At 66.1% G+C, this 228,118-nt stretch carries 203 protein-coding genes, 1 tRNA gene, 7 other RNA genes and 5 pseudogenes; 93 read left to right on the top strand and 123 right to left on the bottom strand.

What is annotated here, in order from left to right; genetic code table 11:
* Window positions 1-356 precede the first annotated feature (356 nt).
* The 4 genes from ACD584_RS03565 to ACD584_RS03550 all read right to left on the bottom strand — a co-directional run bounded on the left by ACD584_RS03565 (window position 357) and on the right by ACD584_RS03550 (window position 4,111).
* A complete protein-coding gene (locus ACD584_RS03565; RefSeq protein WP_076036487.1) occupies window positions 357-1,157 on the bottom strand; it encodes a MetQ/NlpA family ABC transporter substrate-binding protein in 801 nt (266 codons plus the stop codon).
* A 203-nt stretch (window positions 1,158-1,360) separates the two neighbouring features.
* The gene (locus ACD584_RS03560) at window positions 1,361-2,053 is read right to left on the bottom strand and encodes a methionine ABC transporter permease (RefSeq protein WP_175611826.1); all 693 of its coding nucleotides are present in this window, start codon (window positions 2,051-2,053) and stop codon (window positions 1,361-1,363) included.
* Window positions 2,054-2,055: 2 nt separating this feature from the next.
* Window positions 2,056-3,063, bottom strand: coding sequence for a methionine ABC transporter ATP-binding protein (locus tag ACD584_RS03555; protein ID WP_076036489.1), 1,008 nt, complete (start codon window positions 3,061-3,063; stop codon window positions 2,056-2,058).
* A gap of 139 nt (window positions 3,064-3,202) precedes the next feature.
* Window positions 3,203-4,111, bottom strand: coding sequence for a DMT family transporter (locus tag ACD584_RS03550; protein WP_076036490.1), 909 nt, complete (start codon window positions 4,109-4,111; stop codon window positions 3,203-3,205).
* On the opposite strand from ACD584_RS03550, the gene ACD584_RS03545 reads away from it, so the two are divergent.
* The 3 genes from ACD584_RS03545 to ACD584_RS03535 all read left to right on the top strand — a co-directional run bounded on the left by ACD584_RS03545 (window position 4,017) and on the right by ACD584_RS03535 (window position 5,588).
* Window positions 4,017-4,358 carry a hypothetical protein gene (locus tag ACD584_RS03545; protein ID WP_181921303.1) on the top strand — a complete coding sequence of 114 codons (342 nt, stop codon included), beginning with the start codon at window positions 4,017-4,019 and terminating at the stop codon, window positions 4,356-4,358. The two genes, ACD584_RS03550 and ACD584_RS03545, sit on opposite strands and share 95 nt — an antisense overlap.
* Before the next feature lie 12 nt (window positions 4,359-4,370).
* On the top strand, window positions 4,371-4,856 hold the full coding sequence (locus ACD584_RS03540) for a YajQ family cyclic di-GMP-binding protein (RefSeq protein WP_011038715.1): 486 nt from the start codon (window positions 4,371-4,373) through the stop codon (window positions 4,854-4,856).
* Window positions 4,857-5,027: 171 nt separating this feature from the next.
* On the top strand, window positions 5,028-5,588 hold the full coding sequence (locus ACD584_RS03535) for a DUF1415 domain-containing protein (RefSeq protein WP_042594594.1): 561 nt from the start codon (window positions 5,028-5,030) through the stop codon (window positions 5,586-5,588).
* 126 nt (window positions 5,589-5,714) lie between these two features.
* Here the strand turns inward: ACD584_RS03535 and ACD584_RS03530 are convergent, their stop codons facing one another.
* Complete coding sequence (locus tag ACD584_RS03530) at window positions 5,715-7,148, bottom strand: hypothetical protein (RefSeq protein ID WP_076036491.1); 1,434 nt, start codon at window positions 7,146-7,148, stop codon at window positions 5,715-5,717.
* The gene (locus ACD584_RS03525; protein WP_175611582.1) at window positions 7,148-9,802 is read right to left on the bottom strand and encodes a TonB-dependent receptor; all 2,655 of its coding nucleotides are present in this window, start codon (window positions 9,800-9,802) and stop codon (window positions 7,148-7,150) included. Before ACD584_RS03525 ends, ACD584_RS03530 begins: the two co-directional genes overlap by 1 nt.
* 196 nt (window positions 9,803-9,998) lie before the next feature.
* Here ACD584_RS03525 and ACD584_RS03520 point away from each other — a divergent pair, with 196 nt between their 5' ends.
* The gene (locus ACD584_RS03520; RefSeq protein ID WP_076036492.1) at window positions 9,999-10,805 is read left to right on the top strand and encodes an SDR family oxidoreductase; all 807 of its coding nucleotides are present in this window, start codon (window positions 9,999-10,001) and stop codon (window positions 10,803-10,805) included.
* Between the two features lie 214 nt (window positions 10,806-11,019).
* Here the strand turns inward: ACD584_RS03520 and ACD584_RS03515 are convergent, their stop codons facing one another.
* From ACD584_RS03515 to ACD584_RS03505, 3 genes are read right to left on the bottom strand one after another with little or no spacing between them, the layout of a single operon-like run.
* Window positions 11,020-11,697, bottom strand: a complete 678-nt coding sequence (locus ACD584_RS03515; protein ID WP_076036493.1) for an HAD family phosphatase — start codon at window positions 11,695-11,697, stop codon at window positions 11,020-11,022.
* Window positions 11,694-12,407: a pseudouridine synthase gene (locus ACD584_RS03510; RefSeq protein ID WP_040941865.1), complete on the bottom strand. Its 714-nt coding sequence runs from the start codon at window positions 12,405-12,407 to the stop codon at window positions 11,694-11,696. Before ACD584_RS03510 ends, ACD584_RS03515 begins: the two co-directional genes overlap by 4 nt.
* Complete coding sequence (locus tag ACD584_RS03505; protein WP_076036494.1) at window positions 12,404-13,471, bottom strand: class I SAM-dependent methyltransferase; 1,068 nt, start codon at window positions 13,469-13,471, stop codon at window positions 12,404-12,406. Before ACD584_RS03505 ends, ACD584_RS03510 begins: the two co-directional genes overlap by 4 nt.
* A 147-nt stretch (window positions 13,472-13,618) precedes the next feature.
* Here ACD584_RS03505 and ACD584_RS03500 point away from each other — a divergent pair, with 147 nt between their 5' ends.
* Entirely contained in the window at window positions 13,619-13,879 is a 261-nt protein-coding gene (locus ACD584_RS03500) for a hypothetical protein (RefSeq protein WP_076036495.1), read from the top strand.
* 62 nt (window positions 13,880-13,941) lie between these two features.
* Here ACD584_RS03500 and ACD584_RS03495 read toward each other — a convergent pair whose 3' ends face one another.
* The 5 genes from ACD584_RS03495 to ACD584_RS03475 all read right to left on the bottom strand — a co-directional run bounded on the left by ACD584_RS03495 (window position 13,942) and on the right by ACD584_RS03475 (window position 18,674).
* Window positions 13,942-15,276 (bottom strand): sorbosone dehydrogenase family protein, encoded by a 1,335-nt coding sequence (locus tag ACD584_RS03495; RefSeq protein ID WP_076036496.1) that lies wholly within the window; start codon window positions 15,274-15,276, stop codon window positions 13,942-13,944.
* Window positions 15,277-15,364: 88 nt separating this feature from the next.
* Window positions 15,365-15,673 carry a DUF3247 family protein gene (locus ACD584_RS03490; protein WP_012439331.1) on the bottom strand — a complete coding sequence of 103 codons (309 nt, stop codon included), beginning with the start codon at window positions 15,671-15,673 and terminating at the stop codon, window positions 15,365-15,367.
* Between the two features lie 139 nt (window positions 15,674-15,812).
* Complete coding sequence (locus tag ACD584_RS03485) at window positions 15,813-17,846, bottom strand: ATP-binding protein (protein WP_175611583.1); 2,034 nt, start codon at window positions 17,844-17,846, stop codon at window positions 15,813-15,815.
* Window positions 17,847-17,950: 104 nt separating this feature from the next.
* A complete protein-coding gene (locus ACD584_RS03480; RefSeq protein WP_116923711.1) occupies window positions 17,951-18,241 on the bottom strand; it encodes a hypothetical protein in 291 nt (96 codons plus the stop codon).
* Complete coding sequence (locus ACD584_RS03475; protein WP_014506489.1) at window positions 18,228-18,674, bottom strand: hypothetical protein; 447 nt, start codon at window positions 18,672-18,674, stop codon at window positions 18,228-18,230. The genes ACD584_RS03480 and ACD584_RS03475 overlap by 14 nt, the downstream gene beginning before the upstream one ends.
* A gap of 245 nt (window positions 18,675-18,919) precedes the next feature.
* Between ACD584_RS03475 and ACD584_RS03470 the strand changes: the two genes are divergently transcribed.
* Complete coding sequence (locus ACD584_RS03470) at window positions 18,920-19,501, top strand: DUF3016 domain-containing protein (protein WP_042594576.1); 582 nt, start codon at window positions 18,920-18,922, stop codon at window positions 19,499-19,501.
* A gap of 159 nt (window positions 19,502-19,660) precedes the next feature.
* On the opposite strand, the gene alr is transcribed toward ACD584_RS03470, so the two are convergent.
* Both alr and ACD584_RS03460 read right to left on the bottom strand, forming a co-directional pair.
* Window positions 19,661-20,743, bottom strand: coding sequence for an alanine racemase (gene alr / locus ACD584_RS03465; RefSeq protein ID WP_076036499.1), 1,083 nt, complete (start codon window positions 20,741-20,743; stop codon window positions 19,661-19,663).
* Window positions 20,743-22,032, bottom strand: coding sequence for a D-amino acid dehydrogenase (locus ACD584_RS03460; protein ID WP_070691672.1), 1,290 nt, complete (start codon window positions 22,030-22,032; stop codon window positions 20,743-20,745). Before ACD584_RS03460 ends, alr begins: the two co-directional genes overlap by 1 nt.
* Before the next feature lie 152 nt (window positions 22,033-22,184).
* Here ACD584_RS03460 and ACD584_RS03455 point away from each other — a divergent pair, with 152 nt between their 5' ends.
* On the top strand, window positions 22,185-22,664 hold the full coding sequence (locus ACD584_RS03455; RefSeq protein ID WP_005992148.1) for an Lrp/AsnC ligand binding domain-containing protein: 480 nt from the start codon (window positions 22,185-22,187) through the stop codon (window positions 22,662-22,664).
* Between the two features lie 422 nt (window positions 22,665-23,086).
* On the opposite strand, the gene ACD584_RS03450 is transcribed toward ACD584_RS03455, so the two are convergent.
* Window positions 23,087-23,515, bottom strand: a complete 429-nt coding sequence (locus ACD584_RS03450) for a hypothetical protein (RefSeq protein WP_075286610.1) — start codon at window positions 23,513-23,515, stop codon at window positions 23,087-23,089.
* A gap of 302 nt (window positions 23,516-23,817) precedes the next feature.
* Between ACD584_RS03450 and msrB the strand changes: the two genes are divergently transcribed.
* The 6 genes from msrB (at window position 23,818) to ACD584_RS03420 (ending at window position 27,990) form a co-directional block, all read left to right on the top strand.
* Window positions 23,818-24,282 carry a peptide-methionine (R)-S-oxide reductase MsrB gene (msrB, locus tag ACD584_RS03445; protein ID WP_012439339.1) on the top strand — a complete coding sequence of 155 codons (465 nt, stop codon included), beginning with the start codon at window positions 23,818-23,820 and terminating at the stop codon, window positions 24,280-24,282.
* 81 nt (window positions 24,283-24,363) lie between these two features.
* Entirely contained in the window at window positions 24,364-24,813 is a 450-nt protein-coding gene (locus ACD584_RS03440; RefSeq protein ID WP_076036500.1) for an MliC family protein, read from the top strand.
* 110 nt (window positions 24,814-24,923) lie between these two features.
* Window positions 24,924-25,778: a flagellar motor stator protein MotA gene (gene motA / locus ACD584_RS03435; RefSeq protein ID WP_011038736.1), complete on the top strand. Its 855-nt coding sequence runs from the start codon at window positions 24,924-24,926 to the stop codon at window positions 25,776-25,778.
* A gap of 10 nt (window positions 25,779-25,788) precedes the next feature.
* The gene (gene motB, locus ACD584_RS03430; protein WP_076036501.1) at window positions 25,789-26,970 is read left to right on the top strand and encodes a flagellar motor protein MotB; all 1,182 of its coding nucleotides are present in this window, start codon (window positions 25,789-25,791) and stop codon (window positions 26,968-26,970) included.
* A 144-nt stretch (window positions 26,971-27,114) separates the two neighbouring features.
* The gene (locus tag ACD584_RS03425) at window positions 27,115-27,696 is read left to right on the top strand and encodes a hypothetical protein (RefSeq protein WP_175611584.1); all 582 of its coding nucleotides are present in this window, start codon (window positions 27,115-27,117) and stop codon (window positions 27,694-27,696) included.
* Between the two features lie 9 nt (window positions 27,697-27,705).
* Window positions 27,706-27,990 (top strand): DUF4031 domain-containing protein, encoded by a 285-nt coding sequence (locus ACD584_RS03420; protein WP_014506481.1) that lies wholly within the window; start codon window positions 27,706-27,708, stop codon window positions 27,988-27,990.
* A gap of 1,249 nt (window positions 27,991-29,239) precedes the next feature.
* Here the strand turns inward: ACD584_RS03420 and ACD584_RS03415 are convergent.
* A complete protein-coding gene (locus ACD584_RS03415; RefSeq protein ID WP_076036503.1) occupies window positions 29,240-29,794 on the bottom strand; it encodes a hypothetical protein in 555 nt (184 codons plus the stop codon).
* A 166-nt stretch (window positions 29,795-29,960) separates the two neighbouring features.
* On the opposite strand from ACD584_RS03415, the gene ACD584_RS03410 reads away from it, so the two are divergent.
* Window positions 29,961-30,227, top strand: a complete 267-nt coding sequence (locus tag ACD584_RS03410) for a DUF3297 family protein (RefSeq protein WP_011038741.1) — start codon at window positions 29,961-29,963, stop codon at window positions 30,225-30,227.
* 647 nt (window positions 30,228-30,874) lie between these two features.
* On the opposite strand, the gene ACD584_RS03405 is transcribed toward ACD584_RS03410, so the two are convergent.
* The 3 genes from ACD584_RS03405 to ACD584_RS03395 form a co-directional block, all read right to left on the bottom strand.
* On the bottom strand, window positions 30,875-31,636 hold the full coding sequence (locus ACD584_RS03405) for an ABC transporter permease (protein WP_011038742.1): 762 nt from the start codon (window positions 31,634-31,636) through the stop codon (window positions 30,875-30,877).
* Entirely contained in the window at window positions 31,633-32,577 is a 945-nt protein-coding gene (locus tag ACD584_RS03400) for an ABC transporter ATP-binding protein (RefSeq protein ID WP_076036504.1), read from the bottom strand. Before ACD584_RS03400 ends, ACD584_RS03405 begins: the two co-directional genes overlap by 4 nt.
* Window positions 32,578-33,003: 426 nt before the next feature.
* Window positions 33,004-34,641 carry a Na+/H+ antiporter gene (locus ACD584_RS03395; RefSeq protein WP_011038744.1) on the bottom strand — a complete coding sequence of 546 codons (1,638 nt, stop codon included), beginning with the start codon at window positions 34,639-34,641 and terminating at the stop codon, window positions 33,004-33,006.
* A gap of 160 nt (window positions 34,642-34,801) precedes the next feature.
* Between ACD584_RS03395 and ACD584_RS03390 the strand changes: the two genes are divergently transcribed.
* The gene (locus ACD584_RS03390) at window positions 34,802-35,230 is read left to right on the top strand and encodes a YciI family protein (protein ID WP_076037797.1); all 429 of its coding nucleotides are present in this window, start codon (window positions 34,802-34,804) and stop codon (window positions 35,228-35,230) included.
* Window positions 35,231-35,403: 173 nt separating this feature from the next.
* Here the strand turns inward: ACD584_RS03390 and ACD584_RS03385 are convergent, their stop codons facing one another.
* Entirely contained in the window at window positions 35,404-36,060 is a 657-nt protein-coding gene (locus tag ACD584_RS03385; RefSeq protein ID WP_228438014.1) for a hypothetical protein, read from the bottom strand.
* Between the two features lie 460 nt (window positions 36,061-36,520).
* A non-coding RNA gene (locus tag ACD584_RS03380) (sX9 sRNA) lies at window positions 36,521-36,595 on the bottom strand.
* Window positions 36,596-36,750: 155 nt separating this feature from the next.
* On the opposite strand from ACD584_RS03380, the gene ACD584_RS03375 reads away from it, so the two are divergent.
* A complete protein-coding gene (locus tag ACD584_RS03375) occupies window positions 36,751-37,308 on the top strand; it encodes a fasciclin domain-containing protein (RefSeq protein ID WP_175611585.1) in 558 nt (185 codons plus the stop codon).
* Between the two features lie 355 nt (window positions 37,309-37,663).
* Here ACD584_RS03375 and ACD584_RS03370 read toward each other — a convergent pair whose 3' ends face one another.
* The 3 genes from ACD584_RS03370 to ACD584_RS03360 form a co-directional block, all read right to left on the bottom strand.
* Window positions 37,664-39,082, bottom strand: coding sequence for a UdgX family uracil-DNA binding protein (locus ACD584_RS03370; protein WP_076036505.1), 1,419 nt, complete (start codon window positions 39,080-39,082; stop codon window positions 37,664-37,666).
* A gap of 469 nt (window positions 39,083-39,551) precedes the next feature.
* Window positions 39,552-40,796, bottom strand: a complete 1,245-nt coding sequence (locus tag ACD584_RS03365; RefSeq protein WP_011038748.1) for a putative DNA modification/repair radical SAM protein — start codon at window positions 40,794-40,796, stop codon at window positions 39,552-39,554.
* 241 nt (window positions 40,797-41,037) lie between these two features.
* Window positions 41,038-41,856, bottom strand: a complete 819-nt coding sequence (locus ACD584_RS03360; protein ID WP_070691662.1) for a class III extradiol ring-cleavage dioxygenase — start codon at window positions 41,854-41,856, stop codon at window positions 41,038-41,040.
* A 121-nt stretch (window positions 41,857-41,977) separates the two neighbouring features.
* Between ACD584_RS03360 and ACD584_RS03355 the strand changes: the two genes are divergently transcribed.
* The 5 genes and pseudogenes from ACD584_RS03355 to ACD584_RS03335 all read left to right on the top strand — a co-directional run bounded on the left by ACD584_RS03355 (window position 41,978) and on the right by ACD584_RS03335 (window position 48,075).
* Window positions 41,978-42,913 carry a LysR family transcriptional regulator gene (locus tag ACD584_RS03355; RefSeq protein ID WP_042594551.1) on the top strand — a complete coding sequence of 312 codons (936 nt, stop codon included), beginning with the start codon at window positions 41,978-41,980 and terminating at the stop codon, window positions 42,911-42,913.
* 53 nt (window positions 42,914-42,966) lie between these two features.
* Window positions 42,967-43,536 (top strand): annotated as a pseudogene (locus ACD584_RS03350) (flavodoxin family protein).
* A gap of 526 nt (window positions 43,537-44,062) precedes the next feature.
* Window positions 44,063-45,058 (top strand): aldo/keto reductase, encoded by a 996-nt coding sequence (locus tag ACD584_RS03345; protein ID WP_076036506.1) that lies wholly within the window; start codon window positions 44,063-44,065, stop codon window positions 45,056-45,058.
* A gap of 104 nt (window positions 45,059-45,162) precedes the next feature.
* Window positions 45,163-45,858, top strand: a complete 696-nt coding sequence (locus tag ACD584_RS03340; RefSeq protein ID WP_011038753.1) for a glycosyltransferase — start codon at window positions 45,163-45,165, stop codon at window positions 45,856-45,858.
* Between the two features lie 111 nt (window positions 45,859-45,969).
* A complete protein-coding gene (locus tag ACD584_RS03335) occupies window positions 45,970-48,075 on the top strand; it encodes a M13 family metallopeptidase (RefSeq protein WP_175611586.1) in 2,106 nt (701 codons plus the stop codon).
* Between the two features lie 753 nt (window positions 48,076-48,828).
* On the opposite strand, the gene ACD584_RS03330 is transcribed toward ACD584_RS03335, so the two are convergent.
* Window positions 48,829-49,767: an oxygenase MpaB family protein gene (locus ACD584_RS03330; RefSeq protein WP_011038755.1), complete on the bottom strand. Its 939-nt coding sequence runs from the start codon at window positions 49,765-49,767 to the stop codon at window positions 48,829-48,831.
* A gap of 245 nt (window positions 49,768-50,012) precedes the next feature.
* On the opposite strand from ACD584_RS03330, the gene ACD584_RS03325 reads away from it, so the two are divergent.
* Window positions 50,013-50,684, top strand: coding sequence for a hypothetical protein (locus ACD584_RS03325; protein ID WP_011038756.1), 672 nt, complete (start codon window positions 50,013-50,015; stop codon window positions 50,682-50,684).
* 177 nt (window positions 50,685-50,861) lie between these two features.
* Here the strand turns inward: ACD584_RS03325 and ACD584_RS03320 are convergent, their stop codons facing one another.
* The 4 genes from ACD584_RS03320 to ACD584_RS03305 all read right to left on the bottom strand — a co-directional run bounded on the left by ACD584_RS03320 (window position 50,862) and on the right by ACD584_RS03305 (window position 55,150).
* On the bottom strand, window positions 50,862-52,457 hold the full coding sequence (locus ACD584_RS03320) for an APC family permease (RefSeq protein ID WP_011038757.1): 1,596 nt from the start codon (window positions 52,455-52,457) through the stop codon (window positions 50,862-50,864).
* A 189-nt stretch (window positions 52,458-52,646) separates the two neighbouring features.
* A complete protein-coding gene (locus tag ACD584_RS03315) occupies window positions 52,647-53,015 on the bottom strand; it encodes a hypothetical protein (protein WP_070691653.1) in 369 nt (122 codons plus the stop codon).
* Between the two features lie 51 nt (window positions 53,016-53,066).
* Window positions 53,067-53,843: a LytTR family DNA-binding domain-containing protein gene (locus tag ACD584_RS03310; RefSeq protein WP_011038759.1), complete on the bottom strand. Its 777-nt coding sequence runs from the start codon at window positions 53,841-53,843 to the stop codon at window positions 53,067-53,069.
* The gene (locus tag ACD584_RS03305; RefSeq protein WP_070691649.1) at window positions 53,840-55,150 is read right to left on the bottom strand and encodes a sensor histidine kinase; all 1,311 of its coding nucleotides are present in this window, start codon (window positions 55,148-55,150) and stop codon (window positions 53,840-53,842) included. Before ACD584_RS03305 ends, ACD584_RS03310 begins: the two co-directional genes overlap by 4 nt.
* Before the next feature lie 191 nt (window positions 55,151-55,341).
* On the opposite strand from ACD584_RS03305, the gene ACD584_RS03300 reads away from it, so the two are divergent.
* Window positions 55,342-56,559 (top strand): FAD-dependent oxidoreductase, encoded by a 1,218-nt coding sequence (locus ACD584_RS03300; protein WP_076036508.1) that lies wholly within the window; start codon window positions 55,342-55,344, stop codon window positions 56,557-56,559.
* Between the two features lie 4 nt (window positions 56,560-56,563).
* Here ACD584_RS03300 and ACD584_RS03295 read toward each other — a convergent pair.
* From ACD584_RS03295 to ACD584_RS03285, 3 genes are all read right to left on the bottom strand, one after another.
* Window positions 56,564-56,638: non-coding RNA, sX9 sRNA (locus ACD584_RS03295), on the bottom strand.
* Window positions 56,639-56,715: 77 nt separating this feature from the next.
* Window positions 56,716-56,790: non-coding RNA, sX9 sRNA (locus tag ACD584_RS03290), on the bottom strand.
* A gap of 70 nt (window positions 56,791-56,860) precedes the next feature.
* The gene (locus ACD584_RS03285; protein ID WP_014506459.1) at window positions 56,861-57,052 is read right to left on the bottom strand and encodes a hypothetical protein; all 192 of its coding nucleotides are present in this window, start codon (window positions 57,050-57,052) and stop codon (window positions 56,861-56,863) included.
* 280 nt (window positions 57,053-57,332) lie between these two features.
* Between ACD584_RS03285 and ACD584_RS03280 the strand changes: the two genes are divergently transcribed.
* The 5 genes from ACD584_RS03280 (at window position 57,333) to ACD584_RS03260 (ending at window position 60,540) form a co-directional block, all read left to right on the top strand.
* Window positions 57,333-57,884: an isochorismatase family cysteine hydrolase gene (locus tag ACD584_RS03280; protein ID WP_014506458.1), complete on the top strand. Its 552-nt coding sequence runs from the start codon at window positions 57,333-57,335 to the stop codon at window positions 57,882-57,884.
* A 137-nt stretch (window positions 57,885-58,021) separates the two neighbouring features.
* A complete protein-coding gene (locus tag ACD584_RS03275) occupies window positions 58,022-58,537 on the top strand; it encodes a ferritin-like domain-containing protein (protein ID WP_076036510.1) in 516 nt (171 codons plus the stop codon).
* A gap of 39 nt (window positions 58,538-58,576) precedes the next feature.
* On the top strand, window positions 58,577-59,083 hold the full coding sequence (locus tag ACD584_RS03270) for a ferritin-like domain-containing protein (RefSeq protein ID WP_011038765.1): 507 nt from the start codon (window positions 58,577-58,579) through the stop codon (window positions 59,081-59,083).
* 137 nt (window positions 59,084-59,220) lie between these two features.
* Entirely contained in the window at window positions 59,221-60,120 is a 900-nt protein-coding gene (locus tag ACD584_RS03265) for a manganese catalase family protein (RefSeq protein WP_076036511.1), read from the top strand.
* A gap of 81 nt (window positions 60,121-60,201) precedes the next feature.
* Window positions 60,202-60,540, top strand: coding sequence for a hypothetical protein (locus ACD584_RS03260; RefSeq protein WP_076036512.1), 339 nt, complete (start codon window positions 60,202-60,204; stop codon window positions 60,538-60,540).
* Window positions 60,541-60,664: 124 nt separating this feature from the next.
* Here ACD584_RS03260 and ACD584_RS03255 read toward each other — a convergent pair whose 3' ends face one another.
* A complete protein-coding gene (locus ACD584_RS03255) occupies window positions 60,665-61,237 on the bottom strand; it encodes a hypothetical protein (RefSeq protein ID WP_011038768.1) in 573 nt (190 codons plus the stop codon).
* 798 nt (window positions 61,238-62,035) lie between these two features.
* A complete protein-coding gene (locus ACD584_RS03250) occupies window positions 62,036-65,569 on the bottom strand; it encodes a CheR family methyltransferase (protein ID WP_076036513.1) in 3,534 nt (1,177 codons plus the stop codon).
* A gap of 200 nt (window positions 65,570-65,769) precedes the next feature.
* Here ACD584_RS03250 and ACD584_RS03245 point away from each other — a divergent pair, with 200 nt between their 5' ends.
* Window positions 65,770-66,153 (top strand): response regulator, encoded by a 384-nt coding sequence (locus tag ACD584_RS03245; protein WP_076036514.1) that lies wholly within the window; start codon window positions 65,770-65,772, stop codon window positions 66,151-66,153.
* Here the strand turns inward: ACD584_RS03245 and ACD584_RS03240 are convergent.
* On the bottom strand, window positions 66,147-66,341 hold the full coding sequence (locus tag ACD584_RS03240; protein ID WP_075272345.1) for a hypothetical protein: 195 nt from the start codon (window positions 66,339-66,341) through the stop codon (window positions 66,147-66,149). The genes ACD584_RS03245 and ACD584_RS03240 overlap by 7 nt on opposite strands.
* A 32-nt stretch (window positions 66,342-66,373) precedes the next feature.
* On the bottom strand, window positions 66,374-67,657 hold the full coding sequence (locus tag ACD584_RS03235; protein ID WP_014506450.1) for a sigma-54 dependent transcriptional regulator: 1,284 nt from the start codon (window positions 67,655-67,657) through the stop codon (window positions 66,374-66,376).
* A gap of 527 nt (window positions 67,658-68,184) precedes the next feature.
* Here ACD584_RS03235 and ACD584_RS03230 point away from each other — a divergent pair.
* The 3 genes from ACD584_RS03230 to cydB all read left to right on the top strand — a co-directional run bounded on the left by ACD584_RS03230 (window position 68,185) and on the right by cydB (window position 71,173).
* Complete coding sequence (locus ACD584_RS03230; RefSeq protein WP_016945154.1) at window positions 68,185-68,481, top strand: hypothetical protein; 297 nt, start codon at window positions 68,185-68,187, stop codon at window positions 68,479-68,481.
* A gap of 272 nt (window positions 68,482-68,753) precedes the next feature.
* The gene (locus ACD584_RS03225; RefSeq protein WP_076037802.1) at window positions 68,754-70,163 is read left to right on the top strand and encodes a cytochrome ubiquinol oxidase subunit I; all 1,410 of its coding nucleotides are present in this window, start codon (window positions 68,754-68,756) and stop codon (window positions 70,161-70,163) included.
* Complete coding sequence (gene cydB / locus ACD584_RS03220; RefSeq protein WP_076036516.1) at window positions 70,154-71,173, top strand: cytochrome d ubiquinol oxidase subunit II; 1,020 nt, start codon at window positions 70,154-70,156, stop codon at window positions 71,171-71,173. The genes ACD584_RS03225 and cydB overlap by 10 nt, the downstream gene beginning before the upstream one ends.
* Window positions 71,174-71,259: 86 nt before the next feature.
* On the opposite strand, the gene ACD584_RS03215 is transcribed toward cydB, so the two are convergent.
* Window positions 71,260-71,445 (bottom strand): hypothetical protein, encoded by a 186-nt coding sequence (locus tag ACD584_RS03215; RefSeq protein ID WP_012439371.1) that lies wholly within the window; start codon window positions 71,443-71,445, stop codon window positions 71,260-71,262.
* 101 nt (window positions 71,446-71,546) lie between these two features.
* Window positions 71,547-72,188: a DUF6766 family protein gene (locus tag ACD584_RS03210; RefSeq protein ID WP_076036517.1), complete on the bottom strand. Its 642-nt coding sequence runs from the start codon at window positions 72,186-72,188 to the stop codon at window positions 71,547-71,549.
* 208 nt (window positions 72,189-72,396) lie between these two features.
* Between ACD584_RS03210 and ACD584_RS03205 the strand changes: the two genes are divergently transcribed.
* From ACD584_RS03205 to ACD584_RS03180, 6 genes are all read left to right on the top strand, one after another.
* Window positions 72,397-73,263, top strand: coding sequence for a glucose 1-dehydrogenase (locus ACD584_RS03205; RefSeq protein ID WP_011038778.1), 867 nt, complete (start codon window positions 72,397-72,399; stop codon window positions 73,261-73,263).
* Window positions 73,264-73,643: 380 nt separating this feature from the next.
* Window positions 73,644-74,798 (top strand): UDP-glucose 4-epimerase GalE, encoded by a 1,155-nt coding sequence (gene galE, locus ACD584_RS03200; RefSeq protein ID WP_076036518.1) that lies wholly within the window; start codon window positions 73,644-73,646, stop codon window positions 74,796-74,798.
* 35 nt (window positions 74,799-74,833) lie between these two features.
* Window positions 74,834-76,018 carry a glycosyltransferase family 1 protein gene (locus tag ACD584_RS03195; RefSeq protein ID WP_076036519.1) on the top strand — a complete coding sequence of 395 codons (1,185 nt, stop codon included), beginning with the start codon at window positions 74,834-74,836 and terminating at the stop codon, window positions 76,016-76,018.
* Entirely contained in the window at window positions 76,006-77,202 is a 1,197-nt protein-coding gene (gene glf, locus ACD584_RS03190) for a UDP-galactopyranose mutase (protein ID WP_076036520.1), read from the top strand. Before ACD584_RS03195 ends, glf begins: the two co-directional genes overlap by 13 nt.
* A 93-nt stretch (window positions 77,203-77,295) precedes the next feature.
* On the top strand, window positions 77,296-78,447 hold the full coding sequence (locus ACD584_RS03185) for a beta-glucosidase (protein WP_040941897.1): 1,152 nt from the start codon (window positions 77,296-77,298) through the stop codon (window positions 78,445-78,447).
* Complete coding sequence (locus ACD584_RS03180; protein ID WP_076036521.1) at window positions 78,444-80,228, top strand: ABC transporter ATP-binding protein; 1,785 nt, start codon at window positions 78,444-78,446, stop codon at window positions 80,226-80,228. Before ACD584_RS03185 ends, ACD584_RS03180 begins: the two co-directional genes overlap by 4 nt.
* A 745-nt stretch (window positions 80,229-80,973) precedes the next feature.
* Here the strand turns inward: ACD584_RS03180 and ACD584_RS03175 are convergent.
* Window positions 80,974-81,153, bottom strand: coding sequence for a DUF3606 domain-containing protein (locus ACD584_RS03175; protein WP_070691621.1), 180 nt, complete (start codon window positions 81,151-81,153; stop codon window positions 80,974-80,976).
* A 47-nt stretch (window positions 81,154-81,200) separates the two neighbouring features.
* Window positions 81,201-81,836: a DUF4142 domain-containing protein gene (locus ACD584_RS03170; protein ID WP_116923715.1), complete on the bottom strand. Its 636-nt coding sequence runs from the start codon at window positions 81,834-81,836 to the stop codon at window positions 81,201-81,203.
* A gap of 241 nt (window positions 81,837-82,077) precedes the next feature.
* Here ACD584_RS03170 and ACD584_RS03165 point away from each other — a divergent pair, with 241 nt between their 5' ends.
* The gene (locus ACD584_RS03165; RefSeq protein WP_076036522.1) at window positions 82,078-83,241 is read left to right on the top strand and encodes a zinc-dependent alcohol dehydrogenase; all 1,164 of its coding nucleotides are present in this window, start codon (window positions 82,078-82,080) and stop codon (window positions 83,239-83,241) included.
* 115 nt (window positions 83,242-83,356) lie between these two features.
* On the opposite strand, the gene ACD584_RS03160 is transcribed toward ACD584_RS03165, so the two are convergent.
* Window positions 83,357-83,429, bottom strand: a non-coding RNA gene (locus tag ACD584_RS03160) — sX9 sRNA.
* Between the two features lie 60 nt (window positions 83,430-83,489).
* Window positions 83,490-83,657 (bottom strand): hypothetical protein, encoded by a 168-nt coding sequence (locus ACD584_RS03155; RefSeq protein ID WP_175611587.1) that lies wholly within the window; start codon window positions 83,655-83,657, stop codon window positions 83,490-83,492.
* Between the two features lie 502 nt (window positions 83,658-84,159).
* Between ACD584_RS03155 and ACD584_RS03150 the strand changes: the two genes are divergently transcribed.
* Together ACD584_RS03150 and ACD584_RS03145 are read left to right on the top strand one after the other, a co-directional pair.
* Window positions 84,160-84,411 carry a YkgJ family cysteine cluster protein gene (locus ACD584_RS03150; protein ID WP_029217180.1) on the top strand — a complete coding sequence of 84 codons (252 nt, stop codon included), beginning with the start codon at window positions 84,160-84,162 and terminating at the stop codon, window positions 84,409-84,411.
* Window positions 84,412-84,420: 9 nt separating this feature from the next.
* Window positions 84,421-84,648: a hypothetical protein gene (locus ACD584_RS03145; protein WP_014506434.1), complete on the top strand. Its 228-nt coding sequence runs from the start codon at window positions 84,421-84,423 to the stop codon at window positions 84,646-84,648.
* 367 nt (window positions 84,649-85,015) lie between these two features.
* Here ACD584_RS03145 and ACD584_RS03140 read toward each other — a convergent pair.
* The 4 genes from ACD584_RS03140 to paoC all read right to left on the bottom strand — a co-directional run bounded on the left by ACD584_RS03140 (window position 85,016) and on the right by paoC (window position 88,716).
* A non-coding RNA gene (locus ACD584_RS03140) (sX9 sRNA) lies at window positions 85,016-85,090 on the bottom strand.
* Between the two features lie 61 nt (window positions 85,091-85,151).
* Window positions 85,152-85,415 (bottom strand): hypothetical protein, encoded by a 264-nt coding sequence (locus ACD584_RS03135; RefSeq protein WP_114999901.1) that lies wholly within the window; start codon window positions 85,413-85,415, stop codon window positions 85,152-85,154.
* A gap of 277 nt (window positions 85,416-85,692) precedes the next feature.
* Window positions 85,693-85,905 carry a hypothetical protein gene (locus ACD584_RS03130; RefSeq protein ID WP_011038791.1) on the bottom strand — a complete coding sequence of 71 codons (213 nt, stop codon included), beginning with the start codon at window positions 85,903-85,905 and terminating at the stop codon, window positions 85,693-85,695.
* A 597-nt stretch (window positions 85,906-86,502) separates the two neighbouring features.
* Window positions 86,503-88,716, bottom strand: coding sequence for an aldehyde oxidoreductase molybdenum-binding subunit PaoC (gene paoC, locus ACD584_RS03125; protein ID WP_076036524.1), 2,214 nt, complete (start codon window positions 88,714-88,716; stop codon window positions 86,503-86,505).
* 530 nt (window positions 88,717-89,246) lie between these two features.
* Between paoC and ACD584_RS03120 the strand changes: the two genes are divergently transcribed.
* From ACD584_RS03120 to ACD584_RS03100, 5 genes are all read left to right on the top strand, one after another.
* Window positions 89,247-89,987, top strand: coding sequence for a DUF3348 domain-containing protein (locus tag ACD584_RS03120; protein WP_070691615.1), 741 nt, complete (start codon window positions 89,247-89,249; stop codon window positions 89,985-89,987).
* Between the two features lie 10 nt (window positions 89,988-89,997).
* On the top strand, window positions 89,998-92,655 hold the full coding sequence (locus ACD584_RS03115; RefSeq protein WP_175611588.1) for a DUF802 domain-containing protein: 2,658 nt from the start codon (window positions 89,998-90,000) through the stop codon (window positions 92,653-92,655).
* Complete coding sequence (locus ACD584_RS03110) at window positions 92,652-93,305, top strand: OmpA family protein (protein WP_070691611.1); 654 nt, start codon at window positions 92,652-92,654, stop codon at window positions 93,303-93,305. Before ACD584_RS03115 ends, ACD584_RS03110 begins: the two co-directional genes overlap by 4 nt.
* Complete coding sequence (locus tag ACD584_RS03105; protein ID WP_076036528.1) at window positions 93,302-94,015, top strand: DUF2894 domain-containing protein; 714 nt, start codon at window positions 93,302-93,304, stop codon at window positions 94,013-94,015. Before ACD584_RS03110 ends, ACD584_RS03105 begins: the two co-directional genes overlap by 4 nt.
* Window positions 94,016-94,075: 60 nt before the next feature.
* Window positions 94,076-94,150, top strand: a non-coding RNA gene (locus ACD584_RS03100) — sX9 sRNA.
* A 166-nt stretch (window positions 94,151-94,316) separates the two neighbouring features.
* On the opposite strand, the gene ACD584_RS03095 is transcribed toward ACD584_RS03100, so the two are convergent.
* The 4 genes from ACD584_RS03095 to ACD584_RS03080 form a co-directional block, all read right to left on the bottom strand.
* Window positions 94,317-96,455, bottom strand: a complete 2,139-nt coding sequence (locus ACD584_RS03095) for a TonB-dependent siderophore receptor (RefSeq protein ID WP_070691607.1) — start codon at window positions 96,453-96,455, stop codon at window positions 94,317-94,319.
* A gap of 93 nt (window positions 96,456-96,548) precedes the next feature.
* A complete protein-coding gene (locus ACD584_RS03090; protein ID WP_076037803.1) occupies window positions 96,549-97,817 on the bottom strand; it encodes a DUF3526 domain-containing protein in 1,269 nt (422 codons plus the stop codon).
* Window positions 97,817-99,253 (bottom strand): DUF3526 domain-containing protein, encoded by a 1,437-nt coding sequence (locus ACD584_RS03085; protein ID WP_076036529.1) that lies wholly within the window; start codon window positions 99,251-99,253, stop codon window positions 97,817-97,819. Before ACD584_RS03085 ends, ACD584_RS03090 begins: the two co-directional genes overlap by 1 nt.
* Complete coding sequence (locus tag ACD584_RS03080; protein WP_042595768.1) at window positions 99,250-99,990, bottom strand: ABC transporter ATP-binding protein; 741 nt, start codon at window positions 99,988-99,990, stop codon at window positions 99,250-99,252. Before ACD584_RS03080 ends, ACD584_RS03085 begins: the two co-directional genes overlap by 4 nt.
* A gap of 313 nt (window positions 99,991-100,303) precedes the next feature.
* Here ACD584_RS03080 and ACD584_RS03075 point away from each other — a divergent pair, with 313 nt between their 5' ends.
* On the top strand, window positions 100,304-102,145 hold the full coding sequence (locus ACD584_RS03075) for a M14 family metallopeptidase (RefSeq protein ID WP_076036530.1): 1,842 nt from the start codon (window positions 100,304-100,306) through the stop codon (window positions 102,143-102,145).
* Between the two features lie 182 nt (window positions 102,146-102,327).
* Here ACD584_RS03075 and ACD584_RS03070 read toward each other — a convergent pair whose 3' ends face one another.
* Window positions 102,328-103,260 (bottom strand): LysR family transcriptional regulator, encoded by a 933-nt coding sequence (locus tag ACD584_RS03070; protein ID WP_076036531.1) that lies wholly within the window; start codon window positions 103,258-103,260, stop codon window positions 102,328-102,330.
* Between the two features lie 129 nt (window positions 103,261-103,389).
* Between ACD584_RS03070 and ACD584_RS03065 the strand changes: the two genes are divergently transcribed.
* Window positions 103,390-103,794, top strand: coding sequence for a Rid family hydrolase (locus ACD584_RS03065; protein ID WP_076036532.1), 405 nt, complete (start codon window positions 103,390-103,392; stop codon window positions 103,792-103,794).
* 48 nt (window positions 103,795-103,842) lie between these two features.
* On the opposite strand, the gene ACD584_RS03060 is transcribed toward ACD584_RS03065, so the two are convergent.
* From ACD584_RS03060 to ACD584_RS03045, 4 genes are all read right to left on the bottom strand, one after another.
* Entirely contained in the window at window positions 103,843-104,745 is a 903-nt protein-coding gene (locus ACD584_RS03060) for an SDR family oxidoreductase (protein ID WP_076036533.1), read from the bottom strand.
* A gap of 167 nt (window positions 104,746-104,912) precedes the next feature.
* Window positions 104,913-105,302, bottom strand: a complete 390-nt coding sequence (locus tag ACD584_RS03055; protein WP_076036534.1) for an Atu4866 domain-containing protein — start codon at window positions 105,300-105,302, stop codon at window positions 104,913-104,915.
* Complete coding sequence (locus ACD584_RS03050; RefSeq protein ID WP_175611589.1) at window positions 105,299-105,844, bottom strand: nuclear transport factor 2 family protein; 546 nt, start codon at window positions 105,842-105,844, stop codon at window positions 105,299-105,301. Before ACD584_RS03050 ends, ACD584_RS03055 begins: the two co-directional genes overlap by 4 nt.
* 17 nt (window positions 105,845-105,861) lie before the next feature.
* Entirely contained in the window at window positions 105,862-106,932 is a 1,071-nt protein-coding gene (locus ACD584_RS03045; protein ID WP_076036536.1) for an aldo/keto reductase, read from the bottom strand.
* Window positions 106,933-107,356: 424 nt separating this feature from the next.
* Here ACD584_RS03045 and ACD584_RS03040 point away from each other — a divergent pair, with 424 nt between their 5' ends.
* The gene (locus ACD584_RS03040) at window positions 107,357-108,283 is read left to right on the top strand and encodes a LysR family transcriptional regulator (RefSeq protein WP_070691586.1); all 927 of its coding nucleotides are present in this window, start codon (window positions 107,357-107,359) and stop codon (window positions 108,281-108,283) included.
* Window positions 108,284-108,288: 5 nt separating this feature from the next.
* On the opposite strand, the gene ACD584_RS03035 is transcribed toward ACD584_RS03040, so the two are convergent.
* Window positions 108,289-108,807: a hypothetical protein gene (locus ACD584_RS03035; RefSeq protein ID WP_014506412.1), complete on the bottom strand. Its 519-nt coding sequence runs from the start codon at window positions 108,805-108,807 to the stop codon at window positions 108,289-108,291.
* Window positions 108,808-109,031: 224 nt separating this feature from the next.
* Between ACD584_RS03035 and ACD584_RS03030 the strand changes: the two genes are divergently transcribed.
* Window positions 109,032-109,508: a hotdog fold domain-containing protein gene (locus tag ACD584_RS03030; protein ID WP_076036538.1), complete on the top strand. Its 477-nt coding sequence runs from the start codon at window positions 109,032-109,034 to the stop codon at window positions 109,506-109,508.
* Window positions 109,509-109,548: 40 nt separating this feature from the next.
* Here the strand turns inward: ACD584_RS03030 and ACD584_RS03025 are convergent.
* From ACD584_RS03025 to dtd, 7 genes and pseudogenes are all read right to left on the bottom strand, one after another.
* Window positions 109,549-109,710: pseudogene (locus tag ACD584_RS03025) on the bottom strand (LysR family transcriptional regulator); the annotation flags it as partial.
* A 3-nt stretch (window positions 109,711-109,713) separates the two neighbouring features.
* Window positions 109,714-111,156: a sensor domain-containing diguanylate cyclase gene (locus ACD584_RS03020; RefSeq protein WP_323475332.1), complete on the bottom strand. Its 1,443-nt coding sequence runs from the start codon at window positions 111,154-111,156 to the stop codon at window positions 109,714-109,716.
* 162 nt (window positions 111,157-111,318) lie between these two features.
* Window positions 111,319-112,179, bottom strand: a complete 861-nt coding sequence (locus ACD584_RS03015) for a GAF domain-containing protein (RefSeq protein WP_076036540.1) — start codon at window positions 112,177-112,179, stop codon at window positions 111,319-111,321.
* 260 nt (window positions 112,180-112,439) lie between these two features.
* Window positions 112,440-112,515: transfer RNA gene (locus ACD584_RS03010), tRNA-Ile, on the bottom strand.
* A gap of 291 nt (window positions 112,516-112,806) precedes the next feature.
* Window positions 112,807-113,052: a hypothetical protein gene (locus ACD584_RS03005; protein WP_012439399.1), complete on the bottom strand. Its 246-nt coding sequence runs from the start codon at window positions 113,050-113,052 to the stop codon at window positions 112,807-112,809.
* A 253-nt stretch (window positions 113,053-113,305) separates the two neighbouring features.
* Window positions 113,306-115,180 (bottom strand): RNA polymerase sigma factor RpoD, encoded by a 1,875-nt coding sequence (rpoD, locus tag ACD584_RS03000; RefSeq protein ID WP_076036541.1) that lies wholly within the window; start codon window positions 115,178-115,180, stop codon window positions 113,306-113,308.
* A 107-nt stretch (window positions 115,181-115,287) separates the two neighbouring features.
* Window positions 115,288-115,728 carry a D-aminoacyl-tRNA deacylase gene (dtd, locus tag ACD584_RS02995; protein ID WP_011038819.1) on the bottom strand — a complete coding sequence of 147 codons (441 nt, stop codon included), beginning with the start codon at window positions 115,726-115,728 and terminating at the stop codon, window positions 115,288-115,290.
* A 99-nt stretch (window positions 115,729-115,827) separates the two neighbouring features.
* Here dtd and ACD584_RS02990 point away from each other — a divergent pair, with 99 nt between their 5' ends.
* Window positions 115,828-116,742, top strand: coding sequence for a lauroyl acyltransferase (locus ACD584_RS02990; RefSeq protein ID WP_070693426.1), 915 nt, complete (start codon window positions 115,828-115,830; stop codon window positions 116,740-116,742).
* Between the two features lie 140 nt (window positions 116,743-116,882).
* On the opposite strand, the gene ACD584_RS02985 is transcribed toward ACD584_RS02990, so the two are convergent.
* Window positions 116,883-117,404 carry a GNAT family N-acetyltransferase gene (locus ACD584_RS02985; RefSeq protein WP_014506404.1) on the bottom strand — a complete coding sequence of 174 codons (522 nt, stop codon included), beginning with the start codon at window positions 117,402-117,404 and terminating at the stop codon, window positions 116,883-116,885.
* Between the two features lie 245 nt (window positions 117,405-117,649).
* Between ACD584_RS02985 and ribA the strand changes: the two genes are divergently transcribed.
* The 3 genes from ribA to ACD584_RS02970 are packed head-to-tail and all read left to right on the top strand — an operon-like array spanning window position 117,650 to window position 120,898.
* Window positions 117,650-118,783 (top strand): GTP cyclohydrolase II RibA, encoded by a 1,134-nt coding sequence (gene ribA, locus ACD584_RS02980; protein WP_076036542.1) that lies wholly within the window; start codon window positions 117,650-117,652, stop codon window positions 118,781-118,783.
* 37 nt (window positions 118,784-118,820) lie between these two features.
* Complete coding sequence (locus ACD584_RS02975; RefSeq protein WP_012439403.1) at window positions 118,821-119,399, top strand: PH domain-containing protein; 579 nt, start codon at window positions 118,821-118,823, stop codon at window positions 119,397-119,399.
* Window positions 119,396-120,898, top strand: coding sequence for a PH domain-containing protein (locus tag ACD584_RS02970; RefSeq protein ID WP_011038824.1), 1,503 nt, complete (start codon window positions 119,396-119,398; stop codon window positions 120,896-120,898). The genes ACD584_RS02975 and ACD584_RS02970 overlap by 4 nt, the downstream gene beginning before the upstream one ends.
* 28 nt (window positions 120,899-120,926) lie before the next feature.
* Here ACD584_RS02970 and ACD584_RS02965 read toward each other — a convergent pair whose 3' ends face one another.
* Window positions 120,927-121,985 (bottom strand): CDP-glycerol glycerophosphotransferase family protein, encoded by a 1,059-nt coding sequence (locus ACD584_RS02965; RefSeq protein ID WP_076036543.1) that lies wholly within the window; start codon window positions 121,983-121,985, stop codon window positions 120,927-120,929.
* Between ACD584_RS02965 and ACD584_RS02960 the strand changes: the two genes are divergently transcribed.
* Window positions 121,986-122,810 (top strand): glycosyltransferase family 2 protein, encoded by an 825-nt coding sequence (locus tag ACD584_RS02960; RefSeq protein WP_011038826.1) that lies wholly within the window; start codon window positions 121,986-121,988, stop codon window positions 122,808-122,810.
* Here ACD584_RS02960 and ACD584_RS02955 read toward each other — a convergent pair.
* The 5 genes from ACD584_RS02955 to def form a co-directional block, all read right to left on the bottom strand.
* Window positions 122,795-124,084 carry an O-antigen ligase gene (locus ACD584_RS02955; RefSeq protein WP_076036544.1) on the bottom strand — a complete coding sequence of 430 codons (1,290 nt, stop codon included), beginning with the start codon at window positions 124,082-124,084 and terminating at the stop codon, window positions 122,795-122,797. The two genes, ACD584_RS02960 and ACD584_RS02955, sit on opposite strands and share 16 nt — an antisense overlap.
* Window positions 124,085-124,233: 149 nt before the next feature.
* Window positions 124,234-125,955, bottom strand: a complete 1,722-nt coding sequence (locus tag ACD584_RS02950) for a glycosyltransferase family 39 protein (RefSeq protein WP_076036545.1) — start codon at window positions 125,953-125,955, stop codon at window positions 124,234-124,236.
* A 21-nt stretch (window positions 125,956-125,976) separates the two neighbouring features.
* On the bottom strand, window positions 125,977-127,287 hold the full coding sequence (gene rsmB / locus ACD584_RS02945; RefSeq protein WP_175611590.1) for a 16S rRNA (cytosine(967)-C(5))-methyltransferase RsmB: 1,311 nt from the start codon (window positions 127,285-127,287) through the stop codon (window positions 125,977-125,979).
* Complete coding sequence (gene fmt, locus ACD584_RS02940) at window positions 127,287-128,210, bottom strand: methionyl-tRNA formyltransferase (RefSeq protein ID WP_070693443.1); 924 nt, start codon at window positions 128,208-128,210, stop codon at window positions 127,287-127,289. The genes rsmB and fmt overlap by 1 nt, the downstream gene beginning before the upstream one ends.
* Before the next feature lie 395 nt (window positions 128,211-128,605).
* Window positions 128,606-129,118, bottom strand: a complete 513-nt coding sequence (gene def / locus ACD584_RS02935) for a peptide deformylase (RefSeq protein ID WP_014506394.1) — start codon at window positions 129,116-129,118, stop codon at window positions 128,606-128,608.
* A gap of 131 nt (window positions 129,119-129,249) precedes the next feature.
* On the opposite strand from def, the gene ACD584_RS02930 reads away from it, so the two are divergent.
* From ACD584_RS02930 to ACD584_RS02890, 9 genes and pseudogenes are all read left to right on the top strand, one after another.
* Entirely contained in the window at window positions 129,250-130,386 is a 1,137-nt protein-coding gene (locus ACD584_RS02930; protein WP_011038832.1) for a LysM peptidoglycan-binding domain-containing protein, read from the top strand.
* 72 nt (window positions 130,387-130,458) lie between these two features.
* Window positions 130,459-131,595: a DNA-processing protein DprA gene (gene dprA / locus ACD584_RS02925; protein WP_076036546.1), complete on the top strand. Its 1,137-nt coding sequence runs from the start codon at window positions 130,459-130,461 to the stop codon at window positions 131,593-131,595.
* A gap of 43 nt (window positions 131,596-131,638) precedes the next feature.
* Complete coding sequence (locus ACD584_RS02920; protein WP_011038834.1) at window positions 131,639-132,112, top strand: DUF494 family protein; 474 nt, start codon at window positions 131,639-131,641, stop codon at window positions 132,110-132,112.
* A 40-nt stretch (window positions 132,113-132,152) separates the two neighbouring features.
* A pseudogene (locus ACD584_RS02915) lies at window positions 132,153-132,894 on the top strand (pilin).
* Between the two features lie 26 nt (window positions 132,895-132,920).
* Window positions 132,921-134,066, top strand: a complete 1,146-nt coding sequence (locus ACD584_RS02910; protein WP_070693452.1) for an RDD family protein — start codon at window positions 132,921-132,923, stop codon at window positions 134,064-134,066.
* Between the two features lie 180 nt (window positions 134,067-134,246).
* Window positions 134,247-136,742 (top strand): DNA topoisomerase I, encoded by a 2,496-nt coding sequence (locus ACD584_RS02905; RefSeq protein ID WP_076036549.1) that lies wholly within the window; start codon window positions 134,247-134,249, stop codon window positions 136,740-136,742.
* A gap of 8 nt (window positions 136,743-136,750) precedes the next feature.
* Window positions 136,751-137,314, top strand: a complete 564-nt coding sequence (locus tag ACD584_RS02900; RefSeq protein ID WP_076036550.1) for a Sua5/YciO/YrdC/YwlC family protein — start codon at window positions 136,751-136,753, stop codon at window positions 137,312-137,314.
* Window positions 137,315-137,436: 122 nt separating this feature from the next.
* Complete coding sequence (locus tag ACD584_RS02895; protein ID WP_070693456.1) at window positions 137,437-138,177, top strand: hypothetical protein; 741 nt, start codon at window positions 137,437-137,439, stop codon at window positions 138,175-138,177.
* Window positions 138,174-138,818 (top strand): DUF4124 domain-containing protein, encoded by a 645-nt coding sequence (locus ACD584_RS02890; protein ID WP_076036551.1) that lies wholly within the window; start codon window positions 138,174-138,176, stop codon window positions 138,816-138,818. Before ACD584_RS02895 ends, ACD584_RS02890 begins: the two co-directional genes overlap by 4 nt.
* Before the next feature lie 29 nt (window positions 138,819-138,847).
* Here ACD584_RS02890 and ACD584_RS02885 read toward each other — a convergent pair whose 3' ends face one another.
* Window positions 138,848-140,206: a diguanylate cyclase gene (locus tag ACD584_RS02885; RefSeq protein ID WP_228438013.1), complete on the bottom strand. Its 1,359-nt coding sequence runs from the start codon at window positions 140,204-140,206 to the stop codon at window positions 138,848-138,850.
* 50 nt (window positions 140,207-140,256) lie between these two features.
* A complete protein-coding gene (locus ACD584_RS02880; RefSeq protein ID WP_076036553.1) occupies window positions 140,257-141,033 on the bottom strand; it encodes an SDR family oxidoreductase in 777 nt (258 codons plus the stop codon).
* A gap of 104 nt (window positions 141,034-141,137) precedes the next feature.
* Here ACD584_RS02880 and ACD584_RS02875 point away from each other — a divergent pair, with 104 nt between their 5' ends.
* Window positions 141,138-141,353 carry a hypothetical protein gene (locus ACD584_RS02875; RefSeq protein ID WP_014506385.1) on the top strand — a complete coding sequence of 72 codons (216 nt, stop codon included), beginning with the start codon at window positions 141,138-141,140 and terminating at the stop codon, window positions 141,351-141,353.
* A 69-nt stretch (window positions 141,354-141,422) separates the two neighbouring features.
* Here ACD584_RS02875 and sppA read toward each other — a convergent pair whose 3' ends face one another.
* The 4 genes from sppA to ACD584_RS02855 form a co-directional block, all read right to left on the bottom strand.
* Window positions 141,423-143,324, bottom strand: a complete 1,902-nt coding sequence (gene sppA, locus ACD584_RS02870; RefSeq protein WP_011038843.1) for a signal peptide peptidase SppA — start codon at window positions 143,322-143,324, stop codon at window positions 141,423-141,425.
* 84 nt (window positions 143,325-143,408) lie between these two features.
* Entirely contained in the window at window positions 143,409-144,785 is a 1,377-nt protein-coding gene (locus ACD584_RS02865; protein WP_076036554.1) for an MATE family efflux transporter, read from the bottom strand.
* Between the two features lie 374 nt (window positions 144,786-145,159).
* Window positions 145,160-145,762 (bottom strand): DUF3106 domain-containing protein, encoded by a 603-nt coding sequence (locus ACD584_RS02860; protein ID WP_175611591.1) that lies wholly within the window; start codon window positions 145,760-145,762, stop codon window positions 145,160-145,162.
* Window positions 145,749-146,807 carry a hypothetical protein gene (locus ACD584_RS02855; RefSeq protein ID WP_076036556.1) on the bottom strand — a complete coding sequence of 353 codons (1,059 nt, stop codon included), beginning with the start codon at window positions 146,805-146,807 and terminating at the stop codon, window positions 145,749-145,751. Before ACD584_RS02855 ends, ACD584_RS02860 begins: the two co-directional genes overlap by 14 nt.
* 459 nt (window positions 146,808-147,266) lie before the next feature.
* On the opposite strand from ACD584_RS02855, the gene ACD584_RS02850 reads away from it, so the two are divergent.
* Window positions 147,267-149,489 (top strand): primosomal protein N', encoded by a 2,223-nt coding sequence (locus ACD584_RS02850; protein WP_076036557.1) that lies wholly within the window; start codon window positions 147,267-147,269, stop codon window positions 149,487-149,489.
* Window positions 149,490-149,895: 406 nt separating this feature from the next.
* Here ACD584_RS02850 and ACD584_RS02845 read toward each other — a convergent pair.
* The 3 genes and pseudogenes from ACD584_RS02845 to ACD584_RS02835 all read right to left on the bottom strand — a co-directional run bounded on the left by ACD584_RS02845 (window position 149,896) and on the right by ACD584_RS02835 (window position 151,886).
* Window positions 149,896-150,559, bottom strand: a pseudogene (locus ACD584_RS02845) (glutathione S-transferase family protein).
* On the bottom strand, window positions 150,556-151,383 hold the full coding sequence (locus ACD584_RS02840; RefSeq protein ID WP_070693476.1) for an NYN domain-containing protein: 828 nt from the start codon (window positions 151,381-151,383) through the stop codon (window positions 150,556-150,558). The pseudogene ACD584_RS02845 and the gene ACD584_RS02840 overlap by 4 nt, the downstream one beginning before the upstream one ends.
* Entirely contained in the window at window positions 151,380-151,886 is a 507-nt protein-coding gene (locus ACD584_RS02835; RefSeq protein WP_070693478.1) for a hypothetical protein, read from the bottom strand. Before ACD584_RS02835 ends, ACD584_RS02840 begins: the two co-directional genes overlap by 4 nt.
* Window positions 151,887-152,005: 119 nt before the next feature.
* Between ACD584_RS02835 and ACD584_RS02830 the strand changes: the two genes are divergently transcribed.
* Window positions 152,006-153,292, top strand: coding sequence for an NAD(P)/FAD-dependent oxidoreductase (locus ACD584_RS02830; RefSeq protein WP_076036558.1), 1,287 nt, complete (start codon window positions 152,006-152,008; stop codon window positions 153,290-153,292).
* A 52-nt stretch (window positions 153,293-153,344) separates the two neighbouring features.
* Window positions 153,345-153,959, top strand: a complete 615-nt coding sequence (locus ACD584_RS02825; RefSeq protein WP_011038852.1) for a trimeric intracellular cation channel family protein — start codon at window positions 153,345-153,347, stop codon at window positions 153,957-153,959.
* Window positions 153,960-154,155: 196 nt separating this feature from the next.
* Here the strand turns inward: ACD584_RS02825 and rpoH are convergent, their stop codons facing one another.
* From rpoH to rhlB, 6 genes are all read right to left on the bottom strand, one after another.
* The gene (gene rpoH, locus ACD584_RS02820) at window positions 154,156-155,031 is read right to left on the bottom strand and encodes an RNA polymerase sigma factor RpoH (protein WP_011038853.1); all 876 of its coding nucleotides are present in this window, start codon (window positions 155,029-155,031) and stop codon (window positions 154,156-154,158) included.
* 200 nt (window positions 155,032-155,231) lie between these two features.
* On the bottom strand, window positions 155,232-155,957 hold the full coding sequence (gene ung, locus ACD584_RS02815; RefSeq protein ID WP_014506372.1) for a uracil-DNA glycosylase: 726 nt from the start codon (window positions 155,955-155,957) through the stop codon (window positions 155,232-155,234).
* Entirely contained in the window at window positions 155,954-156,796 is an 843-nt protein-coding gene (locus tag ACD584_RS02810) for a response regulator (RefSeq protein WP_014506371.1), read from the bottom strand. Before ACD584_RS02810 ends, ung begins: the two co-directional genes overlap by 4 nt.
* A gap of 8 nt (window positions 156,797-156,804) precedes the next feature.
* Window positions 156,805-157,755: a permease-like cell division protein FtsX gene (gene ftsX / locus ACD584_RS02805; RefSeq protein WP_011038856.1), complete on the bottom strand. Its 951-nt coding sequence runs from the start codon at window positions 157,753-157,755 to the stop codon at window positions 156,805-156,807.
* Window positions 157,752-158,438 carry a cell division ATP-binding protein FtsE gene (gene ftsE / locus ACD584_RS02800; protein ID WP_003484499.1) on the bottom strand — a complete coding sequence of 229 codons (687 nt, stop codon included), beginning with the start codon at window positions 158,436-158,438 and terminating at the stop codon, window positions 157,752-157,754. The genes ftsX and ftsE overlap by 4 nt, the downstream gene beginning before the upstream one ends.
* Window positions 158,439-158,513: 75 nt before the next feature.
* Window positions 158,514-160,235 (bottom strand): ATP-dependent RNA helicase RhlB, encoded by a 1,722-nt coding sequence (gene rhlB, locus ACD584_RS02795; RefSeq protein ID WP_076036559.1) that lies wholly within the window; start codon window positions 160,233-160,235, stop codon window positions 158,514-158,516.
* A gap of 198 nt (window positions 160,236-160,433) precedes the next feature.
* On the opposite strand from rhlB, the gene trxA reads away from it, so the two are divergent.
* Both trxA and rho read left to right on the top strand, forming a co-directional pair.
* Window positions 160,434-160,775: a thioredoxin TrxA gene (gene trxA, locus ACD584_RS02790; protein WP_011038858.1), complete on the top strand. Its 342-nt coding sequence runs from the start codon at window positions 160,434-160,436 to the stop codon at window positions 160,773-160,775.
* A 216-nt stretch (window positions 160,776-160,991) separates the two neighbouring features.
* Window positions 160,992-162,869, top strand: a complete 1,878-nt coding sequence (gene rho / locus ACD584_RS02785) for a transcription termination factor Rho (RefSeq protein ID WP_175611592.1) — start codon at window positions 160,992-160,994, stop codon at window positions 162,867-162,869.
* Window positions 162,870-163,096: 227 nt separating this feature from the next.
* On the opposite strand, the gene ACD584_RS02780 is transcribed toward rho, so the two are convergent.
* From ACD584_RS02780 to ACD584_RS02770, 3 genes are read right to left on the bottom strand one after another with little or no spacing between them, the layout of a single operon-like run.
* On the bottom strand, window positions 163,097-163,969 hold the full coding sequence (locus ACD584_RS02780; protein ID WP_070693490.1) for a hypothetical protein: 873 nt from the start codon (window positions 163,967-163,969) through the stop codon (window positions 163,097-163,099).
* Between the two features lie 60 nt (window positions 163,970-164,029).
* Window positions 164,030-165,769: a bifunctional isocitrate dehydrogenase kinase/phosphatase gene (gene aceK / locus ACD584_RS02775; RefSeq protein ID WP_076036561.1), complete on the bottom strand. Its 1,740-nt coding sequence runs from the start codon at window positions 165,767-165,769 to the stop codon at window positions 164,030-164,032.
* An 8-nt stretch (window positions 165,770-165,777) separates the two neighbouring features.
* Entirely contained in the window at window positions 165,778-166,707 is a 930-nt protein-coding gene (locus ACD584_RS02770; RefSeq protein ID WP_076036562.1) for a LysR substrate-binding domain-containing protein, read from the bottom strand.
* A gap of 102 nt (window positions 166,708-166,809) precedes the next feature.
* Between ACD584_RS02770 and ACD584_RS02765 the strand changes: the two genes are divergently transcribed.
* Complete coding sequence (locus tag ACD584_RS02765; protein WP_076036563.1) at window positions 166,810-167,034, top strand: hypothetical protein; 225 nt, start codon at window positions 166,810-166,812, stop codon at window positions 167,032-167,034.
* Between the two features lie 77 nt (window positions 167,035-167,111).
* On the opposite strand, the gene ACD584_RS02760 is transcribed toward ACD584_RS02765, so the two are convergent.
* The 5 genes from ACD584_RS02760 to ACD584_RS02740 all read right to left on the bottom strand — a co-directional run bounded on the left by ACD584_RS02760 (window position 167,112) and on the right by ACD584_RS02740 (window position 173,053).
* Window positions 167,112-169,343 (bottom strand): NADP-dependent isocitrate dehydrogenase, encoded by a 2,232-nt coding sequence (locus tag ACD584_RS02760; protein ID WP_076036564.1) that lies wholly within the window; start codon window positions 169,341-169,343, stop codon window positions 167,112-167,114.
* A gap of 375 nt (window positions 169,344-169,718) precedes the next feature.
* Window positions 169,719-170,279, bottom strand: a complete 561-nt coding sequence (locus ACD584_RS02755) for a hypothetical protein (protein ID WP_076037805.1) — start codon at window positions 170,277-170,279, stop codon at window positions 169,719-169,721.
* 71 nt (window positions 170,280-170,350) lie between these two features.
* Window positions 170,351-170,647, bottom strand: a complete 297-nt coding sequence (locus ACD584_RS02750) for a LysM peptidoglycan-binding domain-containing protein (protein ID WP_040941941.1) — start codon at window positions 170,645-170,647, stop codon at window positions 170,351-170,353.
* A gap of 104 nt (window positions 170,648-170,751) precedes the next feature.
* Window positions 170,752-171,567, bottom strand: a complete 816-nt coding sequence (queF, locus tag ACD584_RS02745; protein WP_070693500.1) for an NADPH-dependent 7-cyano-7-deazaguanine reductase QueF — start codon at window positions 171,565-171,567, stop codon at window positions 170,752-170,754.
* Window positions 171,568-171,748: 181 nt separating this feature from the next.
* The gene (locus ACD584_RS02740; RefSeq protein WP_076036565.1) at window positions 171,749-173,053 is read right to left on the bottom strand and encodes a M20 family metallopeptidase; all 1,305 of its coding nucleotides are present in this window, start codon (window positions 173,051-173,053) and stop codon (window positions 171,749-171,751) included.
* A gap of 257 nt (window positions 173,054-173,310) precedes the next feature.
* Between ACD584_RS02740 and ACD584_RS02735 the strand changes: the two genes are divergently transcribed.
* The 3 genes from ACD584_RS02735 (at window position 173,311) to ACD584_RS02725 (ending at window position 181,192) form a co-directional block, all read left to right on the top strand.
* Window positions 173,311-174,552, top strand: a complete 1,242-nt coding sequence (locus tag ACD584_RS02735; protein WP_014506357.1) for an efflux RND transporter periplasmic adaptor subunit — start codon at window positions 173,311-173,313, stop codon at window positions 174,550-174,552.
* A gap of 93 nt (window positions 174,553-174,645) precedes the next feature.
* The gene (locus ACD584_RS02730; protein ID WP_372357275.1) at window positions 174,646-177,921 is read left to right on the top strand and encodes an efflux RND transporter permease subunit; all 3,276 of its coding nucleotides are present in this window, start codon (window positions 174,646-174,648) and stop codon (window positions 177,919-177,921) included.
* 130 nt (window positions 177,922-178,051) lie between these two features.
* Complete coding sequence (locus ACD584_RS02725) at window positions 178,052-181,192, top strand: efflux RND transporter permease subunit (RefSeq protein ID WP_116923716.1); 3,141 nt, start codon at window positions 178,052-178,054, stop codon at window positions 181,190-181,192.
* Between the two features lie 4 nt (window positions 181,193-181,196).
* Here ACD584_RS02725 and ACD584_RS02720 read toward each other — a convergent pair.
* Window positions 181,197-181,271: non-coding RNA, sX9 sRNA (locus tag ACD584_RS02720), on the bottom strand.
* A gap of 263 nt (window positions 181,272-181,534) precedes the next feature.
* Between ACD584_RS02720 and ACD584_RS02715 the strand changes: the two genes are divergently transcribed.
* From ACD584_RS02715 to ACD584_RS02705, 3 genes are all read left to right on the top strand, one after another.
* Window positions 181,535-181,954, top strand: coding sequence for a YciI family protein (locus ACD584_RS02715; RefSeq protein ID WP_070694590.1), 420 nt, complete (start codon window positions 181,535-181,537; stop codon window positions 181,952-181,954).
* A 24-nt stretch (window positions 181,955-181,978) separates the two neighbouring features.
* Entirely contained in the window at window positions 181,979-182,413 is a 435-nt protein-coding gene (locus tag ACD584_RS02710; protein ID WP_070693507.1) for a VOC family protein, read from the top strand.
* 454 nt (window positions 182,414-182,867) lie between these two features.
* Window positions 182,868-184,139: an RNA polymerase sigma factor gene (locus ACD584_RS02705; RefSeq protein WP_014506351.1), complete on the top strand. Its 1,272-nt coding sequence runs from the start codon at window positions 182,868-182,870 to the stop codon at window positions 184,137-184,139.
* 108 nt (window positions 184,140-184,247) lie between these two features.
* Here the strand turns inward: ACD584_RS02705 and ACD584_RS02700 are convergent, their stop codons facing one another.
* The 13 genes and pseudogenes from ACD584_RS02700 to ACD584_RS02640 all read right to left on the bottom strand — a co-directional run bounded on the left by ACD584_RS02700 (window position 184,248) and on the right by ACD584_RS02640 (window position 195,267).
* Window positions 184,248-185,615 carry a VOC family protein gene (locus ACD584_RS02700; RefSeq protein ID WP_011038874.1) on the bottom strand — a complete coding sequence of 456 codons (1,368 nt, stop codon included), beginning with the start codon at window positions 185,613-185,615 and terminating at the stop codon, window positions 184,248-184,250.
* A gap of 256 nt (window positions 185,616-185,871) precedes the next feature.
* The gene (locus ACD584_RS02695) at window positions 185,872-186,534 is read right to left on the bottom strand and encodes a hypothetical protein (protein ID WP_057673469.1); all 663 of its coding nucleotides are present in this window, start codon (window positions 186,532-186,534) and stop codon (window positions 185,872-185,874) included.
* A pseudogene (locus ACD584_RS02690) lies at window positions 186,534-187,099 on the bottom strand (hypothetical protein). The gene ACD584_RS02695 and the pseudogene ACD584_RS02690 overlap by 1 nt, the downstream one beginning before the upstream one ends.
* Before the next feature lie 109 nt (window positions 187,100-187,208).
* Window positions 187,209-187,961 carry an HAD family hydrolase gene (locus ACD584_RS02685; RefSeq protein WP_057673473.1) on the bottom strand — a complete coding sequence of 251 codons (753 nt, stop codon included), beginning with the start codon at window positions 187,959-187,961 and terminating at the stop codon, window positions 187,209-187,211.
* Between the two features lie 165 nt (window positions 187,962-188,126).
* Window positions 188,127-188,561, bottom strand: a complete 435-nt coding sequence (locus ACD584_RS02680) for an EF-hand domain-containing protein (RefSeq protein ID WP_076036569.1) — start codon at window positions 188,559-188,561, stop codon at window positions 188,127-188,129.
* 240 nt (window positions 188,562-188,801) lie between these two features.
* Window positions 188,802-189,149: a hypothetical protein gene (locus ACD584_RS02675; RefSeq protein WP_011038879.1), complete on the bottom strand. Its 348-nt coding sequence runs from the start codon at window positions 189,147-189,149 to the stop codon at window positions 188,802-188,804.
* 223 nt (window positions 189,150-189,372) lie between these two features.
* Window positions 189,373-189,750: a hypothetical protein gene (locus ACD584_RS02670; protein ID WP_011038880.1), complete on the bottom strand. Its 378-nt coding sequence runs from the start codon at window positions 189,748-189,750 to the stop codon at window positions 189,373-189,375.
* Window positions 189,751-189,987: 237 nt separating this feature from the next.
* Window positions 189,988-190,185 carry a CPXCG motif-containing cysteine-rich protein gene (locus ACD584_RS02665; RefSeq protein WP_011270049.1) on the bottom strand — a complete coding sequence of 66 codons (198 nt, stop codon included), beginning with the start codon at window positions 190,183-190,185 and terminating at the stop codon, window positions 189,988-189,990.
* 10 nt (window positions 190,186-190,195) lie between these two features.
* Window positions 190,196-190,900, bottom strand: a complete 705-nt coding sequence (locus tag ACD584_RS02660) for a M15 family metallopeptidase (RefSeq protein WP_011038882.1) — start codon at window positions 190,898-190,900, stop codon at window positions 190,196-190,198.
* A 317-nt stretch (window positions 190,901-191,217) separates the two neighbouring features.
* A complete protein-coding gene (locus tag ACD584_RS02655; protein WP_076036570.1) occupies window positions 191,218-192,579 on the bottom strand; it encodes a peptidoglycan-binding domain-containing protein in 1,362 nt (453 codons plus the stop codon).
* A gap of 54 nt (window positions 192,580-192,633) precedes the next feature.
* Window positions 192,634-192,939: a lysozyme inhibitor LprI family protein gene (locus tag ACD584_RS02650; RefSeq protein ID WP_043921563.1), complete on the bottom strand. Its 306-nt coding sequence runs from the start codon at window positions 192,937-192,939 to the stop codon at window positions 192,634-192,636.
* Between the two features lie 387 nt (window positions 192,940-193,326).
* A complete protein-coding gene (locus ACD584_RS02645) occupies window positions 193,327-194,244 on the bottom strand; it encodes a hypothetical protein (protein WP_175611594.1) in 918 nt (305 codons plus the stop codon).
* Window positions 194,245-194,466: 222 nt separating this feature from the next.
* Window positions 194,467-195,267: an N-acetylmuramoyl-L-alanine amidase gene (locus ACD584_RS02640; RefSeq protein WP_076036573.1), complete on the bottom strand. Its 801-nt coding sequence runs from the start codon at window positions 195,265-195,267 to the stop codon at window positions 194,467-194,469.
* A gap of 153 nt (window positions 195,268-195,420) precedes the next feature.
* Here ACD584_RS02640 and ACD584_RS02635 point away from each other — a divergent pair, with 153 nt between their 5' ends.
* From ACD584_RS02635 to ACD584_RS02610, 6 genes are all read left to right on the top strand, one after another.
* Window positions 195,421-196,830 (top strand): SH3 domain-containing protein, encoded by a 1,410-nt coding sequence (locus ACD584_RS02635; protein WP_139328376.1) that lies wholly within the window; start codon window positions 195,421-195,423, stop codon window positions 196,828-196,830.
* Complete coding sequence (locus ACD584_RS02630; RefSeq protein ID WP_076036575.1) at window positions 196,827-197,921, top strand: dipeptide epimerase; 1,095 nt, start codon at window positions 196,827-196,829, stop codon at window positions 197,919-197,921. The genes ACD584_RS02635 and ACD584_RS02630 overlap by 4 nt, the downstream gene beginning before the upstream one ends.
* Window positions 197,922-198,084: 163 nt before the next feature.
* Window positions 198,085-198,861, top strand: coding sequence for a L,D-transpeptidase (locus ACD584_RS02625; protein ID WP_076036576.1), 777 nt, complete (start codon window positions 198,085-198,087; stop codon window positions 198,859-198,861).
* Window positions 198,858-200,159, top strand: a complete 1,302-nt coding sequence (locus tag ACD584_RS02620) for an APC family permease (RefSeq protein WP_076036577.1) — start codon at window positions 198,858-198,860, stop codon at window positions 200,157-200,159. The genes ACD584_RS02625 and ACD584_RS02620 overlap by 4 nt, the downstream gene beginning before the upstream one ends.
* Window positions 200,160-200,246: 87 nt before the next feature.
* The gene (locus ACD584_RS02615; protein WP_076036578.1) at window positions 200,247-200,744 is read left to right on the top strand and encodes a hypothetical protein; all 498 of its coding nucleotides are present in this window, start codon (window positions 200,247-200,249) and stop codon (window positions 200,742-200,744) included.
* Window positions 200,745-200,915: 171 nt separating this feature from the next.
* Window positions 200,916-201,263 (top strand): hypothetical protein, encoded by a 348-nt coding sequence (locus ACD584_RS02610; RefSeq protein ID WP_014506334.1) that lies wholly within the window; start codon window positions 200,916-200,918, stop codon window positions 201,261-201,263.
* Between the two features lie 39 nt (window positions 201,264-201,302).
* Here the strand turns inward: ACD584_RS02610 and yiaA are convergent, their stop codons facing one another.
* Window positions 201,303-201,737, bottom strand: coding sequence for an inner membrane protein YiaA (gene yiaA / locus ACD584_RS02605; protein WP_012439434.1), 435 nt, complete (start codon window positions 201,735-201,737; stop codon window positions 201,303-201,305).
* Window positions 201,738-201,907: 170 nt separating this feature from the next.
* Here yiaA and ACD584_RS02600 point away from each other — a divergent pair, with 170 nt between their 5' ends.
* Entirely contained in the window at window positions 201,908-203,086 is a 1,179-nt protein-coding gene (locus ACD584_RS02600) for a PQQ-dependent sugar dehydrogenase (protein ID WP_014506333.1), read from the top strand.
* A gap of 320 nt (window positions 203,087-203,406) precedes the next feature.
* On the opposite strand, the gene ACD584_RS02595 is transcribed toward ACD584_RS02600, so the two are convergent.
* The 3 genes from ACD584_RS02595 to tsaD form a co-directional block, all read right to left on the bottom strand.
* Window positions 203,407-205,578, bottom strand: a complete 2,172-nt coding sequence (locus ACD584_RS02595) for a glycoside hydrolase family 3 N-terminal domain-containing protein (RefSeq protein WP_070693538.1) — start codon at window positions 205,576-205,578, stop codon at window positions 203,407-203,409.
* 255 nt (window positions 205,579-205,833) lie between these two features.
* Window positions 205,834-206,187, bottom strand: coding sequence for a dihydroneopterin aldolase (folB, locus tag ACD584_RS02590; RefSeq protein ID WP_040941956.1), 354 nt, complete (start codon window positions 206,185-206,187; stop codon window positions 205,834-205,836).
* Window positions 206,188-206,274: 87 nt separating this feature from the next.
* Window positions 206,275-207,342 (bottom strand): tRNA (adenosine(37)-N6)-threonylcarbamoyltransferase complex transferase subunit TsaD, encoded by a 1,068-nt coding sequence (gene tsaD / locus ACD584_RS02585; protein ID WP_070693540.1) that lies wholly within the window; start codon window positions 207,340-207,342, stop codon window positions 206,275-206,277.
* Between the two features lie 280 nt (window positions 207,343-207,622).
* Between tsaD and rpsU the strand changes: the two genes are divergently transcribed.
* The 7 genes from rpsU to ACD584_RS02550 all read left to right on the top strand — a co-directional run bounded on the left by rpsU (window position 207,623) and on the right by ACD584_RS02550 (window position 215,508).
* Window positions 207,623-207,838 (top strand): 30S ribosomal protein S21, encoded by a 216-nt coding sequence (rpsU, locus tag ACD584_RS02580; RefSeq protein WP_002808376.1) that lies wholly within the window; start codon window positions 207,623-207,625, stop codon window positions 207,836-207,838.
* A 225-nt stretch (window positions 207,839-208,063) separates the two neighbouring features.
* Window positions 208,064-208,510: a GatB/YqeY domain-containing protein gene (locus ACD584_RS02575; RefSeq protein WP_011038898.1), complete on the top strand. Its 447-nt coding sequence runs from the start codon at window positions 208,064-208,066 to the stop codon at window positions 208,508-208,510.
* Window positions 208,511-209,409: 899 nt separating this feature from the next.
* The gene (locus ACD584_RS02570; RefSeq protein ID WP_267129404.1) at window positions 209,410-210,294 is read left to right on the top strand and encodes a YihY/virulence factor BrkB family protein; all 885 of its coding nucleotides are present in this window, start codon (window positions 209,410-209,412) and stop codon (window positions 210,292-210,294) included.
* Window positions 210,295-210,374: 80 nt separating this feature from the next.
* Window positions 210,375-212,123, top strand: coding sequence for a DNA primase (gene dnaG, locus ACD584_RS02565; RefSeq protein ID WP_076036580.1), 1,749 nt, complete (start codon window positions 210,375-210,377; stop codon window positions 212,121-212,123).
* Window positions 212,120-212,620 (top strand): beta-lactamase hydrolase domain-containing protein, encoded by a 501-nt coding sequence (locus ACD584_RS02560; protein WP_076036581.1) that lies wholly within the window; start codon window positions 212,120-212,122, stop codon window positions 212,618-212,620. The genes dnaG and ACD584_RS02560 overlap by 4 nt, the downstream gene beginning before the upstream one ends.
* A gap of 46 nt (window positions 212,621-212,666) precedes the next feature.
* Window positions 212,667-213,701 (top strand): bile acid:sodium symporter family protein, encoded by a 1,035-nt coding sequence (locus ACD584_RS02555; protein WP_175611595.1) that lies wholly within the window; start codon window positions 212,667-212,669, stop codon window positions 213,699-213,701.
* Between the two features lie 229 nt (window positions 213,702-213,930).
* Window positions 213,931-215,508: a thioredoxin family protein gene (locus ACD584_RS02550; protein ID WP_076036583.1), complete on the top strand. Its 1,578-nt coding sequence runs from the start codon at window positions 213,931-213,933 to the stop codon at window positions 215,506-215,508.
* 19 nt (window positions 215,509-215,527) lie between these two features.
* On the opposite strand, the gene cyoE is transcribed toward ACD584_RS02550, so the two are convergent.
* Genes cyoE through ACD584_RS02530 form a run of 4 tightly spaced genes read right to left on the bottom strand, consistent with a single transcriptional unit; the run spans window position 215,528 to window position 218,929 of the window.
* Window positions 215,528-216,424: a heme o synthase gene (cyoE, locus tag ACD584_RS02545; protein WP_014506322.1), complete on the bottom strand. Its 897-nt coding sequence runs from the start codon at window positions 216,422-216,424 to the stop codon at window positions 215,528-215,530.
* A 2-nt stretch (window positions 216,425-216,426) separates the two neighbouring features.
* Window positions 216,427-217,590 (bottom strand): heme A synthase, encoded by a 1,164-nt coding sequence (locus ACD584_RS02540; RefSeq protein WP_076036584.1) that lies wholly within the window; start codon window positions 217,588-217,590, stop codon window positions 216,427-216,429.
* A 10-nt stretch (window positions 217,591-217,600) separates the two neighbouring features.
* The gene (locus tag ACD584_RS02535; RefSeq protein WP_014506320.1) at window positions 217,601-218,176 is read right to left on the bottom strand and encodes a hypothetical protein; all 576 of its coding nucleotides are present in this window, start codon (window positions 218,174-218,176) and stop codon (window positions 217,601-217,603) included.
* A gap of 27 nt (window positions 218,177-218,203) precedes the next feature.
* Entirely contained in the window at window positions 218,204-218,929 is a 726-nt protein-coding gene (locus ACD584_RS02530; RefSeq protein ID WP_076036585.1) for an SURF1 family protein, read from the bottom strand.
* A 60-nt stretch (window positions 218,930-218,989) separates the two neighbouring features.
* On the opposite strand from ACD584_RS02530, the gene ACD584_RS02525 reads away from it, so the two are divergent.
* Window positions 218,990-219,208: a twin transmembrane helix small protein gene (locus tag ACD584_RS02525; RefSeq protein ID WP_011038908.1), complete on the top strand. Its 219-nt coding sequence runs from the start codon at window positions 218,990-218,992 to the stop codon at window positions 219,206-219,208.
* 96 nt (window positions 219,209-219,304) lie between these two features.
* On the opposite strand, the gene ACD584_RS02520 is transcribed toward ACD584_RS02525, so the two are convergent.
* Genes ACD584_RS02520 through ACD584_RS02495 form a run of 6 tightly spaced genes read right to left on the bottom strand, consistent with a single transcriptional unit; the run spans window position 219,305 to window position 224,084 of the window.
* A complete protein-coding gene (locus tag ACD584_RS02520) occupies window positions 219,305-220,180 on the bottom strand; it encodes a cytochrome c oxidase subunit 3 (protein WP_011038909.1) in 876 nt (291 codons plus the stop codon).
* A gap of 36 nt (window positions 220,181-220,216) precedes the next feature.
* On the bottom strand, window positions 220,217-220,813 hold the full coding sequence (locus ACD584_RS02515) for a cytochrome c oxidase assembly protein (RefSeq protein ID WP_014506318.1): 597 nt from the start codon (window positions 220,811-220,813) through the stop codon (window positions 220,217-220,219).
* Window positions 220,810-220,983 (bottom strand): hypothetical protein, encoded by a 174-nt coding sequence (locus ACD584_RS02510; protein WP_040941962.1) that lies wholly within the window; start codon window positions 220,981-220,983, stop codon window positions 220,810-220,812. The genes ACD584_RS02515 and ACD584_RS02510 overlap by 4 nt, the downstream gene beginning before the upstream one ends.
* Window positions 220,964-222,568: a cytochrome c oxidase subunit I gene (ctaD, locus tag ACD584_RS02505; protein WP_011038912.1), complete on the bottom strand. Its 1,605-nt coding sequence runs from the start codon at window positions 222,566-222,568 to the stop codon at window positions 220,964-220,966. Before ctaD ends, ACD584_RS02510 begins: the two co-directional genes overlap by 20 nt.
* A 39-nt stretch (window positions 222,569-222,607) precedes the next feature.
* Window positions 222,608-223,591, bottom strand: coding sequence for a cytochrome c oxidase subunit II (coxB, locus tag ACD584_RS02500; RefSeq protein WP_076036586.1), 984 nt, complete (start codon window positions 223,589-223,591; stop codon window positions 222,608-222,610).
* 16 nt (window positions 223,592-223,607) lie between these two features.
* Window positions 223,608-224,084 carry a DUF2244 domain-containing protein gene (locus ACD584_RS02495; RefSeq protein WP_014506314.1) on the bottom strand — a complete coding sequence of 159 codons (477 nt, stop codon included), beginning with the start codon at window positions 224,082-224,084 and terminating at the stop codon, window positions 223,608-223,610.
* 278 nt (window positions 224,085-224,362) lie between these two features.
* On the opposite strand from ACD584_RS02495, the gene putA reads away from it, so the two are divergent.
* On the top strand, window positions 224,363-227,563 hold the full coding sequence (gene putA, locus ACD584_RS02490; RefSeq protein ID WP_076036587.1) for a bifunctional proline dehydrogenase/L-glutamate gamma-semialdehyde dehydrogenase PutA: 3,201 nt from the start codon (window positions 224,363-224,365) through the stop codon (window positions 227,561-227,563).
* Window positions 227,564-228,118: the final 555 nt, after the last annotated feature.

Here is a 228,118-nt window from a genome sequence, read left to right as displayed (position 1 = left end):
CGATCGATGCATCCATTGCAGAAAGTTCTGGCAGTGGTTTTGCGGAGCATCTGGACAGTGACGCTGTTGCAGGGCTTGCCCGCCACTACCGCAGCGCACGCCGCACGTACATCCCTGCAGGCTCCTTGACGGCACCCATGCCGCCAAAGGTGACGCGATGGTGGGGCAAGGCCAGTCGCAATGGTCGTGCGCACACGTTCAAGCAACGAACGTGCTGCGTTTGGCGCTCAGCAACCGGTTGGCAGGCGATGGCTGTTATCCGCGGCACTGCAGCGCAAGGCTGCGGGCGCGATGCTGGCAATCGCCATCGCGCGTCCTGCCCGCACGTGCGGTTACGGCGCGCGCATCACCTGACTTCAGAACGCCGGCAGCACCGCGCCCCTGTACTTCTGCTCGATGAAAGCCTTCACTTCCGGGCTGGTCAGTGCCTTGGCGAGCTTCTGCACGCGCGGATCGTCCTTGTTGTCGGCACGGGCGACCAGGAAGTTCACGTACGGCGAGTCCTTGCTTTCGATCGCCAGAGCATCGCGGGTGGGATTGAGCCCGGCGTCGAGCGCGTAATTGGTGTTGATCAGGGCCAGATCCACCTGGTCCAGCACGCGCGGCAGCATCGCTGAATCGAGCTCGCGGAATTTCAGCTGCTTGGGGTTGTCGACGATGTCGCGCTGGCTGGACAACGCGTTGCTGGGATCCTTGAGTTTGATCACTCCGGCCTTGTCGAGCAGGATCAGCGCGCGGCTGTTGTTGCTCGGGTCGTTGGGAATGACCACGTCCGCGCCGCTGGGCAGGTCGGCCAGCGACTTGAAGCGCCGCGAGTACGCGCCGAACGGTTCGATATGCACGCCCACCACGGTCACCAGCTGGCTCTTGCGGTCGCGGTTGTAGGCGTCCAGGTAGGGCTCGGTCTGGAAGTAGTTGACGTCGATCTGCTTCTGCACGACCTGGTCATTGGGCTGCACGTAGTCGTTGAACACGCGCACGTCCAGCTTCACGCCGTCCTTGGCCAGCAGCGGTTCGACCACTTCCAGGATTTCGGCATGCGGGACCGCGGTGGCGGCCACGGTGAGGGTGTCACCGCCACTGCTGCCACCGCCGCCGCAGGACGCCAGCGCCAGCGTGGCGGCAGCCAGAAGAGAACGAAACGCAAATGTGCTCATGTAGGGATCCGTGGGAGGAGGAGGACCGCGGCGCCGCCGCAGACGACAAACCTAGCAGACCGCCCGCGCCGGGGCGATGCAGACGCGGGCCTGCCGGACTGCGGCAGCGCACGCGCCCAAACTGGCGGCGGTGGCGCACCCTGCCCCGTGCGGGCCAGCGATGGCCCCGAGGGCATCGGCCGCCGCCCTGCAGGCCACGGGCTTCAACGGCGGCTGTAACGCGCCACTAGGCGGTCGCCGAGCATCTGCAGCAACTGCACCAGCACCAGCAATGCGATGACGGTGATCAGCGCGACATCCGAATGCGAGCGCAGATAGCCTTCGCGGTAGGCCACATCGCCCAGGCCGCCGGAGCCGATTGCACCGCCCATGGCGGTGAAGCCGATCAGCGCGATGGTGGTGACGGTGGCGCCAGCGATCAGGCCGGGCCGCGCTTCGGGCAGCAGCATGCGCCAGACCAGCTGGCCGGTGGTCGCGCCCATTGCCTGGCTGGCCTCGATGATGCCGCGGTCCACTTCGCGCAGGGCGGTTTCCACCAGCCGCGCATAGAAGGGCGCCGCACCGACGACCAACGGCAGGATCGCGCCGCGCACGCCCAGCGAGGTGCCCATCAGCATCAGCGTGAGCGGGATCATCGCGATCATCAGGATGATGAAGGGCACCGAGCGCAGCAGGTTGATCACCGCGGCCAGCGCGCCGTACAGCACCGGCCGGCGGCGCAGTTGCGGCGCCCCGCACAGGAACAGCGCCACGCCCAGCGGCAGCCCGATCAGCAAGGTCAACGGCAGCGCGCCGGCCAGCATCAGCAAGGTGTCCAGCGTGGCCTGGCCGATGTCGCCCCACTTGGCGGCATCGAGATTCCGGAAGAAGCCGGGCGCGGCGGCGATGGGCAGCAGGTTCATACGCGCAGGTCCTCGACATGCACACCGGCGGCCACGAACCCGGCACGCGCCGCGTTCTGGTCGCCACCGGTCAGGGCAACGGTGAGCTGCCCGTAGGGCGTGTCCTTGATGCGGTCCACGCGCCCGGACAGGATGTTGTAGTCCACGCCGGTTTCGCGGGCGATGCGGCCCAGGACCGGCTCGTAGGTGCCGTTGCCCAGGAAGGTCAGCCGCACGATGCGCCCGCCCACCGCTTCGAAATCGCGGTGCAGCTCGGCTTCGTCCACATGCTCGGCTTCGGACACGAAGCGCCGCGTGGTGGGGTGCTGCGGATGCAGGAACACCTCCGTCACCGGGCCGGTTTCGACCAGCTTGCCGGCGTCCAGTACCGCAACGCGGTCGCAGACGCGGCGGATCACCTCCATCTCGTGGGTGATCAGCACGATGGTCAGGCCCAGCTCGCGGTTGATCTGCGCCAGCAGCTGCAGCACCGAGGACGTGGTCTGCGGGTCCAGCGCGCTGGTGGCTTCGTCGCACAACAGGATCTGCGGGCGGGTGGCCAGCGCACGCGCAATACCCACGCGCTGCTTCTGCCCACCCGACAGCTGCGCCGGGTACTTGGTGGCGTGCTGCTCCAGGCCGACCCGCGCCAGCAGTTCGGCCACGCGCGCGTCGATATCTGCGCGCGGCGTGCCGGCCAGCTCCAGCGGGAACGCCACGTTGCCGGCTACCGTGCGCGAAGACAGCAGGTTGAAGTGCTGGAAGATCATCCCGACCCGGCGCCGCAGCGCGCGCAGGCCGGTGCTGTTCAGCGCGGTGACGTCTTCGTCGCCAATCAACAGGCGCCCGCCGGTGGGCTCTTCCAGCCGGTTGATCAGCCGGATCAGCGTGGACTTGCCGGCGCCGGAATGGCCGATGATGCCGAACACCTCACCGGGGCCGATCCGCAGGTCGAGCGGATGCAGCGCCACGATCTGGCGACCGTCGACGGTGTAGGACTTGTGCAGGCGCTGGAACTGGATCACCGCGCGGGACCGATTGGGGGGTCGTGAAGCCTACCAGTCAATGTTCACAACCGGGAGTCGGGATTGGGGATTGGGGATTCGCAAGGACAACGGCATTCCTGCTGTTGCCAATCCCGAATGCCGAATCCCGAATCCCCATTTACGGCCTATCCAGCGGCGGCGGCCTGTCGGCCTGCCGGATCCGCTCCCGGCGCAACAAATACAGGCCGCTGGCGACGATGATGCCGGCGCCGGTCCAGGTCCACGCGTCGGGCAGGGTCTGCCACAGCAGCCAGTCCCAGCCGATCACCCAGACCAGCCCGGTGTATTCGAGCGGGGCGATCATCGAGGCATCGCCCCGCATGAAGGCCTGGGTCAGCGCCACCTGACCCAACGCCCCGGCCAGGCCCATGCCGGCGATCAGCCAGGCGTGCTCGGCGCGCAACGGCACCCAGTCCCGGATGGCCAGCAGGCCGGCGCCGATCGCCATGAACAGCAGGAACCACACCACCATCGCCTGCGGGGTGTCGGTGCGGGTCAACAGGCTCACGGTGATCGCGGCGATGGCATAGGCGGTGGCCGCCAGCAGCACCATCAGGCCGGGCAGGGAGATCAGCCCGTTCACGCCCGGCCGCAGCACCACGATCACGCCGACCAGGCCGATGGCAATGGCCGTCCAGCGCCGCGGCCCGACGTGTTCGCCCAGCAGCGGCACCGATAGCGCGGCCACCAGCAACGGCGCGACGAAATACAGCGTGTAGGCGGTGGACAGCGGCATGCGCTTCAGCCCGTAGACGAAGCAGCCGATCATCACCATGCCCAGCACCCCGCGCAGCAGATGCAGGCCCCAGCGCACCGGGATGATGGCGCGCGGCCCGGCGGTGGCGAACACCCACACCAGCACGAACGGCAGCGACGCCGCGCCGCGCAACAAGGTCACCTGCAAGGGCGGGTAGCTGGCCGACAACAGCTTCATGCCGGCATCCATCAGCGAAAAACACGCCACTGCCGCCACCATCCAGGCGATGGCAGGCAACGGGGAACGGGGGGCGGGCGCGGTCAAAGACATGCGGCATTATCGCCGGGGCAGACGGTGGTTCGCGACCGCTGCGGTGCATGCCGCGCCTGCGCTGCCCGAGGTTGCGCAGGGTCTGGGTGGGCGCAATCGCGTGCAGGTACGCGCGGGCTGCATCGTCGATGTACGTGCTTGGCATTCGCGCGCACGCCCATCCCTGCCAGCCGCGACCGGCGCACGCGCCACCGCTGCCCCTGTCATCGCATGCGGGTGGGTCTTAAACTGGCTGCCGATCTTTTGAAGAGGAATTGCCATGCCGTCCTTCGACGTGATTTCCGAAGTCGACAAGCACGAACTGACCAATGCGGTGGATCAGGCCAACCGCGAGCTGGACACCCGCTTCGACTTCAAGGGCGTGGAAGCCAAGTTCGAGCTCGAAGACGGCAAGGTGATCAACCAGTCCGCGCCCAGCGATTTCCAGGTCAAGCAGATGACCGACATCCTGCGCGCGCGCCTGCTGGCCCGTGGCATCGATGTGCGCTGCCTGGAGTTTGGCGATGTGGAGACCAATCTGGCCGGTGCGCGGCAGAAGGTCACCGTCAAGCAGGGCATCGAGCAGAAGCAGGCCAAGCAGCTGGTAGCCAAGTTGAAGGAAGCCAAGCTCAAGGTCGAAGCGCAGATCAACGGCGACAAGCTGCGCGTCACCGGCAAGAAGCGCGACGACCTGCAGGACGCGATCGCAGTGTTGAAGAAGGCCGATTTCGAGCTGCCGCTGCAGTTCGACAACTTCCGCGATTGATGCGGCGTTGAGTGCCTGACTGATGCATCGATGGTGAGTGGGCGGCTGGCGCGCGATTTGCCGTCGCCCCGCTCCGCTGGCAGCAGCAGAGCGAACCGTTACCCGCGCGCGCAGCGCGTGCCCAAAGCCCGATCGCATACACTGGCGCGCCATCACGCTGCTGCCGCCACGATGACCTCCACACCCGACCCCACCGATCCCCTGATCGCCACCCGCCAGTGGATCGAGCGCGCGGTGATTGGCCTGAACCTGTGCCCGTTCGCCAAGGCGGTCTACGTCAAGGAACAGGTGCGGCTGGTGCTCAGCGATGCGAGCACGCCCGAAGCGCTGCTGGAACAGCTGGCCGAGGAACTGGTGCTGCTGCGCGACACGCCGGCCGAGCAGATCGACACCACGCTGATCGTGCACCCGGACGTGCTCACCGATTTCCTGGACTACAACGACTTCCTCGACAACGCCGACGCGGCAGTGGAGGCGCTGGATCTGCAGGGCGTGCTGCAGGTGGCCAGTTTTCATCCGGACTATCAGTTTGCCGGCGCCGCAGCCGATGACGTGGCCAACTTCACCAACCGCTCGCCCTTCCCCACCCTGCACCTGTTGCGCGAAGACAGCGTGGAGCGCGCGGTGGCCGCCTTCCCGGACCCGGATGTGATTGTGGAGCGCAATATCGAAACGCTCGAACGCCTCGGCCGCGATGGCTGGGAGCGGGTGTTGCACGGCGCCGCGCACTGAGGCACCGCGCATGGCCACGCCGCCTGCATGCGGGCGGCGTGGGCCTCACGTCCGCGTGCTGACACGCGCAAATCACGCCTGGTCACAGCTGCGCGCTCGCAGGGCCAGGTCGCCACGCACCGCAGCTCACCGCGCCGGCGTGACGAACACCGGATTGGAGTAGAACCACAGATCCTGCCAGGGATCTTCGCCGGCGCCATCCGGCTCCGGGGTGGGTTCGTCCGTGTTGCTGCCGCGCACGCGCACGAAGCCACCACCGGCCAACTCCGGCACGTCCACCTGCGCGCTCAGCCAGCCGTCCTGCGACGGCAACGCCGCACGCGCAATGCGATGCACCTGCGTGCGCACACCGCCGCCACGCTGCGCGCCACCGGTGATGACCTCCAGCTGCGCCACCTGCGGGCGCTGGCCGTGGCGGTTGGGCTGCTGCGGTTCGTGCATGCGCACGCGCACTTGCAGCGTCGTACCTGCCACAGCCTGCAGCGTGCCGCCCATCCCGGCGTGCGCGCGGGCGCGGCCATCGGCCGCAACCGACTCCACACGCAACTCCAGTGCATCGATCAGATCGCCGGTCACTGCAAAACTCTGCCCGGCCCGCAACGCGCGCAGGATGTCGGCCGCATCGCGATGCGCCCACACATAGGTCTTGCTGTATTCGCCCGGGTCGAATTCCGCGCCGCCATCACGCCAGTTGCGGTGCGAATCGGAGGTGGCGGTGATCCAGAAATGGCGGCCTTCGGCCAGCAGGCTGTCCCACACGCCGCCCACCTGTGCGGTCATCTGGTCGAAGCCCCCTAACGTCGGCGCGCCGGCATTGCGATACAGCCCACGATGCGCGGTGTCGGCCTGGTGCCCGGGTGCGCCTTCCATGCCGATCACCACCTGCGGCGCAGCGTCCTGCCATGCACGCAACTCCGCCGGAGTGACCTTGCCCCAGACCCCGGGCGCTGTCGCTGTGCGCGAAGGATGGTTGACGACCAGCAGCGGCTGCGGCTGCATCGCCTGCATGGCGTGCAGCGCCGCCAGCATCGCCGGCTCGGTATCGCGGAGGCTGCCGTCCAGCAGTTCGGCGCGGTTGTAGTCGCGCTCCAGCCGCTCCAGCTGCGCTTGCTCGTCGGCACCCGGTGCGATGATCAGCGACGCATGCTCGGCCGCCGGCACATCGAATTCCATCCCATGGAACTGGATCAGCGCCGGCACCGCGCGCCTGGCCCGCTGCAGCGCTGGCCAGGCCTGGGTGCGGGTTACCCGCGAATGGCCCGGGCCGCCATGATCGGTATGCACCATCCACGCAAGCCCGTTGGCGGCGGCCTGCTGCGCATTGCGGCTGCGCGTGTACGGCGAATCACCGCCGCGGATCGGCGCGGGCGGCGTCGTGGACCGGTCCCAGGTCACGCTCCATTCGCTATGCACATGATGGTCGCCGGCCAGCCACTGGCGTGGCGCGGCGTCCTGGTCGGTGGCAGCCGGCGGCGCGGTATCAACCTCCACCTGCGCCGCCGGCGCCGCGCTGCTCAGCAACAGGCACACGGCCACTGCGAGGGTCTGCAGCGTGCGCATCAGAAGTTCGCCCGCAGGCCGAGCGAGTAGGTGCGCCCGTAGTCGGTATAGCCGGAGAACAGGTGGTCGCCGACATACATGTGCTGCACCTCACCGGTCAGGTTGATGGCATTGGCGAACACGGCCAGCGCCGGGGTGATCTGCCAGGAAATGTTGCCGTCCAGCGTGCCGTAGGCGCGGGTGTTGTTGGTGGCGATATCGGCGGTGCCCACCGAGTTGACGATGTCGTCGCGCCAGCTGTAACTCAGCCGCACCGACAGCGGCCCCTTCTCGTAGAAACCGACCAGGTTGTAGCTGTTCTTGGCCACACCTTCCAACGCATCCTGGAAGGTGGTGTCTCCGTCCACGTAGTTGGCCTCGCTGTCGGTCCAGGTGTAGTTGGCCTGCATGCCCAGGCCATCGAACGGCGCCGGCAAGCCGGTGAAGACCTGCTGCCAGGCCAACTCCACGCCCTGTACCTTGGCTTTGCCACCGTTGACCTTGGACGAGAGCAGATAGCGGCGGCCCTGGTAGTCCAGGTTGGAGAATTGGGTCTGCACGAACCGGCTGATGTCCTTGTAGAACACGCCGGCCACCAGCGCCGACGACGGCGAGGTGTACCACTCGAAGGTGAGGTCGTACTGCAGTGCCTCGAACGGCTCCAGGTTCGGGTTGCCGCCGCTTGCGGTGAGCACTTCGCCGCTGGAGTTGAAGGTGAGCTTGGAAGACAGATCGGTGAGATCCGGACGGGTGATCACCTTGGCCGCGGCGCCGCGCAGCACCATGGTCGGGCGCAGGTCGTAGGCCACGTTCAAGGATGGCAGCACATCGTTGTAGCTGCGCTCGAACACCACCGGTTGTGCGGCGCCGTCGAGATTGGCATGGCCTTCGGTGCGTTGTTGGGTATGCACGCCGCGGACACCGACATTGCCGCGCACGTCGCGCCCGCCCAGTGGCGTGGAGAATTCCAGCATCGCATACGCCGAGCTGATGTCTTCGAGCACCCGGTACGAATTTTGCAGGTCTTCGCTGGTGGGGCTGTTGGCCAGATCCGCCGCAGTCGGCCAGTCACCCCAGAACGGCGCTTCGCGCGGTGCCAGCCACTGCCGCGGCAGCTGCCCGTTGCCACCGTCCAGCATGTCGCTCACCGGCAATGAGGGGTAGAAATAGCTGGCATCAAAGCGCCGGCCGGCGATGCTGTTGTTGACCAGGTCGGTGCGGTCATAGCGGCGCTCGCGGGTGCGGTATTTGGCGCCCAGCTTGAGCGCACTGAACACGCCGCCTTCCAGCATGCGGTCGGCATCGAACTGCAGCGCGCGCTCGTGGTCCACCGCGTCGATGATGCGCCACTCCAGCCGGCGGCCCGGCGTCTGCGCCGGATCGGTCGGGTCATAGCCATCGGTGAAGGACCACTGCGGCAGATTGTTGCCGGAGGCGGTGGGGAACACCACGCGCTGATCGACGGTGGTGCCGGAGCGCAGACGGGTGCGGCGGATCGGTGCATCGTTCCAGCTGTGCGCACGCGACACGAAGCCGGTGCCCTGCAGCTTCCACGCATCGCCCTGCCAGGCACCGCTGAAACGCACGCTGCGGTTTTCGTCGGTCATGCCGGAGGTTTCGCGCGAGAGCTGCACCTGGCCGTTCTGGTAATCGAACGCGGTGACCGCATTGCCGGCGATGCTGAGATTGCGCATGTTGCGCGGCTCCCAGCCGGTGCCGATCGCGAACTCGTCGTAGTCCACCTGCTGGCGTGCGTAGAACAGGTCAAGGTTGAATTCCAGCGCCTCGCTGGGCGCGAACTGGATCGAGCTGGCCACGCCGATCCGCTTGCGCTGCTCCAGTTCCAGTGTCGGGCGGATGGCCGAGGGCGCGTAGATGGCGCCGGTATCGGCAATGCCATCGCCGTTGCCGTCGATGCCATCGGCGTAGTGCTCCCAGTAGGTCTCGTTGACGCGGTCCTGGCGCAGGCTGCGCTCGGCGTAGGCAGCGGCGAACAGCACGCCCAGGGTCTTGTCGGCATTGACCCAGTTGTACAGGCCGGACACGCGCGGGTCGTTCTCATCGGCCAGCTGCGGGTGGCTGAGTTCGGCTGACAGATGTGTTTCTGCATTGCCCAATTGCAGCGGGCGAAAGGTCTTGACGTTGACCACGCCGCCGATGGCGCCTTCATCCAGCGCGGCGGTCGGGCTCTTGATCACTTCCAGGCCCGACACCAGTTCGGCCGGCAAGGTGTCGAAGCGGAACTGGCGGCCGGTCTGCCCGGAATTGCGCACGTTTTCGTTCACCGCCATGGTCTGCCCGTTGAGCGTGGTGACCTGAAAATTCGGCCCCAGGCCGCGCACGCGCACATACACGCCTTCGCCGCGATCACGCTCGATGGTCACACCCGGCAGGCGTTGCAGCGCTTCGGCCACGTTCTGCGCAGGCAACTTGCCGATGTCTTCGGCTTCGATCGAATCGATCACGCTGGGCGCATAGCGTTTGTCGTTGAGCGCGCGCTCCAGGCTGGACGCATAGCTGCCCAGCACCTGCACGCGATCCAGCTCGGTGGTCTGCGTGGACGTAGCGCTAGCCTGTTGTGCCTGCACGGTGACGGAGGTGAGCGCGGCAGTGACGGCGAGCATCAGCACGGCATGGCGAGGACGACGCGCAGGATGCACGGGAGCAAAGGTCATGAGGTTTTCCGATGGGGGAGGAGCCGGACCGCTCCCTGGCGGCCATGTCGGCGCGCGCCATGAAAAGAAATTCGTATGAAATGCTGATGACATGCGCGAGGTGTGCAAAGCGGCCACAAGCGCACCGCATCTTGCTGTGGCGCTGACATCGCAACGGTTACAGTGGAATTCCCGTTCGCTGACGCAATCGCACGCCATGGCTCTGGTTCCCGCTATTTCCGCCTGGAATCCCGCACCGTTGCAGGACCGCGTGGTGATCATCACCGGTGGCGCGCAAGGCATTGGCCGCGGCATTGCGCAGGCTGTGCTCGGTGCCGGCGGCAGCGTGGTGATTGGCGATCTGGATGCCGATGCGGGCAAGGCCTGCCTGCAGGACTGGGCACTGCCGCGCCGCAGCGCCTTCGTGCGTGCCGACGCCGCGCGCGAACCACATGCCGCGCGCCTGGTCGCCACCGCGCTCAAACGTTTCGGGCGGCTCGACGGCCTGGTCAATAACGCCGGCGTTCCCGACCCGCATATCGCCGCGCTGGCGCAACTGGAATGGCAGGAATGGCAGCGCCGGGTCTCGAGCCTGCATGGTGCGTTCCTGTGCAGCAAGCATGCCCTGCCCGCGCTCGCAAAAGCGGCCGATGGCGGCGCCATCGTCAACATCGCCTCCACGCGCGCCTGGCAATCCGAACCCCATAGCGAAGCGTATGCCGCCGCCAAAGGTGGCCTGGTGGCGATGACGCATGCGCTGGCGCTGAGCGAAGGCCCGCAGGTACGCGTCAACAGCATCAGCCCCGGCTGGATCAGTACCGACGCCTGGCGTGCACCGGCGCGGCGGCGCGCACCCAAGCTCTCGCGGCGCGATCATGCCCAGCATCCGGTTGGCCGCGTCGGCACGCCGGAAGACATCGCGCAATTGGCGGTATATCTGCTGGCGCCGCAGCTGTCGGGCTTTGTGACCGGGCAGGACTTCATTGTCGACGGCGGCATGTCGCGCAAGATGCAGTACGTCTGAGGCGGCATCGCCTGTGCGATGAGTTTGTTGAGATGCAGTTTTGTTCGCATCCGCTGCAGCGGGCGCAACAGTACATCTGCACTGCGAATCAGCCAATCGCTGCGACAATCACTTAGCACATCGCTGCGTGGTCTCGCGCTCAGCCGCAGCGACGCAGTGATGACGAACGTCGAAGCCGTGCCGCGATTACCACCACCACACCAACCACACCATCTCAGGCCAGCCGCGCTTCCAGTAACGTTTGCGCGTCCATCAACGAGGCAACGATGCGATGGCCGAGCGCACGCACCTCCGCATCGGGTGCGAGCAGGTCCGGCACCTGGATCGGGGTCATGCCCGCAGCGAGTGCAGCACGCACGCCGGTGGGTGAATCTTCCAGCACCAGGCACTGCGCAGGGTCCACGCCCAGCGTGCGGGCGGCCAGCAGGTAGATATCCGGCGCCGGCTTGGGGTGTGCGACGTCGCTGGCGGTGCATACCGCATCGAAACGCCACAACAGATCGGAGGCAGCCAGCTTGCGCAACGCGAGCGGGCGCTGGGTGGAGGTGGCCACCGCACGCGGCATGCCGTGCGCGTTGAGGAACTCCAGCAGCGCGATGATGCCGGGCCGATGCGCAATGCCCGCGCTGACCGCGGCGTCGTACAAACCTTGGCAGCGTGCCAGCACGTGCTCCATGGCCGTGGTGCCGATGCGCTCGCCAAGCAGGCGCCGGCACGCGGCATCACCGGTGCCGACCATGCGCAGCCAGAATGCGGGCTCGATCTGCAGCCCATGCTCGTCGGCGGCCTGTGCCAGGCAGGCGGTGATGGCGCGCTCGCTGTCGAGCATCAGGCCATCCATGTCGAAGATCACCGCCTGCGGCCAGAACGGCAGCGGCGTGGTGGCGCTCATGCGGCGTCACCGCGCCCGAACAACACGTCCAGATCCTCCGGCCCCACCGTGCGCCATTGCCCGGCGTCCAGCCCGTCCAGCGACAGCCCACCGATGCGGCTGCGGTGCAACGCCACCACGTGGTTGCCGGCGGCGGCGAACATGCGGCGTACCTGGTGGTAGCGGCCTTCATGCAGGGTCAGCCTCGCCTGACGCGCGCCCAGCACCTCCAGCTCGGCCGGCAGCAGCGGCTTGGTTTCGCCTTCCAGCAGCAGCGTCCCGCTGGCGAACAAGGCCGCCTCATCGCCGCGCAGGTCCTCGGCCAGGGTGACGTCGTAGACCTTGTCCAACGCGGATTTGGGCGAAATGATCCGGTGCAGCAGCGCGCCGTCGTCGGTCATCAGCAACATGCCGCTGGTCTCGCGGTCCAGCCGCCCCACCGGCGCCAGCACCGGCGCACGCAGGCGAAAGCGCGGTGGCAGCAGCTCATAGATGAGCCGGCCGGTGTCCTTGGTCGAGCAGGTGTAGCCGCTGGGTTTGTGCAGCAGCACGCTGAAGCCGGGCGGCGGGTCCAGTGGCTCGCCATCGATGCGGATCGCGGCGTGGTCCACCTGATCGTCGGCGTACAACACCTCGCCGGCCGCATCGGTGATGGCGCCCTGCCGGAACAGCTGCGTCACCTGCTTGCGGCTGCCATAGCCGAGATTGGCAATGTGCTTGACCAGCTTCATGCGCGCGCTCCACGCCCGCGCACGGCGGCAATCAGCTTGAAGCCATCGCGCTCGGCCGCCACGCGGACCTGGCCGAAGCTGTCGTTGAGCACCTGCTCATAGGGCAGATGCCGGTTGGCCACCAGCAGCAATTGCCCGCCCGGGCGCAGCGCCTGCGCGGCCACCGCGATGAAGCGTTGCCCGATGTCCGGCCGGTCGGCGCGCGAGGGGGTGTGGAACGGTGGGTTGCTGACAATGAAGTCGTATTGCGCGGCCAGCCCGGCGGTGACATCGCGCCAGTGGTACTGCAGCTGCGCCGGATGCGCGCTGCCTTGCAGGTTGCGCCGCGCCAGGTTCAGCGCGCGCGCTTCGGCTTCGTAGACATCCAGTGCGGTGACCTTGGGGCACCGCGCCAGCACCTCGGCGGAGAGATAGCCGAAACCGGCACCCAGATCGGCGCCATGGCCGGCCAGGGTGGTTGGCAGATGCTCGACCAGCAGCGCCGACGCCGGGTCGATGCGGTCCCAGGCAAACACGCCGGGGCGGCTGACGAAGCGCCCGTCCAGGATCTTGCGCGGCGCATCCAGTGCCGCCCAGCGCGCCTGCAAGGCCGCATCGGTACTGCCCGGCAGCGGGCCGCTCCAGTACGTGCGGCAGTGATGCTTGGTGAGGCTGCCGGCCAGGCCGGTGAGCTGGCGCAGATCGGCCTCGCCCGAGCGCGCACCCTCGTTGTTGGACTGGCAGGCCACCACGCAGCCGCCGGGGGCGGTCAGCGCCGCCGCACGCGCGAACAGGGCGCGGGCCTCTTCGCGCTGGCGGGGCGGCAGCACCAGCACCATCGCGTAGCGGGTGGTGTCGGCCTCGATCTCGGTTTCCTCGCGCACCTGCCAGCCGCTGCGCTCCAGCGCCTCGGCGAACGGGCGGAAGCTTTGTTCGCAGGTCAGCGCCTCGGCCACGGCATGCTCGCGCAGCGGCCAGCCGTCGCGCGCGCGCAGGAACAGCACCGGGCCTTGTGGCCAGGACAGCACCCCTTGCGCGAACGGCAGGAACAGGGCTTGAAGCGGAGCATCGTGCGGGCCAGCCATCGGATCATCGGGTCAGGAACAGGCCCCCATTGTAAGGGACCGGTGCCGGCTGCCTGCCGCGCTCGTTGCGGCGCCTATACGGCGCATTGATGCGCACGCAACATCCACCGACCTAGGCTGCAACTACGCCCACACCGGAGATACGCAATGCGAGCCCTGTTCGTAGGTGGAGTTGTAGACAACAGCGAGATGGACCTGGACGACACCCCGCCACCGATGCATTACCCGGAAAACACCGGCGCCGGGCGACCCCGCTACCGGCTGCATCAGGTCGGTGAACGCGACGACGGCAGCGTGGCTTACGCCGTGTATGGCGCGCCGGAAATGGCCGATGAGGAAGTCAGCCGGATCAGCGAAGAACGCGACTATGCCCGCCGCTTCAATGCCTCTCCGGAAGCACCGCGCTAGCGGCCCGCCGCACGCGCAGCAAAAAACCGGGCATTGCCCGGTTTTTTTGTGCCACGCCAGCCTCAGCGCGTTTTTGGCGTCACCCGCCAGATCACGTTGCCCACATCATCCGCCACCAGCAGCGCGCCGCTGTTGTCCGGCGCCACACCGACCGGCCGGCCCTGGGCATTGCCTTCGGCATCCAGGAAGCCATCCAGCACCGTAATCGGGTTGCCGGCGGGTTTGCCATTGGCAAACGGCACGAAGATGACCTTGTAGCCACTGGGCGGGTCGCGATTCCACGAGCCGTGCTGGCCGATGAAGGCGCCCTGGCGGAAACGCTGTGGCAACAGGCTGCCGCTGGCAAAACTCAGCCCCAGCGAGGCGGTGTGCGGGCCCAGCGCGTAATCAGGCTTGATCGCCTTGGCCACCAGCTCGGCATTTTGCGGCTCCACGCGTTCGTCCACGTGCTGACCGTAGTAGCTGTACGGCCAGCCGTAGAAGCCGCCATCGCGCACCGAGGTGAGGTAATCGGGCACCAGATCGCTGCCGATTTCATCGCGCTCGTTGACCACCACCCACAACGATTGGCTCTGCGGCTCCCAGGCGGTGCCGACCGGGTTGCGCAGGCCGCTGGCGAACACGCGGCTGCTGCCGGTGGCCGGGTCGATCTCCAGGATGGCGGCGCGATTGAGCTCGGCCTCCATGCCGTTCTCTGCCACGTTGCTGTTGGAACCCACGCCCACATACAGCTTGCTGCCATCGGCGCTGGCCAGCAGCGACTTGGTCCAGTGATGGTTGAGGCCGCCCGGCAAATTGGCCACGAAGGTCGGCTTGGCGGTGATGTGGGTATCGCCGGGCGCGTACGGAAAACTCACCAGCGCATCGGCATTGGCCACGTAGAAACGATCGCCCACCAGCGCCATGCCGAACGGCGAAAACAGGCCGCTGATGAACTGCGTGCGCACTTCCGCCACACCGTCGCCATCGGCATCGCGCAGCAAGGTGATGCGGTTGGCGCTGGGCACCACCGCGCCGGCTTTCTTCATCATCGCGCCCTGCACTTTCTTGCGCAGGCCACCGCCGCCGGCATCGTCGGGCTTGGGCGGTTCGGCGGTTTCGGCCACCAGCACGTCGCCATTGGGCAGCACATACACCCAGCGCGGGTGATCCAGATCACGCGCGAACGCATTGACCTGCAGATCGTCGGCGGCGATCGGCTTGGCGTTGGCGGCCCAGCGCTTGACAGGTGCCACCTTGACGGTGGGGATCAGCCGTTTCACTGGTTCCGGCAATTGCGGATTCGGCCCGGTGCCCTGTGCGATCTCAAGCGTGGCGGTATCGCCGCAGGCGGCGAGCACGGCGACGGTCAGCAGCGGCAGCGGCCAACGGGCGAGCTTCAAGACGGGAGCATTCATTGCGGGCGGAATCCTGAACAGTTGCGACAGTCGGGCATGATGCCGGTGACGCGCCTGCGAGAAGTAAACACCCTGTAAAGGCCGCCTGTCAGGGCATGACTTGCGGGTCGGCACCCAGCGGCATCGGATGCACCGCCACGATGCGATCCATCCAGATCCATTGCGGCTCCTGCGAGGCATCCAGATGGTCGATGCGCAGCTGGCCATTGCTGCCTTCGCGTTCCTGTTCGTCGCGATAGGTCTGGATGGTGGGACGCACCGCCACGGTGCCGGCAATCATGCTGCCGTCGTCCAGCTCGATGCGCACGCGTTCCTGCCCGTCGAGCAGCTTCACCCAATGCTCCAGCGTGGCGATCTGCGCCTGTTCGGTATAGACATGGGGGGCGTATTTGGGCATCGCGCGATCTCCGAAAGGGGAGCCCGCACGCTAGGCCATCGGCCGTGAACGATGCAGCAAACACACCGAGTGGCCCAGTCGCCGAAATGCGATGCGATGCGGCAACCCGGCCGCATCGCATCGCATCATGCGCGCTGCATCAGTCGGCCGGTTCGCGCGCGGCGCGCACCGCGGTCACCAGCTGCGCCACGCTGTACGGCTTGGCCAGATGTTCCTGAAAGCCGGAGGCCAGCGCGCGCTGGCGATCGTCGTCGCGTGCCAACGCAGTGACCGCCACCGCCGGCAATGCGGTCGCATCCAGGCCCATGTTTTCGCGCACGGTGCGGATCAGCCCGTAGCCGTCCATGCCCGGCATGCCGATGTCGGTGAGCATCAGATCGAAGCGTGCATAGCCACGGTGGTCGATCAGCGCCAACGCATCGGTGGCGCTGCCGGCGGTCACCACTTCGGCGCCCTGCTCTTCCAGCAGGCGGCGCAGATAGTCGAGCATATCCGGCTGGTCTTCCACCGCCAGCAAGCGCAGGCCGTTGAGCGCGCGCGCCTCCACGATTTGTTCGGACATCAGCCGCCGACGCAGTTCACGCCGCGGCCGCTTGGCCTGGTCGGGCTGATGCTCCGGCAGGCGCACGGTGAAGGTGGCTCCCTTGCCGCGCCCGCCGCTGGTGGCGCCGACCTGGCCGCCGTGCATTTCCACCAGCTGCTGCACGATGGCCAGGCCCAGGCCCAGGCCGCCGTGCTGGCGGGTGGTGGTGGCGTCGGCCTGGCGGAACCGGCCGAACAGATGCGGCAGGAATTCCGAAGCGATGCCGTCGCCGGAATCGCGCACCGAAACGATGAAGTGGCCGTCGTCGTGCTCCACGGTCACATCGATGCGGCCGTGCGCGGGCGTGAACTTGATCGCGTTGGACAGCAGATTCCAGAACACCTGCTGCAGCCGCGTGGCATCGCCCAACACCAGACACGGCGTGAGCGGCACATGCAGCTGCAGGACCTGATCCTTGCCCTCGGCCACCGGCTCCTGCGCGCCCAGGGCTTCGCGCACCTGCTCGGCCAGATCCAGCGATTCCACTTCCAGCTGCACCTTGCCCAGCAGCATGCTGCTGAGGTCGAGCATGTCGGAGATCAGGCGTTTTTGCGCGCGTGCGCTGCTGGCGATGACCGACAGACCCTTGTAGTTGGGGTGGCCCTCTTCGACCCGCTGCAACAGCAGCTCGCTCCAGCCCAGGATGGTGGTGAGCGGCGTGCGCAACTCGTGCGACAAGGTGGCCAGGAACTCGTCCTTGAGCCGCGCCATGCTCTCTGCCTCGTTGCGCGCACTGCGCTCGGATTCGAGCAGTTGCTCACGCGCCAGGGCGATTTCGCGCTGTTCGGTCACGTCCGGGCTGCTGCCCGCCAGGCCAATGAAACGGCCGTCTGCGGAATAACGCGGCGTGGCGGTCATCTCGATCCAGCGCCACTGGCCGTCGTGCCGGCGCGCGCGCACCAGCGCGTGCAGGCCGCGCTGTTCTTCCAGCGAGGCCGCCAATTCAAACTGGAACACCGGCACGTCTTCCGGATGCAGCAGTTCGCTCCAGGCCGACACGGTGCCGCTGGAAATATCCACGCAGAAAAATTCGCCATAGGCGCTATTGACGAAACGCACCACGCCTTGCGCATCGAGCACCCAGACCGGCATCGGCAGCCCGTCCGCCAGCGCGCTGAAGCGCGCCTCGCTCTCGGCCAGCTCGCGCTCCACGCGCTTGCGCTCGGTGATGTCCATGAACAGCACGGCCACCCGCTTGAGCTCCGGCGGCCCCACCCGAAACGCGTCCACCGAGTACCAGCGGTTCAGCGCCTTGGCCTGCATTTCAAAGTGGATGCGGTTGCCGGTCAGTGCCACGTACCCGTAGCGGTCGAACCATTCCTGCTCATGATCGGCGCGCAGGCTGCGCATCGAGACATTGGCGACCTCGGACAGGCCGGTGTAGCGCTGGAATGCCTCGTTGGTGACGCGGAAGATGTAATCGGTGGGCCGGTCGCCTTCAAACACCATGTCGATGATGCAGAAGCCGGCGTCCACGTTGTCGAAGATTTCGCGGTACATGCCCGAATCCAGCGTCGGCTCTGCGACGGGCGCCGATGCGGCGACGATCGATTCGGGGCTGAGGGCTGAAGTGCTCAAATCAGGGTCCACGGGTGATGCCAGGGCGGATGACGAGCGGATGAAACCATGTCCGATGTCGTCGGCGGGTGCACACCGCGCTCGCGCGCCGCAGGATCGCCCAGCCTGCCGCCCTGCTACCAGAGCAGTGCGGCCACCACCACGATGCCTGCGCTCAGCAGCATGATGCCGGCCACCAAGCCGCGAAATGCCCATTCACCTTCGCGCCGCAGTTGCTCGTCCACCCAGCGCTGCGCCTCTTCCCGCCACAGGCCCGAACGCGCGTAGTCGGCGTCCAGCAGCAGCAGGCGCACCCGCGACAGACCGAGCCGCGTGCATTCATCGCGGCATTGCTGGCTGAAGCTGTCGTCTGCATCGGCGACATGCGCCCCTTGCGGCAGGATGAGTTCCAGATCAGGACTGGACATAACGCGGCCGCTCCTGGTCGAGTTCGCGCTCCAGCGCCATGCGCGCGAGCTGGGTGTAGTTGGCGCGCGGGCCCTGGCCGCGGCCGGTCAGCATTCCCTGGTAGTCCAGGCCCTGCCAGACGCGCCCGGTCCACTCCACACAATCCTCGGCGATGACCAGCATCAGCGAGTAGCGGTACTCCGCGCCGGTGGCCGAGGTGTAGGCGTACACGGGTGGAAACTGCACGGCCACATCGACCTGGCGCGCCAGTGCGGCCAGATGTTCGCGCAATGCTTCGCGGGCGTCGGCGCCCGGCTCCAGCGGCATGCTGCGGGTGGCCATGTCCAGGTCGAGGTCGCTCTGCAGGGCCACGAAGGCGGCAGCGCCGGTGGCCGGATTGTGGCCGTGCTGCTTTGCCCAATCGATGAACTGCAGTCGCACGTCCGACGGCATGTGTGCCGGCGCCGAGGAGGCTGATTTTGTGCGGGAGTAGGTGTCCATGGCAGCGATCTTCCGGGCTGGGCCGTGAAGCGGAAGCGCAGGCGTGGTGAACCCGCCGTCAGCACCGCGGCCACCTGCATTAACCGGGCGGCAACGCCATGCCAGCCCCAGGCGCAGCGTGCGTTGCGGGGCGTGCAGGGCGGCCCCACACTGATCCTGTGCCCGGCGTTGCCGGCCATCTCTTCTGGAGGCTTTCCATGAAACGTTTGCTTGTGTCCAGCGCGAGCCTGCTGCTCGCCGGCCTGCTTGCCAGCACCGGAGCCACCGCCGGGGTGCGCAACGTGACCGATCCGGATGCCCCGCGCGCCCTGTCCAGCGATGGCCCGGTGCAGGTGCGCTGGACCGACCCGGCGCAGTTCTCCGATATCCGCTACAGCGGCAACCGCTGGGAAGCGCAGCGCGGCGATTGGGTGACCCAGCTGGCCACCTATTTCCAGCGCAGCGCCGAGCGGCAGCTGCCGGACGGCCAACGCCTCAGCGTGACCATCACCGATATCCGCCGCGCCGGCCAGTACGAGCCATGGCATGGGCCACGCATGCAGGACGTGCGCGTGGTCAAGGACATCTACCCGCCGCGCATGAGCTTCGAATACACGTTGACCGATGCCAGTGGCGCGGTGATCGACCAGGGCGAGCGCAAGCTGGTGGATTCGGCGTTCCTGATGAGCGGCCCGCGCATGAACGACACCGACCCGCTGCGGTTCGAGAAAGCGATGATCGACGACTGGGTGCGCAAGCAGTTCCGCGGCGATCGTGACCGGGACACCGCGCAGCGCTGATGCAGCGCGCAAAGCGCGACACGCACGACACCAACGACATGCTGGAACAGACAACGGCGCCGCAGGGCGCCGTTGATGTGTGTTCGTGTTGATCTGGGCATCCACTGCCACGTCCTACAGCTCAAGCCTGCGAAGCAGTGTTGTGAGCGCGCAGCGGCGTTACGCGTGTGCAGGTGCGCTGTAGTGCCGCGGAATGCGCTTGAGTCCACACAGCAGCTGGTATGCGCTGACATTGCATTGCGTGGCCAACGTGCTCACCTGCGGCGCGTCGCCCCACAGCTGCACGGGCGTTCCCACATCGGCGTGCGGGTGCTCGGTGAGATCCACGGTGAGCATGTCCATCGACACACGGCCGATCAGCGGGCACACCTTGCCATCCACCAGCACTGGCGTGCCGTTGGGCGCGAACTGCGGGTAGCCGTCGGCATAGCCCATCGCCACCACGCCCACGCGCGTGGGCCGTTCGGCCACGAAGCGCGCGCCATAGCCAACCGGCTCGCCGGCCGGCAGGTCGCGCACGCTGATGATGCGCGAGCGCACCGTCATCACCGGGCGCAGTTGCGCGGTGAGCTCGGTCGGCTGCGGGAACGGGTTGGCGCCGTACAGCATCAGCCCCGGGCGTGACCAATCGTTGCGCAGCGCTGGCCAGCCGAGCAGGCCGGGTGAATTGCGCAGGCTGGTTTCCGCGCGCATGCCGCCGCAGGTCAGCGCGAACGCCACGGCCTGTTCGTCGGTGCGGCTGCACTCCAGCTCGTCGGCCTGTGCCAGGTGCGTCATCAGCACCAGCGAGTCGATCTGCGGCAACCCGCGCAAATGCAGCCATGCGGCACGGAAATCTTCCGGCGACAAGCCGAGCCGATGCATGCCGCTGTCCAGCTTCAACCACACCCGCAACGGGCGCGGGCTGCGGAACTCGGCCAGCGCGCGCACCTGCCAGGGCGTGGCGACCACCGTCCATAGATCGTGTTCGGCAATCAGCGCCAGCTCGTCATGCTCGAAGAAACCTTCCAGCAGCAGGATCGGCGCGCGCACGCCGGCCTGCCGCAGCTCCAACGCTTCTTCGATGCAGGCCACGGCAAAGCCGTCGGCCTCCGGTTCCAGCGCCTGCGCACAGCGCACCGCGCCGTGGCCGTAGGCGTCGGCCTTGACCACCGCCAATGCCTTGCCGCCGCCCAGTTGCCGGGCCAGGCGGTAGTTGTGACGCAACGCGTCCAGGTCGATCAACGCTTGCGCAGGACGCACTACGCGGCCTCCCGGTGCGGGCGCGTGCTGCGCGTGGACAGATAACGGAACACGTCCAGGCCTTCGGTATCGATCTCGGGCGTGCGGCCCTGCATCAGGTCGGCCAGGTAGCGGCCGGAGCCGCAGGCCATGGTCCAGCCCAGCGTGCCGTGGCCGGTGTTGAGGAACAGGTTGGCGTACGGCGTGGCGCCCACTACCGGGGTGCCGTCCGGCGTGGCCGGGCGCAGGCCGGTCCAGAACTCGGCCTGGGCCAGATCGCCGGCACCGGGGAACAGGTCGTTGACCACCATTTCCAGGGTGGCGCGGCGGCGCGGATTCAACGACAGGTCGAAGCCGGCCACCTCGGCCATGCCCCCGACGCGGATGCGCGCGTCGAAGCGGGTCAGCGCGATCTTGTAGCTCTCGTCCAGCACCGTGGAAGTTGGCGCGCGTTGCGCGTCCACGATCGGGATGGTCAGCGAATAGCCCTTGAGCGGGTACACCGGCAGATGCAGGCCCAGCGACAGCAGCAGATCGGCCGAGTAGCTGCCCAGTGCCAACACATAGCGGTCGGCGGTGACCAGGCGGCCATCGATCTGCACGCCGGTGATTTCGCCGCCAGCATGCTCCAGGCGCTCGATCTGTTGCCCATAGCGGAATTGCACGCCGGCCTGCGTGGCCAGGTCGGCCAGGCGCTGGGTGAACAGCCGGCAGTCGCCGGTCTGGTCTTCGGGCAGGTGCAGCGCGCCGGCCATCTGCGCGCCACCGCCGGCCAGGCCGGGCTCGTACTGGGCAATCTGCGCCGGAGACAGCAGCTCGTAGGGCACGCCGTACTGCGCCAGCACCTCGATGTCCTGCGCGGCCGCGTCCAGCTGTTGCTGGGTGCGGAACAGCTGCGTGGTGCCGAGTTGACGGCCTTCGAATTCGATACCGGTGCTGGCGCGCAGCGCGTTCAGGCAGTCGCGGCTGTAGTCGGACAACCGCACCATGCGCGCCTTGTTCACCGCGTAGCGTTCGGCGGTGCAGTTGCGCAGCATCTGGCTGAGCCAGGCCAGCTGGCGCAGGTCGCGGGTGGGGCGGATCGACAGCGGTGCGTGCTGTTCGAACAGCCACTTCACCGCCTTGCCCGGCACGCCCGGCGCGGCCCACGGCGAGGTGTAGCCGAAGGAGAGCTGGCCGGCGTTGGCGTAGCTGGTTTCCAGGCCGGAGGCCGGTTGCCGGTCCACCACGGTGACCTCGCAGCCGGACTGCGCCAGATACCAGGCAGTGGTGGTGCCGATGACGCCGCTACCGAGAATGAGCACCCGCATGTCGCGTTCTCCTCAAAAAGAGCATTCCCCCAGAACCAGGTGCCGAGGGAGACGTTTAGGCGCAGTATATTGCGAGCCAGGCAGTGCTATTTCTGGAATCAGCACCGCTTCGCAGCGAAACTTCCTGTCAAATCCGCCTGGACACAGACCCCATGGCCACCCGCGCGCGTGAGCTGGACAAGATCGACCGCAAGATCCTGCGCATCCTGCAGCAGGAGGGCCGGATTTCCTTTACCGAGCTGGGCGAACGGGTGGGCTTGTCCACCACGCCCTGCACCGAGCGCGTGCGCCGGCTGGAGCGCGACGGCGCCATCACCGGCTATTACGCGCGCTTGGATCCGCACTACCTCAAGGCCAGCCTGCTGGTGTTCGTGGAGATCAGCCTGGCCTACAAATCCGGCGACATCTTCGAAGAATTCCGCCGCGCCGCGCTCAAGCTGCCCAACGTGCTGGAGTGCCATCTGGTCTCGGGGGATTTCGATTACCTGCTCAAGGCCCGCATCAGCGAGATGGCCTCGTACCGCAAGTTGCTCGGCAGCACCTTGCTGACCCTGCCGCACGTACGCGAATCCAAGAGCTACATCGTGATGGAAGAGGTGAAGGAGACGCTGGCGTTGCCGATTGAGGGGTAGGAATGGGAGTCGGGAATCGGGATTGGGGAATCGGGATTCGCGGTTGGCCGTGACCGGTCTGGTTGGCGGGTTGGCGGGTTGGCGGGTTGGCGGGTTAGCGGGTTAGCGGGTTAGCGGGTTAGCGGCCGAGTTGCGCAGATGCCCCCACGGGGTCGCAATGCTTAACGGGATGGTGTGACTAAGGGCTTCTGGCCGACTGAAGGCGAAGTGGAACTACCGGCGTAGCCGAAGCTGGCGGACGTTGGTCGGTTGCCGCACACCTGCCGAGGCTGGCTTTCACCGGCCGAACCGCCGTCGAGTTACGCGCAGCTTTGCGCAAGCTCGCCGCTAAACAAGCTCGCCGCTAAAAGCATTGCGAGCTGCGAACTGCATGGCCACACCGCCCCCGCGTGCTTCAGCACGCGGCGGCCCGCACAGCGCTCTCAGCGCACCACGCGCATGCCATCGCCGGCTGGTACTGCGTCGTAGTAGCGGCCGGTCTTGGTGTCCAGCACGCGGTTGGGGCCGGCCGGCTGCATGCCTTGCAGCAAGCGCCCGTTGCGGTCGTAGACCATTGGCGTGCTGGCCGGCACCTGGCTGCCGGCCGGGGCCACCGGCGTCTGTGCCGGTCCGCGGGTCGGGATGGTCGGGGCGTTAGGGCGCTGGCCCAGCTGCGACGGCACCGGCGTCATTGTGGGGGTTGGCTGTACCGGGCGCGGCGGCGCGACCGTGGGCTGCACCGGCGTGGGCGTGGTGATGGGCTGCAGAGTGTTGGACGAGCGCGTGGTGGTGGCCGACTGCGCCAGTACCGTGCCGGCGGCAGCCAGCAGGCCACACAGCACCAGGCCGCGCGTTGAGGAAGAAATCGTCATGTCGGGCACCACGTTGCATGAGAGATAGGCAATCAATGGGGCCGCCGGCGCGCGGCGGCAATGCACGGACCCCGCCGGGCCCTGAACGCTTCGGCGACGTCGGCGCCATGCGAAAACGCAGCGCTCCTCAACGCAGGATCTCCGGGCATCGGTACCGACGCGGCCGCACAGCAGTCGTTGCGCTCCTCCAGTGAGGACCAGCGCGCCGGTCGGCTTCGCGCCAGCGGTTGAACCCAGCGCGCACTGCCCACATCACAAGGGCAGGCGCCGGCACCCCGCCAGCGAGCGCATGCGAGAGCCCCATGAGCCAGTTCGACCTCACCCCGCCCTCCCCCGCCCAGCGCGATGCCCTGATTGCCGGGCTCAGCGACGAGGAGCAGCGCGTGCTGTTGCACCACGGCACCGAGGCCCCGTTCTGCGGTGTGTTCCTGGACAACAAGCTCGACGGGGTCTACACCTGCCGCCTGTGCGGGCTGCCGCTGTTCCGTTCCAATGCCAAGTTCGATTCCGGCACCGGTTGGCCCAGCTTCTTTGCGCCCTACGACCCGGCGCATGTGCGCGAGATCCGCGATACCAGCTACGGCATGGTCCGTACCGAAATCGTCTGCGCGCGCTGCGACAGCCACCTGGGCCACGTGTTTCCCGACGGTCCGCCGCCCACCGGCGAGCGCCACTGCCTCAATTCGGTCTCGTTGGCGTTCACCGAAGACGGCCAGCCGCTGCCCAATCCGCTGCAGCGCGCAGGCGCCGAGACCCAACCGGCCTGATGCGCGCGGCGGCGCACCGGTCCTGACAGTCCTGCAGCGTCAACCGGCGCTGCGGCACCCTGATCCGACAGGAGGCGTCACATGCACCCGGTCTCCCCGCTACGCCTGGCCAGCCTGCTCGCCCTGGCCCTGGCCCTGACAAGCTGCAACGGCAACGATCGCCCGCCTGCCGCAGCCGACTCACCAGCGGCCGGCAGCACGCCGGCCATCACCGACGCCAGCGTGGGCGGCCCGCCGCCCCGCCCGGCGGGCGTATCCCCAACCGCGCCAACTCCCGCTCCATCGGCCACTGCGCAGTGGCGCTGCGGCGAGCAAATGGTGGGTGTGCATACGGATGCGGCGACCCAGGCCGTGCAGCTGAACGTGAACGGCCGCACCCTGCTGCTCACGCATGCCGACGCCCCGACTGGCGCCCGCTACGCGGACATCCACGGCAACGCCTTCTGGGCGCACGCGGGCGAGGCAACGCTAACGTTGGCGGGCGGCGAGGCCGTCAAATGCACGCAGGCGGACGCGAGCGGCGTGGGCTGATGCAGGGGCTAATGCGTTCAGTCGCAGCGCACATCTTCACGTCACGCGCTTCAAGAATCCGCCGCCCGGGCCGAAACAAACAGCAACCCTAGCTTGCTCCCGGCTGCGCCATGCTCATCATCATCGGCTTCATCGTCGTCATCGTCAGTGTCCTCGGCGGCTATGTGCTGTCGCACGGAAAGCTGGGCGCGTTGTGGCAACCGTACGAGCTGATGATCATCGGCGGCGCGGCGCTGGGCGCGTTCCTGGTGAGCACGCCAGGCAAGATCGTCAAGGAAACGCTGACCGGCGTCATGGGCGTGTTCAAGGGCCCGCAGTACAAGTCCGACGACTACAAGGACACCCTGAGCCTGATCTACGAGTTGTTGAACAAGGCCCGCCGCGACGGCTTCATGGCGCTGGAAGACCATGTCGAAAAGCCGCAGGACAGCACCATCTTCGGCACCTATCCCAAGGTACTGGCCGATCACCATCTGCTGGACTTCATCACCGACTGCCTGCGCCTGATGATCGGCAGCAACATCGAGCCGCACGAGCTGGAGCCGCTGCTCGAGCTGGAACTGGAAAAGCATCACCACGAAGCCCTGGCACCGGCGCATGCGCTGAGCAAGGTGTCCGACGGCCTGCCCGGCTTCGGCATCGTGGCGGCCGTGCTCGGCATCGTGATCACCATGGGCTCGATTGGCGGCCCGATCGAAGAGATCGGCCACCACGTCGGCGCCGCACTGGTCGGCACCTTCCTTGGCATCCTGCTGGCGTATGGCTTTGTGTCGCCGTTGTCGGCGGCGATGGAAGCGCGCGCCGAGCAGGACGGGCGCATCTACGAAGCGGTCAAGACCGCGCTGCTGGCCTGCCTGCGTGGCTACAACCCGAAGATTGCGCTGGAATTCGCGCGCAAGACCCTGCCCTCCAACGTGCGCCCGAGCTTCGGTGATTTCGAAACGCACCTGAAGACGATCAAGTAGGACCGCGGTCATGGCCGAGGGCAAATCCACCGTCATTATCCGACGGGTCAAGAAGGTCCAGGGCGGCGGCCACCATGGCGGCGCCTGGAAGGTGGCGTTCGCCGACTTCGTGACCGCGATGATGGCCTTCTTCCTGGTGCTGTGGCTGATGGCGGCCACCACCAAGGAACAGCGTGCGGCGATCTCCGAATATTTCCGCAATCCCAGCCCGCTGTCGGGCAAATCGCCGGCGCCCTCGCCCGGCATGAACGGGCCCGGCGGCGCCAGCACCTCGATGATCAAGCTCGGCGGAACCGCCGACATGGCCAAGGGGCAGAAGGACGAGATGGGCCGCAAGCGCGACAACGCCGCCGATACCGACGTGGATAGCCGCGCCAAGGACAAGAAGCGCCTGGAAGCGCTGATGCAGGACCTGAAGGAAGCCATCGACAAGAGCCAGGCGCTGGAGCCGTTCAAGGACCAGTTGCTGCTCGACCTCACCCCCGACGGCCTGCGCATCCAGATCGTGGACAAGCAGAACCGCCCGATGTTCGACATCGGCCGCGACCAGCTCAAGCCCTACACCGTGGACATCCTGCGCGAGCTCTCCAGCTTCATCAATCAGGTGCCCAACCACATCAGCATCACCGGCCACACCGACACCACCGCCTACAGCAGCGATGCCGGTTACACCAACTGGGAGCTCAGCGCCGACCGCGCCAACGCCGCGCGCCGCGCGCTGGTGGGCGGTGGCATGGCCGATGCCAAGGTGACCCGCGTGGTGGGGCTGTCCTCGTCGGTGCTGTTCGACAAGACCAACCCGCAGAACCCGATCAACCGCCGCATCAGCATCGTGGTGATGACCCAGGACGCCGAGCAGGCGGCCCTGGCCGGCAGTGACCAGGGCGTGGCACTGGGCAAACCCATTCCCGATGCCGACACCCATGTGCCGGACCTGAGCGGCGCTGCCGCCACCGGCACCGCCACGGTGGGCACACCTGCAGCGACCGGAAGCAGCACAACGGCACCTGCACCGGCCGCTGCCGGCACCGCAACGCCGGTGCCTGCGCCTGCTGCGGCCGGCACCAAGCCAGCGCCGCCGCGGGTATCGTCCGGCGCGCAGGTGGCCTCGGCGGCCGCGCTTGCCAAGGCTGCCGAAGCGGCGATCGCCGCGCCACGGGTGGCCACCAGCGAGTCGGCACAGCCGAACTGACGCTCCAGACATCGCTGGCGGGTGGGCTTTGGCACCTCCTGGCAAGCTGATCGGGAGCGTCCCCGCGCGTACCGCGGGGCCCGTCCGAGCCGTGGCGCGCACAAGCGCCTAGAATGGCCGGCCATTTCCAGCGTCGAGAACACCATGTCCCGCAATTCCAAGGCCAAGCGCGACAAGCGCAAGAAGCAGCAACCCAAGCGTCCGATCGTCCGTCTGGGCCAGGCGCCCCAGGTCACCAACCACGCCGTGCTGCAGGATGCCGACGGCCGCGTCGTCGCCGCGATCGGTTTGCAGGGCGGCAGCGAGTGGATGCTGTCTATCGGCGGCCAGACCATGGGCAGCGCCGACAACCCGGTCCCGATGCTGGCCATGCTCAAGCACCTGGCCAACCTGCAGGAGAAGGAAGGCAAGACCATCTCGCTGGAATATTCGACCCAGCTGCAGCAGATGATCGACGACCTGGCCGCCGAAGAAGGCAAGACCGCCGAGGAATACCTGACCACGCTGGTGTCCGAGTTCGAGAACGCCGATGGCGATGATGCCGGCGAAGGCGAAGAAGGCGAAGACGACAGCGACAGCGACAGCGATGCAGTGGCAGCCGATGCGGATGACGCCGCTGATGCGGCCGATGCGGACGCCGACGCTGACGACAGCGCGGCCGAAACCGCGCAGGACGACGCCGACGCCACCGACGGCGCCAAGAAAAAGAAGAGCAAGAAGGCCTGAGGCCAGCCGGTGGCCGTCTACGTCGACGATGCCGTGCACCTGTGGCGCGACCAGCGCTGGGCGCACCTGCTCGGCGATACCTTGGACGAGCTGCATGCAATGGCGGCGCGGCTGGGCATTCCCCGCCGCGCCTTCCAGAACAAACTCAGCGGCGCGCACTACGACGTGCCCGCCCCGCTACGCACCGAGGCGATCGCCCTCGGCGCCATCGCCATCTCCCGCCATACCGACCGCGCCCTGCTCAAGGCGCTGATCGCCAATGCGCGCGCACAGGCCCGGGGGGAGGTGCCTTGAGGAGGCGGGGATTGGGGAGTTGGGAATCGGGAATCGGGAATCGTAAAAGCGGTGGCTGGGGCCTGATTGGTAACCGCGCCTGATCGGTGGGTGTCGCTAGTCGCATGCCTGCGTCCCAGACCGCAATGACGTCACGCTTGTGTAGGAGCGCGCTTGCGCGCGATGGCGTTACCGGGAGAGCTTCATCGCGCGCAAGCGCGCTCCTACGAGACAGGGCTTCCGGCCTGATGCCCTCGACTGCCGGGCTTGCCCGCGCGCGCGCGTCGGAGCAGCAACCATCCAGACCGCAGCGACATCACGCTTGTGTAGGAGCGCGCTTGCGCGCGATGGGCGTTACCGGGAGAGCTTCATCGCGCGCAAGCGCGCTCCTACGAGACAGGGCTTCCGGCCTGATGCCCTCGACTGCCGGGCTTGCCCACACACGCACACGCATCGCAGCAGCAACCATCCAGACCACAGTGACGTCACGCTTGTGTAGGAGCGCGCTTGCGCGCGATGGGGCGTTACCGGGAGAGCTTCATCGCGCGCGAGCGCGCTCCTACGCGGCAGGTCTTCCGGCCTGATGCCTTCGACTGCAAGGCTTGCCCACGCACGCGCGTCGGAGCAGCAACCATCCAGACCGCAGTGACATCACGCTTGTGTAGGAGCGCGCTTGCGCGCGATGGGGCGTTACCGGGAGAGCTTCATCGCGCGCGAGCGCGCTCCTACGCGGCAGGTCTTCCGGCCTGATGCCTTCGACTGCAAGGCTTGCCCACGCACGCGCGCATCGGAGCAGCAACCATCCAGACCGCAGCGACATCACGCTTGTATAGGAGCGCGCTTGCGCGCGATAAGGCGTTACCGGGACCGCTTCATCGCGCGCGAGCGCGCTCCTACGCGGCAGGTCTTCCGGCCTGATGCCTTCGACTGCAAGGCTTGCCCACGCACGCGCGCATCGGAGCAGCAACCATCCAGACCGCAGTGACATCACGCTTGTGTAGGAGCGCGCTTGCGCGCGATGAGGCGTTACCGGGAGAGCTTCATCGCGCGCGAGCGCGCTCCTACGCGGCGGTTGGTGGCGGTCTTCGTGGATGCTCGGCATGCTCGCCACATCACACCCAAGGCGCCGCGCCGCTGCACAGCCTGCATGATCCAGCGCCAAGCCACGCTTCCACCCCGCCACAGCGCGCGTCCCTAAGCGCCCCACACTGCAACAGCCCCCGGGGACCGCTCTTGCGAATCCCCACTCCCAAATCCCGAATCCCAGCCCTTAGAACGCCTCATTCCCCAGCCGCACTTCCACGTCCATCAACGAGGTCAGTGCCAGCATCGCGTCGTCGTCGCGGCTGAGCGCGATCCAGCCGGCGTAGGCGTCGCCGCCGGTGTTCCAGTTCCACAGCGAATACCCGTGCTCGCGCAGGCGGTCGAAGGCCGCCGCCATCAGGTCGGGCACGCCCAGGCCGTTGGCGAAGTCTTCGTCATCCAGGTCGCCGCCCCAGTCGATGCGCAGGTTCCAGCGCGCACTGAGCTCGTCGATGGCAGCGATGAACGAATCGGTGTCCTTCCAGTCGACGTAAAACCCCGAGCGCCAGTCGATGGCGTCCTTCAGCGCCCACAACCAGGCATCGTCTTCGTCGTCCTCGTCCGCCTCGGCCTGCGCTTCGCGCCAGGCGTCGAACTGGCCCAGCGCGGTCTCTTCGTCGCCGGGATTGATCAGCACCAGCAGGTTCCAGACCCGCCCAGGATGATCGTCGACGTCATCGGCCTCCTCCAGATCGGAGGGCAGGCCGTCGTCGTCTTCGTAATCGGCGCTGTTGTCGGGCATGGCGGGTGTCTCACAGAAAGATTCAGCGTGAAGTGTGCCGCCTGACGCGCGCCATGCAAACCGTTACGCCACCCGCGGCCGCCTACAGGGGGCTGGTCATCGCCGCGCAGGCCCGTATCCTGTGCGGCCGAAGACGGTCATCCCGGTCGTCATGACGCCCTTTCCCATGAGCGATACCCCTCCCGATCATCTGGCCATCGATGCACGCAGCCCGTTTCACGATGCCGACGCCCTGAGCCGCGGTGTTGGCGTGCGCTTCAACGGCATCGAGCGCGACAACGTCGAGGAGTATTCGATCAGCGAAGGCTGGATCAAGGTCCAGGCCGGCAAGGCGCGCGATCGCCGCGGCAATCCGATGACCATGAAGGTCAAGGGCGAGGTGGTGGCCTATTACCTGGACACCAAGAGCGACGCCAAGCCTGCTGCCGAGTAAGCGCGGCTGACAAACCCCCGTCACCTTGTTCTATTGCAGAGCTGCTGCGCTGCGATTTGGCTGCAGGGCCCTTGCCCGCCCACCATCGCGGGAGACGCTGTCCGCACGTCCATGTCGGCGCTACGCGGCATCCATGCCGCGTCAGGTCCCGCGACGGTGGGCGGGTAAAAACCAGTCGCGATGGTCGGTGTGTATGGCTTTCAACGAAGCAACCAGCAGACGTTCTGGTGCGGTGCCCTCGTCGCTTGCGGGACCGTGTGGCGGCATGGATGCCGCCACCGAGCCCCCAGGGACGGGTTCACGGCGTGTCCCTCAAGCGGTGAGGGCACCGCGCCCTCGACCCACTCAGCGTTTGGTCTGGACTTCCGACGCGTTTGACCCGGACTTCCGTCGGCATCCAATGGTCGGTGTGCATGGCTTTCAACGAAGCAACCAACAGACGTTGGTGCGGTGCCCTCGCCGCTTGCGGGACCGTGTGGCGGCATGGATGCCGCCACCGAGCCCCCAGGGACGGGTTCACGGCGTGTCCCGTGAGCGGTGAGGGCACCGCGCCCTCGACCCACTCAGCGTTTGATCTGGACTTGCGACGCGTTTGACCTGAACTTCCGACGGCATCCACCAGGATGCGTCCGACAAAACCACTGCACTCACGCCTTGAGCCGATACCCACTGCGGAAGATCGCCGCCACCACGCCCAGGCACACCAGCAGGAACAGGAAGGTCATGCCGGTACTCACCGCGATGTGCACGTCTGCCTTGCCGTAGAAGCTCCAGCGGAATCCGCTGATCAGGTAGACCACCGGGTTGAACAAGGTGACCTTCTGCCAGATCGGCGGCAGCATGTTGATCGAGTAGAAGCTGCCGCCCAGGAAGGTCAGCGGCGTCACCACCATCAACGGGATCACCTGCAATTTTTCGAAGCCGTCGGCCCAGATGCCGATGATGAAACCGAACAGGCTGAAGGTGAGCGCGGTGAGCACCAGAAAGCCCAGCATCCACACCGGGTGCGCGATTTCGTAAGGCACGAACAGCCGCGCAGTGAGCAGGATCAGCAAGCCCAGCATCACCGACTTGGTCGCCGCCGCGCCCACATAGCCGATCACGATCTCCCACCATGCCACCGGTGCTGACAGCACCTCGTAGATGGTGCCGGCCCAGCGCGGCATGTAGATGCCGAACGAGGCGTTGGAGATGCTTTCGTTGAGCAGCGACAGCATCACCAGGCCGGGGATGATGAAGGCGCCGTAGCTGATGCCGTCGATAGCGCCCATGCGCGAACCGATCGCCGCGCCGAACACCACAAAATACAGTGAGGTCGACAACACCGGCGAGGCAATCGACTGGGTGAGCGTGCGGAACGCGCGCGCCATTTCGAAGCGGTAGATCGCACCGATCGCATGCAGGTTCATGCGCGCAACTCCGCGTTGCGTGCGCCATGCACCAGGTTGACGAAGATCTCCTCCAGCGAACTCTCGCTGGAATGCAGGTCCTTGAAATCGATGCCCTGCTCGTTGAGCCTGCGCAGCAGCCCGCCGATGCCGGTCTGCTCGGCCTGGGTGTCGAAGGTGTAGATCAGGCTGCTGCCATCGGCGGACAGCTCCAGCGGCAGATCGGCCAGCGCGGCCGGGATGGCCTGCAGCGGCGCCTGCAGGCTCAAGCCGAGCTGCTTCTTGCCGAGTTTGCGCATCAGCGTGTGCTTGTCTTCCACCAGCACCAGCTCGCCGCGGTTGATGACACCAACCCGGTCGGCCATGTCTTCGGCTTCTTCGATGTAATGGGTGGTCAGGATCACCGTGGTGCCCTGCTCGCGCAGCCGCCGCACCATCTGCCACATGTCGTGGCGCAGCTCCACGTCCACGCCGGCAGTGGGTTCGTCCAGGAACAGGATGCGTGGCTCGTGCGCCAGCGCCTTGGCGATCAGCACGCGCCGCTTCATGCCGCCGGACAGGGTGGAGATCTTGCTGTTGCGCTTGTCCCACAACGACAGCTGGCGCAGCACCGATTCCAGGTATTGCGGATTGGCCGGCTTGCCGAACAGGCCGCGGCTGAAGCGCACCGTGGCCCACGCCGTTTCGAACGCATCGGTGGCCAATTCCTGCGGCACCAGCCCGATGCTGGCCCGCGCGGCGCGGTAGTCGCGCACGATGTCGTGGCCATCGGCCAGCACGGTGCCGGTGCTCGGATTGACCAGCCCGCAGATGATGCTGATCAAGGTGGTCTTGCCGGCGCCGTTGGGGCCGAGCAATGCAAAGATCTCACCGCGCTGGATGTCCAGATCCACACGTTTGAGCGCCTGGAATCCCCCGGCGTAGGTCTTGCTGAGTCCCTGGATGGAAACGATCGGAGTCATGGGGTTCTGCACTGGAACGATCAGCGTCACAGGGTAGGCCGTGCGCCATGAAGATGGGAGGCGTAAAGATGGGATGGTGTCTCCCGACCGTTGTCAGCGCGTGCCTGTGCATAGCGAACGGGGCCGTTGGAGTGCGTGTCGCGAATGGCCGATGTGAGATGCAGGCGCGCATCTGTGCGCGAGAAGTTTCACCGGTACGGCTCCATCGCGCGCAAGCGCGCTCCTACACAGCCATAGCCGGACCGCCGCGCTGGGTTTTACGCTTACCGATTCTCGATTCTCGATTCTCGATTCCCGATTGACCGGCATCACCGGGAGAGCCCCATCGCGCGCAAGCGCGCTCCTACGCAGCAGAGGCAGCAGCGCCGCCCCGGCTTCTACGATTCCCCACTCCCGATTCCCAATTCCCGCGCACCGCAGGCGCGCTCACGCCCGCTTCCGCGACTCGATCAGATCCAGATTGCGCACCAGCCGGCGCGACAGATCGTCGGAGATCTCGCGGCGGCGGGCGAGCTTGAACAACTCGTTGCGCTCGGCCACCAGCGCGGCGTGGCGGAACTGCCGTAGTGCCTGTTCGAAGGCGCCCGCCTCTTCCGGGTCGGTTTCGGCCATGTCCACCGCGCCCAGCTTGCGCTGGTAGCGCTGGCTGACCTGGTTGGCGGCGGCGTTGTAGCGCTCGGCGTGCGCGCTGTCTTCCACCAACCGCTGGCGTAGTTTTTCCACCGCCTCCAGCGCCGCCTGCGAAGCGGCCTTCACCGCCAGGTCTTCCTTCAGCTGCTCGTCTTCTTCTTCGGGTAACTCCAGGCCACGCAGCAGGCGCGGCAACGCCACGCTGGCCACCAGCAGCGACACCAGGATCACCGAGGCGGCCAGAAAGATCGCCAGCTGCCGGGCCGGGAACGGCGAGCCGTCTTCCAGCACCAACGGCAACGTGAGCACGCCGGCCAGGGTGATCGCGCCGCGCACGCCGGCCAGCGACACCGCCACCACGATCCGCCATGGCGGGCTCACATGTGCCTCGCCACGCCGCTGCGCCTTGAAGAGGTTCCAACGCAGCGACAGGAACACCCACACAAAGCGCAGTGCCATCAGGCTGGCGCTGATGGTGGCCACGTAGACCGCCAGCCACCATGGATTGAGGTGCCCGGCCTCCTGCACGCTGCGCACCGCACCGTCCAGGATGCCCGGCAGCTGCTCGCCCAGCAGCACGAAGATGATGCCGTTGAAGGTGAACTGCACCGTGTCCCACACCGCCGAGCGCTGCAGGCGCATGTTGCCCGGCGCGTTGCCGGCCATTTCTACGTAGCTCATGGTGATGCCGGCGGCCACGGCCGCCAGGATGCCCGAGGCGTGGAAGGCTTCGGCCAGCAGGTAGGCGGCAAAGGGTGTCAGCAGGTTGACCAGGATCGCCGAACCGGGTTCTTCGCCGAAGTGGCGCCAGATCCAGGCCTGGATGCGGCTCAGCCCGAAGGTGGTCGCCACGCCCAGACCCAGGCCGGCCAGTGCCACCCACAGGAAGGTCAGCGATGCGGTCGCCACCGAGAAGGTGCCGGTGAGCACGGCAGCCACCGCAAACTGGAAACACACCAGGCCGGAGGCGTCGTTGAGCAGCGACTCGCCTTCCAGGATGTGCATCAGCCGCTTGGGAATCTGCACCTTGGAGGCGATCGACGACACCGCCACCGGGTCGGTCGGCGAGATGATCGCCGCCAGCGCGAACGCCACCGCCAGCGGCATCGCCGGGATCAGCCAGTGGATCAGCAGGCCCGCCCCGACCACGGTGAACACCACCAGCCCCAGCGCCAGTTCGAGGATGGCCGCCTTGTCGCGGAACAGGCCTTGTTTGGGAATGCGCCAGCCATCCAGGAACAGCAGCGGCGGCAGGAACAGCAGGAAGAACAACTCCGGTTCCAGCTCGTGTCCGGCATCGAACACACCGGAGACCACCGCGCCGAGCGCGATCTGGACCAACGGCAAGGGCAACGAGAACGGCAGGATGCGGATCAGGTAACCGCTGGCCGCGACCGCCAGCAACATGGCGAGGACGACATCAATCGAATGCATGCAAAACCCAGAAAAAAATCGGCCGCGTCGCGGCAAGGCATGTGGCACCGCAACACGGCACCGATGACGGAACATACCGCGTTTGCGCGCGGGGATGGAACCGCCGCAGCGCAAGGCCCGCCGGCTACACTCGGCAGCAGACGATTGCGAGGATGCGCCGATGCAGTTTCTGTTGCTGGTCTATCTGGATGCCACCTTGCTGGATACGCTGCCGGATGGAGAGGCCGACAGCATGATGCGGCACTGCTTCGCCAACGCCGATGTCATGCACCAGCAAGGCCAGCTGCTGCAGGCGCAACAACTGGAGCCGGCGACCACCGCACGCAGCGTGCGTGTGCGCGGCGGCGCGGTCCGCGTAAGCGATGGGCCGTTTGCCGAAACCAAGGAAGTGCTGGGCGGCTTCAACCTGATCGAGGCCGCCGACATGGACGAGGCGCTGCGCATCGCGGCCACCTTCCCCTGGGCGGCCACCGGCTGTATCGAAGTGCGCCCGGTCCGCGACATGCATGCGGTGCGGCGACAGGTGGGCGCACCCGAGGGCGATCTGTCAACGCGGCAGCCAAAAGCGGACTCAACCTGCGTTCGGTAAGACGGCATGCCCATGCTGGCCTTGTTGCCTGTCACGTGGTGATCGCCTACGGCGATGACGAGACCTGAAGACGCCAGGTGGATCGACCACACCGCCAGGCGGCAGGCGCGGTCTGCAGGGCCAGCGGCGCCATCGTGCTGACCCCGCTCAAAACACTCACGCCACGGCGGGAGTCACGCGTGGGGAGCGTGCTTGCTCGGCCGCTGCTTCGTCGGCGCAGTGGCCTGGACCGGGACGATGAAGGTCGCTTTGTGCAGTTTCAGCTCGGAATCGTAGTGAGCCACCGTCACCTTGATCGTCTTGGGTTTCTTCTTGAAGGCATAGGGCCACTGCGCTCCAAGCATCTGCTGCCCGAGCTTCTGACCCTGCGTATCTTCAACAAGCTTGATCCGCACGGGATAGTTGCCGACGCCGCCATTGTTCGCGTCGTTCGCGTCGACTACATCGAAATGGGCTTTTGAAAACCCAAGAGTCGAGGAACTGCCCTTGAAGTTGGCGCTGTCGTCGAATCCAATGTTCTTGTAGCTATAACGCAACAACAGAACATATGTTGGCACCCACGACCCACCGCCTGCATCCACAATCCTCACCTTGGCAGTGCGCGCAGAATTGATTGTGAACTGCCACTCGCCCGGAACGACCCACTGCTGACCAGGCTGATAGATGTCGCTAGCTGTACCAGCGGCCTCCACCGATGGCTCGGGAGCAGCAGCTGCCTGCGCGGTGCCGAGCAGCGCCAATGTACTTGCGATCACGCAGGTGACGAGGGTGAGCCGATTGAATCCCGATTTTACACTCTTCATGTGCTGCAGCCCTTCCCGGTTATCCATCCAAATGACGAGGGTGTGGTACGACGCGTCTGCTTCGTTGAATTAAATTAAGCATTACGTCTACCCATCCATAACGACGATGATCTATTGAAGCGAGATTACACGACACACTTCCCATTAACCCGTTGCCGGCACTTGAATCTTCATCGTTATTTACACAGGCTTCACGTCATTTTAAAATACTTCGCCCAGGCAATTTCACTATCGATATTCATTATGAACGAGAAGCTCGCCAACCAACTTAAATATCGCTAATTGCGAACCCTTGCATTTCTGATGGGTGCTGGCCGGCGAAACCGACGTTGCGATAAACGTTTTATTTCCTACCTCGCGCCTGCTGAAGCGGGCGATGTGTTGCAGTGCCGCACATCGGCTTGCTGAGGCACCGGCCGCCGCACAGTGTCTGCATTACTAGGGTAACGCTCGCCACAAGACTCGAGTGTGCAGATCTATTTAGAGCGGCTAACAAAACGTAGCGAGCAGCCGTCAGGTGGGTGCGGACGGCGCGGAGGAACCGGAATGTACGTGGGTACATGCCGATTCCGAGCACCGGCCGCGCCCGCCTGGCGGCTGCGCAGTCGTTTTGATAGCTGCTCTTAGACCGCGTGATGCATCCGCGCTGCATCCTGCCGCGTATCAAGGTCTACGATTGCCATCCAGGTAATCGCTCACTCAAAGGATCGATGCCTCATGAAGACCTCATTACAGTCGCTTGCCATTGCCACCGCCATTGCCCTGTCCAGCGCCGTTGCGCCGGTCTACGCCGCCTCCAACCCCATGGTGGGTGGCGCACCGATGCTGGTCACCAAGGACATCGTCGACAACGCCGTCAATTCCAAGGACCACACCACCCTGGTCGCCGCAGTGAAGGCGGCCGGCCTGGTCGACACGCTCAAGGGCCCGGGCCCGTTCACCGTGTTCGCGCCCACCAATACTGCGTTTGCCGCATTGCCGGCCGGCACCGTGGACACGCTGCTCAAGCCCGAATCCAAGCCCACGCTGACCAAGGTGCTGACCTACCACGTGGTGGCCGGCAAGGTGGACGCCGCCTCGCTGATCGCCAAGATCAAGGCCGGCGGCGGTAGCGCCACGCTCACCACCGTGCAGGGCGAACCGCTCACTGCAAAGCTCAACGGCAAGAAGGTCACCCTGACCGATGCCAAGGGCAACACCGCCACCGTCACAACGGCCGACGTCATGCAGAGCAATGGCGTGATCCACGTGATCGACAAAGTGCTGATGCCGTAATCGGCATGCCTGTGCGGCTGATCACCGCTGCTTGCCTGCGGTGATCGACCACGCGCACAGGCGGTTTTTCAGAGCGCGTTGCACTGCTTCATGTAGGAGCGCCCCGGCACGCGTGACGCGTCACTGGGATGCCTGATTGCGTGCTGGGGCGCTCCTACGCCTGTGCAGGCCTTGCGCCATGCGGCACCGTTGTGACGATCCAGTCGCTCCAGGTGCGGCTCTCGCGGGCTGCGACATCACCGCGAAGCGGCGGTGACGGAACGGCCGGTATTCACGCCGTTCCCTTGGTGTCGTTCGAACCGCGACACCGTGCGCGTGCGTTTGCACGCGCATTTTTTTGCACCGACACCGGCAATTACGCTGGCGGTGCCTGCAACAGCTGGCCCAGATCCGCGACAAATCCGCGGTAGCCGGCGTCGCGCGCCGACGGCGTGCCCTGACGCAAGACCCAGGATGGATGCACCGTGGCCAGCACCGGCGTGCCATCGTCCAGGCGCTGCCATTGCCCGCGCTCCTGCATCAAGCGAAAGCCCGGCCCCAGTACCGCCTGCGCCGCCGTCGCGCCCAGGCACACAATCTGTGCGGGCCGCAACTGCGCACGCTCGGCCTGTAACCAGCCATTGCACGCCTGCACATGGCTGCGTTCGGGATTGCGATGCAAGCGGCGCTTGCCGCGTTGCTCGAAACGGAAATGCTTCACCGCATTGGTGACATAGAAACGCTGCCGATCGATCCCCAGCTCGCCGAGCGCCTGATTGAACAAGCGCCCGGCCGGGCCCACAAACGGCCGCCCGCTCAGATCCTCTTCGTCGCCCGGCTGCTCGCCGATCACCATCACCGCCGCGTCGTCCGGCCCTTCGCCGAACACCGTCTGTGTTGCCGGCTGCCATAGGTCGCAGCGCCGGCAATCGCGCGCGGCCACGCGCAGCTGCGCAAGACTCTGCGCAGCCACGGCTGGTAGCGCCGCAGGCGCTGCGGGTACCCGTCGCCGCACCGGCTCGGGCGCGCGTTCGGCCATCTCGCGCACACGCACGCCGGCCTCGCGGATCAGTTCCGGCAGCAGCGTGGCCTCGGGCAGGTTCTTCCAGTATTTCTGCGGCATTTCCTGCCGCATCATGGTGGGATTGAGCCGCGCCGGATTGAAGATGTGCGCGTAGTAAGTACGCCACAGTGTTTCCTGCGCATCGTCGGCGGGCACCTGGTTGCGCGCCGCGCCCTCGCCAAACGTCAACGCTTCGCCATCCCAGCGCACGCTGCGGTACGGCGTAAGAATCGCCCAACGCATGCCGGCAAACCGCCGCGCAAAGAACGGCGCCACCCGGTCCAGGATCCAGTGTTCGGGCTCGAACCAGGCCACGAACTCTTCCTCCTCACCCGGCAAGCGCCGGAAGCGCACAAAGGCCTTCATCTTGTGCGAATCGCGCTGCACGGCCTTCTGCCACTGCATCACCCGATGCACATCCACATCGGTGGCCCGCTCCAGCAACGCCCGCTCACCGGACGCAATCCGCCACAACAACCGGTACAGCACCGCATGCCGCTGCACATCGCGATGGCACAACACCGCCGACGCCAGCTGCAGAAACTCCGCAGACACCCGCGGCCCCGCCACCACCGCCGGCAAATCCAGCACCCCCTGCCCCATCAACAACCCACCCTGCGCGCCCCCATTCCAATCCACCGCATCCGGCCCCACCTGCGCACACCACCCCGCCCGCGCCAACGCACGCCATGCATCAAGACTCCAACCTGGCTCAACTTCAGCGCTAAACATCGCTTGCACCTGACCTCAAGATTTCCGATCTCGCCATCGCTCTACTGGCGGCACTCTCGTTGCGTTGTTGCGATTTTTCGCGGGCTTTTGCGGTTATTGCTGCTCGCTTGTCGCAGTTGATTTTGCTGCACCAAGTCGCCTTAGAGCGAGCCGAGCACCGCAGCCATACGTGGCCGAAGAGGCGCCCTGTTTGAGCGCAGCGAGTTTGGGCGCCGTGCCGCGTATGGGGAGGAGCGCAGGGCACCGGTGCGGCTGTATCGCGCCGGATCGCGTCAGGCGACAGCGGTTTTGGTTACTTTTGCCAAGACAAAAGTAACCCGCGCCGCAAGGCGTGGAAGCTCTTGGCGCAGGGATTCGGTGGTGGGAATTGGGGATTCGTAGAAGCAATCAAGAACTTCCAAGTCATGCGTGCGGCCGTACCCTCATCCGCCCTTCGGGCACCTTCTCCCGACGGGAGAAGGCACAGGCGTCAATCGAACAAACTTGCCTGCCGCGGCGCAGGCGCCAACTGCGCCCGCAACCGCGCCGGGTCATCCAACCGCTGCCGCGGATGATGATCCAGCACACTCACAAACGGCAGCAGCTTCTTCATCGGCACCCGCAACCGCGCCAGATCGCCCACCCGCAACCGCGCATGCCGCCGCGACAACAACAACCGCTCCACGTTGCGGGTCCCCAGGCCAGGCACCCGCAACAACATTTCGCGCGGCGCCTGATTCAAGTCCACAGGAAACCGCTCCGGATTGCGCAGCGCCCAGGCCAGCTTCGGGTCAACGTCCAGATCCAGCATGCCGCTGGACTGCGACGGCGCGATTTCTTCCACGCTGAATTCGTAGAAACGCAGCAACCAATCGGCCTGATACAGCCGATGCTCGCGTTGCAGCGGCGGTGCCTGCAGCGGCAGCTTGGAGGAGGCATCCGGGATCGGGCTGAAGGCCGAGTAATACACCCGGCGCATCCGGTAATTGCCGTAAAGATTGTGGCTGGTGTCCAGGATGCTGCGATCGTTGGCACCGTCGGCACCGACGATCATCTGCGTGCTCTGCCCGGCCGGCGCAAACCTGGGCGGCTTGGCGCGGCGCACTTTCTCGGCCTTGCGCTCCAGCTGGTTTTCTTCGATGCGCCAGCGCAGCTCGCCCATCGCCGCGCGGATGCCGCCCACGCTCTTTTCCGGCGCCAGCTGGGTCAGTCCCTGCTCGGTCGGCAATTCGATATTGATGCTCAGACGATCGGCGTAGCGGCCGGCGGCAGCCAGCAATTCCGGCGACGCATCGGGGATGGTCTTGAGGTGGATGTAGCCAGCGAAGTGATGCTCCTCGCGCAACTGCCGCGCCACTTCCACCAACTGCTCCATGGTGTAGTCGGAATTGCGGATGATGCCACTGGACAGGAACAGGCCTTCGATGTAATTGCGCTTGTAGAAATCCAGCGTGAGCGTCACCACTTCTTCTGGCGTGAAGCGCGCGCGGCGCACGTTGCTGGACACCCGGTTGACGCAGTACGCGCAATCGAACACGCAGAAGTTGGTGAGCAGGATCTTCAGCAGCGACACGCAGCGGCCGTCGGGCGTGTACGAGTGGCAGATGCCCATGCCCTCGGTACTGCCGATGCCCCCGGTGCCGAGCGAATTGCGCTTGTTGGCGCCACTGGAGGCGCAGGACGCGTCGTACTTGGCGGCGTCGGCGAGGACAGCGAGCTTGTCGAGGAGTTTCACCCAGACAGCATGCCGGTTTGCGTCTCACTCCGTGAGACTGGCGCTCTGAGCCGGTGAACCCTTCAGGGCTGGCGCGCCATGCAGCGCGCCGCGCCTGTTCACCTCATGCGGCACCACCGTGATGCGGCCCTGCGTGGAGCCCGCCGCTCACGCAGCGCGGCGCAGCGCTTGGTAACGATGGCCATGCGGCAGCCATCCAACCACTGAGTCGATCTCACGCACAGCAACCCCGCACGCCCGATTACGCAGCCACCGGTTGGTCCACCGCCGGCGCACCATCGAAGCGGTAGATATCCATGCCGATCAGGCCCTGATCGATGCCGGCGTCGATCCGCTGCGCACCGAGCCGGTCGCCACCGGCCGCGCCCATGGCCACGTACAACGGCAACAGATGCTCGTCGGTGGGATGCGCGCGCGCGGCATGCGGTGCCTGGCGCCGGTAATCGAGCAACGCGGGTACGTCGTCGTCGGCCAATCTGCGCTCGGTCCAGTCGATGAACGGGCGCACATACGGTGCCTCGCGCTCGGCGCTATAGCCCTGATGCAGGTCGTGCAGGTTGTGGGTGATGCTGCCCGAGCCGATCACCAGCACGCCTTCCGCGCGCAGCGGCGCCAGTGCGCGGCCCACCGCAAACTGGTGGGCCGGGCCCAGTTCCGGCTGGATCGACAGCGGCACCACCGGGATGTCGGCCTGCGGGTAGAGCATGCGCAGCGGCACCCAGATGCCATGGTCGAGGCCGCGGTGCGGGTCCTGCTGCGGATGCAGGCCAGCCAGTTCCAGCAGGCGCGTCACCTGCTGCGCCAACGCCGGGGCACCCGGAGCCGGATACTCGATCTCGTACAACGGCGGCGGGAAACCGCCGAAATCGTGAATGGTGACGGGCTTGGAGGCAGCACCCACCAGCGGCCGCCGTGCCAACCAGTGCGCGCTGGCCACCACGATCGCGCGTGGGCGCGGCAGGCCCTGCGCCAGCGTGGCCAGTTGCGTCCCCAGCTCGCCCGGCCGCAGCGCGGTCATGGGCGAGCCATGCGAAATGTACAGCGAGGGCAGGACGGACATGGGCGAACTCCGGGGCGGCGCCGGTATGGCAGCCAAGGTACACAGGGTATGCCGTGCAAAAATCGGATAAACCGCGCCAATTCGGATAAATTATTGCGATTACGGCAACAATCGACCGCCAATGGATACCCTGGATGCAATGCGCGTGTTCGTGGCGGTGGCTGAGCGCAGCGGTTTCAGCGCCGCCGCCGATGCACTGGACCGCTCCACCGCCAACATCACCCGGCAGGTGGCCGCGCTGGAACAACGGCTGGGCACCCGCCTGCTCAACCGCACCACCCGGCGGGTCAGCCTGACCAGTGCCGGCACCGCCTATTACCAGCGCTGCCTGCAGCTGTTGGCCGACCTGGACGACCTGGAAGCCACGGTGGGCGCGCAGGCGCTGGCGCCGTCCGGGCTGCTGCGGGTCAACGCGCCGGTGAGTTTCGGCATCGTGCAGTTGGCCGCCTTGTTGCCCGGCTTCCGCGCGCGTTTCCCACAGGTGGAACTGGACCTGTCGCTGTCCGACCGCCTGGTGGACATGGTCGAAGAAGGCTTCGATGTCGCGCTGCGCATCACCCGCCAGCCCGCGCCCACCCTGATTGCCCGGCAGCTGGGCACGGTGCGGCTGGTGCCCTGCGCAGCCCCGGCCTATCTGGCACGCGCGGGCACCCCGCAGCATCCGGCCGATCTGGCCGGCCACGAATGCCTGCTCTACCACTACGCGCCCACCGGCGACGACGTGCGCTTTCACGGGCCCGACGGCGATATCGACGTACGCCTGCGCGGCGGCCTGCGCGCCAACAACGGCCACGTGCTGAGCGCGGCGGCGGTGGCCGGCCAGGGCGTGGTGATCCAGCCGGATTTCCTCGCCGACGAGCACATCGCCGCCGGCCGTCTGGTGCGCATCCTGCCCGACTACCACCTGGCCGACATCGGCATCTATGCGGTGTACACCAGCCGCAGCCACCTGGCGCCAAAAGTGCGCAGCTTCATCGATTACCTGGTGGAACACATCGGCGCGCCGGCCCCGGGCCTGGCGGCCTCGGCAACAGTTCGTCCCGCCCGCGGTCATTAATCTGCACGCTGGCGCGTGCTTCCATGGGGGCTTCCCTCACCCCAGGAGTGCACATGACCAAGATCGCCATCGTCTATTTCAGTGGCTACGGCCATACCGTCAAGCAGGCCGAGGCCGTGCACGCCGGTGCCGCCAGCGTTGGCGAGGCCACGCTGTACCGCATCGACCAGGACGGCAACCTGCCCGACGAGGCCTGGGAAGCGATCGGCGCGGCCGATGCCATCATCTACGGCAGCCCCACCTACATGGGCGGGCCGGCCTGGCAGTTCAAGAAGTTCGCCGATGTCAGTTCCAAGCCGTGGTTCACGCAGGCGTGGAAGGACAAGGTCGCCGCCGGCTTCACCAACTCGGCCTCGGTGAACGGCGACAAGTACGCCACCATCCAGTACTTCTGGACTCTGTCGCAGCAGCATGGCCAGGTCTGGGTCGGCACCGGCCTGCCGCCGTCCAACACCAAGGCGCACGGCCCGCAGGACATCAACTGGACCGCCGGCTGGGGTGGCGCACTGGCCATCTCGCCCTCGGATGCATAGCCGGAGGAAGCACCGCGCAGCGGCGATCTGGAAACCGCCAAGTTGCTCGGCAAGCGGGTGGCTGAAATCGCCGCCAAGCTCAAGGGCTGATCCAGTGCAGGGCCAGGCATGTGCTGTGTGCATGCCTGGCCTTGCGCGTAGTCCGTTGCGGCGTTGATTGTGGCGCTGCACGCAGGTTGTGACGTTGTAAGTGCGGGTGGTCGCGCGTCGCGCGGTAGCCGGCCTGCAGGCGGAGCGTTTGCAGTTGTTGTGCACGTGCGCCGCAGCAGTCAATGGCACGCAAACGAGAAATGCAGGGTGTCGCTGTAGACCGATGGCGCTGTGCGTACGTCGCGGTCATTGCGGACTTGATGCACTTCGCTCGCGAAACGTCGCCACCGCACACTGCCGTTCGACCTCTGCCACAGTGATCGCGCAACACGCCTCCACAACCGCAACACCAAGGGCTCAGCGCGCGCGCATGCAGTGCAGCTGTCACCTACATTCACCACACGCACCTGATTGACACCCGCGTCCGATGTCCACGTTGGGCACGCCCGATCAACGGGCCACGCCGCACTAACACCCCGCGCGCGATCCTGCCGCCCTCTCACCCCTGCACGGAGTTTCCCCAACCATGCACACCCGCTCGCTTGGCCGTTCCGGCCCAACCGTTTCCGCCCTGGGCCTCGGCTGCATGGGCATGAGCGCCTTTTATGGCGATCGCAACGACGAGGCCGGCTCGATCGCAGTGATCCACCGCGCACTCGACCGCGGCATCAGCCTGCTCGATACCGCCGATATGTACGGCCCGCACACCAACGAAGTGCTGGTCGGCAAAGCCATTGCCTCGCGCCGGCATGAAGTGTTCCTGGCCACCAAGTTCGGCATCAAGCTCGATCCCAACGACCCATCCGTGCGTGGCATCGACGGCAGCCCGGCCTACGTGCAGAGCGCGTGCGAGGCCAGCCTGCGCCGCCTGGGCGTGGAGCACATCGATCTGTACTACCAGCATCGCGTGGACCCGAACGTGCCGATCGAAGACACCGTGGGCGCCATGGCGCGCCTGGTCGAGCAGGGCAAGGTGCGCTTCCTGGGTCTGTCCGAAGCCGCCGCCGACACCATCCGCCGCGCGCACGCGGTGCACCCGATCACCGCCGTGCAGACCGAATATTCGCTGTGGTCGCGCGAGCCCGAAGACAACGGCGTGTTCGCCACCGTGCGCGAGCTGGGGATCGGCTTCGTGCCGTATTCGCCGCTGGGGCGCGGCTTCCTGACCGGCGCGTTCGCTTCGCCGGACGACTTCGATGCCGACGACTATCGCCGCCATTCGCCGCGTTTCCAGGGCGAGAACTTCACCCGCAATCTGCAGCTGGTGGAACAGGTCAAGGCGATCGCGACCGACAAGGGCGTCACGCCCGGGCAGCTGGCATTGGCCTGGGTGCTGGCGCAGGGCCAGGACCTGGTGCCGATCCCGGGCACCAAGCGGTTGGCCTATCTGGAAGAAAACATCGCCGCATTGGACGTGGCGCTGATGCCGGACGAGCTCGCCCGCATCGATGCGATCTTTCCGCCCCAGGCAGCGGCAGGCACCCGCTATCCCGAAGCGATGATGGGCGCGGTCAACCGCTGAGCCACACCACGCGTCCGCAGACGCTGCGGACGCGTCAGCTCACGCCATGGCCCGCGCATCCCCTGCACACTGCGCGGGTCCTTAGGCCACCGAGTGCAACTGCAATGCTCTCCTGCGTGATTCCCGCCCATGACGAGGCCGCGTTGATCGGGCAGACGCTGCAGTGCCTGCATGCCTGCGCGCAGGCCATGCAACTGGACTACGAAGCCATCGTGGTGGCCGATGCCTGCAGCGACGACACCGCGGCGATCGCGCGTGCCAACGGCGCTAGCGTGATCGAGGTGGAGTTGCGGCACATCGCCGCCACCCGCAATGCCGGCGCCCAGGCCGCCCAAGGTGATCGCCTGCTGTTTCTGGATGCCGATACCCAGGTGAATCCGCAGGTGATGGCCGCCGCGCTTGCGGCACTGGATGCCGGTGCGGTGGGCGGTGGCGCGCGCGTACATCTGCATGGCAAGCGCGTGTGGGTGGAGCGCATGGCCCAGGCCGTGTTCGGCTGGATCTTCCGGCTCAGCGGCATTGCGCCAGGCTGCTTTTTGTTCTGTACCCGCGCGGCATTCGCCAGCGCCGGCGGCTTCGATACGCGCTACTACGCCGGCGAAGATGTCGCGCTCAGCCGCAGCCTGGCGCGCTGCGGGCGTTTTGTGATCCTGCGCCAGACCGTGCACACCTCCGATCGCAAGCTGCGCAGTTTTTCCAAGCGCGAGCATGTGGGCTTGCTGTTGCGGTTCCTGTGGCGCGGGCGGCGCATGTTGCAGACCCGCGACGCGCTGGGCTTCTGGTATCAACGGCGGCGCTGAACCAGGCGTGTCCGCAAGACCCGTCCTCACGCGAACCACCCGCCAGAGCCAGGACGCGACTGCGCCAGAGACCTACACTGCGAAGTCTGTTCCGGTTTCGAGTTGCACCGCATGGTCTCTTTGCACCGCCCTGTCCTGATCGCCGCCACCATGGCCACGCTGCTGGTCACTACCGCCTGCCACCACGATGGCGGCACCTCGGCGGCGAACAATGCCAGCAAGGCGGCGCCCAGCACTCCGCAACTGGGCGACTTCGGTTTCGATGTGGCCGGCATGGACCGCAGCGTGGCGCCGGGCGACGACTTCTTCGGCTACGCCAACGGCACCTGGGTCAAGACCACGCAGATTCCGGAAGACCGCTCCAGCTTCAACAGCTTCACCAGCATCACCGTGAAGACCGAGCAGCACAGCCGCGACATCATCGAAGGCGACGCCGCCAACGACCGCGTCACCGGCGAAGACAAGCAGATTGGCGACTACTACGCCGCCTACATGGACGAGGCCGGCATCGAGGCCAAGGGCGTGAGCCCGGTGCAACCGGCCTTGGATGCCATCGCGCAACTCGAGGACAAGCAAGCCTTGGCGCGCACCCTTGGCGGGCAACTGCGCGCCGATGTGGACCTGCTTAATTCCACCGATTTCTACACCGACCGCCTGTTCGGCCTCTGGGTGTCGCAAGACCTGCATCATCCGCAGCGGTATGTGCCGTACCTGGTGCAAGGCGGCCTGGGCATGCCCGAGCGCAGCTTCTATCTGGATGGCGGGCGCATGGCGCAGATGCGCGAGGCGTACTGCGCCTACATCGTCAACCTGCTCGAACTTGCCGGCATTGCCGATGCCGCGCCCAAGGCCGAGCGCATCCTGGCGCTGGAAACCGCCATCGCACGCGTGCATGCCAGTGCCGAGCAAACCAACAACGTGCAGGACGGCGCCAATGCCTGGGCCCAGGCCGACTTTGCGCGCAAGGCACCCGGCCTGGACTGGGGCGCATTTTTCGAAGCCGCCGGGTTGAAGGCGCAGCGCGACTTCATCGTCTGGCAGCCGCAGGCGGTGACCGGACTGTCGGCGCTGGTGCAGTCGCAGCCGCTGCAGACCTGGAAGGACTACCTGAGCTTCCGCGCGCTCGACCGCGCTGCGCCGTACCTGTCCAAGCCGTTTGCCGACGCGCGCTTCGGCTTCTATGGCACCACCCTGGAAGGCACCCCGCAGCAGCGCCAGCGCTGGAAGCGTGGCATCGACGCCACCAACGCCGCGTTAGGCGAAGCGGTGGGCAAGCGCTACGTGCAGAAATACGTCAGTGCGCAGACCAAGACGCGCGCCGAAGCGATGGCCAAGAACATCATTGCCGCCTTCGGCAAGCGCATCGACGCGCTGGCGTGGATGAGCCCGCAGACCAAGCAGCACGCCAAGGCCAAGATCGCCGGGCTCACCGTGGCCGTGGGCTACCCGGACACCTGGCGCGACTACAGCGCGCTCGAGGTACGGCGCGATGATGCGGTGGGCAATGTCGAACGTGCCGAGCTGTTCGAGTACCGCCGCAACCTGGCCAAGCTGGGCAAGCCGGTGGATCACGGCGAGTGGTACATGCTGCCGCAGGAGGTCAACGCGCTGAATGTGCCGCTGGAAAACCGCCTGATCTTCCCGGCCGCGATCCTGCAGCCGCCGTTCTTCGACCCGGCCGCCGACGATGCGGTGAATTACGGCGCGATCGGCGCGGTGATCGGCCATGAAATCAGCCACAGCTTCGACAATATGGGCGCGCTGTTCGATGAACATGGCGAGCTGCACAACTGGTGGACGCCGCAGGACCTGAAGAAGTTCGAGACCGCCAGCGACGCGCTGGCCGCACAGTTCGGCAGCTACAAACCATTCGAGGATCTGTCGGTCAACGGCAAGCTCACCCTGGGCGAGAACATCGCCGACGTGGCCGGCCTGGCCACCGCCTACGACGCGTATCAGCTGTCGTTGCAGGGCAGGCAACCGCAGACACTGGACGGGTTCACACCAGACCAGCGCTTCTTCCTGGGCTTTGCACAGGCCTGGCGCGGCAAGTACCGCGACGAGGCACTGCGCAACGCAGTGCTCACCGACGTGCACGCACCCGGGCGCTTCCGCGCGCAGACCGTGCGCAACCTCGACGCCTGGTACCCGGCCTTCGAAGTGACCCAGGGCCAGCAGCTGTATCTGGCGCCGGAGCAGCGCGTCAAAATCTGGTAAGCGCGTTGCGCCCGTGCGCGCCAACCCATCGTAGGCTCTCACCGCCAGACTTCACCAGCGCGCCCCACCCGTAGGAGCGCGCTCGCGCGCGATGGGCATTACCGACAACGCGTAAGCAGTTGAGAACAAACTGCGCCGCAACTGCAAAGCCTGCTTACCGTCATTCACGCCGCCCTACCGCACGCTTTCACCGCCAGACGTCGCCAGCGCGCCTTACATGTAGGAGCGCGCTCGCGCGCGATGGGGCGTTATCGAGAACGCCTAAACCGTTGAGAACACCCGCGCAGCTACTACGCTGCAACTGCAAAGCCTGCTTACGCAGCGCCACCTCACGCTTTCACCGCCGGACTTCACCAGCGCGCCTCACCCGTAGGAGCGCGCTCGCGCGCGATGGGCGTTACCGAGAACGCCTAAACCGTTGAGAACACCCGCGCAGCCACTCCGCTGCAACTGCAAAGCCTGCGTACCGTGATGCCGTGCAATAGCAGATTGTTCGCAATGCCGCTGCGATTGCGACGCACAGCGAAGTCCAGGGCTTTAAAGCTGACGTAACAAGGCGTGCGTACGCCATCGCGGCAAGCAGCCTTGCAGGCCTACGCAGTGCTCGCCCGGTGCCTGCACAGAAGTGAACGGCCGGCGTGTGATCGGTAAGGCCCATCGCGCGCGAGCGCGCTCCTACGGGAGGCGCGTTCGTATGGATGCGCGCCGGCGCGAAAGTCCGTGACGATGAAACGTGATACGACGCGCCTGCGTCTATGCGACCGCCACAGCGTCATCGGGCCACTGCAACAACACCGCAGACGGCAGCTGCATGCGGCGGCAGGCTCGCGCAGACAGGCCGTCGCGCAGCGCGGTCCGGAACAGCGGCGACAGCCGGCGCAATAGACGCGCCGAGGCGCCGGCCTGGCGGCGCTGTATGCTGCTCAGCTGCAGCATGTCGCTGGCCCAGTCCGGCAGCAGGGCGTTGCCGGCGCCCAGGAATACCCCGCGCGACAAACGCGCTGCCGGCACCGGCAGCTGGATGCTGGTCAGCACCTCCAGCACCTCGCGCGAGCGCGCGTCCATGCGTAGCTCGCCGCGCACCTGGGCGAAGTACGCCGCCACCTGCGCTTCGCTGGCGGGTACATCGGTGGCGCCCAGGCCTTCGGCCACACGGCGCGCTTCGTCGTAGTAGCGGTCGGCGATGTGCGCCGGCACGTCGCGGCAATAGCGGCGGCAGCCCTGCAGGAAGCCGTAGGCTTCGGTCACGTGCACCCAGGTCAGCAGCGCCGGATCGTCGGCGCGGTACGCCACGCCGTCGGCGGTGTGGCCCACGATGTGGCTGTGGATGGCGCGGACGCGCGCGATCAACCGCTCGGCCTCGGCCTGCGGGGCATAGGTGGTGCCGGCAACAAAATTGGTGGTGCGGCGCAGCCGGCCGACCAGATCCGCACGGAAGTTGGAGTGGTCGTAGACCCCGGCCAGCGCGCGCGGGTGCAGCAGTTGCAACATCAGCGCGCATAGCCCCCCGGCGAGCATGCCGGGGAATTCCGCATGGATGCGCCAGGTGACGCTGTCGGGGCCGAACAGCCCGGCGTCGCCCAGTGGCTGATCGTATTCGATGCTGCTCTGGCCACGCGGGAAGGCATCCAGCACCCAGCGACGGATCTGTGCAGCGGCGGGGGCGGTGAGCGTACGCAGGACGGCAGACATGCGCGCAATGATACGCGGCTTCCCTGCAAGACCATGTCGCGATGGCTGCCGCTCACGCATCCTGTACTTCTGCCACGGCAGAGTCGGAACCGGCCAGGCATTCCTGCGCAGTGTGCAGTGCAGCACGACGGCAGGCGCCACCCGTGCCGCGCCGCACTAAACCGCCGTAAATCAGGCGTTTTGTGCGCGATGACGCAGGACGGCCCGGCCGGTGCAGGGCTCAGCCATTGCCAAGCCGCGTGAAAGTGCTAGAACTAGGGCATCTGGCACCTGCCAGTCGCAAGTCGCTCGTACCAGCCATCCGTCAGGAGCTCGTCATGATCGCATTGTTCAAAGGTTTGGGCCTGCTGCTGCAGGACAACGCACTCCACCGACTCCCGTTCGACGAGCAGGTTGCGCACTGGCGTGACAAGACCGACGCGCAACTCGACGAAGAGGTCGACCTGCTCAGCGTGGCAAAGAAACAGTGGGTGATCGCCTCGATCATCGGCTGGCAGACGGTTTCGCTGATCCTGCTGGGCGTGATCACCCACCAGCTCTGGCAGAACGATTACCACCTCACCTTCAGCCGCATCGTGATCATCTTCACCTCGTGGGCGTCGATCCTGTTCGTGATGTGGTACATCGCCGACCTGTTCGACCACAGCGCCGGTTTCGAGCGCTGGCTGCGCGCCTTCAACTCCCGCGCGCGCGTCACCCCCGATGCCGACACCGTGGAATGCGTGGCCGATGCGCTGGACATGGCGCGCCGCTACCCGGAAGTGCTGCGCTACAAGCAGGAAGTGACCTCCAAGCGCGAGCTGCGCCACGAAGACATCGTCAACATGCGCGAAATGGGCCGCCTGCGCCGCTATACCGAACTGCTACGCGACCTGGACCGGTTCGATGGCGCGCCACGGCTGGTGGTCAACGCCTGAGGCGCGCCGCGTGAGTGCAACGCCCACCTGCGTTGCACGAAAGACACCGCACCACACGCTCACGCAACACCCCCTTCAAAACAAAAGGCCAGTGCACGTGCACTGGCCTTTTGCGTTTCTCCATTCAGCGTGCAACCGCATGCGCATCACCGCACGGGTGCACCGCGGCACTGCCCCTCAGGCGCGCGCTACCGCCTGCTCCACCGACGGGGTGCGCCAGCCGCTGCGCACGCCCCAGATGTAGAACACCAGCCCCACTGCGGCGACCACCGCCAGGTCGGTGCCGTAGCTCAGGTAGCCATGGCCGCCGAAATCGGTACTGCCGGCCCAGGACAGCAGTGCCACGATCGGCAGATAGCACACCATCCACGCCGCGCCCTTGAGGTTGCGGCGCAGGTCCGGCCAGCCCTGCTTGGCCTGGTAGTAGCAGTACACCGGCAGCGCCACCACCATCAGCAGGATGATCTCGCCGGTCAGCGGCCAGCGCGCCCAGTACAGCAGCTCGGTGGCCATCACGAACGCCACGCCAGCCAGGATCGGCAGGAAGGCGATGCGCAGCGGGCGGTGCATGTCCGGTGCGTGGCGGCGCAGCGCCATCGCGCTGATCGGCCCGGTGAGGTAGGAAATGATCGTCGCCACCGAAATCACCGCCGCCAGCGTGCCCCAGCCGCGGAAGAAGAACAGGAACAGGTAGGACACCGCCAGGTTGAAGAACATCGCCATGCGCGGCACGCCCCACACCGGGTGCAGCTTGCCCAGCGCGGCCGGCAAGGTGCCGTTCTTTTCCATGCCGTAGACCATGCGCGCGGTGGTGGCGGTGTAGGTGATGCCGGTGCCGCTGGGGCTCACGAACGCATCGATGTACAGCAGCATTGCCAGCCAGTGCAGGTTGACGATGATGGCCAGCTCGGCAAACGGCGAACGGAAATCGATGCCGTGCCAGCCGGCCTTGGCCAGCAACTCCGGCGGCACCGCGCCGATGTAGGCCACCTGCAGGATCAGGTACACCACCGTGGCCAGCGCGATCGAGCCCAGCACCGCGAACGGAATGCTGCGCCCCGGGTTGCGCGCTTCGCCAGCCAGATTCACCGGGCTCTGGAAGCCATTGAAGCTGAACACGATGCCGGCGGTCGCCACCGCGGTGAGCACGGCGGCCAGGTCGATCACATGCGCATCGCCGTGGATGCCCACGCTGAAGTTTTCGCTATGGAAACCGCTGGCGATCAGCGCCACGCCGGTCGCTGCCGGCACCACCAGCTTGAACACGGTGATCAAGGTGTTGGAGCGCGCGAACAGCTTCACGCTCCAGAAGTTGAGCAGGAAATACACCAGCACCAGCACCGCCGAAATCAGCAGCCCCGGCACCGACAACTCGCCTGCCCCGCCGGGCGCCTGCACGTACAGGCTTTGCGCCCAGGGCCACGGCCAGGAGGCCATGTATTGCACGGATGCCTCGGCCTCGACCGGGATCACGGAGACGATGGCGATCCAGTTCGCCCAGCCGGCGATGAAGCCCACCAGCGAGCCGTGCGAGTAGTGGCTGTAGCGCACCATGCCGCCAGACTCTGGGAACATGGCACCGAGTTCGGCATACGACAGCGCGATGGTGGTGATGATGGCCGCGCCCAGGATCCAGGCCCAGATCGCGCCGGGGCCGGCCAGGCCGGCAGCGCGCCAGGCGCCGAACAACCAGCCGGAGCCGATGATCGAGCCGAGCCCGGTGAGCATGAGGGCGAAGGGGCCGACATCGCGGCGCAACGAGTGTTCGGACATGACAGGCCTGGCAGTAAGACGCCGTGCAACGGCAACAAGCCGGCAATTCTCGCAGATGCGGCCGCTTGCCGTCAGTGCGTATTCAGCAGGCGTGCGTAACGCGCTGCCGCATTGCTGCCGATGGTTTCGCAGTGGCAGGGCTGCTCAGGGCAACCGCTGCAGCGCGCGCGTGGCACATCGGCAGCACCATCAGCCGTGGCAATCCGCCCCGGGGGCGCTGATGTCCACACAGGTGTGCGCCTGCCCGCTCACGCCGCGTACGGCGCGCTCCTGGCCCGGCGCCAGGGTGAAGCGGTCCAGCGTCTGCCGGGCGCAGGCCGCAGCCTTGCCGGCGCCCGCCGCTGGGCCGGCGCACTGCTCCACGTACACCAGGTAATGGCATTGCCCGCTGCTGCTGGCCAGGCAATGCATGCTCAATTCGGTGGCGGTGGCCAGGGTCTTGCTGAAGAGCACATCGCGGCCCTCGCTGGTGGCGCGGGTAATGGACGTGGTGCCGTTACGTTCGTGGCAGCCGGCCAGGGCCAGCAGGCAATACACCAGGGAAGCGAGCAAGCGCATGGCGGCAATCCTTTCAGTCGATGCGGTACGGCGGAAGACGGGGTGCGGAGCTCACATGCCGCGAAACAGGCTCATGAAGGGCTGGCTCACGGTGAGCGTTTCGCTGCGGCCGCGGAGCGCCAGGCGGCCCTTGCCGCTGTCGTCGCGCACCACCGAGGCCACGGCTTTCATGTTGACGATGGTGGAGCGGTGGATCTGCTTGAACACGTGCGGGTCAAGCACGTCGAGCAACTCGCGCAGCGGCGTGCGCAAGATCGCCTCGCCGGCGGCGGTCATCACCGTGGTGTATTTCTGGTCGGCCTGGAAATAGGCCACCTCATCCAGGGCGATCAGCCGCGTTTCGCGGCCGCTGCTGGCAGTGAGCCAGGCCAGTGGCGGTGGCGCACTGGCCGCGGCCGGGCGTGCGGCTAGGCGCTGCAGCAGCGATTCCAGCATGGCGCCATCGGGCTGGCCGGCGGCGGCGCGTTGTTGCACGCGCTGCCAGGTGGCCTGCAGCCGCTCGCGGTTGATCGGTTTGAGCAGGTAGTCCACCGCGCCCTGCTCGAACGCATCGATGGCGTACTGGTCGTAGGCGGTGACAAACACCACCTGGGTGCGCGGGCTGACCTCACGCATCGCGCGTGCCACCTCGATTCCGGTGAGCCCGGGCATGCGGATGTCCAGGAACACCACATCCGGTTGCTGGGTGGCGATGGTGTCCAGCGCGCTGGCGCCGTCTTCGCATTCGGCCACCACCTGCAGCTGCGGGCACACCTCGGCCAGCAGCGCGAGCAGGGACTGCCGCAGCAGCGCTTCGTCTTCGGCGATCACCGCACGCAGCGCGCTCATGCCTGCACCTGCGTGTGTGCGGCGGCAGTGCTGGGCAGCGGCGGTGGCGCCGCGGCGGTAGATGCGGATGCGGGCGATGACACCGCCGGCAGCGGCAAGCTGATAGTGGCAGCCACGCCACTGGGGAAGTTGGACACGATGGCAAAGCTCGCCTTGCCGCCGTAGATCAGCTGCAGCCGCTCGCGCAGGTTCTTCAGGCCGATGCCGGTGCCGTGGCTGTGGTTGTTGAAGCCCTGGCCGTCGTCGGCCACGGTGAGGGTGACCTGGTCGTCCTGGCGACGCGCCAGGATCCATACCGTGCCACCGCCGGGCTTAGCTTCCAGCCCGTGCTTGATCGCGTTTTCCACCAGGGTCTGCAGCATCATCGACGGCAGCTGCAACGTGCGCAGTTCGTAGGGCACTTCCACCTGCAGCGCCAACCGCGTGCCCATGCGGATGCGCAGGATTTCCAGATAGGCCTGGGTGCGTTCGAGTTCTTCGCCCAGGGTGGCGATGGCACCGTCGGCGCTGGGCAGCGAGCTGCGCAGGTACTGGATCAGATGGCCGATCATGATGTCGGCGCGCGGCGGGTCGGTGCGCGCCAACACCTGCGCGCTGGCCAGCGTGTTGTAGAGAAAATGCGGCTCCACCTGCGCATGCAGCAGATTCAGGCGCGCCACCGCCAGCTCCTTTTCGATCACCGATTGTTCGGCTGCAGCCTGTTCGTCGCGGCGCTGCTCGCCGACCCGGCGCACCACCGCGCGATTGATCGCCTCGGCGTTTTCATAGTTGCTGCCCTCATCCACCGCGAACAGATCCACCCAGGCGCCGGCATCGGGCTCGCACAACAGCGTGACGCTGCTGGTGCCCTGCCCTGGGGTCACCGTCACCAGTACCTGGTTGCGCTTGATCGCAAAGCGCGCAAACAGATTCCAGCGCGAGGGCTGGCGCCCTTCGTACGGGTCGATGCGGCGCACCTTGGCACGGATCAGCAAGCTGCCCGGTGCAGGCTCCACCTCCTCCACGCGCGGCAGGGCGCGCACCGCATCTTCGACCACCGCAAAGGCGGCCTGCGCATCCAGCGGAATCTCGATCTGGCGGCGTTGCCGGCTCGACAAGGCATCGTGGTCCAGGCGCCCGGCAATCAAGCGCACCCGCCGCACATGCGTGATCGAACTCATCAAGGCCATCACCATCAGTACGATGCTGATTGACCCGAAGAACGAGCCTGCCGAGCCGAACAGCTGCGCCCACATGATGCCGGCCACGATCAGCGCGGCGGCCCAGGCAAACACGATGCGGACAATCAGGAACACGCTGGCGGACACGGCAGATGGCTCGGAGGGTGGACGCGGCGAGCATAGCCGGCACGCGGCGCGCGCAATGGCCCAGGCGACGAATGGGCGCAAACGCGCCCTCAATTGCTGGTTCGGCGGAGCAAACCCGCAGGCGCCGCGCGCGGACGGCGGCAGCCTGCGCGGTATGCTCGCCGCCTGCCGTCCACTGCACCGGGAGCCACATGCATCGTCGTCATTTCCTGCAAGGCAGCGCCGCCGTGCTCGCGCTCGCATCCAGCGGTGGCTGGGCGGCAACGCGTACCAGCCGCAACGCCTTGGTGATGCCATCGGCCCCTGGCGTGGCGCCAGCGCCTGCCGCGCAGCCGGTCGGGTTCGCTGCCACGCCGCCGCTGGCGCCGATCCGCGCATCGGTCGATCGCATCATTGCGGTGAATGGCTGCACCCGCCCGTTCCGCGCGCAGGGGCCACGGATCGAAGCCGAGCGCATCGGCCGCAAGACCGTGGTGCACAACTACGGCCATGGTGGCAGCGGCTGGTCGTTGTCGTGGGGTGCGGCCGAGCACGCCTTGCGGTTGGTGCGCAGCGCCGATGTCGATGTGCGCGAACTGGCAGTGATCGGCTGCGGTGCGATCGGCCTGACCACCGCGCTGGTAGCGCAACGCGCCGGCCTGCGCGTGCGCATCTACGCACGCGAGCAGCTGCCGGATGTGCGCTCGTTCTATGCCACCGGCGTGTGGTCGCCGGACTCGCGCGTGTGCACCAGCGCCGAGGCCACCGCGGCCTTCCGCACCCGCTGGGAGGAGATGGCGCGCATCTCGTTCCGGCGCTACCAGACCCTGCTCGGCCTGCCGGGCGAGCCGATCGAATGGCGCGATGGTTATGCCTTGTCGGACGTGCCGTTCGACCAACGCATCGCCTCGCCCGAAGCGCACGAGCCGGACTATCCACCGCTGGAACGCGACCTGCTCGGCGACCTGGGGCCGCACTCCGAACCGGTGGCCGCCGGCGCGCATCCGTTCCCGGTGCCGTTCGTGCGCCGTTACAGCCAGCTCACTTTCAACCTGAGCACCTACGCACGCTTGCTGATGGATGATTTTCTGCTTGCCGGCGGCGAGCTGCACACGCGCAGCTTCGACAGCCCGCGCCAGTTCGCCGACCTGCGCGAGAAGTGCGTGATCAATGCCACCGGCTACGGCGCGCGTGCGCTGCTGGGCGATGAAAGCGTCATTCCGATTCGTGGGCAGACCGCGCGGCTGATTCCGCAACCGGAGGTCACCTATGGGCTGGTGTGGCGCGGCCACAATCTCAACGTGGTGCCGCGTCGCGATGGCATCCTGGTGCAGTCGCAAGGCCCCAACGACTACAACAACGCCGATGGCGCGCCGGACCGCGCCGCATCGGAAGCGGCGGTACGCGAACTGGCGCGTCTGTTTGCCTAAGAGCTGCTAACAAAACATAGCGAGCAGTCGTCAGGTAGGTGCCGACAACGCGGAGTAACTGGCGTGTACGGGGGTACATGCCGATCCCGCGCAGCGGCCGCGTCCGCTTGGCGGCTGTGTAGTCGTTTTGATAGCTGCTCTAACGCCACTTAGAGCCGCTAACAACACGTAGCGAGCAGTCGTCAGGTGGGTGCGGACAGCGTGGAGTAACTGGAGTGTACGGGGGCACACGCCGATCCCGAGCAGCGGCCGCGCCCGCCTGGCGGCTGCGCAGTCGTTGTGATCGCTGCTCTAACGCCACTTAGCCCTGCAGCGACGCCTGCAGGGCACTGGCCAAGGCCGCATCGCCGCTGACCAGGTCTTCCCAGCGCAGCACCACGCCCTTGCGCTTGCCCTTCTCCACCAGCTTGAGCGTGTCCGGGTCGATGGTCAGCGTGTAGGTCTGCTCGCCGATGCGCAGTTCACGGCGCAGGGGTTTATCCAGTGGCGTCATTGCGGTGGTCCGTTGTGCAGGAAGCTCTGTTGTAGCGCACCGGCGAGCAGGCCGGTGCAGACGCCGCGTCGACGCCGCGTTCATTGCCGCTGTACGCAGCGTGCTTAGCCTCGTGCGTGACCACTGACGAGGAGGCTTGCATGCCGACATTCTTCTCTGCCAGCGCACTGACCCGCGGTCGCCGTGCCCCATGGCCATGCCCCGCCCCGCCACCTGCGCACCCCTGCAACAGGCGCATACGTCGGCCGGGCATGGTGGACCTTGCCGTCAGAGCACGCTCATGAGCACGCAGCGCTCTGCCCTGTTGATCGTGGACATGTTCAACCGCTTCGATTTCGATGGGGGCGAGCAACTCGCCCATCGCGCGCAAGGCGCCGCGCGCAGCATCGATGCACTGGCCCAGCGTTACCGGCAGGCACAACGGCCGGTGCTCTACGCCAATGACAACTTCGCCGACTGGCATGCAGACCTTCCCGCGTTGATCGCACTGGCCTCGCAGGCGGATGCGCGTGGCTGCGAGATCGCCCGCCTGCTCACACCGTATCCGCAGGATTACCAGTTGCTCAAGCCCAAGCACTCGGCGTTCTTGAACACGCCGCTGGCGCCGCTGCTGAAGGACCTGCAGGTGGAGCACCTGGTCATCACCGGCGTGGCGCTGGATGTCTGCGTGCTGGCGACCGCCATCGATGCCGCTGCGCATGGGTTCGCTGTGAGCGTGCCGCGCGATTGCGCCACCGCCGAAACCGACGTGCGCGAAACCTGCGCGCGCACGATTCTGCAAGACGGCTTCCACGCGGCGTTGGCGCGCTCTGCGTCGATCGAACCGGCGTGATGCATCGATGGGCCCCATCGCATTGCGCGGACTGAACAGGCCGCCATCGCACCGGGTTCACCGCATGCACCAATCGTCCTAACACTCGGCTGATTAGCGTAGGCACCACGCAACGACATGACCGCAGAGATCCAACGATGACGACGATGCAATCCAGGGAACGCTTGGTGAAGTGGCTGCAGGATGCATACGCCATGGAAAAAGAGGCCGAAACCATGATGGCCGCCATGGCATCGCGCATTGAGCACTACCCCGAACTCAAACGCCGCATCGAGCAGCACGTGCAGGAAACCCAGCAGCAGTCGGCAGGCGTGCAGCGTTGCCTCGAATTGCTCAACGGCAGCATCCCCACGGCCAAGGGCATGCTGAGCAGCCTGATGGCCAGCATGCATGCGGCCGGCAACTCGATGATGACCGATGAGGTCACCAAGGGCGTTGGCATCAGCTATGCCTTCGAGCATATGGAAATCGCCTCGTACCGCGCTCTGGTGGTTGCCGCACGCATTGCCGGCGAGCAGCAGGTTGCGCAGATCTGCGAAGACATCCTGCAACAGGAAATCGAGATGGCCGAATGGTTGATCGAGCACCAGGAAGCCATCGTCGTCGCGTTTCTTGAACGCGAACAACTGGAAGGCGTCACTGCCAAGCGTTGACCCACCCATCCCCTTAGTCCACCCCGAAAGGAGCCACTCATGGCGATCAAAACCGTTGAAGAATTGTTTGTCCACGAACTGTCCGACATCTACAGCGCCGAGAAGCAACTGACCAAGGCGTTGCCGCGTCTGGCCCGCGCCGCGACCGAGCCCAAGCTCAAGCAGGCCTTCGAAACGCATCTGGAAGAAACCCAGGGCCAGGTCGAACGTATCGACCAGGTGGTTGAACTGCTCAGCATCAAGCTCAAGCGCATCAAGTGCGCGGCGATGGAAGGCCTGGTCGAAGAGAGCCGTGAGGTCATCGACTCGATCGAAGCCGGCCCGGTGCGCGATGCGGCCCTGATCGGCGGCGCGCAGAAGGTGGAGCATTACGAGATTGCCTCGTACGGCACCATTGCCGCGCTCGCCAAGCAGCTCGGCTATGCCGATGCGTTGAAGCTGCTGCTGGAAACGCTGGAAGAAGAAAAAGCCACCGACGAAAAGCTCACCCTGCTCGCCGAACAGGGCGGCAACCAGAAAGCATCCCAGGCCAGCAAGGCGGCCTGATGTTCCGCGCGGGGCGGCCCTGCCCGCCCCGCGTTTCCTGCTGACCCCCAGCAGGTCTCCCTCCGCAAGCCAGCCCCGCGTCCTGTCCGCTCTTGCAGTGGCAGTTGTTGCCTGGCGCCAGTCATGGAGCGAAACCCATGTTCATGCATAACAAGCGTTTGATGTACACCGTTCGCGTTGCCGAGCCGAATCCGGATCTGGCCACGCTGATGCTCGAGCAGTTTGGCGGACCGCAAGGCGAGCTGGCTGCGGCCATGCGCTACTTCACCCAGGCGTTGGGCGAGGACGATCCGGGCCGCAAGGATCTTTTGTTCGATATCGCAACCGAAGAATTGAGCCACCTGGAAATCATCGGCTCGATCATTGCGATGCTCAACAAGGGCCCGAAGGCGGTGCTCTCCGAAGGCATGGAAGAAGCCATGGAGATGCGCAACATGACCCAGAACAGCACCAGCCATACGCAGCAGATTCTCTACGGTGGTGGCCCTGCGCTGGTCAATTCGGCCGGCGTGCCGTGGACGGCCGCGTACGTGGATTCCATCGGCTGCCCCACCGCCGACATGCGCTCGAACATCGCAGCCGAGGCACGCGCCAAGCTGGTCTACGAGCGCCTGATCAATGTGACCAACGATCCGGGCATTGTGGATGCACTGCGCTTTTTGATGACGCGTGAAGTGGCGCATCAGAAGTCGTTCGAGAAGGCGCTGTATTCGATCGAACCCAACTTCCCGCCGGGCAAGCTGCCAGGCGACCCGCACTTCACCGACAAGTACTACAACATGTCGCAGGGCGAAGGCGACATGGTCGGCCCGTGGAATGCCGGCGAGCAGTGGGAAGTCATTGCCGACCGCGAGCAGCAGGCCGCAGTGGATGGCGGCGACGGCCTGGCCACGGTGGCGCTTGATGCCACCCAGACCAAGGCGCTCGATGCGATGTCGCTGCGCCTGCTGTCCAACCCGGAGCTGGACCGCGTCACTGGCGCAGACCTTGGCGCCGGCCCGGGCGCCGGTTCCACGACCGGTGATATCCAGCGCTGATCCCACCGCGCAACCGCGCATGACTGCCCGGGCCGTTCGCGGCCCGGGCGTTTTTGCTCACCGCACGACACAGGAGTTGCCATGAACGACAAGCCCAAACTGGAGACCCACGACGAACGCCAGTCGGCGTACCGCGGCGACGGCGGCGATGCGTCCGTCGACGGCCGTGGCCGGCAGGATCCTTCTGCCGCTGCCACCGCTGATGCCGCACCACCGCAGAATGGCCAGCCGCAAGCCTATTACCCGCGAGGGCATGGCCACGGCGGTGGGCTCGGCGAAGGCGAGCCGGACGGGCATGCCGAGCGCGACGGCCAGACCCAACCCAACTTTGGCCAGAGCGGCACGTATGGCAAGCAGGACCATCAGCAAGCCCAGCAACGTGCCCGCGCAGATAGTGATGGCGAAGGCGACGACACCTGACTTCGGTCATGTCGGGACGACATCGCTGCCCACTCGGCATCGTTGTATCGGTTTCGCAGAAACACCAAGGGGCGCAGCGCGCCCCTTCTTCATGTGCTCTGCTACGCGCCTGGTGCGCAGGTGATCAAGCGCGCAACAGCGGCGCCGGGCGTCCTTCCGCTGCCCATTCGGGGCGCACGCCGGCCGCTGCAGCGCAACGCTCCAGGCGCCAAGGGCTGAGACGACGCATTGCCTCGTGGCCGCTGAGCTGCAACCACTGCGCAACATCGCCATCGATACACAACGGCCGGTGCGTGGGCATGCTGGACGACGAGGCCACCAGCAACGAGAACCCCATCTGCAGGCGGCCGCCGATATCCATCACATTGCGCAGCCCGGCCGCGTACAGCGCGCGGTTGTCCGGGCTCAACCAGGTGGCCGCTGTATTGCCATCCACCGAGGCGGTGCACACGAACCCGCATAACGGAATCGCGCAGCGCTGGGTTTCCCAGATCGCCAGATCCACACCGCCCAGCCAGCTTGGCTCCTGCATGTGCAGCGAGCGTTGCTGACCGGGCGCACGGCGGCCGAAGGTGGCACGCTCCTCGCGCTTACCGCCGCGGTCGGCGACCAGAATGTCGGCATCGGCACCCACGCCGACCTCGACCCATGCGTTGCTCGCCACCCTGGCGGACAACTGAAGAATGCGCGTAATCATGACTGCTCCACTGTGCGAATCGCGGTGACACACACAGCTACGCAAATAGCGCGCCAACTATTTGACGACCGCATGCCTGCGCAATGTAGTCATGCCAAGGCCGCCAGGACGCCGTCTTCAAAAATTTCTCACATCACGCCGCAAGAACTGCATCGGCGCGCAAGATTTTCCATAACGCAGGCGTATGGAAACGCCTGTGGTGTAGCCAGCGAGCGCATCTGCATCAACGTTTGAAGCTGTGTTGCGGACGCATCTCTACGTGTGCAAGAGATGCGCAGCGCATGCACGCCAGTGCGACGGGTCCGCAGCAAGACGATCGAGCAGACTCAGGCGATGCATCGCACATTCACCGGCACTGGCTGTCGCCACCCACGCCGACAATCACGCTGATTGGTAGACCGACGCGCTGCATGCGTGCTGAAACAACGTGCACGTGACGCAGCGCAATGACACGCACTGCGCCGCGGCACTGTCCTCGCATTATTTTTCTTGCTGCCAACGGCGGCCAGGCGCCGTGGAAGGGCAAGACTGCGGGAGCGGCGCACTGCGGCACGTCTGGGCGCAGCATTGGCAACCGCGCCGCACAGCTGCGCTTGCCCCTTTCACCGCCGGCAACGCGGAACAAGACGCGGAACCGCGCCTTCGCCACGCCTGCTGCATTGCCGCCAGCGACGCCAATGCAACGCACAGCGTAGGAGCGCGCTTGCGCGCGATGTGACTTACACGCAGCGCCGCCGCCCTGCAGGGACGCGACACCAAACCCGCATCCCTTCGCCCCAGCAACGTGGGGCGCTGCCCTCAGTCGTCTACCGACGTCAGCGGCAGCTGGATCTCGCATTCCAATCGCGTGTCGCTGAGCTCGTAGCGGGTCTGCGCGCCGTGGCTGTAGGGCAACGCCTTTTCGATCAGGCGCCTGCCGAAACCGCCCTCGTCGGCGCGGTTCGAGCGCAGCTGCAGGCCGGCGCCCTCTTCCACCCACGACAACACCAGCCGTGCCGGCGCGTTCTCGCTGGTCTCCACCCGCCAACGGATGGTCAGCGTGCCGGTGTCCACCGCCAGCGCACCGTACTTGCGTGCGTTGGTGGCCAGTTCGTGCAGCGCCAATGCCAGGGTCTGCACGGTGGATTTGCGCAAGGCCACGTCCGGCCCGTCGAGGATGATGCGGCGCTGATCGGGCTCGGCACCGAGCGCATCCAGCTCCATGCGCAACAACGCGCCGATGGTGGCCGGCGCATTCTCTGCCTGCGAGAGCAGCCCCTGCACACGCGAGAGCGCGGCCAGCCGGTCTTCGAACTTGCCGGCGAACTCGTCCATGGTGCCGCTGCTCTGCATGGTCTGCGTCGCCACCGACTGCACCACGGTGATGAGGTTACGGGTGCGGTGCTGCAGCTCGGTCACCAGCACGCGCTGCTCTTCCTGCAGGCGGCGCAGGTTATCCGACTTGGTGGAGGTGCCCAGCCATTCCAGCACATGCCCATCGTCGTTGCGCACCGGCGCGCTGCGGGTATGGAACCAGCGGTAGCCGCGCTCGGCCGCGTTGTAGAGCCGGTGCTCCACATCCAGCCCGCCACTGGCCGGGCAGTCGCGCCAGGCATCCATGGTGAGTTCGCGATCGTCCGGGTGCACCGCTTCCAGCCAACCCAGCTCGCGGCTTTCCTGATCGGTCTGGCCGGTGTAGGCCGACCATTGCGGGCTGGACCAGGTCCAGCGGCCGCCATCGAGCGAGCGCCACACCAGCTGCGGAATACCCTCCATCAAGGTGCGCAGGCGTTGCTCGCTACCGCGCAGCGCATCTTCGGCACGGGTCAGCGGGGTGACATCCATGAAGGTGATCACCGCCCCGCCGATGAAGTTGTCCACCGTGCGGTACGGCAGCACGCGCACCATGTAGCGTGCGCGCGTGGTGGGGTTTTCCACCTCGCGGTCGAGCACCGCCAGCGTGCGGATCACCCGGCGCACATCGTCCTGCAATTCCTCGTAGGCCACGCGCATCTTGATGTGGCTGATCGGGCGATGGATATCGCTTTCCACCAGCGGCACGATGTCGGTGACGGCCGGGGTGAAGTTGGTCACGCGCAGTTCGTTGTCCAGAAACACCGTGGCGATCTGGGTGCTTTCCAGCAGGTTCTTCAGATCGCTGTTGGCATGCGCCAGCTCCTGCACGCGATGCGCCAGCTCGCCGTTGACGGTAGTGACTTCCTCGTTGACCGACTGCAGCTCTTCCTTGGAGGTCTCCAGCTCTTCATTGGCGCTTTGCAGCTCTTCGTTGAGCGACTGGTATTCCTCGTTGGAGGACTTGAGCTCCTCGTTGGTGCTCTCCAGCTCCTCGATCATCGCCTGCAAGCGTTCGCGGGTGATGCGCAGCTCGTTCTCCAGCACCTGCACGTGCTCGTTGTCGGAGGCAGGCGCGCGTGCGGCCGGTTCGGCCAGCTCGCGCGATTCCACTTCCTGGAACAGCACCACATAGCCACGCGGCACCTCCGAATGGGAGGTGGGTTCCACGAAGATGTCCACCGCCCAGGTGACCCCGTCACCACGCATCTGGATGCCCTTGACCTGCACCGGCGCATTCTCCGACTCCGCCCGGCTCAACGCCCCGCGCAGTTCCAGGCGCAGGTCGCGGTGCACCAGGTTGAGCAGGTTGAGGCTGGGCGGGCCACTGCCGGGGCGCACGAAGCGCCCGGCCTGCGAGGAGAAATGCATCACATCGAAGTGCTCGTCCAACACCGCGTACGCAGGCGCGTAGCGGTCGGCGATGCGCTCGCCCGCACGCACCAGCGCCTGGCTGGACGAACGCAAGCGCTGCACCGGCGCCGGCACCTTGCCCGGGCGCGCCGGCGGCAATGACGGAAAGGTGGAATGCAGCCGCGTCTCGGCATCGATCTTCTGGAACACGCGGAAGCTGCGCTCCACCGGTGCAAACAACTTGGCATGGCGCGAGACGTTTTCCGCATTGCCCAGGAACAGGTAGCCGCCCGGCTTCAACGCAAAATGGAACAGCGGGATCACCCGGTTCTGCAGTTCGGCATCCAGATAGATCAGCAAGTTGCGGCACGACACCAGATCCAGCCGCGAGAACGGCGGGTCCTTGACGATGCTGTGCTGGGAAAACACGCACAGCTCGCGCAATTCCTTGCTCACCGCGTAGGTGTCGCCTTCCTTGGTGAACCAGCGCTTGAGGCGCTCCGGCGCCACTTCGCCCACGATGCTGGACGAATAGCGCCCCACGCGTGCGGTGGCCAGCGCGCGGCCATCGATGTCGCTGGCGAAGATCTGGATCTGCGGCACCGACTCCAGCGTCTCGGCATGTTCGCGCAGCAGCATCGCCAGCGAATACGCCTCTTCCCCGGTGGAACACCCCAGCACCCAGACGCGCAGGTTGTCGCCATTCTGCTTGCCCTGGAATAGCCGCGGAATCACCTGCTGCTCCAGGAACTCGAACTCGCGGCGGTCGCGGAAGAACTGGGTCACCCCGATCAGCAAATCGTTGAACAGCAGCAACGGCTCGTCCTGGCGGCTGCGCAGTACATCCAGGTACTGGTCCAGGGTATCGACCTGCACCACCTGCATGCGTCGCTGCACCCGGCGCAGGAAGGTGGCGCGCTTGTAGCCGTGGAAATCGTGCCCGGTGGTGTTGCGCAGGATACCGGCGACCTGACTGAGCTGATTGCTCTCCGCGACGCTGCGCACGCCTTCCGGCACGGCATGCGCAACACCGTGATGCCGTTGCATGTGCGCGGAGATGCGTGCGGCCACGCGCGGCAGCGGCAGGATATCGTCGGACAATGCGGCCGGGCTGCTGGCGCTATGCAGGTCCACCCCATGCAGCGATGGATCGTCCACCACCAGCGCCAGCCCACCGCATTCCTTGATCGCCGCCGTGCCCAACGTGCCGTCGCCATCCACGCGGCCCATGATCAGGCCGATGACGTTGCCGTCCTGGTCGTGCGCCATCGAGACGAAAAAGCTGTCGATCAGGCCATGGTCGCTTTCGCCATCCAGCGGGCGCAGACGCAGGCAGCCTTCTTCCAGCGTGACCAGGGTATCGGCCGGCGGTAGATAAAACCGGCCTGGCTGCAAGCGGTCGCCGTCACACGGCGCCACCAGTTGCTGGGATTGGGAGCCAAGCAGGTCGCGCAGCCGCGCTTCATCCAGCAGCGCGCGGTCGCGCAGCAGCAGCATCACCGCCAGGTTGGCCCCGTTGCCGATAGTCTCCAGCAGCTCGGCCAGCCGCGTGGCATCCAGCCCGGTGGCGCCAACGCCTAGAATAAAAAGGGAGGAATGCACAGCGGCGTCGCTGTGGACGTCGCTGCGGAGGGAGGTATCGGTCATGAGAGTCGCATCAGCCAGCGACAACTGGCCGCCATAGAACGTAGATGATCGCGCAAACCGGCATCGCCTGCCATGACACCCCGCTTCTGGCCGCTGCATGTGCAGGTCTGACGCGCCCGCTTACGCATACCGTTAACCGACGTTGCGTACATCATGCGCTGCGCGACTCTCTACACCTTGTGTCTTACCGGAGTCATCCCATGCACGACAGCCCCCTGCGCGGCCGCCGCATCCTGGTGGTCGAGGACGATTATTTGCTGGCCGAATCGCTCAACGATCTATTGGCCGAGGCCGGTGCCAAGGTGGTGGGGCCGGTGGGCAACGTGCCCGAAGCACTGTCACTGGTGACATCGGGGATCGGCATCGATGGCGCCCTGCTGGATGTCAATGTGCGCGGCCAGGCGGTGTTCCCGGTGGCCGATGCGTTGCTGGCGCGTGGCGTGCCGTTTTCGTTCTGCTCCGGCTACGACCGCTACACGCTGCCGCCGCGGTATGCGCATCTGTCGTACTGCATGAAGCCCTACAACCCGCGCACCATCACCGCGCTACTCAGCAGCCAGCACGCGCCCGTCGAACATCACTGATCGGCCGTATCCGGCGCGGTTTCTGCGGGCGGCTGCAGCGCGCGTTCTTCTTCGCCCAGCTGATTGAGCAGCTCCACCGCGGACTGGTGCGCGGTGCGCAGGGTGTCCAGCGGTTTGGAAGGGGTTTCGGCGCGCAGCGAATACAGCGCGAAGCCCATCACATTGAGCCGGTTACGCAACTGATGCATGAGCTCGCGGCGACGCAGGTGGGCCGCATCGCTCACGCGTTGTCCTTGTCGCTCAGGCGGTTGTGCAAGGTGCGCACGCTGATGCCGAGTTCGCGCGCAGCCGCCTTTTTGTTGTAACGGGTGCGTGCCAGCGCCGCTTCGATCATGGCGTCTTCGGCCTGGCGCATGGTCCAGCCGGCCGGAATCAGCAGCCCGTCTTCGTCGGCCTGCGGCACGGTCTGCTCCACCTCGGGTGCGACGAGCAGGTCGCCATCGGTGCGCAGGTACAGGTAACGGATGAACGAGCGCAGCTCGCGCACGTTGCCCGGCCAGGTGTGGTGGGCCAAATAGCGCAACAGCGATTTGGTGGGCAACTTGCGCTTGCCATAAGTGGCGTTGAGCTCGTCGATCACGCGCAGGCCGAGCAGGCGCGCATCGCCACGGCGCTCGCGCAAGGGCGGCACCTGGATCGGGTATTCGTTGAGGCGATAGAACAGGTCCTCGCGCAGCACCGCCTGGTCGCGCTGCACGCGCTGGTGGGTGGCGGCCACCACGCGTGCATTCAACGGGATCTCTTCGCTGCCGCCCACGCGCATGAAGGTGCGCGACTCGATCGCCCGCAGCAGGTACACCTGCAGGCGCATCGGCATCTCGCCGATTTCGTCCAGGAACAGCGTGCCGTCGGCCGCCTGTTCCAAAAAGCCCGCATGGCGGCGGTCGGCACCGGTGAAGCTGCCGCGCTCGTGGCCGAACAGCTGGCTGGCCAGCAGTTCTTCCGGGATTGCGCCGCAGTTGACCGGCACAAAGCGCCCGCGGCGCCCGGACACGCGGTGGATGGCGCGCGCCACCAGGTCCTTGCCGGTGCCGGTTTCGCCGGTCACCAACACGTTCAGATCGGTCGGCGCCACGCGCACGATGTCCTTGCGTAACGCCACGATGCTGTCGCTGTTGCCGACGATGCCCAGGTTGCCCTGCTGCGCCTCGCGCAGCCCGCCCAGCACCCGCTCCAGACGCTCGGGGGCGAATGGCTTGGTGAGGAACTCGCTGACACCGAACTGATGCGCACGGCCTTGGGTCTCGCGCGCGTAGTCGCCGGACACCACCACGATCTGCGGGGTGTGGTCCGGGTCGAGCCGCTCGATCAGGTCGAAGCCGCTGCCGTCCGGCAGGCCGACGTCGACCACCAGCAGATCGGGGAAGTTGCTGTCCAGCCAATGGCTGGCTTCGCCAAGCGAATGCATCCCCTTGGCGCGGAAGCCGCTATCGGTGGCCAGCTCCACCACCTGATCGCAGAACTCCACGTCGTCGTCGATGATGGCGCAGGAAAGACGGTCCATAGGCGCTTCTGTCCGCAGTGACTAGTACATGTTCGGTTGAAAATTGTGACGACGGCGCGAAGATCGCAGCCTGTCATCCCCCGGTCCTTCACCCGCCGACAGCGGAACCATCCCACGCTTGCCCCCGTCGCGGCTAGAGCTCGCCAAGTCGCTTTCGGACGTTCGCCGGCCACAGCGGGTTCTACCAGTGCCAAGCGTCATGGTCCGGCCCGGTCGGCGTGCCAATCCCGCACACGCGCCGAGTACTGCAAAGGGTTGGGCCTGCGCGACCGCGAGAATCTGCGGCCGGTGGCAAGGAGCCATGGATCAGCTCGGTTGATTCAGAACGAAGCGGCAAGGATGCCAGCGGAGTCAGCGGCAGCCAATGCATCGTGACGCATCGGACTGAACCCTTCATGGGCTCCCGCCCGGGCGACTGACTTACCCACAAATTACGCACCGCGTGTCAGCACCATGTGTAGAAACCGCTCACGTGCAGCTGCGCGCAAGCTGCCAACACTGAGGCGACACAGGTGATGAGGTGTCCCATGAATGCACTTTCGGCGCAGCCACGCACTGCGCATCCGCGTGCAGATGTGCAGGCGGAACTGGCCCACTGGCGTGCCGAGCACCGCCGTGGCGAGCTTGGCTATTACCCGTTCGACGGCATCCCGGAGGCAACCATCCGCGCGGTCTGCGATGCCTGGAATGCGCATCCCCAGCTGACCGACCAGCAGGCGATTGCCGCCGTGCGCGACGCGTTGTGCCTGACGCCGGGCTCGATGAACGCGGTTCTGGCGGACTGGCTGGCCCCGCGCTGCCTGCGCCATCTGCGTCGTGGTTGAACGCGCGGCGCGACAGCGCCCGGCAGCGCGCGAACGCCGATCTGTGCAGCCGATCACGGTCGCGCCCGGCCAGGGCGCGGACCCTGTTCGCGCAGTGTTGCGTCAGCGCGGCGTACCTGCGCGCCAGGCGGGCGTGATGCCGACTGCGGTGCCTGCTGCGCTCGGCCGGCATGCCTGCTCGCGGCGTGCGGCCTGTGCCGGCGTCGCAGACAGCAGCGCCGGTGCGGCTGGCCTGCGCACGCCTGCTCAGCCCGCCCTCTAGGGAGATGTCTGTGGACGCGTTGCTGCTCTCTCGCATCCAGTTTGCGTTCGTGATTTCGTTCCATGTGCTGTTCCCCGCCTTCACGATCGGGCTGGCCAGCCTGTTGGGATTTCTGGAATGGCGCTGGCTGCGCAGCCACGACGACGTGTGGAAGCGCCTGTATTTCTTCTGGCTGCGGATCTTCGCGGTGTCGTTCGGCATGGGCGTGGTCAGCGGCATCGTGATGGCGTTCCAGTTCGGCGCCAACTGGCCGGAGCTGAGCCGCATCGCTGGCGGGGTGATCGGCCCGCTGCTCAGCTATGAAGTGCTCACCGCGTTCTTTCTGGAGGCCAGCTTCCTCGGCGTGATGTTGTTTGGCTGGGGGCGCGTGTCCGAGCGGCTGCACTTTTTCGCCACCTGCATGGTGGCCCTGGGCACGTTGGTGTCCACCTTCTGGATCCTCTCGTCCAACAGCTGGCTGCACACCCCGCGCGGCTTCCGCATGGTCAACGGCGTGGTGCATCCGGTGGACTGGCTCCAGATCATCTTCAACCCGTCGTTCCCGTACCGGCTCACCCATATGGCGCTGGGCTCGTTCATCACCACCTGCTTTGTGGTGGGCGGCGTGGGCGCGTACTACCTGCGCAAGCGCAAGCATGTGGACGCGGCGGCGCTGATGCTGCGGCTGGCGGTGGCGTTTGCCGCCATCGTGCTGCCGATCCAGGTGTTGGTGGGCGACCAGCACGGGCTCAACACGCTGGAACACCAGCCGATGAAAGTGGCGGCGATGGAAGCGCACTGGCACAGCGATGGCGACGGCAATGGCGTGCCGCTGGTGGTGTTCGGCGTGCCCAATGCCGATGCCGAGCGCAACGATTACGAAGTGGCGATCCCGCGGCTAGGCAGCCTGATCCTGACCCATTCGCTGGATGGCGAAATCGCCCCGCTCACCTCGGTGCCGCGCGAGGAGCGCCCGCCGGTGGCGCCGGTGTTCTTCGCATTCCGCATCATGGTGGGCCTGGGCATGGCCATGCTGCTGCTGGCCTGGATCTCGGCCATCGCGTGGTGGCGCGGGCGGTTGCACGCGCGCCCGCTGATCATTGCCTGGAACCTCATGTTACCGGCCGGCTTCATCGCGCTGGTGGCCGGGTGGTTCGTTACCGAGATCGGCCGCCAACCGTATGTGGTGTACGGGCTGCTCCGCACGGCCGATGCGATGGGCCCGCAATCGACCGCGATGGTGGCGGTGTCGCTGGCGGTCTACGTGGCCGGCTATGCCTTCGTGTTCGGCTGGGGTATCTGGTACCTGGCCAAGCTGATCCGCACCGGCCCGCAACCGCGCGGCGATGGCCCGGACGTGGCCAGCGGCGAACACACGCCTGCGCGGCCATTGTCGGCGGCCGATGAATCCCTGGAACAGGAGCACGCGCCATGGACTTGAGTTACTGGCTGCCGGTGGTGTGGTTCGGCGTGATCGGCTTCGGCGTGCTGATGTACGTGGTGCTGGACGGCTTCGTACTGGGGCTGGGCATGCTGGCACCGTTCGCACGCGACGAGCAGGAAGTGGACCTGATGATGAACACCGCCGCGCCCATCTGGGACGGCAACGAGACCTGGCTGGTGCTTGGCGGGGCCGGGCTATTTGCGGCGTTCCCTACCGCGTATGCAGTGATCCTCTCCGGGCTGTATCTACCGGTGCTGTTGATGGTGATGGCGCTGGTGTTTCGCGGCGTGGCGTTTGAATTCCGCTTCAAGGCGCATCGCTCGCGGCGGCTGTGGACGCTGTCGTTCATTGGCGGCTCGATGCTCACCGCTTTTGCGCAAGGCATCATCCTGGGCGCATTGGTGGAAGGCATGGCGTTGGACAACGGCCGCTACGTCGGCGGCGTGTTCGGTTGGTTCAGCCCGTTCACCATCCTCACCGGGGTGGCGCTGGTGTTCGGTTATGCGTTGCTCGGCAGCACCTGGTTGATCCTCAAGACCGATGGCCGCACCCACGAACTGGCGCGCCAGCTCACCCGCCCACTGGTGGGCGTGGTGGTGGCCTTCATGGTGCTGGTCAGCGCGTGGCTGCCGTTCCTGAGTTCGCACGTGATGGCGCGCTGGTTCGAACACGGCAATTTCTGGTGGCTGTCGCCGATCCCGGTGATCACCGCGGTGGTGGCGATGCTGCTGTGGCGCGCCGGCAACACCTCGCGCAACCATGCCTCGCCATTCCTGTTGACCCTGGCCATCTTCGTGCTGGGCTTCATCGGCCTGGTGCTGGGCATGTGGCCGTACCTGGTGCCGCCGAGCTACACCATCTGGCAGGCTGCAGCGCCGCCGTCATCGCAGATCTTCCCGATGGTGGGCTTGATCGTGCTGCTGCCGCTGGTGCTGGGCTATACCGTGTGGTCGTACCGGGTGTTCCGCGGCAAGATCGCTGCGGATGTGGGCTACCACCATCATTGATCAGCTGACGTGCGCGTTGCGTTTTCCGCCACATAAAAAAACGCCCGCAAGATGCGGGCGTCATTATTTGCACCGATGCGCGGCGGTCAACGCCGTTCGGAGCCGTCCGGGCGTTCGTAATCGTGCTCCGGGTCGGCCTTGTTGACGTCACGGTCTTCATCGGGCATGTCGTGCTCTTTCCATTTGACGTCCTCGTTGCGCCGCTCTTGCGGCGTGAACGGCTTCTTCTGGTCGTCTTCCGGACCCCACGGTTTTTTTGGTTCGGTCCCCATATGCACTCCGCTCTGGACACAGTTTTGTTGTGCTCAACGCTAGGCACGCGCGCATTGCCGAAGGGTGAAGGTGCAGCAGCGTTACGTGAAGGCAGCGCCCCTCAGCCACCGGTCTGGGAATGCGGTGCGGCCACCGGCTTGGATTGCGGCGAGTCCTTCTGCCGCAACCAGATGGTCAGCACCACCAACGAGAACACCGCCAAAAATTCGCTCTGCCAGTTCTGCATCGACTCGAACCAGAACGCGGCGTCGGTGAAGTGCTGCAGCAAACTGATCGGCGGCAGCCCCTGCTGCGCGCGCTCGGCCAGTTCCAGCCGCCAGCTTCCCAGCAGATGCAGCACAAAGCTCAGCAGGAACAGCACACCGAAGGCGATGGCCAGCGAGTGCTCGTACAGGCGCAACCATAGGCCGCCCTTGCGCACCAGCCAAGGGGTGCGGCCCGGTGCAATCTCTCTCGTTTCTTCATCAGGATCGAGCGGCCGCGATTCGGCCGAGCCTACCTGGCGCAGTTTGACGGTGAGCAGCACATACATGCCCATCTGCAGGAATTCGCTTTCCCAGTTCTCAAACAACGCAGAGATGAAGTGCCCGCTGCGCAGGTACTGGCCCAGCGTCAGGGTTGCCTGCCGCAACTGTGCCAGTTCCTCGTTATAGGCATGCAACCCCGCATACACCTGGGCGGCGATAAACAGCAGCGTCAGCCCAAGCAGACACAACGACAAACCATGACGACGAAAGATCATCTGTACGCTCCTCTGGCCGAAATTATTCGAGCAAGCACAGCAAAAACGCATGAATACTGCGTAGTGAACCGCCGCAATCAGCAGCGAGTGAGTGCCGCGCGGCGGTGTGCGTAGCCAACACACATCGCGGCGACATCGCCTATGCCCGATGTTTACTTCTGCGTGGCCACACTGACCGTCCAGCTTCCTTCCCCGTCAGGAGATCACCATGCCCGTGCCCAACTACCCGCGCCCGCCATTCAAGCCGCAGCAACAAGGCTTCCCCGGCAAGACCGACAAGATGGACCCGCGCCCGGATCACGGCGAAGACAGCTACGTGGGCCACGGGCAACTGAAAGGCAAGCGCGCGTTGATCACCGGTGGCGACAGCGGCATTGGCGCTGCCGTCGCCATCGCTTACGCACGCGAAGGCGCGGATGTGGCCATCGCCTTTCTGCCGGATGAGCAGGAAGACGCATCACGCATCGGTGCGTTGATCGAAAAAGCCGGCGTGCGCGCACTGCTGGTGGGTTGCGACATCAGCGACCCCAACCAGGCTGCGTCCTTGATCGACAAGGTCAACAGCGAGTTCGGCGGGCTGGACATCCTGGTCAACAACGCCGGCTACCAGAAGTACTTCCAAAGCTTCGAAGAAATCACCCTGGACGAGTGGCGCAAGACCTTCGATACCAATGTGCACGCAGTGTTCAACCTGGTGCGCTTGTCGGTGCCGTTGATGAAGGATGGTGGCTCCATCATCAACACCGCCTCGGTGCAATCCAAGAAGCCCACGCCGAACATCCTTCCCTACGGCGCAACCAAGGGTGCGCTGGCCAATCTCACCATCGGCCTGGCCGGCGTGCTGGCCGAAAAGCAGATCCGCGTCAATGCGGTGCTGCCGGGCCCGATCTGGACACCGTTCATTCCCGCCGGCATGGACGAAGAATCGGTGGAAAGCTTCGGCTCGCAAACGCCGATGGGCCGCCCCGGCCAACCAGTGGAGCTTGCATCGGCCTACGTGATGCTGGCCTCCGATACCGCCAGCTACACCTCCGGCACCTTGCTCACCATCTCCGGTGGTGCGGTCACGCTCTGACCGACACAACGCTTTTCCGCGTTCTACAACGCCACTCGCTCGAGTGGCGTTTTTGTTTGCGCATCACTGCATGTGCGCGCACATCAGACACTGCATCTGGCAGCCACGTCCGTGCGTGATTTTTCGGTCAAGGCCGCACTCGCGCTGCGCATACTTGCTGTTGCGTTTCTTCTAACGGCGCGATCCATACCGTAGACACCACTGGATCGTGATGCATGACCTCTTCCGCGTTGCCACTTCTTGCCGCAGGCACCACGCGGCGGTGAAGCAGTGCGCCTTGGGAATCAGGGCCATCACACATGCGCACCCGGACGTGCGATCCGGCGCAGCACGCGCCACTGGCTAGCTCGCGCGCCCGCGCCCCCACAAGGCCCACAGCAATGAGAATCCTGGTCACCGGCGGTACCGGCTACATCGGCTCCCACACCTGCGTTGAATTGGCGCGGCGCGGACATGAGATCTGCATCGTCGACAATCTGAGTAATTCATCCGAGCGCGTGCTCGATCACCTGGCCCACCTGATTGGCGCGCGCCCGGCGTTTCATTGCATGGACGTGCGTGCGCCCGAGCTTGCCGAGCTGATGCAGCGCGAGCGGATCGAGGCGGTGATCCACTTCGCCGCGCTCAAGGCGGTGGGTGAATCGGTGCGCGAGCCGCTGCGCTACTTCAACAACAACGTCACCGGCACGCTGGCGCTGCTGCGTGCGATGCGCACTGCCGGGGTGGCCAACCTGGTGTTCAGTTCGTCCGCCACCGTGTACGGCGACGAGAACACCAGCCCGATCGAGGAACGCGCGCCGTTGAAGGCGATCAACCCGTATGGGCGCACCAAGCTGATGATGGAAGAAATGATCGGCGACCTGAGCGCGGCCTGGCCGCAATTCAACGCCGCGCTGCTGCGCTACTTCAACCCGGTGGGCGCGCATCCCAGCGGATATCTCGGCGAAGATCCGCGTGGCGTGCCGAACAATCTGATGCCGTACATCGCCCAGGTGGCAGTGGGCCGCCGCGATGCGCTGCAGGTGTTCGGCGACGATTACCCCACCCCTGACGGCACCGGCGTGCGCGACTATCTGCACGTGATGGATCTGGCGCGCGCGCATGTGGATGCCATCGAATATCTGCACCACGAGCGCCGGGGGCTGGTGGTCAACCTGGGCACCGGCCGCGGCCATAGCGTGCTGGAAGTTGCCGCCGCATTCGAGCGTGCCAGCGGGCGGCGCATTCCGCTGCAGTTTGCACCGCGGCGCGATGGCGACGTGGCGGTGTATTACGCCAGCACCGCGCTGGCCAACCGCCTGCTCGGCTGGAAGGCGCAGTACGACCTGGAGCGCATGTGCGCCGATACCTGGCGCTGGCAGTCGCTGCATCCGGAAGGCTATGCGCAATCGCGCCTGGTGCGCCCGCGCGCCACCACACCGATGGGCGAACGCGTGGCGCCGCTGCGCAAGCTGCTGCCCGGCGCCAGCGATGGTCGCCGCCGTCACGAGCCCGCGCGTGCCTTGCTGCCCGCACACGGGCATTCCGGCGCCTGAGGCGCCATTCCCCTTCCCCCGATCGAGGACCTTGCATGAGTTGGGCTGGACACTTTCAATACGACATCGGCAAGAGCCGCCGTGCCGTGCCATCGGCGACCACACCGCAGTTCGATGCCACACGCCCGACCCTGCTGTGCCTGTCGCACCTGCGCTGGAGTTTTGTCTACCAGCGCCCGCAACATCTGATGTCGCGCTTTGCGCAAGACGCCAACCTGCTGTTCTGGGAAGAACCCATCGCCTGCGACGAGCCCGAGCCCTGGCTGCAGGTGCGTGGCGAAGAAGGCGGCGTGCAGGTGCTGGTGCCGCGGCTGCCGGCCGGCTGTGAAGGCGACGCCGCCACGCAGGTGCAGCGCCAGTTGCTGGATGGCTACCTGGCCGAGCTGGGCGTGCGCGATCTGGTGCTGTGGTACTACACGCCGATGAGCCTGCGCTTCAGCGATCACCTGCAGGCACGCACGGTGGTCTACGACTGCATGGACGAGTTATCCGCCTTCCGTGGCGCGCCGCCAGAGCTGGTGCAGCGCGAACGCGAGCTGTTGCAGCGCGCCGATGTGGTGTTCACCGGCGGCTATAGCATCTGGGAAGCCAAGCGCGCCCTGCACGCCAACGCACACCCGTTCCCGAGCAGCGTAGACGTGGCGCATTTCGCCGCTGCGCGCACTGCGCAGGACGACCCACCGGATCAGGCCGACATCCCGCACCCACGGCTGGGCTTCTACGGCGTGATCGACGAGCGGTTCGATGTGGCGTTGCTCGGTGAGATTGCCGCGCAGCGCCCGCAGTGGCAGTTCGTGATGATCGGCCCGGTGGTGAAGATCGACCCGGCCGAGCTGCCGCGCGCCAGCAACATCCATTACCTGGGCGGCAAGACCTACGACGAACTCCCCGGCTATCTCTCCGGGTGGGACGTGGCATTGATGCCGTTCGCCTTGAACGCCTCCACGCGCTACATCAGCCCGACCAAGACGCCCGAATACCTGGCGGGCGGCTGCCCGGTGGTGTCCACGCCCATCCACGATGTAGTGCGCACCTACGGCGATACCGATGTGGTGCACATCGCCGAGACCCCATCTGCATTCATCGCCGCCTGCGCAGCCGCGTTGCAGGACAGCGCCAACCGCGACCAGCTGCTGGAACGCGCCGACGCGGTGCTGGGCGATATGTCCTGGGATCACACCTACGATTTGATGAAGGAGAAGATCACATGGACACCCTGAAGGCTTCCGGCGGCGCACCGCTGGCCACCGAGCGCAGCGGTGGCAGCCGCCGGCGTGGTTTCGATTACCTGATTGTCGGCGCCGGCTTTGCCGGCAGCGTGCTGGCCGAGCGCCTGGCCGCCGGCCTGGGCAAGCGCGTGCTGGTGGTCGACCGCCGCCCGCACATCGGCGGCAACGCCTACGACTTTCACGACGATGCGGGCGTGCTGATCCATCGCTATGGGCCGCACATCTTCCACACCAATGCGCAGCGCATCGTGGACTACCTGTCCAACTTCACCGAGTGGCGGCCGTACGAACACCGCGTGCTGGCGCAGGTGGGCGAGCAGCAGGTACCGATCCCGATCAACATGACCACCTTGAACGCACTCTACGGCCTGCAGCTGCGTAGCGAAGAAGAAGCCGCCGCCTTCCTGGCCAGCCGCGCCGAACCGGTGGCCGAGATCCGTACCAGCGAAGACGTGGTGATCAACCAGGTGGGCCGCGAACTGTACGAGACCTTCTTCCGTGGCTATACGCGCAAGCAGTGGGGGTTGGATCCCTCGCAGCTGGACAAGTCGGTGACCTCGCGCGTGCCCACCCGCACCAACGACGACGACCGCTACTTCACCGACACCTTCCAGCAGATGCCGCTGCACGGCTACACGCGCATGTTCGAACGCATGCTCGACCACCCCAACATCAAGGTCATGCTCAACACCGACTACCGCGAGATCCGCGACGAGCTCGACTACCACCAGCTGGTGTACTGCGGGCCCATCGACGAGTACTTCGACTATTGCTACGGCAAGCTGCCGTATCGCTCGTTGAAGTTCGAACACAGCACCGTGGATCAGGAGCAGTTTCAGGCAGTGGCCACGGTTAACTACCCCGCCGAGGAGGTCGCCTACACCCGCATCACCGAGTACAAGCACCTCACCGGCCAGCAGCACCCCAAGACCAGCATCACCCACGAGTATCCGTCTGCCGAGGGCGACCCGTACTACCCTATTCCGCGTGCGGAAAACGCCGAGCTGTACCGGCGTTACGAGCGGCTTGCCGCGGAAACGCCTAACGTCACCTTCCTTGGGCGGCTGGGCACCTACAAGTACTACAACATGGACCAAGTGGTGGGGCAGGCGCTGGCCTTGTACAAGCGCATCGAAGATGCCGAGCACAAGCGCCGCGCCGAACTCGCCGCATGAGGCATGACCGCGCTAGCCGGCAGCCATGTGCTGCCGGCCACTGGTTTGACGATGCGACGTGGCTCCGGCGCGCGTCGTGCAGCAGGATGTGAGATGCATACCCCCACAGTGTTCGACAGTTTCTTCATGGCCGGTTTCGAGTGCTCCACCCATCGCCGCCGCGATGGCCGCCGGCTCGATCTGATTGCCGGCACCCGGCACGACCGCTGGGCGGCCAACGACTACCGCGCGGTGGCCGCGCATGGCTTGCGCACCGTACGCGATGGGCTGCGCTGGCATCTGATCGAGCAGCGGCCCGGCCACTACGACTGGTCCAGCTTCCTGCCGATGCTGCATGCGGCGCAGGCCACCGGCACCCAGGTGATCTGGGACCTGTGCCATTACGGGTGGCCGGATGATGTGGATATCTGGCGCCCGCAATTCGTGGAGCGCTTTGCGCGTTTCAGCGCCGCGGTGGCGCAGTGCGTCAAGAACGAAACCGATGCGGTGCCGGTGTATGCACCGCTCAACGAGATCTCGTACTGGGCGTGGGCCGGTGGCGATCAGGGCCGCATGCATCCACTGGCGCGCGGGCGTGGCTTCGAGCTCAAGCACCAACTGGTGCGCGCGAGCATCGCCGCGATCGAGGCGGTGCGCAGCGTGGAGCCGCGCGCGCGCTTCGTGCAGGTGGACCCGGCGATCCATGTGGCCGCGTCCAACGACCGCCCCGGGCCACGGCGCGAAGCCGAACGTCTGCGGCAGGCGCAGTTCGAAGCCTGGGACATGCTGTGCGGCACGCAATGGCCGGGCCTGGGCGGCGCGCCGCAGTATCTGGACATGATTGGCGTGAACTACTACTCCAACAATCAGTGGTATCTGGGCGGGGCCACCATCGCGGCAGATTCGCCTGACTACCGCCCGTTCTCGGAGATGCTTGGCGAGATCTGGCAGCGCTATCAGCGCCCGATCGTGGTGGCAGAAACCGGCGCCGAAGGCGACCACCGCGCCCGCTGGCTCGATCACGTGGGCGGCGAAGTGGCGCTGGCGCTGCAGCGTGGTGTGGCGATGGAAGGCCTGTGCCTGTATCCAGTGCTCGACTACCCCGGCTGGGAGAACAACCGTCACTGCCCCACCGGGCTGCTCGGCTACGCCGATGCGGCCGGCGAGCGCGAGGTGCATGCCGAACTGGCCGCGCAGCTGCGCCACGAACAGGTGCGCTTCGGGTTCTCCGCACCACAGTTTGCCCTGGACGACATCGCCACATGAGTACCGCCGCCGCCGCGCAATCGGAGTTGCTGCCGGCCAGGCCGGCACGTTTTCTGTGGCACTACATCTGCCAACGTCCGTGGCACTTCGGTGGGCTGCTGGTGTTGATCATCGGCGCGGCCGGCTGCGCGGTCGCGGTGCAGTACGGCATGAAGCTGCTGGTGGATGCCATGTCCACCGATCAGCGCATCCAGGCCGATGTGTGGACGCCGCTGGGCCTGTTCATCGGGTTGATTGCGGTGGAAAACCTGTTCTGGCGGTTGGGCGGCTGGCTGGGTTGCCGCACCGTGGTGGCCAGCGTGGTGGATATCCGGGTGGACCTATTCCGCCATCTCACCGGCCACCCGATGCGCTATTTCACCGAGCATTTTGCCGGTGCGCTGGGCAACCGCATCACCGCATTGGGCACCGCCGCCGGGCAGATCTATGGCGGCCTGGCGTGGAAGATCCTGCCGCCCATCGTCGACTTCATCGGCGCCATCGTGGTGCTGTTCACCGTGGACTGGCGCATGGCCGCCACCTTGATTGGGTTTGTGGCGGTGGTGGCCGCAATCATCACCGGCTTCGGCATCCGCGGCCGTGCCAAGCATCAGCGCTTTGCCGCGCAGGCCGCACGCGTGGGCGGCGAGCTGGTGGATGCGGTGTCCAACGTGTGGACGATCAAGGCCTTTGCTGCACGCGACCGCGAGAGCGCACGCCTGGCGCAGGAAATCGGCCACGAGGCGGTCGCGCACCGGCGCAGCTGGATGTATGTGGAAAAGGCCCGCGTCATCCACGACATCTGCCTGTCGATCATGGCGGGCGGCATGCTGATCTGGGCGATCAGCGCCTGGCGCAGCGGTGCAGTGAGTGCCGGCGATGTGGTGCTGGTCAGCGCCTTGACCTTCCGCATCCTGCACGGCTCACGCGACCTGGCGCTGACCCTGGTCGACACCACGCAGCAGCTGGGCGCCATCGCCGATACCTTGCAGATCATCCTGCAGCCGCACGCCCTGCCCGATGCCGATGCACCGCTGGCGCTGGCCGAAGGCGACGTGCGCTTTGAAGGCGTGCGCTTTGCCTACCCGGACCGCCCGGCGGTGATCGAGGCACTGGACCTGCACATTCCCGCCGGGCAGAAGGTAGGTATTGTTGGCCCATCCGGCGCCGGCAAGTCCACGCTGATCGCCTTGATCCAGCGGCTGGACGATGTGGAATCGGGCCGTGTGTTGATCGACGGCCAGGACATCCGCAGCGTGAGCCAGGACAGCCTGCGCGACCGCATTGCCGTGGTGCCGCAGGAAACCGCGCTATTCAACCGCAGCATCGCCGACAACATCCGCTACGGCCGCCCGGAAGCCAGCGATGCCGAGGTCCACACTGCGGCACGGCACGCCTTCTGCGATGGCTTCATCCGCGAACTGCCGCAGGGCTACAACACGTTGGTTGGCGAGCGCGGCGTGATGCTGTCGGGCGGCCAGCGGCAACGCCTGGGCATTGCGCGTGCGTTCCTCAAGGACGCCCCGATCCTGATCCTCGACGAAGCCACCTCCGCGCTGGACACCGAATCCGAGGCAGAGATCCAGTCCGCACTGGACCACCTGATGCGCGGCCGCACGGTACTGGCGGTGGCCCACCGCTTGTCCACGGTGATCGGCTTCGATCGCATCGTGGTGCTGCAGGACGGGCGCATCGTCGAAGACGGCAGCCCGGCCGAACTGCGTGGACGCGGCGGCGTGTTCGACAGCCTATGGCAACGCCAGGCGGCGGGCTTCGAACAGCCGGTGGCGGAAGATGCGTGAGGGGCGGTATGGCTGTGCGCAGGCTTGCGTTGCTGAGCGTTGCGGGGCTTGAAGTAGACCTGCGTTTTTGAGAAGCGTGGCAGCAGCGCAAGCCTATATCCGAAGCGTGGTGCTGGGCACACGCAGACTTGTTCGGATCACTCACTCGAGACCCGGCGGCATAGGCAGGGATGCGAACGCGAAACGTTGCCCCGCCATCTCCGCCTTCGAGCGGCTTCTCTAGCATCAGCGAGTGCTGCTCGCAGCCCACCAAGCGACTGCGTGACTGAGTGATTGAGCGACGAGTGGGCCATGAAGAACCGATGCCGCATCGACTCGGGCAGAGCTTCCGCGATTGAATGCCAGCGGCTACCAGCTAGGTTCGCTGCCTGCGCTTTGGGATCGGTCTCGGTATCAGGCGACATCACGCTAAGCCACCATCAGAATCACAACAGCGCAGCAGATCGTCACATAGCCGAGCACAGGGCGAGTGCCGATATGCAGCAATCTCTCATGACTTTGGTGGTCGAACGAACACGAGGATATAAGAGGCAAGAACGTTCACGCCTCGTGGTGCGCACGCACGTGCAGCTGATCTGGATGCAATCGATGCCCTCGAATGCGATCTACCTACGCAAAAAGAACAAGGGCGACCGTGGCCGCCCTTGTTTCCCATCACATCCACTACTGTCAACTCAGCAGGCACCCGGCAACACTCACCTACAGCTCGGCCAGGCACAGCCTGCAAGCAGACATCACACACCGCTCAATGCGGCGGCCGATAATCCCGCAGCTTGGTGGTGACGTTGCCGACCTCCTCAACCGCAGCCCGCAGATCGTCTTCAGACATGCCCAATTCGCGGGCCCAATACTGCAGCTCCCATTCCTCGCTGATGCTCACGTGTTCCATGTCGGTGGGTTTGCGGTTTGCGCCTGCTGTGCTCATTGGCGTATTCCGTTGGCGTATGTCTGCCAGGTGCGCTGGTGGTCAGATCAATGCGTCTGCGTGCGCTTGGCCTTGAGCCCGCGCGCATGCTCCAGGTGTTCGGCAATCATGTCGCGCTCGCGCTTGAGCTCCTTGCCCAGGTCGCTGGAGCCCGGCTCGCTGCTGACCTGCGCGTCCAGCACGGCGAGCGCCTTTTCATGGCTGATCATCGATGCCTGCAGGTATTCGCGCTCGAACTCCTGTGCATGCAATCCGTCCAGACGCTTGCGCCCGGTTTCGAACTGGGCAAGCGTGGACTTGGCCTGCGTACTGCTGCGATCCGGCCCGAAGCGGCTGAGGTCGGTGAGTGCGGCGCTGTGCGCCTGGTCCATCTTGCGGGCGAATTCCAGCACCTCGCCCACCACGCCCTTGGTGACGGCCAGCTGCGCCAGGGTGCGCTCCTGCTCGTGGAACACCGACAACGCGCCGAGCGCCTGCGCGCGACCGCCTGCACCGTGTTGCGTATCGCGCTGGGCGTCGTTCTGCAGGGCACCGCGCAGCGGGTCGCCGTGCGGCGGCGTGCTGCCGTCCTGCTGCGTATCGCCCTGCTGCGTATCAGTCGCCAACCCCTGGCGGCGCTGCCAGGCCTTGTAGGCGATGACGCCCACGGCGCCAGCGGTCACGAGCTTCAAGATGCTTCCCATTGCGGTCTCCTGGAGAGTCTGGATTGTCGAAGATGGCCAGCGGCGCGAGCCGCTTACAGCCACCGTGCGAGTCGATCCAGCCTGCGAGCGGCGGGGTTAGCCACGCGTGACCTGCGCATCAACACCGCGTCGCTGCGCGTGCGCGTCCACATCACACGCACGCGCCGTGCTGACGTTTTTAACGCCGCCCCATCAACACTGCGCGCGTTGCCGCTGACCGCCGGCGCTCACGGAGAACTGCATGCTCGCCCTCAACTATCACGGCTCGCGCGATGTGCGGGTTGAAACGGTACCCGACCCGTTGCTGGTGGAACGCGACGACCTGATCCTGCGGGTGACCGCCACCGCGATCTGCGGCTCGGATCTGCACCTGTATCACGGCAAGATTCCCGACCTGCGCCCTGGCGACATTCTCGGCCACGAGTTCATGGGCATCGTAGAAGAGGTGGGCCCGGATGTCACCGCAGTGCGTCCGGGCGACCGTGTCGTGATTCCGTTCGTGGTGGCGTGCGGCCAGTGCTTCCACTGCCTGCTGCAGGAATTTTCGGCCTGCGAAACCACCAACACCGGCAAGGGTGCGGCGCTCAACCACAAAGACATACGCCCGCCTGCGGCGTTGTTCGGCTTCAGCCATCTTTATGGCGGTTTGTCTGGTGGGCAGGCGGAATACGTGCGCGTGCCCAAGGCCAACGTCGGCCCGCTGGTGGTGCCCGATGTCCTGCACGATGAGCAGGTGTTGTTCCTCTCCGACATCCTGCCCACCGGCTATCAGGCGGTGGTGGATGCAGGCGTCAAGCAGGGGTCCACCGTGGCCATCTTCGGCGCTGGCCCGGTCGGCCTGATGGCCGCGGCGTGCTGCCGCATGCTGGGCGCCGAACGGGTGTTCATGGTCGACCGCCACGCCTACCGGCTGGACTTCGCGTCGCGCACCTACGGTGTCATTCCGATCAACTTCGACGAGATCGACGACCCGGCCGACATCATCGTCTCGCAGACCGATGGCCGCGGCGTGGATGCCAGCATCGAGGCGGTGGGGTTCGAAGCCGAAGGCAGTGCGCTGGAAACCGCGTTGACCACCTTGAAGCTGGAAGGCAGCAGCGGCGTGGCGTTGCGCCAGTGCATCGCCGCCACCCGCCGCTGCGGCACGGTGAGCGTGCCCGGCGTGTATGCCGGTTTCATCCATGCCTTCATGTTTGGCGATGCGTTCGACAAGGGGCTCACCTTCAAGATGGGCCAGACCCACGTGCAGAGGCACATGCCCTACCTGCTGGAGCGCATCGGCAATGGCGAGCTCAAGCCCAGTGCCATCATCTCGCACCGGTTGCCGTTGGCCGAGGCCGCGCGTGGCTACGAAGTGTTCGACAAGAAGCAGGACGATTGCCGCAAGGTGGTGCTGACGCCCTGATCGGCACACGCATCCTGCAGAAAGCGCAACGGCGCGGTCCCTGAGGGCCGCGCCGTTGTCGTTCCTGCACTTGATGCTGAGTGACGCGTACAGCGCGCGTGGATTGCCTTAGATCGGCCAACAACGTAGCGCGCAGTCGTCAGGTGGGTGCGGATGGCGCGGAGGAATCGGCGTGTACGGGGGTGCCTGCCGATTCCGAGCATTGGCCACGCCCGCCTGGCGCTGCGCAGTCGTTTGGATAGCGGCGCTCAGTCCGGCGCCTTGGCCGGTACGAACGGCGAGACCGGATCGCTGGCCGGGAAGGTTTCTTCCACCGCTTCGTCCTGGCGCTCGTCCTGCTTTTTGTCCTCCTCGTGCGCCTGCTCGTGCTGCGTGTTGGCGGCGTGCGTGGACGGGGTCGAATGGGGTGTATTCATGGGGTTCTCCTGCAGGGCGGGTAGACAGACCCGCGTACTCGCACACGCTACGGCCGCGCATCGCCGATGGCAGTGAAAACCGCCTTCGCATGTGCTGCACAAACACAACGCGTTGCCGATTGACTGGAGCGTGGCGCTTGGCATCGCCGCCCTCCCAGCACGAGGCGATGGACGCAGCTGGCCTTGCCCGCACGATGCGGATCGACATCGGGACCCTGGCCGGCGCATTGCATGCGGAGCATGCAGACGCAGGACGCTGTGGAGTGCTGCATCTGTCGATCGGCACCCAAAGCGATCAACCGCAATGCGATCTACATCCACGCCGATATGTTCCCTAACGTGTCTGATACAGCTGCCGCCCGGGTACGGTTCACACCCGGATACGCCCAGGGTGTATGGTGCAAGGGCGGCCGGAGTCCGGTGTCGCCTCCTCATCTTTCTGGCCTTTTCCATCAAGAATCTCTGCGAACGCTGCGACGCCGTCTGTTGCCGGCTCACCGTCCTGGTCGATCCAACCGACCGCATCCCACACCATCTGACCAGCGTGACACCGGAAGGTTGGCACGTGATGGCGCGCGACGAGGAAGGCTGGTGCGTGGCCATTGATGCCGCGCGCATGTGTTGCTCCATCTACGAAACGCGCCCGGCGATCTGCCGTCGCTTCGTCATGTCCGGGCCGTATTGCCGCGACGTGCGTGCCACCTACGACGATCAACGCCGGCGGGGCATTCCCTTGACGCTCTACAACGCATGAGGATTTGCGATGAATAATTCCCGCCGCCAGTCGATGACCGTCAGCAACCAGCCGGGCAAGCCGCGCTTGTCCGAACAGCGCCTGGCCGCCGATCTGGAAGAATTCCAGAAATCCGGCGGTGCGATCGAGCGCCTGGGCGACACGCCGCTGCGCCGTGAAAAGAAGCGTGGCGCGCCGGAGACCCCGGCTGCAGCAGCTGCGCCCGCCAAGGCCGCCGCAGACGCGGACGCGGAATAAGCACGCCGCAAGACGACAGCCGGCCAGGCGCCGCTGTCGTGCCGTATGCGCGTTGCGGTTGAGGCGAGCAGTCGCTGCGCCTACCGATGCATCTGCTGCCTGCGCCGCACCACTGCCGCGCACGGTGCCTGTCACCAACATCAAGCGTTGAATCTCGCTGCAGGCTGCGCCGTTTCTGCTGGACGGCCAGCGGAAGTCCGCTGTACTTGGCACGACCAAGGCAGGCACAGCAGCTCAACGTCATCAAGCGCATTGCGGGCAAACAGTCGCGCAATGACCAAGCGAAACGTCAACGACAGCGGCTACGGCAATCCCCCCGCTCGCGCCGCGGAATGCCGGGTCGAACAGCGCCCTGCCCGCTTAGAGCGGCTAACAAAACGTAGCGAGCAGTCGTCAGGTGGGTGCGGACGGCGCGGAGGAGCCGGAGTGTACGTGGGTACATGCCGATTCCGAGCACCGGCCGCGGCCGCCTGGCAGCTGCGCAGTCGTTTTGATAGCTGCTCTTAGTCCTCCTGCCGCCGCAGCACCAGATACCGCCGCCAGTGCACGCCCAGCGCGTCATGCACATCGCCTTCGGGCATCGAATCATGCGGGCAGGCCAGATTGAGTTCGTGACGCCAGTGGATGCCGAACTCGCCGCCCGGCCACGGTGAAATCTGATATCCCTCGGGGATCAACAATTCCGGCGCCGAATCGGCCTGCAGCGTCTGCCCATCCTGCGGGCCGCCCACCAGATGCAGACGCACGCACCCTTCTCCTTCGTTCACGACCGTACTCCTCAACATGGCGGGACTGGTCGCATCCAGCGGGTTGGGGCGGCGCGCTGCGCAAACGGACGCATGCAATGGCAACGGTGCACTGCACGGTTGCCGAGCGACGCCCCGACTGGCAGCACCCGTGTTTCCACCAGCGCGCGCCATCGATTGCATGGAGTCTAGAAGCGGGCGCCGCAGGCAGGCGTGAACACTGCGGCAGCGTGGAGTGAGCCATGTGGCGGCAGCGCGCGCATGGCGCTACGCCGCAGCGCCATGCACGCTCGGCGGATTACAACAGCTGCGCGCGGCCGACCGCGCCGAGGCCTTGTGCCAGCGCAGCCATTTCGTTGGCCAGCGCGATGACATCGCCACCGGCCTGTGCGGCGGTGGTCATGATGCGTTGATAAGCGTCCCAGAAGTCCGGTCCACTGCCATAGGCGTCGTGGAACCCTTGCAGCTCCAAGACCAGCAGATCGGACACTTGCATGTCAGAGCGGTCCATTGTGTTTACCTCGTTGGGGAATGTCCCCGGCCCGCAGCTTGTACCCGTTCACCTTACAAAACCGGGTCCACCAGGCGACAGCGGCGGCGAACCTGAATTGGTTAAATTGCTGGCGTCGCGTGGCCTGAAACAGTGTGTCTGCGGCCGCCGACACCGCGATTCTGCAGCGCTTTTTGACACGGAGGACACATCCGCAGCAGAGCATGTCCATCCGCATTATCCAAATGCATTGTTGACGCTGCAGGCGCACTCAACTGTGGAACCAGTTGCATGGCCAGCAGGCACGCTCGCATCTGCTCGTAGTGCGAGCACTCGCCATGCGCGCTGCAGCTTCCCAAGCTACTGCTCGGATCTCGAACCGCCTGGCCACACATCTGCGTTTGGCATGAACGAATTTGCCGCTTCAAGCGCGTTGGCGAACACCACACTTGCCCACTCAAATGCAGCACGTCTAAACCCCGGTCAGGCGGGTGTGCCAGGACTGCATCTTGCGGCGGCTTCGTCGCAAGACAACTCCGGCAACACCTGCGACCGATGCAGATCACGACGCAATCAGCTCACTGCGCATTACCGCAGCACACCACGCGTAACCACCACTCATCCCGCCCGTCGCGGCAGTTGCGCCAACAACTTGTCCAGCGTAATCGGGTAGTCGCGCACGCGGATGCCGGTGGCGTTGTAGACCGCATTCGCCAGCGCCGGCGCCACGCCGGTGAGTCCCAATTCGCCCACGCCCTTGGCTTTCAACGGCGACATGGTCGGGTCCACCTCGTCGATGAAATGCGCCTCCAGATGCGGGATATCCGCATGCACCGGCACCTCGTAACCGGCCAGGTCGTGATTGACGAAAAAGCCCAGCCGGGTGTCCACCACCATGTCTTCCATCAACGCCGCACCCACGCCCATCACCATGCCGCCGATTACCTGACTGCGTGCAGTCTTGGGATTGAGGATGCGCCCGGCCGCGCACACCGCAAGCAGCCGGCGCACGCGGATTTCGCCGGTGTCGGCATCCACCGCAACCTCGGCGAAATGCGCGCCGAAGGTCTGCTGCGCGTACTGCTGTTTGAGCGTGCCGAACTCCATCGCGTCTTCGGCCACCAGCTCGCCGCCGGCGGCCGCCTGCGCCAGCGCAATGGAACGCGTGCCGGCGTGCACCTGGCCATCGGCAAAGCGAGCCTGGTCCACCGGCATGCCCAGGCGCTGCGCCACCGTCTCGCGCAGCTGCATGCAGGCGGCATACACGCCGGCGGTCACCGAGGCGGCGCCTTGCTGCCCGCCGGAACCGGGCGTTTCCGGAAAGCTGGAATCGCCCAGCCGCACCACCACCTGGTGCAGCGGCAGGCCGAGCAGCTCGGCCGCGGTTTGCGCCACGATGGTGTAGCTGCCGGTGCCGATGTCGGTCATGTCGGTTTCGATGGTCAGCGTGCCGCTGCGATCCAGCCGTGCACGCGCAGCGGCCTTGGAGATCGGCGCGCCGCGAATGGCTGCGGCCATGCCCATGCCGATCAACCAGCGGCCGTCGCGCACGCTGGCCGGCGTGGGGTTGCGCCGCGACCAGCCGAAGCGCTGCGCGCCGCTGCGCAGGCACGCGATGAAGGGCCGCGTGGAGAACGGCCGCTGCGGCTGTTCCGGATCCACCTGGGTGTCGTTGACGATGCGCAGCTGCACCGGGTCCATGCCCACGCGTTCGGCCAGTTCGTCCATGGCCACCTCCAGCGCCATCATCCCCGGCGCCTCGCCGGGCGCGCGCATGGCATTGCCTTCGGCCAGGTCCAGCACCGCCAGCCGCACCGCGGTCATGCGGTTGGCGCCGGCGTAGAGCGCGCGCGTGGACAGGGTGGTGGGCTCGCTGCGGCCGCCACGCAGATTGCCGGACCAGCTTTCATGGCCGATCGCGGTGAGCCGCCCGTCGGCGCCGGCGCCCAGCCGCAGGCGCTGGATGGTCGCCGGCCGGTGGATGGTGCTGTTGAACATCAGCGGGCGCTGCAGGGCCAGCTTGACCGGCCGCCGGGTGATGCGCGCGGCCAGCGCCGCCAGCACCAGATCCGCCTGTGCGGTGCCCTTGCCGCCGAAGCCGCCGCCGATGAACGGCGACAGCAGCCGGATGCGCTCCTTGGGCACGCCCAGCGCCTTGCCCAGGTCGCGCGTGCCCCAGTTCATCTGCTGGATGGCGGTGTGGCAGATCAGCTGCTCGCCCTCCCAGCGCGCGATGGTGGCGTGCGGCTCCAGCATCGCGTGCGCCTGGTCGGGCGTGCGAAAGGTGGCATCCACGGTGAACGGCGCGGCGGCATAGGCCGCAGCAAAATCGCCCTGGGCGGTCTGTGGCGGCCCGCCGAATGGCGCCTGTGGCGCCACCGGGGCGCTGGCCTGCTGGGCGGCGAGGTCGTACTGGCCGCGCTCACGCGCATAACGCACCCGCACCAGCGCCGCACCGGCGCGGGCCTGTTCAAAGGTTTTGGCCACCACCACCGCCACCGGCTGGTGGTAGTGGTCCACCTGCGGCGCGGCCAGAAAGCGCTGCACATAGAAGTCGCCGGTGCCCAGCGCGGGCACGTTCTGGTGGGTAAGCACCGCGATCACCCCGGGCGCGGCGAGTGCGGCGGCAGTGTCCAGTGCGGTGATGCGCCCCTTGCCGATCGCCGCGCCGAGAATGTAGCCGTAGGCCATCTGCCCGGGTTGGTCGTGCCACTCATAGGCGTAGCGGGCCTGCCCGGTCACCTTGAGCGGCCCGTCCACGCGGTCGACCGGCTGACCCAGCACTTTGAGCTGGTCGGCGGGCGTGGTGCCTGCGGGGGTATCGAACTTCATGTGGGTGCTCCTGAGGGGGACGGGCGGGCTGCGCGCCACCGCGCGCCTGGGCGCTGGCGAGGGCCTGGCACTGCCAGATCGGCCTGAATTGGCCGGCGCACACGGCGGCTCGGACAGCCGCCAATGCCTACCCGTTTGTAGCAAACGCAGGCGCCGCCCGGAGCCGGTTTCCCAGTATGGGGTCATGAACAGGCTTCATGAATCGACGGGATGCAGGCGCTGCGGGCGCTGCGTCTCCCTACAGCCGTTGCCCGCGCTGCGCCGAACCAGGCCCTGTCCGCAGTGCATGGCAAGGCGGCCGCCCGAATGTTCAGAGGAAAGCCCACCCCCTCCCATCTCCCCGCCATCTCCCCGCGCCCCGACGATTCCCCATTCCTGATTCCTGATTCCTGATTCCTGATTCCCGATTCCCGATTCCCCATTCCCCATTCCCCCTCCATGAACGCCACCGCCCGCCGCAGCGCCCGCCCGCCGCGGCGAAGGGAGCGGCTGTCATTCCCGTGTAAAATGCGCGGTCTTTGACCGGAAGAATGGCGAAAGCTCCTCCACGGGCGCCCCTCTCGGGCCCGGCGTTCATTCGCCTGCTCGCTCGCCTCACCGACGTCCACGTCGCGCAGTCCAACCACGCGCTGGCCGATCGGCTGAGCCAGTGGATCGACTGGACGCGCGCCGTTGCCGTGTCCAAGGCACTGGACGGCAAGCTGCCCGACGCCGAAACGCTGCCCGAGGTGAACGCCATCGGTGCCGACGACTGCGCGCGCCTGCGCACCACCCTGGCCACCAGTTGCGTGACCGAGCTGGACACGCTGCTCACCCGGCTGCGCAGCGAGGCCCGCGCCGCCGCGGCCGCAGGCGCCCCCGCAGCACTGGCCGACTACGCACCGTTCCGGCAGCACTACCTGGCCATGCAGCGCGGCATGCGCAGCACCACCGGCGATTTGCGCGGCCGGCTGCGCGACATGCTGGCGCAATCGGGCAACGGCGAGATGGCGCGCCTGGCCGAAGTGGACGCGGTGATGGAACTCACCCTCAGCCCGCGCGAGCAGAGCCTGCTGGCCACCGTGCCTACCCTGCTCGGCACCCATTTCGAACGCCTGCGCGCGGCCCACCACCCCGCGCAGGACACCGACACTGACACCGCACCAGCACGCCCCGGCTCGGATGCCTGGCTGGACGTGTTCCGCAACGATTTGCAGAGCGTGTTGCTCGCCGAACTGGAAGTTCGTTTTCACCCTATCGAAGGCCTGCTTGCAGCGCTTCGCACCCGCTAATTGGGACGTCATGTTCAGAACTCTCGTGTCCGTTTTCGTGTTTCTTGTCGGCCTGCTGGCGGTGTGCTGGGTCGGCATCGGTTACCTCGGCTCCAACCCGCTCGGCGCATTGGTCGCCGCGGTCATCGGTGCCTGCTACATCGCCGGTGCGCTGGAGCTGTACGGCTACCGCCAGGCCACCATTGCGCTGGAGCAGGCGCTCGAAGGTGTGAGCAGCGCACCCGCCGCGTTGGCCGACTGGCTGCAGACCGTGCCCGCCGGGCTGCGCAACGCGGTGCGCCTGCGTATCCATGGCGAACGCGTGGCGCTGCCGGCGCCGGTGCTTACGCCCTACCTGGTCGGCCTGCTGGTGCTGCTGGGCATGCTCGGCACCCTGCTTGGCATGATGGCCACGCTCAAGGGCACCGGTTTTGCGCTGCAGAGCGCCACTGACCTGCAGGCTATCCGCGGCTCGCTGGCCGCGCCGGTCGAAGGGCTGGCATTCGCGTTCGGCACCTCCATCGCCGGCGTTGCCACCTCGGCCATGCTCGGGCTGCTGTCGGCGCTGTGCCGGCGTGAGCGCCTGCAGGCCGTGCAACAGCTCGACCTGAAGATCGCCACCGCGTTGCACCCGTATTCGGACGCGCACCAGCGTGGCGAGACCTTCAAGCTGCAGCAGCAACAAAGCGCGCTGATGCCGGCCCTGATCGATCGCCTGCAGGCGCTGATGGCCAGCATCGAACAGCACAGCAGCGCCGCCGATGCACGGCTCACCGCGCAGCAGGCCGACTTCCACGCGCGCACCGAAGCCGCCTACCTGCGCCTGGCCGAGTCCCTGCAGCAGTCATTGCAGGCCGGTGTGGCCGACAGCGCCCGCGCGGTGGGCGATGCATTGCGCCCGGCGATGGCCGCCACCATGGCCGGCATCGCGCAGGAAACCACCGCCCTGCATGCGCGCATCAGCGACGCGGTGCAGCAGCAATTGGAAGGCATCAGCACCGGCTTTGCGCACAGTGCCAGCGCCGCCAGCGCGCACTGGAGCACGGCGATGACCGCGCAGGAACGTGCGCAGCAGGCGCAGACCGAACAGCTGCAGCACGCGCTCGCACAGATGGCGCAGCAGACCACCGCGCTGCAGGACAGCGTGGGCCAGGCCGTGCAGCAGCAGCTGGGTGTGCTGACAGACGGATTCGAACGCAGCACCAGCGCTGCCGCCGCCAACTGGCAGGCCGCGCTCACCGCGCAGGAACAGGCCCAGCAGGCGCTCACACAACAGCTGCAGAGCACCCTCGCACAACTCGCCGCGCAGACCACCGCCCTGCAGGACAACCTTGGCCAGGCGGTGCAGCAGCAACTGGCTGCGCTCAACGATGGCGTCGCGCACGGCACCGCCGCGGCGGCCGCAGGCTGGGCCGCGGTGCTGGCCGAACACCAGCAGTCCACCCAGGCGCTGAGCGCGCAATTGCAGCGCACGCTGGAGCAGATTGCCGAGCACAGCACCACGCTACAGGACGGCGTGGGCGAGGCGGTGCAGCAACAGCTCGATGGGCTGAGCACCGGCTTCGCCGCCAGCACCGCCACTGCCGCGCAGACCTGGACGGCGGCAGCGAGCGAGCAGCAACGCGCCAACCAGAGCCTGACCGATGCACTGCACACCACGCTGACGCACTTCGCCAGCACGTTCGAAGCCCGCTCCGAAGCCTTGGTGGATGCGGTGTCCGCGCGCCTGGAACAGTCCAGCAGCCAGACCGCCGATGCCTGGAATGCCGCGCTGGCGCAGCAACAGCAGGCCAGCGCGGAGCTGGCAGCTCAGCACCAGGGCGCACTGAGCGCAGCCACCGCCAGCAGCGAGGCGCATGCCGCCGCGTTGATCGGCACGCTGCAGCAGGCGCATGTTGACTTGCAGGCCGCACTGGAAGCACGCGACGACACCCGCCTGGCGCTGTGGAGCGAACGCTTCACCGCGATGAGCACGCGCCTGAGCGCGCAATGGGAACACACCGGCCAGCAGGTGGCGCAGCAGCAACAGGCCATCTGCGACACCCTGGCCGCCACCGCCAGCGAGCTCTCCACGCAGGCGCAGGCACAGGCCAGCGCCACCATCGCCGAAGTGTCGCGCCTGATGCAGATCGCCGCCGAAGCCCCCAAGGCCGCTGCCGACGTGGTGGCCGAGCTGCGCCAGAACCTCTCCGAAAGCATGGTGCGCGACACCGCGATGCTGGAAGAGCGCAGCCGCTTGCTCGCCACGCTGGACACCTTGCTCAACGCGGTCAATCACGCCTCCACCGAACAACGCGTCGCCGTCGATGCACTGGTCAGCACCTCGGCCGATCTGCTGCAGCGTGTGGGCAGCCAGCTCACCGAACAGATCGGCACCGAGACCAGCAAGCTCGAAGCGGTGGCCGCGCAGGTCACCGGCAGCGCGGTGGAAGTGGCCAGCCTGGGCGATGCGTTCGGGCACGCGGTGCAGTTGTTCAGCACCTCCACCGGCGAGCTCAACGACCGCCTGCAGCACATCGCCGGCGCACTGGATGCCGCGCAGGCGCGCAGCGACGATCAGCTGGCGTATTACGTGGCGCAGGCACGCGAAGTGGTGGACCTGAGCATGCTCTCGCAGAAGCAGATCATCGAAGAACTTCGCCTGCTCGATGACCGCCGCATTGACGCCAACGGAGCGCAGCCGGCATGAGCGATGAGATCGACCTCGATGGCGAATCCGCCGCACCGATCTGGGCCGCGTTCGGTGACCTGATGTCGGTGCTGCTGGGCGCGTTCGTGCTGATCCTGGTCGGCGTGATCGGCGTGCAGTTGCAGCTGTCCAGCCGCCTGGACGACGAGGTCAAGCAGCGCCAGGCCGAAGCGCAGCGCCGCAAGACCCTGGAACAGGCGTTGGCCGCACCGCTGGCCGCCGGCCGCGTCACCCTGGTCAACGGCCGCATCGGCATCCGCGGCAGCGTGCTGTTTGCGCTCAATTCCGACCAGCTGCAGCCGGAAGGCCACGAGGTGTTGAAGAGCCTGGCCGCGCCACTCTCCGAGTACCTGGTGTCGCGCGAAGAGATCCTGATGATCAGCGGCTTCACCGACGACCGCCCGGTGCTGGACAGCAACCGTCGCTATGCCGACAACTGGGAACTGTCCGCGCAACGTGCGCTCACCGTCACCCGTGCGCTGATCGCCGAAGGCGTGCCCGCCTCTTCGGTGTTCGCGGCCGCTTTCGGCTCGCAACAGCCGGTGGATTCCAATGCCGACGAAACGCGCCGCGCCAAGAACCGCCGTGTGGAAATCGCGCCGATTCCGCGCCCGTCGGCCACCACCGCTGCCGCTGCTGCACCACGATGAGCCGCACCGCGTCATCCACCCAGGCGCAGCTGGAACAGTGGCGCGCGCAAGGCGCCGACCAGCGCGACCCGGTGCGCTTCCATCTGATGCAGACCTTGCAGGCACGTGCCGCCACGCAGCCGCCGGCCGTGCGTCAGGTGCTGGAAGACAAGCTTGCCGCGTTGGTGACGGCCTATGCACAGGCGCTGCAGCCGGCGCCGGTCTCCATGCCCGTACCTGCGCCGGCACAACCAGCAGCCGCGCCCAAATCGCGCGCGCGCAACAAGCGCAGCGCCGCGCCTGCACCTGCACCGGTCTCCGCACGCCAGGCATTGAGCGAGCTGCTCACGCAGATGGCCGGCCACACCGCACTGCTCAGCGACAGCAGCACCGGCAATGCCGCGCATGCTCCGCAATTCCCCGAGTTGACGGCGCTGGACGACTTCCGCCGCACCTGGGCCACGGTGCGCACCGCCAGCCAGGTGCGGCAATCGCTGCAGGACGCGCCCGCCGATGCCGGCCCGCTCAATTCCAGCGTGCTGGTGCATCGGTGCATCAGCCTGATGCGCGAGCAAGCGCCCGGCTATCTGCAGCACTTCCTCGCCTACGTCGATGCCTTGTCGTGGATGGAGCAGCTGCAGCACGGCGGCGCACTGGCCACCGAAGCGCCGGCACCGGCACTGCCGGGCAAGAAACGCAGCCGTAGCGCGGCGCCGAGGCGACGCGCTTAGAGCAGCGATCAAACCGGCTGCGCAGCCGCCAGGCGGGCGCGGCCGGCGCTCGGAATCGGCACGTACCCACGTACACTCCGGCTCCTCCGCGCCGTCCGCACCCACTTGACGACTGCTCGCTACGTTTTGTTAGCCGCGCTTAGCCGCAGGAATGCGATGCGCGTGATGCACGTCGGCATCGCGTCGCGCGCACTATCTCCGTCGAGGCACTTTGAGTTCGGTGTCGCGTGCCGTGCAGCGCCCGCTAAAACGGCGCAGCGTCCTGCACGGCGACCGCGCAGCAGCCGAACGGGCGCGCACCTCAGAACCTCAGCCGTGCGCCCATCGTCCAGGTGCGCGGCGCGCCCGGATACACCCATTGTTCGCTGTATGAAAACGCGGCGTAGCGGCGGTCGGTGAGGTTTTCCACCTTTGCATACAGCCGCAGACGCTCGCTGAGGTCGTAATGGCCCACCAGGCGCCACACCGTGTAGGCCGGCAACACGAAGCCGGTGTTGCTGTCGACCGACCCCAGCCGCTCACCGGTGCGCGACACGCCCACCCCCACCGCGGCGCTGCGCGTGCCGCTCAACGGTTGCGCGTAGTTGACGAAGGCATTGCCGCTGACGCGTGGCACGTTCGGAAAGCGACGCCCTTCGGCAAGCCCGGTGCCCACTGCAGCGGTGCTGCTGCGGGTCACCTGCGAATCGGTATACGCCAGGCCCACCGAGGCGGCCAGGTGCGGGGTGAGCCGGCCCAGCAGATCCAGTTCTGCGCCTTCGCTACGCATCTGCCCCACCGGCAACGAAAAACTGGTGTCGGCCGGATCCAGGCTCAACACGTTTTCCTTGTCGATGCGGAACACCGCCAGCGTCGCTTCCAGGCCCTCGCCGGGCTGCACGTATTTCAGGCCGGTTTCCAGCGAGCGGCTCTTCTCGGGCGCGAAGCTTTGCCCGTTGGCACCCACGCCGCTATTGGGGCGAAACCCGGCCGCCGCACTGGCGTACAGCGACAGCGTGTCATCCACATGCACGGTGAGCCCGGCACGCGGGCTGATGACGCCGTCGGAGGCTTGCTGCGTGGTTGCGCGCAGACGGTTGGCAATGTCCTGCTGATAGTGGTCGTAGCGCACGCCGAGCAAGGCCTTCCAGCGCGCGCCCAGATCGATCTGGTCCTGTGCATAGACGCCCCACACCTGTTGTCGCTCGTCGGTATCGGTGATCGGCGCCAACCGCCCGGGTTGCGCCACGCCATAGCGCGGTGCCAGCACGTCGATGCTGTAGGGCGTGGCCGCCGAGCGCGCGCGCAGCTGGTAGCGACTGTCGTTGAAGCGGTTGCCATCGATGCCGAACAACACGTGATGGGTGACCTTGCCGCTGCCGAGCGTGCCCAGCAGTTCGGCGCGCGCGGCGATGTCGCGGCCCTGGTAGTCGCGGTAGCGGCGCTCGCGCCGCAGCGTGCGATCGTCGGCCTGCAGCGTCCACGGCTCGGTGGAAAAGCCGCGCATGCCACTGTCGCGATACGTGGCACCGCCCTGCAACGACCAGGTCTGATTCAAACCATGCACCGCGAACACCTGGTGGCCGGTGGAATGCAGATCGATGTCGCCATCGCCCGGCTCGCCCAGAAAGCGCGACGCCGGCAAGCGATTGGCATCGCCATCGATCGCGGTCACACCGCGATCGAACGGGGTGTGGATGCGCAGCAGTTCCAGCTCGTAGGACACCGTAGTGTCGGGCGTGGGCATCCACAGCAGCGACGGCGCCAGCAGCGTGGCGTCGCTATCGACCGTGTCGCGAAAGCTGTGCTGGTCCTTGTGCATGAGATTCACGCGGTAGGCCACGGTTTCGCTGAGCGGGCCGGTGCTGTCCAGCGCCGCGCGGTAGCTGTCAAAGCGCCCCGCAGACAGGTCCACGCTGTGCTGCGCATCGAACAAGGGTTTCTTGGTGACGATATTCACCGCACCACCTGGCTCGCCGCGCCCGTACAACGCAGACGCTGGCCCCTTGATCACTTCCACGCTCTGCGTGTTGGCGCCATCGCGCAGGCCGTTGTAACCGCGGCTGGCGTTGAAGCCGTTGACCATGTAGTCGGAACTGAAGTTGGGGTCGCCGGTGAACCCGCGGATCGAGTAGCTGTCCCACAGCCCGCCCAGGTTATTGGCCTTGGTGATGCCGCTGGCCATGTCCAGCGCGCCGGCCAGATCGGTGACGCCGGCATCCTCCAGCAAGCTGTGGTCGAGCACGCGTGCACTGATCGGCAGATCGCGCAGCGGTGCTTCGGTCTTGGTGGCGCCGGTCACCGTCAGTGCGCGGTACGGTGCGTAGTCGCTGCGTACTTGCACCGCGTCCAGGCTGCGCGCCTGTGGCTCGGCCGCAGTGGCCGGCGCGGCGGCGCAGGCGAGCACGCCAAGCAGCGGCAGCGCCGAGACAACGTGGCGGCGTGGAAGAAGACTGGACACGGGGCAGGACTCCTGAAAGACAGCCGCCTGTTGGCGGCTGTCGCGATGAAGGCACACGAAACATCGATGCAACGGTGATACGGGAATGCGCCGCTAGGACGCCGGGTCTGCCATTGCTTCAAAGCGCGGTGCGCGTGCGAAGTCGTCCCCGGTAAACGCGCGATCGCGGAACAGGAACCCGTAGTAGTAGGTGCGCAGTGCGCGGTGGTAGTCGCGGATGCGGTCCTGGTAGGCCAGCTGCGCCTGCAGATCGGTGCCGGCCAGACGCGTCAATGCGGCCTGCAGCGCCACCGGTGGCAACACCGCGGCTACGCGTTGCGCCAGCGCTTCGCGGCGGAGCAGGCCTTGCCGGTACGCGCTTACCTGCGGTGCCACCTGCGCATCGCCGTTGGCGTGGAAGGCGAAATACCACTTGTAGTGGAATGCATCGGTCAGCGGCGGCGAATCCGCCCACTGCGGATGGCGCGCGTAGAACGCCTGCATGGTGTGCTGGCGCGGAATGTCCCAGGCGTGGTTGACCGCTTCGCGCTGCAGCCGCGCAATCTCGGCGCCTTGATTGACCGGCACCGCCTGGTTGATCGCCACATGCGCCAGCGCCGGTGCCACCAGCGCCAGCACCACCCAGCACGTGGCCAGCGCAGTGGCATGCGCGGCCGGCCGCCATGGCAGCCGCCCCACCAGCACCGCCACCACCACCCAGAACAACAGGTAGGCGCAAGTCAGTGCCTGCACCGCCAGTTGCTGGCCCAGCGGAACGCCATTGAGCGTGGCGGCCACCGCAAACGGCAACGCCAGGCACAGCAGCACCGCCAGCGCACGCACCGTCACCCGCCGCGCCAGCAGCGCCGTGCCGGATCCGGGCAACGCCGCCAACATGCGCGCGCGCCCGGCCGCCTGTTCGCCCGAGCGCAGGTCGAACAACAACGCAATCACGAACAGCGGCAACAGGAACACCACCACGAATGCGTAGTCGAAGCGGCCAGCCAGCGCGAGTTCGGGGTTGTAGCTGTCGCCGTCATGGATCTGCGCCTCCAGGCCCAGCGCACGCACACGCAGGATGTACGGCGACACATCGCGCATGCCCACAGCAGCAAACGCCAGTGGCGCAGGCGGATCCCAGGTGGGATGGAAACTGTAATAGGCCGCGCTGCCGGCATCGTTGCTGCGCGCCACATACGCCTGCACCGCGGCGATGTCTTCCTGCTGCAAGGCCGCGATGCGTGCGATGTTGTGGCGCTGTGCCTGCATGAAGTGGTGCCCGGAAACCAGGCTGCACACGCACAGCAGCACCAGCAAGGCCAGCCCCGCCACCGCCGCGCGTGCACGCAGCAGCAATAGCCATTCGTAGCGCCACACGGCCATCAGCGTGCCACTCCCATGCGCCGCGCGGCCACCGTGACCAGGCACAGCGACAGCAGCAACCAGCCGGCGAGCAAGGCAAGGCTGGCACGCCCTGCGTGCAGCAACTGCGCCGTGGCCGATGGCTCGAATGCAAACACGGGAATGCGGTGCCAATGCGCGGCATCGATGCGCTTGCGCTGGTCGGCACCGGCATCCTTGGCGGTGTCGTCGGCCAGGCTCACCGCATTGGCCTGCAATTGATTGAGCTGCTGCACCAGGCCATAGCGATACCGCTCGGCCTGGCTGAGAAAACGTTCGTGCGCGCGCAGATCGGTCTCCGCCACCGTCATCGAGACCTCACGCAAGGCCACCGTGGGGCTGAGCAGCGCAAACATGCGCACCAGCAGATTCTGTTGCTGCTGGATCGTCGAATCGCGTGCCGCGTAGCGTTCGAACAGGCTGGCGGTCAGGCGTTCGCCTTCCAGTGCCAGCAGGCCCTTGTAGTTCACCGGCAGGTCTTCCACCCGCTGCACGCCGTACCGCGCCAGCACCTGTTGCTTGAACTGCGCAAAGTGCGGGTCATCGGGGTTATGGCTGTCGCCGAGCGTGCGCAAGTCGCGCTGGATCGCCACGTCCGTTTCCAGCCGCGTGGGCAGGCGATACGCGGCATTGGCGACATCCGGCGCCACCCGCGGTACCAGCAGGGCCAGCCAAACCCACAGCGCCAGCGCCACCAGCAAGGCATCGCGGCCACGCCGGCACAGCACCGACACCGTCAGCACCAACGCGCACCATGCCAGCAGATACGCCGCATACGACAGCACCAATACTGCCACCCGCACGCCCTGCCCCGGCAGCACCGCCACCGGCACCAAACCGACCAGCGCCGGCAGCAGGCAGGCCGCCGCCACTGCGACCAGGGCCAGGTATTTTCCGCTCAGTACTTGCATCCGCGTGGCGCCCTGCAGCAACACCACGCGCAAGGTGCCGGTTTCCTGTTCGCGGGCCACTGCGCCGTAGCCCAGGAACACCAGCAGCAGCGGCGCCAGCACCTGCAGCACGAACGCAGGCGTGAGTTGCCCGAAGCGCACCAGCAACGAGCTTTGCCGCACGTCGCCGAAATTGGCGGTGTTCTGGCGGTGGCCTTCCAGAAACATGCTGTTGCCGGTGAAGGCATCCACGCCGGCATCGAAGGCCGCCAGTGCCGGCAACGGGCGATAGATGAAGTGCCCGTAATGCACCACGCGGTGCGGGTGCCGGTCTGGCTGCGCTTCGAACGCCTGCTGCGCTGCCTGCTGCTGCCGGGTACGGAACTCGGAAACCTCGCGCTGATGCTGCGCGGCGGTCAGCGCGGCCACCAGCGTCAACGCCATCAGCAACACCAGGCCGATGGCCGCGGACCGGTTGCGTGCCATGTAGCGCAGTTCTTCGCGTGCCACCCACAGCACAGCACTCATGCGGCGCGGTCCTGCGGCCGCGCAAAGCGCGCATGCAGGGTGCGCACGTCGAAGCCGCTGTCACCGGCGCCGACTTCATCGACGATGCGCCCGTTTTCCAGAAAGCCGATGCGGTCGGCCACGTCCACTGCACCGAGTAGATCGTGCGTGACCATCAGCACCGCGCCGCCGCGCGCACGCACGCTGCTCACCAGCTGGTTGAAGTCGCCGATGGCGCGCGGGTCCAATCCGGAGGTGGGTTCGTCGAGCAACAACACCGGCACCTCGCGCAAGGTGGCCACGGCGATCGCCACCTTCTGCCGCATGCCCTTGGAAAAACCACCCAGGCGCTGCGTCCATGCCTCGCGCTGCAGCCCGGCCGCGGCTAGCGCAGTGCCAATCGCCTCCGGGCTACGCCGCTGCCCGGCCAGCGCCAGCAGGTAGTCGGCATTTTCCAGCGCGCTGAGGTGCTCGTAGAGCGCCACGTTTTCCGGCAGATACGCCAGGCGCGCCCGCGCCCGCCCGGGGTTGGCCACCGGGTCCACACCATCCACCTGCAATTGCCCAGACACCGGCCGCACAAAGCCCAGCAATGCCGACAACGTGGACGATTTACCCGCGCCGTTGCCACCCAGCAGCGCATACACGCTGCCCGGCGCCACCTGCAGGTGCAGCCCCTGCAATACCGCGCGGCCGCGGTAGGACACGTGGACGTCGACAAGGGAAATGGCAGAAACAGGCGGCGCGGCAGATGACATGGCAAGCGGTCATTACAAATGAATTGATACGTTATCACATTGCGGATGGCGCTCGTGGGGCCGGGCGATGGCCGCCTGATGCGTCGCCGGTGGCGCAGTGATGCAGCTGTTTGCGTTGCTCCAGAACACCGCTTTTTAAAAGCTCGGCGCGCGCCATCTGCATGCATTCGACCTGTAAAGCGGACGCGGCTGGCTTTGGAGCGACGCCCACCGGCCCGCCGGCACCACTGAAGCACTAGGAACTGCAATGTTATTCTGTTACGAAAAGTCGCTACATCGACACCGTATTCGTCAACGAGACCCAGATCACCGCATGCCTTCTCCCCAGCACGGCCGCTTGCCCCGCACCTCCACCCGCAACCCCATCGCCGGTGACGCCGCCACCGCGCCGCGCTGCCCCCCCGCCCGTGCCAGCCTGCTCGCGCTGACCTTGCTGGCAAGCCTGCACGCGTCCGCGCAGCCAGCCCTGGACACTCGCGCGCCGCTGCCGCCGGTACGCGCCTGGCATGGCGCCAGCGAGTCGCTGGTGATAAAGGCGAACGCCGAGTGGGCAACGCCGGCCGAACGCAGCGACTTCGTCAGCACGCCCAGCTATGCGGACACCCGCGCGTGGCTGAAGCGCCTGGTCGCCGCCTCGCCACTGTTGTCGCTGGAGGTGTTCGGCACCAGCAGCGAAGGCCGCGACCTGCTGCTGGTGCGCGCCCGCAAGGGAGCCGCCGGCAAGCCGGTGGTGCTGGCGCAGGCCGGCATCCACGCCGGCGAGATCGATGGCAAGGACGCCGGCCTGATGCTGTTGCGCGACATCGCGCAGGGCGGCAAGGACGCGCTGCTGGACCAGGTGGATTTCGTGTTCGTGCCGATCCTCAATGTGGATGGCCACGAGCAGCGCGGCCCGCTGGTGGGCGCGGCCCTGCGTGGCCCGCAGGGGGCGGGCTGGAACAGCACCCCGCGCGGCATCAACCTCAATCGCGACTATCTCAACCTCGAGACGCCGGAAGCCCGCGCGGTGGTGGCGCTGCTGCACCGGCTGGACCCGGCGCTGTACATCGACCTGCATGTCAGCGAGGGGCTGGATCATCAATACGACATCACCTACACCTTCGCCGGCTGGGGCACGTATGCACGCTCGCGCGCCACTGCCGGCTGGCTGCAGCAGCGCTTCACTCCGGCGGTCGATGCCGCGTTGCGCACGCAGGGCCACACCCCCACCATCTACCCCAGCCTGATCGACGAAAACGACCCGCGCTCGGGCCTGCGCTACTCGCCGGAAGGCCCGCGCTATTCCACCGGCTACGGCGACTTTGCCGGCATCCCCACCGTGCTGGTGGAGAACCACCGGCTGAAGTCCTATCGCCAGCGCGTGCTCGGCGACTACGTGCTGCTGGAAGCGGCGCTGCGCGTGGTGGCCCGCGACTCCGCGCGCATTGCCGCCGCCAAACGCACCGACCGCGCCGCGCGGCCCGCCGAACTGATGGTGGCCTGGGAGCGCCTGGAGCAGCCGATCGCGCAACTGCCCTTCAAGGGCGTGACCTACACGCGTGCGCTCTCGCCGGCATCGGGCCGGCAGGAGCTGCGCTGGGAAGGCCGCGATGCCACCTGGACCATGCCGGTGATCGGCTATCGCCAGACCCAGGCAGTGACGTACCCGCAGGCCTGGTGGATTCCGCCCGGCAACGCCGATGTGGTCGCGCGATTGGATGCCCACGGCATTCAGTACGAACGCCTGCAGCAGCCACGCCAGTTGCGCGTGGAGCGCACCCGCATGGTCAAGCAGTCCGGCAGCAGCACCCCGCACAGCGCGCAGGTGGAAGAAACCTTCGCGCCCGGCAGCATCCGCATTCCCGCGGACCAGCCGATGCGCATGCTGGCCGCCGCCTTGCTGGAGCCGCAAAGCAGCGACTCGCTGCTGGCCAGCGGCCTGTTCCGCCACGCCGGCAACCCGGACAGCGGCCTCTACGGCGCCGAGCTGGTGCGCTTCGCCGAACGCGTGTTGCAACACGACGCAGCCTTGCGCAGCGACTTCGAACGCAAGCTCGCCGATGACCCCGCATTTCGCGCCGATGGCGACGCGCGCCTGCAATGGATCTACGCCCGCTCGCCGTACGCCGCACTGAGCGGCTGGCAATACCCGGTACGGCGTGAGCTGCGCGAGTGAGCGGCCGCACTGCTGCCGCTGATGTGCGGCAGTGCCGGGCGAGGCTGTGTCACTGCATACAGCGCAGCGTGCACCACGCACGCTTGCAGGAAGGCGCACCTCACCAGCGGTGACGTCGCACGATACGTCGCTTCCAACGGATGCGCAGTGATCACCATGATCACCACATCGCCCGTAGACCGTTACGCCATCGGCCGCTGCACCACCGGCGCATGCTCGGCCATCAACGCAATCACCCAATCGATGAACACGCGGAGCTTCGCGCTTACGTGCCGGTTGGGCGGGAAGGCGATCGAGAGCGGCATCGGGTCCAGCTGCCAGTCCGCGAACACCGGCAGCAGCTCGCCGCGACTCAGCGGTACACGTGCCATGTATTGCGGCAACCACAACACGCCCATGCCGGCCAGCCCCGCGGCCAGGTAGGCATTGCCGTCGTCGCTGGCCACCACGTAGCGGCCGTGCACCTGCACGTGTTCGCCATCGCGCTGCATCACCAGTGGCCACGGCACGCCATCGCCCCAGCGCATGAAGCCTACGGTGCGGTGGGCGGTGTCTTCTAGCTCGCGTGGATGCGCAGGCATGCCCAGGCGTGCGAGATAGCCGGGCGCTGCATACACGCCCGCCTGCAGGTCACCCACGTGCCGCGCCACCAGCGATTGATCGGTGATGGTGCCGCCGCGCACCACGCAGTCGATCTGCTCGCCGATCAGATCCACGCGGCGATCGCTGGCGCCCATGTGCAACTGGATATCCGGATACCGCGCATGAAAGTCCGGCAGCGCGGGCATCAGGATCAGGCGCGCCAGCGGGCTGGGCACATCCACGCGCAAGCGCCCACGCGGCACGCTGGATGCCACCGACAAACTGGTTTCCGCATCGTCCATGTCGGCCAGCAAGCGCACCACACGCTCGTAATAGGCCGCGCCATCGGCGGTGACCGCCACACGGCGCGTGGTGCGATTGAGCAAGGTCACCCGCAGGCGCGCCTCCAGCTGTTGCACCAGCTGGGTCACCGTTGCCCTGCTGATCTGCAGGGTGTCGGCGGCCTTGGTGAAGCTGCCGGACTCGACCACACGTGCGAATGCCTGCATTGCATCGAACCGATCCATCGCCATCCTGCGGTCTGCTCAATTGTTTGGATTCTACAAATAGTCATGTGCGCTGGCAGGGATTTATCCGCCGCCGCGCGCTGCTTACTGTGGCTGCACGTTCGATGGGCACGTTGCCCACACAGGAGATACCCCATGGCAACACGTGACGCTGTTTTCCCCGCAGGCCGTCAGGCGCTGTATGAGCGCAACCGCTACTCGCCTGCTCTTCGTGCGGAGGGCCTGCTGTTTGTCTCCGGCCAGGTCGGCAGCCGCGACGATGGCTCGCCCGAACCCGACCTGGACGCCCAGATCGCACGGGCGTTTTCCAACCTCGACGCGGTGCTCGCCGCGGCGGGCTGCACGCGGGACGACGTCATCGACGTCACCTGGTTCATGGTCGACCCGGACACCATCTTCGACGCCGTGTTCAAACAGTGGGCCACGCACTGGGGCCCGCCGCCCTACCCGACCGTCACCGCTGTGGGAGTGACCTGGCTGTACGGCTTCCAGTTCGAGATCAAGGTGATTGCCAAGCTGCCGGAGCAGGCGGCTGCGTGATCACAAATGCAGGGGCCGCGTACGGCGGCCCCTGTATCGCCTCGGCGCTCAGGATGGTGATGACTGCGTTGCCACACTGCGTAGGCGCTCCATGCCCATGATGCGGAACACGCGCTCGGTCTGCGCCTCCACCACGGCGTTGATTGCCTCCGCACCGTAATCGGCAAAATCCACGGTGATTCGCAGTGGTTTGGCACCCACCGGCAAGGCCAGTACGCGGGCAATCGCATCGGCCACCGCCTGTACCGGCGCCGGCTGCGCATCGCGGAACAACCGGCGCAGGCCGGGCGAATAGTTGTCGAATTCCGGCTGCACGGCGGCATAGCCGTCCACCGCCTGGGTGTCCTGCGGATGCACCGCGGTCTGGAAGTGCGAGGTGCCATCCATGAAGGTGCCGGGCATGACGATGACGGTTTCGATGCCCAGCGGCTGCACTTCGTAGGCGGTCGTTTCGGCCACCGCATCGAGTGCGTACTTGCCGGCAACGTACGGCATCATGAATGGCGCAACGATGCGGGTGATGGTGCTGCCCACATACAGCAAGGTGCCGTGGCCCTGCTTGCGCAGCTGCGGCAATGCGGCGCGATTGAGCCGATGGGCGCCCACCGCGTTGGTGTTGAAACTGTCGGCCAACTGCTCGGCAGTGAACCCTTCTGCCATGCCGATATACAGATGCGCTGCGTTATGGATCACCACATCCAGATGACCGTGCTCGGCCACCACCTGTTCCACCGCGCGCTGGCAGGACGCCTCGCTGTGGATGTCCATGTCCACCACCCGCACTTGCGCGGCGTGCGCACGTGCGTAGTCTTCCAGCGCATGCCGGCGTTCCTTGCTGCGCCCGTCGGGGTCGCGCACGCCGGCATATACCACATAGCCCGCGCGCATGAGCGTTTGCGCCGTGAGCAGGCCCATGCCCGATCCGGATCCTGAAATCAGCACTGTCTTCATGTTGTCTCCGATGCAATGACGCCTCCGGATTGCGCGCAGGCTTTGCCACCGGCGCGGAGGCGAAGGCCGGAGCAGAGATTCAACGGTGCGTTGCGCTGCGGGTTGAAGCGGGTGTCTGGTCATGCACGCTGCAGCGGCGTTTCACTCTGCAGCGGCGTGTGGCTTCGTTACTCGCCAGTTTCACGATAGAACACCATGCCATCGTGATGCAGTTCATCGGCGGTGACGAACGTGCCATCGGCGGTGAAGCCGGTGTCGTCCCAATACTGGATCCGATTGCCTTCCACTTCATAGCGGCCTTGATAGGCACTCTTGCGTGTGCCGCGGGCTTCGTCGTAGCGGCCGGTGGGCAACAGCTCCTGACGGATGCGGCCGTCACCAGTGACCCACATGCCCAAGTACGGATGGTGTTGCATGAGATGCTCCAAGGGAGAAGAAGAGGCTGCGCTGCCGACGCCGGATGCATCGCCGCGCCATGCGCTGGTGGGCCCGCACAGCACGGCAGCGCCGGCGCCGATGGCCACCGCAACAGCGAGCTGCATGCGGGTATCGTTCATGGGCTGCCCACGCGTGCGGCCGTGTCCGGGATGCGTTGCAACACATCGGTGTAGTGCGGCAGATCCAGGAAGGCGTTGACCTCCACCACTTTGTCGTCGCGCATCCGCATGATCCACGCATAACGATTGCGGTACGGGACGCCATCGCGCGCGGTGGCCGCGCCTTCCCATTGCACGATCACATGCGCGCCATCGGCCCACAGCTGCCAGTGCAGCGGCCGCAGCGGCGTGGACAGGCGGCTGGCCAACGGGCGCACCGCTTTATCGACCAGCGCGTCGCGCCCATGCACGGTGCCGGCGAACGGGCCGGAGCCTTCGATGGTCCAGGTGACGTCGCTGGCCAGCAGCGTGTCGAACAACCCGCTGCCGCCGGCCGCCCACTGCTTGAACGCGGTATCGACCAGCTGCTTGTTGTGCGCAGCCATGCGCGAGGTGTCGTGCTGTGCGGCTGCGGCGGGGGCGGCCACGCTGGCCGCCTGTGCGCCGGGCAGCCACAGCACGGCCGCCAGCAGGACGGCAGGCAATGCGGTGTGTCTGCTCATGTGCGGTACTCCGGTGCTCAACGGCGCAGCTGCACGCTGCCGGTGCCGTAGATGAGTTGCTGCGCCATCGGCCGGCCGATGAACCGCTCGGGAAAGATCGGTGCCGGCGCGCTGGCGGCATCCAACCGCTGCAGTTGCGCATCGCTGAACGTCAGGCCGAGTGCACCGAAGTTGTCCAGCGCCTGCTCCAGCGTGCGCGCGCCCATCACTGGCGCAACCACCGCCGGGTTGCGCAAGGTCCACGCCAATGCGACCTGCGAGCGTGAGGCACCCAGTTCGTCGGCGACCTCGCCCACCACATCGGCGATATCCAGCGAGCGCGCGTTGAGATGCCCGGTGGAGGCAATCACGCCCTTGCGGCTGGCAGCCACCTCCGCGCCGTTCTCGTCGGACAGGTCTGCGCGCGTGTACCTGCCGGTGAGAATGCCGCCGCCCTGCGGCGACCAGGGCATGACACCTAGCCCCAACTCACGCGCCATCGGCATCAGCTCATGCTCGACCGTGCGTTCGACCAGGCTGTACTCGATCTGCAGGGCCACCAACGGCGACCAGCCACGCAGATCCGCCAGCGTCTGCAGCTGCGCCACGCGCCAGGCCGGCGTGTTGCAGATGCCCAGGTACAGCACCTTGCCGGCACGCACCAGATCATCCAGCGCGCGCATCACTTCATCCGGCGCGGTGGTGAAGTCCCAGGCGTGCAGGTACAACAGGTCGATGCGGTCGGTGGCGAGCTGGCGCAGGCTGGTTTCCACTGAGCGCATCAGGTTGAGCCGGTGATTGCCGCCGGAATTGATGTTGCCCGGCTCGCGCGCCATGGTGAACTTGGTCGCCACCACCACACGCTCGCGCTTGTCGGCGATCAACCGGCCCAGCATGCGTTCGGACGCACCGTTGGTGTAGTTCACCGCGGTGTCGATGAAGTTGCCGCCACGCTCGACATATGCATCGAAGATGCGCGTGGCGTCGGCTTCATCGGCACCCCAGCCCCATTCCTTGCCGAAGGTCATCGTGCCCAGCGCCAGCGGCGAGACGCGCAGACCGGAGCGGCCGAGCAAGCGATACTGATCCAGAGACGTTGCGTGCTGCATAGGAAATTCCTCCTGTTGAAGTAACGCGCGGTACTGCACTGCGCTGGGGAACACTGTGCTGCAGGCGTGTGCGGAGCCGGTAGCCGCATCCTCCGCAATCCTTGCCTGATCCGCCGAGCGCACAACCGGCCGCTCCACCGTGGCAGGCGCGACCGCATCGCAAGCGCGCAACCACATCAACGCGACCAACCTGTGCATCGCCGCGTTGTGGACACCCAGCACAACCGGTGGCGCTGCACGCCGCCGCAGAGGCTGCATTCCAGCGCTGTCTTCGCCCACACCTGATGCGCACAACGACACCAAGCGATCTCAGCGGTAAGTGTTGGTCGCCCGCATGGGGCATCACTGCAGAGCAGCGCAAGAGTGCCGTTGCAGCGGCTAGGATGGAACTGGCAAAACATGCCCAGCCGCCGGAAAAATTCTTATGAGCCATGACATCGCCTGGGAAGATCAACGCACCTTCCTGGCGGTTCTCGATACCGGCAGTCTCTCGGCTGCCGCGCGCCAGCTGGGCGTTGCCCAGCCCACCGTGCGCGCACGCATCGCTTCGCTTGAAGCCGCGCTGGGCACCACCTTGTTCACCCGTGCGATCACCGGCCTGATCCCCACCAGCGAAGCGCGCGGGCTGGAAGCGGCGGCCCGCACCATGGCGCGTGCCTCGGCGATGTTCGTGCGGCTGGCGTCTGCACCGCCCGGCCTGGTCGCCGGCACCGTGCGGATCAGCGTGTCGGACTTTGTTGGCGTCGAAGTCCTGCCGGCGATGCTGGCGCGCTTGCGCCAGATGCATCCGCATATCGTCACCGAGCTGGTGCTCAGCAACACGCCGGCGGACCTGCTGGAGCAGGAAGTCGATATTGCCGTGCGCATGCAGCCGCCCACGCAAGGCGCGTTGGTGGCGCGCAAGGTCGGTGCGATCGCCCTGGGCTTGTTTGCGCACCGCGATTACATCGCGCGCCGTGGCGCGCCGGCCACGGTAGAGGCACTGCTCGAACACGAGCTCATCGGCCCCGATCGCAACCGCGCCGACCTGAGCCTGGCCCGCGCCCTGCATCCGCACCTGCTGCGTGACCGCCTGGCCACCCGCACCGACAGCCACCCTGCGCAACTTGCGCTCGCACGTGCCGGCCTGGGCATTGCCATTGCGCAATGCCCGATCGCCCGCGCAGACCCATGCCTGGTGCAGGTGCTGCCCGAGGTCGCACTGCCCGCACTCACCACCTGGATCGTGACCCACGAAGACCTGCGCGATGTGCCACGCATCCGCGCCACCTTCAATCACCTGGTCACGTCGTTCGAACGCTATCTGGCAGTACCGCCTCAGGTCATGTCCGAGCAATATGCACCGGCCTGACGGCGCTACACACGCACCTCGGGCCGCCACGGCGCGGGCTCGGCAAGCAAGCGCGCCGCCACATCGCTCACGTGGTTGAAGCGATGCCGCTGGATGGCGTAGATCACGCCCAGCAAGACCGCAAATGCCAGCACTGGCAGCGGCACCACCGGCAGCGCCTGGACGAGCATCAGCGCCACCCACAGCATGCTCCAGTTGCACAGGCCCACGATGCGGATCTCGCGATCGCGCTTGTCCACCAACACCACGCCACGCATCACCGGTGCGTAGTTCGGCTTGAGGCGCATCCATACGCTTTCACGAAACGCACTGCTTGTTTCCGACAGCGGGTGGAACACCAGCGGCGCCCACGCGGAGTCATCCAGCGTCATCTCGATGCGGCCCAACGGGAAGTGTGCCAGCGCCGTTGCGGTGGCCGGAATGCGCCGCACGTACAGGGGCACGCCCCAGCGGCAGTACCAGCGGTTCCAGCACAGCATCAGCACCGCTTCGATCAACAGCAGCGCGATCAGCACGTACAGCATGGGTCCGTCCTGTGTGTGGTCCGGGCGGACCGTGTCCTGAGCATGCCTGAGCACTGGGCGCCCGTGCGGCTACACCAGGCGATGGCAGCGCAACGCTAACCGCTGCACCGGCTGGCGTACACCTGCACAGCCAGATCGAGCGGTGCTGCGTGGCGCTTGCAGCGGCCACCATACTGCATGGTATGTTTCGACCATTCCGCCCCCACATACAGCGAACGCAGCACATGGCCACGCACTCGCAGACCCTCGACATCTGGACGCAGCTAAGCCCGCTGCCTGCCGGCAAATGGCTGTTTTCCCGGCTGCTGTGCCTGAAGGCGCCCTACTTCGGCTCGATCTCCCCGCGCTTCGAAGTGCTGCGCGCCGGCCAGTGCGTGGTGGCCGTGCGCAAGCGGCGCAAGGTGCTGAACCACATCGGCACCGTGCATGCGATCGCCATGTGCAACGCGGCCGAACTGGCCGGCGGCACCATGACCGAGGTGACCGTGCCCGCCACGCATCGCTGGATCCCGCGCGGTATGGACGTGCAGTACCTCAAGAAAGCCACGACCGCGGTGGTGGCCGAAGCCCGCCCGCTCGACCCGTCACCTACTTTCGATGTGGCCAGGGAGTACCCGGTTGAAGTGCTGATCAAGGACACCGCCGGAGACACCGTCTTCCGTGCGGTGATTGCGATGTGGGTGTCGCCGAAGAAAGCGTAGCGGCACGCCGCCACGCCGCTGCACGCGCCACCCGCAATGGTCAGCCCTGCAACACCAGTGACCCGTCCGGGTAGCGCGCGCACAGAAAATCCACGAACGCGCGCACCTTGGGCGCGGCCAGCCGCCGCGAGGTGTGCAGCACCCACAGCGCCGGCGTCACGCCGGACACCGTTCCCCACTGCACCAGTTCCCCGCGCGCCAGCGGCTACGCGCTCAAGCGCGCGCGATTGCGTCCAGCCTGCTTTGCCGCGTAAAGCGCATCGTCGGCGCATTTCAATAGCCCGCTTGCATCGACCTCCTTGTTGAACGCGCTATAGCTATATGCCCCGACGCTGACAGTGACGTAGCCCTCCGGACTGTCGTCGTGCGCAATCTGCAGCCCACGAATACTCTCCACAATGCGCTCGGCTGCTGCCAGCACCGCAGCCTGGTCGCATGAGGGAAGTAACACAGTGAGCTCTTCTCCACCGTACCTGGCAGCGAGATTGCCAGCGCGCCGCGTGTGGTTCTTCAGCACATTGGCGATTGCCTTGATGCAGAGGTCGCCTGCAGGGTGGCCATAATAGTCGTTGTACCGCTTGAAATAATCGATATCGACCATGATCACGCCGAGCGGCTGCGATGTTCGCTTTGCGCGCTTGATCTCGGCGGGCAACACCACATCAAGCTGCCTGCGGTTCGCCAGACCAGTCAGGCTGTCCTGCATGGCAATGGCTTCCACTGCGGCATACGCCAGTCGCAGCTCATCTTCAACTTTCAGCGTTGTCTTTATCTGGCGCGAAATAAGGGTCGCAAAGAGGACTGGAATCGGAAGGATCAGACAGAGCATGATCAATGAGCCATACAAACTCTCGTACCACGACCCGAGAATTGCACGCTTTGACTTGCCGGCCAGTACGACAAGCGGATAGCGATTGAGGCGTTCGTAGCCATACATACGCTCCACCTTGTCAGTGATCGCAACCACCATGTGCACGCCCCGCGATGCATGCGGCAGGTACTTCGAAAAGATATCCCCCTTGGCGATATTTCTACCAATCATGTTCGTGTCGAACGGATGACGCACCATGATGGTTCCGTTTTGATCTGCGAGAACGATCACACCTTGCTCGTCCATTCTGAAATCGGCATAGAACCTACTGAAGTACTGCACGCGAAGAGTCACTAGAAAAACCCCGCCGAAGCTTCCATCCTTGTTATTGATTCGCCTGGACACCGGAATAATCAGCTCGCCGGTCGAACGACTTGCAATCACAGGGCCGACGTGCACACGCTCACCCGCATGCGCCTTGTGATAGTGGAAATATTCTCTGTCGGCATTGTTGGCTGACGCAGGAATTTTGTCCTTGTCGGTGACTATCCAGTTACCCTTTTCGTCGTAGACGAAGATTCCGTGCAATTGCGGAAGGCTGCGTACCTGACGCTGGAAGAGAAGATGGAGCCGATTCCTGTCGATGTTCTCGAATCCATCACCTTCGATTCGCTCCACCACGCTCATGGAGAGTATGTCAGCGTCCTTGATTGCATCATCCGCATGTTGCCCCACAGAGTGGGCAAGATTCTCAGTTGTGCTACGAGCCGCGTCCAATGCGGAACGGTATCCCGTCCATGTCTGGTAGGCGTTGGTGCCGACCATCAACAGGATCATTGCCGCCGCAAAATAGGGAACAGATCTTAGAATGACGCGTTGCCAATTGAAGGGAACTACCATGCGCTTCCCGCCCTATGAGGTGTGCCGCTCATGCATCTACTTGTCGACAGGAAAGGAATCTGAATCCGAAGAGGCGGCCTAACCCGAAACGCGCAAAGCCTAGAGTTTCGACCACGACGCACCCACGTTTTCTGGATAGAGAAGTGCAACAAAAGACGGTGCGGTTTGCGCATTCGTCACCACCTGCAGCCAGACCCGCTTGCCCGAGAAGCTGCCCGCGTTCAAGGTGACGGGAAGGACACCGCTATCGTGGGCGCGCGTTTTCAAGCTTAAGCGTTCGTCGGAATCGCCTTTCCAGAGTGCATTGGCGGAAGAAGCAAGCAACGCCGCCTTGGTCGTTCCCAATAACGCGCAACACGCTGCGTTGACAGCGACCAGCGCCTCATCGGCACCGAACACCGCCATGGCGATTGGCGAGAAGTCGAAGCCTATCTGCTTCGCATCCGCTTCCTGGTTCGATGACAGGTCGCTCTTCAAACGGCTAAAGACATAATGGCTGGCCTTTTCCGCCAGCTGATTCATCAACCGCAGCTCGTCCTCATTCAGCTCTTTTGGCTGGGCGTCGAGGGCGCAGAGGGTTCCTACGAGCAGACCGTTTTCACTGCGTAGCGGTATCCCTGCATAGAAGCGAATGTAGGGCGGTCCTTGGACGAGCGGGTTGTCCTTGAATCGAACATCGGTCAAGGCGTCACGCACAAACAGCGCCTCCCCCGCACCCACGGCATGTGCGCAAAACGACACGTCCCGCGATGTTTCGCAGACATCGAGACCGACTCTGGATTTGAACCATTGCCGGTCTGCGTCCACCAGAGAAATCAGTGCGGTGGACACCTGCAATTTCTCGGCAAGTTCGCGCGTGATCTCGTCAAAGACCTCTTCTGCCGCTGTGTCCAGGATATCGAGCTGACGCAGGAGGCGAAGGCGCGCCTGCTCATTCTTCGGATACGGTGCAATGAGCATAGTCGAGGACCAGGGAAGCAGTCTCGATCATAGCGCCCTGCAGACCGCCAGTGCTGTCGTGCTCGCTTGATAACAAAGACCGAGGAACCCAAGACGCATGCGGGCTAGGCGTGCCGGCCACGAAGCGCCTCTGCAGATCCGTCTCCGGCCAGGGCTGTGCTGTGCTCTATCAGCTTTGAATCTATCGCGACATCACCGCACGTATCGGAGTCGGCGTCAGCAGTGCGGGACGCGATCAAAAAACACAACCTCGCATCGTGTGGTGGGCCCACCAGGATTCGAACCTGGAACCAAAGGATTATGAGTCCTCTGCTCTAACCGTTGAGCTATAGGCCCTGCGTCGCGCGGCTCGTCGGTGCTGCATGCATCAGCTGCCCCAGAGTCGGCAAAGTTTACCTGCCCGGCTGCTTCGCTGTCTGCTGCGTCTGCGCTTACCTGAAAAAGCACAACCGCCCGGCTGTGCCACGCCCACAAAAAAGCCCAGCGGTTGGCTGGGCGTCTCTGCTGCGCATCGGACCTTCGTCACCGGCTGCTTCAGGCCAGCACTACAAGGCGCTCATTGCCGCACTTGCGTATTGCTGCACCGGTTATTCCGCTGCACTCGTGGTCCTCGGCAACAACCACCACTCACGCATCGGCCACTTCTTGCTGCGCATCCACCAGCGCGCGGCCGGTACGAAAGCCGTGCGCGATGGCGTCCTGGTAATTGTCGTACTCCACGTTCTGCTCGCTGATCCGTGGCAACCGTTTGCCGCGGGCAACGTACACATCCACCCATAGCGTCCACTTCGCACCGACAGACGCCTGTTCCACACGCACGCGGATCTCGCTGTCGCGGTAGGTGGTGGTTTCGAATCGGCTTTGCCTGCTCATGGTGGCGCTCTCGTGTCCATTCGATTAGCACGGTAGGGCGTGGCGCTAGAAAAATACGTGAGTAATCGGGAAACGCGTCCTTAATGTTGCGGGCCTGTGTAGCTTCGTGCGCGTGCCGTGAACACGCCAGGCTGATGTGATTAGCGTGCTGCGTTGCTTCTTGCGAACCGCAGCGCGTGGACACCCCCCATAACGCAACAGCCCCGCATGAGCGGGGCTGTTGTGGAACCGAAGTGCGCTGACCGCTGTGCGATCAGTCGATGTCCAGGAACGACCGCAGCTGTTCCGAACGGCTCGGGTGACGCAGCTTACGCAACGCCTTGGCCTCTATCTGGCGAATCCGCTCACGCGTGACATCGAACTGCTTGCCGACCTCTTCCAGCGTGTGATCGGTGTTCATGTCGATACCGAAGCGCATGCGCAGCACCTTGGCTTCCCGCGGGGTCAGGCCGGCCAACACGTCCCGCACCGTCTCGGAGAGATTGATGTTGGTGGTGTTGTCGATCGGGGACTCCACGTTGGTGTCCTCGATGAAATCGCCCAGATGCGAATCCTCGTCGTCGCCGATCGGGGTTTCCATCGAGATCGGCTCCTTGGCGATTTTCATCACCTTGCGGATCTTGTCCTCGGGCATGTCCATTTCCTTGGCCAGTTCCTCCGGCGTGGCCTCGCGGCCGAACTGCTGGAGCATCTGACGGGAAATGCGGTTCAACTTGTTGATCGTCTCGATCATGTGCACCGGAATACGGATGGTGCGCGCCTGATCGGCGATCGAACGGGTAATGGCCTGACGGATCCACCACGTGGCATACGTGGAGAACTTGTAACCGCGACGGTATTCGAACTTGTCCACGGCCTTCATCAGGCCGATGTTGCCTTCCTGGATGAGGTCGAGGAACTGCAGGCCACGGTTGGTGTACTTCTTGGCGATGGAGATGACCAGACGCAGGTTGGCCTCGACCATTTCCTTCTTGGCCTTGCGCGCCTTGGCTTCGCCATAGGCCATCGCACGGCTGATCTCCTTGATCTCGCCCAGGGTCAGGTAGTTCGCCTTTTCCATCTCGATCGAACCCTGCTGCTCGGAGACGATCTGGTCCTTGACGTCGCGCAGCGCCGACGACCACTTCTGCTTGCGCTTGAGTGCGTCTTCCACCCATTCCAGGTTGGTCTGGTTGCCTTCCCACGAACGGATGAAGTCCTTGCGCGGCATGCGCGCCACGGTGGTCGCCAGGTGCAGCACCTTGCGCTCGTGGTCCTTGATGCCGTTGACCACGCCACGCAACTGGGTGACCAGCGCATCGGTCAGCGGCAGCGGCAGCTTGAGTGTGGTGAAGATGGCGGCCATGTCTTCGCGCGCCTTGGCCACATTCTTGTGCTCGGCGCCATACTTGACGTAGGCCTTCTTGAACTTGGCGTACTCGTTGGCCAGGTTCTCCATGCGCGTGGCGACTTCCACCGGGTCCGGACCGGTCGGGCCGGCTTCTTCCTCGGCAGCGTCGTCATCGCCGTCTTCGTCTGCGTCTTCGTCGACCGCATCTTCGTCGACAGCCACCGGGCCGGCAGCGGCCAGCGCTGCGGCGGCAGCGTCGGCTTCTTCGATCAGGTCGTTGAAGCCGACCACGATCTCGGCCAGGCGCTTCTTGCCTTCCTTGTGCGCTTCGTAATCGGACAGCAGCAGCTCGGTCGACAGCGGGAACGTACCCAGTGCGGCCTGGACCTGGCTCAGGCCCTCTTCGATGCGCTTGGCGATGGCGATTTCGCCTTCGCGGGTCAGCAGCTCGACCGTGCCCATCTCGCGCATGTACATTCGCACCGGGTCGGTGGTGCGACCACCTTCGGTGTCCAGCGCGGTCAGCGCCGCGGCGGCTTCTTCGGCGGCAGTGTCGTCAACCTCGCGGTTGCCGGTGTTGCCATCGTTGAGCAGCAGGGTTTCAGCATCGGGCGCAACTTCATGGACATCGATGCCCATGCCGTTGATCATGCTGATGATGTCTTCGATCTGCTCCGGGTCGACCAGGTCGTCGGGCAGGTGGTCATTGACTTCGGCGTAGGTCAGATAGCCCTGTTCCAGGCCCTTGCTGATCAGTAGCTTGATGTCGGATTGCTGGGCAGGACGTTCGTTGGCCATGAGTGCTCGCGCCACCGGCTTTGAGATTGGAAAGAGAACCTAGCATTATACCAGCGTGAAGCCCGGTCTGCCGGAATCAAGACACGCAGCTGGTTGAGTGAGGCGTGCTAGGGCCTGAGAAGGAAGGTCACCGGGCCGTCATTGACCAGGTCGACAACCATATGGGCACCGAAGCGGCCGGTTTCCACCCCGCCGGAATGTTTTTCACGGCAGATCGCCACCAATTGATTGAACGCCCGTTCAGCCTCTTCTGGCGGCGCGGCGGTGCTGAAGCTCGGCCGCATACCGGCCTTGGTGTCGGCAGCCAGGGTGAACTGGCTCACCAGCAGCAGCCCACCACCGGTGTCGGCAAGTGAGCGATTCATCTTGCCGGCCTCATCGGAAAACACCCGGTAGCCCAGCAGGCGTTCGGCCAGGCGGCGCAGCTGTGGCGCGGTGTCGCCGGGCTCGATACCGATCAGGGCCAGCAGCCCGGGGCCAATCTGCCCGACCACCTGCGCATCGACCGCGACCGAGGCCCGGGTGACGCGTTGGATCAGTGCAAGCATGGGCAACACCTCAGTCAGTCGGGCGGCACGAGCATGCCGAGTGCGGCCAGTGCTGTCACGTACGGGTCATCGCCGGCCGCGCTGTTTAGAATTGCCCGGATGAAACCTGATGTCCGCGCCCGCCTGTTGTATGTCACCGCCGCCACCGTGAGCCGGCTGCCCTGGCCGTTGCTCAAGCGCGTGGCCGACACGCTGGCCTGGAGCTGGCGCAAGCTCGATGCCCGCGAAAGCCGCGTGGCGCGGCGCAACCTGGAACTGGCCTACCCGGAACTGGCACCGGCACAGCGCGCGCAGCTGCATGCGCGGATCCTGCGCTCCACCGCCCGGCAGACCCTGGAAGTGCTGCGTACCTGGACCCGCCCGCCGGCCGAGAACCTGGCGCGGCTGCAGCGCAATGGGCAGGAGCTGTACGACGCGGCGCTGGCGTCGGGCCGCGGGGTGATCGTGGCGGCGCCGCACTTCGGCAATTGGGAATTGCTCAATCAGTGGCTGTCCGAACGCGGCCCGATCGCCATCGTGTACCGCCCGCCGGACTCCGATGCCGTGGATGGCTTCCTGCAGTTGGCCCGTGGCGGCGACAACGTGCGCCAGGTGCGCGCGGAAGGCCCGGCGGTGCGCCAGCTGTTCAAGGTGCTCAAGGACGGTGGCGCGGTCGGCATCCTGCCCGACCAGCAGCCGAAGATGGGCGATGGCGTGTTCGCGCCGTTCTTCGGTATCCCGGCGCTGACCATGACCCTGGTCAACCGGCTGGCCGAGCGCACCGGCGCCACCGTGCTGTACGGCTGGTGCGAGCGCGCCGGCGACGATCTGCAATTCGCCCTGCATGTGCAGCCGGCCGAGCCGGCGGTGGCGGACCCCGACCCGGTGCGTGCGGCCACCGCGCTCAATGCCGGCATCGAACAGATCGCCCGGCGCGACCCGGCGCAATACCAGTGGACCTACAAGCGCTACACGCTGCGCCCGCCGGGCAGCGGCGAGCCCAATCCGTATGCGACCGAGCGGCATCCGCATTGAAGTGCGGCGGGCTTGCGAGAAACGCTCTGCCTTGCGCGTGCTGAGCCAGCGCTTGGCCGCGAGCGTCGCATTTCAAAGACAGATCAGGCGCCGCAGCAGCGCCTTCCAAGTGCTCCCGGCCTAAGTCATCGCTACCAGGCTCAATCGTCGTGCGGGTCGCTCGGCGTGCTGAGAATGCGCTGATAGAACGCCAGGTCGAGCCAACGACCGAACTTGAAACCGGCTTCGCGCACGGTACCGGCATGGGTGAAGCCAAACTGTTCGTGCAGCGCGATGCTGGCCGCATTGCTGGCGTCGATGCCGCCGACCAGCACATGCACGCCACGCGCCTGCGCCGCGTCGATCAGCAATTGCAGCAAGGTGCGCCCCAGGCCTTTGCCGCGATGGTCGCGGTGCACGTAGATCGAATGCTCCACGCTGTACTTGAACGCCGGCCAGGCGCGAAACGTGCCGTAGCTGGCAAAGCCCATCAAGGTGCCATCGGCGTCTTCCACGCCAATCACCGGAAAGCCGCCGGCCTGCTTGGTGGCGAACCAGCCCACCATGCTCTCCGCCGGGCGCGGCCGGTAGTCGTACAGCGCCGTGGAATGGGCGATGGCATCGTTGAAGATGTCCAGGATCGCGCCGGCGTGGCGCGCATGGCTGCAGTCGACGATGTGCATGGCATCCAGGCAAAGACAGGGTGGACGGATTAAAAAGCATTGCCGGGCGATGAACAACGCGGCAGCGGTGCAACCAATGGTGGCCCTGCCTGCCACACAGTCCAGGTCCGCCACAGACGCAGCGTTCCATTCGCCCGTGGCTGCCGGCGCTTGCCGGGCACGCGACAATGGCGAAGGCAGGCAGCGTGTGGTTGCGCTGGTGCCCGCCTTGAAGCGGTCGTGGCAGTCCCCATTTGGAGTCGTGCATGAGCAGTCCCTCTCCCTCCCCCAGCGCGCAACCCTTCGGTGACCCGGCCGCGATCCGTTGCGAGCGCGCCGCCGCCGAATTGCGTGCCGGCCGCCCGGTACTCATCACCGATGCCCAGGGACACACCCGCGCCGTGCTCGGGCTGGACAGCAGCACGGCGCAGTCGTACATGGCCTTCGCGCGCGCCGCGCAGGGCCGGCATTACCTGTTCGTGACCCCCACCCGCGCACAGGTGCTGGGCCTGGTGGCCCAGCAGGGTGCGCGTGTGGCGCTGGTCAGCCACGATTACGACCAGCTCGCCGCACTCGCGTATCTGCGCGATACCCCGGTGCCCTCGCAGTGGACCCCGGGCGATGCGCTGGACGCCGGCGCGGTGGAGATCGCACGGCTTGGGCTGCTGCTGCCGGCGATGCTGGCGGTGGAGCTGCCCGGCGAGCAAGACCGCGCCGCCTTCGCCGGCTGCCAGTCACTGGCGCTGGACGACCTGGACAGCGGCTGCGCCACCTCGGCGGCGGCTGGCTACGAACTGGTCACCCGCAGCCCGGTGCCGTTGCGCGGCCTGGGCATGAGCGAGTTCGTGGTGTTCCGCGGTGGCGTGGCGCAGCGCGATCAGGTGGCGATTGTGGTGGGCCAGCCGGATCTGGGCAGTGCGGTGCCGGTGCGCGTGCATTCGTCCTGCCTCACCGGCGATCTGTTCGGCTCGCTCAAGTGCGACTGCGGCGACCAGTTGCGGCACGGGCTGGCCAAGCTCAAGGAGCTCGGCGGCGGCGTGTTGCTGTATCTGGATCAGGAAGGCCGCGGGACGGGCATCGCCTCGAAGATGCGCGCATACGGCTATCAGCACGCCGGGCTGGACACCATCGATGCCGATGCGCAGCTGGGCTTTGGCCCGGATGAGCGCCGCTACGGCAGTGCGGTGGCGATGTTGCGCGGCCTGGGCATCAGCCGGATCCGCCTGCTGACCAACAACCCGACCAAGGCCGAGCGGCTGCGTGCCGCCGGTATCGTGGTGGAAGACCGCATCCCGGTCACCGGCGACATCACGCCGGAGAACGAGCAGTACCTGCGCACCAAGGCGGCCCGCGCCGGCCACGCGCTGGATGTCGACGCGCTGATCCTGGCGGCCCAGTAAGCCGACTGCCGGGTGCGCGCCCGCGCGGCGCCCGGCTATGCTGGCGGACCGCTTCCCGCAGGCCCGCCGCGTGCACGACGTCCCACCCCCGCTTCCCGACGACCTCCACGCCACGCCCGCGCCGGCCGAGCCCGACACGGTGGACCACGCCCAATGGCAGCCGCTGCCACGCCGCGGCGCCTATGTAGCCGGGGTCAAGGGTGCGCTCGGCATGAGCGTGGCCTGCCTGTTCGCACTGGGCGTGTTCGGCGTCGCGCTGCAGGCCTGGCAGTACTGGCCGGCAATGGTGGTGGCCGTACTCCTGGCGGCCGGGCTGGGTGCGTGGCTGGCGCTCAAACGCCATCGGCTGACGCGCTGGAAGCTCGACAACCACGGCCTGGCCCTGCAGCGCGGCCACCTGTGGCAGAGCGAAACGCGGATCCCGATCACCCGCGTGCAGCATCTGGACCTGCGCCGCGGCCCGATCGAGCGCGCCACCGGCCTCACTACGCTGGTGGTGCATACCGCGGGCAGCCGGCTCAACGCCGTAGGGCTCTCCGGCCTGGACCAGCGCGATGCCGAACGGCTGCGCGACCGCCTCGCCCACCAGCTCGACCACGACGACGACGCCCTGTGAGCGCGATCGACGCGTCAACCGATGATGAGCAGCGGCTGCACCCGTTGTCGTGGCTGTTCGTGTTGCTGCAGCAGATCCGCCAGTTCCTGATCCCGCTGGCGGCGTTGATTTTGTTCGGCAGCCGCGATGGGAGCCGCGACTCGGCCGATCACCTGGCGACCGGCATCGTGATCGCCGTCCTGGTGGCCATCTCGGTGCTGCGCTACTTCACCTATCGTTACCGCATCGGCAGTGATGGCGTGGCGATCCGCAGCGGCCTGCTGGAGCGCAGCCGGCGCGACATCCCGTTCGCCCGCATCCACAACGTGGTGGTGCACCAATCGCTGCTGCACCGGCTGGCCGGCGTGGCCGAGGTGCGCCTTGAATCGGCCGGCGGGCACAAGCCGGAAGCGGAAATGCGCGTGTTACGGCTGGATCAGGCGCTGGCGCTGGAAGACCTGATCCGCCGCCGCGCGCACACCGCCGAGCCGGCCACTGCACACCAGGCGCCCGACGTCGGCACCTTGCTGCGCCTGCCCACCAGCGAGGTGATCCGCCTGGGGCTGATCTCCAACCGCGGCATGGTGGTGGTCGCCGCCGGCTTCGGGGTGCTGTACCAGATGATTCCGCGTCGCACGGTGTCCAACTTCGTCGAACACAACGGCGAACTGGCTTATCGCTATGTGGCGCAAATCCATCCCGGCACCGCCGTGACTGCGACGCTGGTGGTGCTCGGCATGCTGGTGGTGCTGGTCGCGATGCGGGCCCTGTCGGTGGCACTGGCAGTGGCGCAGTACCACGGCTTTCACCTGAGCGAATCCGAGCGCCGCCTGACCGTGGAACGCGGTCTGCTGACCCGCATCCGTAGCAGCGTGGCGCTGCGCCGCATCCAGTCCTGGACGCTGTACGAAAGCCGCCTGCATGCCCTGTTCGGACGCCGCCAGCTGCGCGTGGATACCGCCGTGACCACCGGTGACAACGACGGCGCCGCGCTGAAGGAACTGGCGCCGATCGCCGAGCCGCAGCGCTGCGACGCCCTGCTGCAGCAGCTGTTGCCCGACGTGGCCTGGCCACCTGCGGCGTGGCAGCCGGTGGCCACGCACTGCTGGTGGCGGCTGAGCCTGCCCACCGTGCTGCTGGTGCTGCCACTGACCGCCGTGCTGGCCTGGCGTTTCGGTGCGCAGGCGAGCTGGCTGCTGCTGTGGCTGCCCTGGAGCGCCTTCAAGGCCTACCGCCAGGTGCAGCGCATGGGTTACGCGCTGGATGCGCGCTACGTAGCGGTGCGTGGCGGCTGGTGGAAGCGCTGGTGGCGGCTGGCCGAACTGGACAAGTTGCAAGCGCTGCAACTGCAGCGCTCGCCGCTGGACCGGCTCTCCGGCACCGCCACCTTGTTGCTGGATACCGCCGGTGCCAGTGCCACCGGCCCGGCCTTGCGGCTGCGCTTCGTGCCGCTGGCCCACGCGCAGGCCTTGCAGACCCAGCTCGGCGCCGCGTTGGCGCGTCGCAAACTCCGCTGGTGATGGCGGCTTGCGATGGACGCGTTGGTGATCAGCGCCGCGACGGGCCCCAATAGCCAAGCGCGCGACGGATCTGCAGAGCCCGCCATTGCGCCCCCAGCGGTTTACTGCGGAGGCGGCCCATCTCGCCGGCGATGAAGTCTTCGGTGGCGGCGATCACGCGCTCGGACGACAGCCCATCGCGAAACGGATGGATCGCATCCGCGTACGTGGCTAGCGCCGCACGCAGGCCCGCCTCTGGCTGCAGCGCGCGCGCCAGCCACTGCGGCAATTCCTCGGGCTGCTGGAAATCCAGCATGTGCGGCTGCGGCACCCGGTTGCGGAAGGTCACCACCGGTTTGTGCTGCACCACGAACTCGGACACGATCGAAGAGGTGTCCGAGACCAGCACATCGGCAGCGCGCTGCGCGGCCATGACCTCTTCAGGCTCGACAAAACGCGCATTGGGCCCGGCCAGCGCGCGATAACGCTCGAACAGCGCCGGCGCACATTTGGGATGCAAGGTGAGCAGCCAGTAATGCGTGCCGCGTGCGATGTCCGCGGCAATCTGGTCGTACAACACCGGCGCGGCGCTCAGCCGCTCGGTAAAAGTGGAGCCGAACAGGATGACCGGGCGCCCGTCAGCCGGCGCGCGCAACGCGGCGCTGCGTCCGCCGTCATCGCGAAACACCGGGTCCAGTTTGGGCCAGCCGGTCTCGGCCACCGCGAAATGGCCTTCGCGCTGGGCCAATGCACGAAACGGGGCGGTGGTGGCCGGGCCCTGCGTGCAATACAGATCGAACAGCCCGCGCACCCGGAAATGCCCGCGGTTGTCTTCGCGTTTTTGCACGTTGAAGCCGTGAAACAGCTGCACCTTGGCGCCGGACACGAACGGCGGCACCCAGTTGGCGGCACTGAACACCGCACGTGGGCACAGCGCCAGCGCTTGCCGCAGGCCAACCTCGCGCACGCCCGGCACCTGCAGCCCGCGCGCACCATCTTCGAACCAGGCCGACACCGACTGGCCGGAGGCCTGTAATGCCTGCGCCAATGGCGCCAGAATAGGCAACGCGTAACGCTCCGTTGCGAACAGCAGGTATTCGGCCATCACATGTCCTCATCGACCGCCCCAGACGAACGGCCTCGCATTTCCGCCTGCATTATCGCGTTCAACGAAGCCGATCGCCTACGCGACTGCCTGACCTCGCTGGCGTTCTGCGATGAGATCGTGGTGGTCGACTCCGGCTCCACCGATGCCACTGCCGCCATTGCCAGCGCGCACGGCGCGCGCGTGCTGCATCGTGCCTTCGACGGCTACCGTAGCCAGAAGGCATTTTGCGTGGCGCAGGCCAGTCACGACTGGGTGCTGTGCCTGGACGCGGACGAGCGCGTGAGCGATGCATTGCGCGCCTCGATCCTCGCCGCGCGCGATGCCGGATTCAACGCGGCGGCCGGCTATCGCTTCGCACGCCTTTCCGAGTATTTCGGGCGGTTCCTGCGCCACGGCAATGCGTATCCGGACCGCGTGCTGCGGTTGTTCGACCGGCGCCGCGGCGGCTGGCGCGGCAAGCGCGAGATCCACGAAGCCGCCAGCGTGGATGGCACCGTGGCCACCTTGCGCGGTGACCTGATCCATCACCCCTACCGCTCGCTGATGCAGCAGCTCGGCAAGACCCAGCGCTATGCGCAGATGATGGCCGAGTACGACTACGCCCGTGGCAAACGGGCGACCTGGAGCAAGCTGGTGCTCGCGCCAGCGTGGCGCTTCTGGCGCGGCTATCTGCTGCGCGGTGGTTTTCGCGATGGCTGGCACGGGCTGATTTACGCCTACGTACGTGCCAACTATGTGCGCCAGAAGACCATCATGTTGTGGCTGTTGCAGCAGGGCCAACCGGTGCAAGACCCGCCGCGCGCACCTGATCAGCGCGCGGACTGAGCCACTGGCGATGCGGCAGTGGCATGCTGCTGCGCCTGACGCGCGGCCAGCCCCGCCAGGATGCCCACCATCGCCGCATAAAAGCTGGCCGAGACCTGATGGGCGAACATCGATTGGGTCAGCCCGCACAGCGCATAGCTGATCACGATCATCACCCCTGCCGCGGCCGGCCCACGAAATTGACGCTGCCCGCTGCGACGGTGCAAGCGCACGAACATCCACAGCGGCACGCCGTACACCGCGATCAGCAGCAGCAACCCGGGAATACCCTGGGTGGCGCCCCACTCGGCCAGATCGTTGTGCGCGTGGCCCAGATGGCAGCGCAGCAACCAGGTGTCGCCCGCGCACAGTGGCAGCTCGCGCATTGCATCATCGAAGCGCCCCACGCCCACTCCCGTCAACGGATGCGCCTGCAAGGTGTCCCAGGCCACGTGCAAGCGCTCGATGCGCGCACCGGCAGACGAATCGGCGTCGCCGACTTCGTAGCGCTGAAAATCACTTTGCAGCTCGCCGATGCGCAGCTGTTCGGTGAGCCCCGGCACGCTGAGCACCAGGCCAACGCACACCACCGCGCCGCCGACGAACGCCAGCAATCGCATGCGTGCGCTCTGCCAGGGCGCGCCCCAGACCAACACACCCAGGGTCACCAGCAACGACAACCACACGCCACGGCTACCGCTCAGCACGATCACCGCCACCGCAGCCACCGCCGCGCCCAGCAACCAGCGCACCTGGCCATTCGGGCGGCAGAAGATGGCCACCACCAGCAACATCAGCGCAATGTCGGCAAAGACAATCGCGTTGGTCCAGCCCTCTGCGCGCTCGGCACCGTTCATCACCTGCAATATCGCCACCAGCATCGCCGCGAACACGCCGGCCAGCGCGCCGCGCCACAGCCAGACCTGCCGCGGCTGCAGTGCATACGCCCACAGCGCTGCCCACGGCAGCACCAGAAAGCGCGAACGGTTTTCCACATCGCGTACGGAAGGCTCGAACAACACGATCGACAGCACCGACATCGCGATCACCACCGCGGTCAGGCCAGTCAGCACCCGCAACGACCAGCCCTGCGTGGCCAGGCCCGCGCGCAGGCTGCGCCACCCCAGCAGCGTGCCGCCCAGCAGGCACACGCCGAACGGCAGCAAGCCGCTGGGCATGTTCACCACCAGCGCCGTGAGCACGAACACGCCCAGCTCGGCCAATCTCAGCGCGGCACGCGATGCGACAGGAACGGCGGGCGACAGGGGCGGGTGCGGTGAGGGCAAGGAATTCATCAGGTGTGGGTGGCGAAGGAGGGGTGCAGCCGCACGGCGGCGGCAAAAAGGCAGGCCAAGCTAACGATGCGGCGCATGAATCGAGGCTAGACGACCATGCACTGCCTCATTGACCGCATCACGACTGCGCAGTTGCGGTGTGGACACCCTCACTCGGTGTCCAGGTTGCCCTGCTCCTTCGCTTCGACCACCTTCTCGGTCGCATTGGCCACGCACGGCCCGTGCACGGCACTGCCCGGAACCAGCCACCATTTGCGCCGGTTGGCCACGCCCACCACTTGGCTGGCAGTGCGATCGACGCAGCCCAGCAGCGCGGTCTCCTGCACCAGCAACCAGCGCTGGGCCGGCTGCTGCGCCTGCCAGGCCACGCCCTGCTGCAGCTGCGTCTCCCAGGGCACCTTGAAGCCGAACGTCTGCGCCGGCCGGTCGGCCATCAGCAGGTTCTGCTCCTTCCATGCCACCAGCCCGAGCTGCGCCTGCGGCCCGATCCGGCGCCCGGCCTCGCGCATCACCGCGCCGGCCGAGCTGGAGTCGTTGAAGATCGGGTAGCAGATCAGCCCGAACGCCACCCACCAGGCGCTAAGCAAGGACGCCACCGCCAGCGCGGAGCGTCGCACGCGCAGCAACAGCAGGCTGGCAGCGCCCCACAGCGACACTGCCAGCAGCACCCAGCCCAGCGGGTCGGTGGCTTCGCTGCCCACGCCGCGGCTGTCCATGATTTTCTGTTCGAAGCCCGGGTGGCCGATCAGCATCGCCAATCCGCCTGCGCCAAAGGCCACGGTCAACAGCAGCGCAAATCCGAACAGCACCCGCTGCACGCCAACGCGGCGCAACAGCCCCGGCGCCAATGGCGCCAGCGCCAGACAGAACATCGGCAGCGCCGGCAGGATGTAGACGTCGCGCTTGCCATTGGGAATGGTGAAGAACACCAGCACCAGCAGCCACCAGGCCAGCGGCAACAGGTAGCGCGGATCGCGTCGCCGCAACCGCCGCCGCCAGGCCGGCAGCGCCCAGGGCAGCAACAGGATCACCGGCAGCCACATCGTGGCCATGCCCTTGAGGTGGTACCACACCGGTTGCGCGTGATCCCACGAGTTGGCGTAGCGCTTGGCGGTTTGCCGCAGCAGGATGTCGTTGAGGTAGACGCGGTATTCGGGCTCGCCGGCGGTCAACGCGGTAACCACCATCGGCACGAACCACAGCAGGATCGCGACGAAGAAAAACACCGGGCCAAGCCAGAACCGCTTGTCGCGCACCCGGACCTGCACGCCCGGCCAGCCACGCAACGCGGCGATACCGGCCGGAACCAGCATCAGCAGCGCGATCACGCCCACGCCTTTGGTGATGACGCCCAAGCCTGCCGCAAACCAGCCCAGCGTCCACCAGCGCCAGGCAGGCCCCAGCAGCAGGTGTCGCAGTAGCCCGTAATTGGCCAGGGTGATCCAGAACACCACCAGCGGATCGATCTGCGCCTTCTTGGCCTGAAACGTGAAGTGCAGCGTGAACAACAGCATCCACGCCGCATAGGCGCCGACGCGCCGCGTCCACAGCCGCCGGCCCAGGTCGTAGACACAAGCCAGCGTGCCCAGCGCCGCCAGCAACGACGGCAGCAGGAACGCCACCCGCCAATTGCCCAGCAGCGTGTAGAACGCGGCCTGCAGCCACATCAGCATCGGCGGCTTGTCCGAATACAGCTCGTTGCCACGATGCGGGAACAACCAGTCGCCGCTCAGCACCATCTGTTTGGCGACCAGCGCAAAGCGTGGCTCGTCCGATGGCCAGGGGTCACGCAGGCCCAGGCCGGCGCCGATCACCAGCACCGCGGTGATGGCGAGCAGCCAGACATCTTTGGAAGCGCGGGTCTTGAGCATGGCGATGTCTACGAATGCGGATCAGGAAGCTTTTAGCAAAAGCGCGTAGAAAAAACCGTCGCACTGCTGTTCGCCAGGAAAGCGCTGCCGTCCCGCACCGGCGGCATGGCCGAATTGCGCACCCAGCGGCTGCGCCTGCGCATCGGCGGTGCGCTGGAGGAAGGCCTCAATCTGCGTCTGGTTTTCGCGCTTGAGCAGCGAGCAGGTGGTGTAAAGCAACTGCCCGCCCGGCCGCAAGGTGCGCCAGCAGGCGTCCAGCAGACGGGCCTGCAGGGCGCACAGCGCATCGATGTCGTCTGCCCGCCGATGCAACAGCACGTCGGGCTGGCGGCGCACCACGCCGGTGGCCGAACACGGCGCATCCAGCAGCACCGCATCGAACGGCTGCCCATCCCACCAGGCGGCGGTGTCGGCCGCATCGGCGGCGTGCAGGCGCACCGTGCGATCGGGCGCGGTCCGCTGCACGGTCTGCCGCACACGCTCCAGACGGCGCGCATCCACATCCAGCGCAGTGAGCTGCAGCTGCGGATAACGCTCGAGCAAGTGCGCTGCCTTGCCACCGGGCGCTGCGCAGGCATCGAGCACCCGCGCTGCGGGTGCCAGGGCCAGCGCATCGGCCACCTGCTGGGCCGAGCCGTCCTGCACCGACACATCGCCTTGCGCAAAACCGGGCAGCTGGCTCACCGGCACTGCAGTGTCCAGGCGCACGGCATCGGCGAGCACCGGGTCGGTGTGCGCGGTGATGCCCTGCTCGGCCAGCCGCGCAACATACTCGGCAGGGCTCACACGGGCGCGCTGAACACGCAGCCACATCGGTGCCATGCGCGCACTTTCCACAAAGATCGCTTCGGCCTGGTCGCCCCAGTCCGCGCGCAATTGCTTGCGCAGCCACGACGGCCAGCCGGCATCGTCGGCAACAGCGGGGAAGCCCTCGCGTTGCGCGCGCCGCAGCACCGCGTTGACCATGCCGGCCTGACGCGGGCGGCCCAGCGCGCGGCAGGCCTCCACAGTGGCCGACAAGGCCGCGTGGGCGGGCAACTGCAAGACATCCAATTGCGCGAAACCGGCCATCAGCAGCGCCTTGAGCTCGACATCGCGCGGCGGCAGCGGACGCTCCAACCATTGCCGCAATGCCACGTCATAGGCCGGGCGGCGGCGCAGCACCGCAAAGCAGATCGCTTCAACCAAAGCACGGTCGCGCGGATCACTGACGCCCGGCAACGCGGCGGTCAGCTCGGCTTTCAGCGAACGCCCCTGGTCGAACACCGCTGCCAGGATGCGGGCAGCGGCCAGGCGCGAGGCAACACCGGCTGCCGCGGTATCGGCGGCCATCAGCGCAGCGCCGGCAGGTCGCGCCGCGCGTTGAGGTAATCGGCGGCGGTGATCGCCTTGCCGCCTTCGCGCTGCAGCACCCGCACCCGCAGCGCGCCCTGGCCGCAGGCGATGTCGATGCCTTGCTTGCTGGCCGCCAACAGCGTGCCCGGCGCCTGCTGATGCGCCAGGTCCAGCGCCACCGCGCCATGCAGACGCACGCGTTCGCCAGCCAGGATCGCTTCGGCTACCGGCCACGGATTGAACGCCCGCACGCGCCGCGCCAATTCCTCGGCCGGCTGCGCCCAGTCCACGCGCGCCTGCGCCTTGTCCAGCTTGTGCGCGTAGGTCACGCCCTCGGCCGGTTGCGGCTGTGCGACCGGGCGGATGCCGGCACGCAACAGGCCCAGGCCATCGGACAGCACCTGCGCGCCCAACGCGGCCAGGCGATCATGCAATTGCCCGCCGGTTTCCTGCTCGCCAATTTCGATGCGCTGCGACAACAGCACCGGGCCGGTATCCAGGCCGGCTTCCATCTGCATCAGACAGACACCGGTTTCGGTGTCGCCAGCCTCGATCGCACGTTGGATCGGCGCGGCGCCACGCCAGCGCGGCAGCAACGAGGCATGCACGTTCCAGCAGCCATGCGTGGGCGCGGCCAGCACGGCCTTGGGCAGGATCAGGCCGTAGGCCACCACCACCATCAGGTCCGGCTGCAGCGCGCGCAAGGTGGCCAGGGCCTCAGGCGAGCGCAGCGTTTGCGGCTGAAAGACCGGGATACCGCGTGCAATCGCGTCCAGTTTGACCGGCGATGGCGTCAGCCCGCGGCCGCGGCCTGCAGGGCGATCCGGCTGGGTATACACCGCGACCACTTCATGCCGCTGCGCGGCTGCGCGCAAGGAGGCGACAGCGAAGTCCGGCGTACCGGCGAAGACAATTCTCATAGGGCTGGGATTTGGGAGTCGGGATTGGGGATTCGCAACGGCAGATGTGCTAGCCGGGACGGTGGCGGCATGGAACTGATAGATGGGGTGGACAGTTGCGCGGGCAGGTTTGGCGACTGGCGCCGAAAGCGGCATTGCCCGGCATCGATAGGCGCGGTGAGAAGCGGGAATTGCGAACAGCAATTCGATAACCGCGACGGGCAGCGGCTTATCCAATCCCGAATCCCGAGTCTCAAGGCTCTGCACACGCGGACTGGGGCAATGGCGATTCGACGACTCACGCCAAGAAACAGATCACACCAGGATCCGCGCCCGAAGATTTGAAACAGCGCACTCAAAGACCAGCAAGAACCCGCTTTTGCCAATCCCGGATCACAAATCCCCAATCCCGGCCCTCACGCCACATGCTTGCGCAGTTTGGCCAGTTTCTTGCGGACCATCTCGCGCTTGAGCGGCGACAGATAGTCCACAAACAGCTTGCCGTCCAGATGGTCCATTTCGTGCTGGATGCACACCGCCAGCAGGCCATCGGTGCTCAGTTCCTGGGCCTGCCCCTGGCGGTCCAGATAGCGCACGGTGATCGCATCGGCGCGACTGACATCAGCAAAGATGCCGGGCACCGACAGGCAGCCTTCCTGGTACACCTGCTCGCCCTGCCTGGTGACGATCTCGGGGTTGATGAACACCTGCGGGGCATCCTTCTCCTCGCTGACGTCGATCACCATGAAACGCTTGTGCACGTCCACCTGACTGGCGGCCAGGCCGATGCCGGGCGCCTCGTACATGGTCTGGAACATGTCATCGAGCAAGGTCTGGAACGCCGGGCTGACGACCTCGGCCGCATCGACCGGCACGGCCTTGGTGCGCAGCCGCGGATCGGGAAATTCGAGAATGGGGAGCAAAGCCATGGGATTACCCGTCAGGGAACACCGGCGCTGCGCCGGCAAGACGGCGTTATTCTAGCGCAATGCTTGCGTGGCGCCCCGGTTTCTGGACTATAGTGCGCGGACCTGTTGGGGAATCAGGCAAGAAGGCACTCATGTTGAACCGACTTCGTACGGTCGTCGCCGCGGCGATGCTGACCGTCGCGACCTACGCTGCCGCGCAAGCGGTGGGCGAACATCCAGATACCTATGTGGTCCGCAAGGGGGATACCCTTTGGGATATCGCTGGCCGCTTTCTGGAAAAACCGTGGCTGTGGCCGGAAATCTGGCAGGCCAATCCGCAAATCCAGAATCCGCATCTTATCTACCCGGGTGACGTGATCAGCCTGGCCTACCTGGACCGCGTCGCCAAAGGCACCGTACAGCCCGGCCCGCGCCAGGAAGCACCGATCAACGCCATTCCGCTGGCCGACGTCGAGCCGTTCCTGAAGAACCTGCGCGTGGTCGAAGACTTCGACGAGCTGCCGTATGTGGTGGGTCTGGAGGACAGCCGCTCGCGTGCCACCAAGGGTCAGCTGGCCTACGTGGTCGGCCTGGACGAGGCGCAGCCCGGTCAGCGCTACGCAGTGGTGCGCCCCACCGTGAAGTTCAGCCTGCCCAAGCACAACGAAGAGTTGGATGCGGCTGGCAACATCACGCAGGGCGCGGGCAACATCTGGAAGAGCTACATCGCACCCAGCACCCGCCGCGAGTTCCTCGGCTATGAGTTGACCCAGGTCAACATCGGCACGATCACCCGCAGCGCCGCCGCCGGCAATTCCAAGGCCGCCACCCTGTTGTTGCAGGACAGTGGCCGCGAAGTGAGGGCGGGCGATCGCATCATCGCGGTCGAAGCGCAGCCCTACGACCTGCAGTTCATTCCACATCCGCCGTCCGAGCAGGCGGTGCAGACCGAACTGCGCGTGCTGGCCATCGCCGATGCGTTCACCGCAGGCGGCACCCGCGACGTGATCGCCATTTCCGGCGGCGCCCGCGAGGGCATCGACAACGGCACGGTGTTCTCGATCTGGCGCAAGGGCCGCACGGTCAGCGACCGCGTGAAGCATTCGCGCTTCTCGCGTGCAGATGATGGGTTCAGCGGTCCGTCCAGTTCCACGGTCGGCCTGCCGGACGAATATGCCGCGCATGCGATGGTGTTCCGCACTTACGACCGGGTCAGCTACGCGCTGGTGATGGAAAGCGTCAAGCCGACCGGCCTGGGGTATTTCGTGAAGCATCCCGACGCAAAGTAACGGGAAAAATCCGACGCACCAACGCGACGGCGCCCGAGGGCGCCGTCGTCGTTTGCGGCCTACGCTGCCGGCATGGACCTGACCGAACCCGACCGCCGCGCCCTGCTCGCCATACTGCTGGCCGGCGGACGCAGCCCGCCACGCCGCGTCCTGCTGGACGCTTTCGATGCCCCCTCCCAGATCCTGGCTGCCGGCCCGGCCACTTGGCGGGCTGCCGGCTGCGACGCGCTCCAGATCGCCAAGCTGCAAACGCCTGACACTCCGACATTGGACGCTGCCTTGCGCTGGTGCGCGCAACCAGGCCATCACCTGATCGGCTGGCGGGATGCGGACTACCCTGCACTGTTGCGGCATATCGCCAATCCGCCCTTGATGCTGTTCGTGGACGGCGACCCCGCCGCGTTGTGGCACCCCTGCGTGGCGGTGGTCGGTAGCCGGGCAGCGAGTGCCGGTGGCCGCGACCATACGCGTCACTTCGCCGCCAGCCTGGCCAACGCCGGGCTCGGCATCGTCAGCGGCATGGCGGCCGGAGTGGATGCGATCGCACACGAGGCCGCGCTCGCCCGTGCCGACGGCATCACCGTGGCGGTGGTCGGCACCGGCCCGGACGTGGCATATCCGGTGCAGCATCATTCCTTGCGCGACCGGATTGCCGCGCGCGGCGCGGTGGTCAGCGAATACCTGCCAGGCACGAGCGCGGTGGCTGCGCACTTTCCGGCACGCAATCGCATCATTGCCGGGCTTGCGCTTGGCACGCTGGTGGTGGAGGCGGCGATGCGCTCCGGCGCCCTGATCACCGCCCGGCTGGCGGCCGAGGCTGGCCGTGAGGTCTTCGCCCTGCCCGGCTCGCTGCATAACCCACTTGCCCGCGGCTGCCACCACCTGATCCGACAGGGCGCCACGCTGGTGCAGGAGCCGGCGCAACTCGTCGAAGGGCTACGCCTGCTGTCCGGCGAGCTGGCCGATGCCTTGCGCCAACGCCTGACCGCCCCCACTGAACTGGCCAGGACGGTCCCGCAGCCCACCCCGCGGCGCTCCGATCCCGACTACCAGCGCTTGTGGCACGCCCTGGGCCATGACCCAACCCCTATGGATTCATTGCTCGAACGCACCGGATTGACGGCCGCCGCGCTGTCCTCCATGCTGCTGATCATGGAACTGGAGGGAGACGTGGTGACCGAGCACGGTCGCTATACCCGCAATCCCTAGTTTCTTCACCTCCACAGCGTCGCGCGACGCAGGCCGAGGGGCAATGAAAGAGAGCATTCTCGATGTACTGCTGTACCTGTTCGAACATTACTTCAGCGAAGATGCGGACCTGGTCCGCGACCGTGATTCGCTTCAGAACGGCCTGATCCAGGCCGGCTTCAGCCCTGCCGAAATCAGTAAAGCCTTCGATTGGTTGGACGCGCTCGCCGAGCAGCGGCCAAGTGTCGCGCGTCCGCATGTCGACGGCCCGGTGCGGATCTACCACGGCCCGGAGTTGGACAAGCTCGACGTCGATTGCCGGGGCTTTCTGCTGTTCCTGGAGCAGCACCGCATCCTGGACGCCGACCAGCGCGAGCTGGTGCTGGACCGCGCCATGGCGTTGGACCAGGACGAACTGGATCTGGACGACCTCAAATGGGTCGTGCTGATGGTGCTGTTCAACCAGCCGGGCGCCGAAGCGGCTTACGCCTGGATGGAAACGCAGATGTTCCTCGACGAGCCTGAACCCGTACACTGAAGGCAGAAGCCGCGACGGACGCGCGAGCGAGGGGACGGGGATGAGCAGTTGGTATTACGCCGATGGCAGCCGCCAGCGGCGTGGCCCGGTGGACGTGGAGGCGCTGCGGGGCTTGTACCGCGACGGCCTGATTGCGCTGGATTCGCTGGTCTGGCGCGAAGGTATGCCTCACTGGTCGCCGTTGGCTGCATGCGCCGCAGAATTGGGCCCACCGATCGCCACCGACGTGGCGTCATCGCCGCTGCCACCGCCGTTGCCGCCTACCGCTGTCGGCACAACCCCGCCGCGCCCCCCCCCTTTCATCACCCCCTCGTTCGACACCTGTCGCGGCCTCGCGTAACGGTGCCGGCTGGGCGATCGGGATTGCGGTCGGGTCAGTGATTGGCGTGGTTGGACTGGCATTTGTGTTCGGCATCGTCGCTGCGATCGCACTGCCGGCCTATCAGGACTACACCGCGCGCGCCAAGGTCAGCCAAGCCATTGGCGCGTTGGCACCATTAAAGCCGCAGATCGCCGAATTTCTGGAACGCGAAGGCCGCTGCCCGACCAATGACGACGCCGGCTTCCATCCGCCGGAACACTATGCGAAGGGAACGTTGGGCATCGTGCGCATCGGCCACTTCGACACGGCCCAGTGCGGCGTGGAGGCCTTGCTGCACATGCCGGACAACGCCAAGCTCGACGGCAAACCGTTGTGGCTGGACCTGGATCAGGACGCCAGCAGTTGGGACTGCAGTTCCGAGATCGACGACAAATTTCTGCCGCAGGATTGCCGCGGCTAGGCAACGGTTTTGACCAAGGGGACAGTATGACGCAGTGGTATTACGCCGACGCGCAGCGGCAACGCCAGGGACCGGTGGACACGGACACGCTCCGTGCGCGCCTGGAACAGGGCGTCATCGATCGTTCCAGCCTGGTCTGGCGCGAAGGCCTGGCGCAATGGGTGACGCTGGCGGAGGTGGCTGCCGAACTGGGGCTGGAGACGCCCGCCGCAACGCCCGAGACGGCATCGGTGTTCACGCCTGCGCCGATCACTGCAGATCCCTCGCCTGGCGCCGCGACCAGTGCCGAACCGGTGCCAGAGGCCGGGTTCACGCCGGTCACGCCCCAGACCACGCAGCCAGACAGCGTGTCGGCCGCGCACATTTCCACTCCCGTGGACGCCGGTAGCGTCGCCAGCTCCGCGCCGTCTCCTGGCGCCTGGTCGGCGCGTACTGCAGCCGAGCCCTCCGAACACCAGCCAGCCACCACCGCGTCCCCAGCCACACCGGCCCAGGCGACACCGTTGCCGGCCGCCTGGGACATGCCGGCGACCTCGCTCGGGGTTGCGCCGGTCGCGGACGCACCGATCGTCTACGCGGGCCTGTGGCGCCGGGTGGCCGCCAGCGTGCTGGACAGCTTCATCACCACGTTTGCGGTGTACCTGATCGTCATCCCGGTGGTCCTGGTGCTGTCGATCGGCCTGGGCGCCTCCAGCTCGTCGTCGAGCCTGGAGGGCGCGGGCGGCACGGTGGCGATCATGATCCTGGCCTATGGCATCGGCCTGCTGATCCCAACGATTTACTTCGCGTGGATGCAGTCCAGCCGCCACCAGGCCAGCCTGGGCAAGCTCGCCTGCGGCATCAAGCTGGTGAACGGCAACGGTGGCCGGGTCAGCTTCTGGCGCAACGTGCTGCGCTACCTGGCTTACATGCTGATCACGGTGCTGACGCTGGGCATCGGGGCGATCGTCTCGGCCTTCATGGCCGGCATGAGCGCACGCAAGCAGGCAATCCACGACAAGGTCTGCGACACCCTGGTGGTGGACCGCTGGGCCTACACCGACACGCCGGAACGCCAGCAGGTGGGCCTGGACACGGTCACCATCGTGGTGCTGGCGATCTACGCAGTGATGCTGCTGATCTCCATTGTGTTCGGCGTCCTGTTTGCGGTGATCGCCATCAACCAGAGTTGACAATCGCGGCGCTGGCCGCTTGACACGGCGGCGCTCGCCGTGATCTTTCTAATAAGAGAACTGAACGCCCGGGCACCTTCCCGGGCGTCGACGTGTGCGAAACAGCCGATCTGCTTCCCTCGACCGGCCAATTAGGCCACGCTACCTGCCCCCCGGGCTCCGCCCCAAGAATTTGCCACCATGCCCAAGCACCTGCTCATCGTCGAATCGCCCGCCAAGGCCAAGACGATCAATAAATACCTCGGCAAGGACTTCACCGTCCTGGCCTCGTATGGGCACGTGCGTGACCTGGTTCCCAAGGAGGGCGCCGTGGATCCGGACAACGGGTTTGCGATGCGCTACGACTTGATCGAAAAGAACGAGAAGCACGTCGAGGCGATTGCCCGGGCTGCCAAGAGCGCCGACGACATCTATCTGGCGACCGACCCGGACCGCGAGGGTGAGGCGATCAGCTGGCATATCGCCGAGATCCTGAAAGAGCGCGGGCTGCTGAAGGACAAGACGATGCAGCGGGTGGTCTTCACCGAGATCACGCCCCGCGCGATCAAGGAAGCCATGCTCAAGCCGCGCGCGATTGCCGCCGACCTGGTGGACGCGCAGCAGGCACGCCGTGCGCTGGATTACCTGGTCGGTTTCAACCTCTCGCCGGTGCTGTGGCGCAAGGTGCAGCGCGGGCTGTCGGCCGGCCGCGTGCAGTCGCCGGCGCTGCGCATGATCGTTGAGCGCGAAGAAGAGATCGAAGCCTTCATCGCCCGCGAATACTGGTCCATCGATGCGCACTGCCGGCATCCCTCGCAGCCGTTCAATGCGCGCCTGATCAAGCTGGACGGGCAGAAGTTCGAACAATTCACCGTCACCGACGGCGATACCGCCGAGGCGGCGCGCCTGCGCATCCAGCAGGCCACGCAAGGCGTGTTGCACGTCACCGATGTGGCCAGCAAGGAGCGCAAGCGTCGCCCTGCCCCGCCATTCACCACTTCCACGTTGCAGCAGGAAGCCTCGCGCAAGCTCGGCTTCACCACCCGCAAGACCATGCAGGTGGCGCAGAAACTCTATGAAGGCGTGGCGCTCGGCGATGAAGGCTCGGTCGGTCTGATCAGCTATATGCGTACCGACTCGGTGAACCTGTCGCAGGACGCACTGGCGGAAATCCGCGACGTGATCGCGCGCGATTTCGGCACTGCGTCGCTACCGGATCAGCCCAACGCCTACACCACCAAATCCAAGAACGCGCAGGAAGCGCACGAAGCGGTGCGCCCGACCTCGGCACTGCGCACGCCGGCACAGGTGGCGCGCTTTTTGTCTGATGACGAGCGTCGTTTGTATGAATTGATCTGGCGCCGCGCAGTGGCGTGCCAGATGATTCCGGCCACGCTCAATACCGTCAGCGTGGATCTGTCGGCCGGCAGCGAGCACGTGTTCCGCGCCAGCGGCACCACCGTGGTGGTGGCGGGCTTTCTGGCCGTGTACGAAGAAGGCAAGGACACCAAGAGCAGCGAAGACGAGGACGAAGGCCGCAAGTTGCCGCTGATGAAGGCCGGCGACAACATCCCGCTGGACCGCATCGTCACCGATCAGCATTTCACCCAGCCGCCGCCGCGCTTCACCGAAGCAGCGCTGGTCAAGGCGCTGGAGGAATACGGCATCGGCCGTCCGTCCACCTACGCCTCGATCATTCAGACCCTGCAGTTCCGCAAGTACGTGGAAATGGAAGGCCGCAGCTTCCGCCCGACCGATGTGGGCCGTGCGGTATCCAAGTTCCTGTCCGGGCATTTCACCCGCTACGTGGACTACGACTTCACCGCCAATCTGGAAGACGATCTGGATGCGGTTTCGCGCGGCGAAGCCGAGTGGATCCCGTTGATGGAGAAGTTCTGGGGCCCGTTCAAGGAACTGGTCGAGGACAAGAAGGATTCGCTGGACAAGACCGATGCCGGCAGCGTGCGCGTGCTCGGCGCCGACCCGGTCAGCGGCAAGGAAGTCAGCGCGCGCATCGGCCGTTTTGGGCCGATGGTGCAGATCGGCACGGTCGAGGACGAAGACAAGCCCACCTTCGCCTCGTTGCGGCCGGGCCAGAGCATCTATTCGATCTCCATTGAGGATGCGCTGGAACTGTTCAAGATGCCGCGCGCCCTGGGCCAGGACAAGGGCCAGGACGTCAGCGTCGGTATCGGCCGCTTCGGGCCGTTCGCCCGCCGTGGCAGCGTGTATGCATCGCTGAAGAAAGAGGACGACCCGTACACCATCGACCTGGCGCGGGCGGTGTTCCTGATCGAAGAGAAGGAAGAGATCGCGCGTAACCGGGTGATCAAGGAATTCGACGGCAGCGACATCCAGGTGTTGAACGGGCGCTTTGGCCCGTACATCAGCGACGGCAAGCTCAACGGCAAGATCCCCAAGGACCGCGAGCCTGCTTCGTTGACCTTCGAGGAAGTGCAGCAGCTGCTGGCCGACACCGGCAAGCCGGTGCGCAAGGGCTTTGGCGCCAAGAAGGCCACGCTCAAGAAGAATGCGGTGAAAGATTCCGCCAAGGAAGCCAAGGACGCGGCCAAGAAGACGGCGGCGGTGAAGAAAGTCGCCACCAAGACCGCAGCCAAGAAGGCGCCTGCGAAGAAGGCCGCCAAGAAGGCGACCAAGCGCGTGGTCAAGAAAGCCGTCAGCAAGGCGGCTGGCTGAGTCAGCGCATGCCGCACGCACCGGATCTTGACGCTGCCGTTGCCACTCTCGCCCGCGGGGGCGTCATCGCCTATCCCACCGAAGCGGTGTGGGGGCTGGGCTGCGATCCGCGACGGGAGGCGGCTGTGCTGCGCCTGCTGGAGATCAAGCGCCGCCCGGTGGACAAGGGCGTGATCGTGGTCGCGTCCGGGCTGGACGTGTTGCAGGACTGGATCGATATTGCTGCACTCGGCAGCGAACAGCTGACCGCGGTGCTGGCGCAATGGCCCGGCCCGCATACCTGGATCTTGCCGGTGACCGCGCAGGCGCCGCGCTGGGTCACTGGCGATCACGACGGCCTGGCCGTGCGCATCAGCGCCCATCCAGTGGTCGCGGCCCTGTGCAAGGCCTGGGGCGCGCCGCTGGTGTCCACCAGCGCCAACCTGGCCGGTGAGCCGCCCGCGCGCAGTCGCGCAGCGCTGGACCCGGCCCTGCTGGCCCGCATCGACGGCGTGCTCGACGGCGAGGTCGGCGGTCTGGCGCAGCCCACCCCGATCCGCGACGCCCGCACCGGACAGATCCTGCGCGACTGACGCTGGCGTCGAAACACTGCGCCGGTTGCTGCACGCAACCGCCGCCTGGGCGCGTGGTTACGCGTTCAGCGCGGGCCCTGCCGCCTCTTTGCCAGAGCCCATAACGCGCGCACACTGCGTGCATGCGCCTGATCCCGACCTTCCTGCTGCTGGCCGCCACGCTCACCGCGCAGGCCGCGCCTGCCACCGCCACCAAGCCCGATCCGAACGTGCGGATCTACCGTTGCGTCAGTAGCGCCGGCACCGTGGCGCTGCAGGATGCGCCGTGCAGCAGCGGCCGCCAGCAGGTGCTGGATCTGCAACGACCGCAAGACCCGCCACCGCAGCCGCCACGGGCGGCGCCGGTTGCCGCAACGGTCGCGCCGCCGCCGCGTGAAGTGCGCATTGTCACCGTGCAGCCGCCGCAGCCGATGTACGAATGCGTGACCGAGGAAGGCACCCGCTATACCAGCGACAGCCCGGAGGGCAATCCGCGCTGGGTGCCGACCTGGGGCCCGGCCTACGTGTCGGGTGATCCGTACCGCCGGCCGCCGGGCATCCGCCCGCCGGGGCCACGGCCAGCCGGTGCCAGCGGTGCGATCCAGGCCGGCGGTGATGGCGGGTACCGGGGTGGGCGCGGCGGCTATGGTGGCGGCGGCTACGGCAATGGCTACGGCGGCACGGTGATCGTGCCCTACGGCAATGTGCAGATCCGCGACGAATGCCACGCCCTGCCCGAGCAGGAAGTCTGTGCGCGGTTGGCCGACCGCAGATGGGAGCTGATCCGTCGCTACAACAGCGCCCTGCAGAGCGAACGCGTGGACCTGACCCGTGAGCAGCGCGGCATCGATGCGCGCCTGCAGCGCGACTGCGGCGGCGTATGAGCCGCTGGGGCTGGGTGATGCTGGTGCTCGCGTCCACCGCCAGCGCGCAGGAAGTGGCGATCTACCGCTGCACCGATGCGCAAGGCGCGCTGACGGTGCAGAACATGCCCTGCCCGAAGGGCGTGCAGCAGCAGAAGAAACTGATGACCGCCCCCGCCGCCATGCCGTTGCCGTCGAGTGCAGCGGCGCCGGTGTCGGCCCGTTCTGCGCCTGCCCGCGCGGCCACGCAAACGCCACCTGCAGCGGCGCCCGCACCGCAAGCACCGGCCGCTGTGCCGACGGCCACCACCGCCACCTCGTCACTACCACCGCCGCCGCTGTTCGAATGCACCGCGCACGACAATGGCCGCTACTTCACCGAAGAGAGCGAGCCGGCCACGCGCTGCCTGCCGATGCAGGTCACCAACCTGGCCGGCGGCCCCGCGCAGGGCGGCGGCAGCGCTTGCGAGGTGGTCACCGACCGCTGCGCGCCGGTGCCGGACCAGAGCCTGTGCGCGGCGTGGCGGCAACGCGCCGAGCAAGCCGAAGCCGCGTGGCGCTTCTCCGACGAAGCCCAATCGGCCGCACGCAAGCAGCGCTACGACCAGGCGCGGCGGGTGATGGACGAGAGCCGCTGCGCCGGCACGCCCGCGACGCCCTGAGCCACGCGGACACGGCGTATCGGCAGGCTTTAAACCGGTGCCAGCGCCACCCGATTGCGGCCCTGGTTCTTGGCCTGGTACAGCGCGCGATCGGCGCGCGCCATCACCGCCTCACGCACCCGAGCATCCTGCACCTGGCACTCCTGCGGCTGCAGCGCCGTGACCCCGATGCTCACGGTGATGCGCGCGCACGGGCTACCCGCATGGCTGATCGGCATGGCAGCAAGTCGCTCCTGCAGCCGCCGCGCAACCTCCGCCGCGCCGGGCAAATCGGTATCGGGCAGCAGCAGTGCGAATTCCTCACCGCCATAGCGGGCCACCACGTCCTCGCCGCGCGTGACCACGCTGCGTAGCGCGGCGGCGATGTCCCGCAGGCACTGGTCGCCCTGCGGGTGGCCGTAGCGGTCGTTGTATTGCTTGAAGTAATCGACATCCAGCATCAGCACCGACGCGCCGCGCGTGCCGTCGCGCACCGCCGGCAGCAGGCGCTCGAAGGCGCGATCGAAGCCGCGCCGGTTGGCCAGCCCGGTCAGGTGATCGTTGCGCGCGGCACCGAGCAATTGCGCATTGGCCTGCTCCAGCTGACGGTTGGCCTCGGCCAGCGCCTCGGTGGTTTTGGTCAGCCGCCACTGCACGCGCAGGTGCTCGCTGATGTCGGTCAACGCGGTGGTCAGCGCAATCAGCCGGCCCTCCAGATCGCGCACGCCGCGCACCCGCACGTGGTAGCTGCGGTCCTGCCAGTCGAACACCTGGTCGGGCACGTCGTGCCCGGCAGCGAGCGTGGCGAACGCGTCAGCCTGATCGGCCGCCGCTTGTGGAAACACCTCGGCCACGCGCATGCCGATCATCTCCTGCACGCTGTGCCCGGCGATGCCCGCCATCGCCTCGTTCACCGCCAGATAGCGCGCGGCATGGTTGATCAGGCACAACGCCACCGGCGCGGCGGCATACAACGCTTCCAGCTGGAACAGACGCTGATTGGTGGCGCTGTCGTCGGGGCCGCCGGCAATCGGCGTGACGTCGCGGTCGATGCCGCGATAACCGCGCAGCGCGCCCTGGGCATCGAACAGCGGAATTCCGCTGGTTTCCAGCATGACGGTGCGGCCATCGGCACGCACGTTGCGGTTGAGCAGGCCCTGGAACGGGCGACGCGCTGCCACGATTTCGGCAAACGCCACGCCCACGCGCGCCGCTTCGGCCGGCTCCATCAGATCGAACGGCGTGCGCCCCAGAATCTGTTCAGGCGTATAGCCCAGCAACCGCTCGCAGGCGCGCGAGCAGAAGGTGTAGCGCGCCTGCGCATCCACCTCCCAGATCCAGTCGCTGTTGTCGTGGACGATGTCGTGCAGGTGCGCAAGCGGATGCTGCGGCATGGGCGCGTCAGCCACGGCCAGCTCCGGCGTGCACCGAACAGAAGCTGCGGGCCAGCGGCGTTGCGCTAGAACCCATGACGCAGGAAGCCGCCATCCACCGCGATGCATTCACCGGTGACGTAGCTGGCCGCCGGCAGGCACAGGAAACCGACCGCGGCGGCGACTTCTTCCGGCTCCCCGATGCGGCGCATCGGCGTGCGTTCGATCACCTGTTCGTAGTAGTCCGGATCGGACAATGGGCCGGAGGTGCGCCGGGTGCGGATGTACCACGGCGCCACCGCGTTGACGCGGATGCCGTCCTCGGCCCATTCCACCGCCAGGTTGCGCGTCATCTGCTGCAGCGCCGCCTTGGTCATGCCATACGGCGCGCCGCTGCGCACATGCGTGATCCCCGACACGCTGCCCACGTTGACGATCGCCGAGGCGGCGTGCCGGGTCAGCAATGGGTGCGCATAGCGCGAGAGTTCGAACGCGGAAAACACGTTGGTTTCGAAGATGCCGCGCCATTCGTCTTCGGTGTAGTCGATGGCCGCGCGGGTGATGTTGCCACCGGCATTGTTGATCAGCAGATGCAAGCCATCGGCGTGATCTTCGACCCAATCCAGAATCGCGCGGCGCTCCTCGTCGTCGGAAACATCCGCGGCCAGGCCGTGCAGTTCGCGCTCGGGAAACTCTTCGGCCAGCTCGTCGCGGGCCTGCGCCAGCGCATCGGCATCGCGCGCCACCATCAACAGGTCGGCGCCGAAGCCGAGCAATTCGCGTGCGATGGCCAGGCCAATGCCGGCACTGGCGCCGGTGATCAGGGCGGTCTGTCCATCCAGCCGCCAGCGGTGCGCTGTCACGTGGGGGTGTCCTTTGAATACGCGGGAAACGGGCTGTGCGGTGCGGTTGGCACACGCATACGGCCGGGGCGTAGGATACCGCCACCCCGAGCGAGGTCACGACGATGAAGATCCACTGGGCCGTACTGGCCTGTGCCACGTTGGCGTTGGCCGCCTGCCAGCGGCCGCAACCCGCGCCGACCGAGCAGAAACCCGAACCGCAAGCCACCGCCCTGCGTGACCACATCCAGCAGCCGCTGGACAAGGCGCGCGGCGTGCAGGCCGCCACCGATCAGGCCGCCGCACAGCAGCGTGCAACGATCGACGCTGCGACGCAGTAACCGCTGAAAACGACAACGCCGGCACGAAGCCGGCGTTGTTGCGATTGCCTGCTTCGACGGGAGGCGGTATCAGAACCCGCAGAAGCAGTACGCCAGCGCCTTGACCGGCGTGCCGCCCGCCTTGCTGTCGTGCACGGCGTCTTCGACGAAGCGCAGCTGGGTGTCCACTTCCGGCAGCGAGCGTGCCAGCAGCGCACGCGCCATGCCCGAGTCGCTCAGCATCCACGCGCCCAGGCGGCTGCCTGCAAACCCGCTCATGAACTGCGAGAACGGCGTGGCGGCCTTTTCCACGTAGCGCACGCGGAACTTGCCCTTACTCAGCTTGGCGCGCGATGCCGCATCGGCCACCGCTTCCTGCATGCCGCCAAACGCGTCCACCAGACCATGGTCCTTGGCCTGCGCACCGCTCCAGACGCGGCCACGGGCAACCTTGTCAATGGCCTCCACCGACTGGTGCCGCGCCTGCGCCACCTTGCCGGTGAAGTCGGCATAGCCCTTGTTGATCACCGCCTGGATGACCTGGCCGGCAGCCGGGTCCAGCGGGCGGGTGATGTCGAAGGCGCCGGCAAAACGCGTGGTGCCCACGCCATCGGTATGCACGCCGATCTTGTCCAGCGCGCGGGTGAGGTTGGGCACCATGCCGAAGATGCCGATCGAGCCACTGATGGTCGACGGATCTGCATAGATGCGATCGGCATTCATGCTGATCCAGTACCCACCGGAGGCGGCCAGGTCGCCCATCGACACCACCACCGGCTTGCCGGCCTGCTTCAACGCGACCACTTCGCGACGGATCTGCTCGGAAGCGAACACCTCGCCACCGGGCGAATCCACGCGCAGCACCACCGCCTTGATTTCTTCGTCGTCACGCGCCTGGCGCAGCAACGCGGCAGTGGATTCGCCACCGATGCGGCCTGCCGGCTGCTCGCCGCCACTGATCTCGCCCGCTGCCACCACCACGGCCACCTGCGGGCGGCTGTCCATCGGCGAATGCTGGGCCTGCAACTGGGTGAGATAGCTGCCGAAATCGATGCTGCGGAAGCCGCCATCGGCATCGTTGTCGGCCACGCCGCGTTCGGTCAGCAAGCTGTCGACCTGCTCGCGCGTCTTCAGCCCGTCCACCAGCTTCTGCTGCAGGGCGAACTTGGCCAGATCGCCACCGGCGGCAGTGACGCCTTCCGGCAGCGTGTCGATGCCGGCCGCCAGCTGCGCTGGCGACAGCTTGCGTGCGGTGGCCACGTCGGCCAGGTAGCGCTGCCACACATCGTTCATCCAGAACAGGTCCGCTTCCTTGGCGTCGGCGGAGGCCGCATCCAGGATGTACGGCTCGGCGGCGGACTTGTATTCACCCACGCGGAATAGATGCACGTCCACGCCCAGTTTGTCCTGCAGACCTTCGCGGAAATACTGGCGGTAGCGCCCCAGACCTTCGAGCAACACGCTGCCCATCGGGTCGAGATAGACCTCGTTGGCCTGCGCGGCCAGCAGGTACTGGCCCTGGCTCATGCTTTCGCTGAAGGCGACGATCTGCTTGCCGGACGCGCGCAGCCCCTGCAACGCCTTGGCCACCTCGCGCTGGGAGGCGAAACCGGACGGCTGCAGCTTGTCCAGGTTCAACAGCACCCGCTCGATCTTGCTGTCCTTGCCGGCGGCCTCGATCACCCGCACCAGGTCACGCAGCTGCACTTCTTCGGCGCTCTTGTCACCGACCGCCTTGGCCAGCGAACGGCTCACCGGATCCGCACTGAACTGCTCCACCAGGGTGCCTTCCGGTGCGATCACCAAGGTGGTGCGCGCAGCCAGCGGTTTGGTGCCATCGCCACGGGCGATCGCCACCACAAACAGCAGCAGCAACAGGAACAGGAAGCCGAAGAACACCAGGTTGAAAATCAGGCGTCGGGTGAAATTCATCACATCCCACAGGCCGACAAAAAACGTGGCGATGGGATTGCGACGCACGGGGTGGTTCATGGAAAACTCCGTCGGAAAGACGCGATGGATCGATCGTTGCGCCCAGCATACCGGCTGCGCGCGGTACAGGGCATGCGCAGGAAGTCAGGGTGCCGCGTCGGCAGTCAGCCGGCGGCTGGTCTGGCGGAAGCGCAAGCCCATCAGGATCGCGGCGGCGGTCAGGCCCAGAATCAGCCCGATCCACATCCCTTGCGGCCCCCAGCCCAGCCCCAGGCCGAGCCCGGCACCGAGCGGCATGCCTAAGCCCCAGTACGAAAACATCGCCAGGAACATCGGCACGCGCGTGTCCTTGAGCCCGCGCAAAGCGCCGGCCGACAACACCTGGATGCCGTCGGGAAACTGGAACGTGGCCGCGAACAACAACAGCACCGATGCCAGCGCAGCTACTGCGGCATCGTTGGTATACACGCCCACGATGGCGTCGTGACCGAGCAACAGGATGCTGGCAGACACCGCCTGCGTGCCCAGCACGATGGCGTAGCCGGCCCAGGCCGCGCGGCGCATGCCCAGCGGATCGCCACGGCCCACCGCGTGGCCGACGCGCACGGTGGTGGCTTCGGCCACGCCCACGGGGATCATGAAACACAGCTGCGAGACGTTGATCGCGATCTGGTGCGCGGCCGCTTCGGTGGAGCCCAGCCGCCCGATCAGCAACGCGGTGACGATGAACAGCCCACCTTCCATCAACACGGTGATGCCGATCGGCAACCCGGTGCGCAACAGCTCGCCAATCGCCCGCCAGCGCGGGCCTTCAAGATGGGTGAACAACTCCAGGTGCGCAAAGCGCCGCGAGCGCCACAGATACAGCGCGAAGGCAATCGCCTGCACCCACATGGTGATGGCCGAGGCCATGCCCAGCCCCTGTGCACCATGCTCGGCGAAGCCGAACTTGCCATAGGTCAGCACGTAGCCCAGCGGCGCCAGCACCAGCAGCCCGCCAAAGCCCAGCAGCATGGTCGGCAGCGTCCAGTGCATGCCTTCGCTGAGGTAGCGCATGCAGAAGTAGAACGTCAGCGCCGGCCCGCCCCAGCGCACCGCGTGCAGGAAGTCGGTGGCGCCGGGCACGATGTCCGGCGCGATCCCGAAGGTAGGCAGCAACGGCGGCACCGCGGTGAGAAAGCCAAACATCAGTGCGCCGAGGCCCAGCGACAGCCACAGCGCCTGGCGGAACAACGGGCCGATCTCGCGCTCGCGGCCGGCACCGAGCAACTGCGACACCGAGGCGGTGAGCGAGATCAATGTGCCGATCGGCACCAGCATCGGCAGCCACAACAACGAGGTACCGATGGTGACCGCGGCCAGCGTGGCGGTGCCGTGGTGGCCGGCGATCACGTTGTCGACAAAACCGATCAGGCCGGTGGAGACATGGCCGAGCACCAGCGGCAGCGCGAGCAGGCCGGTGGTACGCACTTCCGCTGCAAAGCGTGGCGTTGCCGACGGGGACGAGTGAGGGACAGACATTGCAGAACCGATCGCCACGCGGACTACGGCCGTGCCTGGCGGCGCTGGCACCGGGTCGCGTGGGGGCGGCTATCTTACCTGCACTTGCGGTGCGGGCCATGCGTGGTGAGCGTGTCGCTGACCGAAGCGGTGACGTCTGTCGTCAGTGCTTGGCGTTGCGGGTGACGGCGCGGCGCTGCAACGTGCGCGGAGTGCGTGAGACGCGCGTTTGATTAATCGGGGAAGGCGCCTGGACCGCCCGCCTCGGAGGCCACTGGCAGCGGAGCCGTACCGGCGGCGGCGGTCAACACACGATGACCCCGCACGCGGGCTGCCTGACGCCCACGCGCTCACCGCGCGAGTGCGATTACGGCCGCCACGAGCGGCCCCTCTAATCAGCGCGCCAGCTGGCGCTTCAGCCAGGTCGACCGGGTTGCGGCCGACTCGGCCAGCAAGGCATCGCGCAAGGCATCGCGTTCCTGCGGCGGGGTGCGCTGCGCCAGCACCGCCAGTTGCTCCAGCTGACCGGCATCCAGGCTGCGCAGGACGCCGAGCAGTGCATCGCGCTGGGCGACCGGCACATAACCGATCAGCGGCTGCAGTTGCGGATAGAAGTTGCCCAGCTGCGAGCCCAGGCGCCAGCCATCGCGATGCAGCCGGTCCATGGCGCCGAACTGCGTGCGCAGCGCGCGCTGCTGATCGTCCGGCAGCGCCTGCAGGCGCTCACGCGCTTGCCGCAAGACCACCTTGTCGGTGGCGGTCAGTGCCTTCCAGGCGGCGTAGCGGGCGCGCAGCTCGGTGCGCTGGGCGGGCGTCAGCGCATCCCATCGCGCCCGCTGCTGCGCAGCGCTGGGAATGCTCCGGGCCAGCACGGCGGGCGCTGCCGGGGTAGCCACCGGCCCGGCCGGCGTTTCGTCCAGTGCCGCGGGCAACGACTGCGCCCCTGCGGCACCGGCCATGACAGCCAGCCACAGGCCGCACCAGTTAGTTTTGGTCATCGACCGTCTCCAGTTCGCTCGACGGACGTTCGGCCGCAGTGGCGTGGGCGCCGGATTCGTCCGGTGGCACCGGGTGCCCGGCGGCGTACCAGGCGTACAGGTCGGCCGAGCGCGCCAGCTCCAGATCCGGGTCGGCGAGCATTGCCTGGTCACGCGCATCCAGGCCGGGCGCAGCGACGGCATCGGGAAGGTTGGCGGCCGGTAATTCCTCCACCAGCACCGGGGCCGCGTCGGTGACGTGCAGGACGCCCGCGGGCGCCTGCGACACCGGCTCCGGCGGCAAGGCGGGGCGGCGATGCGTCCACCACCACCCGAGCGCCCCCACCAACAGCACCAGCGCTACAAGCGCCAGCGCGATGCCGGCATGGCGGCGGTTGATGCGTGGCCATGTCCATTGCCGGCGTGCGGCACGGGCGCGCGCGCGCAGATCGGCGGGCCGTTCGCTGCGCGCGGGAGCCGATGCCGCTGGGCCGGAGGCGCCGTCCTGGGCCGGCTGCAACGGCATGCCGGCCAGGGCCGACTCCCGCAATTGAGTCAGCCGGCTCAATTGCCCAGGGCTCAACTCACGCAATTCGGCCTGAGCGGCCTCGGCCAATGCCCGCCAGGCCTGCGCATCCGGGTTACCGGCCGCATCGCGGGGGCAGGCACGCGCCAGCGCAGCCTGGTACGCGGGGGTCTCCATGCCCTGCACTTCGCTGGCGTCGGCTTCCTGCAGCCCGCCGACGATACGCAGCAGCAGCGCCAGGCGGTCAGCTGACTGCATCCGGCCCAGGGCGGTGAAGGGTGGCAACCAGGTGCCGGGCATCGGCTCGCGCCGCAGCGGCGGCGCGGCCGCCAGCAGGCTCCAGAAGCGCATTGGCCAGCCTGCCATCGGCCGCCCGGCGGCTTGCCCACTGAAGGCACGCAGCGCGGCGGCCAGGGCCCGCTCGGCGGCGGCGTCATCGCCGCATTGCAACTGCGCCAGCACCAGCCCCCGGCGTTCGACACCGCGCAAAAAGGCTGACAGCGCGGTGGGGGTGACGGGGGCGTCGGGGACTACGGTCATGAGAACTCCAGCATCGGCCGGCATGATACCGACGCAAATGATCCCCGCCGATGGCTTGACAGATCCACACACCGTTGCTCCTGCCGTGGCCGCCGCCCACGTACGTTGTGCACAGCGGCAGACATGCCGATACGCCGCCGTCTGTCAACTGTCGGTTTTTCCGTGTTGCATTCTTGTTTCACGCCTAAGTCTTTGATACTTATCCATTTATGGTAGATGGCGAAAAAATGTCCAACGGGTTGCCAAGGCTAGTGAATCCGCCTTCACGGCGTGGAGCACGAGACTAATTCACAGGCTTATCCACAGGCAGTGTGGATAAACCGGTTTCTCCAACCCTCACATGGGTTTACGTCGGATTTATCACTTCGGTCACAGAAAGCTGCCGCAACTGAACAGGCCGCTCCGGGCTGCGCGGTGCGCTCCGCTGCCGGCACTGGACAGGGTCGTTAGACTGGTCGGATGTCCGCTCCAGTCACCACCTTGCGCGTCGCCCTGCCGGTGCCGCTGCCGCAATTGTTCGATTACCTGCCCCCCCAAGACACCGACGTGGACGGTCCGGACCGGGTTGGCTGCCGGGTGCGCGTGCCGTTTGGGCCGCGCGAGCTGATCGGGGTGGTCGTCGAGCGCGGCCAGCAGCCGTCGGCCGAGGGGCTGCGCGCGGCGCTGGACTGGTGCGACGACACACCGCTGCTGGTCGATGAGCTGGCCCGTTCGTTGCACTGGCTTGCCCGCTACACCCATGCCCCGCTGGGCGAGGCCCAGGCCAGCGCCCTGCCCGGCCCGCTGCGCCGGGGCGAACCATTGGCCGACACCCATGCCTGGGCCTGGCAACTCACCGAGGCCGGCCAAACCGGTGCCGGCAGCCTGCGCGCCGGTACCCGCCCGGCCCTGCTGGCCGCGCTGCTGCTGGCCGGCCCGCTCGCCGAAGAGCCGCTGGAGCAGCAGCTGCCGCAGTGGCGCGAGGCTGCCCGCAACCTGGCCAAGCGTGGCTACGCCGAGCGCGTGGCGGTGGCCGCCGACACGCTGCCGGCGCGCCCGGGCACCGGGCCGCAGCTCAACGACGAACAGCAGGCGGCCACCGACGCCATCCGCGCCGGCAGCGGCTTTGCCACCTATCTGCTCGACGGCGTCACCGGCAGCGGCAAGACCGAGGTCTACCTGCAGGCGATCGCCGATTGCCTGGCCGCCGGCAAGCAGGCGCTGGTGTTGGTGCCGGAAATCGGCCTGACCCCGCAGACGCTGGGCCGCTTCCGCGCGCGCCTGGGCGTGCCGGTGCATGCGCTGCATTCCGGGCTCTCCGATGGCGAGCGCGCGCGGGTGTGGGCCGCGGCCTGGCGTGGCGAAGCCAAGCTGATCGTCGGCACGCGCTCGGCGGTGTTTACGCCGCTGCCTAACGCCGGCCTGATCGTGATCGACGAGGAACACGACGGCAGCTACAAGCAACAGGACGGCATCCGCTATCACGCACGCGACTTCGCCCTGGTGCGTGGCAAGGCGCTGGATGTGCCAGTGATCCTGGGCAGCGCAACGCCGTCGCTGGAAAGCCTGCACAACGCCTACAGCGGCCGCTATCGGCATCTGCGGCTGTCGCGCCGCGCCGGCGATGCACGGCCGCCGCGCGTGCGCGTGCTCGACGTGCGCAAGCGCCCGCTCAAGGACGGCCTGTCGCCGGAGGTGCTGGCCGGCATCGGCGCCACCCTGGCGCGCGGAGAGCAGGTGCTGGTGTTCAAGAACCGGCGCGGCTATGCGCCGGTGCTGCTGTGCCATGACTGTGGCTGGACCGCCGCCTGCCAACGCTGCAGCACGCCGCTGCACCAGACCCCGATGACCGTGCATGCCGGCGGCCGCCGCCTGCAATGCCACCACTGCGGTGCGCGCCAACCGGCGCCGCTGGCCTGCCCGGCCTGCGCCAGCCTGGCGTTGCAGCCGCAGGGCATCGGCACCGAGCGGCTGGAGGAGCGCCTGGTCGAGGCCTTCCCGGAAGCGCCGGTGGTGCGCATCGACCGCAGCACCACCCAGCGCCGCGACGCGCTGGAAACCCAGCTCGCCCGCCTCGGCACCGACGCCGGCATCCTGGTCGGCACCCAGATCCTGGCCAAGGGCCACGACTTGCCCCGGCTGACCATGGTGGTGGTGGTGGGCATCGACGAAGGCCTGTTCTCTGCCGACTTCCGCGCCGCCGAGAAGCTGGCCCAGCAACTGATCCAGGTCGCCGGCCGCGCCGGCCGCGCCGACCGCCCCGGCGAGGTGTGGTTGCAGACCCATCACCCCGAGCATCCGTTGCTGCAGACCCTGGTCAACGGCGGCTACCACGCGTTTGCCGATGCCGAACTGCTGCAGCGCGAAGCGGCCGGCTTCCCGCCCTTCGCGCATCTGGCCTTGTTCCGTGCCGAAGCCAAGGATGTGGCCGCGGCCAATCAGTTCCTGATCGCGGTGCGTGCGCTGGTGGGCGAGCAGACACCAGCCCCCTCGCCGGCCATCGCGCCGGTGGAATGCTACGGGCCGATGCCGGCGCCGATGCCGCGCCGCGCCGGTTTCCAGCGCACCCAACTCCTGCTGTCGGCAGCGCAACGCTCTGCGCTGCATCGGGTGCTGGACGCGCAGATGCCGGCCATCCACGCCTTGCCGCAAGCGCGCCGGGTGCGTTGGTCGCTGGATGTGGACCCGATCGATCTGTATTGAGGCAGGGGTCGAGGCGGCTGACTGCAAACGAACACGCGTTTGGTAGGAGCGCGCTTGCGCGATGAAGCGTTACCGGTAATGCCCCATCGCGCGCAAGCGCGCTCCTACCAAAGCTGCCGCGACTCCATGTCTCCATGTGTCGCAGCATCCGTGCGTTGCAAGGGCATTGGTCGTTTATTGCATCCGTTGTCGAGCCGCCTGCCCTCAAACAGAAACACGCCCGGTAGGAGCGCGCTCGCGCGCGATGAAGCTTTCTCGGTAATGCCCCATCGCGCGCCAGTGCGCTCCTACCAACGCGGGCGCTATACGTATCCCAATGTGCCGCAACATTCGGATCATATCGACGCATCTGACGGTGCTCGGCCCCTCGCACCTTCAACGGCTCAAGATCAGTACGCTTGCTAACTCAAGTCAGCGGCGTCATCACGCCACGCTGGTAGGCCGGCCGCGCACGCAATCGTTGATACCAGGCGTGCAGATGCCGCAACTCGGGCCGTTCGATTGGCATCTCGAACCACGCGTAGATAAAGCTGCCCAACGGAATGTCACCCATCGCAAAGTCGTCGCCGGACAGATACGGCTGCTGTGCCAGCGCAGCGTCGGCAACTGCGAGCAGCTCGCCGGAGCGTTGAAGCGCTGTGGCAATCCGTGTGGCATCCCGTTCGGCCTGCGGGGTACGCACCACGCCCCAGAACAGATCACGAAACACGCCGGCAAAGGTCGACGTGGTCCAGTCCATCCAGCGGTCGCCCAGCGCGCGCGTGGCCGGTGAGTGCGGGGTACAGCGCCGGTGCGTAACGCGCCGCCAGATAGCGCACGATCGCGTTGGATTCCCACAGCACCAGCGCGCCATCCTGCAGCGCCGGCACCAGCCCGTTCGGATTCAATGCGCGGTACGCGGGTGTGTCGTTTCCGCCGAATGCGCCGCCTACCTCGATCGAGGTATACGCAACGCCCGCCTCTTCAAGGCACCACAGCACCTTGCGGACGTTGCTGGAATTGCGCCGCCCCCACAACGTGATGCCATCGCCCGCTGGCGCGTGTGCGGTCGCCATGCGTTCGTCGGTCATTTTTCCACCGCCGGCTTCGGCGCACTGCGTGCACCACGCGTCCCGCGTTTGGCTGCGGCCGGCGCGGGGGCCGCAGTAGCAGGGGGTTGTTTGGGGCGATTGCCCTTGGGCACATCGCGCACCCACAACGCCTGTTCGTCCTGCTTGATCTCGAACAGACCGATGGCGCGCACCAGATCGCTGAGCTTGCGGTAGCCGTAGTTGCGCGGATCGAATGAGGCCTGATTGGCCACCTGCTTGCCGACGGCCCCCAGATGCGCCCAACCGTCGTCTTCGCAGGCACTGTCGATCGCGTTGCGCAGCATCTGCACCAGCCGTGTATCGCCGCGCAGCGCGGTGGCATCCTTGCGGCCTGCGGCGGTGTCGCTGGCCGCGGCAGCCTGCTCGCCGAGTGCTTCGACATAGGTGAATTTGGAACACGCATTGACGAACGGCGCGGGCGTTTTCTTCTCGCCAAAGCCATACACCTTCATGCCGTCGGTGAGCAGGCGCATCACCAGCGGGGTGAAATCCGCATCGCTGGAAACAATCGCAAACCCGTCCAGGTTGCGCGCGTACAGCAGGTCCATGGCATCGATCACCATCGCCATGTCCGAGGCATTCTTGCCGGAGCTGTAGGCAAATTGCTGGATCGGGCGGATCGCGTATTCGTGCAATGCCGCCTCCCAGCTTTTCAAGTGCGGGCTTTTCCAGTTGCCATATGCGCGGCGCACATTGGCCACGCCGTAGCGCGCCACTTCCGCCAGCACTACGTCGATCTTGCCGGCCGGCGCGTTGTCGGCATCGATCAGCAGTGCGATGCGTTTATCGGGGTTGTCGATCATGTCTGCTCCTCGAAAGACTCGGCGGATTCGATTTCGGTCTCGCTGTCGCTGTCGGACGCCTGCTCCGCCGGCAGCGTGTACTCGCGACCATCGTGCATGGTCAGCACGCCCTCGGTCAGGATCTCGCGCTCGGCACCGTCACTGACCCAGGTCGCACTGACCTTGCCACGCCCGCGGTCGCCAGTGACGGAGAACACGAATTCGTCACCGCCAGGCGCCGCACCAGTAGCAAGCACATCGACCTCCATGGTGTCGATTTTTCCGATGTGCTGCTGCACCACCGCGTCGGCCTGCAGCGCGGCCTGGGCCTGCTCGGAAAAGATCGACCACCCGGCGACCGCGATCCAGGCGATCACGCCCAGCACCACCACTCCGAACGTCATTACACCGCCCAACACGATCAGCAACGCAACGGTCGCGGGGCTGCGCTGAGAAACGCGCGCAGGCGCAACGGCGGCAGGTGGTGATGCGAGCAGCGGCAACGGCGGCGGCAAGGTTGACATACGGTGACCAGGTGAGCGAGATGCGACATGATGCCGCAGGCGGGCCCTGCCCGACGCGCCACATTCATTGCCGCTGTTGCATCCTTGCGTGCCCACGTTGCGATCCATCGGACCTGACGATGACCTCATCCCCCTCCCGAGCGCCGATGCATCTGGTCGTGGTCGGTGGCGGTTTTGCCGGTTTATGGGCAACCCGCGCGCTCGCCGATCCGGACATCCGCATCACCCTGATCGACCGCCAGAATCACCACCTGTTCCAGCCGCTGCTCTACCAGGTGGCCACCGCCGGCCTCTCGGCGCCTGACATCGCCGCCCCGCTGCGCCACATCCTGCGTGAGCAGCGCAATGTCGAAGTGCTGCTTGGCGATGTGGCCGAAATTGCCACCGACCGCCGCGCCGTGGTGCTCGCCGACGGCAACACCGTCAACTACGACATGCTGCTGTTGGCCACGGGCGCCACCCACGCGTATTTCGGCAACGATCACTGGGCCGAGCACGCGCCCGGGTTGAAAACTTTGTATGACGCGCTGGTGCTACGCCGCAAATTGCTGCTCGCCTTCGAGCGCGCCGAAGCCGAAGCCGACCCGACCGCGCGCGCGGCCTGGTTGAGTTTTGCGGTGGTTGGCGGCGGCCCGACCGGGGTCGAGTTGGCCGGCACGTTGGCCGAAATCGCCCGCCACACGCTGAAGAACGAGTTCCGCCATATCGACCCGCAACAGGCCCGCGTGCGCCTGGTCGAGGCCGGGCCGCGCGTGTTGCCGTCCTTCCCGGACGACCTCACCGACAAGGCGCGCAAGCAGCTCGAACGTCTGGGCGTGGAGGTGCACACCGGCACACCGGTGACCAACATCGATGCGTTCGGCTATCAGTTGGGCGACACCTTCGTGCCGGCGCGCACCGTGGTCTGGGCCGCTGGCGTGGCCGCCTCGCCGTTGGCGCGCACCCTGGGCGTGCCACTGGACCGCGCCGGCCGGGTGCTGGTGGAACCGGACCTCAGCGTGCCCGGCCACCCGGAGATCTTCGTCGGTGGTGATCTGGCCTCGGTACAACAGGACGGGCGGCCCGTGCCCGGCGTGGCGCCGGCGGCCAAGCAGATGGGCAAGCACATCGCCAAGGCGATCCGCGCACGCCAGCGCGGCCAGGCCGCGCCGGCCTTCCATTACCAGGACTTCGGCAACCTGGCCACGATCGGGCGCATGGCTGCCATCGTGCATGTCGGCAAGCTCAAGCTTTCTGGCATCGTGGCCTGGTGGTTCTGGCTGGCCGCGCACGTCTATTTCCTGATCGGCTTCCGCAACCGTTTCGTGGTGCTGGTGAACTGGGCCATGGCGTATTGGAGCTACCAGCGCGCCGCACGCATCATCTTCGGCGGCACCGACCAGCCACCGCCCAGCAAGGACAGATGACAGCCGGCGGGCGGTGCGCGATGCTGTGCCGCCCGCTGTCGACCGTTGTGCCGTGGCCACTGTCTTGTTCCTGCTGGATCTGCTCGGCACCTTCGTGTTTGCGCTCAGTGGCGCCACCGTGGCGGTGCGCAACCGCCTGGACCTGTTTGGCGTGCTGGTGCTGTCCTGTGCGGCGGCGGTTTCCGGCGGCATCGTGCGCGATGTGCTGATCGGTGCCACGCCGCCGGCGGCGTTGGTACACCCGCACTATCTGATCACCGCCTGCCTGGCCGGTATCGCCGGCTTCTACTGGCACACCGCCGTGGAGCGCCTGCGCAATCCGGTGCAGCTGTTCGACGCGGCAGGGCTGGCGCTGTTTGCGGTCTACGGCACCAGCAAGGCGCTGGATTATCAGCTCAGCCCACTCAGTGCGACGCTGCTCGGCATGCTCAGCGGCATCGGCGGCGGCATCGCCCGCGACCTGCTGGTCGCGCGCACCCCGGTTGTATTGCAGGCCGAACTGTATGCGGTGGCGGCGCTGGCCGGCGGCGGCCTGGTCGCGATCGGCCATGTTCTCGGCCTGCCGCAGTCCTGGTCGCTGACCGCCGGTGCCGGTGTGTGCTTTGGCCTGCGCTTCATGGCGATCCGCTACGGCTGGCATCTGCCGGTGGCACGGCTACCGGAGTAGCGCTGCGCGCAACCGGCGTTGCTCCAACGGTGCCCTGACGATTCGTAACGGCTGCCGTTGCGGCCGTGCTGCGTGCATGGCGTTGCTGGGCCGATGAGACGTCAACACACAAACGCACCGCTTGCCCGCCACGCCCACAATGCAAAACGGCCCGGAAGACCGGGCCGTTTTGCATCACTGGCAATGTCACACCGGATCAGGCGACGAACAGCGCCTTCATCTTCTTCAGCGCGTTCGCTTCGATCTGGCGAATACGCTCGGCGGATACGCCGTACTCGTCGGCCAGCTCCTGCAATGTCACCTTGGATTCGGAATCCAGCCAGCGACGCTTGACGATGTCGCGCGAGCGCGTATCCAGACCGGCCATGCCTTCGCGCAGCAACTGCAGCTGATTGTCTTCGCTGTCGTGCCGCTCATAGGCCTGCGACGGGTCTTCCTCGTTGGCCACAAGGTAGCTCACCGGCGACGGCGGGCCGTGGTCATCGTCTTCGTCCGACGAGGCATCGAAGCCGATATCGCGACCGGACAAGCGCGACTCCATCTCCATCACTTCGCGCTCGGAGACGTTCAAGTCCTTGGCAACCGCAGTCACCTCGGACGCATTGAGCCAACCCAGGCGCGTCTTGGACTTGCGCAGGTTGAAGAACAGCTTGCGCTGCGCCTTGGTCGTGGCGACCTTGACGATGCGCCAGTTCTTCAGGATGAACTCGTGCATTTCGGCACGGATCCAATGCACCGCAAAGCTGACCAGGCGCACGCCCATTTCCGGGTCGAAGCGCTTGACCGCCTTCATCAGGCCGATATTGCCTTCCTGGATCAGGTCGCCCAGCGGCAGGCCGTAGCCGTTGTAACCGCGGGCCACGTGCACCACGAAGCGCAGGTGGGAGTGGACCAATTCGCGCGCTGCGTCCAGATCCAGCTCGTCGCGGAAGCGGCGGGCCAGATTCTGTTCCTCATCGACCGACAGCACCGGGATCTGGTGCACGGCACCGATGTAGGCGTCCAGCGAACCGAGCGCACTGGGAATCGGGAGATTGTTTGCCACAAGGGCAGTCGAGGTGATCTGGTTCATAGGGCACCATCTTAGCAGTCGAACTATTGGACTGCTGGGTACAGAAAAAGTTCCAGCGTTCCATTTATAGGACGTTCGGGTTTCCGGCGCCGGTGCTGTTCCAATCCGTGCCGCCTCGATTCAGGTGCCTACGCTACCACCGTCATCGCTCGCGGATCGTGACAAATCGCTTACTTGCCAGGCGCAACGGCCCAGCCCGTTCAGCCGCCGGCGAGGCTAAGATCCAGCGCCGCGCGCGGCGGCAACGACCAGTCGATCGGGCTCAGCCCGCGCCGCTGCAAATGGTCGTTGGTCTTGGAGAAATGTTTGCACCCCAGGAAGCCGCGGTGCGCCGACAACGGCGACGGATGCGGGGCCTTGAACACCCGGTGGCGTGCCTGGTCGATCATCTTGCCCTTGGACTGCGCGTAGCTGCCCCAGAGCAGGAACACCAGGCCCTCGCGCTCGCGGTTGAGGGTTTCCACCACATGGTCGGTGAAGCCTTCCCAGCCCTTGTTCTGGTGCGCACCGGCGCGGCCCTGCTCCACCGTCAATACCGCATTGAGCAGCAGCACGCCCTGGCGTGCCCACGGCATCAGGTAGCCATGGTCGGGGCGCGGAATGCCCAGGTCGTCCTGGATTTCCTTGTAGATGTTCAGCAGCGACGGCGGCACCGGCACCCCGGGCAGTACCGAAAAGCACAGCCCATGCGCCTGGCCTTCGCCGTGGTACGGGTCCTGGCCAAGCACCACCACCTTGACCTGCTCGAACGGGGTGGCATCGAAGGCGGCAAAGATCTGCGGGCCGGGCGGGAACACCCGCGCATTGGCAGCCTTGCGCTGGCGCAGGAACGCGGACAGCTCCTGCATCTGCGGCTGCAACAACCACTCCCCCACCCGCGCCTTCCACGACGGTTCCAGCTGGATACGCCCCTCGCCTTCGGTCATAGCGTGACGGCCTGATCCTCCAGGCGCGCCAGCCGCAGCTGGAACAGCACCTTGGTCACCAGCAGGCGTTCTTCGATGGGCTTTTGCACCAGATCGTTGGCGCCGGCCCGCAGCAGCTCGGACTGGTTGCGCGGGTTGGTGTCGCCGGTCATCACCAGCACCGGCAGGCGGCGCTTGCCGTAGGCGAAATCGATGCGGATGCGCTCGACCACATCGCGCCCGTTGAGCTCGCCCTTGAGGGTGACGTCGGTCAGCACCACGTCGATGCGCCGCTCGGTGCGGCCCAACGATTCGGCGGTGAGCAGCGCGAACGCGTCTTCGGCAGTGAGCACATGCACCACCTTGAGGCTCTGGCGCTCGAGCATGCGCTTGGTCGCTTCGGCCACCACGCGGCTGTCTTCGATGTACAGCACGGTGGCGCCCACCACCGGCTCGGGCTGCACGTAGCCGCGGATGAAGGTCGCCAGCGCCTCGTGGCCCAGCGCCTTGTCGAAATAATCGGTGACGTACTCGGTGAAGCGGCGCTCCACCAGATGCTGCTGCGCATCGCCGGAGACCACGATCACCGGCACATAGGCCTGGCCGGCCGCTTCGCGCACGCTGCGCGCCAGCGTCAGGCCGTCGCCATCGGGTAACGACAACGAGGTGGTGACCAGATCCACCGCACCGGCCTCCAGCGCATCGCGTGCTTCGGCGATGCTGGCGCAGCCGATCACCTGCACATTGGGCAAGTCGCGCTTGAGCACGTCGGCAATCAGCTTGCGTACCAGCTTGGACCCATCGACCACCATCACACGCGGTGCGTCGCTGATCAGGTGTTTGAGATCTGGTGGATGCATGGCAGGTCTCAGGTCTCGGTGGGGCGGGTCTGACGGAGGAAGTGGCCGGTGACCAGCCAGGCACCCAGCCAACCCAGCACCAGGGTACCCACCAACACCATCGCAGAATGCAGCAGATCCAGTCCGTGCAGGGTAAAGGAACTGCCGTAGCTGTCGGCCAGCGTGGCCAGCGGCGTACGCAATGCAAACCCGGAAGCGGCGATCAGAGCAAGCGCGACTGCGCCGGCACCCAGCCCGTACCACGCGCCCAGATACAGGAACGGGCGGCGGATGAAGCCATCGCTGGCACCCAGCAGCTGCAGCACGCCGATCTCTTCGCGCCGCGACTGGATATCCAGCCGCACGGTATTGCCGACCACCAGCACCGCGCCAATGCCGAGCAGGGCCGAGAGCACCTGCACCAGCCGTTCGCCGAAGTGCAGCCAGCCATCCAGGCGCTTGCGCCACAGCGCGTCGTGTTGCACCTGGTCGGTCTGCGGCAAAGCCTGCAAGGCGGCGGCCAGCTGCGCATCGTCGGTGGCATCGGCCGGGGTGACGATCAGCAGCGTAGGCAGCGGGTTGTCGCCGAGCGCATCGATCGCTTCGTCCAGCTTGGCGTTCTCGCGCAGGTCGGCCAGGCCTTGCGCGGGCGTGCGCACCGCCACCTGGGCGATGTCCGCACGTGCACGCAGCTCGCCGGCCAGGCGCTCGGCCGCATCGGCGGCCACGTCCACCTTGAGGAACAGATTGATCTCGCGCGACTGCTGCACGCTGCCGGCCAGCAGCTTGACGTTATCCAGCGCGATCGACAGCCCCAGCGGCAATGCCAGCGCCAGCGCCATCACCACGATGGTGAGCAAGGTGGCCCACGGCTTGCGCATGGCGCGGCCCAGGCTGAAGGCGATGCTGTGCAGATGGTGGTCGATCCACACGCCGAACCGCGAGGGGGCCACCGATTCGGTATTGGCGAGCTTGCTCATTCGGCCAGGTCCTGCGGCGAGATGTCGTCGACCAGCCGGCCGTGGTCCAGGATCAGCACGCGCTTGCGCATCTGCTTGAGCAGCGCCAGGTCGTGGCTGACCACCAGCACGCTGGTGCCGCGCGCCGGCAGCTCGGCAAACAGCTGCATGATTTCCGCGGCCAGTGCCGGATCCAGGTTGCCGGTGGGTTCGTCGGCCACCAGCAGGCGCGGTTCGCCGACGATGGCACGGGCAATGCCCACGCGTTGCTGTTCGCCGGCCGACAACTGCGAAGGCAGCGCCTTCTCGCGATGGGCCAGGCCGATCCGTTCCAGCGCCGAGCGCACGCGCTTGCCGATTTCCGCACGGCGGGTGCCGCGCAGGATCAGTGGCAAGGCGACGTTTTCGGCAATGCTGCGATCGTTGAGCAAGCGGTGATCCTGATACACCGCACCCACCTGGCGGCGATGCAGTGGAATCTGCCGGCCACGCACCTTGAGCAGGTTGCGTTCGCCCAGCAGCACCGCGCCCTGGCTGGGCCGCTCGCTGAGGTGGATCAATTTGAGCAAGGTGCTTTTGCCGGCGCCGGAGTGGCCGGTCACGAACAGCATCTCGCCATCGGCCACTTCGAAGCTGACATCGGTCAGCGCCTGGTGGCCACCGGCGTAGTGCTTGCTGACGTTGTCAAAACGCAGAACGGTCATCCAGCGATTATGCCGGAGCGTCAGCGCTTGCGTCGCATCGCCGGTGCACGGCGATGCGATCCATACGGCAATACCTCAGCTGCCGGAGACCAACGAACGCAGCCTGCGTCCGATGCGGCTCAGCAACGACGGGCTGCCCGACGGCTTGGCCGCAGCACGTACCGGCTTGGCCACCACCTGGGTGGGTTTGCGCGGCGCGGCGGGGGCCGGCACGGGCGTGGATGCCACCACCGGCTCGGCACCTTCGACCGGGCGGCCGTTGCGACGCCGCCGGCGCTTGCGCGGTGCGCGCTCGCCGTCGGCCGCCGTGACAGCAGGGGTTTCTGCGGCAGCAGCGACAACCACCGGCGTCTCGCTGGGCGCCGCAGCCGGATCGGCCTCGCCTTCCACGCGCGGCTTGCGACGCGGCGGGCGCGGCTTGCCATCGGCACCGGCGCCGTCGCGACGGCCGCCGCCACTGCCGCTACGCGATGCGCCACCGGGGCCGCTACGGCCACCGCCACGACGCGCTTCGTCGGCCGCACGCTGCTCGCGTGCTTCGCGGAAGATCGTGCCCACGCTGTCGCCAGCGTCGTCGTCGACCTCTTCACCTTCCACTGTTGCGCGCGGTGTGCGCGGCAACGGGGTCAGCAGCTCGGTAGTCACCGGCTCGACCGGGATCTTCTGCTCGATGTAGGCCTCGATGTCCGGCAGGCTCATCGCATAACGCTCGCAGGCGAAGCTGATCGCATCGCCCTCCTCGCCCAGGCGCGCGGTGCGCCCGATGCGATGCACGTAGTCTTCGGCGTCGAACGGCAGGTCGTAGTTGTAGACGTACTTGACGCCATCGATGTGCAGGCCGCGCGCGGCCACGTCGGTGGCCACCAGGATTTCCAGCTGGCCCTTCTGGAAGCGGTTGAGCAACGACTCGCGCTTCTTCTGCGGCACGTCGCCGGACAACACGCCCACGCGGTAGCCGTGCCGCTCCAGGGTGCGCGCCACCCGCTCCACGAACGCCTTGGTGTTGACGAACACCATGGTGCGCGCGCCTTCGCTGCGCGACAGCAGGCCCAGCAGCAGCGTCTGCTTCTCTTCGTCGGAGGGAAAATAGATGCGCTGACGCACCCGCGCGGCGGTGATGGTCTCGGTCTCCACGACGAGCTTTTCCGGCTCGTTCATGTGCTCATAGGCCAGCTCCAGCACGCGGTGGCTGAGCGTGGCCGAGAACAACAGTGTCTGGCGGGTGCCGCGTTCGGGCATGCGCCGCAGCAGGAAGCGGATGTCCTTGATGAAGCCCAGGTCGAACATGCGGTCGGCTTCGTCCAGCACGCAGATCTCGCAGGCATGCAGCGAGACCACCTTGTGCTGCTTGACGTAGTCGATCAGCCGGCCCGGGGTGGCGATGATCACGTCCACGCCCTGCTGCAGCAGCTCGCGCTGCTTGTCGTAGTCCACGCCACCGTAGACCAGCGCAAAGCGCAGGCCCAGGTCGGCGCCGAACTTGACCGCGTCCTTGTGGATCTGGATGGCCAGCTCGCGGGTGGGCGCCAGGATCAGGGCGCGCGGATCTTCCGGCTTGCGGTCGGCCAGCGCCGGGCGGATCAGCAGGCGGTTCATCACCGCGACCAGGAACGCCAGCGTTTTGCCGGTGCCGGTCTGGGCCTGGCCGGCGACGTCGCCGCCCGGCAGGGCGACCGGCAGGGTCAGCGCCTGGATCGGCGTGCAGCGCGTAAACCCGGCGCTCTCCAGCCCGGCGACCAGCGCCGGATGCAGGTCGAACGAGGAAAAAGTCAAATCGGTCAGCGGTTTGTCGCTCATTATTCCGTCTTCGTGAGGCGCCCTGGGCAGCCCGGGCGCGGCTTGCATCGATGCCGACAGCGTCGCAAACTGCGGCTCTTGTGGCGGACAGCGCGGCTTCAGGACTGACACTTGATTCAGTCGCGCAATGCCCCAGTTTACCGCAATGTGGCGGCCTGCCCGGTCGGGTAGGCCGTTTTGGTTTCCAGGAGACCCAACGTGAGCGACAAGGTTCAACATGTCGGCGATGCCGACTTCGATACAGCTGTACTGCAATCCGGCGAACCGGTCCTGGTGGATTTTTGGGCCGAATGGTGCGGCCCGTGCAAGATGATCGCCCCGGTGCTGGACGATCTGGCCGATACATACCAGGGCAAGCTCAAGGTTGCCAAGGTCAACGTGGACCAGAACCGCGCTCTGGCCATCAAGTACCACGTACGCTCGATCCCGATGCTGTTGCTGTTCAAGGACGGTGAGGTCCAGGCAAGCCAGATCGGGGCAGTTGGCAAGGGCCAGCTGACCCAGATGATCGACAAGACCCTGGGCGGCGCGGCCGCCTGAGTGACAGGGCGTCCAGCCATGGGCGCCCTGCGTTTTGCCGGCAGTTAACTCCTGCTTTAGCAGACGCTTGCGCCGCTCTGCGCGGCGGTGGTAGTGTCAGTTGATCCGGCACACGTTCGTGCGCCGCCGTACCCCTCTAGAAACCTCTTCTAGACTCCCATCACCAAAGTTCGCCCCCCAGCCGGGCGCTCGCACTCTTAGCGAGGAATCAAGCACTTGTCCGAGAATCCTTCCTCCGATACCGGGAGCGTTGACGCCCCCGTCGAGAAGCGTGTGCGCAAGCCACGTGTCAGCAAGACCGCCGTCGCCCATGACGACGCCGGGTCGCAACAACCCAATCTTCCCTTGCCCAGCAGCCCCGCTCCCGAGGCTCCGCGCCCCGCGCAGACCACGTCGCCCGCAGCCGAATCGGCGCCGGCGCAGTCGTCTGGCGATGGCGGCGCAGCCCAGGCTGGGCATGCTGGCGAGCAGCACGGCGAGTCCCGCGAGGGCGGCCAGTCGCAGCAGCAGCGCTTCAACCAGGCGCAGCAGCAGCAAAACCAGAACCAGGCGCAAAGCCAGGGTCAGGGTCAGGGTCAGGGTCAGCAGCGCCAGCAGCAAGGCCAGGGTCAGAACCAGGGCCAAGGCCAAGGCCAGCAGGGTCAAGGCCAGAATCAGGGCCAGGGCCAGGGCCAGAACCAGCAGGGCAACCGCCGTGACCGGTTCCGCAACCGTCGCGACCGTGGCCGCGACCGCTTCGGCAATGAGAGCGAAGGCGGCATGCCCTCGTCCGATGGCAGCAACGAGCCGTTCATTGCGCGTCCGCATCCGGCCGTGCCGGAAGGCTTCCCGGCGTACTCGCTGAGCGACCTCAAGCGGATGCCGGCGCAGAAGCTGCTGGATATCGCCGATCAGCTCAACATCCAGGAAGGCGTGGCCCGCGCACGCAAGCAGGATGTGATCTTTGCGCTGCTCAAGGTGCTCACCCGCCATGGCGAAGGCGTTGCCGCCGACGGCGTGCTGGAGATCCTGCCCGACGGTTTCGGCTTCCTGCGTGCCGCCGAGGCCAGCTATCTGGCCGGCCCGGACGATACGTATATCTCGCCGAGCCAGATCCGCCGCTTCAACCTGCGCACCGGCGACCATCTGTCCGGCCGCATCCGCTTCCCCAAGGACGGCGAACGCTATTTCGCGCTGTCGATCGTGGACACCATCAATGGTGAGCCGCTGGAAGCGAGCAAGAACAAGGTGCTGTTCGAGAACCTGACCCCGCTGTTCCCGCGTCGGCGTTTCCGCCTGGAACGCGGCGATGGGTCCACCGAGGACATCACCGGCCGCATCCTCGATCTGATGGCACCGCAGGGCAAGGGTCAGCGTGCGCTGATCGTCTCCCCGCCCAAGGCCGGTAAGACGATGATGATGCAGCAGGTGGCCACGGCGATCACCACCAACCACCCCGAAGTGCACATGATCGTGCTGCTCATCGACGAGCGCCCGGAAGAAGTGACCGAAATGCAGCGCACCGTGCGCGGCGAGGTCATCTCCTCCACGTTCGACGAGCCGGCCGCACGCCACGTGCAGGTTGCCGAGATGGTGATCGAACGGGCCAAGCGCCTGGTCGAGCACAAGAAGGACGTGGTGATCCTGCTGGACTCCATCACCCGTCTGGCACGCGCCTACAACAACGTGGTGCCGAGCTCCGGCAAGGTGCTCACCGGTGGTGTGGATGCAAATGCACTGCATCGCCCGAAGCGCTTCTTCGGTGCGGCACGTAACGTGGAAGAAGGCGGTTCGCTGACCATCATTGCCACGGCGCTGGTGGAAACCGGCAGCAAGATGGACGAGGTGATCTACGAAGAGTTCAAGGGCACCGGCAACAGCGAAGTGCATTTGAACCGCCGTATCACCGAAAAGCGCGTCTATCCGGCGATCGACATCAACCGCTCGGGCACGCGCCGCGAAGATCTGTTGATCGAGCCGGAGCTGCTGCAGAAGATCTGGATCCTGCGCAAGCTGCTGCATCCGATGGACGAAATCGCCGCGATGGAGTTCCTGCTGGACAAGATGAAGACCACCAAGTCCAACGACGAGTTCTTCAGCTCAATGAAGCGCTGAGTTCAGTTGGTTGGTGTGTTACGAAAAAGCCCCGCGCTGCGGGGCTTTTTTTATGGGCCGAATTAATTGGCTCAGGCGTGAGGCCACCGCGACTCTCAACTCGTGCTCTGCGGGGCTTGATCGGCAGCACTGCGTGGCGTCATCTCGTGAGCCCTGGGCGCCTGGCGTGACCATCGATCCAGTCGACCCGCATGCCGCCACGCCGCAGCGACACGGCTCCCGATTGCTCAGCCGCCTTGCAGCGGCGTCAGCAGCCGCACGCCTTCGCCACGTACCGAGAACAGCCCACTGTCGGGCAATGCATCCGGACTGTCAGTGGCCGACGCCAGCACGCCTTGATCGCTCCATGGCGCGCTTTGGCGTGGGCCTGGCAGATAGGACCGCCAGCTGGCCTGCCGTTTTCTCAGATCGCGTATCGAGTCGGTGATATCGAAGCTCACCGGCACGCGCATGGTCCAGTAGGGCGCCGTGCGCTCAGGCCCATCGCTAGGCGGATCGAAAGTCCACGTGCGTGCCTTGGCGATTGACGCGTCGGCAAGCATCTTGCGCACGCGCTCGCGCTTGGCTGCGGGAATCGACACGGTGAGGTTGACCTGCTCTGCGACAAGATCCGCCACCTTGCCGTCGCGGCCGATCTTCAGCAGCAGATACACGATCCCGGTCGCGCCATCCTGAAACGGCGCCTTGGGATAGCTGGGTGGTGTCATGTCCCTGGCACGCACGCTGCTGCCATCGCTGGCCTCTCCACCGAAGTGAGCGCTGCGGATCGCAACCAGATACTGATTCTTCTCGCCAGGCTTGGCGACCAGCAACAGACGCATCGGCAGCGTGGTTGGCAAGGCAGTACCACTGTCGGTGACCGGATCGAAGCGCCACCCCGCAATCGACTGCCTGATCCGGCTGCGCACGGCTGGCGGCAAGCTGTCTTCATTGGTCAGCGTCACCGCAGTGACCGTGCCATCCGGCGTCAGCGTCAATTCGCCCGCAACATTCATGCTGGCCTCGACCTGTTCTGTCGCCTCGCTCGTGCGCGCCGCTACCTGGCCAATCGACAGCATCCCCAACATCGCTACCAGCCCCAACCGTTGCATCCACTGCATGACCACACGCCATTCGTCTTGGAACGTTCTTTTACCAGCCGATGGCCGCAAACGGAATCGTCATGCCAGCTTTTGGGCGTCTGCATACGGCGGCGTGTCTGGGTAATCGTCTTCGCGCAGGCGTGCCTGCAGGCCGCGCCACCACTGCGGGTCGAACAATTCGGGATGCATGTGCTTGACCGCTTCCAGCTGCGAGGACGGCAGGCCCATGAACAACGCAAAGCGCTCGGGAAACACGTCGCGCGGACCGACGTGAAACCACGGCTCGGCTGCCATCTGCTCTTCATAACTGGTGGGCGTGGGCCAATCGCGGAAGGTGCATTCGGTGATCAGGCACAGCTCGTCGTAGTCGTAGAACACCGCGCGCTGGTGCCGGGTGATGCCGAAGTTCTTCAGCAGCATGTCGCCGGGGAAGATGTTGTTGCGCGCCATATCCTTGATCGCCTGCCCGTAGTCCAGCGCGGCGGCATGCGCGGCGGCGGGCAGTTGCTCGCGCAGATACAGATTGAGCGGGCGCAGGCGGCGCTGCACGTAGCACAGGGCGATCAGCACATCGTCGCCGTCTTCGCTCAGGCTCATCGCACAGCTGCTCTGCAGATCCTGCAGCAGTGCAGGCGAGAACCGCGCCATGGGAAACCGCAGAAACCGGTATGGCTGCGCATCGAGCAGGCGACCAATGCGGTCGAGCTGAAACACCAGCTCGTATTTGCCTTCAACCTGCGCGCGGCTCATGGTCTTGGGATATGCGAAGCGGTCACGGATCAACTTGAACACCAACGGATAGCTGGGCAGCGTAAACACCACCATGACCATCCCCGGCGTGCCGTCGGCATGCACCAGCTGTTCGGCTGGATGGGCCTGGAAGTGGCGGAAAAACGTGCGATACCGTTCGGTCTTGCCCTGCTTGGCACGCCCCAGCATCGTGTACAGCTCGTCGATGGGCTTATGCGTGAGCAGGCTGCGCAGAAACACGACCGCATCGCCGACGGTGGTCAGATCCGCCTGGAAATAGCTGCGGGAATTACTGAACAATTGCGCGACATCGCTGCGGCGCGTCAGCACCGCTTCGGCGCGTAGCCCGGCATCGTCGTTGACCAGCGCAATCACACACGGCGAAAAGCGATGTTCGCCGAACACCCGCCCCACCAGATACGCACGGCGTTCGCGGTAGAACACCGTCTCCAGCAGCTCCACGCTGCGCACCGGGTGCTCGCCCCAATGGGCAAGGTCGTCCAGCAGCCGCACCGCGATTGCCGCCGCGCAGCGGGTCCGGTGCGCATACGGCACCTCAAATGGATAATCGCCGAGCACACGCACCAGCATCTCGGTCAGCCGGCCAGGCGAGACCGCGTAGGTATGCCGTGCCACCGGCACGGTAATGGCGTCGGTGGGCTCGATATCCAGCGCAATGAATTCGATCTGCGCATCCACGCCTTGGGTGCGGAAGTAACGCCGCGTCAGCGTGTTGTAGAAGGTCTTGTACAGCTCCTGGTCGATCAGGCCGGTAAGCAGCTCCGCGTAATGGGTGCGGGCGCGCATCCACAGCGCGCGATCGTGCGCCTGCCCCAGCAACACGGCGCGCAGGCGCAACATGCATTCGCTGATGTACTGATCGTAGAGCGCGATCCGCGCCACCGCATCTTCGCGTGCGCCACTCCAGTCGCGCGTTTCGAAGCGCTGCCTGGCACGCGCGGTGATCTGCGAAAACTGCGCGTGGTAGTCCTGAAACGCCTCATAGACAGCACGACCGATCGCCAGCGCGCGGCGCTCGGATTGCGGTGGTAACGATAGTTGGTTCATGGCTGTCCTCAGCGCTTGCGACGGCGTGTCGTGGAAACGGCGGATGCCGCCTGCTGCGCGTGCGCCGCATGCTCGCGCGCCTGCTCCTGCAGCCACGCGCGAAAGGCGAGAAAACCGCGATGCGAGGCCGAGCGCGCCGGATACACCAGGTAATGCGACCAGCTGGTCTTGAGCCGTTGCGCAGACAACGCCACCAGCTGGCCGGACGCCAGCAACAAGCGCGCGCGCGTCACCCGCCCCAGTGCAACCCCCACACCATCCAGCGCGGCACGATGGTGCGCTTCGGATTCGTCCAGCACCGCCGCATAGCGGCGCGGTGCTTCGCCGCCGAAGGTTGCAAACCAACGCAGCCAGTCGCCATCCGGGTCGCCCAGCAAGGGCCAGTGATGCAGTGGCTGCGCATCGACCCCGCCCATGCGCGCGATCAGCGCAGGGCTCGCCATGGGCACCAGCCACTCGTCGAACAAGGGTTCGGCGATCAAGCCCGGCCAGTGCCCGGCACCGATGCGCATGCCGGCATCCACCTGCTGCTGGCGTTCGAAGTCCACCAGTCGCTCGCTGGAGAACAGGTTGATCTCGATGGTGGGATGCAGCGCCAGAAATCCACCCAGACGCGGCACCAGCCAGGCCGAGGCCATCGACGGTGTGATGCTCAGGGTCAGCGTGTCTTCGCGGCGCGCAGCGAACGGCTGGAACGCTTCGGCAATGGCATCCAGATGCGGTGCGATGCGATCGAGCAACTGTTGCCCCTGCAGCGTGGCACTGACACCGCGTGCGTGCCGTTGCAGCAATGGATACCCCAGGCGTTGTTCGAGCGAGCGCACCTGGTGACTGAGCGCGCTGACGGTGAGGTGCATCGCCGCCGCCGCGCGCGACAGATTGCCCAGACGCACGGCACTGACGAATCCCTGCAATGCGTGAAGCGGCGGACGCGACATGGCTCACCCTTGAATGAAATTCAACACCGACTTGCAAAAGCCTCGCTTTTGCCTCGCCCAGCCTGCGCCTACTGTGGCTTTCACTCAAGTGGGAGCAGGATCATGCGCATCTTTACCGACTTGCTGTTCCAGCACGGGCACATTGCCGACGTGACGCTTGCACAGCAATTGGCAGAGCCGGACACGGCGCTGGATGCAGCCGTGCAGGCAGCGCAACCTGCCTCGGTCGCGCCGGACGCTGCGCGCCAGCAGCGTGCCGAACACCGCATGGCGCGGCGTGCACGCCGGCTGGTGCGGGCGATGACGGCGTTGTCGCCATTTCGCTGAAACGACAAGGCCCGCCTCTTGGCGAGGCGGGCCTTGGAGGTAGCACTGACTAACGCACCGACAGGCGGTGCGCGGGATCAGGCCTTGAGCGTGGCCAACACGTCGTTGAAGGTCTTGCTCGGACGCATCGCCTCGCTGACCTTGGCCAGATCCGGATGGTAGTAGCCACCGATCTCCACCGGCTTGCCCTGCGCGCCGTTGAGCTCGGCCACGATGGTGGCTTCGTTCTCGGTCAAGGCCTTGGCGAGCGGTGCGAACTTGGCTTGCAGCGCGGTGTCTTCGGTCTGTGCGGCCAGGGCCTGTGCCCAGTACATCGCCAGATAGAAATGGCTGCCGCGATTGTCGAGCTCGCCAACCTTGCGCGCCGGCGACTTGTTGTTGTCCAGGAACTGCCCGTTGGCCACATCCAGCGCTTTCGCCAGCACGGTGGCGGACGGGTTGTCGTAACGGTTGCCCAGGTGCTCGAGCGAGGCGGCCAGGGCCAGGAACTCACCCAGCGAATCCCAGCGCAGGCAGTTCTCTTCGACGAACTGCTGCACGTGCTTGGGCGCCGAACCACCGGCGCCGGTCTCGAACAGCCCGCCACCGGCCATCAGCGGCACGATCGAGAGCATCTTGGCGCTGGTGCCCAGCTCCATGATCGGGAACAGGTCGGTGAGGTAGTCGCGCAGCACATTGCCGGTGACCGAGATGGTGTCCTGGCCCTTGCGGATGCGCTCCAGCGAGAAGGTGGTGGCCTCCACCGGCGGCAGGATGCGGATGTCCAGGCCGTTGGTGTCGTGATCCTTCAAGTAGGTTTCGACCTTGGCGATGACCTGCGCGTCGTGCGCGCGTGCCTTGTCCAGCCAGAACACGGCCGGGGTGTCGCTCAGGCGGGCGCGCTCGACCGCCAGCTTCACCCAATCCTGGATCGGCGCGTCCTTGACCTGGCACATGCGCCACAAATCACCCGCTTCCACAGCGTGCTCGAACACGGTGGTGCCGTTGCCATCGGTGACCTTGACGGTGCCGGCGGCGGACATCTGAAAGGTCTTGTCGTGCGAGCCGTATTCTTCGGCCTTCTGCGCCATCAGGCCGACGTTGGGCACCGAACCCATCGTGGACGGATCGAACGCACCATGCGCCTTGCAGTCGTCGATCACCGCCTGGTACACGCCGGCGTAGCAGCGATCCGGGATCACCGCCTTGGTGTCCTGCAGCTTGCCTTGCGCATTCCACATCTGGCCGGAATCGCGAATCATCGCCGGCATCGATGCGTCGACGATCACGTCGCTGGGCACGTGCAGATTGGTGATGCCCTTGTCCGAGTTGACCATTGCCAACCCCGGGCGCTGGGCGTACTCGGCCTGCACGTCGGCCTTGATCTGCGCCTGCACGTCATCTGGCAGCGTGCCGATGCGTGCGTACAGATCACCGATGCCGTTGTTGGGGTCGAAGCCAACCGACTTCAGCACGTCGGCATGCTTGCTCAACGCACTCTTGTAAAACTCACCCACGACCACGCCGAACAGCACCGGGTCAGAGACTTTCATCATGGTAGCTTTCAGATGCACCGAGAACAGCACGTCTTTGGCCTTCGCGTCGGCGATCTGCGCATCAATGAAACTGGCCAGTGCGCGCTTGCTCAGCACGGCGGCATCGACGATCTCGCCGGCCTTCACTGCAACGGCGTCCTTGAGCACCTTGCTGCTGCCGTCGGCACCGACGAATTCAATCTTCAGCGTGCCGGCCTGCGCCAGCGTGGTGGACTGTTCGCTGCCGAAGAAGTCGCCGTTGTCCATGTGCGCCACATGCGACTTGGACTCGCTGCTCCACTTGCCCATGCGGTGCGGATGCTTGCGTGCATAGTTCTTCACCGACAGCGGTGCGCGGCGATCGGAATTGCCTTCGCGCAGCACCGGATTCACCGCACTGCCCTTGACCTTGTCGTAGCGCGTCTTGATGTCCTGCTCGGCGGCATCCTTGGGTTCATCCGGATACGCCGGCAACGCGTAGCCCTGGCTCTGCAGTTCCTTGATCGCGGCCTTGAGCTGCGGCACCGAGGCGCTGATGTTGGGCAACTTGATGATGTTGGCTTCTGGCGTGGTGGCCAGCGCGCCCAGTTCGGCCAGATCGTCGGCAATTTTCTGCGCGTCGGTCAGTTGCTCCGGGAACAGGGCCAGGATGCGTCCGGCCAGCGAAATGTCGCGGGTCTCGACCACGATCCCGGCGGTATCGGTGTAGGCATCGATGATCGGCAGCAGCGACTGCGTGGCCAGGAAGGGTGCTTCGTCGGTGAGCGTGTAGATGATCTTCGGTGTCTTCGACATGAGGTGCGATAGCTCTTGTGGTCGGGAGGAGCACCGGTCCGCACGGCGGTGGCCGTGGGCGTGCGCGACGGGGGTCGCTGGTGGCACGCCGAGCGGCCGACGCGCGTGGACGCGGCGATGGATCAGCACGGCATTGTCGCGTCTGGGCCTTGCCCGGGTAAAGCGACCACAGGCGGATGCTTCATCCCGCTACGCGTCCAATCGCTATGGATGCAGGTGTAACGAAATGCAAACGCTGCCGCGCAGACGCATACAGCCAAAAAAAAAGGCGCGACTTTCGATCGCGCCTCAGGTCCCACGCTGCGGGAGAGAGTCGCAGCATGGGTGAGCTTGATTGACACCTGCGCGCGTACTGGCCGCGCAGCGCGCTGCGGCTTACTTCACGGTGAAGGTCTGCGGGCTGCCGGCCGGCTTGCCGTCGACCATGACCTGCGCGGTGTAACTACCCGCCGGCCAGCCATCGGGCTTGCTGAAGCTCAGGTTGGTGGTTTCCGCGCCGGTGGTGGTCAGTGTCGCGTTCTGCTCGCCCGCCACCTGCCCGTCCTGGAAGGTCAGCTTGGCCGAAACCGGCACGTTGCTGGCGCTGCCATCGGTCTTCACCGAAACGATGATGGTGTCCTTGCTGCCCAGTGTGGTGGCCGGCGTCACGCTCCTGTCGGCGCCCGCCTTGTTGCCCACTGCCACGCTGGACACCGTGACCGCCGCGCCACTGGCTGCGGCCGTATCAGTGCTGGCGGCGCCGGTGGCAGTGCCCTGCGCGGCCTGGTCACCGGCCGGCGGTGTGCTCGCGGGGCCTGGAATGTCGGAGGTTGCGGCGCCAGAGGTTGGATCCTGCGACACGCTGGAATCGTCATGGGCTTCCTTGCGACAGCCGGACAGTGCCAGAACGCCGGCAAGTGCAAGGACCAAGGTGCTGGATGCGGATTTGCTACGCATGGGATCGATCTCCAAGAGTCACAGTAAGGGGGTGTGCAACAGGCCGCGGCATCGCGCGGGCAGCGCGGTAGTCACGCTTTCGGCGGTAAGCGCAACACCTGGCCCGGAAAGATCGTGTCGGGATCTTTCAGCGTGTCGCGGTTGGCTTCGAAGATGCGTGGCCACAAGTTGCCGTCGCCGTAATGGCGCTTGGCGATCACCGACAGGCTATCGCCTGCCTGCACCGTCACCGACTCGTCGCCGATGATTTGCGCGGTGCTTTCCACGCTGGAACGGACATTGGAAAAATCCGGCGATGGCACGACCTCCGCGGTGCTGTCGACCGTGGACGTGACATTGGAAAAATCTGCTTTCTTGTCGACATTCATTGCCGCGCTCCCTGTCCATCACGATGATGCGCAGGGTGCGCGGAGCGCCGTTAAGTGCTGATCGCGCCGCCGTGAAGCCGGCGCGAGTACCCGCAATGTGCGCCTTACTGGCGCAGGTCGCGGAAGATCGATAGCGGCGTGGGCACCTGCGGCGAGGTGCGCACCGGATTGATGTCGAGTCCGCCACGGCGGGTATAGCGTGCTTCCACCACCAACCATTGCGGCGCGCAACGCACCAGCAGGTCCTGAAAAATGCGCTCCACGCATTGTTCGTGGAAATCGGCGTGGTCGCGGAAGCTGACCAGATAACGCAGCAATCCTTCGCGATCGATCGGCGCGCCGCGGTAGCGCAGCGTGACGCTGGCCCAATCCGGTTGCCCCGTGACCGGGCAGTTGGACTTGAGCAATGCAGAGGTCAGCACTTCCTCCACCACCGTGCCTGCATGGGTGGACAGATAGTCGGCCTTGGGCGGGCCGTAATCGTCGATGGCGATATCCAGTGCGTCGATCGATTCGCCCTCGCCCACCGCATCGATCGGCGGCAATCCGAATTCCACCGACACATCGGCACCGGCACGTGTGGACAGATCGGTGGCGATGCGTGCACGTACGGCTTCGGCGCTGTTGAAGCGGGTGGCGTTGAGCGAGTTCAGATACAGCTTGAGCGACTTGGATTCGATCAACGCCGGCGACTCGCACGGCACGTGCAAGGTGGCGGTGGCCACGCATGGTTTGCCGTGCGCATCCAGCCAGCTCAGTTCGTAGGCATGCCAGCGATCGCGGCCGACAAATGGCAGCGCTCCGCGCAGGCCGATGGCCGCGCGCCCGGCCGCACGCGGGATCGGAAACAGCAGTGACGGGTCGTAGCCGCTCGGGTAGGCGACTTCACGACCGAGGGAGGAGTCTTCTGGGGTATTCATGCCGCCATTTTAGGGCGGCCGGGCTGGCCGTGAGGTGTATGGCGACGCGGGCGCAATCACCTGGATCGCCGCGGCGATCGGGCCGCGTCACGCGGCCCGTCGCCTAGCGGGCACGTCCCCTGAAAACCAGGAATCGCCCAACCAGCCGATTCCCGATTCCCGATTCCCAAATCACCCAGCCTCAGCCCTGCTGCAGATAATCCAGCGACACCTGCAACAGCGCACGCAGGCCGACATCCAGCGCCGATTCGTCCAGCAGGAACTGCGGCGAGTGGTTGCTGGGCGCGGTGGCCGGGTCGATGCCCTTGGCGGTGGAACCGACGAAGAAGAACATCGACGGTACCTGCTGGGCGTAGAACGAGAAATCTTCCGCGCCCATCTGCAACGGCGGCTCGTAGACGTTGTCCGCGCCCACCACGGCCTGCAGGCTGGGCAGCATCTTGGCCGTCAGGGCCGGGTCGTTGACGGTGGCCGGGTTGCCGTCCTGGTCGGGCACCTGCGCCTCGACCTTGGCGCCATGCGCGGCGGCGGTGTGTTCGGCCACGGTCTTGAGGTCGGCAAAGATCTGCTGGCGCATGCCTTCGTCGAAGGTGCGGATGGTGCCCACCATCTCCACGTCGTCGGGGATGATGTTGTAGCGGATACCGCCCTTGATCGCGCCGAAGCTGACCACCGCCGGCTGCTTGGACAGATTGGCGCGGCGGCTGATCACGGTCTGCGCGGTGCCGATCATGTCGGCGCTGGCCACGATCGGGTCGATGCCGTTCCACGGTGCCGAGCCGTGGGTCTGGCGGCCGATCATCTTGATCGCAAACCGGTCCGAGGCCGCCATCAGCGGGCCGCCGCGCACCGCGATCTTGCCGGCCTGCACGCTGGAGAACACATGCAGGCCAAACACCGCCTGCGGCTTGAAGTCGGCAAACAGGCCTTCTTTGAGCATCAGCGAGGCGCCGCCTTCTTCATTGCCCGGCGCGCCTTCCTCGGAGGGCTGGAAGATCAGCATCACCTCGCCCGGCAATTGTTCGCGCATGCCCACCAGGGCCTCGGCCACGCCGAGCAGGATGGCGGTGTGGGCGTCGTGGCCGCAGGCGTGCATCACCCCGACGGTCTCGCCGCGGTACTGGGAGGTGGCCTTGGAGGCGAACGGCAGGCCGGTCTGTTCGGTGACCGGCAGCGCGTCCATGTCCGCGCGCAGGGCGATCTTCGGGCCGGGCTTGCCGCCCTTGATGATGGCCACCACGCCGTGATGGGCGATGCCGGTGCGCGGCTTCAGGCCCAGCTTGCGCAACTGCGCGGCCACGGTGGCGGCGGTGCGCTCCTCGCGGTTGGACAACTCCGGGTGCTGGTGAAAGTCGCGGCGCCACTGCACCACCTTGGCCTGCAAGGGCGCCGCAGCCGCCTGGACTTCGGGCCGGGGCGCGGCCTGGGCGGCGGCAAGCGTGGGCAGGGCAAGCAGCAGGGCGCTGCTAAGCAGGCGATGGCGCATTGAACATTCTCCAATCGGGATGCCTCACTGTAGTGCACCGGCGCCGCGCCCGGGCCACAGTGGGGTGCGATTCAGCCCCGCGGTCAACCACAACGACCGTGGCGCGTTGCCGCAGCACCACGCCAGTGAATCGGCCTGTCGCGCAGGGGGTGGCCCGTTACTTCAGTAACGTTCCAACCTGCGGGCGCGACGATATGCTTTGCTCAGCCGCCCCACGGACGCACCCACGCGCCCGGCCCGCCATCAGGAGTTGTCGAATGTCGCGTTTCTGGAAGATCTCACTGCTGGTCGTGGCGGTGCTTGTCGTTGTGTTCGTTGCAATGCGCATGATGGGCGGGGGCCAGCAGGGCAAGCGGCCAGGGGCGCCGGACGGTAATGGCACCGAAAACAGCGGCCCGGTGCCGGTGACAGTGGTGCCCGCCGCCACCCAGGACGTGCCGGTGTACGCCACCGCGCTGGGAACGGTGACCGCGCTCAACACGGTGACGGTGAACCCGCAGGTGTCCGGCCAGCTGATGAGCCTGAATTTCCAGGAAGGCCAGGAAGTGAAGAAGGGCGCGCTGCTGGCGCAGATCGACCCGCGCACGCTGCAGGCCAGCTACGACCAGGCGCTGGCCGCCAAGCGCCAGAACCAGGCGCTGCTGGCCACCGCGCGGGTGAACTACCAGCGCTCCAATGACCCGGCCTACAAGCAGTACGTGTCGCGCACCGACCTGGACACCCAGCGCAACCAGGTGGCGCAGTACGAGGCCGCCGTGGCCGCCGACGATGCACAGATGCGCTCGGCGCAGGTGCAGTTGCAGTTCACCCGGGTCACCGCGCCGATCGACGGCATTGCCGGTATCCGCGGCGTGGACGTGGGCAATATCGTCAGCACCACCTCCACCATCGTCACCCTGACCCAGATCCGCCCGATCTACGTGTCCTTCAGCCTGCCCGAGCGCGAGCTGCCGGCAGTGCGCAGCGGCCAGGCCGCCACCCCGTTGCCGGTGGCCGCGCTGGACCGTGGCGATGCGCATGTGATCAGTGCCGACGGCAAGCTCGATGTGATCGACAACCGCATCGCCGCCGACAGCGGCACCTTTGGTGCGCGCGCGATCTTCGGCAATGCCGACAACGCGCTGTGGCCGGGCCAGTTCGTCAACGTGCGGCTGCAGCTGCGTACCATCTCCGGCGGCACCGTGGTGCCGACCCAGGCCGTGCAGCGCGGCCCGGATGGCGATTACGTCTACGTAGTGGGCGGCGACAGCACCGCGCAGATGCGCACCGTGGTGCAGGGCGTGGAGGTGGACGACAGCCACGTGCAGATCACCAAGGGCCTCAAGCCCGGCGAGCGGGTGGTGACCGAAGGCCAATTCCGGCTCAAGCCGGGCAGCAAGGTCAGCGCGCTCAAGCCGGGCGAGACCCCGCCCGCGCCCACCGAGGCCGAGCTCAAGGCCGTGCAGGACAAGCAAGAACGCGGCGGCGCCGGCGGCCGACGCGGCGGCGGCCCGCGCTAACCCGCGACCACCGGCGACGGGACTTCCGTCGCTGGTGTGCGTCGGCGCATTGCGCGCCGGCATCGATTGACGTCTTCAGCAAGGACACCGCCCGTGGGCTTTTCGACCATCTTCATCCGCCGTCCCATCGCCACCTCGTTGTTGATGGCGGGCATCCTGCTGCTGGGCATCCTGGGCTACCGGCAACTGCCGGTCTCGGCACTGCCGGAAATCGACGCGCCCAGTCTGGTCGTCTCCACCCAGTATCCCGGCGCCAACGCGACCACCATGGCCTCGCTGGTGACTACGCCGTTGGAACGCCAGCTCGGGCAAATCTCCGGGCTACAGATGATGACCTCCGATTCGTCGGCAGGCCTGTCCACGATCATTCTGCAATTCTCGATGGACCGCGACATCGACATTGCCGCGCAGGACGTGCAGGCGGCGATCCGCCAGGCCACCCTGCCCTCGTCGTTGCCCTACCAGCCGGTCTACAACCGGGTGAATCCCGCAGACGCGGCGATCCTCACGCTCAAGCTCACCTCCGACACGCTGCCGCTGCGCGAGGTCAACCGCTACGCCGATGCGATCCTGGCCCAGCGCCTGTCGCAGGTGCCGGGCGTGGGCCTGGTGTCGATCGCCGGCAACGTGCGGCCTGCGGTGCGCATCCAGGTCAATCCGGCGCAGTTGTCGAACATGGGCCTGACCATGGAGTCGCTGCGCAGCGCACTGACCCAGACCAATGTCAGCGCGCCGAAGGGCTCGCTCAACGGCAAGACCCAGTCCTACAGCATCGGCACCAACGACCAGCTCACCGACGCGGCGCAGTACCGCGAAACCATCATCAGCTACAACAACGGCGCGCCGGTGCGGCTGGCCGATGTGGCCAAGGTGGTCGATGGCGTAGAGAACGACCAACTTGCCGCCTGGGCCGACGGCAAGCCGGCGGTGCTGCTGGAAATCCGCCGCCAGCCCGGTGCCAACATCGTGCAGACGGTGGAGCAGATCCGTAGCATCCTGCCGCAGCTGCAGGGCGTGCTGCCGGCCGACGTGCACCTGGACGTGTTCTCCGACCGCACCGAAACCATCCGCGCCTCGGTGCATGAAGTGAAGTTCACCCTGGTGCTGACCATCTTCCTGGTGGTGGCGGTGATCTTCGTGTTCCTGCGCCGGCTGTGGGCCACCATCATTCCCTCGGTGGCGGTGCCGCTGTCGCTGGCCGGCACCTTCGGGGTGATGGCGTTTGCGGGCATGTCGCTGGACAACCTGTCGCTGATGGCGCTGGTGGTGGCGACCGGATTCGTGGTCGACGATGCGATCGTGATGATCGAAAACATCGTGCGTTACATCGAACAGGGCAAGAGCGGGCCGGAGGCAGCAGAGATCGGTGCGCGCCAGATCGGCTTCACCGTGTTGTCGCTGACCGTTTCGCTGGTGGCGGTGTTCCTGCCGCTGCTGCTGATGCCCGGGGTCACCGGGCGGCTGTTCCACGAGTTTGCGTGGGTGCTGTCGATCGCGGTGGTGATCTCGATGCTGGTGTCGCTGACGCTGACGCCGATGATGTGCGCCTACCTGCTCAAGCCCGACGCGTTGCCCGAAGGCGAAGACGCGCACGAGCGCGCGGCCGCTGAAGGCAAGACCAACCTGTGGACGCGCACCGTGGGCGTGTACGAGCGCTCGCTGGACTGGGTGCTCGACCACCAGCCGCTGACCCTGGCCGTGGCGATCGGCGCGGTGGCCTTGACCGTGGTGCTGTACGTGGCCATCCCCAAGGGCCTGCTGCCCGAACAGGACACCGGCCTGATCACCGGCGTGGTGCAGGCCGACCAGAACGTGGCCTTCCCGCAGATGGAGCAGCGCACCCAGGCGGTGGCCGCCGCGCTGCAGAAAGACCCGGCAGTGACCGGTGTGGCGGCTTTCATCGGCGCCGGCTCGATGAATCCCACCATCAACCAGGGCCAGCTGTCGATCGTGCTGAAGACGCGCGGCGACCGCGACGATCTGGAAACCGTGGTGGCGCGCCTGCAAAAAGCGGTGTCCGGTATTCCCGGTGTGGCGCTGTTCCTCAAGCCGGTGCAGGACGTCACCCTGGACACGCGCGTGGCCGCCACCGAATACCAGTATTCGATGTCGGACGTGGACAGCACCGAGCTGGCGTCCTGGGCCGCGCGCATGACCGAAGCGATGCGCAAGCTGCCAGAGCTGGCCGACGTGGACAACAACCTGGCCAACCAGGGCCGCGCGCTGGAGCTCAGCATCGACCGCGACAAGGCCAGCATGCTGGGCGTGCCGATGCAGACCATCGACGACACGCTCTACGACGCCTTCGGCCAGCGCCAGATCTCCACCATCTTCACCGAGCTCAATCAGTACCGCGTGGTGCTGGAAGTGGCGCCGGAATTCCGCAGCAGCACCGCGTTGATGAACCAGCTGGCCGTGGCCAGCAACGGCAGCGGCGCGCTGACCGGCACCAATGCCACCAGCTTCGGCCAGGTGACCTCGTCCAACTCGTCCACCGCCACCGGCGTGGGCAACCAGAACACCGGCATCGTGGTCGGCGCCGGCAGCATCATTCCGCTGGCCGCGCTGGCCGAGGCCAAGGTCACCAACACGCCGTTGGTGGTCAGCCATCAGCAGCAGCTGCCGGCGGTGACCATCTCCTTCAACCTGGCACCCGGGCATTCGCTCTCGCAGGCGGTGGCGGCGATCGAACAGGCGCGCGCAGACCTCAAGATTCCCACCCAGGTGCATGCGGAATTTGTCGGCAAGGCCGCCGAGTTCACCGGCAGCCAGACCGACATCGTGTGGTTGCTGCTGGCCTCCATCGTGGTGATCTACATCGTGCTGGGCGTGCTCTACGAGAGCTACATCCACCCGCTGACGATCATCTCCACGCTGCCGCCGGCCGGTGTCGGTGCGTTGCTGGCGTTGATGGTGTGCGGGCTGAGCCTGTCGGTGGACGGCATCGTCGGCATCGTGCTGCTGATCGGCATCGTCGGCATCGTGCTGCTGATCGGCATCGTCAAGAAAAACGCGATCATGATGATCGACTTCGCGATCGAAGCCCGCCGCACCGGGGTCAACGCGCACGAAGCGATCCGGCGCGCCTGCCTGCTGCGCTTCCGCCCGATCATGATGACTACCGCCGCCGCGATGCTGGGCGCCTTGCCGCTGGCATTGGGCACCGGCATTGGTTCGGAATTGCGCCGCCCGCTCGGCATCGCCATCGTCGGCGGCCTGCTGCTCTCGCAGCTGGTCACGCTGTACACCACCCCGGTGATCTACCTGTACATGGAGCGCGCCGGCGAGCGCGTGCGTGATTGGCGTGCACGGCGTGCCGCACGCCGCGACGGTGCGAACCCGGCCTCCACGTCGGAGCGCCCGGCATGACGGCCGGTGCAGCAACTGCTGATCGGGTTGCCGGCCGGCGGCTTCGTCTGCGCACCCGCGCACTCGGGCGTTGCGTTGGCCTTGCTTGCCGAATCCCGATTCACGATTCCCGATTCCCGGCAGTCAATCCATGAACATCTCCGCGCCCTTCATCAAGCGCCCGATCGGCACCTCGTTGCTGGCGATCGGTTTGTTCGTGATCGGATTGATGTGCTACCTGCGGCTGGGCGTGGCGGCGTTGCCGAACATCCAGATCCCGGTGATCTTCGTGCACGCCACGCAGTCCGGTGCCGATGCCAGCACCATGGCCTCCACCGTCACCGCACCGCTGGAACGGCACCTGGGCCAGCTGCCCGGCATCGACCGCATGCGCTCCTCCAGTTCGGAGAGCAGCAGCCTGGTGGTGCTGGTGTTCCAGAGCAATCGCAACATCGATTCGGCCGCGCAGGATGTGCAGACCGCGATCAACTCGGCGCAATCGGACCTGCCATCCGGGCTCGGCACGCCGATCTATTCAAAAGCCAACCCGAACGACGACCCGGTCATCGCCATCGCGTTGACCTCCGACACCCAATCGGCCGATGAGCTCTACAACGTCGCCGACTCGCTGCTGGCGCAACGGCTGCGCCAGATCACCGGTATCAGTTCGGTGGATATCGCTGGCGCGTCCACACCGGCAGTGCGCGTGGATGTGGATCTGCGCGCGCTCAACGCGCTGGGCCTGACCCCGGACGATCTGCGCAACGCGGTGCGTGCAGCCAACGTCACCTCGCCGACCGGCTTTCTGTCCGACGGCAACACCACCATGGCGATCATCGCCAACGATTCGGTGGCCAAGGCCGCCGACTTCGCGCAACTGGCGATCTCCACCCAATCCAACGGGCGCATCGTGCGCCTGGGCGATGTGGCCACCGTCTACGACGGCCAGCAGGATGCCTACCAGGCCGCCTGGTTCAACGGCAAACCCGCGGTGGTGATGTATGCCTTCACCCGCGCCGGCGCCAACATCGTCGAAACCGTGGACCAGGTAAAAGCGCAGATTCCCGAGCTGCGCGCCTACCTGCAACCCGGCACCACCCTCACACCGTATTTCGACCGCACGCCCACCATCCGCGCCTCGCTGCATGAAGTGCAGGCCACGCTGATGATCAGCCTGGCGATGGTGGTGCTGACCATGGCGCTGTTCCTGCGCCGCCTGGCGCCCACGCTGATCGCCGCGGTCACCGTGCCGCTGTCGCTGGCCGGCTCGGCGTTGGTGATGTACGTGCTCGGCTTCACCTTGAACAACCTGAGCCTGCTGGCGCTGGTGATCGCGATTGGGTTCGTGGTCGACGATGCGATCGTGGTGATCGAAAACATCATGCGCCACCTCGACGAGGGCATGCCGCGCCTGCAGGCCGCACTCACCGGCGCGCGCGAGATCGGCTTCACCATCGTGTCGATCACTGCCTCACTGGTGGCGGTGTTCATTCCGATGTTGTTTGCCAGCGGCATGGTCGGCGCGTTCTTCCGCGAGTTCACCGTGACCTTGGTGGCCGCCATCGTGGTCTCGATGCTGGTGTCGCTGACGCTGACGCCGGCGTTGTGCAGCCGCTTCCTCTCCGCCCATACCGCGCCGGAAACACCCAGCCGTTTTGGCGCCTGGCTGGATCGCATGCACGACCGCATGCTCGCGGTGTACACCGTGGCACTGGATTTTTCGTTGCGCCATGCGCTGCTGTTGTCACTGACGCCGCTGGTGCTGATCGCCGCCACCATCTTCCTGGGTGGCGCGGTCAAGAAGGGCTCGTTCCCGCCACAGGACACCGGCCTGATCTGGGGCCGCGCCAATTCCAGCGCCACGGTGTCGTTTGCCGACATGGTCAGCCGCCAGCGCCGCATCACCGACATGTTGATGGCCGACCCCGCAGTGAAGACTGTGGGTGCGCGGCTGGGCTCGGGCCGCCAGGGCTCCAGCGCCTCGTTCAATATCGAATTGAAAAAGCGCGACGAAGGCCGCCGCGATACCACCGCGCAAGTGGTCGCCCGCCTCAGCGCCAAGGCCGACCGTTACCCGGATCTGGATCTGCGCCTGCGCGCGATCCAGGACCTGCCCAGCGATGGCGGTGGCGGCACCAGCCAGGGCGCGCAATACCGCGTCTCGCTGCAGGGCAACGACCTGGCGCAGCTGCAGGAATGGTTACCCAAACTGCAGACCGCATTGAAGAAGAATCCGCGCCTGCGCGATGTCGGCACCGACGTGGATACCTCGGGCCTGCGCCAGAACATCGTGATCGATCGTGCCAAGGCCGCGCGCCTGGGCATTTCGGTCGGTGCGATCGACGGCGCGTTGTATGGCGCGTTCGGCCAGCGCTCCATTTCCACCATCTATTCGGATCTCAACCAGTACAGCGTGGTGGTCAATGCGTTGCCCTCGCAGACCGCCACGCCCAAGGCGCTGGATCAGGTGTTCGTGCCCAACCGTGCCGGCCTGATGGTGCCGATTACGTCGGTCGCCACCCAGGTGCCCGGGCTGGCGCCGCCGCAGATCATCCATGAAAACCAGTACACCACGATGGATCTGAGCTACAACCTGGCACCGGGCGTCAGCACCGGCGAGGCGGATCTGATCATCAAGTCCGCCGTGGACGGGCTGCGCATGCCCGATGGTATCCGCCTCAGCGGCGACGACAGCTTCAACGTGCAGCTCAGCCCCAATTCGATGGGCGTGTTGTTGCTGGCTGCGGTGCTCACCGTCTACATCGTGCTGGGCATGTTGTACGAGAGCCTGATCCACCCCGTCACCATCCTGTCCACGCTGCCGGCCGCCGGTGTCGGCGCGCTGCTGGCGCTGTTCCTCACCAACACCGAGCTGTCGGTGATCTCGATGATCGCGCTGGTGCTGTTGATCGGTATCGTCAAGAAGAACGCGATCATGATGATCGACTTCGCGCTGGTGGCGCAGCGCGTGCACGGCATGGATGCGCGCGCGGCCGCGCGCGAGGCCTCGATCGTGCGCTTCCGGCCGATCATGATGACCACGATGGTGGCGATCCTGGCCGCGGTGCCGCTGGCGGTGGGCCTGGGCGAAGGCTCGGAACTGCGCCGGCCGCTGGGTATCGCGATGATTGGCGGGTTGGTGTTCTCGCAGGGCCTGACCCTGCTCAGCACCCCGGCGCTGTACGTGATCTTTTCCTGTCTGAGCGAGCGCTGGAAGGCGCGCCGCGCGCGCAAGCGTGCACAGCGGGCCGAGCGCGCTGCCGCACGGCGCCCGGCAGCCTCCGCACACTAAGAGCGGCTAACAAAACGTAGCGAGCAGCCGTCAGATGGGTGCGGACGGCGCGAAGGAACCGGAATGTACGTGGGTACATGAGGATTCCGAGCACCGGCCGCGCCCGCCCGGCGGCTGCGCAGTAGTTTTGATAGCTGCTCTAAGCTGCGGCGCTGTGACCACGTTGGCCCACGCGGGCCGGCGTGGTGGGACGAATGGGACGGGCGGACCGCTCGCGCCCGCTTGAGCGGATGCAACTGAAAAATCTCCGCGCACGCATGTCGATCTGCCGCGTGCTGGTTCGTCGTGTCTGCAATGGCCGCAGTGAGCGGTCATCCGCCCGACACCACACAGGAGATCCGCATGCGCTGCATGGCCATCATCAAGGCAAGCCCCGAATCCGAAGCCGGCATTCTGCCCAGCGAGCGCCAGCTCACTGCGATGGGTGCGTTCAACCAGGAACTGCTCACCGCCGGCGTCCTGCTCGGCGGTGAGGGGCTGCATCCCAGCGCGCGCGGGCTGCGCCTGCAGCTGGATGCGCACGGCAGCCGTGTCACCTCCGGCCCGTTTGCAGCCACCGGCGAATTGATCGCCGGCTTCTGGCTGCTGCAGGTGAACTCACTGGACGACGCCGTGGCGTGGTTGAAACGCATGCCCAATCCGGACAACGCACCGATCGAGATCGAATTGCGCCCGGTCTTCGAGGCCGAGGACTTCGGCACTGCATTCACTGCCGAGGCACGCGCCCTGGAAGACGCGCTGCGCCAACAACTCGCCCACTGATCCCCGCACCCAGGAGACCACCCCATGCACGTCACGCCCTATCTCAATTTCAACGGCCATTGCCGTGAGGCTTTCGCCCATTACCAACGCGTCCTCGGTGGCGAGTTGATGCTGATGACCTACGCACAGATGCCGGCAGACAGCCGCGATGACGGCTGCGCCGACGTGAGCGCCGCGGCACCGGACCAGGTCATGCACGTCACGCTCGCCGCAGGCGAAGCGCCACTGCTGATGGGCTCGGACATGCCGCCCGGCCAGCACGCGCCGGGCGGCTCCAACATCGCGGTCGCCCTGAACTTCGATGACAACGCCGAGGCAGAACGCGTGTTCGCGGCGCTGGCCGAGGGCGGCCAGATCGGCATGCCAATGGAGGAAACCTTCTGGGCCGAGCGCTTTGGCATGTGCGTTGACCGGTTCGGTATCCAGTGGCTGGTCAACGGACGCTACCAGCAGAGTTAACCCCAGCCGTTGCGCTCGCTCATAGGAGCTGCCCATGCACCCACAGCGCGCGATGGATGCACATATCGTGTCACTGCCGCTCGCCATCGCGTTCTTCCACGCGATGGGGCTGCGCCTGCTGCCCTGTAACGTGTGCGAGGACTGTTTGATATGGCGGAACACATGCGCAGTCGCCACGGTGCAGTGTCTTGCGCCGATGGCACGGATGACGCAGCAGCCGTGCACCGCGTGCAGCAGGGCGATCTGGAGCGCGCAGTGCACACCGTCACGTGTCGCCGCGCACACCACGCCGCCTGCAGAAACGCTGCTGCAGCATCGCTGGCAGACACAGCGCACGTTCGCACGCTGCGGCGATACAGATGTCCTGCACAACCCCTGCGAACCGGGCTGAGCCATGCAGGCGCGCTGCGGCGCGTCTTGCTGGCGACACGCGGGAATGCTCTGATCGGTGCCCATGGCTGCGACCGACATTTCCGCACTGCTGGACACCCTGTGGCGCCGCGAGGCCTCACGCATCATCGGTGCGTTGGCACGCCAGCTCCGCGACGTCGGGCTGGCCGAAGAACTGGCGCAGGATGCGCTGGTCGCTGCACTGGAGCATTGGCCGCGCAACGGCATTCCCGACAACCCGGCCGCGTGGCTGATGACCACCGCCAAGCACCGCGCCATCGACCGCCTGCGCCACTATCAGTTGCAGCGGCGCAAGCACGATGCGCTGAGCTTCGAGATCGAGCGCGAACAGCAAGCCGCCAGTGCCGCGCAGCTCGTCGATCCCGATGATGACCTGGGCGATGACCAACTGCGTTTGATGTTCGTGGCCTGCCACCCGGCGCTGGGGACCGATGCGCGTGTCGCACTCACCCTGCGCCTGCTCGGCGGTTTGAGCACCGACGCGATCGCACGCGCGTTCTTGGTACCGGAAGCCACCATCGCCCAGCGCATCGTGCGGGCCAAACGCACACTCAGCGACAAGCAGGTGCCGTTCGAAGTGCCGCGCGGGAGCGAGCGGCATGCACGGCTGGCCTCGGTGCTGGAGGTGCTGTACCTAATCTTCAACGAAGGCTACGCGGCCAGCGACGGCGACGATGCACAGCGGCCTGCGCTCTGCCACGAAGCGCTGAGCTTGATCGGCGTGCTTGCCGAGCAGATGCCCACTGCCGCCGAGGTACATGCACTGCGCGCCTTGATGGCGTTGCAGGCCTCACGTAGCGCCGCGCGCAGCGATGCCAGCGGCGCACCGGTGTTATTGCTCGAGCAGGACCGCAGCCGCTGGCATCAACCGCTGATCCAGCTCGGCCTGGCCGCGCTGGCCCGCGCGCAGCAGTTGGGAGGTGGCGAAAGCAGTTATGCCTTGCAGGCTGCCATCGCCGCCTGCCACGCCACCGCCGCGCAGGCGCAGGACACCGACTGGCCGCGCATCGCCGCGCTGTACACACGGCTGGCGCAGCGCGTTCCCTCACCGGTGATTGCACTCAATCGCGCCGTGGCCATCGCAATGGCCGAAGGCCCGGCCGCAGGGTTGGTGCTGGTAGAGGCCTTGCAGCAGGACAGCGCACTGCGTCACTACCATCTGCTGCCCAGCGTTCGCGGCGACCTGCTCTACAAGCTCGGCCGGTTTGACGAAGCACGCGCTGACTTCCTGCACGCCGCCACGCTGGCCGGCAACGCACGCGACAAGACATTCCTGCTGGCCCGCGCGGATGCCTGCACCGGATTACCCGCGTAACGCGCGCGTTGTCGTTTTACGTGCTGGCGTGCGCCAAACGATTAAATGGGTTCGGTGCGCGTACCGCAGCCCCAATGCGGCGCGGCACGCGACACCACCGCCGTCTGGCTACACCAGCAACGCCCGCAACGAGTCGCGCTCCAGCTGCGCATACAGCGCAAACTCGTCATGCACCGGCGCGCCCAATTCGCGTTCGAAGGTGCTCTTGCTGGCGTGCGCGGCATAGGCGCGCTGCTCGGCACCGCCCAGATTGGATTGGAAAATGCCCGCCGCGCTCACCGGCAGGAAGTCTTCGTAGATGATTGGATCGGCACGCACCAATCCCAGCGCGATCGCGGTTTCGGCCGGCATCGCAGCAACCTGCGCCGGGTCGGCGCGGCCGGCCTCGGTGAGCGCGTAACGGAAATACCCCAGGCCTTCCTGGCGCAGCACCGCTTCATCATCGGGGAACGCAACGAACGCGGTCTGCAGCACGGTCGCGTAATCGCTGCCGGTACTGCCCGCACCCTCGGTCTCGCGCGCCTGCGCCAGCAACGCGTCGTACAGCGCGCGGCCCTTGGGTGTGAGTGCAAGCCCGCGCTGCTCGATCTCGCCGAAGCGCGCGGTATGCGTGCCCTGCTCGGCCTGGCCCGTTTCGCCCAGGAAGCGCACCGGCTCTTCCAGCGCTTTGAAGCTGGTCTGCCGCAGCAGGATCGGCACGCGCCGGCGGGGCGGGCCTTCGATGACCGCCTTGGCCTCGATGCCGGCGCGCTGCATCTGCGCCTGCGCCGCATCGATATCCAGCGTGCGCGGCGTGAGGTGATTGATATGCGGGCCGTGGAAACTCACCACGTCGGCAATCAGCTTGTGCGCCTGGCTCAACGCGCGGTAGGTGGGCAACGCCACCGTTGCATCGCCGTGCCAACGGAAGGTTTCCAGCGCCTGTGCCACGAACTGTTGCGCCTGTGTCGCATCCAGACCGCCGGCACGCTCGTGCTGCTCGATCAGTGATAGCGCCTCGGCAGTGAATATCTGGCGTTGCGCCAGGATCTCCGCCGCCTGCGCGCGCAGCGCCGGATCTTCGATCAGCTCCAGACGCAGCAGCGAGGTGAACACGCGGAACGGATTGGCCGACAACGCCGCATCGTCGATCGGGCGGAAGGCGGTGGAGTGCACCGGCACGCCCGCAACAGAGAGGTCGTAATAGCCCACCGGGTGCATGCCCATCACCGCAAACAGCCGCCGCAACGTGGCCAGCTCCTGCGCCGTGCCGACCCGGATCGCACCATGCCGCTCCAGATCCAGCCGCGCGCGCTCGTCGTTGCGTTGCAGCCGCGCCGCCAGTGCCGGATCGGCCTGCAGGGTCTGCGCATTGACGTCGGCCACCAGGGTCATCAGGTCGCCATACAGCGGCACCTCGGCGCGATACATGTCCGACATGGCCTGCGCAAACAGGCTGCGGATCTGGTCAGGGGAAACAAACACGGTCTCGCGCATGGGACAGTCTTGGCAGTGCCGGCCACTGCCGACGTTGCCCCATTCTCGCCGACCCTGCCGGCTGGCGGCCAGCTGCACGGCAGCATCGGCATCGCGTGTTGGCTGGCAGACAGCAGCGCTGCCAGGCGCCGTTCGGCGTTGCTCGCGCGCCATGCTGGGCGGTGTCGCGTCATTGCGCCGTGCCGCCGTCATCGGCAACTCCATCGCAGCGCCCGTTGCGCCTGCACCATCGCGCTGCCGCGCGACAGCTACCGCGCTACAACCCGGCCTGCACCGCTGCTTCGGCCGCCTCGCTGGCCTCGCGCGCCGCTTCCAGGCGCTGGGTATGGTCACCCAGTTGGCGGCGCAGCAGCGCGTCCAGCGTGATCGGCCGCTCCCAGCGGTCGTAGCTGGCCACGATCGCGTGGCGCAACGCACGCAGGTGCGCCGTGTCCGGCGCCACCGACAGCCGCGTGATCACACCCTGCCAGCCGTCTTGATGGTCGCGGCTGAAAGCGCGCACGGTGTCGCGGCAGGACAGCTGCACCGTCTGCGCCCAGAAACACGCGAAATAGATGTCCCCCGCATGCCAGCCGTGCACCTGCAGCAGCGCCTGCACATAGCCGCGGTGTACACCGGCGTAGCGCGCCACCTCGTCCATGAAACTGTCCGGATAGCGCTGCGCGTAGCTGCCCATATCGGCCAGATGCTGGTCCACCCAGGCGTCGCCGGTGCCCGGCATCACTGCCGGCGCGGTTTCCTGTCCCGTCGCTGCATCGGCCGGCGCAGGCGCTGGTGCACTCTGCGCAGCAGCCCATGCAGGCAACAGCAACAGCAGCAGCGCCAGCAGCAGCGGCACGGTTCGAAGCGACAGGGCGCGCAACACAGGCATGCGCAGATGATGCCGCAAGCATGTGCGGCTGTCAGGCCGGTGGCGCATCAGCGCAGGTCGTACACGCCGTAGTAGTGCACTTCACGGCAGCCGCTGAGATCGCAGGACCCGATGTAACCCGGGCCGACATACCGCTGGCGCGCATCGCGGTTGTGCGGGCTGCTGTACGGGTCCGGGCCGTACAGCCCGTTGCCGTAGTACATCTGCCCGTAGGGGCGGTTGCGGCTGGCACGAGCCGGATCGCGCCGTAGCCGTAGCCATCGCCGTAGCCGCCACGTGCCCAGGGACTCGCGCCGTCATCGCCAGCAGCGTGGCGCGCACCTGACCGTGGCTGTAAACGCGCCACGCTGTCGCCTTGCGTGTCCACGTAGCCGTTTTCAGGGTCGAACCGCACCTTGCGCACATACACCAGTTCGCCATCGATGCGGCGCGTCTGCAGCTGCACGAAGGTGCCGCCATCGTCGTAGTAAGGCTGGCCTTGCCGGAACACCACCTCACTGGGGTTGACGCGCTCTTCCTCCAGCTCCGCTGCCAGCAGTGGCGAGGAACAGCACAGCACCGCCAACACCCAGGCACGCGCAGTGGACGCTTGCAGCAACCAAAACACCTTCATCAGATTCCCTCCTCGCTCGGTGGCGCGCCGCGCCGCTCCAAAAAACGTCCTGTCCACTGCAGTGCGGTGGAACGCGCCGTGCCGTCCTACCCGGCAGTGCAGGCTCAGCTTACTGCTGGCGCCCCGCCTGCGCATCCAGCGCGCGCACGGCGGCCGGCCAACCGGATGGGTCCGGCACTTCGCGCAGGCGCGGCTCATCCGCTGCCACGCCATGGTCCTGCTCGTGTGCCCAGGTCACCGCATACGGTGTGTAGATGCCCCAGCCACCGATCGCCAGCACCGGCTCGACATCCGAACGCAGCGAATTGCCGATCATCACAAAGCGCTCCGGCGGCAGATCGAATTCGCCCAGCACGCGCGCATAGGTCTGCGGATCCTTCTCGGACACCACCTCGATGCGCGGAAACAGATCGCTCAACCCCGACTGTTCGATCTTCTGCTCCTGATGGAACAGGTCGCCCTTGGTGATCAACACCACCGCGTAGTCGGCGGCGATTGCAGCCACCGCCTCGCGCACGCCGGCAATGACCTCCACCGGGTGTTGCAGCGTGGCGCGGCCGATCTCGACGATGCGCTGGATGTCGCGTGCCTCGATGCGCGCCTCGGTTAGCTCGATCGCGGTTTCGATCATCGACAAGGTCATGCCCTTGGCACCGTAGCCGAAGATCTTGAGATTGCGCCGCTCCACTGCCAGCAGATGCTGCTGCATGCGGCTGTCGCCCAGGTCCAGATAGCCGGACAGGATGGCCTCGAAGTCCGCTTCGGCCGTGCGGTAGTAATCCTCGCTCTTCCAGAGGGTGTCGTCGCCGTCGAAGCCGACCAGTTGGATCACCTGGCCGTCGCGCTGTGCAATGGGAGTCATCGGGCAAGTCTAGCAGCGCGCATGGCCGGGTTCAGCGTGGCTGGCGGCGTGTGGCGAGCCGTCGTCAACGCAGGCTGCAACAACCGTCGCGCGGTTGGAAGATGCGGATTGCTGACCACGGCAGCGCGCCTGTTGGCGGCGGCACCGGCATCTCAATCCCGCCCCTCAGTCCCCCGCCGCGTCGCCCGGACCGGGCTGGTAGCTGGCGAATTCGTCCCGCGACAGGCGGCCGTCGCCATTGCTGTCGAACCGGGCGAAATTCTCGCGCAGCACCGGGTCCGCGCCGGCTTCCGCAGCGGTCAGCGAGCCATCGGCATCGCTATCCAGGCTGCGGAAACTGCGCGGGCCCAGGGTCCCGGCCTGACTGGGCAGCGCCGCTTCTGCACCGCCTTTTGCACCGGATGTCGCCGCGGGCGCCGCGGGCAACAACGGCGTGCTGGCCGGTGCCGGTGGATCAATCGGCAGCGGCGCCATGGTCTGCGTGCTCGATCCAGGCGCGGCCGGGGCCGGCGCAGGCGTGACAGGCGGCAGTTCCGGTGGGGCGGCCCACACAATGCCCGTTGCCGACAAGCCGATCAGTAGCGTGAGATGCACAGACATAGATGACCGCCAAGCACAGGAAAGCAGTGCACGTTAACCCGGGAGACGTAAACAGAACGGGAGCGACCCTGGCAGGCCGCTCCCGTGTGTTGATCCTAACAATGTTCTCAGCGCGCGCGGCGCTCATGCAGTGGTTGGCTGATTTCGCACCTCCATCGTCATGTCAGTGGGTAAACATCGCGTTGAGTTCTACATGTTTCTGCCGGTTGGAAAGAACGCTACAGCTATGAGGATTGCAGCTTACTGCCCCTGCGAACCGGTCGCGCCGCCGCTCTGCTTGGCGACGAAGGCCTTGTACTCATCCGGGGTCAGCTTGCCGTCGGTGTTGCCGTCCGCGCTATCGAAAATCTGCGCAAGACCCGCATTGACCTGCGCTTCCTGCTTGCTGATGGCGCCATCACTATCGGTGTCTACACTGGCCCAGGTCTGACCACCGCCAGACTGCGGCTGTGCGCTGGTGGCCGAGCTACCGGTCTGCGCCGGCTGCGCAGCATCCTGGGAGGCGCTCTGCGCCATGGCCGGCAGCGCCAGAGCGGCAGCAAGGGCGGCGGTGGCAGCGATCAGCGAGGTGCGGTTACGGGTCTTCATGGGTGGTCTCCTTGTCTTGGGAATGCACGGTGTCGCCGCACATGACACCACCCTACCTATCGCAAATGAACGTTCAACCCGCCCTGATTTGCCGCAAAACGTCCTCTTAACCACCCAACAATTCTTTGCGTTTAGGCGGCTGTTAGGCATGCGTGAGCCAAACAGAAGCGCCCCATTCAATCACCGCGAATTTGAGACTTGAGGCTCGTTTTGATGGCCGCTTTTACGCAGCAGGCGCGTCATCGTCCCACGTCGCGGAACTGAACAATCGCCAACCCAGCACTACACCGGCGATCGCACCGGCTACTTCGAGCACCACGCGCGAGCCCAGTTCATTCGGGTCGTGGATCTTGGCCAATGCCACGCGCGCATACAGCGGTGATTCGAGCCGCACCACGCTGGTGTAAACCAGATGCCACATGTCGTAGCCGGCGCCGATGGCCACCGCCAACAGGCAGGCGATGCCCAGGGTGTGCCCATGGGTGAACTGCAGACGCCGGCCCAGGTGCTCGACCCCGGCAAACAGCAATACCCCGATCACCAGGGCGATCAGGCCGGCTTCCAGCGATCCGAGCAGGCCAAAGTGCAGAGGCAAATTCATTAAAAGGCGTTCCAGCGCGAGAGACGCCCCAGTCTAGCCGCAGTGCGCGGGGCAACCACGCGCGGCACTGTGGTTGGCGCGCCACTGGATCGTGCAGCCAGCGGCCGCTGCCGCAGCACCGGTGCGGCAAGCGAAGCGAAGTGGGCTAACGCCTCATTCCACTCATTCGTTCGGCGGCGCAACATCGTTACGCGGTGGACTGTTCGCTCGCCAGACCTGCGCAAAGCCGCCTAGCGCTCAGGCGTCGTCCTGCCCACGTGCGCTGACCTGCGCTTCGCCTTCCTCATCCCACTGCACGCTCACCGAAATGGGCTTGCAACAGACCTGGCAGTCTTCGATGTAATGCTGGTCGCCGCCGGACAGATCCAGCGCCAGGGTGATCCATTCCCCGCAATACGGGCAGGCGATATCGACGAAGCGTTCCGGATCGGACATGGCAGGTTCCTCAGTTGACCGGCACGTCGTAGGCGGTGTCGGGCGTGGGTTCTGGACGAAAGGTGAAGTGCCACCATTCCATCGGGTAGTTGACGAAGCCCTGCGCCGCCATTGCGCGCAGCAGGCGCTGGCGGTGTGCGCGTTGGGTTGCGCTGATGTCCGGCGCGTCGGTATGTGCCCGGGCGTCGAAGAAATCGAACGGCGTGCCCATGTCCACCGGCGCGCAGGTTCCGCGCTTGCAGGTCAGTAACCCCAGATCGAGCGTGGCCCCGCGGCTGTGCCCGGAGGTCTCGGCGATGTAATCGCCCAGCAACGCGCGCTTGTCCACGCGCGGGTAGTACTGCGCCTTGGTCGACTGCGCCTGCAGATCACGCGCCCATGCGACGAACGCCTGCACCGCACGCACCGGGCGATAGCAATCGAAGACCTGCAGGCGCTCGCCATCAGCCTCCACCGCCCGTGCCACCCTTGCCAACGCCTCGGCGGCCGGCCGCAGCAGGTAGCAGGTCGGTGCCGCATAGCCCGGCACCACGCGGCCAGTGAAGTTGTCGCGCCCGGCGTACCGCATGTCGACATCGATGTTGGGCGCAAGGGTGCGCACATCGATCAACCCCGCTTCTGCAGCCGTGGTGGCTGGCGAGATCGTGGGAGTGGCCGCTACATTGAATTCTGCGCATAGAACAGCTAGTGCGAGCGACCACCGCCAAACACGCATCGAGGTGCAGACGGTCTGCGAGGTGTTATCTGCGCTGAAGCATGGGTATGGCATGCGCCAAGCATAGGACATCGGCCCGTTGGGCGGGATACGCGGAGATGGTCAGAAAGACACGCTTGCCGGATCGCATGCTGCCATGCGGATCCGACCAAGTTGGATCAGTTGTTGCTGGACTTTGGACTTACGAATCAGAAAACAGAGATCACGGAACGATACATATCCAAGCAATGCCGACACTTGGGCAGCACCAGCCCGGTGGATCACCGGGTTGGCGACTGCTGTCTCAACAGGTCACAACGTCATCCGCATAAGCTTGCTCAGCGCGCCGGGCCCGTCTGTGTCTGCGCGGTCTGCGTGCGCTGCTGCGCGTCCTGACTTTGCCGCTGCGTCTCCGCTGTGAGCTGTTGCTGGCTCTGCTCCAGCGGCACCGCTGCGGCCTGTTGCTTGTCCACGTAGGCACGATTCACATCGAGCGGGTTATTGGGGTTTCGCTCCACTGCAATCAAGCCCTTGCCATTGGTACTCGGCACCAACTCATCGATACGCGACATACCACTCACCTTGGCTTCAAATGCTACTTGGCTGGCGGCGCGTTGCATCTCATCGCGATTCTGGAAACCGCCGTTCGGCCCTTGTTTTTCCAGCTGCTTGACGGCCTGATCGAATAGCGGGTTATCGCGGCGCAGCTGCTCAACTCCCTCTTGCCTTTGCACATTCTTGTCGATAGATGCAAGTGTTTCCGGGCCAGCCTTGCCATCCACGCCTTTCAACCGATTTTCCTGCTGGAACTTCTCTACCGCAGCCTCGGTTTTGGGACCATATGTGCCGATGGCATCCTTCGCATCCAGATATCCCAGCTTGGAGAGCTTTTCCTGCAACTCCTTCACTGGAGCGCCCTGCTCATTGCGCTTCAGGACCCCATCGCCCTTATCTACACTATGGGCGCCGTGCTTTTCCAGCTGAGAACGGTCATGTGCTGCAGGCTCTTGGCTCGCCTTGGCAACCGTCTTATCCGGGTCTGCCAGTTCGATCAGATCCGCTTTCTCGTTCTCAGCGCGATCCTTCAGGGAATCCAGCGTTTTTTGCTTCTCAACACGAGGAAAAAGCCCCTTGACGTGCTCGGCTTTGTAATCCTGCACTGCACTAACGATGTCCTTGTCGGAAAGCTTGGAGAGCTCGTAATCTTTACCAAACTTCTCTTCCAGCCCCTTCAAAAAAACGCCAGATCCGCCGGGCTTTTTATCGCTTCCCGGACCGTACTGCACAGCAGTGCTCCACAGCGCATCCTGCACGGCCGGACCACGGTCGGACAGATCCACGCCTTTGTCGCTCAGTCGGTCCACCAGTTTGTCGTAATGCGTCCGCTTGATGTAGTCGTGCTGCTCCTGCGGAAAAGAAGCATCGGTCCTAGCCAACTCCTTCCACTTGGCACTGAAATCGGCAGAGCCAGGCGTCAAACCCGCAAAATCGTCGGTGTATTTACTGTTCTTCACGAAGGCCGCAACGGTACCTCCAACGATGACATTGCCTTCCTTTGTCTTGACCTGGGACGTCATCTGATAAGAGCCGTAAGAAACACCGCCCGGATCATCGATACCGGACGACACTGTACTTGCGCCTCGCCCGCCGGTTTCGTAATGCTTAGAGGTTTGACCCAACTCCCAGTCCTTGTTGCTCATCGCACATCTCCTTATCTAAGAACCAAATTACAGTTGTCACGAGAAACGCGGAATTCAAAGCGATTCAAGCTCGGCTGCTCGACTCGCCGTCATGTCGAGACGGCATTCGGCAGCATCTACGCGCCCCGCCTGCCCGCTATCGGGATCGTAGTAACACTTTTCATCGCGATCAGCGATCCATTGCCGCTGCTGATCGCGCAGCTTGCTCTGCTCTGTGCCATCCAGCTTCGCAATCAGCGCCTTGTAGACCTTATTCAGGCGGGAATCCTGGTACTCGTGCTCAGCAGAGATGCAATCCAGCATTGCCGGGGTTGCACCTGCGGCGTTAGTAATGCATTCGTCATAGGAAGGTCGCAGCAAGGGTGAATCTCCTTTTGGTTTTGATGACCCAGGCGCAGCCTGCGCCTGGGTAGCTTGCGGACTGGAAGGCTGTGCATCAGCGGCAAATGCCACATCGTCGGTAGGTGAGGCGGAAGCTGGCGCACTGGATCCGTTCGGTGAAGCAGACGCGGTTGATTGAGCTGGCGTGGAAGATTCGCCACTACATGCAGCCAGCCCGCATAGCGCAAGCAGACATGAAAGACGAAGGACTTTGACGGTGACCATTGATGGAATTCATCCTTTTGGCTTGCACGGATCGGGATGGGAGTTCTAGACGATCAGTGAATCAGTGCCCATTATATTTCCAGCTGCGGTGATAGTCCTTCAAGGACACGTTCAATAAGAAGGAGACCTTAAACAACATTTTTAGCGATCCAGCAGCGGCGTATATGCCTGCTTCGCCGCGTCATAGGTGTAGGTGACCGCGTCATTTGCGCCGAGGGTGCGGATCTTGCCTGGGCCGGAAACGGTGGTGCCCTGCATGACCACCCGCAGCGACGGCATCCGGCCGGATTTGGCCGGCTCGAAGCTCAGCGTGCCGGTGCTGGTGACGCATTTCATCGTGCCTTCGTCGTCACAGGCTGCGCTGTTGTCGTCGCCGGTCACCACGGTGCCCAGATAGACCCAGCCCTTGTAATCGCCCAGGTCGTTTTTATTCGGGTCGAACGTAAAGATGGCAAAGTCTGAGAGGGTGACGCCGGTGGCGAACCGGGTGGTCGGCACTGCGAGCAGCAGATGGCCGTCCTTTGTCTGCGTGCTCTGGGGTTTGCGCTTCTCATCGAGCGGGTCGGCTTTTTCGTTTGCGCCAAAATCGCCCGCCCATTGCTGCGCGTGGAAGAGCGTCCAGGTCGGCTTGCCGCCTGTCTCGTCCAGCACATAAGTGGCCTGGCTGATACTCACCCCGACGTTGGGATCAGGGATGTCTTCTTCTTCGGATTTGCCGTATTTGCCCGGCCCGGTATTGGCAAACCCCGTGTAGTAGTGCTTGCCGCCGAGGTCGAAGCGGTAGCCGTACCAAAAGGTGGCGGTCGCGCCATTATCGATGGTGTAGGACTCCGAGCCATCGCCCTTCATCCCGTAAACATCGTTCAGCACCTTGCCGGGCGTGGGCAACTCCACGGCAACGTGTTGCGGCTGCGCTGCGGGTGCCAGCGCCGGTGCGGCCTGCGCGGCGGTGGCTGTCGCTGCCGGCGTGCCCGCAGGCGCCGCGTCGCTGGCCTTCTCCGAGCAACCGCCCAGCATCAGCATGGTCGCCGCCCACAGCAGTGTCTTCCTGAGCCTCATCACGCGACATCCTTCCAGGTTTTGGCGGGCCGATCCTAGCAAGAATGCGCGGTAGACCCAGTAGATTTCGGAAGCCAGCCCACCGGATGTGGGCGGATTAAGTGCTTGGCTTCAACCCGGGCCTGCAGGAAGTCCGCGGGCCATCCTTTGCCATGTGGCCCGCGCGGGCATTCTGCCTTCGATCGCCGGCCGATCCAGCGACTCGGAGCGAACCCGTGGGCGCTAGTTCGCCTCGGGCGCAGCTGCCAGAACGAGCGCCGTCGCCGGTACCGTCAACGGTCGCGTCAACGCAAACAGGATGCGCAGATCTTCCGCGTCCAGCACCTTGGCGTCATTGCCGCGGAAGTGGTGGTGGAAGGCCTGCAGGGTAGCGGCGGGGTCGTCCAGGCTGTAGCCGAGCAGGGCCAGTGCCTGCCAGGGGTCGAAGCCGGCGGGCGCGGCGGGGCTGTCGGCGGCCGGCCAGCGGCCGAAGCCGGCATCGGCCAGGCGCTTCCACGGGAACAGGGGACCGGGGTCGTTCTTGCGTGTGGGCGCGACATCTTCATGCCCGACGATCTGGGTGCGCGGGATGCGCAGGCGCGTGCACAGGTCCTCCAGCAACACCAGCAGGCTGTCGATCTGCGCCGGGGCAAAGGACTCGTGGCCGTCATTGTCCAACTCGATGCCGATCGAGGCCGAGTTGATATCGGTAATGGTGCCCCAGCGCCCGGCCCCGCCATGCCAGGCGCGTGCGCTGTCGGCGACCAGTTGATAGCGCCGGCCATCCTCGCCGATCAGGTAATGCGCGCTGACCCGGCCGCCGCTGTTGCGGCCGCGCAAGGTGGTCAGGCTCTGCTGCACGGAGTGCTGGTCGGTAAAATGCAGCACGATCAGGAGCGGGCGCCGCGCATCCTGGTTTGGCGACGGCACCCACTGGGCCAGCGGGTTGCGCTGCGGCGCATGCGCGCACGCGCCCAGCAGCAGCACCGCCGCGCACAGCGCGGCACGTGACCACAGGTGCAACGCACGAGGACGAGGGGGCATCCGGTTCTCCTTCAATGACCGCAAACGCAGGCAGGTGCGACGCGCGCCGGCCTGGGCACACGTGCGGGTGAGCGCCGCGCGGGCACAGCGCAACGCGACTAGACTAAACGCTTCGCAGCATGCCGGCCGCGGCCATCGTCGAGAACTCCTGCCATGCCTGTGTCGCGCCCTCTGTGCTTATGGTTGCTCTGTCTGGTCGTGATGCTCGCCAGCGGTATGGCGTGCGCGGACAGCTCGCCTTCCCTGCAGGCACCATTCGCCGTGAACGACGCGCAGCTGCAGGCCGATTACTGGATCGCACGCAGCGACATGGCCAACGCGCCGCGCATGTCTGGCACGCAGATCGCCGCGTTCAATGCACGGCTGTTGCGTGACGATGCCTCCACGCACGACCTGGCGCGCCTGCCCGCCACGCTGACGGCCGCGCAGGTGCGCGCATGGATCCAGACGCTGTCGGCAACGCCAACGCGCACGCTCTACAGTACCGACGGCCAGACGCTGACTGCAGCGCAGCTGGATGCATTGCGGCAATCGCTGGCGCTGGATGCGTTACCCGCGCGGATCATGCCGGCCTATGCCCTGGTGGTGCAGCGCGCCGCCTTGCGCACCTTCCCGACCACGCAGCGGGTGTTCACCACTCCAGACGACCGCGATATCGACCGGTTTCAGGAGTCGGCGCTCTACCCCGGCACGCCGGTCGCCGTGCTGCACACCAGTGCCGACGGTGCGTGGCGCTTTGTGCTGGCCGAAAACTACGCCGCCTGGGTCGCCAATGATCAGCTGGCGGTGGGCACGCGCGCGCAGGTGCTCGACTACGCACAACGCGGCCCGCGCCTGGTGGTGACTGGCGCACGCGTGCAGAGCGCCTACACGCCGGAATTGCCGTCGGTCTCCGCACTGACGCTGGACATGGGCACCAACCTGCCGCTGCTGCCGCGCTGGCCGCCACAGACGCCGGTCAACGGGCAATTGCCGCTCGCCGCGTACGTGGTGGAACTGCCACAGCGCGATGCGCGCGGTGCTCTGCAGCTGGTGCCGGCGCTGGTGCCGCGTGGTGCCGATGTGCACATCGGTGCGTTGCCGCTCAGCGAGGCAGCACTGCTGCGCCAGGCGTTCAAGTTCCTGGGTGAGCGCTACGGCTGGGGCAACGATTATGCAGCACGCGATTGCAGCGGCTTCGTGCTGGATGTCTATCGCAGCCTCGGCATCGCGCTGCCACGCAATACCGGCGACCAGGCGCGCAGCCCGGTGCTGCACAGCGTGCCCTTCGATCAACGCGCTCCCTTGCCACAACGGCAGCAACAGCTGGCGCGGCTACAGGTGGGCGACCTGATCTACATCCCCGGCCACGTAATGCTGGTGATCGGGCATGTGCAGGGCACGCCGTGGGTGATCCACGACGTGGCCGGTGCGGGCTACCGCGATGCCGCCGGCGCCCTGCAGCGCGCGCGCTTGAACGGTGTCTCGGTCACGCCGCTGCTGCCGCTGCTCGCCGGCGACGGCACCCCCTTCATCGACCACATCACCCGCATCCAACGCGTCGCAGCTACGGCCTTGCCATGAAGATCACCGGTTTCCGCCTGGGCATGCTGCGCGTGCCGTTGAAAACCCCGTTCAAGACCGCGGTGCGCACGGTGCAGGCTATCGAGGACGTGGTGGTGCTGCTCCAGACCGACGGCGGCCACATCGGCTATGGCGCTGCGCCCGCCACCGCGCTGATCACCGGCGAGACGCATGCCAGCATCATCGCTGCCATCACGCACTGCATCGGCCCGCGCCTGGTCGGCCAGGACGTGGCCGATCTCAACCGCTTATGCGGGCTGGTGCAGCAGGCGCTGGAGCGCAACAGCAGTGCCAAGGCCGCGGTGGAAATCGCACTGTACGATCTGTGGGCGCAGGCATTCGATGCGCCGCTGTATCAGCTGCTGGGCGGCGGCACTCCGCGCATCACCACCGATATCACCATCAGCGCCAATCCCATCGAGGTAATGGTGGCCGATGTGCACGACGCGCTTGCGCGTGGCTACCGCGCGCTGAAGATCAAGGTCGGCAAGGACATCGACTCGGACCTGGCCCGCGTGCAGGCGATTCACGCTGCGGTACAAGGCCGCGCATCGCTGCGGCTGGATGCCAACCAGGGGTGGACGCCCAAACAGGCGGTGCGCACCATGCGCACGCTGGAGCATGCAGGCATCGCTCCGGAGTTGCTGGAGCAGCCGGTCAAGGCTGCCGACCTCGATGGCCTGGCGTTCGTCACCGCCCATATCGACACCCCGGTAATGGCCGACGAAAGCGTGTTCGCACCGGCGCAGGTGATCGACCTCATCCAGCGCCGCGCGGCCGACATCGTCAACATCAAGTTGATGAAGACCGGTGGGTTGTCGCAAGCCATCCGCATTGCCGATATCGCTGCGCTGTACGGCATGCCGTGCATGATCGGCTGCATGATCGAATCCAGCATCAGCGTCGCCGCCGCAGTGCATCTGGCGGTGGCCAAGGCCGACAGCATTACCCTGGCCGATCTGGATGCGCCGGCGCTGGGGCAGTTCGACCCCACCGAGGGCGGCGTGCATTTCAATGAGGCGCAGATTCATATCGACGACGCGCCCGGCCTGGGCATCCGGCGCATCCGCGGGCTGGAGCTGTTGCCCTGATCGGCGCACATGCCGCGCAGCGCTGCGTTGCATCCACCGATGCGCAGGCGCGCGCGTTGCTGGGTACAGTAGCGATCAGGCGTGCAGTGCCGAACGGCAATACGGTGCGCGCCGCCCCCTTTGCAGCGGTGTCTGCCGCTGGTCAGTGATCACTGGAGCCTGCATGCGCATCGCTGTGTTGTTTCGATCCTTCGTGGTGCTGGCGGTCCTGCTGAGCAGCAGTGCGGCAAGCAGCGCCGCACCGGTGCCGGCACTGGAGGCGGCACGCGCCCTGATCGTGGTGACCACGGCGGACTGGGACAGCACCCAGGCGCGGCTGCAGGCCTTCCACCGCGTGGATGGCCACTGGCAACCGGCCGCACCGGCGTTTGCCGTTGCGCTGGGCCAGCATGGCAGCGCCTGGGGCGAGGGCCTGCACCCGGCCCAGACGCAAGGCCCGCAAAAACGGGAGGGCGACGGCCGCAGCCCGGCCGGCATCTTCGCCATCGGCCCCGCGTTCGGCTATGCGCCGCAGATCGATAGCGCCATGCCGTACCAGCCGATGCAGGCCAGCCACTACTGCATGGATGTGCCCAGCTCGCCGCTGTACAACCGCATCGTCGATGCCGACCAGGTGGGCAAGGCCGCGGTGGCCGGCTCGACCGAACCGATGCGCCTGGATCTGCGCCAGCCCGGCGATGCGCGCTACCAGGAAGGATTCGTAATTGCCCATAACCCACAGGCGATTCCCGGCCGCGGCAGCTGCATCTTCGCGCATCTGTGGCGCAGCCCCGGCCATGCCACCGCCGGCTGCACCGCGATGGCGCCGTCAGACATGCAACGCTTGCTCGCCTGGTTGAAGCCCGAGGACGCGCCGCTGTTCGTGCTGTTGCCACGTGCCGAGTACGCGCGCCTGCAACGCAGCTGGCAGTTGCCGGCACTGGCGCAGGCCACGCCATGAGCAGCCAGGGCGATGAATCTCCCGCGCTGGTGCGCGCGGTCAGTCGCTGGCAGATCGTGGGCTTGTCGATCAACGATGTGATCGGCAGCGGCATTTACCTGCTGCCCGCGGCCACGGCCGCGCTGCTGGGGCCGATGAGCCTGTGGGCGGTGATGCTGGCCGGCCTGGCAGTGGCGCTGCTGGTGCTGTGCTACGCCCAGGCGGCCAGTTATTTCGATACGCCCGGCGGCAGCTATCTGTATACGCGCGAAGCCTTCGGCCCGTTCACCGGCTTCCAGATCGGCTGGATGATCTGGCTGACACGCATCAGTTCGGCCGCTGCATTGAGCAACGGGCTGGCCGATGCGGTGGCGCGCTTCTGGCCGGCCGCCGGCAGCAACGGCTGGGAACGCCTGCTTGTGGTGGTGGGCTCGCTGGGCTTGCTCACCGCCATCAACGTGATCGGGGTGAAGTCAGCCGCACGCACCGGCGTGGCGCTGGTGATCGGCAAGCTGGTGCCGTTGCTGTTGTTCGTGGCCATCGGCCTGTTTTACGTGGATTGGTCGTGGGCCTTTGCCGGCAGCACGCCGGACCTGCGCGACCTGGGTAACCTTGGCGAAGCCGCGTTGCTGTTGCTGTTTGCGTATGCCGGCTTCGAGAACATCCCTGCCGCTGCAGGCGAGTACCGCAACCCGCGCCGCGACGTGCCGTTCGCCTTGATCACCATGATCGTCACCGTGACCCTGATCTATGCCGCCGTGCAGGTGGTGGCGCAGGGCACCCTGCCGAATCTCGCGGCATCGCCGACGCCACTGGCCGATGCCGCCAGCCGCTTCGGTGGCGAAGCCCTGGCGCTGATCCTCACCGTGGGCGCCACCATCTCCATCCTGGGCACCACCAGCAACACAGTGATGTTGGGCCCGCGATTTTTATTTGCGCTGGCCCAGGACGGCTACGGCCCGGCCTTTTTGGCGCGCGTCCATCCGCGCTTCCACACCCCGGCGGCAGCCGTGCTCACGCAAGGCGTGCTGTCGCTGGCGCTGGCCTTGTCGGGCTCGTTCACGCAGCTGGCACTGCTGTCGATGGTCACGCGACTGTTTGCCTATATCGGCACGGCGGCGGCGGTGATCGTGCTGGCACGCCGTTATCGCGCGCGCACCGATGCCTTGCGCCTACCCGGCGGCCCGCTCATTCCCATCGCCGCCCTGCTGTTGTCGCTTGGCCTGTTGGCGAGCGCCAGCTGGCAGAACCTCGCCGCCGCCGGGCTGGCCTTGCTGGTGGGCTGCGTGTTCTACCTATTCCCGCGCAAGCCGGTCTGAGCACTTCGCGCCGCGCTCGCGCAGCGCTCACGCACGACTAACCGCGTGCGCATGACGCTGCCACGCACAGTCCTGCGGGAGGTTGCGATGAAGCTGCGCCGTGTCTACAGCACACCGAATGTCGACAGTGCCCAACGCGTCCTGCAGGCCGCGCGCGGCGCGGGGCTCGACAACGATGCGCTCTCACTGATTGCGCGTTCGGATATCGAAGTGGAAGGCGTTCCCGACGAACGCAAGGACGCCAAGACCGACTTCCTGCCCGCCGCCGCCCGCGGCGCTGCCACCGGCGGTGCCGCGGGCCTGGTCGCAGGATTGGTCGCCATCGCGGTGCCGCCAATTGGGCTCACTGTCGCTGGCGCCGGTGTCATGGCCCTTGCGGGCGCTTTGGTTGGCACGTGGTCGTCCGCGCTGGTGGGCGCCACCGTGCCGGATCCGGTGCGACGCCAGTTCGAAGACGAGATCGAAGCCGGTCGCGTGCTGGTGGTGATCGATGCCGAAGAACAGGAACTCCACAATGCGGAGACCGCGCTGGTGAGCGCAGGGGCAACGCCGTTGCCGTATGAAGCCGCGTCAGCGGCGACCTGAAGCATCAGCGGAAATGCGATGCGGGCTCAATCGCATACTCCGAGCAAACCACTTCAGCTTGGACAACACACCCACGAGCACCACAGTTTGATCTACCCATCACCCGGCGTGCCATGCAGTTAACAACCGCCGCCCTAGGGTATTTCGCACATTCGAACGACGGAGACGCGCATGAACGTTCCCTACCAGATTCCCGGCCGTGCCCCGGACGAAGGCCGCAACCAGAACGTTTCGCAATACTGGCGCGAGCGTTTCACCGAGGAGCCGTATTACGCCGAAGGCGATCGCTACGAAGATTATGAAGCCGCGTATCTTGCCGGCCACGAAGCACGCGTGCGCGATATGGCACGCGCCTACGATCAGGTGGAAGCCGAACTGCATCGTGACTGGGATGCCAATCGTGGGTCTTCATCGTTGAGCTGGAGCAAGGCCCGCCATGCCGTGCGGCGCGCATGGGAAAGCGCTGCAGAGTTTGTCAGTGGCGATGACCACGCCAAGAACGCAGAACGCCACCGTTGAGGTGGCGTTTCGCGTTAACACGTACCAGCTGGTGCAGTGTCAGTCCAGCGCAGGCGGGACGGCGCGGCGCACTGACCCCGCCGGGCCATCCATCGCATCACGCGTGTTCTTCTGCACCGCGACCGCGCCAAACAGGCTCAGTGCGTAGGCCATCGCATAGAAGCCTTTTTCGCTGAGCAGCAGTGTTGCGTTGAACAAGCCAATGGTCAGCAACAACAGCGCTGCAATCAGCGAGAACCAGCAGATGGCGTAATACAACCCGGTGACCGGAATACCATCGACACGGTCGCGCACACTTTTTTGCAGCGATACCGATGCGAACAGGCCGAACAACAGCAGGGTGAAGTAATAGCCCTTTTCGTTGAGCAGCATTTCGGCATTCCACAGGCCGACCAGATAGGCGCCGCCACCGAGCAGCAAGGCGGCCCACGATGCGGCGACAAAGGCAAACGAGGTTTTCTGCGTGACAGCCATGGAAACTCCTTTTCATGGTGAAGCATCGAGAGGGGACCCGGCGGTCTCGCAGATGGTGATCTACGACAAGGGCGGCCTGGACGGCGTCGTGTAAGGTACTTGAAAACCCGACGCGGGACACGTTGTGGGAGGGCTGCGACGTGACCGTGCCTCATCCCCTGGAGGACCTCATGTCAGTTCGACGTCTGCTTGCCCTGGCCTGCACGGCCAGCTTGTTTGCCACCGGCGCCGCATTTGCCGCACCTGCCACCGCGCCGGCAGCGTCCATTCCCAAGGCGCAATGGCCGTTCCAGGCCACCACCGTGGCCGATTTCGATGAGCCGTGGGCCATGACGTTCCTGCCCGACGGCAGCCTGCTGGTCAGCGAAAAGCGTGGCGCGTTGATGCGCCTGGACCTGAAAACAAAGCGCAAACGCGCCATTACCGGCATCCCCACCGTCGCTTACGGCGGCCAGGGCGGTTTCGGCGATGTGCTGGCGCATCCGCGGTTCGCCCGCAATGGGCTGGTGTACGTGAGCTACGCCGAACCTGGCGAGGGCGACGTGCGCGGCGCGGCCGTGGCGCGTGCCAAGCTGACATTGGACGCAAACGGCGGCGGCAGCCTGTCGGACCTGAAGGTGATCTGGCGGCAGGACCCGAAGGTGACCGGCAACGGCCACTTCGGTCATCGCCTTGCCTTCGGCCCGGACGGCAAGCTGTGGATCAGCTCCAGCGAACGCCAGAAGTTCACGCCCGCGCAGGACATGCAGGCCAACCTGGGCAAATTGATTCGTCTCAACGACGACGGCAGTGTGCCTGCCGACAACCCCTTCGCTGCGCAAGGTGGAGTTGCCGCGCAGGTGTGGTCGCTGGGCCACCGCAACATCCTGGGCATCGCGTTCGACAGCAAGGGCAAACTGTGGGAACACGAAATGGGCCCGCTCGGTGGTGATGAGCTCAACCTGATCCAGCGTGGCGCCAATTACGGCTACCCGGTGGTGTCCAACGGCGACAACTACGACGGCACGCCCATCCCGGATCACAACACGCGCCCGGAGTTCGCTGCGCCCAAGATCAGCTGGACGCCAGTGATTTCGCCGGCGGGGTTTGTGATCTACAGCGGCAAGCAGTTCCCGGCATGGCGCGGCAATGGCTTCATCGGCGGGCTGTCGTCGATGGCGTTGGTGCAGGTGTCCCTGGACGAACAACCGCGCGAACTGGCCCGTTACGACATGGGCGCGCGCATCCGCGAGGTGGAGCAAGGTCCAGATGGCGCGCTGTGGCTGCTGGAAGACGAGGCCAGCGGCAGCACCGGCCGTCTGCTCAAGCTGACACCCAAGCGCACCGGCGCTGTCGAGGAAGATGCGTGAACCAGCGAGTTTGAGTAGGGGAGTCATGCCATCGCCACGCACGCATCGCGTGCTGGCGATGGTCATGATGCGAAGCGCCGAGTGATCGGCGCTTTTTTCTGCGACACGTACTTCTGCAGCATGTATGTCTTTCGACAAAAAGTTGCGCGCAGCGGCAAGCGCGTTGACCGCTAACGCTGATGGGCCGCTATGCACTCGCATGCGAACGACGTGTGTGATCGTCGCCTGGCCTGAGTCACAGGTCTCCAACCCAGAGACCCGCGTTGCATCCACACAACCGAGTGACCTGCACTGCGGCAGGCCACGCCATGGTGGGTGCCTCAGCTTTCCAGCAACTCGAACGACACCGGCTCGCCACTCTTGGCCGACGCGCACACCCACACATCGAACAACCCCGGCTCGGCGCCGAACACGCCCTTGGGGTTGGTAAACGCCAGCGCATCGCGCTGCAGGGTGAACACCACCTCCGCACTCTCGCCCGGCTGCAGCAGCACCTTGCGGAATCCCTTGAGCTCGCGCACCGGGCGCACGCGGCTGGCAACCCGGTCGTGCACATACAGCTGCACCACTTCTTCGCCGGCCACCGCGCCAGTGTTGGTGACGCGCGTGGTGATGGTCAGCGTCTGCTCCCATCCCAGCTGCGTGGTGCTCAGTTGCGGCGCCGCATACGCAAAGGTGGTGTAGCTCAAGCCGTGGCCGAACGGGTACAGCGGCTCGTTGGGCATCTCGCGCCAGCGCGCCTTGTACTCGGACAGCGTGGGCAATTCCGGGCGGCCGGTGCGCAGATGGTTGTAGAAATACGGCTGCTGGCCGGTCACCTGCGGGAAGCTGATCGGCAGGCGTGCCGACGGGTTGTAGTCGCCAAACAGGACGTCGGCCACGCCGGTGCCGGTCTGGGTGCCCAGGTACCAGGTCACCGCAATCGCATCGGCATCGCGCACCGCACCGCTCAGCGCCAGCGCGCGGCCGTTGCGCAACAGGATCACCATCGGCGTGCCGGTGGCGGCCACCGCTTCGGCCAGCGCCTGCTGTGCCGGCGGCAGCGTGATCTCGGTCCGCGACTGCGCCTCACCACTGAAACGCTGCGGCTCGCCCAGTGCCAGCACCACCACATCGGCAGCTTGCGCGGCATCGATTGCCGCGGAAATGCCGCCCGGCAACGGCTCTTCCAGCCCGCAGCCGGCCACCACGCTCAGGTTGTCAGCCGCCACTACCGCGCGCACGCCCTGCTCGAGCGTGACGTACCGTTCCTTGTCGCCGAACAGGGTCCAGCAGCCTTCGATGTTTTCGCGGTCCTGCACGAACGGGCCGATCAGCGCGATGTTCTGCCCGCTCTTCTTCAGCGGCAGCAGGTCGCCTTCGTTCTTGAGCAGAACGATCGAACGCCGCGCCGCATCGCGCGACAACGCATCGTGCGCAGGCAGATGCGCGGTATCGGCTTCGCGTGCGGGATCCAGCGAGCGGTACGGATTGTCGAACAGGCCGATCGCCTCTTTCAGCTGCAGGATGCGGCGCACGCTGGCGTCCAGCGTGGCCATCGGCACCTCGCCGCTTTCCACCAGCGACGGCAGATGCGCGGCATAGAAACCGCTCTGCATGCTCAGGTCCAGACCGGCCAGGAACGCCTTCTTGGTGGCGTCGCGCTCATCGGCCGCGTAGCCGTGCGCAATCAATTCCATGTCGGCGGTGTAATCGGAAATCACCACGCCCGGGAACTGCCATTCACCGCGCAGGATCTCGGTGAGCAATTCGTGGTTGGCGCTGGCCGGAACGCCGTTGATGTCGTTGAAGGACGACATCACCGTCAGCGCGCCCGCATCGAATGCCGCCTTGAACGGCGGCAGATGCACATCGCGCAGCGTCTGCGGGGCGATATCCACCGTGTTGTATTCCATGCCGGCCGCCACCGCGCCATAGGCGGCGAAATGCTTGGGCGTGGCCAGCAGGCAATCGTCGGCTTTGAGATCGCTGCCCTGGAAGCCGCGCACACGCGCGGCGGCAAACGCCATGCCCAGCACCACGTCTTCGCCGGCGCCTTCCGCGCCACGGCCCCAGCGCTGGTCGCGTGCAATGTCCACCGCAGGTGCGTAGGTCCAGTGCAGGCCGGCAGCAGTGGCCTCGATCGCGGTGGCCCGCGCGGTGCGCTCGGCCAGCTCCGGCTCGAAGCTTGCCGCTTCGCCCAAGGGGATCGGGAACACCGTGCGCATGCCGTGGATGACATCGGCGGCCAGGATCACCGGAATGCCCAGGCGGCTTTCTTCGACCGCCACTTTCTGGATCTGCACGCCCAACGCAGCGCCCACACCATTGAACAGCGAGCCCACCCGGCCCTGGCGGACCTGTTGCAGCACTTCGTCGGCATTGAGGACATTGGCCTCGGGATTCACGTCCGGCGCGAACGGCCGCACCATGTCGGCGAATACCCCGAGCTGGCCGACCTTCTCTTCGACGGTCATGCGGGCAATCAGGGAGTCGATGCGATCAGCAGCCATGAGATCCTTGAGAAAACGTTTACATGGCCGGCAATTCTAGCCTGATGCGACCATGATGGTGAAAGTCCCCACCCCGGTTCAGCCTCGGATTCAGCTGTTCGGGGCGGCAATGCGACGCAGTTCGCGCAGCCGGCGGCAGACGCTGTCCCCAGCAGCGCCAGTGATCCCGGCAATTGGATGAGCCCGGTTGCCGGCGGATCGGCCACTTCTCCAACTCGATACACCAACGTCTATTGCCCCAGTGGGAGCGCCAGATCAGCTGCGGCTGCGCTCGATGATGACGCCCACCGCCTGCGCGCCGCGCACCGCGCCCGGCTTGCTCAACTTCAGTCGCAGCCACTGCACCTGAAATTCCTCCAGCACGATCGCCGCACACCGCTCGGCCAGGGTCTCCACCAACCCGAACTCCGACTGCTGCACGAACTCGATCAGCCGCTTGCTCACCGCCTTGTAGTTGAGCGTGTCGGCGATGTCGTCGCTGGCGGCCGGAATGCGGTTGTCGAACCCCATCTCCAGGTCGAACCGCAACGTCTGCCGGATCCGCCGCTCCCAGTCATAGATGCCGATCAACGCATCGATGTCGAGACCTTCGATAAAGACTTTGTCCATTGAATAGGGAATCGGGAGTTGGGAATAGGGAATGGTGAAAAGCAAAACCAGCAACAGCGCGGTACAGAATGGACCGGAGAACGGCGTTTACGATTCCCGATTCCCGATTCCCGACTCCCGCGCCGCCGCCGCCAGCGGCGCAAGCGTCGCCATATCCCAACGCGGCGTCACATGCACCGCGGCATCGGCGTGCTCGCCGGCTTCCAGGCGCAGCGCGCCGGCGAAAGCAATCATCGCGCCGTTGTCGGTGCACAGGGCCGGGCGCGGGAAGCAGACCCGGCCGCCGCGGCGCTGCGCGGCCTCCTGCAGGCGGGCCCGCAGGCGCTTGTTGGCGCCCACGCCGCCGGCCACCACCAGGGTGTTGCAGTCGGCGGCGTCCAGCGCGCGCAGGCACTTGATCGCCAGCGTCTCCACTACCGCGTCCTCGAACCCGCGCGCGATGTCGGCGCGGGTGGTGTCGGACTGGTCGCTGCCGCGCCAGGCCAGCAGCACCTGGGTCTTGAGCCCGCTGAAACTGAAGTCCAGCCCGGGGCGGTCGGTCATCGGCCGCGCGAACTTGTAGCGCCCCGGCGTGCCGGTTTCGGCCAACGCCGCCAACTGCGGGCCGCCCGGATACGGCAGCCCCATCATCTTGGCAGTCTTGTCGAAGGCCTCGCCGGCGGCGTCGTCGAGCGTTTCGCCCAACACTTCGTAGGCGCCCAGCGCCTTCACCGAGACCAGCTGGGTGTGGCCGCCAGATACCAGCAGCGCCACGAACGGCGGCTGCGGCGGGTCGTCTTCCATCAACGGGGCCAGCAGATGGCCTTCCATGTGGTGCACGCCGATCGCCGGCACCTCCAGCGCCCAGGCCAGCGCGCGCGCCACCCCCGCACCTACTAGTAAGGCACCAACCAGGCCCGGGCCGGCGGTATAGGCCACCCCGTCCAGCTCATCGATGCGCAACCCGGCCTCGTCCAGGGTCTGGCGGATCAGCGGCAGCAGCTTGCGCACATGGTCGCGGCTGGCCAGCTCCGGCACCACGCCGCCGTATTCGGCATGCAGCGCGATCTGGCTGTAGACCGCATGGGCGCGCAGCGCCGGCACGCCGGACAGCGCGGTGTCGTACACCGCCACCCCGGTCTCATCGCAGGATGATTCGATCCCAAGCACTTTCATGACAGTTCGGCAGGCAGGTTCATGGGCGACATTTTCGCAGCTTTTGCCGCGCGCAAACCGGTCTCCGCAGGTATGCTGCGCAACCGCAGAATGGCCAGCCAACTGCGGCAGCACGCACGTTCCGGCGCCCTGGATCCACTCGATTGCGCCAGGGGCTTGCAGGCCGTTCCCAAGTCGTTATAATGCGCGGCTCGCCGGGGCAACCCGGAAATTCCGTCACGCGAGTCCGCTCGCACCCGCCCGGGGCTCCCGGACGGAAATCCCATTATCTGGAGAACCCATGCCCAGCGTTAAAGTCCGCGAGAACGAGCCCTTCGAATTTGCGCTCCGCCGTTTCAAGCGCACCTGCGAAAAGGCCGGCGTGCTGGCCGAGACCCGCAAGCGCGAGTTCTATGAAAAGCCGACCCAGGAGCGTAAGCGTAAGGCTGCCGCTGCTGTGAAGCGTCAGCTGCGTCGCTCGTCGCGCGACGTCACCAAGCGCCAGCGCTTGTACTGATCGATCGCGGTTCTTCGCCGGTGGGCAGGCGCTGTAGGCGCGGCCCCTCGGAGTGGAACCCAAGAGCCGGCACGCGTAAGCGTCGCCGGCTTTTTGTATTGGCCTGACGCGGCCGTGCGTGCCGAGGCAGTTGGCCCGGCCACCGCGTCGCTGCATGCACGCCGGTTACCCGCCATCTCGGCGGCGCCTGTCGGCGATCCCCCTTACGTCACCCAGGAGTACAGCATGTCCCTCAAGCAACAGCTCACCGAAGACATGAAGGCTGCGATGAAGTCCGGCGACAAGCACAGCCTGGGCGTGATCCGGCTGATCAATGCCGCGATCAAGCAGAAGGAAGTGGACGAGCGCGTCGAAATGGACGATGCCGCCGTCATTGCCGTGCTCGACAAGATGGTCAAGCAGCGCAAGGACTCGGTGACCCAGTACGAAGGCGCCGCCCGCGAGGATCTGGCACAGATCGAGCGCGAGGAAATCGTGGTGATCGAGCGCTACCTGCCGGCAAAGATGGGCGAAGCCGAGATCGTGGCCGCGATCCAGGCGGCCGTCGCCGAGACGGGCGCCAGCAGCCCTGCCGATATCGGCAAGCTGATGGGCGCACTCAAGCCCAAGCTGGCCGGTCAGGCCGACATGGGCCTGGTGTCCACGCTGGTGAAGAAGCAGCTGGCCGGCTGAGGCCGATCAACCGGCCTGCCCTGCGCCGATGGCCGGGGCATGCAGGCGGCGGGCGCGCTGCTGCTGCCGCGCGCGTCGAGCCCGCGTGGTGCGATGACGACGCGCGCCGGTGATGGGCCTTCGCCTTCCCGCGGTGGATCGCAGCTTGGCGGTATGTGTGGCCCGATGTGTCGCACAGGTACGTCGGTCGCAGCGGCGAAACCATTGCCCTCGTTGCTGCGAACGCAAGCTGCGCGCTGCCGAGTCCGCGCACATCGGTACGGCGCCGCACGTCTTCTAAGCCGCACGGCGTCATCGACCCCGCAATGCTGCTGGCACATCGCTGATCACTGATCCGTACTGCTGTTGCCACTGCCTTTTCCGTTCCGAGAACAACGGCGCGCAAGCGACGATGTGGCTCCAGCTCCAGCAAATGGCCAACGCACATTGCATCTGCGCGCTGCATACCGTTGGTTCGCCGTAAGTCCGACACTGCGCTGCAGTGTGGCAAGGCTCGCACCGATTTTTTTGCACGCGCCTGCGACCTATCGCAGACAGGAATCAACGCTGCGCGCTGAAGTCAACCACGCATCGCGCGGCAGGCGCCGCAAGTGATGTGCAGCACTCAACGATGCGCTGATATTGGCCCAGCCGGCAGCGTGCCACCGGCACATGCCCTAACCTGATCTCGCAGCCATCGCTGCACGACATCCTCCAGCATCGATTTTTTCACCATGCCTTCGATCCCGCCCTGCTAGAACGGTAATGCCAGCGCAGGCGCAGGCCAGGCACTCCGCATACCGGCCTGGCCCTTGGATCCTGCACACGCCACGGTATGCGCCAAGGATTCTCCGCCGGTGACGACATTCTCCACCGAACACCTGCAAAAGCACCTGACCCGCGTGCAGCGCAGCCTGCCCATGGCGCTGTTCAACCGCTTTCTCGAAATCGACGTGATGACCCAGGCCGCGTCGTTGTCGTTCTATGCGCTGCTGTCGCTGGCGCCCTTGCTGGTCTTGCTGCTGTGGCTGACGGCCTCGCTGTATCCACCCGCGCAGGAAGCGCTGGTGCAGCAGATCGCGCAACTGGCCGGTGGCAGCGCGGCGGAGGTGGCCGATACGGTGATCCGCAATGCCACCGACCAGCCCGGTGTGGGCTCGCTGGCCGGGCTGTGGAGCACGCTGCTGCTGTTCATCGGTGCCACTGCGGTCTTTGCGCAGCTGCAGAACGCACTCAACCTGATCTTCCGTACCGACAAGCAGCGCCTGGACGGCATCATGGCGTGGCTGAAGAAGCGGGTGTTTTCCTTCGGCGTGATCCTGGCGCTGGGCTTCCTGCTGATCGTCTCGATGATCGCCACCACCGCCTTGCAGGTGGTCTTTGCCAGGCTGCCCTCTGTACTACCTGCTGTGGGCTATGTGACCACGCTGGCGTTGTATTCGCTGGCGTTTGCGTTCCTGTATCGCTACCTGCCCGATCGCACCGTCAATTGGCGCCAGGCCTTCGTGGGCGGCGTGATCACTTCGCTGTTGTTTGCCCTTGGCCGCTACGCGATCGGCGTGTACATCGCCAAGGCTGCGCCCGGCAGTGCGTACGGCTCGATGGGCACGCTGGTGATCCTGCTGGTGTGGATGTACTACGCCTCGGTGGTGTTCTTCATCGGCGCGCTGCTCACCGCAGTGATCGATGAGCGCGTACGCTCGCACCGCAAACTGCGCGATGCCGGCGTGGACCCGGAGCATCCGCCCGAGATCGTTGCTGTGCCGGCAACACCGGCTTCCAGCGAGACGCCGTTGCGCAGCTGAGCCCAACCGTGGGCGCTCGGCTGCGGATGAAGACGCACTGAGACAGGCCCGAGCCGGGCGCGAGGGATTATCCTAGCGGGATGGCCCGCATCCCAGACGCGTTCATCGACGAACTGCTCGCACGCACCGACATCGTCGAGGTGGTGGGCGGTCGCGTGCCGCTCAAGCGCCAGGGCAAGGAGTATTCGGCGCGTTGCCCGTTCCATGACGAGCGCTCGGCCTCGTTCACCGTGTCGCCGACCAAGCAGTTCTATCACTGCTTCGGCTGCGGCGCGCACGGCACCGCGATCAGCTTCCTGATGAATTACGACCGCCTTGAATTTCTCGACGCGGTGGATGAGCTGGCCAAGCGCGCGGGCATGGAGATTCCGCGCGAGACCCAGCAGCGCACCCCGCAACAGCAGGATGACAGCCGCGAGTTGTACTCGGCACTGGAGGCGGCGACCAAGTTCTTCCAGCGTCAGCTCGAAGGCAGCGACCGTGCCCGCGACTATCTGGATGGGCGCGGCGTGGATGCGGAAAACCGCGCGCGTTTCCAGATCGGCTATGCACCGGATGGCTACAGCGCCCTGAAGGACACGCTGGGCACCGATGCGCGCCGCATGAGCGTGCTCGAACGCGCCGGGCTGTTTTCCAAGAACGACCGCGGGCATGTCTACGACAAGTTCCGCGACCGGGTGATGTTTCCCATCTTCGACCGCCGCGGCCGTGTGATCGCCTTCGGCGGACGCATCATGGGCGCGCCGGCCGATGGCCGCGACCCGGGGCCTAAATACCTCAATTCGCCGGAAACCGCGCTGTTCCACAAGGGCCGCGAGTTGTACGGCCTGTGGCAGGTGCGCCAGGCCAACCAGAAGATCGAACGGCTGATCGTGGTGGAGGGCTACATGGACGTGGTCTCGCTGTTCCAGTTCGGCGTGACCCAGGCGGTGGCCACGCTGGGCACGGCGACCACGCCGGAACACGCCGAGCTGTTGTTCCGCAATGCGCCGGACGTGTACTTCTGCTTCGATGGCGACAACGCCGGGCGCAAGGCCGGCTGGCGCGCGCTCGAGTCGGTGCTGCCGCGGATGAAGGACGGCCGGCAGGCGTTCTTCCTGTTCCTGCCCGACGGCGAGGACCCGGACACCATCGTGCGCAAGGAAGGCGCGCAGGCCTTCGATCAGCGCCTGAAACAGGCCACGCCGCTATCGCAGTTCTTTTTCGACGAAATGGCGCGCGACATCAACCTGCACACGCTGGATGGCAAGGCACGCCTGGCCGAGCGTGCCAAGCCGATGCTGGCGCAGATTCCCGAAGGCGCGTTCGGCGACCTGATGAAGCAGGAACTGGCGCGCATGACCGGCGTCGGCGCGAGCATGTCCGCACAACAGTCCCCGCCAAAAGCGCGGCCGCCCGCGCGCATGGGTGCGCCCACGCAGAAACGCAGCCTGGTGCGTGCGTCGATCGCCATCCTGCTGCAACAGCCGTCATTGGCGATGAGCCTGGAAGGCGACCACGATTTTTCCGGCCTGCGCCTGCCCGGCATCGAGTTGTTGATGGAGCTGCTGGCGCTGGTACGGCAACGGCCGGAAATCAGCACCGGCGCGCTGCTGGAACACTTCGCCGAGCGCGAGGAACTGGTCGCGCTGCAGAAGCTGGCCGCGCAGGAGCTTCCCGGCGACGAGCACAGCTGGGCGATCGAGTTGCACGACGTCGTCGCCCAGCTCGACAAGCAATTGCTGCGTCAGCGCGTGGAAGAACTGCAGGCCAAACAGCGCGCGCAGGGCCTGGACAACACCGACAAGTACGAAATGCGCGAGTTGCTCAAGGCGCTCGCAGCGTTGTGACGCCGTTGCGCCTGCGCCACGCGGTCTGGATGCTCCTGCTGCTCACCGGCGGCGCGCTGGCGCAATCAGCACCGCCCTACCGCCAGCGCGCGGTGCTGAGCGCCGGCCAGCCATCGCAGGCGCAATTGCGCGAGGCAGCCGCCAACGGCGTCACGACCGTGATCGACCTGCGTGGCCCGGACGAAGCGCGCGGCTACGACGAAACCGCAAGCGCGCACGCCCTGGGCCTGCGCTATGTGCGCCTACCGATCCGCACTGCAGCAGGCCTCACGCCCGACAACGTGCGCGCATTGCAGCGCGTGCTCGACCAACAAACCCAGGGCAAGGTGTTGCTGCATTGTGCAAGCGGCAATCGCGCCGGCGCGTTGGTGGCGCTGCTCGCCGCACGCGAGGGCGCCAATGCCGAACAGGCCCTGCAGATCGGGCGTGATGCCGGCCTGCAACCGTCACTGGAACCGGCGGTGCGCGAACGCCTGCAGCCACCGCCGCCGCAGTGACGCATCTGTCGCGCCGGCATCGGCCGGTGCAGCAGCGCATCGTAGAATGGTCCGCGACAGGCGCCTGCGCGCCGCCCCTGGGACCTCGATGAAAAAGCTGCTGGCGCGGTTGCGCGTTGATCCATTCACCCTGGCGCTGCTGTGCACGGTCACGCTGGCCTCGCTGCTGCCGGTCACCGGCACCGCGGCCGCGATCATGGACGACGTCACCGACGTGGCAATCGCCGCGCTGTTCTTCCTGCACGGCGCGCGGCTCTCGCGCGAAGCGGTCAAGGCCGGCGCGCTGCATTGGCGGCTGCACTTGGTGATTCTGGCCTGCACCTTCGTGCTGTTCCCACTGTTCGGATTGTTGTCCAAACCGCTCGCGCATCTCGCGCTGACGCCGGAGTTGTACGTCGGTGTGTTGTTTCTGTGCGCACTGCCGTCCACGGTGCAATCGTCGATCGCGTTCACCTCGATGGCGCGCGGCAACGTGCCGGCTGCAGTATGCGCAGCCTCGCTTTCCAGCCTGTTGGGCGTGTTCCTCACGCCATTGCTGATGGGCCTGTTGGTCGGTAGCCAGGGCGCGATGGCGCACCCGGCCGAGGCGATCGGCAAGATCATGCTGCAGTTGCTGGTGCCGTTTCTGGCCGGGCATTTCCTGCGTCCGTGGATCGGCGGCTGGGTCGAACGCCATCGCGCGGTGCTGCGCTACACCGACCAGGGCACCATCCTGTTGGTGGTCTACACCGCCTTCAGCGCATCGGTGAACGAAGGGCTTTGGCAGAAGACGCCGCTGCCCGCACTGCTCGCCGTACTCGGTGCGGCCGCATTGCTGCTGACCGTTGCGATGCTCTCGATCACCTTCATCGCGCGGCGCCTGCGTTTCAGCCGCGCCGACGAGATCGCCATCGTCTTTTGCGGCTCCAAGAAAAGCCTGGCCACCGGCGTACCGATGGCCAAGGTCATGTTCGCCGGCGGCGGCCTGGGCGCGATCGTGTTGCCGATCATGCTGTATCACCAGCTGCAGCTGATCGTCTGCGCGTTCGTGGCTGCGCGTTATGCGGTGCGCGACCAACAACAGGATGCCGGCCACCACTGAGCCCGTCTCCCATGGCGACGAGGCGGCACTGACCGATCGCGTGCGCACGCATGTTTGGCCGTGCGCCGTCAGTCCGACCCATCCGGGCCACTGCGCTGCGGGTAACACAAGTTCGCATGGGCACCCTTGCCGTGTCCTCGGCAGCGCTACAACGCTCAGGACGCCTCTCGGCGCGGACGCCTGGCCGTTCGCCGGAGTGGTCGATCCTTTTGCCCACTGGTGAGTTCCCATGAAACTGTCCTGCCGACGCCCGCGCCCGCTGTCGATCGCACTGCTGGCGGTACTGGCAACCCTGACCGCCTGCGACAAGCCCACGCCGTCGGCGCACGCGCAGGCCAGTCCCACCGCCGCGCCCGCAGCGCACGCCGGCATTGCCTGGCGCGAAGGCGGGCTCGAAGCGGCGTTTGCCGAAGCCAGGGACAGCGGCAAGCCGATCCTGCTGTACTGGGGCGCGGCATGGTGCGCGCCGTGCAACCGCCTGAAGGCCACCTTGTTCCAGGATCCGGCGTTCATCGCGCAGACGCGGCACTTCGTGGCAGTGCATCTGGATGGCGATGCGGAAGGCACGCTGGACTGGGGTGAACGCTTCGGCATCAAGGGCTACCCGACCATCATCGTGCTGCGTTCGGACCGCAGCGAAGTCACCCGCCTGGCTGGCAACAGCGACACCGCGCGCCTGGCCGATGTCCTGCGGGTGGTCGCCACCAGTACCACCACCGTCAAACAACTGCTGGACAAGGCGCAGCATGCCCCGCAGGAACTGAGTGCGGACGACTGGGCCGTCCTCGGCAACTATGGCTGGGGCATGGACGACAGTCTGGTCAAGTCCGGCGAGCTGCCTGCCCTGTTGGCACGCTTGTCCGAAAGAGCGCCGCAACCGAGCTTGCGGCGCCGTTTTGCGCTGGCGGCGATCGTCGCACCGGAGGACCCGCCCACTCCCAGTCCTGCCAATCGCGCCGTGCTGGAAGCGATTCTGGCCGATCCGGCCGAAGTGCGAGCCAATCTGAGCACGCTGAATTACGTGCCCGCATGGCTGGTCAAGGCGGGCAGCACCGATGCCGGCCAACGTGCCCGCTTGTCGGCCAAGCTGGATCAAGCATTGGACGCGGTCTATGCAGATCCCGGCGTGCCGATCAACGACCGGCTGGAAACCGCCTTTGCGAAAATCGAGCTCGCGCGCCTCGCCCAGGGACAGCCGACCGAGACCGCGCCGAAGGAACCGCAACCACCGCTACCGGCGGCGGTCGTGGAGACGGTGCATCAGCGTGTGCAGACGATAGTGGCTGCAGCCAGGACCGCCGAGGAGCATCAATCCATCACCGACAGCGCAGCCGCGTTGCTGAGCGAGGTGGGCGACAGCAGCGGCGCCGAGCAATTGCTGCTGGCCGAAGTCGGACGCAGCAAGACCCCGTATTACTACATGCCACGCCTCTCCCAGCTCGCCGAAGAACGCGGCGATCGCAAGACCGCGTTGTCCTGGCTCAAGGAGAACTACGCCACTGCCAGCAGCCCCGTCGCGCGCGCGCAGTCGGGCGCGCGGTATGCAGATGGGCTGATCCGGCTCAGCCCCGAGGACAGTGCCGCCATCGAAGCGGTAGTCACCCAGGCGATCGACGCGCTGGCAGCACAATCGGATGCCGACCGCCAGCGCAGCCGTAAGCGCTTTGCCCGGCTTGGGAGCGCGCTGAAGACCTGGAGCAAGCAGCATCAGCAGGAAGGCACTGCAGTGCTGGCGCGATTGCGGCAGAAAATGCAGGCCAGCTGCGGCGGCAAGAACACCAGCGAGTGCACCAGCTGGCTGAGTTGAGCCGTCGCAACGGTCGCGGCTAGCGCACCCACGGCAGCAGCAGATGATCCACCATCAAGAACGCGAACAACGCCATCAGATAGACCACGGAGTAGCCGAACATCTTCATCGAAAACAGTTCGTCCGGCGGGTCGAGCATGCGCCACGCGTACCAGAGAAACACCGCGTTGAGCACCACCGCACCGCCGAGGTAGAACACCCCGCTCATGCCCACGGCCACCGGCAGCAGCGTCACGATGGCCAGCAGCACGGTGTACACCAGGATCTGCTTGCGCGTATGCGGCACGCCATGGGTCACCGGCAACATCGGGATCGCCGCCTTGGCGTAATCGGCACGCCGAAAGATGGCCAGGGCCCAGAAATGCGGCGGGGTCCAGATGAAGATGATCAACACCAGCAGCGAGGCATTGATCCAGTCGGCGCTGGTGGGCAAACCGGTCACTGCCGCCCAGCCCAGCATCGGCGGCGTGGCACCGGCCAGCCCGCCGATCACGATGTTCTGCGAGGTCGCGCGCTTGAGATACACGGTGTAGATCACCGCATAGCCGATCAGCGAGGCAAAGGTGAGCACGGCGGTGATGACGTTCACCCAGACCACCAGGATGGTCATCGAGATCACGATCAACACGCTGGCGAAGGCCAGCACCTGCGCGGGCCGTACCTTGCCCACCACCAACGGGCGCCAGGAGGTGCGCGCCATCTGTGCGTCGATCTTGGCGTCGAGCAGCTGGTTGATGGCCGCCGCCGCCGATGCCGCCAGCCAGATACCCAAAAAGCCGAGCGCGCCGGTGCGTACCTGTAGCCAGGTCGGCATGCCGGGAATGGCCAGGAACATGCCGACCAGCGCGGTGAACACGATCAGTGCCACCACCTTCGGCTTGGTCAGGTCCCAATAGTCGCGTGCGCTGACAGCCATCATCACTCCGGCGCGCGCAGCCGCGCCAACAGCGAGACCAGCACGAACAGCAACGCGACCGCGCCACCGTTGTGCAGCACCGACACTTCCAGCGGCAGCGCCAGCTTCACGTTGAGCATGCCCAAGGTCACCTGCACCACCACCAGCAACGCCAGCGCGCCGGCCCACACACGCATGCCGGGCGAACGCGACAGACGCCATGCCAGCCACCACAGATACAGCGCGGTGGCGATCGCCCACAAGCGGTGTGCCATCTGGATGGCGATGCGCGCCGCGCCGTCCAGCACGCCGCCTTCGTAGTCCACGCCGATCCCGCGCCAGAGCGTGAAGCCTGCGCGGAAGTCATGCGGTGGCCACCACTGGCTCACGCACTTGGGAAAATTGTCGGCAGACCAACTGCCACCGCCACACGCCAGCGCCGCGTAGTTGGCGCTGACCCAGCCACCTAGCGCGATCTGCAGGCCCAGCACCGCCACGCCCAGACGCAGCAGCCATTTCAGGCGCGCGGCATCGGCCAGCGTGATCGGCAGGTGAGTCGCGCGCCAGGCCATCCACACCAGCAGCGAGAACATCAGCATGCCGCCGAGCAGATGCCCCATCACCACGATGGGCTTGAGCAGCAGCGTGACCGTCCACATGCCCAGCAGGGCCTGGAAGATCACCACCGCCAGCGTCAGGACGGCAGCGCGGGCCAGATCGATATTGCTCCAGCGCAGCGCCGCCAGCAGCAGGATGGCTTCGCCAGCGGCCGCCACGCCCATCGCCAGCCCGTGCCAGCCGGACATGTACAGCGGGATCGACAGCGCGACCAGCGCCGCGGCGGACACCACCTGCGCAATGCTGGCACGCCGGCGACGCGCCGCCAGCAGCGTCAGCACCAGCACTTCAACGCCCAGCGCGCCAGCCAGGAAGCGGTGCACCTGCTCACGCCAGGCCTTGTTCGACTCGAGCGGGCGGATCTTGCTGGCTACGTGCGTATTGGCTTCGTCGCTGGTCTGCGGCCAGGTGACGCGGCCATAACAGGTGGGCCAGTCCGGGCAGCTCATGCCGGCATCGGACAGCCGCACGAACGACCCGAACAGGATCGTGCTGGCCGTGAACAGGGCAGCCAGCCAGGCCATGCGGTGGAAGTGCCGAAACAACGCCGGTGGCGCAAACAGATTCATCGAAACGGGCTCACATCAGTTTCAGCAGCTTGACCAGATCCGCACGCAGACCGGCCGGGTCGAAACCCGGGGCGTAGCGCAGGATCACGAAGCCGTTGGGGTCGATCACATACACCGGCACGCCGGCGGCATCGTTGGCACGGGGCAACGCCTGGCGCAGGCGCGCATCGTCGCGCAGCACGCGTAACGCCGGCATCGCCGGTAGCCCGGCCGGTGGCGTGCCGATCCACAGCACTTCCACCTTGTCCGCGCGGTGCCCGAGCAATTGCCACACCTTGTCCAGTTCGGCCGCCAGCGCCACGCACGGCTGCGTGCAGCCGGCAGGCGGCGCCAGGGCGATCCGCCACATGCGCTCGCCCGGTGCCCATGCGTACGCGCTGCCGTCCGCGCGCAGCGGCGTCAACGCGCGCAGGTCCGCGGGCGGAGCAAGCAGTTCGCCATGGTTACGCATCGCCGCCGGTTGCCAGCCAGAGAAGCGCAGCACGCCGGCCAGCAACATCGAGCCGAAGAACAGCACCGCCAGGGCGATCAGCATCCTGCGGCCGCGATTGACCGACTGCGGCGTGGCCGATGTGGATGGGGTCATGCCCGCGATTTTCTCATGCCGGGGGCGTCAGTGCCCGCGTCGATGACGGCGACGCGCACGCCACGACAACAGCGCCGCAGTGATCAGCACGGCCAGCGCCAGGCCGAACCATTGCACCGCGTAACCCAAGTGCCGCGCGGGTGGAAGCGTGTTGACCAGTAACTGCAGATCGCGCGCATAACCAACCGGAACGGCAGGATCCAGGCGCAATACCTGCGACGAAATGTCGCGCCTGTGCAAGGCCTGCTGCAACGCCTGCGGCTCCAGGCGAACCGCCAGCCAGGTCTGTGGCTGGGCAGTGCTGGCCAGTGCCGCGCCAACCGCAAGCCCGGCCGACGGCGGCGCAGTCAATAACCCCTGCACTGCTTGGCTGCCGTGCAACGCGGTCACGGTCGGCAATTGCCGCGTGGCAGGCACGGGTAACCAGCCCAGATCCACCAGCACCGTTGCAGGGCTGCCTTCCGGCGCGGCCAGCTGATAGACGCGCACACCGGCGCGCCCTTCCTGCAACTGGTTGTCCAACAACACCTGCTGCGGTAGAAAGCGCACGCGCCCGCTGACCCATGCCAGCTCCCGCGGCGCAGCCAGCGCCTGTGCCAGGGTTGTTGGCGTCTGGCGCACATGGGCGGCACGCTCCAGCAGCTGCTCCTTGGCATGCATGCGCTGCAGCTGCCACTGCCCCAATGCGGCAAATCCGGCACTCACCGCCAATGCCAGACACCAGCCGAGCACGCCCGTGTGCTTGCGCATCATGACAATCGGCGCAAAAAGGCGTGCAATGCCGGCACCACGTCGACGACCACCGGGGCTGTTGTGAACGATTCGCTCAAGACGCTGCTGATTGTCGCCTTCCTGATCGTCATCCTATGGAACCTGGGCGCCGGGCTCTACTACCTGCTCACCGACCGCGGCCAGACCAAGCGCACGGTCAACGCATTGACCTGGCGCATCGGCTTGTCGGTGGCATTGATCGCGCTGGTGATCCTGGGCATCTACACCGGCTGGATCAAACCGCATGGCGTGGGGCGCTGAAGAGCCGGGAATCGAGAATCGGGAGTTGGGAATCGTGCAAAGCAAGTGCGCGACCGCTCTTGCGATTCCCCATTCCCCACTCTCTATTCCCCGCCCTCAAAGCACATACACAAACAGGAACAGCGCCAGCCACACCACGTCGACGAAGTGCCAGTACCAGGCGGCGGCTTCGAAGGCGAAATGATTGTCGCGGCTGAAGTGGCCCTTTGCCGCGCGCAGCCACATCACCGCCAGCATGATCGTGCCCAGCAGCACATGCATGCCGTGGAAGCCGGTGAGCATGAAGAAGGTCGAGCCGTAGATGCCCGAGCCCAATGTGAGATTGAGTTCTGTGTAGGCGTGGATGTATTCCTCCGCCTGCAGGAACAGGAACACGCAGCCCAACAGCACGGTCAGCCCCAACCACAGCAACAGCGCGCGGCGTCGGCCGCCTTTCAATGCGTGATGGGCAATGGTCAAGGTCACGCCGGAGCTGAGCAGGATCAGCGTGTTGATCAGCGGCAAGCCCCAGGCCGGAATGGTCTGGAACTGCCCGCCGATGGTGCCCGGGCCATTGGTCGGCCAGGCTGCGGAATACCCATTCCACAGCAGTTCGTTGGTCATCACGCCATCGCCCTCGCCGCCCAACCAGGGCAGTGTCAGCACGCGCGTGTAGAACAGCGCACCGAAGAAGGCGCCGAAGAACATCACCTCGGAAAAAATAAACCACACCATGCCCATGCGGAACGAGCCGTCCACCTGGCGGTTGTAGTGGCCGGCGTTCGACTCGCGAATCACGTCGCCAAACCACATGAACAACGTCGCCAGCAACATGGCCACGCCGGCGAAGAACGTCCAGCGCCCCCATCCGGCGTCGTTGAGCCAGCTGGCCACGCCGATCATCATCACGAACATCGCAATGGAGCCGACAAACGGCCATTTGCTTTGGGTCGGGACGAAATACGCGTCGGCGTTGGGACTGTGGTCGGCCATGGCGTTGCTTCCGTGTCGGTATGAGTGGGCGATCGATTACGGCGCTGCACGCGGGGCGCTGGCTGCGCCGCCGCCTTGCAGTTCCGAGGTCAGCGTGTCATTGCGATAGAACGTGTAGGACAAGGTAATGGTGGTCACTTCCGGCGGCAGCGCCGGGTCTACGATGAAGCGCAGCGGCATGTCGCGTGTTTCGCCGGCCTGCAGCGTCTGCGCGGTAAAACAAAAACATTCGGTCTTGTTGAAGTAGCCCGACGCCCGCGACGGTGCCACCGAAGGCACCGCACTGCCCACTACTGCCCGTGCGCTGTCATTGCGCGCGAAATACTGCGCTTCGTTGAGTTCACCGGGCACCACGTCCATGGTCATCTGCTCGGGATGGAAGGTCCACGGCAGTTTCGAATTGACGCCGGCATCGAACTCCACCCGCACCGTGCGCTTGCCGGCCGCCACCGCGCTGGACGCGCCTTCACGGGCGCTGCCCGGTGCACGCTCCATGCGGATGCCGAACACTTTTTCGCAGGCGATGCGATACAGCGGCACCAGCGAGAACGTCAGCACAAACACACCCAGCACCACGCCAAGCAACTTGAACAAGCCGGCAGTGGGCGTGTGCGTGGGCAGACGCGTACTCATCGGCCGATGACTCCCGAGGCGATGAAGCCGGCATAGATCAGCAGTGCAACGATGCCCACCGTGATGGCGGTACGGCGCACCGCGCGCCGCTGTTGCGCTTGCCGTTCGGCAGCGGAGAGCATGCGTGCCACCGCGGGTGCCGGCGTCGACTCAGTGACCGATGTCTTCATGCGCAAGATCTCCAGGCTTGATGACAGGCGGCACGGTGAAGGTATGCGCCGGAGCGGGCGACGGGACCGTCCACTCCAGTCCCTTGGCCCCCTCCCACGCACGCGCGTCAGCCTTGGCACCACTACGCAACGAGGCGAACAAGATGCCGGCCATCAGGAACGGGGTGGCGAACATGCCGAATGCGCCGATCGAACTGATCAGATTCCAGTCCGCAAACACCACGTTGTAGTCAGGAATACGCCGCGGCATGCCGGCCAGGCCCAGGAAGTGCTGCGGGAAGAACAGCAGGTTGACGAAGATCATCGTCCACCAGAAATGGAACTTGGCCCAGGCCTCGTTGTACATGCGCCCGGTCCACTTGGGCCACCAGTAATACACCGCCGCAATCAGTGCGAACACCGCGCCAGTCACCAGCACGTAATGGAAATGCGCCACCACAAAGTAAGTGTCGTGGTACTGGAAGTCGGCCGGCACGATCGCCAGCATCAGGCCCGAGAAACCACCGATGCTGAAGAGGATCACGAACGCCACCGCCCACAGCATCGGCGATTCGAATGTCAGCGACCCCTTCCACATGGTGCTGACCCAATTGAACACCTTCACCCCGGTCGGGATGGAAATCAGCATCGTGGCGAACATGAAGTAGATTTCGCCACCGAGCGGCATGCCCACGGTGAACATGTGGTGCGCCCACACGATGAAGCTCAAAAACGCGATGGCCGCGATCGCATAGACCATCGCCTGATAACCGAACAGCGGCTTGCGGCTGAAAGTGGGAATGATCTCGCTGACCACGCCGAACGCCGGCAGGATCATGATGTAGACCTCGGGATGCCCGAAGAACCAGAAGATGTGCTGGTACATCACCGGGTCGCCGCCGCCGGCCGCATTGAAGAAACTGGTGCCGAAAAACTTGTCGGTGAGCAGCATGGTCACCGCACCGGCCAATACCGGCATCACCGCGATCAGCAAGAAGGCGGTGATCAGCCAGGCCCAGCAGAAGATCGGCATCTTCAGCAGATCAATGCCGGGTGCGCGCATATTGAGCACGGTAGCGATGATGTTGATTGCGCCCATGATCGAACTGACGCCGGCCACGTGGATCGCAAACACGCTGAAAGCCACGTTGTAACCACCTTGCAGCGAAAGCGGCGGATACAGCGTCCAACCAGCGGCCGGCGCGCCGCCGGGCAGGAACAGCGTCAGCAGCAGCAAGGTGAACGCCGCCGGCAGCAACCAGAACGACCAGTTATTCATGCGCGGCAGCGCCATGTCCGGCGCGCCGATCTGCAGCGGAATCATCCAGTTGGCCAGACCGACGAACGCCGGCATCACTCCGCCGAAGATCATCACCAGCGCGTGCACGGTGGTCATCTGGTTAAAAAATTCGGGTTTGACGAACTGCAACCCGGGCTGCATCAATTCAGCGCGAATCACCACGCTCATCGCCGCACCGATGATGAACATGACGAAGGAAAACAGCAGATACAGCGTGCCGATATCCTTGTGATTGGTCGAGAAGAACCAGCGCTCGACGAAACCGGGCTGGTGGTGTCCGTGGTGATCGACTGCGGTGTGCGCCATGACGGAACGACCTCTGCGAAGCGGTGCGGTTGCGAGCGATTAGAGAGCGGCGGACGGTGCGGCAGATGCTGTGCCGGCCGCCGGTGTGGCCTCTGCTGACGGTGCGGCGGCCCCCGGTGCGTCCGCTGGCATCGCCGGTGCTGCAGGTGCTGCAGGTGCTGTAGGCGTTGCAGCGGGTGCTGCGGCCGGCGCGCCTGCCGCGCTACGACGCGATGCGAGCCAACGTTGGAATTCCGCCTTGGGCAGCGCTTCGACCACGATCGGCATGAAGCCATGGTCCTTGCCGCACAGCTCGGCGCATTGCCCGCGATAGACGCCGGGCTTTTCGATATTGGTCCAAGCCTCGTTGACGATGCCGGGAATGGCGTCCTGCTTCCAGCCCAGCGCCGGCACCCACCAGGCGTGGATCACGTCATCGGCAGTGATCACGAAGCGGATCTTGGTATCGACCGGCAACACCAGCCGGTTGTCTACATCCAGCAGATAGTGCGGCTGCGACGCGGCGGTAGGGCGCTCGCCACTTTGGCGGATCCGGTCGGATTCGCGCGCGAGACGGCTGGTGAACTCGACGCCCTGCCCCAGGTATTCGTACTTCCACATCCACTGATACCCGGTGACCTTGACGGTCATTTCCGACTCGCGGGTGTCGTACATCGCGATCAGTTTGGCGGTCGCAGGCCATGCCATCGCGATCAGCACCAGCACCGGGATCACCGTCCACAGCACCTCGGCCTTGGTGTTGTGACTGAATTGCGCGGCCACCGCGCCCTTGGATTTGCGGAACTTGAAGATCGCATAGCCCATCGCGCCGAACACCAACGCCCCGATGACCACGCACACCCACAACGCCACCATGTGGGCCTCATAGGCCATGCGTGCGGTCTGGGTGACCCCACGGCCCATGTTGAGCTGCCATTCCTTGGGATCGGCTGATTGCGCCCAGGCAGCCGGCGCACCTGCAAGCGCCAACACAGCCGAGCCACATTTCATATACGTCGCGTTCCAGCTGCTGCGTTGCGTCATTGCCTAGACCCTTACGTCATCGGTGACGGCCATTGGCGGCCGCGAGCAAGCGTTTCAGCGTATCTGCCAGTTCCACACGTTCGGCCGGCCCGAGAAAGCTCCCGATCTCGATCTGCCTGCCGCTGCTCACCAGCAACACCCTGTCGTCGCGTTCCGTGCGCAACCGCACCCAGTGCGGATGTGCCTGAAACGCTGGTGGCGCACGCCCGGAAGGAAACACTTCAACTACCGTTTCCCCCACCCGGATCGCTTCTACACGCTCGCCGCTTCGCCACAACTGCCGCAGCGCCAGCGCCACCACACCACTGTGCAACAGGGCGAACACCGGCGCGAACGCATTGCCGGTCCACCACCCCAGGCCTGCAAACAACCACATCGTTCCCGCCAACACCGCAAACAACTGCACGAATTGCCTGGCACTCATTGCCCGCGGAGGCCGTAACCGCACCTGCGTCCCAACCCCTTCCGACATCAACGGCAGTACTTCGATCATGGCAACACGCAGCGGACTGCGGGAATGTCCCGATGGTAGTCCCGGGCGAACGCATGCGGCAAGCGTTTCGCGCGAATCACCAATGCTGCACTGCAGCTAAAAACTGCGCGAAAAATCAATCACTTCCCGCTGGCTGGGGTTTTATCGCGGCGCGCGCGTGGGTCATCACGGCGTTGCGCGACGGCATGCACAAAACGGCAGAAAAGCTGCCGCTTCCACACAAGTGCACAGCCGGGCGGGCTCTCTAGAATGAGCGCGGATTCCCAGGCACCTTACGCATGAACGCCCAGCCAGATACGTTTGCCTCTTCCCACGCTGCGCGCCCGCTGTTGGCGCCCGAACTGCCCGCCGCGCCCGGCGCCTTGCGTGCCGCAATCACCGCTGCCTGGCTCAAGGACGAAACCGAGCACGTCCGTGAATTGCTGGAGCAGGCGCGCTTGCCGGCCGCAGAGCAGGCCAAGGTGCAGGCGCTGGCCGCCGACCTGGTCACCCGGGTGCGCGCACGTGCCCAGGATCAGGGCGCGATCGAAGCCTTCATGCGCCAATACGATCTGGGCAGCGAAGAAGGCGTGCTGCTGATGTGCGTGGCCGAAGCCTTGCTGCGCATTCCCGACCAGGACACCGCCGACAAGCTGATCCGCGACAAGCTGGGCGAGGCGGACTGGAAAAAGCACGTGGGTGGCAGTGATTCGGTGCTGGTCAACGCCTCCACCTGGGGCCTGATGCTCACCGGCAAGCTGGTACAGCTCAACGACCTTACCCGCGCCGATGTGCCGGGCGCCTTCAAGCGGCTGATCGGCCGCGTCGGCGAGCCGGTGATCCGTTTGGCCGTGCGCCAGGCGATGAAGATCATGGGCCACCAGTTCGTCATGGGCCGCACGATCGGTGAGGCATTGGCGCGTTCGCGCAAGGGTGACAACGCCAATTACCGCTATTCGTTCGACATGCTCGGCGAAGGCGCGCTCACCATGAAGGATGCGCAGCGCTATCTGCAGGCGTATCGCGATGCCATCCATGCGATTGGCCGCAGTGGCAGCTTCGTCGGCACCGACGTGTTCGCCGCGCCCAGCATTTCGATCAAGTTGTCCGCGCTGTATCCGCGCTACGAACACGCCAAGCGCGCACGCGTGATGGCCGAGCTGGTTCCCGGCGTGCTGGAGCTGGCGCAACTGGCCAAGTCCTACGGCATCGGCTACACCGTCGATGCCGAAGAGGCCGACCGCCTGGAACTGTCGCTGGACATCATCGAAGCCACGTTCTCCGATCCATCGCTGGATGGTTGGGAGGGCTACGGGCTCGCAGTGCAGGCGTATCAGAAGCGCACGCCCTACACGATCGATTTCCTCGCCGATCTGGCGCGTCGCGTTGGCCGCCGCATTCCGGTGCGTCTGGTCAAGGGCGCGTATTGGGACGCTGAGATCAAGCGTGCGCAGATCGACGGCCACCCCGGGTATCCGGTGTTCACCCGCAAGCAGAACACCGACGTGTCCTATCTGGCCTGCGCGCGCCGCATGTTCGCGCACAGCGACGCGCTGTACCCGATGTTCGCCACCCACAACGCCCAGACCATCGCTGCGGTGCGCGCGATCTCGGCAGGAAAGACCTACGAACACCAGAAGCTGCACGGCATGGGCGATGACCTGTATGCCGAGGTGATTCCGGCCGATCGGCTGGGATTGCCGTGCCGGGTGTATGCACCGGTCGGCTCGCACGAAGACCTGTTGCCGTACCTGGTCCGTCGCTTACTGGAAAACGGCGCCAACTCCAGCTTCGTCAATCGCATCACCGACGAAGACGTCGCCATCGAAGACCTGATCCGCGATCCGGTCGAGGCGGTGTCCTCGTTTGCGTCCATCCCGCACCCCAAGATCCCGCTGCCGGCCGACCTGCTGCGCAGCCAGAACCAGAACAGGAAGAATTCCATGGGCGCCAACCTCGCCAACGATAACGATCTGCGGCAGCTGGCCGACCAACTCACCGCCGCAATCAAGCCTTGGAAGGCCGCGCCGCTGGTGGCGGGTGCCGTGATCACCACGCCAAGCGAGGCCGTGTTCAACCCGGCCGACCGCCGCGAGACAGTCGGTCACTGGCAGCCCGCGGACCCGGCCACCGTGCAGAAGGCATTGGCGTCTGCCGCCGCCGCTCAGCCAGCCTGGAATCGCACGCCCGCCGCCAGCCGCGCCACCATCCTCGAACACGCCGCAGACCTGCTCGAGGCCCGCATGCCGGAGTTCATGGCGATCTGCGTCAAGGAAGCAGGCAAGACCCTGCCGGACGCCGTGGCCGAGGTGCGCGAAGCCGTGGACTTCCTGCGCTATTACGCTGCCCAGGCGCGTGCGCAGTTTGGTGCGCCTGAGCGCCTGCCGGGCCCCACCGGCGAATCCAACGAGCTGCAACTGCATGGCCGCGGCGTGTTCGTCTGCATCAGCCCCTGGAACTTCCCGCTGGCGATCTTCCTGGGTCAAGTGGCTGCGGCGCTGGCGGCAGGCAATACCGCCATCGCCAAGCCGGCCGAGCAGACCAACCTGGTGGGCTTTGCGGCGGTCAAACTGTTGCATGAAGCCGGCGTGCCGGAAGCCGCTGTGCAGTTCCTGCCCGGCGATGGCGCCACGGTCGGCGCCGCGTTGACCAACGATCCCCGCGTTGCCGGCGTCGCCTTCACCGGCTCCACCGACACCGCCCGCATCATCAATCGCACGCTCGCCGCGCGTGACGCCGCGATTGGCGTACTGATCGCCGAGACCGGCGGCCAGAATGCCTTCATCGCTGACTCGTCCTCGCTCCCGGAAGCTGTGGTCAAGGACGCCATCTCCAGCGCCTTCATCTCTGCTGGCCAGCGCTGCTCGGCCGCCCGCGTGCTGTTCGTGCAGGACGACATCGCCGACAAGGTCATGACCATGCTCGCTGGCGCGATGGCCGAACTGAAAATCGGCGACCCGGCCCTGCTCTCCACCGACGTTGGCCCCGTAATCGACGCCGATGCCCTGAAGATCCTGGAAGAACACGCGAGCCGCATGGACAGCGAAGCACGCCTGATCGGCACGACCACGCTGGACAGCGCCACGGCACACGGCAGCTTCTTTGCTCCACGTGCCTACGAATTGAAGTCCCTGGCGCAGCTGCAGCGTGAGATTTTCGGCCCCGTGCTGCACATCATTCGCTGGAAAGCCGACCAGCTGGATGCGGTCATCGATCAGATCAACGCTACCGGCTATGGCCTCACCCTGGGCGTGCATTCGCGGATCGATGAGACCATCGATCGCATCACCTCGCGCGTGGCCGTAGGCAATGTCTACGTCAATCGCAACCAGATCGGCGCTGTGGTCGGCGTGCAGCCGTTCGGTGGCCAGGGATTGTCAGGCACCGGCCCGAAGGCCGGCGGTCCTCACTACCTGCTGCGCTTTGCCACCGAAAAGGTCGTCACCGTGAACACCACCGCAGCCGGCGGCAATGCTTCGCTGCTGACCTTGGGTGACTGAGGCCGGTAGTGCCGCATCTTGGTAGCTAGCTCTGCGATTAGTCCGTGGGCGTGGCAAGGCAACGCTCCCGAACGATCCTTGCAGGAACCTAGATGTAAAGAAGTACGAGTTCCATGACATCCGTAACTACTGGGAAAGCCCCAATTGTTATCGCATCACTAGAGCGCAGAAAGTTCGACTGCAGATTTACGCTCGTTGAATTGAGCGCTTGAAACAAGAAAACCCCGCAGAAGCGGGGTTTTCTTTTGCAGAAATGTACTTAGACATCGCAGTTGCTAGGCGCACCACTCATCTGTGCAGCAGCGTCAGTAAATGCCTATTACCCCGTGCCGAAGAGGCCAAGGTCTTTACGCATAGCGCCTACACATAACGTCAGGCTGATCAGCTAAGCGGACTAAGAAACGGTCGATCCACGCAGCCTCACCACATGCATTCTGTCGCTGGACGCTGCGCACCAACACCAAAGCAAGCGTATCTAAGCCCAGCCAGCATTAAAGCGCTAGGACCGAGCGTATTTACCTACGGCCATCTTCTCGCCGATGGATATGTCTTTGA

Source organism: Xanthomonas sp. NCPPB 2922 (assembly GCF_041520885.1).
Classification (GTDB): Bacteria; Pseudomonadota; Gammaproteobacteria; order Xanthomonadales; family Xanthomonadaceae; genus Xanthomonas; species Xanthomonas campestris.
The sequence above is the reverse complement of the archived record's forward strand: the minus strand, read 5'-3'. Positions and strand labels throughout refer to the sequence as shown.

Coding starts and splice junctions, on each gene's coding strand:
- ACD584_RS02905 (WP_076036549.1), top strand. CDS start 134,247: ATGCCCAAGCACCTGCTCATCGTCGAATCGCCCGCCAAGGCCAAGACG.
- ACD584_RS02895 (WP_070693456.1), top strand. CDS start 137,437: ATGCGCCTGATCCCGACCTTCCTGCTGCTGGCCGCCACGCTCACCGCG.
- ACD584_RS03345 (WP_076036506.1), top strand. CDS start 44,063: ATGCACACCCGCTCGCTTGGCCGTTCCGGCCCAACCGTTTCCGCCCTG.
- ACD584_RS02645 (WP_175611594.1), bottom strand. CDS start 194,244: ATGAGGCTCAGGAAGACACTGCTGTGGGCGGCGACCATGCTGATGCTG.
- ACD584_RS02890 (WP_076036551.1), top strand. CDS start 138,174: ATGAGCCGCTGGGGCTGGGTGATGCTGGTGCTCGCGTCCACCGCCAGC.
- yiaA (WP_012439434.1), bottom strand. CDS start 201,737: ATGGCTGTCACGCAGAAAACCTCGTTTGCCTTTGTCGCCGCATCGTGG.
- ACD584_RS03240 (WP_075272345.1), bottom strand. CDS start 66,341: ATGCATCAGTTGCGTAACCGGCTCAATGTGATGGGCTTCGCGCTGTAT.
- putA (WP_076036587.1), top strand. CDS start 224,363: ATGAACGCCCAGCCAGATACGTTTGCCTCTTCCCACGCTGCGCGCCCG.
- ACD584_RS03425 (WP_175611584.1), top strand. CDS start 27,115: ATGTCCCGCAATTCCAAGGCCAAGCGCGACAAGCGCAAGAAGCAGCAA.
- rsmB (WP_175611590.1), bottom strand. CDS start 127,287: ATGGCCGCCGATACCGCGGCAGCCGGTGTTGCCTCGCGCCTGGCCGCT.
- ACD584_RS03070 (WP_076036531.1), bottom strand. CDS start 103,260: ATGGCGATGGATCGGTTCGATGCAATGCAGGCATTCGCACGTGTGGTC.
- ACD584_RS03230 (WP_016945154.1), top strand. CDS start 68,185: ATGAATGCACTTTCGGCGCAGCCACGCACTGCGCATCCGCGTGCAGAT.
- ACD584_RS02520 (WP_011038909.1), bottom strand. CDS start 220,180: ATGGCCGACCACAGTCCCAACGCCGACGCGTATTTCGTCCCGACCCAA.
- ACD584_RS03360 (WP_070691662.1), bottom strand. CDS start 41,856: ATGTCCGTCCTGCCCTCGCTGTACATTTCGCATGGCTCGCCCATGACC.
- rpoH (WP_011038853.1), bottom strand. CDS start 155,031: ATGAACCAGATCACCTCGACTGCCCTTGTGGCAAACAATCTCCCGATT.
- ACD584_RS02725 (WP_116923716.1), top strand. CDS start 178,052: ATGAACATCTCCGCGCCCTTCATCAAGCGCCCGATCGGCACCTCGTTG.
- ACD584_RS03540 (WP_011038715.1), top strand. CDS start 4,371: ATGCCGTCCTTCGACGTGATTTCCGAAGTCGACAAGCACGAACTGACC.
- ACD584_RS03045 (WP_076036536.1), bottom strand. CDS start 106,932: ATGCAGCACGCAACGTCTCTGGATCAGTATCGCTTGCTCGGCCGCTCC.
- ACD584_RS03050 (WP_175611589.1), bottom strand. CDS start 105,844: ATGAGCAGACACACCGCATTGCCTGCCGTCCTGCTGGCGGCCGTGCTG.
- ACD584_RS03515 (WP_076036493.1), bottom strand. CDS start 11,697: ATGAGCGCCACCACGCCGCTGCCGTTCTGGCCGCAGGCGGTGATCTTC.
- ACD584_RS03405 (WP_011038742.1), bottom strand. CDS start 31,636: ATGAACCTGCATGCGATCGGTGCGATCTACCGCTTCGAAATGGCGCGC.
- ACD584_RS03475 (WP_014506489.1), bottom strand. CDS start 18,674: ATGCCGTCGGACGTGCGACTGCAGTTCATCGATTGGGCAAAGCAGCAC.
- ACD584_RS03115 (WP_175611588.1), top strand. CDS start 89,998: ATGTTCAGAACTCTCGTGTCCGTTTTCGTGTTTCTTGTCGGCCTGCTG.
- ACD584_RS02600 (WP_014506333.1), top strand. CDS start 201,908: ATGTCAGTTCGACGTCTGCTTGCCCTGGCCTGCACGGCCAGCTTGTTT.
- ACD584_RS02715 (WP_070694590.1), top strand. CDS start 181,535: ATGCGCTGCATGGCCATCATCAAGGCAAGCCCCGAATCCGAAGCCGGC.
- ACD584_RS03040 (WP_070691586.1), top strand. CDS start 107,357: ATGAGCCATGACATCGCCTGGGAAGATCAACGCACCTTCCTGGCGGTT.
- ACD584_RS03490 (WP_012439331.1), bottom strand. CDS start 15,673: ATGCCCAAATACGCCCCCCATGTCTATACCGAACAGGCGCAGATCGCC.
- ACD584_RS03375 (WP_175611585.1), top strand. CDS start 36,751: ATGAAGACCTCATTACAGTCGCTTGCCATTGCCACCGCCATTGCCCTG.
- ACD584_RS02665 (WP_011270049.1), bottom strand. CDS start 190,185: ATGTCCGATCCGGAACGCTTCGTCGATATCGCCTGCCCGTATTGCGGG.
- ACD584_RS02710 (WP_070693507.1), top strand. CDS start 181,979: ATGCACGTCACGCCCTATCTCAATTTCAACGGCCATTGCCGTGAGGCT.
- ung (WP_014506372.1), bottom strand. CDS start 155,957: ATGACCGAAGGCGAGGGGCGTATCCAGCTGGAACCGTCGTGGAAGGCG.
- ACD584_RS02875 (WP_014506385.1), top strand. CDS start 141,138: ATGAAGATCCACTGGGCCGTACTGGCCTGTGCCACGTTGGCGTTGGCC.
- motA (WP_011038736.1), top strand. CDS start 24,924: ATGCTCATCATCATCGGCTTCATCGTCGTCATCGTCAGTGTCCTCGGC.
- ACD584_RS02685 (WP_057673473.1), bottom strand. CDS start 187,961: ATGACTCCCATTGCACAGCGCGACGGCCAGGTGATCCAACTGGTCGGC.
- ACD584_RS02975 (WP_012439403.1), top strand. CDS start 118,821: ATGCTGGCGGACCGCTTCCCGCAGGCCCGCCGCGTGCACGACGTCCCA.
- ACD584_RS03500 (WP_076036495.1), top strand. CDS start 13,619: ATGCGAGCCCTGTTCGTAGGTGGAGTTGTAGACAACAGCGAGATGGAC.
- ACD584_RS03400 (WP_076036504.1), bottom strand. CDS start 32,577: ATGACTCCGATCGTTTCCATCCAGGGACTCAGCAAGACCTACGCCGGG.
- ACD584_RS03105 (WP_076036528.1), top strand. CDS start 93,302: ATGAGCCGCACCGCGTCATCCACCCAGGCGCAGCTGGAACAGTGGCGC.
- ACD584_RS02640 (WP_076036573.1), bottom strand. CDS start 195,267: ATGCCCCCTCGTCCTCGTGCGTTGCACCTGTGGTCACGTGCCGCGCTG.
- ACD584_RS03215 (WP_012439371.1), bottom strand. CDS start 71,445: ATGGGGACCGAACCAAAAAAACCGTGGGGTCCGGAAGACGACCAGAAG.
- ACD584_RS03450 (WP_075286610.1), bottom strand. CDS start 23,515: ATGACGATTTCTTCCTCAACGCGCGGCCTGGTGCTGTGTGGCCTGCTG.
- ACD584_RS02955 (WP_076036544.1), bottom strand. CDS start 124,084: ATGAATTCCTTGCCCTCACCGCACCCGCCCCTGTCGCCCGCCGTTCCT.
- tsaD (WP_070693540.1), bottom strand. CDS start 207,342: ATGAAAGTGCTTGGGATCGAATCATCCTGCGATGAGACCGGGGTGGCG.
- ACD584_RS02675 (WP_011038879.1), bottom strand. CDS start 189,149: ATGAAGACCCGTAACCGCACCTCGCTGATCGCTGCCACCGCCGCCCTT.
- ACD584_RS03335 (WP_175611586.1), top strand. CDS start 45,970: ATGGTCTCTTTGCACCGCCCTGTCCTGATCGCCGCCACCATGGCCACG.
- ACD584_RS03155 (WP_175611587.1), bottom strand. CDS start 83,657: ATGAATACACCCCATTCGACCCCGTCCACGCACGCCGCCAACACGCAG.
- ACD584_RS02840 (WP_070693476.1), bottom strand. CDS start 151,383: ATGATCGACAACCCCGATAAACGCATCGCACTGCTGATCGATGCCGAC.
- ACD584_RS03075 (WP_076036530.1), top strand. CDS start 100,304: ATGCCTTCTCCCCAGCACGGCCGCTTGCCCCGCACCTCCACCCGCAAC.
- ACD584_RS03090 (WP_076037803.1), bottom strand. CDS start 97,817: ATGGCCGTGTGGCGCTACGAATGGCTATTGCTGCTGCGTGCACGCGCG.
- ACD584_RS03470 (WP_042594576.1), top strand. CDS start 18,920: ATGAAACGTTTGCTTGTGTCCAGCGCGAGCCTGCTGCTCGCCGGCCTG.
- aceK (WP_076036561.1), bottom strand. CDS start 165,769: ATGAACCAACTATCGTTACCACCGCAATCCGAGCGCCGCGCGCTGGCG.
- ACD584_RS02930 (WP_011038832.1), top strand. CDS start 129,250: ATGTTGAACCGACTTCGTACGGTCGTCGCCGCGGCGATGCTGACCGTC.
- ACD584_RS03390 (WP_076037797.1), top strand. CDS start 34,802: ATGCAGTTTCTGTTGCTGGTCTATCTGGATGCCACCTTGCTGGATACG.
- ACD584_RS02780 (WP_070693490.1), bottom strand. CDS start 163,969: ATGCAGTGGATGCAACGGTTGGGGCTGGTAGCGATGTTGGGGATGCTG.
- ACD584_RS03270 (WP_011038765.1), top strand. CDS start 58,577: ATGGCGATCAAAACCGTTGAAGAATTGTTTGTCCACGAACTGTCCGAC.
- ACD584_RS02900 (WP_076036550.1), top strand. CDS start 136,751: ATGCCGCACGCACCGGATCTTGACGCTGCCGTTGCCACTCTCGCCCGC.
- ACD584_RS02695 (WP_057673469.1), bottom strand. CDS start 186,534: ATGCGCCACCGGCCTGACAGCCGCACATGCTTGCGGCATCATCTGCGC.
- ACD584_RS02760 (WP_076036564.1), bottom strand. CDS start 169,343: ATGTCGAAGACACCGAAGATCATCTACACGCTCACCGACGAAGCACCC.
- galE (WP_076036518.1), top strand. CDS start 73,644: ATGAGAATCCTGGTCACCGGCGGTACCGGCTACATCGGCTCCCACACC.
- ACD584_RS03285 (WP_014506459.1), bottom strand. CDS start 57,052: ATGACGCCACTGGATAAACCCCTGCGCCGTGAACTGCGCATCGGCGAG.
- ACD584_RS02615 (WP_076036578.1), top strand. CDS start 200,247: ATGAAGCTGCGCCGTGTCTACAGCACACCGAATGTCGACAGTGCCCAA.
- ACD584_RS02495 (WP_014506314.1), bottom strand. CDS start 224,084: ATGATCGAAGTACTGCCGTTGATGTCGGAAGGGGTTGGGACGCAGGTG.
- ACD584_RS02630 (WP_076036575.1), top strand. CDS start 196,827: ATGAAGATCACCGGTTTCCGCCTGGGCATGCTGCGCGTGCCGTTGAAA.
- ribA (WP_076036542.1), top strand. CDS start 117,650: ATGAGCAGTCCCTCTCCCTCCCCCAGCGCGCAACCCTTCGGTGACCCG.
- ACD584_RS03315 (WP_070691653.1), bottom strand. CDS start 53,015: ATGCGCTTGCTCGCTTCCCTGGTGTATTGCCTGCTGGCCCTGGCCGGC.
- ACD584_RS03340 (WP_011038753.1), top strand. CDS start 45,163: ATGCTCTCCTGCGTGATTCCCGCCCATGACGAGGCCGCGTTGATCGGG.
- ACD584_RS03175 (WP_070691621.1), bottom strand. CDS start 81,153: ATGAGCACAGCAGGCGCAAACCGCAAACCCACCGACATGGAACACGTG.
- ACD584_RS03320 (WP_011038757.1), bottom strand. CDS start 52,457: ATGTCCGAACACTCGTTGCGCCGCGATGTCGGCCCCTTCGCCCTCATG.
- msrB (WP_012439339.1), top strand. CDS start 23,818: ATGAGCCAGTTCGACCTCACCCCGCCCTCCCCCGCCCAGCGCGATGCC.
- ACD584_RS03505 (WP_076036494.1), bottom strand. CDS start 13,471: ATGGCTGGCCCGCACGATGCTCCGCTTCAAGCCCTGTTCCTGCCGTTC.
- ACD584_RS03260 (WP_076036512.1), top strand. CDS start 60,202: ATGAACGACAAGCCCAAACTGGAGACCCACGACGAACGCCAGTCGGCG.
- ACD584_RS03550 (WP_076036490.1), bottom strand. CDS start 4,111: ATGTCTTTGACCGCGCCCGCCCCCCGTTCCCCGTTGCCTGCCATCGCC.
- ACD584_RS02625 (WP_076036576.1), top strand. CDS start 198,085: ATGCGCATCGCTGTGTTGTTTCGATCCTTCGTGGTGCTGGCGGTCCTG.
- ACD584_RS03255 (WP_011038768.1), bottom strand. CDS start 61,237: ATGATTACGCGCATTCTTCAGTTGTCCGCCAGGGTGGCGAGCAACGCA.
- ACD584_RS03440 (WP_076036500.1), top strand. CDS start 24,364: ATGCACCCGGTCTCCCCGCTACGCCTGGCCAGCCTGCTCGCCCTGGCC.
- queF (WP_070693500.1), bottom strand. CDS start 171,567: ATGAATACCCCAGAAGACTCCTCCCTCGGTCGTGAAGTCGCCTACCCG.
- ACD584_RS02660 (WP_011038882.1), bottom strand. CDS start 190,900: ATGCGTGTTTGGCGGTGGTCGCTCGCACTAGCTGTTCTATGCGCAGAA.
- ACD584_RS02910 (WP_070693452.1), top strand. CDS start 132,921: ATGACGCAGTGGTATTACGCCGACGCGCAGCGGCAACGCCAGGGACCG.
- sppA (WP_011038843.1), bottom strand. CDS start 143,324: ATGAACCACCCCGTGCGTCGCAATCCCATCGCCACGTTTTTTGTCGGC.
- ACD584_RS02810 (WP_014506371.1), bottom strand. CDS start 156,796: ATGCATCCACCAGATCTCAAACACCTGATCAGCGACGCACCGCGTGTG.
- ACD584_RS03415 (WP_076036503.1), bottom strand. CDS start 29,794: ATGCCCGACAACAGCGCCGATTACGAAGACGACGACGGCCTGCCCTCC.
- ACD584_RS02750 (WP_040941941.1), bottom strand. CDS start 170,647: ATGAATGTCGACAAGAAAGCAGATTTTTCCAATGTCACGTCCACGGTC.
- ACD584_RS02700 (WP_011038874.1), bottom strand. CDS start 185,615: ATGCGCGAGACCGTGTTTGTTTCCCCTGACCAGATCCGCAGCCTGTTT.
- ACD584_RS02570 (WP_267129404.1), top strand. CDS start 209,410: ATGGCGCTGTTCAACCGCTTTCTCGAAATCGACGTGATGACCCAGGCC.
- ACD584_RS03145 (WP_014506434.1), top strand. CDS start 84,421: ATGAATAATTCCCGCCGCCAGTCGATGACCGTCAGCAACCAGCCGGGC.
- ACD584_RS03035 (WP_014506412.1), bottom strand. CDS start 108,807: ATGCTGTACGTGCTGATCGCGCTGCTGTTGATCGAAGCGGTGCTGATG.
- ACD584_RS03510 (WP_040941865.1), bottom strand. CDS start 12,407: ATGAAGCTGGTCAAGCACATTGCCAATCTCGGCTATGGCAGCCGCAAG.
- ACD584_RS03395 (WP_011038744.1), bottom strand. CDS start 34,641: ATGCATTCGATTGATGTCGTCCTCGCCATGTTGCTGGCGGTCGCGGCC.
- ACD584_RS03015 (WP_076036540.1), bottom strand. CDS start 112,179: ATGCTCATTGCACCGTATCCGAAGAATGAGCAGGCGCGCCTTCGCCTC.
- fmt (WP_070693443.1), bottom strand. CDS start 128,210: ATGAGAATTGTCTTCGCCGGTACGCCGGACTTCGCTGTCGCCTCCTTG.
- ACD584_RS03535 (WP_042594594.1), top strand. CDS start 5,028: ATGACCTCCACACCCGACCCCACCGATCCCCTGATCGCCACCCGCCAG.
- ACD584_RS03280 (WP_014506458.1), top strand. CDS start 57,333: ATGAGCACGCAGCGCTCTGCCCTGTTGATCGTGGACATGTTCAACCGC.
- ACD584_RS03310 (WP_011038759.1), bottom strand. CDS start 53,843: ATGAGCGCGCTGCGTGCGGTGATCGCCGAAGACGAAGCGCTGCTGCGG.
- ACD584_RS02610 (WP_014506334.1), top strand. CDS start 200,916: ATGAACGTTCCCTACCAGATTCCCGGCCGTGCCCCGGACGAAGGCCGC.
- ACD584_RS03205 (WP_011038778.1), top strand. CDS start 72,397: ATGCCCGTGCCCAACTACCCGCGCCCGCCATTCAAGCCGCAGCAACAA.
- ACD584_RS02735 (WP_014506357.1), top strand. CDS start 173,311: ATGTCGCGTTTCTGGAAGATCTCACTGCTGGTCGTGGCGGTGCTTGTC.
- ACD584_RS03495 (WP_076036496.1), bottom strand. CDS start 15,276: ATGAATGCTCCCGTCTTGAAGCTCGCCCGTTGGCCGCTGCCGCTGCTG.
- ACD584_RS03185 (WP_040941897.1), top strand. CDS start 77,296: ATGCATACCCCCACAGTGTTCGACAGTTTCTTCATGGCCGGTTTCGAG.
- cyoE (WP_014506322.1), bottom strand. CDS start 216,424: ATGGCTGTCAGCGCACGCGACTATTGGGACCTGACCAAGCCGAAGGTG.
- ACD584_RS03460 (WP_070691672.1), bottom strand. CDS start 22,032: ATGCGGGTGCTCATTCTCGGTAGCGGCGTCATCGGCACCACCACTGCC.
- ACD584_RS02595 (WP_070693538.1), bottom strand. CDS start 205,578: ATGGCTGCTGATCGCATCGACTCCCTGATTGCCCGCATGACCGTCGAA.
- ACD584_RS02850 (WP_076036557.1), top strand. CDS start 147,267: ATGTCCGCTCCAGTCACCACCTTGCGCGTCGCCCTGCCGGTGCCGCTG.
- ACD584_RS03370 (WP_076036505.1), bottom strand. CDS start 39,082: ATGTTTAGCGCTGAAGTTGAGCCAGGTTGGAGTCTTGATGCATGGCGT.
- ACD584_RS02620 (WP_076036577.1), top strand. CDS start 198,858: ATGAGCAGCCAGGGCGATGAATCTCCCGCGCTGGTGCGCGCGGTCAGT.
- ACD584_RS03020 (WP_323475332.1), bottom strand. CDS start 111,156: ATGATCCTGTTGATGGTCGGCACCAACGCCTACCAGACATGGACGGGA.
- ACD584_RS03055 (WP_076036534.1), bottom strand. CDS start 105,302: ATGAACGATACCCGCATGCAGCTCGCTGTTGCGGTGGCCATCGGCGCC.
- ACD584_RS02655 (WP_076036570.1), bottom strand. CDS start 192,579: ATGAGCAACAAGGACTGGGAGTTGGGTCAAACCTCTAAGCATTACGAA.
- rpsU (WP_002808376.1), top strand. CDS start 207,623: ATGCCCAGCGTTAAAGTCCGCGAGAACGAGCCCTTCGAATTTGCGCTC.
- ACD584_RS03480 (WP_116923711.1), bottom strand. CDS start 18,241: ATGTCCAGTCCTGATCTGGAACTCATCCTGCCGCAAGGGGCGCATGTC.
- ACD584_RS03250 (WP_076036513.1), bottom strand. CDS start 65,569: ATGACCGATACCTCCCTCCGCAGCGACGTCCACAGCGACGCCGCTGTG.
- ACD584_RS03245 (WP_076036514.1), top strand. CDS start 65,770: ATGCACGACAGCCCCCTGCGCGGCCGCCGCATCCTGGTGGTCGAGGAC.
- glf (WP_076036520.1), top strand. CDS start 76,006: ATGGACACCCTGAAGGCTTCCGGCGGCGCACCGCTGGCCACCGAGCGC.
- ACD584_RS02540 (WP_076036584.1), bottom strand. CDS start 217,590: ATGAATCTGTTTGCGCCACCGGCGTTGTTTCGGCACTTCCACCGCATG.
- ACD584_RS03565 (WP_076036487.1), bottom strand. CDS start 1,157: ATGAGCACATTTGCGTTTCGTTCTCTTCTGGCTGCCGCCACGCTGGCG.
- ACD584_RS02575 (WP_011038898.1), top strand. CDS start 208,064: ATGTCCCTCAAGCAACAGCTCACCGAAGACATGAAGGCTGCGATGAAG.
- ACD584_RS03110 (WP_070691611.1), top strand. CDS start 92,652: ATGAGCGATGAGATCGACCTCGATGGCGAATCCGCCGCACCGATCTGG.
- ACD584_RS03060 (WP_076036533.1), bottom strand. CDS start 104,745: ATGAAGACAGTGCTGATTTCAGGATCCGGATCGGGCATGGGCCTGCTC.
- ACD584_RS02830 (WP_076036558.1), top strand. CDS start 152,006: ATGACCTCATCCCCCTCCCGAGCGCCGATGCATCTGGTCGTGGTCGGT.
- ACD584_RS03080 (WP_042595768.1), bottom strand. CDS start 99,990: ATGTCATCTGCCGCGCCGCCTGTTTCTGCCATTTCCCTTGTCGACGTC.
- ACD584_RS03530 (WP_076036491.1), bottom strand. CDS start 7,148: ATGCGCACGCTGCAGACCCTCGCAGTGGCCGTGTGCCTGTTGCTGAGC.
- motB (WP_076036501.1), top strand. CDS start 25,789: ATGGCCGAGGGCAAATCCACCGTCATTATCCGACGGGTCAAGAAGGTC.
- ACD584_RS03065 (WP_076036532.1), top strand. CDS start 103,390: ATGGCAACACGTGACGCTGTTTTCCCCGCAGGCCGTCAGGCGCTGTAT.
- ctaD (WP_011038912.1), bottom strand. CDS start 222,568: ATGGCGCACACCGCAGTCGATCACCACGGACACCACCAGCCCGGTTTC.
- ACD584_RS03180 (WP_076036521.1), top strand. CDS start 78,444: ATGAGTACCGCCGCCGCCGCGCAATCGGAGTTGCTGCCGGCCAGGCCG.
- ACD584_RS03355 (WP_042594551.1), top strand. CDS start 41,978: ATGGATACCCTGGATGCAATGCGCGTGTTCGTGGCGGTGGCTGAGCGC.
- ACD584_RS02770 (WP_076036562.1), bottom strand. CDS start 166,707: ATGTCGCGTCCGCCGCTTCACGCATTGCAGGGATTCGTCAGTGCCGTG.
- ACD584_RS02755 (WP_076037805.1), bottom strand. CDS start 170,279: ATGCGTAGCAAATCCGCATCCAGCACCTTGGTCCTTGCACTTGCCGGC.
- rhlB (WP_076036559.1), bottom strand. CDS start 160,235: ATGAGCGACAAACCGCTGACCGATTTGACTTTTTCCTCGTTCGACCTG.
- ACD584_RS02740 (WP_076036565.1), bottom strand. CDS start 173,053: ATGCGCCATCGCCTGCTTAGCAGCGCCCTGCTGCTTGCCCTGCCCACG.
- ACD584_RS03235 (WP_014506450.1), bottom strand. CDS start 67,657: ATGGACCGTCTTTCCTGCGCCATCATCGACGACGACGTGGAGTTCTGC.
- ACD584_RS03170 (WP_116923715.1), bottom strand. CDS start 81,836: ATGGGAAGCATCTTGAAGCTCGTGACCGCTGGCGCCGTGGGCGTCATC.
- ACD584_RS03300 (WP_076036508.1), top strand. CDS start 55,342: ATGCATCGTCGTCATTTCCTGCAAGGCAGCGCCGCCGTGCTCGCGCTC.
- ACD584_RS03210 (WP_076036517.1), bottom strand. CDS start 72,188: ATGATCTTTCGTCGTCATGGTTTGTCGTTGTGTCTGCTTGGGCTGACG.
- ACD584_RS02765 (WP_076036563.1), top strand. CDS start 166,810: ATGCGCATCTTTACCGACTTGCTGTTCCAGCACGGGCACATTGCCGAC.
- dprA (WP_076036546.1), top strand. CDS start 130,459: ATGGACCTGACCGAACCCGACCGCCGCGCCCTGCTCGCCATACTGCTG.
- ACD584_RS02635 (WP_139328376.1), top strand. CDS start 195,421: ATGCCTGTGTCGCGCCCTCTGTGCTTATGGTTGCTCTGTCTGGTCGTG.
- ACD584_RS03130 (WP_011038791.1), bottom strand. CDS start 85,905: ATGGACCGCTCTGACATGCAAGTGTCCGATCTGCTGGTCTTGGAGCTG.
- ACD584_RS03275 (WP_076036510.1), top strand. CDS start 58,022: ATGACGACGATGCAATCCAGGGAACGCTTGGTGAAGTGGCTGCAGGAT.
- ACD584_RS02535 (WP_014506320.1), bottom strand. CDS start 218,176: ATGACCCCATCCACATCGGCCACGCCGCAGTCGGTCAATCGCGGCCGC.
- coxB (WP_076036586.1), bottom strand. CDS start 223,591: ATGACGCAACGCAGCAGCTGGAACGCGACGTATATGAAATGTGGCTCG.
- ACD584_RS02515 (WP_014506318.1), bottom strand. CDS start 220,813: ATGAGTACGCGTCTGCCCACGCACACGCCCACTGCCGGCTTGTTCAAG.
- ftsX (WP_011038856.1), bottom strand. CDS start 157,755: ATGAGCAAGCTCGCCAATACCGAATCGGTGGCCCCCTCGCGGTTCGGC.
- rpoD (WP_076036541.1), bottom strand. CDS start 115,180: ATGGCCAACGAACGTCCTGCCCAGCAATCCGACATCAAGCTACTGATC.
- ACD584_RS03195 (WP_076036519.1), top strand. CDS start 74,834: ATGAGTTGGGCTGGACACTTTCAATACGACATCGGCAAGAGCCGCCGT.
- ACD584_RS02705 (WP_014506351.1), top strand. CDS start 182,868: ATGGCTGCGACCGACATTTCCGCACTGCTGGACACCCTGTGGCGCCGC.
- ACD584_RS02550 (WP_076036583.1), top strand. CDS start 213,931: ATGAAACTGTCCTGCCGACGCCCGCGCCCGCTGTCGATCGCACTGCTG.
- ACD584_RS02670 (WP_011038880.1), bottom strand. CDS start 189,750: ATGAATTTGCCTCTGCACTTTGGCCTGCTCGGATCGCTGGAAGCCGGC.
- paoC (WP_076036524.1), bottom strand. CDS start 88,716: ATGAAGTTCGATACCCCCGCAGGCACCACGCCCGCCGACCAGCTCAAA.
- ACD584_RS02680 (WP_076036569.1), bottom strand. CDS start 188,561: ATGTCTGTGCATCTCACGCTACTGATCGGCTTGTCGGCAACGGGCATT.
- ACD584_RS02555 (WP_175611595.1), top strand. CDS start 212,667: ATGGTCCGCGACAGGCGCCTGCGCGCCGCCCCTGGGACCTCGATGAAA.
- ACD584_RS02990 (WP_070693426.1), top strand. CDS start 115,828: ATGAAACCTGATGTCCGCGCCCGCCTGTTGTATGTCACCGCCGCCACC.
- cydB (WP_076036516.1), top strand. CDS start 70,154: ATGGACTTGAGTTACTGGCTGCCGGTGGTGTGGTTCGGCGTGATCGGC.
- ACD584_RS03525 (WP_175611582.1), bottom strand. CDS start 9,802: ATGACCTTTGCTCCCGTGCATCCTGCGCGTCGTCCTCGCCATGCCGTG.
- ACD584_RS02865 (WP_076036554.1), bottom strand. CDS start 144,785: ATGTCTGTCCCTCACTCGTCCCCGTCGGCAACGCCACGCTTTGCAGCG.
- ACD584_RS03410 (WP_011038741.1), top strand. CDS start 29,961: ATGAGCGATACCCCTCCCGATCATCTGGCCATCGATGCACGCAGCCCG.
- ACD584_RS03085 (WP_076036529.1), bottom strand. CDS start 99,253: ATGAGTGCTGTGCTGTGGGTGGCACGCGAAGAACTGCGCTACATGGCA.
- ACD584_RS02960 (WP_011038826.1), top strand. CDS start 121,986: ATGTCCTCATCGACCGCCCCAGACGAACGGCCTCGCATTTCCGCCTGC.
- folB (WP_040941956.1), bottom strand. CDS start 206,187: ATGGACAAAGTCTTTATCGAAGGTCTCGACATCGATGCGTTGATCGGC.
- ACD584_RS02530 (WP_076036585.1), bottom strand. CDS start 218,929: ATGATGCGCAAGCACACGGGCGTGCTCGGCTGGTGTCTGGCATTGGCG.
- ACD584_RS03165 (WP_076036522.1), top strand. CDS start 82,078: ATGCTCGCCCTCAACTATCACGGCTCGCGCGATGTGCGGGTTGAAACG.
- ACD584_RS02920 (WP_011038834.1), top strand. CDS start 131,639: ATGAAAGAGAGCATTCTCGATGTACTGCTGTACCTGTTCGAACATTAC.
- ACD584_RS03330 (WP_011038755.1), bottom strand. CDS start 49,767: ATGTCTGCCGTCCTGCGTACGCTCACCGCCCCCGCCGCTGCACAGATC.
- ACD584_RS02950 (WP_076036545.1), bottom strand. CDS start 125,955: ATGCTCAAGACCCGCGCTTCCAAAGATGTCTGGCTGCTCGCCATCACC.
- ACD584_RS03120 (WP_070691615.1), top strand. CDS start 89,247: ATGGCGAAAGCTCCTCCACGGGCGCCCCTCTCGGGCCCGGCGTTCATT.
- ACD584_RS02835 (WP_070693478.1), bottom strand. CDS start 151,886: ATGTCAACCTTGCCGCCGCCGTTGCCGCTGCTCGCATCACCACCTGCC.
- ACD584_RS03385 (WP_228438014.1), bottom strand. CDS start 36,060: ATGGATAACCGGGAAGGGCTGCAGCACATGAAGAGTGTAAAATCGGGA.
- ACD584_RS02855 (WP_076036556.1), bottom strand. CDS start 146,807: ATGACCGTAGTCCCCGACGCCCCCGTCACCCCCACCGCGCTGTCAGCC.
- ACD584_RS03520 (WP_076036492.1), top strand. CDS start 9,999: ATGGCTCTGGTTCCCGCTATTTCCGCCTGGAATCCCGCACCGTTGCAG.
- def (WP_014506394.1), bottom strand. CDS start 129,118: ATGGCTTTGCTCCCCATTCTCGAATTTCCCGATCCGCGGCTGCGCACC.
- ACD584_RS03030 (WP_076036538.1), top strand. CDS start 109,032: ATGGCCACGCACTCGCAGACCCTCGACATCTGGACGCAGCTAAGCCCG.
- dtd (WP_011038819.1), bottom strand. CDS start 115,728: ATGCTTGCACTGATCCAACGCGTCACCCGGGCCTCGGTCGCGGTCGAT.
- ACD584_RS02860 (WP_175611591.1), bottom strand. CDS start 145,762: ATGACCAAAACTAACTGGTGCGGCCTGTGGCTGGCTGTCATGGCCGGT.
- ACD584_RS02510 (WP_040941962.1), bottom strand. CDS start 220,983: ATGAAGACATCGGTCACTGAGTCGACGCCGGCACCCGCGGTGGCACGC.
- ACD584_RS03005 (WP_012439399.1), bottom strand. CDS start 113,052: ATGAGCAGGCAAAGCCGATTCGAAACCACCACCTACCGCGACAGCGAG.
- ftsE (WP_003484499.1), bottom strand. CDS start 158,438: ATGACCGTTCTGCGTTTTGACAACGTCAGCAAGCACTACGCCGGTGGC.
- ACD584_RS03265 (WP_076036511.1), top strand. CDS start 59,221: ATGTTCATGCATAACAAGCGTTTGATGTACACCGTTCGCGTTGCCGAG.
- ACD584_RS02985 (WP_014506404.1), bottom strand. CDS start 117,404: ATGCACATCGTCGACTGCAGCCATGCGCGCCACGCCGGCGCGATCCTG.
- ACD584_RS03455 (WP_005992148.1), top strand. CDS start 22,185: ATGGCCACCCGCGCGCGTGAGCTGGACAAGATCGACCGCAAGATCCTG.
- dnaG (WP_076036580.1), top strand. CDS start 210,375: ATGGCCCGCATCCCAGACGCGTTCATCGACGAACTGCTCGCACGCACC.
- ACD584_RS03545 (WP_181921303.1), top strand. CDS start 4,017: ATGCCGGCATCCATCAGCGAAAAACACGCCACTGCCGCCACCATCCAG.